Source organism: uncultured Neptuniibacter sp. (assembly GCF_947498015.1).
GTDB lineage: Bacteria > Pseudomonadota > Gammaproteobacteria > Pseudomonadales > Balneatricaceae > Neptuniibacter.
In genome coordinates this window covers 170,241-400,926 of the sequence record NZ_CANMIR010000002.1, presented here as the reverse complement: position 1 = coordinate 400,926, position 230,686 = coordinate 170,241, and the positions used below count along the sequence as shown (strand labels likewise).

General features: G+C 46.9%; 214 protein-coding genes, 1 tRNA gene, 1 other RNA gene and 1 pseudogene (1 of these 217 running past the window's edge). 143 read left to right on the top strand and 74 right to left on the bottom strand.

All coding sequences use genetic code 11. The annotated features are described in order from the left end of the window. Nucleotides 1-32: 32 nt before the first annotated feature. Nucleotides 33-884, bottom strand: a pseudogene (locus Q0882_RS04140) (IS5 family transposase). Between the two features lie 651 nt (nt 885-1,535). Between Q0882_RS04140 and Q0882_RS04135 the strand changes: the two are divergent. The 22 genes from Q0882_RS04135 to Q0882_RS04030 all read left to right on the top strand — a co-directional run bounded on the left by Q0882_RS04135 (nt 1,536) and on the right by Q0882_RS04030 (nt 27,758). Further along, the gene (locus tag Q0882_RS04135) at nt 1,536-2,579 is read left to right on the top strand and encodes an N-acetylneuraminate synthase family protein (protein ID WP_299178390.1); all 1,044 of its coding nucleotides are present in this window, start codon (nt 1,536-1,538) and stop codon (nt 2,577-2,579) included. After that, nucleotides 2,572-3,708 carry a UDP-N-acetylglucosamine 2-epimerase gene (neuC, locus tag Q0882_RS04130; protein WP_299178388.1) on the top strand — a complete coding sequence of 379 codons (1,137 nt, stop codon included), beginning with the start codon at nt 2,572-2,574 and terminating at the stop codon, nt 3,706-3,708. Before Q0882_RS04135 ends, neuC begins: the two co-directional genes overlap by 8 nt. Nucleotides 3,709-3,710: 2 nt before the next feature. Beyond that, on the top strand, nt 3,711-4,469 hold the full coding sequence (hisF, locus tag Q0882_RS04125; protein WP_299178386.1) for an imidazole glycerol phosphate synthase subunit HisF: 759 nt from the start codon (nt 3,711-3,713) through the stop codon (nt 4,467-4,469). Beyond that, the gene (hisH, locus tag Q0882_RS04120) at nt 4,466-5,107 is read left to right on the top strand and encodes an imidazole glycerol phosphate synthase subunit HisH (protein ID WP_299178384.1); all 642 of its coding nucleotides are present in this window, start codon (nt 4,466-4,468) and stop codon (nt 5,105-5,107) included. Before hisF ends, hisH begins: the two co-directional genes overlap by 4 nt. Nucleotide 5,108: 1 nt before the next feature. Continuing rightward, nucleotides 5,109-6,338 carry an N-acetyl sugar amidotransferase gene (locus tag Q0882_RS04115; RefSeq protein WP_299178382.1) on the top strand — a complete coding sequence of 410 codons (1,230 nt, stop codon included), beginning with the start codon at nt 5,109-5,111 and terminating at the stop codon, nt 6,336-6,338. Further along, nucleotides 6,331-7,023, top strand: coding sequence for an acylneuraminate cytidylyltransferase family protein (locus Q0882_RS04110; protein ID WP_299178380.1), 693 nt, complete (start codon nt 6,331-6,333; stop codon nt 7,021-7,023). Before Q0882_RS04115 ends, Q0882_RS04110 begins: the two co-directional genes overlap by 8 nt. Nucleotides 7,024-7,070: 47 nt before the next feature. Next, nucleotides 7,071-8,225: a polysaccharide pyruvyl transferase family protein gene (locus tag Q0882_RS04105; protein ID WP_299178378.1), complete on the top strand. Its 1,155-nt coding sequence runs from the start codon at nt 7,071-7,073 to the stop codon at nt 8,223-8,225. Nucleotides 8,226-8,251: 26 nt separating this feature from the next. Beyond that, entirely contained in the window at nt 8,252-10,066 is a 1,815-nt protein-coding gene (locus Q0882_RS04100; protein WP_299178376.1) for an ABC transporter ATP-binding protein, read from the top strand. A 58-nt stretch (nt 10,067-10,124) separates the two neighbouring features. Further along, nucleotides 10,125-11,483, top strand: coding sequence for a surface carbohydrate biosynthesis protein (locus Q0882_RS04095; RefSeq protein WP_299178374.1), 1,359 nt, complete (start codon nt 10,125-10,127; stop codon nt 11,481-11,483). Nucleotides 11,484-11,485: 2 nt separating this feature from the next. Further along, nucleotides 11,486-12,748, top strand: coding sequence for a hypothetical protein (locus Q0882_RS04090; RefSeq protein ID WP_299178372.1), 1,263 nt, complete (start codon nt 11,486-11,488; stop codon nt 12,746-12,748). 21 nt (nt 12,749-12,769) lie between these two features. After that, nucleotides 12,770-14,380 carry an aldolase catalytic domain-containing protein gene (locus Q0882_RS04085; protein ID WP_299178370.1) on the top strand — a complete coding sequence of 537 codons (1,611 nt, stop codon included), beginning with the start codon at nt 12,770-12,772 and terminating at the stop codon, nt 14,378-14,380. A gap of 47 nt (nt 14,381-14,427) precedes the next feature. Further along, on the top strand, nt 14,428-16,395 hold the full coding sequence (locus Q0882_RS04080; RefSeq protein ID WP_299178368.1) for an acyltransferase family protein: 1,968 nt from the start codon (nt 14,428-14,430) through the stop codon (nt 16,393-16,395). Nucleotides 16,396-16,598: 203 nt separating this feature from the next. Next, nucleotides 16,599-17,339, top strand: coding sequence for a 3-deoxy-manno-octulosonate cytidylyltransferase (locus tag Q0882_RS04075; protein WP_299178367.1), 741 nt, complete (start codon nt 16,599-16,601; stop codon nt 17,337-17,339). Further along, nucleotides 17,336-17,983 (top strand): HAD family hydrolase, encoded by a 648-nt coding sequence (locus Q0882_RS04070; protein ID WP_299178365.1) that lies wholly within the window; start codon nt 17,336-17,338, stop codon nt 17,981-17,983. Before Q0882_RS04075 ends, Q0882_RS04070 begins: the two co-directional genes overlap by 4 nt. Before the next feature lie 105 nt (nt 17,984-18,088). Continuing rightward, the gene (locus Q0882_RS04065; RefSeq protein ID WP_299178363.1) at nt 18,089-19,450 is read left to right on the top strand and encodes a hypothetical protein; all 1,362 of its coding nucleotides are present in this window, start codon (nt 18,089-18,091) and stop codon (nt 19,448-19,450) included. Between the two features lie 61 nt (nt 19,451-19,511). Continuing rightward, complete coding sequence (locus Q0882_RS04060; protein WP_299178361.1) at nt 19,512-20,546, top strand: polysaccharide biosynthesis protein; 1,035 nt, start codon at nt 19,512-19,514, stop codon at nt 20,544-20,546. 3 nt (nt 20,547-20,549) lie between these two features. Beyond that, nucleotides 20,550-21,674, top strand: a complete 1,125-nt coding sequence (locus tag Q0882_RS04055; RefSeq protein WP_299178359.1) for an NAD-dependent epimerase/dehydratase family protein — start codon at nt 20,550-20,552, stop codon at nt 21,672-21,674. A gap of 60 nt (nt 21,675-21,734) precedes the next feature. Continuing rightward, nucleotides 21,735-22,865, top strand: a complete 1,131-nt coding sequence (gene wecB / locus Q0882_RS04050) for a non-hydrolyzing UDP-N-acetylglucosamine 2-epimerase (RefSeq protein WP_299178357.1) — start codon at nt 21,735-21,737, stop codon at nt 22,863-22,865. Beyond that, nucleotides 22,865-24,028 carry a glycosyltransferase gene (locus tag Q0882_RS04045; protein ID WP_299178355.1) on the top strand — a complete coding sequence of 388 codons (1,164 nt, stop codon included), beginning with the start codon at nt 22,865-22,867 and terminating at the stop codon, nt 24,026-24,028. Before wecB ends, Q0882_RS04045 begins: the two co-directional genes overlap by 1 nt. A 1-nt stretch (nt 24,029) precedes the next feature. Next, nucleotides 24,030-24,962 carry an SDR family oxidoreductase gene (locus Q0882_RS04040; RefSeq protein WP_299178353.1) on the top strand — a complete coding sequence of 311 codons (933 nt, stop codon included), beginning with the start codon at nt 24,030-24,032 and terminating at the stop codon, nt 24,960-24,962. Further along, the gene (locus Q0882_RS04035; protein ID WP_299178351.1) at nt 24,959-25,510 is read left to right on the top strand and encodes a sugar transferase; all 552 of its coding nucleotides are present in this window, start codon (nt 24,959-24,961) and stop codon (nt 25,508-25,510) included. The genes Q0882_RS04040 and Q0882_RS04035 overlap by 4 nt, the downstream gene beginning before the upstream one ends. Nucleotides 25,511-25,817: 307 nt before the next feature. Next, nucleotides 25,818-27,758, top strand: coding sequence for a nucleoside-diphosphate sugar epimerase/dehydratase (locus tag Q0882_RS04030; protein ID WP_299178349.1), 1,941 nt, complete (start codon nt 25,818-25,820; stop codon nt 27,756-27,758). Between the two features lie 84 nt (nt 27,759-27,842). Here the strand turns inward: Q0882_RS04030 and Q0882_RS04025 are convergent, their stop codons facing one another. The 6 genes from Q0882_RS04025 to rpsU all read right to left on the bottom strand — a co-directional run bounded on the left by Q0882_RS04025 (nt 27,843) and on the right by rpsU (nt 34,076). After that, nucleotides 27,843-29,099, bottom strand: coding sequence for a Wzz/FepE/Etk N-terminal domain-containing protein (locus tag Q0882_RS04025; RefSeq protein ID WP_299178347.1), 1,257 nt, complete (start codon nt 29,097-29,099; stop codon nt 27,843-27,845). Nucleotides 29,100-29,223: 124 nt separating this feature from the next. Beyond that, nucleotides 29,224-29,300 (bottom strand) — tRNA-Ile (locus Q0882_RS04020). A gap of 68 nt (nt 29,301-29,368) precedes the next feature. Then, on the bottom strand, nt 29,369-31,180 hold the full coding sequence (rpoD, locus tag Q0882_RS04015) for an RNA polymerase sigma factor RpoD (RefSeq protein ID WP_299178345.1): 1,812 nt from the start codon (nt 31,178-31,180) through the stop codon (nt 29,369-29,371). 205 nt (nt 31,181-31,385) lie between these two features. Continuing rightward, entirely contained in the window at nt 31,386-33,338 is a 1,953-nt protein-coding gene (gene dnaG, locus Q0882_RS04010) for a DNA primase (RefSeq protein WP_299178343.1), read from the bottom strand. A gap of 32 nt (nt 33,339-33,370) precedes the next feature. Continuing rightward, nucleotides 33,371-33,820 (bottom strand): GatB/YqeY domain-containing protein, encoded by a 450-nt coding sequence (locus Q0882_RS04005; protein ID WP_299178341.1) that lies wholly within the window; start codon nt 33,818-33,820, stop codon nt 33,371-33,373. 40 nt (nt 33,821-33,860) lie between these two features. Further along, nucleotides 33,861-34,076 (bottom strand): 30S ribosomal protein S21, encoded by a 216-nt coding sequence (gene rpsU, locus Q0882_RS04000; protein ID WP_275814767.1) that lies wholly within the window; start codon nt 34,074-34,076, stop codon nt 33,861-33,863. 198 nt (nt 34,077-34,274) lie between these two features. Between rpsU and tsaD the strand changes: the two genes are divergently transcribed. Beyond that, nucleotides 34,275-35,303 (top strand): tRNA (adenosine(37)-N6)-threonylcarbamoyltransferase complex transferase subunit TsaD, encoded by a 1,029-nt coding sequence (gene tsaD / locus Q0882_RS03995; RefSeq protein WP_299178339.1) that lies wholly within the window; start codon nt 34,275-34,277, stop codon nt 35,301-35,303. 2 nt (nt 35,304-35,305) lie between these two features. On the opposite strand, the gene plsY is transcribed toward tsaD, so the two are convergent. After that, nucleotides 35,306-35,893, bottom strand: coding sequence for a glycerol-3-phosphate 1-O-acyltransferase PlsY (gene plsY, locus Q0882_RS03990; protein ID WP_299178337.1), 588 nt, complete (start codon nt 35,891-35,893; stop codon nt 35,306-35,308). A 21-nt stretch (nt 35,894-35,914) separates the two neighbouring features. Here plsY and folB point away from each other — a divergent pair, with 21 nt between their 5' ends. Together folB and folK are read left to right on the top strand one after the other, a co-directional pair. After that, nucleotides 35,915-36,271 carry a dihydroneopterin aldolase gene (gene folB / locus Q0882_RS03985; protein WP_299178335.1) on the top strand — a complete coding sequence of 119 codons (357 nt, stop codon included), beginning with the start codon at nt 35,915-35,917 and terminating at the stop codon, nt 36,269-36,271. Further along, entirely contained in the window at nt 36,271-36,786 is a 516-nt protein-coding gene (folK, locus tag Q0882_RS03980) for a 2-amino-4-hydroxy-6-hydroxymethyldihydropteridine diphosphokinase (RefSeq protein ID WP_299178332.1), read from the top strand. Before folB ends, folK begins: the two co-directional genes overlap by 1 nt. Nucleotides 36,787-36,805: 19 nt before the next feature. On the opposite strand, the gene Q0882_RS03975 is transcribed toward folK, so the two are convergent. From Q0882_RS03975 to Q0882_RS03935, 9 genes are read right to left on the bottom strand one after another with little or no spacing between them, the layout of a single operon-like run. Beyond that, nucleotides 36,806-37,555 carry a pteridine reductase gene (locus Q0882_RS03975; RefSeq protein ID WP_299178330.1) on the bottom strand — a complete coding sequence of 250 codons (750 nt, stop codon included), beginning with the start codon at nt 37,553-37,555 and terminating at the stop codon, nt 36,806-36,808. Next, nucleotides 37,556-38,656, bottom strand: coding sequence for a hypothetical protein (locus tag Q0882_RS03970; RefSeq protein ID WP_299178328.1), 1,101 nt, complete (start codon nt 38,654-38,656; stop codon nt 37,556-37,558). Next, on the bottom strand, nt 38,656-38,976 hold the full coding sequence (gene glpE / locus Q0882_RS03965; RefSeq protein ID WP_299178326.1) for a thiosulfate sulfurtransferase GlpE: 321 nt from the start codon (nt 38,974-38,976) through the stop codon (nt 38,656-38,658). Before glpE ends, Q0882_RS03970 begins: the two co-directional genes overlap by 1 nt. 5 nt (nt 38,977-38,981) lie before the next feature. Continuing rightward, a complete protein-coding gene (locus tag Q0882_RS03960) occupies nt 38,982-39,842 on the bottom strand; it encodes a symmetrical bis(5'-nucleosyl)-tetraphosphatase (protein WP_299178324.1) in 861 nt (286 codons plus the stop codon). An 18-nt stretch (nt 39,843-39,860) separates the two neighbouring features. Beyond that, nucleotides 39,861-40,247 (bottom strand): Co2+/Mg2+ efflux protein ApaG, encoded by a 387-nt coding sequence (gene apaG, locus Q0882_RS03955; protein ID WP_299178323.1) that lies wholly within the window; start codon nt 40,245-40,247, stop codon nt 39,861-39,863. An 11-nt stretch (nt 40,248-40,258) separates the two neighbouring features. Beyond that, nucleotides 40,259-41,065 (bottom strand): 16S rRNA (adenine(1518)-N(6)/adenine(1519)-N(6))-dimethyltransferase RsmA, encoded by an 807-nt coding sequence (gene rsmA / locus Q0882_RS03950; protein ID WP_299178321.1) that lies wholly within the window; start codon nt 41,063-41,065, stop codon nt 40,259-40,261. A 3-nt stretch (nt 41,066-41,068) separates the two neighbouring features. Continuing rightward, on the bottom strand, nt 41,069-42,067 hold the full coding sequence (gene pdxA / locus Q0882_RS03945; protein WP_299178319.1) for a 4-hydroxythreonine-4-phosphate dehydrogenase PdxA: 999 nt from the start codon (nt 42,065-42,067) through the stop codon (nt 41,069-41,071). 4 nt (nt 42,068-42,071) lie between these two features. Then, nucleotides 42,072-43,364: a peptidylprolyl isomerase gene (locus Q0882_RS03940; RefSeq protein WP_299178317.1), complete on the bottom strand. Its 1,293-nt coding sequence runs from the start codon at nt 43,362-43,364 to the stop codon at nt 42,072-42,074. Next, complete coding sequence (locus Q0882_RS03935) at nt 43,354-46,248, bottom strand: LPS-assembly protein LptD (protein WP_299178315.1); 2,895 nt, start codon at nt 46,246-46,248, stop codon at nt 43,354-43,356. Before Q0882_RS03935 ends, Q0882_RS03940 begins: the two co-directional genes overlap by 11 nt. A 238-nt stretch (nt 46,249-46,486) precedes the next feature. On the opposite strand from Q0882_RS03935, the gene Q0882_RS03930 reads away from it, so the two are divergent. From Q0882_RS03930 to djlA, 3 genes are read left to right on the top strand one after another with little or no spacing between them, the layout of a single operon-like run. Next, entirely contained in the window at nt 46,487-47,548 is a 1,062-nt protein-coding gene (locus tag Q0882_RS03930) for a phosphotransferase (RefSeq protein WP_299178312.1), read from the top strand. After that, on the top strand, nt 47,536-48,219 hold the full coding sequence (gene murU, locus Q0882_RS03925) for an N-acetylmuramate alpha-1-phosphate uridylyltransferase MurU (RefSeq protein ID WP_299178310.1): 684 nt from the start codon (nt 47,536-47,538) through the stop codon (nt 48,217-48,219). The genes Q0882_RS03930 and murU overlap by 13 nt, the downstream gene beginning before the upstream one ends. Continuing rightward, nucleotides 48,209-49,030: a co-chaperone DjlA gene (gene djlA, locus Q0882_RS03920; protein ID WP_299178309.1), complete on the top strand. Its 822-nt coding sequence runs from the start codon at nt 48,209-48,211 to the stop codon at nt 49,028-49,030. The genes murU and djlA overlap by 11 nt, the downstream gene beginning before the upstream one ends. A 2-nt stretch (nt 49,031-49,032) precedes the next feature. On the opposite strand, the gene Q0882_RS03915 is transcribed toward djlA, so the two are convergent. Then, nucleotides 49,033-50,136: a DUF3530 family protein gene (locus Q0882_RS03915; RefSeq protein WP_299178307.1), complete on the bottom strand. Its 1,104-nt coding sequence runs from the start codon at nt 50,134-50,136 to the stop codon at nt 49,033-49,035. Between the two features lie 89 nt (nt 50,137-50,225). Between Q0882_RS03915 and rpe the strand changes: the two genes are divergently transcribed. The 14 genes from rpe (at nt 50,226) to dnaB (ending at nt 63,262) form a co-directional block, all read left to right on the top strand. Then, nucleotides 50,226-50,903, top strand: a complete 678-nt coding sequence (rpe, locus tag Q0882_RS03910; protein ID WP_299178305.1) for a ribulose-phosphate 3-epimerase — start codon at nt 50,226-50,228, stop codon at nt 50,901-50,903. Next, the gene (locus tag Q0882_RS03905) at nt 50,903-51,577 is read left to right on the top strand and encodes a phosphoglycolate phosphatase (protein WP_299178303.1); all 675 of its coding nucleotides are present in this window, start codon (nt 50,903-50,905) and stop codon (nt 51,575-51,577) included. Before rpe ends, Q0882_RS03905 begins: the two co-directional genes overlap by 1 nt. Nucleotides 51,578-51,818: 241 nt before the next feature. Beyond that, nucleotides 51,819-53,009, top strand: a complete 1,191-nt coding sequence (nhaA, locus tag Q0882_RS03900; protein ID WP_299178301.1) for a Na+/H+ antiporter NhaA — start codon at nt 51,819-51,821, stop codon at nt 53,007-53,009. 331 nt (nt 53,010-53,340) lie between these two features. Then, complete coding sequence (gene trpE, locus Q0882_RS03895) at nt 53,341-54,825, top strand: anthranilate synthase component I (protein ID WP_299178299.1); 1,485 nt, start codon at nt 53,341-53,343, stop codon at nt 54,823-54,825. 65 nt (nt 54,826-54,890) lie between these two features. Continuing rightward, the gene (locus Q0882_RS03890; RefSeq protein WP_299178297.1) at nt 54,891-55,475 is read left to right on the top strand and encodes an aminodeoxychorismate/anthranilate synthase component II; all 585 of its coding nucleotides are present in this window, start codon (nt 54,891-54,893) and stop codon (nt 55,473-55,475) included. Nucleotides 55,476-55,494: 19 nt separating this feature from the next. After that, nucleotides 55,495-56,517: an anthranilate phosphoribosyltransferase gene (trpD, locus tag Q0882_RS03885; protein WP_299178295.1), complete on the top strand. Its 1,023-nt coding sequence runs from the start codon at nt 55,495-55,497 to the stop codon at nt 56,515-56,517. A 3-nt stretch (nt 56,518-56,520) separates the two neighbouring features. Next, nucleotides 56,521-57,330 carry an indole-3-glycerol phosphate synthase TrpC gene (gene trpC / locus Q0882_RS03880; protein WP_299178293.1) on the top strand — a complete coding sequence of 270 codons (810 nt, stop codon included), beginning with the start codon at nt 56,521-56,523 and terminating at the stop codon, nt 57,328-57,330. 12 nt (nt 57,331-57,342) lie between these two features. Continuing rightward, complete coding sequence (locus tag Q0882_RS03875) at nt 57,343-57,756, top strand: OsmC family protein (RefSeq protein ID WP_299178291.1); 414 nt, start codon at nt 57,343-57,345, stop codon at nt 57,754-57,756. 208 nt (nt 57,757-57,964) lie between these two features. Continuing rightward, nucleotides 57,965-59,614 (top strand): cache domain-containing protein, encoded by a 1,650-nt coding sequence (locus tag Q0882_RS03870; RefSeq protein WP_299178290.1) that lies wholly within the window; start codon nt 57,965-57,967, stop codon nt 59,612-59,614. Nucleotides 59,615-59,758: 144 nt separating this feature from the next. Continuing rightward, nucleotides 59,759-60,181 carry a 30S ribosomal protein S6 gene (rpsF, locus tag Q0882_RS03865; RefSeq protein WP_299178288.1) on the top strand — a complete coding sequence of 141 codons (423 nt, stop codon included), beginning with the start codon at nt 59,759-59,761 and terminating at the stop codon, nt 60,179-60,181. A 23-nt stretch (nt 60,182-60,204) separates the two neighbouring features. Next, nucleotides 60,205-60,432 carry a 30S ribosomal protein S18 gene (gene rpsR / locus Q0882_RS03860; protein WP_007020960.1) on the top strand — a complete coding sequence of 76 codons (228 nt, stop codon included), beginning with the start codon at nt 60,205-60,207 and terminating at the stop codon, nt 60,430-60,432. 18 nt (nt 60,433-60,450) lie between these two features. After that, nucleotides 60,451-61,299 (top strand): hypothetical protein, encoded by an 849-nt coding sequence (locus tag Q0882_RS03855; RefSeq protein WP_299178285.1) that lies wholly within the window; start codon nt 60,451-60,453, stop codon nt 61,297-61,299. Nucleotides 61,300-61,337: 38 nt separating this feature from the next. Next, a complete protein-coding gene (gene rplI / locus Q0882_RS03850; protein ID WP_299178283.1) occupies nt 61,338-61,784 on the top strand; it encodes a 50S ribosomal protein L9 in 447 nt (148 codons plus the stop codon). Between the two features lie 83 nt (nt 61,785-61,867). Further along, nucleotides 61,868-63,262 carry a replicative DNA helicase gene (dnaB, locus tag Q0882_RS03845; protein ID WP_299178281.1) on the top strand — a complete coding sequence of 465 codons (1,395 nt, stop codon included), beginning with the start codon at nt 61,868-61,870 and terminating at the stop codon, nt 63,260-63,262. Between the two features lie 38 nt (nt 63,263-63,300). Here the strand turns inward: dnaB and Q0882_RS03840 are convergent, their stop codons facing one another. Next, nucleotides 63,301-63,732, bottom strand: coding sequence for a thioesterase family protein (locus tag Q0882_RS03840; RefSeq protein WP_299178279.1), 432 nt, complete (start codon nt 63,730-63,732; stop codon nt 63,301-63,303). A 9-nt stretch (nt 63,733-63,741) separates the two neighbouring features. Then, entirely contained in the window at nt 63,742-65,028 is a 1,287-nt protein-coding gene (gene bioA / locus Q0882_RS03835) for an adenosylmethionine--8-amino-7-oxononanoate transaminase (protein ID WP_299178278.1), read from the bottom strand. Between the two features lie 287 nt (nt 65,029-65,315). Between bioA and Q0882_RS03830 the strand changes: the two genes are divergently transcribed. The 4 genes from Q0882_RS03830 to Q0882_RS03815 all read left to right on the top strand — a co-directional run bounded on the left by Q0882_RS03830 (nt 65,316) and on the right by Q0882_RS03815 (nt 68,159). After that, nucleotides 65,316-65,816, top strand: a complete 501-nt coding sequence (locus Q0882_RS03830; RefSeq protein WP_299178276.1) for a hypothetical protein — start codon at nt 65,316-65,318, stop codon at nt 65,814-65,816. 78 nt (nt 65,817-65,894) lie between these two features. After that, on the top strand, nt 65,895-66,746 hold the full coding sequence (locus Q0882_RS03825; RefSeq protein ID WP_299178274.1) for a DUF692 domain-containing protein: 852 nt from the start codon (nt 65,895-65,897) through the stop codon (nt 66,744-66,746). Beyond that, nucleotides 66,727-67,503 carry a putative DNA-binding domain-containing protein gene (locus Q0882_RS03820; protein WP_299178272.1) on the top strand — a complete coding sequence of 259 codons (777 nt, stop codon included), beginning with the start codon at nt 66,727-66,729 and terminating at the stop codon, nt 67,501-67,503. Before Q0882_RS03825 ends, Q0882_RS03820 begins: the two co-directional genes overlap by 20 nt. A gap of 44 nt (nt 67,504-67,547) precedes the next feature. Next, entirely contained in the window at nt 67,548-68,159 is a 612-nt protein-coding gene (locus tag Q0882_RS03815; RefSeq protein ID WP_299178270.1) for a DoxX family protein, read from the top strand. Between the two features lie 363 nt (nt 68,160-68,522). Here the strand turns inward: Q0882_RS03815 and Q0882_RS03810 are convergent, their stop codons facing one another. The 4 genes from Q0882_RS03810 to Q0882_RS03795 all read right to left on the bottom strand — a co-directional run bounded on the left by Q0882_RS03810 (nt 68,523) and on the right by Q0882_RS03795 (nt 72,067). Beyond that, nucleotides 68,523-68,876, bottom strand: coding sequence for a hypothetical protein (locus tag Q0882_RS03810; RefSeq protein WP_299178268.1), 354 nt, complete (start codon nt 68,874-68,876; stop codon nt 68,523-68,525). 67 nt (nt 68,877-68,943) lie between these two features. After that, a complete protein-coding gene (tsaA, locus tag Q0882_RS03805) occupies nt 68,944-69,660 on the bottom strand; it encodes a tRNA (N6-threonylcarbamoyladenosine(37)-N6)-methyltransferase TrmO (protein WP_299178266.1) in 717 nt (238 codons plus the stop codon). An 11-nt stretch (nt 69,661-69,671) separates the two neighbouring features. Next, nucleotides 69,672-71,294: a Na/Pi cotransporter family protein gene (locus Q0882_RS03800; protein WP_299178264.1), complete on the bottom strand. Its 1,623-nt coding sequence runs from the start codon at nt 71,292-71,294 to the stop codon at nt 69,672-69,674. 74 nt (nt 71,295-71,368) lie between these two features. Continuing rightward, the gene (locus Q0882_RS03795; RefSeq protein WP_299178262.1) at nt 71,369-72,067 is read right to left on the bottom strand and encodes a ComF family protein; all 699 of its coding nucleotides are present in this window, start codon (nt 72,065-72,067) and stop codon (nt 71,369-71,371) included. A 108-nt stretch (nt 72,068-72,175) separates the two neighbouring features. Between Q0882_RS03795 and bioB the strand changes: the two genes are divergently transcribed. From bioB to Q0882_RS03760, 7 genes are all read left to right on the top strand, one after another. Beyond that, nucleotides 72,176-73,219 carry a biotin synthase BioB gene (gene bioB / locus Q0882_RS03790; RefSeq protein ID WP_299178260.1) on the top strand — a complete coding sequence of 348 codons (1,044 nt, stop codon included), beginning with the start codon at nt 72,176-72,178 and terminating at the stop codon, nt 73,217-73,219. Between the two features lie 48 nt (nt 73,220-73,267). Continuing rightward, nucleotides 73,268-74,422: an 8-amino-7-oxononanoate synthase gene (gene bioF, locus Q0882_RS03785; protein ID WP_299178258.1), complete on the top strand. Its 1,155-nt coding sequence runs from the start codon at nt 73,268-73,270 to the stop codon at nt 74,420-74,422. A 9-nt stretch (nt 74,423-74,431) separates the two neighbouring features. Then, entirely contained in the window at nt 74,432-75,199 is a 768-nt protein-coding gene (locus Q0882_RS03780) for an alpha/beta fold hydrolase (protein WP_299178256.1), read from the top strand. After that, nucleotides 75,199-75,993, top strand: coding sequence for a malonyl-ACP O-methyltransferase BioC (bioC, locus tag Q0882_RS03775; RefSeq protein WP_299178254.1), 795 nt, complete (start codon nt 75,199-75,201; stop codon nt 75,991-75,993). Before Q0882_RS03780 ends, bioC begins: the two co-directional genes overlap by 1 nt. A gap of 6 nt (nt 75,994-75,999) precedes the next feature. Further along, nucleotides 76,000-76,689 carry a dethiobiotin synthase gene (gene bioD / locus Q0882_RS03770; protein WP_299178252.1) on the top strand — a complete coding sequence of 230 codons (690 nt, stop codon included), beginning with the start codon at nt 76,000-76,002 and terminating at the stop codon, nt 76,687-76,689. An 83-nt stretch (nt 76,690-76,772) separates the two neighbouring features. Then, nucleotides 76,773-77,024, top strand: a complete 252-nt coding sequence (locus Q0882_RS03765) for a hypothetical protein (protein WP_299178250.1) — start codon at nt 76,773-76,775, stop codon at nt 77,022-77,024. A gap of 60 nt (nt 77,025-77,084) precedes the next feature. Next, a complete protein-coding gene (locus tag Q0882_RS03760) occupies nt 77,085-78,002 on the top strand; it encodes a putative metalloprotease CJM1_0395 family protein (RefSeq protein WP_299178248.1) in 918 nt (305 codons plus the stop codon). 12 nt (nt 78,003-78,014) lie between these two features. Here Q0882_RS03760 and Q0882_RS03755 read toward each other — a convergent pair whose 3' ends face one another. From Q0882_RS03755 to xseA, 4 genes are all read right to left on the bottom strand, one after another. Continuing rightward, complete coding sequence (locus tag Q0882_RS03755) at nt 78,015-78,776, bottom strand: alpha/beta fold hydrolase (RefSeq protein WP_299178246.1); 762 nt, start codon at nt 78,774-78,776, stop codon at nt 78,015-78,017. A gap of 65 nt (nt 78,777-78,841) precedes the next feature. After that, the gene (locus Q0882_RS03750; RefSeq protein ID WP_299178244.1) at nt 78,842-79,468 is read right to left on the bottom strand and encodes an FKBP-type peptidyl-prolyl cis-trans isomerase; all 627 of its coding nucleotides are present in this window, start codon (nt 79,466-79,468) and stop codon (nt 78,842-78,844) included. 59 nt (nt 79,469-79,527) lie between these two features. Beyond that, complete coding sequence (locus Q0882_RS03745; protein WP_299178243.1) at nt 79,528-80,376, bottom strand: peptidoglycan DD-metalloendopeptidase family protein; 849 nt, start codon at nt 80,374-80,376, stop codon at nt 79,528-79,530. Continuing rightward, nucleotides 80,373-81,737: an exodeoxyribonuclease VII large subunit gene (xseA, locus tag Q0882_RS03740; RefSeq protein ID WP_299178241.1), complete on the bottom strand. Its 1,365-nt coding sequence runs from the start codon at nt 81,735-81,737 to the stop codon at nt 80,373-80,375. The genes Q0882_RS03745 and xseA overlap by 4 nt, the downstream gene beginning before the upstream one ends. A 158-nt stretch (nt 81,738-81,895) precedes the next feature. Between xseA and guaB the strand changes: the two genes are divergently transcribed. The 3 genes from guaB to tadA all read left to right on the top strand — a co-directional run bounded on the left by guaB (nt 81,896) and on the right by tadA (nt 85,616). Beyond that, on the top strand, nt 81,896-83,365 hold the full coding sequence (guaB, locus tag Q0882_RS03735; RefSeq protein ID WP_299178239.1) for an IMP dehydrogenase: 1,470 nt from the start codon (nt 81,896-81,898) through the stop codon (nt 83,363-83,365). A 91-nt stretch (nt 83,366-83,456) separates the two neighbouring features. Then, nucleotides 83,457-85,037 carry a glutamine-hydrolyzing GMP synthase gene (guaA, locus tag Q0882_RS03730; RefSeq protein WP_299178237.1) on the top strand — a complete coding sequence of 527 codons (1,581 nt, stop codon included), beginning with the start codon at nt 83,457-83,459 and terminating at the stop codon, nt 85,035-85,037. A gap of 84 nt (nt 85,038-85,121) precedes the next feature. Continuing rightward, nucleotides 85,122-85,616 carry a tRNA adenosine(34) deaminase TadA gene (gene tadA, locus Q0882_RS03725; RefSeq protein ID WP_299178235.1) on the top strand — a complete coding sequence of 165 codons (495 nt, stop codon included), beginning with the start codon at nt 85,122-85,124 and terminating at the stop codon, nt 85,614-85,616. A gap of 11 nt (nt 85,617-85,627) precedes the next feature. On the opposite strand, the gene mltF is transcribed toward tadA, so the two are convergent. After that, nucleotides 85,628-87,106 (bottom strand): membrane-bound lytic murein transglycosylase MltF, encoded by a 1,479-nt coding sequence (mltF, locus tag Q0882_RS03720; RefSeq protein WP_299178233.1) that lies wholly within the window; start codon nt 87,104-87,106, stop codon nt 85,628-85,630. A 108-nt stretch (nt 87,107-87,214) separates the two neighbouring features. Between mltF and purL the strand changes: the two genes are divergently transcribed. Further along, nucleotides 87,215-91,117, top strand: a complete 3,903-nt coding sequence (gene purL, locus Q0882_RS03715; protein ID WP_299178232.1) for a phosphoribosylformylglycinamidine synthase — start codon at nt 87,215-87,217, stop codon at nt 91,115-91,117. A gap of 67 nt (nt 91,118-91,184) precedes the next feature. Here the strand turns inward: purL and Q0882_RS03710 are convergent, their stop codons facing one another. The 4 genes from Q0882_RS03710 to Q0882_RS03695 all read right to left on the bottom strand — a co-directional run bounded on the left by Q0882_RS03710 (nt 91,185) and on the right by Q0882_RS03695 (nt 93,389). After that, nucleotides 91,185-91,622, bottom strand: coding sequence for a DsrE family protein (locus tag Q0882_RS03710; protein ID WP_299178231.1), 438 nt, complete (start codon nt 91,620-91,622; stop codon nt 91,185-91,187). Nucleotides 91,623-91,697: 75 nt separating this feature from the next. After that, nucleotides 91,698-92,297: an OmpA family protein gene (locus tag Q0882_RS03705; RefSeq protein WP_299178230.1), complete on the bottom strand. Its 600-nt coding sequence runs from the start codon at nt 92,295-92,297 to the stop codon at nt 91,698-91,700. 229 nt (nt 92,298-92,526) lie between these two features. Continuing rightward, complete coding sequence (locus tag Q0882_RS03700; protein WP_299178228.1) at nt 92,527-92,826, bottom strand: YciI family protein; 300 nt, start codon at nt 92,824-92,826, stop codon at nt 92,527-92,529. An 11-nt stretch (nt 92,827-92,837) separates the two neighbouring features. Beyond that, nucleotides 92,838-93,389 (bottom strand): septation protein A, encoded by a 552-nt coding sequence (locus Q0882_RS03695; RefSeq protein WP_299178413.1) that lies wholly within the window; start codon nt 93,387-93,389, stop codon nt 92,838-92,840. Between the two features lie 70 nt (nt 93,390-93,459). Here Q0882_RS03695 and Q0882_RS03690 point away from each other — a divergent pair, with 70 nt between their 5' ends. The 4 genes from Q0882_RS03690 to rluB all read left to right on the top strand — a co-directional run bounded on the left by Q0882_RS03690 (nt 93,460) and on the right by rluB (nt 96,394). Further along, a complete protein-coding gene (locus Q0882_RS03690; RefSeq protein WP_299178226.1) occupies nt 93,460-94,293 on the top strand; it encodes a PHP domain-containing protein in 834 nt (277 codons plus the stop codon). A gap of 80 nt (nt 94,294-94,373) precedes the next feature. Next, entirely contained in the window at nt 94,374-94,994 is a 621-nt protein-coding gene (locus Q0882_RS03685) for an L-threonylcarbamoyladenylate synthase (RefSeq protein WP_299178225.1), read from the top strand. 93 nt (nt 94,995-95,087) lie between these two features. Further along, nucleotides 95,088-95,480, top strand: a complete 393-nt coding sequence (locus tag Q0882_RS03680; RefSeq protein ID WP_299178224.1) for an H-NS histone family protein — start codon at nt 95,088-95,090, stop codon at nt 95,478-95,480. Nucleotides 95,481-95,563: 83 nt separating this feature from the next. Further along, nucleotides 95,564-96,394 carry a 23S rRNA pseudouridine(2605) synthase RluB gene (gene rluB, locus Q0882_RS03675; RefSeq protein ID WP_299178221.1) on the top strand — a complete coding sequence of 277 codons (831 nt, stop codon included), beginning with the start codon at nt 95,564-95,566 and terminating at the stop codon, nt 96,392-96,394. Nucleotides 96,395-96,484: 90 nt separating this feature from the next. Here rluB and Q0882_RS03670 read toward each other — a convergent pair whose 3' ends face one another. From Q0882_RS03670 to ubiG, 3 genes are read right to left on the bottom strand one after another with little or no spacing between them, the layout of a single operon-like run. Then, a complete protein-coding gene (locus Q0882_RS03670) occupies nt 96,485-97,225 on the bottom strand; it encodes a YciK family oxidoreductase (protein ID WP_299178219.1) in 741 nt (246 codons plus the stop codon). 16 nt (nt 97,226-97,241) lie between these two features. Beyond that, nucleotides 97,242-97,925, bottom strand: a complete 684-nt coding sequence (locus Q0882_RS03665) for an HAD-IA family hydrolase (protein ID WP_299178217.1) — start codon at nt 97,923-97,925, stop codon at nt 97,242-97,244. Then, nucleotides 97,926-98,651: a bifunctional 2-polyprenyl-6-hydroxyphenol methylase/3-demethylubiquinol 3-O-methyltransferase UbiG gene (gene ubiG, locus Q0882_RS03660; RefSeq protein WP_299178215.1), complete on the bottom strand. Its 726-nt coding sequence runs from the start codon at nt 98,649-98,651 to the stop codon at nt 97,926-97,928. A gap of 195 nt (nt 98,652-98,846) precedes the next feature. Here ubiG and gyrA point away from each other — a divergent pair, with 195 nt between their 5' ends. The 12 genes from gyrA (at nt 98,847) to Q0882_RS03600 (ending at nt 112,396) form a co-directional block, all read left to right on the top strand. Continuing rightward, entirely contained in the window at nt 98,847-101,456 is a 2,610-nt protein-coding gene (gene gyrA / locus Q0882_RS03655) for a DNA gyrase subunit A (protein ID WP_299178213.1), read from the top strand. Between the two features lie 72 nt (nt 101,457-101,528). Further along, nucleotides 101,529-102,611 carry a 3-phosphoserine/phosphohydroxythreonine transaminase gene (gene serC / locus Q0882_RS03650; protein WP_299178211.1) on the top strand — a complete coding sequence of 361 codons (1,083 nt, stop codon included), beginning with the start codon at nt 101,529-101,531 and terminating at the stop codon, nt 102,609-102,611. A gap of 24 nt (nt 102,612-102,635) precedes the next feature. Beyond that, entirely contained in the window at nt 102,636-103,727 is a 1,092-nt protein-coding gene (gene pheA, locus Q0882_RS03645; protein WP_299178209.1) for a prephenate dehydratase, read from the top strand. Nucleotides 103,728-103,738: 11 nt separating this feature from the next. Continuing rightward, entirely contained in the window at nt 103,739-104,848 is a 1,110-nt protein-coding gene (gene hisC, locus Q0882_RS03640) for a histidinol-phosphate transaminase (RefSeq protein ID WP_299178208.1), read from the top strand. Next, nucleotides 104,841-107,057, top strand: a complete 2,217-nt coding sequence (locus Q0882_RS03635; protein ID WP_299178206.1) for a bifunctional prephenate dehydrogenase/3-phosphoshikimate 1-carboxyvinyltransferase — start codon at nt 104,841-104,843, stop codon at nt 107,055-107,057. The genes hisC and Q0882_RS03635 overlap by 8 nt, the downstream gene beginning before the upstream one ends. Beyond that, nucleotides 107,057-107,743 (top strand): (d)CMP kinase, encoded by a 687-nt coding sequence (cmk, locus tag Q0882_RS03630; RefSeq protein ID WP_299178204.1) that lies wholly within the window; start codon nt 107,057-107,059, stop codon nt 107,741-107,743. The genes Q0882_RS03635 and cmk overlap by 1 nt, the downstream gene beginning before the upstream one ends. A 34-nt stretch (nt 107,744-107,777) precedes the next feature. After that, entirely contained in the window at nt 107,778-109,466 is a 1,689-nt protein-coding gene (gene rpsA / locus Q0882_RS03625) for a 30S ribosomal protein S1 (protein ID WP_299178202.1), read from the top strand. A gap of 32 nt (nt 109,467-109,498) precedes the next feature. Then, a complete protein-coding gene (locus Q0882_RS03620; protein ID WP_299178200.1) occupies nt 109,499-109,789 on the top strand; it encodes an integration host factor subunit beta in 291 nt (96 codons plus the stop codon). 19 nt (nt 109,790-109,808) lie between these two features. Further along, nucleotides 109,809-110,114 carry a LapA family protein gene (locus Q0882_RS03615; RefSeq protein WP_299178198.1) on the top strand — a complete coding sequence of 102 codons (306 nt, stop codon included), beginning with the start codon at nt 109,809-109,811 and terminating at the stop codon, nt 110,112-110,114. After that, nucleotides 110,104-111,294: a lipopolysaccharide assembly protein LapB gene (gene lapB, locus Q0882_RS03610; protein WP_299178196.1), complete on the top strand. Its 1,191-nt coding sequence runs from the start codon at nt 110,104-110,106 to the stop codon at nt 111,292-111,294. Before Q0882_RS03615 ends, lapB begins: the two co-directional genes overlap by 11 nt. A gap of 16 nt (nt 111,295-111,310) precedes the next feature. Beyond that, a complete protein-coding gene (pyrF, locus tag Q0882_RS03605; protein ID WP_299178194.1) occupies nt 111,311-112,021 on the top strand; it encodes an orotidine-5'-phosphate decarboxylase in 711 nt (236 codons plus the stop codon). A gap of 78 nt (nt 112,022-112,099) precedes the next feature. Beyond that, entirely contained in the window at nt 112,100-112,396 is a 297-nt protein-coding gene (locus Q0882_RS03600) for a helix-hairpin-helix domain-containing protein (RefSeq protein ID WP_299178192.1), read from the top strand. On the opposite strand, the gene Q0882_RS03595 is transcribed toward Q0882_RS03600, so the two are convergent. The 7 genes from Q0882_RS03595 to Q0882_RS03565 form a co-directional block, all read right to left on the bottom strand. After that, on the bottom strand, nt 112,388-113,308 hold the full coding sequence (locus Q0882_RS03595; RefSeq protein ID WP_299178190.1) for an ROK family protein: 921 nt from the start codon (nt 113,306-113,308) through the stop codon (nt 112,388-112,390). The two genes, Q0882_RS03600 and Q0882_RS03595, sit on opposite strands and share 9 nt — an antisense overlap. 28 nt (nt 113,309-113,336) lie before the next feature. Then, nucleotides 113,337-114,227, bottom strand: a complete 891-nt coding sequence (locus Q0882_RS03590) for an AEC family transporter (RefSeq protein ID WP_299178187.1) — start codon at nt 114,225-114,227, stop codon at nt 113,337-113,339. A gap of 42 nt (nt 114,228-114,269) precedes the next feature. After that, a complete protein-coding gene (locus Q0882_RS03585) occupies nt 114,270-114,758 on the bottom strand; it encodes a universal stress protein (protein ID WP_299178182.1) in 489 nt (162 codons plus the stop codon). A gap of 27 nt (nt 114,759-114,785) precedes the next feature. Continuing rightward, nucleotides 114,786-117,659 (bottom strand): FAD-binding and (Fe-S)-binding domain-containing protein, encoded by a 2,874-nt coding sequence (locus Q0882_RS03580; protein ID WP_299178180.1) that lies wholly within the window; start codon nt 117,657-117,659, stop codon nt 114,786-114,788. 110 nt (nt 117,660-117,769) lie between these two features. Next, a complete protein-coding gene (locus Q0882_RS03575; protein WP_299178176.1) occupies nt 117,770-119,152 on the bottom strand; it encodes a TRAP transporter large permease subunit in 1,383 nt (460 codons plus the stop codon). Continuing rightward, on the bottom strand, nt 119,152-119,679 hold the full coding sequence (locus Q0882_RS03570) for a TRAP transporter small permease subunit (protein ID WP_299178173.1): 528 nt from the start codon (nt 119,677-119,679) through the stop codon (nt 119,152-119,154). Before Q0882_RS03570 ends, Q0882_RS03575 begins: the two co-directional genes overlap by 1 nt. Nucleotides 119,680-119,865: 186 nt before the next feature. After that, on the bottom strand, nt 119,866-120,936 hold the full coding sequence (locus tag Q0882_RS03565; RefSeq protein WP_299178170.1) for a TRAP transporter substrate-binding protein: 1,071 nt from the start codon (nt 120,934-120,936) through the stop codon (nt 119,866-119,868). A 357-nt stretch (nt 120,937-121,293) separates the two neighbouring features. Between Q0882_RS03565 and pdhR the strand changes: the two genes are divergently transcribed. The 5 genes from pdhR to Q0882_RS03540 all read left to right on the top strand — a co-directional run bounded on the left by pdhR (nt 121,294) and on the right by Q0882_RS03540 (nt 130,341). Further along, the gene (gene pdhR / locus Q0882_RS03560) at nt 121,294-122,061 is read left to right on the top strand and encodes a pyruvate dehydrogenase complex transcriptional repressor PdhR (RefSeq protein WP_299178168.1); all 768 of its coding nucleotides are present in this window, start codon (nt 121,294-121,296) and stop codon (nt 122,059-122,061) included. 232 nt (nt 122,062-122,293) lie between these two features. Then, a complete protein-coding gene (gene aceE / locus Q0882_RS03555) occupies nt 122,294-124,954 on the top strand; it encodes a pyruvate dehydrogenase (acetyl-transferring), homodimeric type (RefSeq protein ID WP_299178165.1) in 2,661 nt (886 codons plus the stop codon). Between the two features lie 45 nt (nt 124,955-124,999). Further along, nucleotides 125,000-126,937, top strand: coding sequence for a dihydrolipoyllysine-residue acetyltransferase (gene aceF / locus Q0882_RS03550; RefSeq protein ID WP_299178161.1), 1,938 nt, complete (start codon nt 125,000-125,002; stop codon nt 126,935-126,937). Nucleotides 126,938-127,249: 312 nt separating this feature from the next. Continuing rightward, nucleotides 127,250-128,587, top strand: a complete 1,338-nt coding sequence (locus Q0882_RS03545; RefSeq protein WP_299178160.1) for a UDP-glucose/GDP-mannose dehydrogenase family protein — start codon at nt 127,250-127,252, stop codon at nt 128,585-128,587. A 344-nt stretch (nt 128,588-128,931) separates the two neighbouring features. Beyond that, nucleotides 128,932-130,341, top strand: a complete 1,410-nt coding sequence (locus tag Q0882_RS03540) for a mannose-1-phosphate guanylyltransferase/mannose-6-phosphate isomerase (protein WP_299178159.1) — start codon at nt 128,932-128,934, stop codon at nt 130,339-130,341. A gap of 36 nt (nt 130,342-130,377) precedes the next feature. On the opposite strand, the gene Q0882_RS03535 is transcribed toward Q0882_RS03540, so the two are convergent. The 3 genes from Q0882_RS03535 to galU all read right to left on the bottom strand — a co-directional run bounded on the left by Q0882_RS03535 (nt 130,378) and on the right by galU (nt 134,356). Further along, nucleotides 130,378-131,649, bottom strand: coding sequence for a nucleotide sugar dehydrogenase (locus tag Q0882_RS03535; protein ID WP_299178158.1), 1,272 nt, complete (start codon nt 131,647-131,649; stop codon nt 130,378-130,380). A gap of 1 nt (nt 131,650) precedes the next feature. Then, complete coding sequence (gene pgi / locus Q0882_RS03530; protein ID WP_299178156.1) at nt 131,651-133,285, bottom strand: glucose-6-phosphate isomerase; 1,635 nt, start codon at nt 133,283-133,285, stop codon at nt 131,651-131,653. 180 nt (nt 133,286-133,465) lie between these two features. Further along, entirely contained in the window at nt 133,466-134,356 is an 891-nt protein-coding gene (gene galU / locus Q0882_RS03525) for a UTP--glucose-1-phosphate uridylyltransferase GalU (protein ID WP_299178153.1), read from the bottom strand. Nucleotides 134,357-134,535: 179 nt separating this feature from the next. Between galU and Q0882_RS03520 the strand changes: the two genes are divergently transcribed. The 11 genes from Q0882_RS03520 (at nt 134,536) to Q0882_RS03470 (ending at nt 142,764) form a co-directional block, all read left to right on the top strand. Beyond that, on the top strand, nt 134,536-135,111 hold the full coding sequence (locus Q0882_RS03520) for a TMEM165/GDT1 family protein (protein ID WP_299178151.1): 576 nt from the start codon (nt 134,536-134,538) through the stop codon (nt 135,109-135,111). Nucleotides 135,112-135,118: 7 nt separating this feature from the next. After that, entirely contained in the window at nt 135,119-135,493 is a 375-nt protein-coding gene (locus Q0882_RS03515; protein WP_299178148.1) for a CidA/LrgA family protein, read from the top strand. Continuing rightward, complete coding sequence (locus Q0882_RS03510) at nt 135,486-136,196, top strand: LrgB family protein (protein ID WP_299178145.1); 711 nt, start codon at nt 135,486-135,488, stop codon at nt 136,194-136,196. The genes Q0882_RS03515 and Q0882_RS03510 overlap by 8 nt, the downstream gene beginning before the upstream one ends. Before the next feature lie 152 nt (nt 136,197-136,348). Next, nucleotides 136,349-137,461, top strand: coding sequence for a cell division protein ZapE (gene zapE, locus Q0882_RS03505; RefSeq protein WP_299178142.1), 1,113 nt, complete (start codon nt 136,349-136,351; stop codon nt 137,459-137,461). 369 nt (nt 137,462-137,830) lie between these two features. Beyond that, nucleotides 137,831-138,259 carry a 50S ribosomal protein L13 gene (gene rplM, locus Q0882_RS03500; protein ID WP_007020850.1) on the top strand — a complete coding sequence of 143 codons (429 nt, stop codon included), beginning with the start codon at nt 137,831-137,833 and terminating at the stop codon, nt 138,257-138,259. 14 nt (nt 138,260-138,273) lie between these two features. Beyond that, nucleotides 138,274-138,666: a 30S ribosomal protein S9 gene (rpsI, locus tag Q0882_RS03495; RefSeq protein ID WP_299178134.1), complete on the top strand. Its 393-nt coding sequence runs from the start codon at nt 138,274-138,276 to the stop codon at nt 138,664-138,666. A gap of 268 nt (nt 138,667-138,934) precedes the next feature. Continuing rightward, nucleotides 138,935-139,531, top strand: a complete 597-nt coding sequence (petA, locus tag Q0882_RS03490; protein WP_299178131.1) for a ubiquinol-cytochrome c reductase iron-sulfur subunit — start codon at nt 138,935-138,937, stop codon at nt 139,529-139,531. Further along, nucleotides 139,531-140,778 carry a cytochrome b N-terminal domain-containing protein gene (locus Q0882_RS03485; protein ID WP_299178128.1) on the top strand — a complete coding sequence of 416 codons (1,248 nt, stop codon included), beginning with the start codon at nt 139,531-139,533 and terminating at the stop codon, nt 140,776-140,778. Before petA ends, Q0882_RS03485 begins: the two co-directional genes overlap by 1 nt. Further along, on the top strand, nt 140,778-141,551 hold the full coding sequence (locus Q0882_RS03480) for a cytochrome c1 (RefSeq protein ID WP_299178125.1): 774 nt from the start codon (nt 140,778-140,780) through the stop codon (nt 141,549-141,551). The genes Q0882_RS03485 and Q0882_RS03480 overlap by 1 nt, the downstream gene beginning before the upstream one ends. Nucleotides 141,552-141,636: 85 nt before the next feature. Next, nucleotides 141,637-142,275: a glutathione S-transferase N-terminal domain-containing protein gene (locus tag Q0882_RS03475; RefSeq protein WP_299178122.1), complete on the top strand. Its 639-nt coding sequence runs from the start codon at nt 141,637-141,639 to the stop codon at nt 142,273-142,275. A gap of 69 nt (nt 142,276-142,344) precedes the next feature. After that, nucleotides 142,345-142,764 carry a ClpXP protease specificity-enhancing factor gene (locus tag Q0882_RS03470; protein ID WP_299178119.1) on the top strand — a complete coding sequence of 140 codons (420 nt, stop codon included), beginning with the start codon at nt 142,345-142,347 and terminating at the stop codon, nt 142,762-142,764. 52 nt (nt 142,765-142,816) lie between these two features. Here Q0882_RS03470 and Q0882_RS03465 read toward each other — a convergent pair whose 3' ends face one another. The 4 genes from Q0882_RS03465 to Q0882_RS03450 are packed head-to-tail and all read right to left on the bottom strand — an operon-like array spanning nt 142,817 to nt 146,198. Continuing rightward, a complete protein-coding gene (locus tag Q0882_RS03465; RefSeq protein ID WP_299178116.1) occupies nt 142,817-143,401 on the bottom strand; it encodes a BON domain-containing protein in 585 nt (194 codons plus the stop codon). A 1-nt stretch (nt 143,402) separates the two neighbouring features. Next, complete coding sequence (locus tag Q0882_RS03460; RefSeq protein ID WP_299178113.1) at nt 143,403-143,993, bottom strand: SIS domain-containing protein; 591 nt, start codon at nt 143,991-143,993, stop codon at nt 143,403-143,405. Nucleotides 143,994-144,013: 20 nt separating this feature from the next. After that, entirely contained in the window at nt 144,014-144,373 is a 360-nt protein-coding gene (locus Q0882_RS03455; protein WP_299178110.1) for a YraN family protein, read from the bottom strand. Nucleotides 144,374-144,380: 7 nt separating this feature from the next. After that, nucleotides 144,381-146,198: a penicillin-binding protein activator gene (locus Q0882_RS03450; RefSeq protein ID WP_299178108.1), complete on the bottom strand. Its 1,818-nt coding sequence runs from the start codon at nt 146,196-146,198 to the stop codon at nt 144,381-144,383. 36 nt (nt 146,199-146,234) lie between these two features. Between Q0882_RS03450 and rsmI the strand changes: the two genes are divergently transcribed. The 21 genes from rsmI to Q0882_RS03345 all read left to right on the top strand — a co-directional run bounded on the left by rsmI (nt 146,235) and on the right by Q0882_RS03345 (nt 170,770). Next, nucleotides 146,235-147,068: a 16S rRNA (cytidine(1402)-2'-O)-methyltransferase gene (gene rsmI, locus Q0882_RS03445; RefSeq protein ID WP_299178105.1), complete on the top strand. Its 834-nt coding sequence runs from the start codon at nt 146,235-146,237 to the stop codon at nt 147,066-147,068. Nucleotides 147,069-147,099: 31 nt separating this feature from the next. Then, an RNA gene (gene rnpB, locus Q0882_RS03440) (RNase P RNA component class A) lies at nt 147,100-147,449 on the top strand. 268 nt (nt 147,450-147,717) lie between these two features. Further along, on the top strand, nt 147,718-148,173 hold the full coding sequence (gene mraZ / locus Q0882_RS03435) for a division/cell wall cluster transcriptional repressor MraZ (protein WP_299178103.1): 456 nt from the start codon (nt 147,718-147,720) through the stop codon (nt 148,171-148,173). 21 nt (nt 148,174-148,194) lie between these two features. Beyond that, the gene (gene rsmH / locus Q0882_RS03430) at nt 148,195-149,133 is read left to right on the top strand and encodes a 16S rRNA (cytosine(1402)-N(4))-methyltransferase RsmH (protein WP_299178100.1); all 939 of its coding nucleotides are present in this window, start codon (nt 148,195-148,197) and stop codon (nt 149,131-149,133) included. Continuing rightward, complete coding sequence (ftsL, locus tag Q0882_RS03425; RefSeq protein ID WP_299178098.1) at nt 149,133-149,507, top strand: cell division protein FtsL; 375 nt, start codon at nt 149,133-149,135, stop codon at nt 149,505-149,507. Before rsmH ends, ftsL begins: the two co-directional genes overlap by 1 nt. Then, nucleotides 149,500-151,203: a penicillin-binding protein 2 gene (locus Q0882_RS03420; RefSeq protein ID WP_299178096.1), complete on the top strand. Its 1,704-nt coding sequence runs from the start codon at nt 149,500-149,502 to the stop codon at nt 151,201-151,203. Before ftsL ends, Q0882_RS03420 begins: the two co-directional genes overlap by 8 nt. Nucleotides 151,204-151,213: 10 nt before the next feature. Further along, complete coding sequence (locus tag Q0882_RS03415; protein ID WP_299178094.1) at nt 151,214-152,677, top strand: UDP-N-acetylmuramoyl-L-alanyl-D-glutamate--2,6-diaminopimelate ligase; 1,464 nt, start codon at nt 151,214-151,216, stop codon at nt 152,675-152,677. After that, entirely contained in the window at nt 152,674-154,044 is a 1,371-nt protein-coding gene (murF, locus tag Q0882_RS03410) for a UDP-N-acetylmuramoyl-tripeptide--D-alanyl-D-alanine ligase (protein ID WP_299178092.1), read from the top strand. Before Q0882_RS03415 ends, murF begins: the two co-directional genes overlap by 4 nt. 6 nt (nt 154,045-154,050) lie before the next feature. After that, nucleotides 154,051-155,133, top strand: a complete 1,083-nt coding sequence (gene mraY / locus Q0882_RS03405; RefSeq protein ID WP_299178090.1) for a phospho-N-acetylmuramoyl-pentapeptide-transferase — start codon at nt 154,051-154,053, stop codon at nt 155,131-155,133. A 15-nt stretch (nt 155,134-155,148) separates the two neighbouring features. After that, nucleotides 155,149-156,498 (top strand): UDP-N-acetylmuramoyl-L-alanine--D-glutamate ligase, encoded by a 1,350-nt coding sequence (gene murD, locus Q0882_RS03400; protein ID WP_299178088.1) that lies wholly within the window; start codon nt 155,149-155,151, stop codon nt 156,496-156,498. Beyond that, a complete protein-coding gene (gene ftsW / locus Q0882_RS03395; protein WP_299178086.1) occupies nt 156,498-157,739 on the top strand; it encodes a putative lipid II flippase FtsW in 1,242 nt (413 codons plus the stop codon). Before murD ends, ftsW begins: the two co-directional genes overlap by 1 nt. Beyond that, nucleotides 157,736-158,827, top strand: a complete 1,092-nt coding sequence (murG, locus tag Q0882_RS03390) for an undecaprenyldiphospho-muramoylpentapeptide beta-N-acetylglucosaminyltransferase (protein ID WP_299178084.1) — start codon at nt 157,736-157,738, stop codon at nt 158,825-158,827. Before ftsW ends, murG begins: the two co-directional genes overlap by 4 nt. Then, on the top strand, nt 158,827-160,269 hold the full coding sequence (gene murC / locus Q0882_RS03385; protein ID WP_299178081.1) for a UDP-N-acetylmuramate--L-alanine ligase: 1,443 nt from the start codon (nt 158,827-158,829) through the stop codon (nt 160,267-160,269). The genes murG and murC overlap by 1 nt, the downstream gene beginning before the upstream one ends. Further along, nucleotides 160,269-161,216, top strand: coding sequence for a D-alanine--D-alanine ligase (locus tag Q0882_RS03380; protein WP_299178078.1), 948 nt, complete (start codon nt 160,269-160,271; stop codon nt 161,214-161,216). The genes murC and Q0882_RS03380 overlap by 1 nt, the downstream gene beginning before the upstream one ends. Before the next feature lies 1 nt (nt 161,217). Then, nucleotides 161,218-162,066 (top strand): cell division protein FtsQ/DivIB, encoded by an 849-nt coding sequence (locus Q0882_RS03375; protein ID WP_299178075.1) that lies wholly within the window; start codon nt 161,218-161,220, stop codon nt 162,064-162,066. Nucleotides 162,067-162,072: 6 nt separating this feature from the next. After that, nucleotides 162,073-163,320, top strand: a complete 1,248-nt coding sequence (gene ftsA / locus Q0882_RS03370; RefSeq protein WP_299178072.1) for a cell division protein FtsA — start codon at nt 162,073-162,075, stop codon at nt 163,318-163,320. Between the two features lie 91 nt (nt 163,321-163,411). Then, nucleotides 163,412-164,584 carry a cell division protein FtsZ gene (gene ftsZ / locus Q0882_RS03365; protein ID WP_299178032.1) on the top strand — a complete coding sequence of 391 codons (1,173 nt, stop codon included), beginning with the start codon at nt 163,412-163,414 and terminating at the stop codon, nt 164,582-164,584. An 82-nt stretch (nt 164,585-164,666) separates the two neighbouring features. Beyond that, on the top strand, nt 164,667-165,581 hold the full coding sequence (gene lpxC, locus Q0882_RS03360; protein WP_299178029.1) for a UDP-3-O-acyl-N-acetylglucosamine deacetylase: 915 nt from the start codon (nt 164,667-164,669) through the stop codon (nt 165,579-165,581). A 209-nt stretch (nt 165,582-165,790) separates the two neighbouring features. Next, the gene (secA, locus tag Q0882_RS03355; protein WP_299178026.1) at nt 165,791-168,523 is read left to right on the top strand and encodes a preprotein translocase subunit SecA; all 2,733 of its coding nucleotides are present in this window, start codon (nt 165,791-165,793) and stop codon (nt 168,521-168,523) included. Between the two features lie 70 nt (nt 168,524-168,593). After that, a complete protein-coding gene (gene argJ, locus Q0882_RS03350; protein ID WP_299178023.1) occupies nt 168,594-169,814 on the top strand; it encodes a bifunctional glutamate N-acetyltransferase/amino-acid acetyltransferase ArgJ in 1,221 nt (406 codons plus the stop codon). Beyond that, nucleotides 169,814-170,770: a Nudix family hydrolase gene (locus tag Q0882_RS03345; RefSeq protein WP_299178020.1), complete on the top strand. Its 957-nt coding sequence runs from the start codon at nt 169,814-169,816 to the stop codon at nt 170,768-170,770. The genes argJ and Q0882_RS03345 overlap by 1 nt, the downstream gene beginning before the upstream one ends. Here Q0882_RS03345 and Q0882_RS03340 read toward each other — a convergent pair. The 5 genes from Q0882_RS03340 to pilB are packed head-to-tail and all read right to left on the bottom strand — an operon-like array spanning nt 170,751 to nt 175,392. Further along, on the bottom strand, nt 170,751-170,978 hold the full coding sequence (locus tag Q0882_RS03340; protein WP_299178017.1) for a DNA gyrase inhibitor YacG: 228 nt from the start codon (nt 170,976-170,978) through the stop codon (nt 170,751-170,753). The two genes, Q0882_RS03345 and Q0882_RS03340, sit on opposite strands and share 20 nt — an antisense overlap. 13 nt (nt 170,979-170,991) lie before the next feature. Further along, nucleotides 170,992-171,585, bottom strand: a complete 594-nt coding sequence (coaE, locus tag Q0882_RS03335) for a dephospho-CoA kinase (RefSeq protein ID WP_299178014.1) — start codon at nt 171,583-171,585, stop codon at nt 170,992-170,994. Further along, nucleotides 171,586-172,431 (bottom strand): A24 family peptidase, encoded by an 846-nt coding sequence (locus Q0882_RS03330; RefSeq protein ID WP_299178011.1) that lies wholly within the window; start codon nt 172,429-172,431, stop codon nt 171,586-171,588. 11 nt (nt 172,432-172,442) lie between these two features. Continuing rightward, the gene (locus Q0882_RS03325) at nt 172,443-173,663 is read right to left on the bottom strand and encodes a type II secretion system F family protein (protein WP_299178008.1); all 1,221 of its coding nucleotides are present in this window, start codon (nt 173,661-173,663) and stop codon (nt 172,443-172,445) included. A gap of 16 nt (nt 173,664-173,679) precedes the next feature. Then, nucleotides 173,680-175,392 carry a type IV-A pilus assembly ATPase PilB gene (pilB, locus tag Q0882_RS03320; protein ID WP_299178006.1) on the bottom strand — a complete coding sequence of 571 codons (1,713 nt, stop codon included), beginning with the start codon at nt 175,390-175,392 and terminating at the stop codon, nt 173,680-173,682. 196 nt (nt 175,393-175,588) lie between these two features. Here pilB and Q0882_RS03315 point away from each other — a divergent pair, with 196 nt between their 5' ends. Together Q0882_RS03315 and Q0882_RS03310 are read left to right on the top strand one after the other, a co-directional pair. Further along, nucleotides 175,589-176,029: a prepilin-type N-terminal cleavage/methylation domain-containing protein gene (locus Q0882_RS03315; RefSeq protein WP_299178004.1), complete on the top strand. Its 441-nt coding sequence runs from the start codon at nt 175,589-175,591 to the stop codon at nt 176,027-176,029. Between the two features lie 66 nt (nt 176,030-176,095). Next, complete coding sequence (locus Q0882_RS03310) at nt 176,096-176,437, top strand: hypothetical protein (RefSeq protein ID WP_299178002.1); 342 nt, start codon at nt 176,096-176,098, stop codon at nt 176,435-176,437. A gap of 64 nt (nt 176,438-176,501) precedes the next feature. Here the strand turns inward: Q0882_RS03310 and nadC are convergent, their stop codons facing one another. Beyond that, nucleotides 176,502-177,350, bottom strand: a complete 849-nt coding sequence (nadC, locus tag Q0882_RS03305) for a carboxylating nicotinate-nucleotide diphosphorylase (RefSeq protein ID WP_299177999.1) — start codon at nt 177,348-177,350, stop codon at nt 176,502-176,504. A gap of 106 nt (nt 177,351-177,456) precedes the next feature. Between nadC and ampD the strand changes: the two genes are divergently transcribed. After that, nucleotides 177,457-178,002: a 1,6-anhydro-N-acetylmuramyl-L-alanine amidase AmpD gene (ampD, locus tag Q0882_RS03300; RefSeq protein ID WP_299177996.1), complete on the top strand. Its 546-nt coding sequence runs from the start codon at nt 177,457-177,459 to the stop codon at nt 178,000-178,002. Nucleotide 178,003: 1 nt separating this feature from the next. On the opposite strand, the gene Q0882_RS03295 is transcribed toward ampD, so the two are convergent. Continuing rightward, nucleotides 178,004-178,714, bottom strand: coding sequence for a 16S rRNA (uracil(1498)-N(3))-methyltransferase (locus tag Q0882_RS03295; RefSeq protein ID WP_299177993.1), 711 nt, complete (start codon nt 178,712-178,714; stop codon nt 178,004-178,006). A 196-nt stretch (nt 178,715-178,910) separates the two neighbouring features. Between Q0882_RS03295 and Q0882_RS03290 the strand changes: the two genes are divergently transcribed. From Q0882_RS03290 to phbB, 7 genes are all read left to right on the top strand, one after another. Then, nucleotides 178,911-180,308: a DUF4856 domain-containing protein gene (locus tag Q0882_RS03290; RefSeq protein WP_299177990.1), complete on the top strand. Its 1,398-nt coding sequence runs from the start codon at nt 178,911-178,913 to the stop codon at nt 180,306-180,308. A gap of 97 nt (nt 180,309-180,405) precedes the next feature. Beyond that, entirely contained in the window at nt 180,406-181,392 is a 987-nt protein-coding gene (locus tag Q0882_RS03285) for a sterol desaturase family protein (RefSeq protein ID WP_299177987.1), read from the top strand. 84 nt (nt 181,393-181,476) lie between these two features. Then, nucleotides 181,477-182,529, top strand: a complete 1,053-nt coding sequence (locus Q0882_RS03280; protein ID WP_299177985.1) for a Fe(3+) ABC transporter substrate-binding protein — start codon at nt 181,477-181,479, stop codon at nt 182,527-182,529. A gap of 110 nt (nt 182,530-182,639) precedes the next feature. Further along, nucleotides 182,640-184,295, top strand: coding sequence for an iron ABC transporter permease (locus Q0882_RS03275; RefSeq protein WP_299177983.1), 1,656 nt, complete (start codon nt 182,640-182,642; stop codon nt 184,293-184,295). Between the two features lie 2 nt (nt 184,296-184,297). After that, entirely contained in the window at nt 184,298-185,416 is a 1,119-nt protein-coding gene (locus Q0882_RS03270; RefSeq protein ID WP_299177981.1) for an ABC transporter ATP-binding protein, read from the top strand. Nucleotides 185,417-185,517: 101 nt separating this feature from the next. Continuing rightward, entirely contained in the window at nt 185,518-186,849 is a 1,332-nt protein-coding gene (locus Q0882_RS03265) for an MATE family efflux transporter (RefSeq protein WP_299177978.1), read from the top strand. 213 nt (nt 186,850-187,062) lie between these two features. Continuing rightward, a complete protein-coding gene (gene phbB / locus Q0882_RS03260) occupies nt 187,063-187,815 on the top strand; it encodes an acetoacetyl-CoA reductase (protein ID WP_299177975.1) in 753 nt (250 codons plus the stop codon). A gap of 63 nt (nt 187,816-187,878) precedes the next feature. On the opposite strand, the gene Q0882_RS03255 is transcribed toward phbB, so the two are convergent. Together Q0882_RS03255 and Q0882_RS03250 are read right to left on the bottom strand one after the other, a co-directional pair. After that, nucleotides 187,879-190,728: a DUF349 domain-containing protein gene (locus tag Q0882_RS03255; protein ID WP_299177973.1), complete on the bottom strand. Its 2,850-nt coding sequence runs from the start codon at nt 190,726-190,728 to the stop codon at nt 187,879-187,881. Nucleotides 190,729-191,021: 293 nt separating this feature from the next. Beyond that, a complete protein-coding gene (locus Q0882_RS03250) occupies nt 191,022-191,447 on the bottom strand; it encodes a YchJ family protein (RefSeq protein WP_299177970.1) in 426 nt (141 codons plus the stop codon). 126 nt (nt 191,448-191,573) lie between these two features. Here Q0882_RS03250 and sbcB point away from each other — a divergent pair, with 126 nt between their 5' ends. Both sbcB and Q0882_RS03240 read left to right on the top strand, forming a co-directional pair. Then, a complete protein-coding gene (sbcB, locus tag Q0882_RS03245; protein WP_299177967.1) occupies nt 191,574-193,040 on the top strand; it encodes an exodeoxyribonuclease I in 1,467 nt (488 codons plus the stop codon). Beyond that, nucleotides 193,027-193,488, top strand: a complete 462-nt coding sequence (locus Q0882_RS03240) for a hypothetical protein (protein WP_299177964.1) — start codon at nt 193,027-193,029, stop codon at nt 193,486-193,488. The genes sbcB and Q0882_RS03240 overlap by 14 nt, the downstream gene beginning before the upstream one ends. Before the next feature lie 20 nt (nt 193,489-193,508). Here the strand turns inward: Q0882_RS03240 and Q0882_RS03235 are convergent, their stop codons facing one another. Continuing rightward, nucleotides 193,509-196,355: an insulinase family protein gene (locus Q0882_RS03235; protein WP_299177961.1), complete on the bottom strand. Its 2,847-nt coding sequence runs from the start codon at nt 196,353-196,355 to the stop codon at nt 193,509-193,511. Between the two features lie 163 nt (nt 196,356-196,518). Between Q0882_RS03235 and Q0882_RS03230 the strand changes: the two genes are divergently transcribed. The 4 genes from Q0882_RS03230 to Q0882_RS03215 are packed head-to-tail and all read left to right on the top strand — an operon-like array spanning nt 196,519 to nt 200,425. Next, the gene (locus tag Q0882_RS03230) at nt 196,519-196,902 is read left to right on the top strand and encodes a DUF6394 family protein (RefSeq protein ID WP_299177958.1); all 384 of its coding nucleotides are present in this window, start codon (nt 196,519-196,521) and stop codon (nt 196,900-196,902) included. An 18-nt stretch (nt 196,903-196,920) separates the two neighbouring features. After that, nucleotides 196,921-198,615, top strand: a complete 1,695-nt coding sequence (locus Q0882_RS03225) for a TrkA family potassium uptake protein (RefSeq protein WP_299177955.1) — start codon at nt 196,921-196,923, stop codon at nt 198,613-198,615. Between the two features lie 14 nt (nt 198,616-198,629). After that, complete coding sequence (locus Q0882_RS03220) at nt 198,630-199,529, top strand: DMT family transporter (RefSeq protein WP_299177952.1); 900 nt, start codon at nt 198,630-198,632, stop codon at nt 199,527-199,529. Nucleotides 199,530-199,537: 8 nt separating this feature from the next. Further along, nucleotides 199,538-200,425 carry a TIM44-like domain-containing protein gene (locus tag Q0882_RS03215; RefSeq protein WP_299177949.1) on the top strand — a complete coding sequence of 296 codons (888 nt, stop codon included), beginning with the start codon at nt 199,538-199,540 and terminating at the stop codon, nt 200,423-200,425. Between the two features lie 61 nt (nt 200,426-200,486). On the opposite strand, the gene yaaA is transcribed toward Q0882_RS03215, so the two are convergent. Beyond that, a complete protein-coding gene (gene yaaA / locus Q0882_RS03210) occupies nt 200,487-201,263 on the bottom strand; it encodes a peroxide stress protein YaaA (protein WP_299177947.1) in 777 nt (258 codons plus the stop codon). Nucleotides 201,264-201,663: 400 nt separating this feature from the next. After that, nucleotides 201,664-201,942, bottom strand: coding sequence for a hypothetical protein (locus Q0882_RS03205; protein WP_299177944.1), 279 nt, complete (start codon nt 201,940-201,942; stop codon nt 201,664-201,666). 223 nt (nt 201,943-202,165) lie between these two features. On the opposite strand from Q0882_RS03205, the gene Q0882_RS03200 reads away from it, so the two are divergent. Together Q0882_RS03200 and Q0882_RS03195 are read left to right on the top strand one after the other, a co-directional pair. After that, nucleotides 202,166-203,443, top strand: a complete 1,278-nt coding sequence (locus Q0882_RS03200) for a tryptophan--tRNA ligase (protein ID WP_299177941.1) — start codon at nt 202,166-202,168, stop codon at nt 203,441-203,443. A 17-nt stretch (nt 203,444-203,460) separates the two neighbouring features. After that, entirely contained in the window at nt 203,461-204,300 is an 840-nt protein-coding gene (locus Q0882_RS03195) for a sulfurtransferase (protein WP_299177938.1), read from the top strand. Here Q0882_RS03195 and Q0882_RS03190 read toward each other — a convergent pair. Further along, nucleotides 204,290-205,117: a DUF547 domain-containing protein gene (locus Q0882_RS03190; RefSeq protein ID WP_299177936.1), complete on the bottom strand. Its 828-nt coding sequence runs from the start codon at nt 205,115-205,117 to the stop codon at nt 204,290-204,292. The genes Q0882_RS03195 and Q0882_RS03190 overlap by 11 nt on opposite strands. 220 nt (nt 205,118-205,337) lie before the next feature. Here Q0882_RS03190 and Q0882_RS03185 point away from each other — a divergent pair, with 220 nt between their 5' ends. Continuing rightward, nucleotides 205,338-206,264 carry a Dyp-type peroxidase gene (locus tag Q0882_RS03185; RefSeq protein ID WP_299177934.1) on the top strand — a complete coding sequence of 309 codons (927 nt, stop codon included), beginning with the start codon at nt 205,338-205,340 and terminating at the stop codon, nt 206,262-206,264. 138 nt (nt 206,265-206,402) lie between these two features. Beyond that, nucleotides 206,403-206,582: a hypothetical protein gene (locus Q0882_RS03180; RefSeq protein ID WP_299177931.1), complete on the top strand. Its 180-nt coding sequence runs from the start codon at nt 206,403-206,405 to the stop codon at nt 206,580-206,582. Nucleotides 206,583-206,655: 73 nt separating this feature from the next. Here the strand turns inward: Q0882_RS03180 and cysK are convergent, their stop codons facing one another. Continuing rightward, a complete protein-coding gene (gene cysK, locus Q0882_RS03175) occupies nt 206,656-207,624 on the bottom strand; it encodes a cysteine synthase A (protein WP_299177929.1) in 969 nt (322 codons plus the stop codon). A 210-nt stretch (nt 207,625-207,834) separates the two neighbouring features. Between cysK and Q0882_RS03170 the strand changes: the two genes are divergently transcribed. Both Q0882_RS03170 and Q0882_RS03165 read left to right on the top strand, forming a co-directional pair. After that, nucleotides 207,835-208,308 carry a tetratricopeptide repeat protein gene (locus Q0882_RS03170; RefSeq protein WP_299177927.1) on the top strand — a complete coding sequence of 158 codons (474 nt, stop codon included), beginning with the start codon at nt 207,835-207,837 and terminating at the stop codon, nt 208,306-208,308. Between the two features lie 141 nt (nt 208,309-208,449). Beyond that, the gene (locus Q0882_RS03165) at nt 208,450-209,394 is read left to right on the top strand and encodes a carbon-nitrogen hydrolase family protein (RefSeq protein ID WP_299177925.1); all 945 of its coding nucleotides are present in this window, start codon (nt 208,450-208,452) and stop codon (nt 209,392-209,394) included. Nucleotides 209,395-209,431: 37 nt separating this feature from the next. On the opposite strand, the gene Q0882_RS03160 is transcribed toward Q0882_RS03165, so the two are convergent. The 5 genes from Q0882_RS03160 to Q0882_RS03140 all read right to left on the bottom strand — a co-directional run bounded on the left by Q0882_RS03160 (nt 209,432) and on the right by Q0882_RS03140 (nt 215,024). Next, nucleotides 209,432-210,031 (bottom strand): tRNA-uridine aminocarboxypropyltransferase, encoded by a 600-nt coding sequence (locus tag Q0882_RS03160; RefSeq protein WP_299177922.1) that lies wholly within the window; start codon nt 210,029-210,031, stop codon nt 209,432-209,434. Nucleotides 210,032-210,034: 3 nt separating this feature from the next. After that, entirely contained in the window at nt 210,035-211,447 is a 1,413-nt protein-coding gene (locus Q0882_RS03155) for a DUF4139 domain-containing protein (RefSeq protein ID WP_299177919.1), read from the bottom strand. 58 nt (nt 211,448-211,505) lie between these two features. Beyond that, entirely contained in the window at nt 211,506-213,500 is a 1,995-nt protein-coding gene (locus tag Q0882_RS03150; protein ID WP_299177917.1) for an SUMF1/EgtB/PvdO family nonheme iron enzyme, read from the bottom strand. A gap of 136 nt (nt 213,501-213,636) precedes the next feature. After that, nucleotides 213,637-214,485 (bottom strand): 3-deoxy-8-phosphooctulonate synthase, encoded by an 849-nt coding sequence (kdsA, locus tag Q0882_RS03145; RefSeq protein ID WP_299177915.1) that lies wholly within the window; start codon nt 214,483-214,485, stop codon nt 213,637-213,639. Between the two features lie 83 nt (nt 214,486-214,568). Next, a complete protein-coding gene (locus Q0882_RS03140) occupies nt 214,569-215,024 on the bottom strand; it encodes a PilZ domain-containing protein (protein WP_299177912.1) in 456 nt (151 codons plus the stop codon). An 82-nt stretch (nt 215,025-215,106) separates the two neighbouring features. Here Q0882_RS03140 and Q0882_RS03135 point away from each other — a divergent pair, with 82 nt between their 5' ends. Further along, a complete protein-coding gene (locus Q0882_RS03135) occupies nt 215,107-215,631 on the top strand; it encodes a HugZ family protein (RefSeq protein WP_299177910.1) in 525 nt (174 codons plus the stop codon). 17 nt (nt 215,632-215,648) lie between these two features. Here Q0882_RS03135 and Q0882_RS03130 read toward each other — a convergent pair whose 3' ends face one another. After that, nucleotides 215,649-215,861, bottom strand: a complete 213-nt coding sequence (locus Q0882_RS03130) for a DUF2788 domain-containing protein (RefSeq protein ID WP_366915906.1) — start codon at nt 215,859-215,861, stop codon at nt 215,649-215,651. A 517-nt stretch (nt 215,862-216,378) separates the two neighbouring features. On the opposite strand from Q0882_RS03130, the gene nrdA reads away from it, so the two are divergent. The 5 genes from nrdA (at nt 216,379) to Q0882_RS03105 (ending at nt 222,457) form a co-directional block, all read left to right on the top strand. After that, the gene (gene nrdA, locus Q0882_RS03125) at nt 216,379-218,643 is read left to right on the top strand and encodes a class 1a ribonucleoside-diphosphate reductase subunit alpha (protein ID WP_299177908.1); all 2,265 of its coding nucleotides are present in this window, start codon (nt 216,379-216,381) and stop codon (nt 218,641-218,643) included. A gap of 101 nt (nt 218,644-218,744) precedes the next feature. After that, on the top strand, nt 218,745-219,875 hold the full coding sequence (nrdB, locus tag Q0882_RS03120; protein ID WP_299177906.1) for a class Ia ribonucleoside-diphosphate reductase subunit beta: 1,131 nt from the start codon (nt 218,745-218,747) through the stop codon (nt 219,873-219,875). Between the two features lie 10 nt (nt 219,876-219,885). After that, entirely contained in the window at nt 219,886-220,152 is a 267-nt protein-coding gene (gene yfaE / locus Q0882_RS03115; protein WP_299177904.1) for a class I ribonucleotide reductase maintenance protein YfaE, read from the top strand. 393 nt (nt 220,153-220,545) lie between these two features. Continuing rightward, nucleotides 220,546-222,018: an AAA family ATPase gene (locus Q0882_RS03110; protein ID WP_299177900.1), complete on the top strand. Its 1,473-nt coding sequence runs from the start codon at nt 220,546-220,548 to the stop codon at nt 222,016-222,018. Between the two features lie 61 nt (nt 222,019-222,079). Continuing rightward, nucleotides 222,080-222,457, top strand: a complete 378-nt coding sequence (locus Q0882_RS03105; protein WP_299177898.1) for a DUF3461 family protein — start codon at nt 222,080-222,082, stop codon at nt 222,455-222,457. Between the two features lie 240 nt (nt 222,458-222,697). Here the strand turns inward: Q0882_RS03105 and Q0882_RS03100 are convergent, their stop codons facing one another. Continuing rightward, complete coding sequence (locus Q0882_RS03100) at nt 222,698-223,021, bottom strand: hypothetical protein (RefSeq protein ID WP_299177895.1); 324 nt, start codon at nt 223,019-223,021, stop codon at nt 222,698-222,700. Nucleotides 223,022-223,221: 200 nt separating this feature from the next. On the opposite strand from Q0882_RS03100, the gene Q0882_RS03095 reads away from it, so the two are divergent. Together Q0882_RS03095 and Q0882_RS03090 are read left to right on the top strand one after the other, a co-directional pair. Further along, complete coding sequence (locus Q0882_RS03095) at nt 223,222-224,514, top strand: DEAD/DEAH box helicase (RefSeq protein ID WP_299177892.1); 1,293 nt, start codon at nt 223,222-223,224, stop codon at nt 224,512-224,514. Nucleotides 224,515-224,670: 156 nt separating this feature from the next. After that, on the top strand, nt 224,671-225,669 hold the full coding sequence (locus Q0882_RS03090; protein ID WP_299177889.1) for a cysteine synthase A: 999 nt from the start codon (nt 224,671-224,673) through the stop codon (nt 225,667-225,669). On the opposite strand, the gene Q0882_RS03085 is transcribed toward Q0882_RS03090, so the two are convergent. Both Q0882_RS03085 and Q0882_RS03080 read right to left on the bottom strand, forming a co-directional pair. Next, entirely contained in the window at nt 225,617-225,964 is a 348-nt protein-coding gene (locus tag Q0882_RS03085; RefSeq protein WP_299177887.1) for a hypothetical protein, read from the bottom strand. The two genes, Q0882_RS03090 and Q0882_RS03085, sit on opposite strands and share 53 nt — an antisense overlap. 122 nt (nt 225,965-226,086) lie before the next feature. Next, nucleotides 226,087-226,626 (bottom strand): carboxymuconolactone decarboxylase family protein, encoded by a 540-nt coding sequence (locus Q0882_RS03080; protein ID WP_299177884.1) that lies wholly within the window; start codon nt 226,624-226,626, stop codon nt 226,087-226,089. Between the two features lie 108 nt (nt 226,627-226,734). Between Q0882_RS03080 and Q0882_RS03075 the strand changes: the two genes are divergently transcribed. Continuing rightward, a complete protein-coding gene (locus Q0882_RS03075) occupies nt 226,735-227,313 on the top strand; it encodes a TetR/AcrR family transcriptional regulator (protein ID WP_299177881.1) in 579 nt (192 codons plus the stop codon). A 62-nt stretch (nt 227,314-227,375) separates the two neighbouring features. Here Q0882_RS03075 and Q0882_RS03070 read toward each other — a convergent pair whose 3' ends face one another. Next, entirely contained in the window at nt 227,376-229,031 is a 1,656-nt protein-coding gene (locus tag Q0882_RS03070; protein WP_299177878.1) for an electron transfer flavoprotein-ubiquinone oxidoreductase, read from the bottom strand. A gap of 364 nt (nt 229,032-229,395) precedes the next feature. Here Q0882_RS03070 and Q0882_RS03065 point away from each other — a divergent pair, with 364 nt between their 5' ends. Next, complete coding sequence (locus Q0882_RS03065) at nt 229,396-230,145, top strand: electron transfer flavoprotein subunit beta/FixA family protein (RefSeq protein WP_299177875.1); 750 nt, start codon at nt 229,396-229,398, stop codon at nt 230,143-230,145. 11 nt (nt 230,146-230,156) lie between these two features. Further along, nucleotides 230,157-230,686 carry the 5' portion of an FAD-binding protein gene (locus Q0882_RS03060; protein WP_299177872.1) on the top strand. Its footprint extends 400 nt past the window's final position, so the window shows 530 of its 930 coding nt (coding positions 1-530); it begins with the start codon at nt 230,157-230,159; the stop codon falls past the right edge of the window.

Sequence of the window (230,686 nt, the reverse complement as noted above, 5' to 3'; positions counted from 1 at the left end):
AGCTGTTTTTTCAGCTCACAGACGGTTTTCTCCTATGTTCGCAGCATCTGGTCCACTCGCACCAAGTTTGCCAAAGCGAATAGCATCGCCAACTTGCCATCATTCTTCATCAATCCATGATAGCGAGCCTTGGTAAGCCGAACTGACACTTGATGATCCGCAACGTGCCAGTCGGCCTTCACACCTTCCAGTGCTTCGCGGTTCTCTGCTCCACGGTAACCACTGTTTGCGAAGATAAATTTTTCCTCGCCGTGAAGAAGGTGCTCGGCTTGGTTGAGGTCATGCTCGTTTGCTGCGGTAGTCGTAAAACTGTGCGTTAGCCCGGTTTTCGCATCAACGCCAATATGGGCTTTCATGCCGAAGTGCTACTGGTTTCCCTTCTTTGTCTGGTGCATTTCTGAGTCACGCTCACCGTCTTTATTCTTGGTAGAGTTTGGCGCTTCGATGATCGTCGCATCCAGCAATGTCCCTTCTTTTACTAGAACACCGGCTTCGCTCAGCCAAGTACTGACCTCATTGAAAATCTTGCGTGCTAAACCATGTCGTTCCATAAGATGGCGGAAGTTCATAATGGTGGTGTGATCGGGTATCGCGCTATCCAGAGATAGACCGGCAAACAAGCGTATGGACGCTATTTCATAGAGCGCATCCTCCATGGCAGGATCGCTCATGCTATACCACTGTTGCATACAGTGGATACGCAGCATAGTCGGTAATGGATAAGGCTTACGGCCGTTACCTGCCTTTGGGTAATGCGGCTCAATGACTGATTCAAGCCGATGCCAAGGGATCAGTTTCTCCATGAGACCGAGAAACTTTTCTTTGCGCGTTTGACGACGTTTGTTGGTGAACTCGCTGTCAGCGAAGGAAAGTTGGTGATCTATGGTTAGCCCTCAGCACATTTGAACGCAGATTGTCTCATGCTGAGGACTTATTCGCATGCTCCTTAGGGTATCCATCTAAAACAGAGGCACAGAGAGATATAGATGATTAATTGATGCGATATTATAGCGGAGAAATGCCGCATCAGAACAATAAAGAATTGTCACCCGCAGTGACAGAAGGTAAGGACATAATTGTATGTTCGGGATTATTTGACTACTACTAATAGGCTAAAATACTCATCGATTAAATTGTTATAAGGATTAGGAAAGATCATTATCATAGTGTTAAATCTTTAGGGAATTTGATGTAAAATTGTGGTCGTTGCTTGTCGGGATCTTAGGTCGCCTGTTATTTAATGTTCTAAGGAGTAATCAAGACATAATTTTTTAGCTCAAATAAAGTATGAAGGCTTTTATGTAGATGGATCTGCTAAGTTCTAATTTATCCTCTCCCCTCTCCTCCTTTTTGTTGAAGGCGGTGTGCCGTAATACAGTGAAGTTTTCGCGATGATGGCCATTCGTTTATGTTCTTGCAGGCCTTATGGCTAAGGAAGTCAAGATTGCCATGATCTCTTTAAAAGTTAAAAGTTAAAAGTTAAAAGTTAAAAGTTAAAAGTTAAAAGTTAAAAGTTACTTAAGCTAGGTATTGTGATGTCAAAAGGTTTCAAAATTGGTGATCGCTATGTTGGCGCTGGCGAGCCTCCTCTTGTAATTGTGGAAATGGGAATCAATCATGAAGGTAGTTTGCAAACTGCGTTTGAGATTGTTGATGCTGCTTGGAAGGCTGGTGCAGAGGTCATCAAACATCAAACTCATGTTGTTGAAGATGAGATGAGTGTTGAGGCTAAACATATCATTCCGGGTAATGCAGATGTATCCATTTACGAAATTATGGAAAGATGTGCCTTGAATGAAGATGAAGAGCTTAAGTTAAAAAAGTATGTCGAAGAAAAGGGTATGATCTTCATCAGTACCCCTTTCTCGAGGGCGGCGGCAGATAGATTGGAACGAATGAATGTTTCTGCATATAAAATTGGCTCGGGCGAATGTAATAACTATCCCTTGCTGGAGCATATAGCGTCGTTTGGTAAGCCTTTGATTATCAGTACAGGCATGAATGATATTAGTTCAGTTCGTAAGGCTGTAGATATTATGGAAAAGCATGATGTTCCATATGCTCTGATGCACACGACGAATTTGTATCCAACCCCAGCAAGTCTCGTCAGATTAGGTGCCATGCAGGAGCTGCAAGCGGAATTTCCAGAGGTTGAGGTTGGGCTATCTGATCACACTACTTCAAATTTGGCGTGCTTTGCAGCTGTTGCTTTGGGTGCCAATATTTTGGAACGGCATTTTACGGATAAAATGGACCGCCCAGGCCCTGATATCGTAAATTCAATGGATCCTGTTGCTCTGAAGGAGTTAATCATTGGAAGTGCGAGTATATCTGAAATGCGAGGGGGTAAAAAAGAAGCTGCAGCAGAGGAACAGGTGACGATAGATTTTGCTTTTGCAACAGTGGTAACGACCTCGACGGTTAAGGCTGGGGAGTCTTTTACTGAAGAAAATCTATGGGTAAAGAGGCCAGGTACGGGGGCAATCAAGGCTGAGCATTATCAATCGATAATAGGGAAAAAATCAAAGCATGATCTTGAATTAGATTGGCATCTGAAGTGGGAAGATATCAGTGACTAAGAGAAGGATTGTTTTTTTAACAGGGACTCGCGCAGACTTTGGTAAACTCAAATCTCTAATTAATATCACGCAATCTTGCACTGATTTTGAGGTGCACATATTTGCCACTGGAATGCATATTAACTCCAAATATGGCAAAACTGTTGATGAAATCACAAAAGCAGGATTTAAGAATATTTACCAATACATCAATCATGACACTATTGAAAACATGGATAGAACTCTAGCTAAGACGATTGATGGTTTCTCTCATTATATTGCGGAAGTTAAGCCTGATCTTATTGTTGTGCACGGGGACCGGGTGGAGGCATTGGCTGGAGCAATAGTTGGCAGTATTAATAATATTCTTGTCGCCCATATTGAAGGGGGTGAAATTTCTGGGACAATAGATGAGCTTATTCGTCATGCAGTTAGTAAAATGTCTCATATTCATTTCGTTGCGAATGAAGAAGCAAAAGGGCGCTTGATCCAATTGGGCGAAAAACCTAGCTCGATTTTTGTTATCGGTTCGCCTGATCTGGATTTGATGAACCCATCTAATCTTCCTTCTCTGTACAAGGTAAAAACTTACTATGGTATTGAGTTTGAAGATTACTCAATAGCGATGTTTCACCCGGTAACAACTGAGTATGAGTATATCAGGGAGTATGCTAGTCAGTTCGTAGAAGCGCTAATACAAAGCGGGAAAAATTATGTGGTAATCTTCCCTAATAATGATTTGGGTAGTAATGAAATTCTGAGTGAATTCAAACGGATTGAAAATAACCCAAGGTTCAAAGTTTTTCCTTCACTTAGATTTGAATACTTTTTAACTCTATTAAAAGAATCTGATTATATAATAGGGAATTCAAGTGCTGGTGTGCGAGAGGCCCCATATTATAACGTCCCCACTGTGGATATTGGCTCAAGGCAGCATAATCGAGTATCTCTAAAGTCAATCATTAATTGTGATTATCAAGTGGCCAGTATTTTATGTGCCATAAAAGAAATTGAAGCGCTTGGTCCTTCCAAAGAAGCTGTAGATAGCGATTATTTTGGTAGTGGGGAAAGCGATAAGCTGTTCTTTCAATTACTGCAATCTTCTGAGGTGTGGGATATTGAACATCAGAAACAATTCCAAGAAATATAGTGATGAATAAAAAGAGAGTCATCGCAAGAGTCGATGTGAAAAATGAATTTGTTATAAAGGGGATTCATTTGGAGGGGCTGCGAAAAGTAGGTGATCCGAATGAATTGGCAAAAAAGTACTACGAATCCGGTGTAGATGAAATAATTTTCATGGATGCTGTAGCTGCTTATTACGACAGAAATAGCCTCAGCCATATAATTGAAAAAGCGTGTGATGATGTGTTTGTTCCTATTGCGGTTGGGGGAGGGATACGCACAATTGAGGATGTCCAGACTGCGCTAAACTCCGGTGCAGATAAGGTGGCAATTAATACAAAAGCGGTTCAGGACCCAGAGTTTATAGAAAGAGCGGCTAAAGTATTCGGATCACAGTGTATTGTGATTTCCATCGATGCTAAACATGTCGGAGATGGAAAGTGGGAAGCATATGTAGATAACGGGCGAGAGCCTACAGGACTTGATGTTATTGAATGGGCTCAAAAAGTAGAGCAGCTAGGTGCAGGCGAAATTATGCTGACTTCCATTGATGCTGAAGGTACTAAAAAGGGTTTCGATTGCGATTTGAACAAGGTTGTGTGTGATGCCGTGACCATCCCAGTTATTTCGAGCGGAGGGGCTGGAAAAACCTCACATGTTATCGAACTTATGGAAACCGCTGAGGTAGATGCCGTTGCAGTAGCCTCGTTGGTGCACTATGAGCTCTCGTCCATTGAAGAAATTAAAAAAGATCTTTTGTCCAAAGGAATCAAGGTGAGAGTGTGACCACAATTGCAGTAATAGACTATGGTCTCGGCAATATAAAGAGCATCTGTCGTGCCCTGAAAAAGAGTGGTGCAGAAGTCTGTTTAACGAAAGATCGGGATGAAGTTCTTTCGTCGGACGGAGTATTGCTTCCTGGTGTTGGCGCCTTTGCGCATGGTATGGAAAAGCTGATTAGTCAGGGAATTGATGAGCAACTTCGTGAGTTTTCAGAAACGGGTAAGCCCATGCTTGGTATTTGCCTGGGGATGCAGATGTTGTTTGATCGAAGTACCGAGTTTGGTAATACGGAAGGGCTAGGTCTAATTCCTGGTCAAGTGTTAAAGCTTGAAATTTTGGATGAGGCGCATGAAAAATTACCACATGTTAATTGGAATGAAATCAAGTCCGAGGACCCTTCTAAATGGGATGGAACAATCCTTGACACTATTAAGGGCGGAGAAGATATGTACTTCGTCCACAGTTATTATGTGAAGCCTTCTAGCGAAGAAGATGTACTATCAACGACTGTTTACTCTCAATTTGAGTACTGTTCTACAGTAAAACACAAAAATATTTATGGCTGTCAGTATCATCCTGAAAAGAGTGCTACGGCAGGACTAAAAATCATGAAGAATTTTATGGAAATTTGCAGAGGCTAAGATGTCTGATAAACCAGAAGCATTTTATGGTCTTCCTCAAGACGTAAAGTTTTGTAAGAAGTGCGTTATTTCTAACCAGCGCCCAAGCTCTACAGTAGAGTTTAAAAACGAAAAAGGGGAGAAAAAGAGTGTTATAAACTTTACCGAAGATGGAGTATGCTCAGCGTGTGTTTATCATGAGGAAAAAGAGCTAGGGATCGACTGGAATGATAGAGACGAGCGCCTCAGAGAACTTCTAGCTCGATTTAAGAGCAAAGATGGCTCTTATGATGTAATTGTTCCTGGCAGCGGAGGTAAGGATAGTGCTTACACTGCACATATCCTGAAGTATAAATATGGGATGAATCCGTTAACGGTCACCTGGGCTCCTCACCTGTATACTGATATAGGGATGAAGAATTTTCAGGAATGGATGCACACCGGTGGTTTGGATAATATCCTGTACACCCCTAATGGTAAACTCCACCGTGAAATGACTCGCAATGCTTTCCATAATCTTCTGCACCCGTTTCAGCCTTTTATTGTTGGTCAGCGAATAATTGGTCCGGCGATGGCGAAACGTTTTGGTGTGAAATTGGTTATGTATGGAGAGAACCAGGCAGAATACGGTAATGCCATCGAGGAAAACTCTAATCCGATTATGAAGATGGATTTTTTCTCAGCTGAAGAGCCGCTGGCAATGAGATTTGGTGGTGTATCGATGGAAGAATACATTGCATCTGGCAAGTACACCAAAGATGATTTTGCTCCGTATATCGCACCCCCGCAGGAGGAGTTGATTGATGCTGGGGTGGAAGTTCACTATCTGGGTTATTACCTGAAGTGGGACCCTCAAGAATGTTATTATTACGCAGTAGATCATACGGGCTTTCAGGCTAACCCGGTCCGTACTGAAGGGACATATTCAAAGTACAGTAGTATTGACGATAAAATTGATCCATTCCACTACTTCACCACTCTAATAAAGTTTGGAATTGGTCGCTGCACATATGATGCGGCTCAGGAAGTCCGAAATGGCAAGATAACCCGTGAAGAGGCAGCATATCTTGTTAAAAAGTATGATGCAGAGTTCCCTGCAAAATATTTCAAAGAGTTTCTTGAATATATTGATACAACAGAAGATGAATTCTGGGAAGTTATCGATAAACATCGTTCTCCGCATATATGGACCCAGCGTGAGGGCGAATGGGTTCTAAGGCATACCGTTGTAAGCGAAGGAGCTGATGATTAAGTCCGCAGTTGCGATAATCCCGGCAAGAGGGGGGTCGAAGGGAGTTCCAAGAAAGAATCTTGTGGAACTTAATGGGGCTCCTCTTATCTGGTGGTCTATAAAAGCGGCTCTTGAATCAGGTTGCATAGATAAAGTTATTGTCACTTCTGATGATGATGATATTCTATCTGTATCTCACGAGTTGGGGGCAGATGTTGTAAAAAGGCCTTATGAGTTAGCTACTGATGAAGCGTCAACCTTACCTGTTCTTCGGCATGCTCTATTAAGTATGACGTGTGAAGAGCGGGCGCATTATCAGTATCTGATTCTGTTGCAACCTACATCCCCTTTAAGGACGTCTCGACATATCGAAGAAGCATTTCAGCTCATTAGAGAAGGTGGTGGGGATGCTGTCATCAGTGTCTTAAGGCGTGATAGCTCACCATTGAAGTGGTTCGTTGAGAAGGATGGTGTTTTGCAAGGCGCTGTAAATGCAGAGTTCCCCTTTTTGCGCCGACAAGATTTACCTAATGTGTGTAGTGCCAATGGCGCAATATACATTATTGGAATAGATGAATTTCTTAAAAATGAAAGTCTGTTGACCAAAAACACCCTTCCCTATTATATGGATGAAGCCGTGAGTATTGATATTGATGACACTACAGACTTACAGAAAGCTGAAATGATAATGGCCGATTCGATATAGCAGTTGGGTCTGTTTAATAATAACCTTTATATTATTTTGATGAATTTATGGAAGCGTTACATATTCTTCATGTTGCAAGCTTTACGGGAAATATCGGCGACAATGCGAATCACTCTGGATTTAAATATCGCTTGGAGGAAAAGTTAGGAGTTCCTCTTTTTTTTACAGAATATGAGATAAGAGAAATTTATTGGGATAATAAAAGGTTTGATGAGGGGTTTGTAGAGCTTGCGAACCAATATGATCTGGTTGTTGTTGGTGGGGGGAATTACTTTGAACTTTGGGTTGATGACTCAAAAACAGGTTGCTCTTTCGATATAGACTTAGAATTATTAAAAGCTATTAATCCTCCTATAGTTTTTAATGCACTAGGTGTGGATCCCGCTCAGGGAGCAAGTGATGAAGCACTCGGGAAATTTCGTGACTTTTTGGATGTCATAGTTGAATCCCCAAAAATGCTGCTGTCCTGCAGAAATGATGGGTCAAGAAAAGCATTGAAAGAGATTGTAGGTGAAGAATATGAGAAAGTATTCTTTCACGTGCCTGATGCTGGATTCTATACAAAAATAAGTGATCATTATCATCCAGAGCTTGATAAAACGAGGAAAAATATAATTGTACAGCTTGCTGGGGATATGCTTGACTCAAGATTTCCTAACATAAGTACAGATGACATCAGCTTTGAAACGTTCTTAGATGGTATGGCCGACGTTATCACGGCGCTCTGTGAAGGAGGAGGGAATGTGATCTTGGTACCTCATATATTCAGAGACATATCTATAATTTCAGCTGTAATAGAGAAAATTCCTGATCAAATCCGAAGAAAATATGTCAAAACTGCGCCTTATCTAGTAGGAGATGAAGGGCAGAGGTATATTTTTGATTTATATAGTAAATCTGATCTTGTTCTCGCCATGCGATTTCATGCAAATGTTTGTAGTCTTGGTTTGGGCGTGCCATGTATTGGATTGGTTAACTATCGACAAATACGAGAGCTTTTCAATGAATTAAAGGCTTCGGAATACAGTGTTGAGGTTAATAAGGCTGGTTTTGAAAAGCAATTAATGAGCCTTGCTGCCAATGCTATTGAGCAAGGACATGAAAAGGATATTCTTGATAGATTGTACTGGGATAAAAAATATGATCATTATCTAGATGCTATCCGTCATACTGTTGCAAACTATTGTGTTGATTTTGAGTAGTTTTTTTACTCTATAAAGAGCTTATTATGACTGATAGAGTAAATATATTAGGCCTCCTAAATAAAATATATGCTTATATAGGATTTAGGATGTTTTTCTCATATTTGTTTGTGTGTATAGCAGCGGTGCTAGAGGTTTTTGGGTTGGCATCCCTGTTTCCCCTTATTCAGGTTGTTTTCGGTGATGGTGAAATCCCCTTTATTGAAATGCCTATTATTTCTGATCTCCTGAAATACATTCAAAATCAGAGTGAAATTGCTGGTGTTGATCTAAGCCTTTTATTGTTAGTGCTTATAGTTTTTCTTTTCTTTTTTAAAGGTGTTTTTCAGTTCATATCGCTGAGCTATTCTGCTTATTTGAGGTCGATATATTTAAGTTTAATAAGAAAAGATCTGATATCTTATTATATGACTCTCCGATATGAAGAGTATTCCCAGAAAGATAGTGGAGAAGTTATTAATCTTGTCAATGAACAATGCCATAGGGCTGGATATTGTTATTATCTGCTTTCTCAGCTGTTCTCAAATTTATTGGTTGCTGTGGTCTTTGTTATAGCAACATTCTCTGTGTCTTGGGCTTTTGGCGTGATGATTGTGATTGCTGGGTGTATTGTCCTCACCTTATTTAAATTTCTCAATGGGAAAGTTCAAAAGTATTCCATGGGGATGCTAAAAAATAGCGCTAAATTGGCAAGCCTTGTCACTCAGTCGTTCAGTTCTTATAAGTATCTTAAGGTGACGGCTAATATTGAAAATGTTTCTAATTTGATAAGTTCTGAAATTGATAACCTGGCAAATCTGCAGAAAAAGACGGGTTATGCAGAATCTTTTACTTTGTCAGTACGAGAATCTGTTTTGCTGCTAATGCTAATTTCAATTCTTGTAATCTATACAGCACTATTTGGCGGAAGTATGGATGTAGCGATAGTGTCTGTATTGTTATTATATAAAGCCGCAAATGCACTTTTTACTGTTCAAAGGCATAAGCAAGCCGTTTATGAAAATGCTGCTAGTATTAATGCGGTTGCAAAAGAAATAGATAGAAGCACAGGTTTTAATGAAGATATTGAGTTAGATTGCAAACAATTGCCAAAAAGTTTTTCTATCGGATTTAAAGATGTGTGGTTTAGATATAATGACGACCAGGAATTTGTGTTAAAGGGCGTTAGTTTTAATATTCCAGATAAAGCAAGCATCGCAATCATCGGGCCTTCTGGATCTGGTAAAACAACTATACTCGATATGATTGGGAAGCTCATTCAACCTACTTCAGGCTCTATTACTGTAGGGGGAGAAGAGCTCGGAGAAATATCCGATAGGCTGTGGCGGAAAGACATTGGATATGTCTCTCAGGGTGGATTTATATTTGATGACACCATTGAGAATAATATCACAATGAGTTTAGGCCTGAATAATAGAATGGGCACTGTGGAAGATCTTGTTCAAGAGGCTGCGTTAAAAGCAAATGCACATGAGATGATCCAAAAAATGCCTCTGGGTTATAAAACACCGCTTGGCGAAAATGGCATGAGAATTTCCGGTGGACAAAAACAACGAATAGCTATCGCAAGAGAGCTATATTCAGACCCCGATATCTTGATGCTGGATGAGGCTACCAGTGCTTTAGATGTGGAGGCTGAGAACGAAATACAGCACCAGATAGATAAATACCGGGGCCAGAAAACGATTGTTATCGTGGCGCATAGGCTCTCAACTATTCGAAATGTTGATTACGTTATCGTAGTCGAAGATGGTCAGATTGCAGAGTTTGGAGAATATAAAGAGCTTAGAAGTAAAGATAATTCTAAACTCCTAAGTTATATCAATAAACAGTCTTTATAAATCATGTCTTAATGAAAATATTGATATTAACTTATTATGAAAATCTAAAGGAAAAACATTGAAAAAAATAGCATCGCATATCATAGATTCACCAAGAAGAGATTTGGAATGGCGCTTAATTTTAGCCAAGAAACTATCAGAGCGTGGAGTTGCAAGCTTCTTGGGTAGTGCCCACAAAGTACGGAGATCCTATGCAAAAACTGGCGGTGTTCTTGTTGGTCGTTTGGGAGGTACTTCAGGGAGATCTAAATTTGATAAGATGTTTCTTGAAGAAATTGCAAGAGCTAAAGGAAAAGTCTTTTATTTTCATGATGAAGGTGGTGCGTTTAAAGTCAATGATTACGAAAGAGAAACGAAATTAGCATACCCAGAAGAGTTGTTTGAAAAAAAAGCTATCCATAAAGTCTACTTTTGGGGTCAGGCTCAGTATGACCTTTTTAAAGACTGTACTTGGATCGATAAAGGTAGAATTTTAGGTTGCCCAAGATTTGATATCTATGCTCAGGCTTATGATAAACCTGATAATAAAGATGTCATGAGTAGCTATGTTTTAATAAATTCACGTTTTTCTAATGTTAATACTGTTCCCGATGACCCAACTGCTTTGAGCAGGAGAATGTTCGAAATTCGCTGTGAAGGTGGAGAATCTGAGCGACGAACTAGAGAGGAAATAATCTCTAGTATGTATAAAAGGTGGGCAGTATCAGCCAAGGACTTTATTGAATTCGTCGACATGGTGGCAAATACTTGCCTTAGTTTTCCTGATATTCAATTCAAGTTCAGGCCGCACCCTGCTGAGAACGAAGAATGGTATATTAAAAACTTTGAAAATTTAGATAACCTGATTGTTGAAAAGCAAGGGGATGTTCATCGCGTTATGAGGGATGCATCATTGGTTATTCATTCAGAATGTACAACAGGTTTGGAAGCAGAACTCCTGGGTAAGCCTCATATAAACTTTGTTCCTTTTCCTGAAGAAGAAGGCGAGGGAGTAGTAGGTCTGCGTTCAATAGGTATGAAGGCGGCTACTAAGGAAGATGTGAAGCAGAACCTGATTGAATTTTTCGAAAACAGTCATCTAACGGATTCTGATAATTCAATTATAAAGAAATACATACATAACATATCATCTCTGGGAGAGGCTACTACTGAACTGGCACAGGATATATCAGAGTTTTTTGAAGAAATACAACCTCATCGTACTAAACTTGGCCTTAATCGCGATTATTTGTATCTAGCAGCTAAAGATGTACTAAGGGACAAATATCATAATTTCAATCGCTCCCGAGGAGCTATAGGCAAATTTGTTTGGCCAGACAGGCATGAAATTATTAAATTGTGGTGTTCCTTGGGTGGCAGAAAAGATCAGATAAATGTAAAGCGGACTAGTGTCTTCATTCGCCCAGAGAAATCATAACTATGAAGTTAGCATTGGCCGTTGTTTTCTTATTACTGGCGCTTAGTCAGCTTCCTTTTAGTAAGATTAGGTCAATTCTATTTGGGTGTGTCTTTGCTTCTATTTGCAGCTCTCTGTTTATCTATCCGGATTATGAATTTCAGGGCTTACTCGACCTATTTATAGTTTTGTCGATTCCTGCCTTTTTTACGGCTCTAGTATTTTTGCTTTTTCCAAAAGTTAAATGTGGGATAAAGGTTCAGCCATTATTACCAGAGGGTGGAGGTGGTGTAGTTAACCTTGCTTATTTTCTTATTTTAATTGGTGTTATGGGCTTGTTGTATAACATATTGTTGATCTATGGTGGGGTTGGTTTTATTGGGGAAAGTGACGTTTCAATAACAGAATATAAAAATGCCGGTCTTGCTGGCGATTACTTAGCTCAATCAGCTTTGTCAAAGGGGTCTTTTGTTTTTCGGTTTTTCTCTTTGTTTGCTTGGCTGTCGCTTTGCTTATGTTTTTATTACTATTTGCAAGGAAGAATTCTACTGGCATGTATGCTTTTTTTTGTCAGTTTCAATATTCCTATGTTAAGCATGACTGGGTTTTCCAGATCAGGGCTTTTCTACTATGTTGCATCTTTGCTACTTTTGTTTATTAGGTATTATGAGCTATTTAGTAGAAAACAACGGTTGTTTTTGACTGTGAGTATTCTTTTGGCTCTAGTGATGGTGCTTATTGTATTTTCATTTATTACGGTTTCAAGGTTTGATGGTTACTCCAGTTGGTGGGTTTATGTTGAGTCGGGTTCTGATTTGGATGTAATAACTTTTTCTGTCTTATACTACTTTGGATCTTGGATAGATAATACAATTCATATACTCCGTGAGATGGAGGCTCCTCTCTTAGGAGGGTTTAATGGGTATCTTTCATCAATGTTCTTTGCTTTAAAAGGTTTGGGTGTCGAAGTGGCATCCAAAGGTGAATTATGGGAATCTTATTTTGGGTATTTGTCGACCCAGTTTCTTGGTCTTTATTTGGATACGATATATGATGCTGGTTCTTTGGGTGTGTTTTTGGTCCTGCTTGTATTTTTATTATCGTATGTGTTCAGGCGGTTATATGTCAGGAGTCTGTTGGTAGATTGCGTTTTTTCGCTATTTTTCTTTCAATATTTTATTATGTTTTTTTCTGGCAATGTCTTTTCATATTTTTTTGTTGGTATGGCCTTTTTTGTTTCTTTGTTTGTTTGTTTTTTAATAAAGGCTAAGTTTTTTAGAGTTTGATGTAAACCCTGTGAGGAACGTATGAGTAATAACATTGTGTTGGTGGATTGTACCCTAAGAGATGGGGGGTATTATAACTCATGGGATTTTTCTCAAGAGTTGATTCGTCAATACCTTCAGGCTATGCCTGTAGCGGGTGTTGATATTGTTGAGTTGGGCTTTAGGACAACGATAAATAGTTCTTTCAAGGGGGCGTGTGCGCATTCAACTGATGAATTCCTACGCTCACTAGATATTCCTCCTGTGTTGGATGTTTCTGTGATGGTTAATGCCAGTGAACTCACGGATGTTAATAATCAAATTGAGTTACTCAGTAAACTATTTCCCCAGCCTTGTTCAGAGTCCCCAGTTGATCTAGTGCGTATTGCCTGTCATATACATGAGTTTTTCACTGTACTTCCCTGTGCGAATTGGTTGAAAAGCCGAGGCTACCAAGTTGGATTCAACCTCATGCAAATAGCAGAAAGAACAAAGAGTGAAATTAGAAAAGTAGCTAAGGCTGCTTCAGAGTTTAAAATTGACGTGCTTTATTTTGCGGATAGCATGGGGAGTATGCGTCCCGCACAGGTGACTGAAATTATCAGTTGGCTTAGGTCTGAATGGTCTGGTGAAATAGGAATCCATACACATGACAACCTTAGTCTAGCTCAAGCGAATACTTTGTCAGCGCTTGAGGTTGGAGCAAATTGGGTCGATTCCACAGTGACGGGAATGGGCAGAGGCCCAGGTAATGCTCGCACAGAAGAGCTCGCAATTGAAGTTGCAGATCGTCGTTCGGCGTCAATAAACTTAGTGCCATTAGCTAAACTGGTCCGTGAATACTTTAAAGAAATGCAGTCAGATTTTGGGTGGGGCACAAACTCTTATTATTATTTAGCCGGTAAATATTCTATTCATCCCTCTTATATACAAGAAATGCTCAGTGACTCTAGATATGATGATGATGATCTTATGGCTGTGATAAATCATCTGAAGCAAGAGGGTGGGAAAAAGTTTGATCTTGATACTTTAGACGCAGCACGAAATTTTTACCATGGTAACCCTAGAGGCACTTGGTGTCCAAGAAGTGACCTAGAGGGAAGAGAAGTTTTGATCCTTGGTACTGGTCCGGGAGCCTCCAAGCACAGTAATGCAATTGAAAACTTCATAAGAAGAAGAAAACCAATTGTTGTCGCTCTGAATACTCAACGTGAAATCTGTGCCGATTTAATTGATTACAGAATCGCTTGTCATCCTGTTCGACTCCTTGCTGACTGTGATCTTCACGTTAACTTACCTCAACCTTTAATAACACCATATTCAATGTTACCTGATGATGTTCGTAATGCTTTATTAAATAAGGATGTCCTAGATTTCGGTCTATCTATTTCACCAGATGTATTTTCTTTCAATGAATTGTATTGTCAGTCCCCTTCGCCGTTGGTTATTTCTTATGCTTTGGCTACTGCAACTTCAGGGCATGCAGATAAAATATTTTTAGCAGGATTTGATGGGTTCCACGCGGCTGACCCTAGATGCATTGAAATGCAAAGATTGCTTTCATTGTACCAATCGTCTGGGGGCGCTTTGCCATTAATAGCTATAACACCAACTCTTTATAGTTTGCCTGTAAAATCTGTTTATGCTTTATGATTATAAGTTAATTTATAATGTTGTTTTAATTTCTTATCAAGTGTCCAATGCAGTATAGAAGAGAAATTGATGGGCTTAGGGCTTTGGCAGTAATGTCTGTGGTCTTGTATCACGCATTTCCAAAAATTGTCCCTGGTGGTTTTATCGGTGTTGATATCTTCTTTGTTATAAGTGGTTTTCTTATAACTAGCTTACTTATCGAGGAAGTTGATAAAGGAGCTGTCAATGTTGTTGGATTTTATCAGCGCCGTATAAGGAGGTTATTTCCCTCAATCATAATTGTTTTAGCCACCGTTATCACGGTTGCATGGTTTTCTTTGTTATCTAGTGAATATCGCTTGCTCGGTAAACATATTCTTGCAGGTGCTGGATTTGTATCCAATTTTGTCTTATGGTCAGAAAGCGGTTATTTTGATGGAGTTAGCAATACTAAACCATTACTTCATCTGTGGAGTTTAGCCATTGAAGAACAATTTTACCTTTTATGGCCTTTTCTTTTTACGGTGATTTGGAGGGGTTTTCTTCCATCTTTGTATGCGATCCTTCTTATGGCGTTCACGTCGTTTATGCTTGGGATCTTTCTAGTTGGAAGTAACTCTGAGGGCGCCTTCTATAACCCAATTCTTAGAAGTTGGGAGTTGTTGTCTGGAGCCATCTTGGCTTTCTTGGTTTCTAAGAAAACTAATTTAATTGTTGTTTCAAAAAGGAATGTTTTATCTAGAATTTTATCCACAAATTCTTTGCTTGATGTGCTTTCATTTCTTAGTTTGTTATCTGTTTTTTATTTTATATTTTTTATGAATTCAAGCTTCGCTTTCCCAAGTTTTTGGACTCTGATACCAGTTCTTTCAAGTATTATTTTAATATCTGTTTCACAGAATAGCTATTTCGGACGTGTTTTTTTAACTAATCCTGTCTTGGTCTGGGTTGGTTTGATTAGCTTTCCGCTGTATTTGTGGCATTGGCCTGTACTTTCATTTGTTCATATTATTCAAGGGCAGATAAATTTTCTATGGGCGTTATTGTCCGTTTTGTTGTCGGTGCTTCTGGCTGCATTAACCTATTATTTCATCGAATATCCTATTAAGAAAAATGTTAGTAATGGTAGGGTCGTTGTTTTATTGATTTTCGGTATGTCTTTTATCGGTTTTTTGGGAGGGATGGTTTTTTTTAATAATGGATATCAGGGGCGTCATAGCAAAATAACATTAGTCGAGTCAGCGATTAAAGATTGGGATTATCCGGGTTTATTGAAAAAGTCCATGCTTATGTCTGGAGGCTTTGTTTTTTCAAATGTTACTGTTGATCCTAAATTTGTTTTTCTAGGTGACTCGCATGTTGAGCAATATGGCCCCCTGATTGCTGGAGCAGTAAATTTGCCATCAGTATTCATTACAGGTGGTGGTTGTCCTCCTATTCCTAAAGTTGATGGTAATTGTCATCGCTTATTTTACAGATTTGAAGAGGTTCTTAGTCAAAATTCTATAAATACCGTTGTTATTTCAGCGGCATTTAATCGTTATCTTATCGATGGTCGAAATGGAGAAAAATACGATTACTATTATCGAAGTGGTAGTGAAAAAATACCTCTAACTACTGATGAAGGTAAAGCTTTAGCTAAAGCTTCTTTTTATGATTTTGTTTCTAATTTGGCTGAAAAGTATCGTGTCATTGTGATACTGGATAATCCTGAGAGTCATTTGTTTGATCCTAAAGTTATATTGACTGATTTAATAAGTGCTAGGCCGCTATCTGTACAGCATATGCAATCTCCTAAAGTGTCTGAGTTTAGAATTGATGAACATCAGTTAAGTTTGGTGCGCGAAATGAGAGAAAGTCTACTACAAAAGAACGTGGAAGTGTTTGAATCATCTAATGTCATCTGTCCTGACGAGCAATGCTATAATCTTGCTGATAATGGTATGCCAATCTACAGTGATAAAGATCATTTGCGTCCATGGTTTGTTCGTTCAAAGTTTAATCGTCTATTAACTATGCTAAATGAAGATATTTAAATCATATTGATACAGCTATAGATTTTAGGTTTTTTTGTTTCTGTGTTGTTTTGGTATGTGTTGACTGTGTTTTTGCTTGCATAAATATGGTTTTTATTAATATGTTTATATTTTAGTGTTTCGTTAATCGGTTTCAGCTATTAGTTGAGTATTGGAAGTGTTAGTCGCTTCCTTTTTATAACCTCTGTTTAAAGGTCTGATTTATGAGAAGCGTAGTGATAATTCCTGCTAGGTATGCGTCTAGCCGCTACCCTGGTAAGCCTATGGTGCCCCTTCTTGGAAAACCGATGATTCTTTGGGTGGCTGAGCTTTCTGGCAAAGCTGTCGGTGCTGAAAATGTGTATATAGCCACTGATGATGAGCGTATTGCAGAAGTTGTTCGTGCATCTGGCTTCAAGCCGGTAATGACCAGCACGTGTGCCCTGACTGGTACGGACAGGCTTGCAGAAGCCTCAGAGCAGATTGAAGCTGATCTTTTTATAAATGTTCAGGGGGACGAACCTCTGGTTAATTCAGATGATATTCTTAAAATCAGAAATGCTAAACTTGATCACATGGAGATGGTTATTAATGGGTATAGCTGGCTTTCAGATGATGAAACCCCCTCAAGTGTAAATATTCCAAAAGTTATATCAAACGAGCGAGATGAGCTTGTTTACATGTCCCGAGTGGCAATTCCAGGTTATAAAGACCGAGACAATGCACCTACACGGTATAAAAAACAGGTGTGCATCTATGCATTTACCAGTGAGGAACTGCGTACGTTTAAGAATTTTGGCAGGAAATCTGCGTTGGAGCACTCTGAAGATATAGAAATTTTGCGCTTCCTTGAATTGGGTAAACGAGTTCTAATGGTTGAAACGCAACCAGGTAGCCTCGCTGTGGATGTTCCTGAGGATGTAGCCGGTGTGGAACTGGCCTTGAAACGGAAGTATGGTTTGTGAAAATTAAAGATTATAGCTGTCTGGTTTTTGACTGTGATGGTGTTGTACTCAACTCTAACAAGGTAAAAACCAAGGCGTTTTACGAGGCGGCTCTGTCCTATGGCGAGGGCCCTGCAAAGGCATTGGTTGATCATCATGTTGCGAATGGTGGTGTCTCGCGTTACAGAAAATTTGAATTTTTTTTGAATCAACTTGTGACTTCGGGCGCTAGCGGACCGGGTCTAGATGAGTTGCTTGAAATATACGCGCGTAAGGTTCGCCAGGGTCTTATCGAATGCGAGATTGATTCCGGGTTATATGAGTTGCGCGAACAAACGTCATCAACGTCGTGGTGTATCGTATCAGGTGGTGACCAGGCTGAACTACGGGAGGTCTTTTCTGAAAAAGGTTTGGATCAATTATTTGATGGCGGTATCTATGGTAGTCCCGATACTAAAGATGAGATCCTGACACGTGAGTTACAGGCAGGGTGTATTGCGAGGCCTGCCTTATTTATTGGGGATAGCCGATATGATCACGAGGCTTCTGCTAACGCAGGGCTAGATTTTGTTTTTGTCAGCCAGTGGACTGAGTTTGCCGGATGGAAATCATACTGTGATAAACATAATGTTGAATTTGTAGTCAGTTTGGGTGACTTGCTATGATGCTTGGATTAATCTTCCCTATCATTTGGTGTTGTCTTGGTAGATAGAAAGAAGTGCTTATATCTTGGTCGTTCGGGGTTGAAGCGAGTCCAGGCTACCGGGGAAATGGAAAATATTTCTCCCGATACCTGCTATACGGAGGACTTCATTGATCGTCTGAATAATCATAATTTTGGAGGGATTTCTGATTATTCAAATGAAATTTTCCTTTACCATTATGTCAGGTTGCAAGAGTTTTCTGAACTTCTGAAATCCAGCGACTGTTCGCGGGTTAGTTTTTTTGCTCGGCTTCTCGATAGAAGTCTTTTTATTAGAGCAAATGCTGAAACCGGTAATCAGGTTCCACTAATAACCCGGATCTTAACGACTTTTTTATCATTTTTTGTATTTGTTTTGTCCTTTTTTTCAATAATTTTTCTGGCTTTTGTTTTGCCATTTTATCTTGTCAGAAGAAAAGAACCTGGCAGCACGTTAGAATTTGATGCTGATAGGCAAGCTGTCTTTCTGATCAGATCTAAAGCTGCCTATCAAAAGTGTAGACTGAGTATAGATAGAGCAATATCAGCAGTAACGCTCGTAGATAACTTCGGTGGGCTCAATCTTCCTGGGAGCTCTATCTATTCTGTTATTGGTTGGAAGAATATTCTAAGAATATCCATAATCTCCGCTTTTCATGCATTAAGAGATATCAGAAATACCCTAATAGACGGCAGAGTTATGTTGGGAAACACTTGTGCCCTCGCGCTATTCCCAAACTATGTTAAACGCATTGCACATAAAGCAGTTTACGAATCATGCCTGGATGAGGTTATTCTGCTATCTCCATGCGCTGTCTTTTACACAGGAGATAAAGACGACCGTTTCGCTTTGCTTCAGACCAGGGTATGTCATCGAGAGAAAAAAGAGCTTGTCTGTTTACCCCATGGACTTGAGTATGGGTTTCGATTCCCTGGTGGCTTAGCAGGCTCCACTTTCTATTGTTTTACTCCAGAGGCTGCCAGTTTTCTGAATAGGTTATATCAAGAAGACAAGTTTTTTTATGTCAGTGCAGTGGTAGATGCGATGTATGGTGTTGATGGTGAGAATCAATCCGCGGAAAAGGTTGAATGCATTTGTTTTTTTACCGAGCCGCGAGACCCTGAAATAAACTACTTGATCATGAACGAACTTGCTGCAAGAGGTGTTAGGTTTTTTATCAAATTACATCCTCTTGAAAATACAAATGACTATAAATCTCGTTTTCCAGATATTGAACAAATAGAAAATCTTGACGAAGCTATGCGCTCCTCTGTGTGTATTGCCAGAAAATCAACAATACTGCTAGAGGCCTCCAGAAGAGGGGTAAAAGCGATCGCTTTATTGGTTAACAATAAAGACCGAGCTTATGTAATGAGGATTTTTCCATCCTTATGTTCTGAGAATATTTTTAAAGCTTTTACGTTTGATGAACTTCAAGATCTTCTCTGATTATGCGTGTTTGCAGGTCGAAGTTTAAGAGTTCGGAAATACATGAATTTGGAGTATTAGAGTGTTTCGTAATAAAATTTTGCTGATAACCGGCGGCACCGGCTCTTTCGGCAACGCCGTTCTTAATCGCTTCCTAGATACTGATATTACTGAAATTCGCATCTTCAGCCGTGATGAGAAGAAGCAGGATGACATGCGCAAGCGTTACGTCAATCCCAAGCTTAAGTTCTACATTGGCGATGTGCGTGACTACAACAGTGTCCTGAACGCTACTCGTGGTGTGGATTACATCTACCATGCTGCGGCGCTAAAGCAGGTGCCGTCCTGTGAATTTCACCCTATGGAAGCGGTGAAGACCAACGTGATAGGCACTGAAAATGTGCTCGAAGCGGCCATTCAGAACGAGGTGAAACGCGTTGTCTGCCTCAGCACTGATAAGGCCGTTTATCCTATCAACGCCATGGGTATCTCCAAGGCGATGATGGAGAAAGTCATGGTGGCTAAGTCGCGTAATGTTAATCCTGACAAAACTGTAATCTGCGGCACACGCTATGGCAATGTAATGGCGTCTCGTGGTTCCGTGATTCCGCTGTTTGTGGATCAGATCCGTGCTGGCAAGGCACTGACCATCACCGACCCTAACATGACCCGTTTTATGATGACCCTGGCCGATGCAGTGGACCTAGTGTTGTACGCCTTTGAGCATGGTAGCAACGGCGATATGTTTGTGCAGAAAGCCCCGGCGGCAACGGTTGAAACGCTTGCCAAAGCCCTGACGGACCTGATGGGCAAGCCGGACCATCCAATCAATGTGATCGGTACCCGCCATGGTGAAAAGCTGTTTGAGGCGCTGCTCAGCCGTGAAGAGATGGCCTGCGCTGAAGATCTGGGCGGCTATTACCGTGTGCCGCCGGATCTGCGTGACCTGAACTACGGCAAGTTTGTCGAGCAGGGCGAAGAGAAGATCTCTCATACCGAAGATTACAACTCTCACAACACCGAGCGACTGGATGTGGCAGGCATGCAAGCACTGCTGCGCAAGCTGGATTTCATTCGTGCCCTGGAACGGGGTGAGTACATCAACCCGGAGGACTAACCTGTGCGTGTACTGGTAACCGGAGCCAACGGCTTTATCGGCAAAAGCCTGCTGCTGCACTTTCAGGAGAAGGGCGGTATCGATGTAGTGCCTTTCACCAGAGAACATAGCATCGATGATCTGCCTGCGTTGCTGGAAGGTGTCGATTGGGTGTTTCATCTGGCAGGCATCAACCGCCCGCAAAACCCGGAGGAGTTTGTCACCGGCAACACCGGCCTGACCGAGCAACTCTGCGCTGCGATCAAGGCCAGCGGCAGGCAGATACCGGTAGTATATACCTCGTCCATTCAGGCTGAGCGCGATAACGACTATGGTAACAGCAAGCGTGCCGCCGAAGATGCTTTGCTCGCATTGCAGCAGGATACCGGCAACCCGGTATACATCTACCGCTTGCCTAATGTGTTCGGAAAGTGGGCGCGGCCGAACTACAACTCGGCGGTGGCGACCTTTTGTCATAATGTCGCACGCGATTTGCCGATCCAGATCAACGATCCATCTGCGGTTATTCGCTTGGTGTATGTCGATGATGTGGTTGATAGCTTCATGGCACTGCTGGCCGGTGTTGAATCAATCAGCACCCGCCTTGATAACGCCTATGTTGAAGTCACCCCCGAATACCGGATCAGCGTTGGCGAGCTGGCCGATCAGCTGAACCGCTTCAAGGCTACACGGGATAATCTTATTACCGAGCCTGTGGGCACGGGGCTGGTACGCGCCTTGTATTCCACCTATGTCAGCTATTTGCCGCCGGAGCGCTTTACCTACCCGGTGCAACAGCACGGCGATGCCCGCGGTGTCTTTGTTGAGATGCTGAAAACTCCGGATGCCGGACAGTTTTCGTTTTTCACCGCACACCCCGGTATTACCCGTGGCGGGCATTACCACCATTCCAAGACGGAAAAGTTTCTGGTGATCAAGGGGAAAGCCTGTTTCCGTTTCCGGCATATGCTGACCGGCGAGTTTTACGAGCTACACACCTCCGGTGAACAGTCTGAAATTGTCGAAACCGTACCCGGCTGGACGCACGACGTGACCAACGTGGGTGATGATGAGTTGATCTGTATGCTCTGGGCCAATGAGATGTTTGACCGGGACAAGCCGGATACCTTTGCTTGTTCGCTTGGTTGAAGTGGCGCGGGCACTGAAGCCTGAATATCTGTACGCAAAAGCCCGTACTTAAGGATTGTTATGAAAAAAATGAAGGTTATGACCGTGGTCGGTACACGACCCGAGATTATTCGCCTGTCACGGGTGATGGCCAAATTGGATGAGCACTGCGAGCATGTGCTGGTCCATACCGGCCAGAATTATGATTATGAGTTGAATGAGATCTTTTTCAATGATCTGGACATTCGTAAGCCCGATCATTTTCTTAATGCCGCAGGTGCCAGCGGTGCCGAAACCATCGGTAATGTAATTATTGCTGTTGACCGTGTGTTGGCCGAGGTTCAGCCGGAGGCGGTACTGGTACTGGGCGACACCAACAGCTGTATGGCCGTGCTGCCAGCCAAACGCCGTAAGATCCCGACCTTCCATATGGAAGCCGGCAACCGCTGCTTTGATATGCGCGTACCGGAAGAGATCAACCGCCGCATTGTTGACCACACAGCGGATATCAACCTGACCTACAGCACCATTGCGCGCGACTACCTGCTGGCTGAAGGCCTGCCGCCCGATCGCGTGATTAAAACCGGAAGCCCCATGTTTGAGGTGCTGAATCATTACCGCGACGGCATTGAAGCCTCGGATGTACTGGAGCGACTTAACCTGTTAGAGCATCAGTTCTTCGTTGTCAGCGCCCACCGTGAAGAAAACGTCGATTCCGACAAGAACTTTCGTAAACTGGTTGATGTGCTGAATACGGTGGCCGAACAGTACGATCTGCCGGTTATCGTCTCGACCCACCCACGTACACAAAAGCGTGTAGATGCCATGGGGGTTGAATTTCATGCCAACGTGCAGCTGCTCAAACCGCTGGGCTTCAAGGATTACAACAAGCTGCAACTCTGTGCCCGTGCGGTCTTGTCTGACAGTGGCACCATCAATGAGGAATCATCAATCCTCAACTTCCCAGCACTGAACCTTCGCGAAGCCCACGAGCGCCCCGAAGGCATGGAAGAAGCCGCCGCCATGATGGTTGGGTTGGAAGTGGAGCGGGTACTTCAGGGCCTGGCGATTCTGGAATCACAAAGTCGTGGTGAAGAGCGCAGCCTGCGACTGGTGTCTGATTACAGCATGCCGAATGTGGCGGACAAGGTTGTACGCATAGTGCACAGCTACCGTGATTATGTGATGCGGACGGTTTGGAAACAGTATTGATGACCGAAAAACCGATGAAGGTTGCGATCATCAATCGCAGTTTTTGGCCTGTATACCCTGTTATTGGTGAAGCCCTATTGCGATTTGCAGAAGGGACCGCCAATCAGGGGCATTCCGTTTCGGTAATCATGCAGGATCATGCCGGCATAAAAGGCAAGCTTGCAGAGGTCGGCCGGGGTGAAGGCGTTCACTTTTACCCCGCCAAAGCGCTGACAACTTCAGCTAGTGGCGTGTTGCTTAGAGCCTGTGATGCCGTGTTTTTCATGTTCTGGGTGCTGGCGGTTCTGCTTTGGGTAAGGCCAAGCAAAGTCTATGTTTCGACAGATCCTCCGGTTGTGGTTCCGTTTATTGTCATGCTCTACAGCCGGTTGTTTGGTGCTGAATATGTCTATCATCTTCAGGATATCCACCCAGAGGCAGCAAACGTTGTCATACCAGTTAATAAGTGGGTGTATAAAGCTCTGCTGAAGATGGACGCAATGAGTATGCGTAAGGCGAAATGCCTGATCACTATCACCGAGCAGATGGCAGCCGAAATCCGATCACGTTCGCAAACGACAGTGCCTGTTCATGTATTGGATAACCCTGCAGTTTCGTTTGATGGTATCGATACAGCCAAGCCCAAAGTTGGGGGTTTCTCCTTCTGTGGTAATGCAGGCAGGCTGCAGCGCATTCCCTTGATACTGGAAGCCATAGAAACCTACTTTGAGCGAGGAGGCCAACTGGAGTTTACTTTTGCAGGGGGGGGAGTCTATGCAGATCGTTTGAAAGCCTTGGCCGACAAGTTTCTGCATTTCCATTATCCTGGCTTGGTCAGTCCGACTGCAGCGGCCCAGATTAATGCGGATTACAGTTGGGCGTTACTGCCGATTGAGGATGATGTGACAAGGTTTGCTTTCCCAAGCAAGTCATCATCCTATGTTTTTTCGGGAGCAAATATCCTAGCTGTCTGTGGTGAACAGACGGGCGTGGCGCAATGGGTAAAGACCAATCGAGTCGGTTTGGTAGTAAAACCTGAAGTTGAAGCTGTGGTTGTTGCTTTCTTTGATATTGAGAAAGGCCTGTACCAAGAGTTGAGTGATGACGCATCACGGGAAGCCCTGAAGTCAAAGCTGCGGTTTGAAGTGTTTATACAAGCCCTAGACAGGATAGTGCTGGAGTAACATGAATTTACTACTAACAGGCGCCACCGGTTTTCTCGGCAGTCGACTTGCGACGGGCTTGCAGTCCAAACCGGGTGTAAGCTTGACCGCTGCCGTACGTCGCCGTATTGAAATACCCGCTGCACACATTGCGGAAGTGCAGGGCTTGGATGCCAACACCGACTGGTCAGCCGCCCTGACCAATCAACAAGTCGTCATCCACGCTGCGGCCCGTGCCCATATTATGAAAGATGAAGTGGCAGACCCGTTGGAGGAATACCGTCGAGTTAATGTGGACGGCACTCTTAACCTTGCCCGTCAGGCTGTGGCAGCAGAGATTAAGCGCTTTATCTTTATCAGCTCGATCAAGGTCAATGGCGAACAAACGAAATTGGGCCAACCGTTCACCGCTGATGACACACCGGCACCTGAGGATGCCTATGGCATTTCCAAGTGGGAAGCCGAGCAGGGTTTGCTGGAACTGGCGTCTGACACCGGCATGGAGGTCGTGATTATCCGTCCGCCGTTGGTGTATGGTCCGGGTGTTAAAGGTAATTTCGCCAGCATGATAAAGCTAGTAGGCAAAGGGCTGCTGCTGCCCTTGGGCGCCATCCACAACCAGCGCTCGCTGGTGGCGGTGGATAATCTGGTTGATCTGATTATCACCTGCATCGATCATCCCGCAGCAACAAACGAGGTGTTCCTTGCGGGCGATGGTCAGGACCTATCAACTACTGAATTATTACGCGGCGTTTCTCAGGCGATGGGTAAGCCTTCGCGGTTGATCCCTGTGCCGTCATCCATGTTGATGTTGGCGGCGACACTGTTGGGTAAAAAGGCAGTGGCGCAGCGGTTGCTGGGTTCGTTGCGGGTGGATATTTCTAAGGCGCGTAATTTGTTGGGATGGAAGCCGCCGGTTTCTGTCGAAGAAGGGTTGAAGAGGTGCTTCAAGTGATTCGAGTATTCGATTTTGTATTTTCCCTACTGGGTCTGGTGTGCGGCTTTCCGGTCTTGCTGTTGCTTACGCTGATTGGCTTTTTTGATACCGGTTCGCCTATCTTCAGGCAGGAACGGGTTGGGCGGAACAAAAAACCATTTACATTGGTTAAGTTTCGTACCATGCGACTAGATACCGCTTCAGTTGCTTCGCATCTAGCCAGCTCAGCTTCGATAACCAAATTTGGTCATTTTTTACGTAAAACCAAATTGGATGAACTGCCTCAGTTATGGAATGTCCTTAAGGGTGAGATGAGTTTGGTGGGGCCTCGCCCAGGACTTTTTAACCAAGAAGAATTAACTGTTGCTCGTGAAAAACATAAAATTTACGCTGTTCGTCCTGGTATTACAGGACTGGCTCAAGTGAATGAAATTGACATGTCTACCCCTAAATTATTGGCTGAAACAGATGCTAAAATGATTAAGACGATGTCACTTAGAAATTACTTTAAGTATATTTTTATGACAGTATCTGGAAAAGGGAGTGGTGATAGGGTTAAAGAGTGAATTAAGCAATAATGTTAACCTACGTTTATTACTCGCCCTACAATGTACACGCTGCAGAGTTATATGTTTATTAGGTTTCCGGTTATACATAGCTTCAAGGGGATGAGCTGTGAAGAGTCTACTGACATGGTTTTGCTGCTAAATTTCACAGTCTGGCCTGTTTTTTTCTGGCAGCTATGGGTAATTAGCTTCATCTCTATATGAGAACTTTAGCCCTATTCTGATAAAATTACGCCGCTATCTTATTGGATGTTTTATTTTGCTGTATGCATCTTTTCGTTTTTAATGTTTACTGTCCGAGGATCTCATGGAAGGATACCAAGCCCCCTCATCCCCGCCGCATTACCGCGTTCTTACCTTAGGTCGCCAGTACAAAAAAGTAATTATGGTACTGGCAGATCTTCTGTTTCTTCCATTGGCGTTATGGTCTGGTTATGCGCTGCGCTTAGCTGAATGGTGGCCTAGCTCATACCTTGAACCCGCTTTAATCCTGTTTGTTATGACGCCTCTTCTGGGCGTCCTCATCTTTATGAGGTTGGGTCTGTATCGAGCTGTTGTCAGATTTATGGGGGCGCAGGCTATTCTGGCTGTTATTAAGGGGGTTGTGCTGCTTGCTGTTCTTATTTGGGCGGGTGCAATTCTACTGGAGATAGACCCTTTCCCTCGATCTGTCCCTGTTAACTTTGCGCTTGCGGCAATGGTGTATGTCGGTGGTAGTCGATTGTTGGTTCGTAATTATTATCACTGGCTTCTACGAAATTATGTAGAGAAGGAGCCTGTGCTGATATATGGTGCTGGAGGCTCGGGTGTGCAGCTCGCTACTGCGTTGGTCGGAGGGGCTGAGTATGTTCCAGTGGGTTTTTTGGATGATGAGCCATCGCTGAAAAAAAGTACTGTTGCAGGTCTTACTGTATATCAAGTGAATGAACTTAATCAACTGATCGCATTAAGAGGTGTTACACATGTGCTGTTGGCGATGCCTTCCATCGATCAGGTGAGGAAGAGTCAGATTCTCTCTGCGTTGGCTGATTATCCAGTTCATGTAAAAACGATGCCTTCACTGCCTGAGATGGTAAATGGCGAACGGGTTGATCAGTTAAGAGATGTCGAGCCTGAGGACCTGTTGGGTCGAGCCTCGGTTCCGCCCAATAGATCGTTAATCGCGAAAAGTGTTAACGAGAAGGTTGTTTTGGTCAGTGGGGCTGGGGGGTCAATTGGTTCAGAAATCTGTCGGCAGGTATTAACAAGTAATCCAAAAACTATCGTTTTATACGAACTCAACGAGTTTTCGCTCTATTCAATTGAGCGCGAATTATCGGATATTATCCTAGCAGATGGATTGGATATCTCTCTCTTTCCTGTTTTGGGATCCGTATTGGATGCTGAGCGTGTAGATCGCGTTATAAAACGCTTCTCCGTAAATACTATTTATCACGCAGCTGCTTACAAGCATGTGCCAATGGTGGAGCACAATGTCTTTGAAGGTATTCGGAATAATGCCTTGGGTACCAAAGTGATTGCTGAGCTCGCGATGGAAAATAGCGTAGAGCGCTTTGTTTTAATCTCTACGGATAAGGCTGTTCGACCAACCAATGTGATGGGCGCAACTAAAAGGCTGGCTGAGTTGATCTTGCAGGATCTGTCAGTACGTGCATCAAAAACTATTTTCTCGATGGTCAGGTTTGGCAATGTCTTAGGCTCTTCTGGATCTGTTGTACCTCTGTTTAGAGAGCAGATCTCTGAGGGGGGGCCCGTAACGGTGACTCATTCTGAAATAACTCGTTTTTTTATGACCATACCAGAAGCCGCTAGTTTGGTTATACAGGCGGGATCGATGGCGAAAGGTGGGGATGTGTTTGTGTTGGATATGGGCGAGCCGGTTAAGATAACTGAGCTGGCTGAGCAGATGATTCGCTTAATGGGTAAAGAGGTGCAAAGTCCTCAGTGCCCTGATGGTATCGAAATAGCCTATAGTGGGCTTCGACCAGGTGAGAAGCTCTATGAAGAGTTACTAATTGGAGATGATGTGGTCGGATCTGAGCATCCAAAAATCATGCGTGCTCACGAAGAGATGTTACCGGCTAAACAATTGGAAGAGATTCTTAACGAGATCAAGATAGCACATAGAATGAATGATGCTGCTACAGCGAGGCTGCTGTTAGAAAAAGCAGTAACCGGCTTTTCTCCCTCTTCGCCTGTAGTTGATTGGTTGGTTCAGGGAGAGACTTCATCTAATTCCGTGCATTGAGTGCTCTAGAGAATAGGTGCTGGGTGAAAAGGTATGCTGGCTTTATAATATTTATTAAAGCCAGCTTTCTGAACCTGAAAGGTCTTAAGAATTCAAGTTTCTTAATTTTCGGTTGGTCAGGCTGCTTCGAATCAGGGCGGCAATGATACCGATCATACCTCCAAGCATAACTGACAATGCCAGAATCAGCGGCTTCTTAGGAGCAATCGGTGATGCTGCTGCCAGAGCTGGAGCAGCACTAAATTTAAATTTCATCTCTGGAAAAGATTCGAGCTGCAAAGAGTCGAGCTGGGCTTTTAGTTTCTGTAGATCCTCATTGAACGGTGAATCATCTTTACGTGCTTTTAGTTGTTCTATTTGATGGTTCTGTTCGAGTAGCAAAAGTTGCTTTTCAAGATCTCTTATCTCTTGGCTCAAGTATAAATCATCATTGCGCGAGCTGATCTCTTGCAGTTCTGCACTGAGTAGTTCTGTACCGCGAAGATACAGTGGGGAATTACTGTTGTTTACTTCAATGGCAACATTTTTATTTGCGCTGCCATTAAGATCCCGTAGAGCCACTGGTTTTCTGATTTTCAAAATTTCAGCTGTACGTATTGCTGATTCTAATCGGGCGATTCGATCTTTCCGTGAAATTTTATAGCTAAATTTTGCAGCATCAAGTTGGCTTTGGATTGTTAGTTTTTTCAATTCGTGCGCAGCTTCTAATACAGTTATCTTATCTTGTCTGTAGTTGATGGCGCGGTTTTTAGTGGTCTTAATAAGGTGTTCTATATGCTTGGCTTTCTGTTGTTTTATATCTGAATGTCTCTGCTTCAGGCTTTCATAGAGCTTTGTATCAGCAGTATCGATATAGCGCTGAAGTTCATTGCTGGCGAGCGCTGGTGTATGGGCCTTGAATGTGATCGTATAAGGAAAGAGCGAGTTGCTCTTCTTGTTTGAAGAATGGTTTGTATAGCTGAAACGCTGAGAAAACATCTTCTGTTGTAGTGTAGAAGAATCTGCCTGATAAAGCTGTTTGCTGTCACTGTTGGCGCTATCAATAAATGCTTGTCTAAAAGATGGGTTATTAAGAAGGCGAACATATTCAGAGAGTAGGGAGTTGGGGGCGATATCTGAATAAAGTTTCAGGCTCTTTAACTGGGAAATGCTCTCAGGTTCTAGCTGTTTAAGGTTGGCGCTTGCTTGATAGGTGGGGGTTTTGAAAAAAGCGTACAGACCACCACCTAGTGTGAAACAAAAAGTGATAAGAATAATAAGTAGCTTTTCTTTCCATAGGTTCTCAATTAACTGGAAAAGATCGATTTCATCGTTTTGAGTGGAGAGTGTATGTTCGCTCATCTCTATCCTTTTTGATGCGTTGCGGAAATAGGCGTTTATTATAGCGGTGGGGGTGCTAATTCTCTATACAGGGTCAGCAGTGATAGTTGACCAATTTAGAAGAGTGAAGTGATTATCTTTAGAATGGTGGGCCTAGCAGGACTCGAACCTGCGACCGATCGATTATGAGTCGAGCGCTCTAACCAACTGAGCTATAGGCCCCAAAATTGAGGGTGCCCATGATACCGTCAAGTATTCATGGGCACAAGAGTTTGATTTGAAAGAATTTACTACTCGTCCAGGAAGCCGCGGAGATGCTCTGAGCGGCTTGGGTGGCGAAGTTTTCGCAGTGCTTTAGCTTCGATCTGACGGATACGTTCACGGGTTACATCGAACTGTTTGCCGACCTCTTCCAGAGTATGGTCTGTGTTCATTTCGATGCCGAAACGCATGCGCAGTACTTTAGATTCGCGGACGGTGAGTCCTGCCAGAACCTCACGAGTTGCTTCACGCAGGCCTTCTCCTGTGGCTGAATCGACCGGAGAAGAGATTGTTGTATCTTCAATGAAATCGCCCAGGCTGGAGTCCTCATCATCACCGATGGGTGTTTCCATCGAGATCGGCTCTTTTGCGATTTTCAATACCTTACGGACTTTGTCCTCAGGCATCTCCATGCGCTCAGCAAGTTCTTCTGGTGTGGCTTCACGCCCCATCTCCTGCAGCATCTGGCGGGAGATGCGGTTCAGTTTATTGATGGTTTCGATCATGTGAACCGGAATACGGATTGTACGCGCCTGGTCGGCAATTGAGCGTGTAATCGCCTGACGTATCCACCAGGTTGCATATGTCGAGAACTTGTAACCGCGACGATATTCGAATTTATCAACGGCTTTCATCAGGCCGATGTTGCCTTCCTGAATCAGATCAAGGAACTGTAGTCCGCGGTTGGTGTATTTCTTCGCAATCGAGATTACCAGTCGTAGGTTGGCTTCGACCATCTCTTTTTTGGCGCGACGAGCACGAGCTTCACCGATCGACATGCGACGGTTAACTTCTTTGATCTCCGCGAGTGTGATGCAGGTGTCAATTTCAGCCTGAATCAATTTTTTCTGAGCGCGCTTGAGTTCAATCAGATTGGTTTTGATTGCACGTGAATAGTTTTCGTTCGAATCGATGATCGATTTGAACCATTCAGGGTTAGTTTCGTTGCCGGGAAACTCTTTAATAAAGGTTTTGCGTGGCATTTTAGCGCGCTGCGTGCAGATGCGCATAATCGTACGCTCTTGAGCGCGAACGTTGCCGATGGTGTCACGAACCTGGTTTACCAGTGCTTCATAGTAGCGTGGAGAGAGCTTGATGGGGGCAAATGCTTCACCCAGTTCTATCTGGGCCTCACCAAACTCTTTGCTGTCCCTGCCGTGGGTGGAGATCGCTTTATTAACGCCATCTCGAGCGTCACGGAGAAGGCCAAAGCGTCTTGCAGCTTCTTCAGGATCAGGGCCTTTCTCCTTTTCCTCCTCTTCATCGTCATCTTCAGCAGGAGCATTTGGATCTGGGATGGTTGCTGAAGGGATCTCTACGCCATCGTCAGCATCGATGTAGCCGCTGAAGATATCGCTCAAACGGCCTTCCTCTTCGATCGTCAGATCGTAGGCTTCCAGAATGGCGTCAACGGTACCGGGGAAGCTGGAGACAGCCGACATAACTTCGCGCAGTCCCTCTTCAATGCGTTTCGCAATGCTGATTTCGCCTTCGCGAGTCAGGAGTTCAACCGTGCCCATCTCACGCATATACATACGAACTGGGTCGGTTGTGCGGCCTGCATCCGATTCAACAGCGGCAAGTGCTGCGACGGCTTCTTCATCCGCTTCTTCTGCCGAATCGCCCTCTGTCATCAGTAGGGTTTCAGCATCGGGTGCTTCTTCTGACACGGAGATGCCCATGTCATTAATCATGCGGATGATATCTTCAACCTGATCGGGATCGGCAATATCCTGTGGCAGATGGTCATTTACTTCGGAGTAGGTAAGGTAACCCTGCTCTTTACCACGGGCGATCAGTTCCTTAAGGCGAGACTGCTGTTGCTGAGAAGTATCGGACATAGGACCCTGTGACTTGAAAAATGGATGAAAAATCGAGCAGGCCATTATAGCGATGAAGAGTTCATTATGCTAGGAAAAAGGCCGCGTCGCTTACTGTCTGTTACCAGTTAAAAATAGACTATATTTCAGCAACTTGCTGAATCAGTGCTGGTATCTAGTTTGATATATTGGGGTTGGGTGTGCTTTTTCAAGCGGTCCGTGCTTTTTATTGGCGATTTATGCTTTTGAGCTGGTTTAGTTTTTGAATTTTTTGTACCAGCTTAATCTTATCGTCCGAATTTAGTTGGGCTTTCTTTTGTAGTTGTGAAATTTCGATCTCAAGTGCCTTAAGTTCCAGTCCGTGTTGGGCATCTTTTAGATAGATGCGAGCATCTGCCTCTGAACGTATCTCGAGGGAGGTGGATATCTCGTAGAGTTGAACAATTGTGTTTGCAAGCGCCTCATCTTCACGCCAATCAACGACCAGTTGTCCCAGGGATGAATCTGGATGCTTGTTATAGTAGTGGACAAGCTGTGTCAGAATTTTAATGTCCTGTTCTTCGATTATCTGTAGTTCATCAGGGAGTGTGTATTCTGCAGCAAGCTTAGGGTAATGGAGCAGCAGGGCAATTAGCTTTTGTGCAAAACTTAATTCTGTATTGTGGGGTTTGCGGTTGAGGTTTGTAGCTCTTGGAGTGAAGCTATTAATTGATGGTTTGTGTGGGGCTGGCGTCTCATCGTAGAGAGTATAACTATCCGTTTCATCCTGGCTGAATGGGTAGTAATCATCCTGATAATGGTTGTCGTAGCCGGGACTGTGTTGGGTGTTCTCATTAAAAGCGGGCTCTGGAGCAGCAGGGGGCTGAACAGATTGGTGGAAGTTGACCGTTGTCTGGATCTGCTCTAGCGAAAGGTGTGTCAGCTCACATATCCGATCAAGCATCATCTGCTGCAGTAGGCTTGGGCGCATTGAGTTGATTGCAGGTAATACTTCAGTGCTGAATCGTGCTCGGCCATCCATGCTCTCCAGATCGGAGTTCTCTGCGTAGCTTTTAAAAAAGAATTCTGAGAGGGGTTGTGCATTATTCAGGCGATCACTAAATGACTCTGTACCTTCCTGTCGAACCAGGCTGTCTGGATCTTCCCCTTCAGGAAGGAATAGGAAGCGTGCTTCTTTACCGTCTTCAATCACCGGGAGGGCTGTTTTGAGTGCGCGCATTGCGGCCTCTCTACCTGCATTGTCGCCATCAAAGCAGAAGATGATTTCGGGTACTATCTTGAAAAGACGTTCCAGATGTTGTGCTGTTGTCGCTGTTCCTAAAGTTGCTACAGCATAATGAATACCGTATTGCGCCAGGCCGACTACATCCATATAGCCTTCGACGATGATCAGTTTTTCGAGTTTGCTGCTGTGCTTTCGAGCTTCATAGAGCCCGTAAAGCTCCCGGCTTTTGTGGAATGTGGGGGTTTCCGGGGAGTTTAAATACTTAGGTTTGTCATCTCCCAGTACTCGTCCACCAAATGCGATGGTGCGTCCTCGCTGATCCCTGATCGGGAACATGATTCGATTGCGAAAGCGGTCGTACCGACTATCACGCTCTTCGTTGTGAATCAGAAGTCCTGCAGTTTCAAGAAGTTTAATCTGGCTTTCATCGCTGCCCAGTTTAGTGAGTAGGTTGTCCCATCCTGAAGGGGCGTAGCCAATCGAAAAAGCTTTGGCTGCTTGTCCGCTGAGGCCTCTGGACTTGAGGTAGTCGATCGCTTCGCTGCGATTGTGGTTATGGCGAAGTTGCTCTTCATAGAATTGGGCTGCAGCCTCAAGCAGGTCGTAGAGCTGTTTGAGTTGTTGGTCTTTTTCGCGCTGTTCGGGAGAGTCGTCCCGGGGTACATCCATGCCGGCTGTTTTTGCCAGCTCCTCAACAGCTTCAGGGAAGTTGAGGTTTTCATAATCCATTAGGAAACCGAGGGCATTTCCGCCTGCGCCGCAGCCAAAGCAGTAGTAAAACTGTTTTTCCTGATTGGCTGTGAAGGAGGGGGTTTTTTCCTTGTGGAATGGGCAGAGGCCGGAGTAGTTTTTTCCGGTACGCTTCAGCTTTTGGACACGACCATCCAGCACATCAATAATGTTGATACGCGCTAGTAAATCATCAATAAAGTGCTGAGGTATGCGTCCGGCCATGTAATGTGCTGCTGATTGGATTCAGCTGCAGTTTAACCGGCTAGGTGTGCTTTGACGAGTTTGGATATGGTGCCCATGTCGGCGCGGCCCTGAACTTTAGGTTTCAGGAGGCCCATGATTTTGCCCATGTCTTGCATGGTTTGTGCGCCTGATTCTTCAGCAGCTTCTTTAACGAGGTCTGCAGTCTCCTCATCTGTTAGCGGTTGCGGCAGGAAAGTTTTAATCACCTCCAGCTCCTGTCGCTCAGCATCTGCAAGATCCATGCGTGCCGCTTCTTCAAACTGAGATATCGAGTCGCGGCGCTGTTTAGACATTTTGTCCAGCACCGCAAGTACTCTGTTGTCATCCAGCTCAATCCGCTCGTCAACTTCGATGCGTTTGAGTTCAGCCAGTATCATGCGAATTGTCGATAAGCGTGCTTTTTCTTTTGCGCGCATGGCAGCTTTCATCTCATTGGTGATCTGCTGCTTTAATTCTGACATGATCGGCCTCTATTCCTGAATGGGATCTATATCTCGTGGATTAGTACAAGCGAACGCGGCGAGCGTTTTCGCGAGATACTTTTTTAGCGTGACGTTTTACAGCTGCTGCTGCTTTACGCTTACGTACAGATGTTGGCTTTTCGTAGAATTCACGACGACGAACTTCAGCCAAAATACCTGCTTTTTCGCAAGAACGTTTGAAACGACGCAGAGCTACATCAAATGGCTCGTTTTCTTTAACTTTTACAGCTGGCATGTTTGAACAAACCTTAAATTGTTTAGTTAATCCACTTAAAATACTTACCCTAAAACAGACGGTTCTATGGCAAGGCGCGAAATTTTATTCGTTTCTATGAATTAAGTAAAGCAGTTAGTGCGTCAGGCCTCCAATTTATATGCAGCTTTTATATCTCGCAGGTATAATGCCGCGAAAACGTAATGATGTGAGTATGTGATGCGGGTATTAGGTATTGAAACCTCCTGTGATGAAACAGGGGTGGCGATCTTTGATAGTGAAAAGGGTCTGCTGGGAGACGCGTTATACAGTCAGGTTAAGATGCATGCTGAATATGGTGGTGTCGTACCTGAGCTTGCATCAAGAGACCATGTGCGGAAATTGTTGCCGTTGCTGGATGAAACTTTTGCCAAGGCTGGGCTCGAGAAAGGTAACGTTGATGCGATCGCTTATACCTCGGGGCCTGGATTGATCGGTGCGCTCATGGTTGGGGCTTCAACGGGTCGGGCGCTCGCAATGGCTTGGGGCAAGCCAGCGATTGGGGTGCACCATATGGAGGGGCATCTGCTTGCGCCGATGCTGGAGGCGGAACCGCCTGAGTTCCCTTTCGTTGCCCTATTGGTCTCGGGTGGTCATACGCAACTGGTTCGCGTTGATGGGATTGGTCAGTATGAATTATTAGGTGAATCACTGGATGATGCCGCAGGTGAGGCTTTTGATAAGGCTGCGAAAATGCTCGGCCTTGATTATCCGGGTGGCCCTTTGATCGCAAAGCATGCAGCGAAAGGGGATCGGGCGCGTTTTCGTTTTCCGCGCCCCATGACGGATCGCCCGGGTATGGATTTTAGCTTCTCCGGTTTGAAAACATTTACCCTGAATACGGCGAATAGTCACCGTGATGCTGAGGGTGTGATCGATCCACAAACTGTCTGTGACATTGCTGCTGCCTTTGAAGAAGCTGTTGTTGATACTCTGGCAATCAAATGTCGCAGGGCTCTGCAGGCGACCGGGTTTGGTCAGTTGGTCATTGCGGGGGGAGTCAGTGCTAATCAGCGTCTACGAGAGCGTTTGGAGTTGATGGTGAGTAAAGAGCGGGCACGGTTGTTTTACGCGCGTCCAGAGTTTTGCACAGACAATGGTGCGATGATCGCTTATGCAGGTTGTCAGAGACTTCTGGCTGGACAGAGTGATGATCTGGCGATTGTGACTAAGCCTCGGTGGCCCTTGAATACACTGGATTCAATCTGAGGCTACAGGCGGGGTTCGGATGCGCTGAGCAATTTCCGTATATTGGTTCGGTGACTGAAAAGAAGAAGGCCAGATAATAATAGGTAGGCTGGGGTGAGTTCTGGAATCAGAATCCAGGCAAAAATGGGTGCGGTTAGCGCTGTACCAATTGAGGCGAGAGAGGAGATTCTTCCGATCACGGCAATTATCCCCCATGTAAGAAGCTGTATTATTGCCAGTGGCCAGAAAAGGCCGATGCCCGCTCCGAGTGTTGTAGCAACGCCTTTTCCACCTCGGAAGGAGGAGAAAACGGGGAACAGATGTCCTAGCACGACAGCTAGAGTGCAGTAGCTGCGAATTTCAAAGTTCAGATCGGCCAGTATGCAGGGGAGCAGGGCCAGAACTCCTTTGCCTGTATCGCCTAAGAGTGTAAGGATAGCTGCTCTGCGTGTTCCGATACGCAGCACATTGGTTGTTCCGGGATTGCCTGAGCCCTGTTGGCGGGGGTCGGGTATCTTAAGAATATGACATACAAGTACCGCTGTTGGGATTGAGCCCCACAGATATGCCAGCAAAACCAGTCCGATGGTCATTATGCCTGAGTCGGTCATTTGATACCTAAAGGTTAAGTTATGGATATAGTTTACATTCGTGAGTTAGAGGTTGAAACGGTTATAGGTATCTATGATTGGGAGCGTGAGATTCGCCAGCGTGTCTCTCTCGATCTGGAAATGGGAACCGATATTCGCCCGGCAGCAAATACGGAAGATATTGATAAAACGCTGAACTACAAAGCGGTCTCTGACCGGTTGATTACGTTTATAGAGCAGAGTGAATTTCTGCTGGTTGAAACGATGGCTGAGCAAGTGGCTGAAATTGTGTTGAATGAGTTCGACGTCAGTTGGGTAAGGTTGCGCCTGGGTAAGCCGGGTGCGGTGCCTCAAGCGCGAGATGTGGGTGTGGTGATCGAGCGCGGGGAGCGCTTTTGATGGCACGGGTCTTCGTCAGTATCGGGAGTAACTGCGATCGGGAACGCTATATTCGGAATGCGTTGGATGCGCTAAGCGCCAATTTTGGTTTTTTGGTGCTCTCAACAGTTTATGAAAGTCAGGCCGTAGGCTTTGAGGGTGATAATTTTTATAATCTTGTTGCCGCTTTTGATACAGATATATCATTGGACAGGCTCTCCCCTTGCCTCAAAGCGATAGAGGATGAGAATGGCCGATGTCGTCAAGGGCCTAAGTTCAGCGGGCGAACGTTAGATATTGATATACTGACCTATGATGACCTTGTCGGTACGTTTTATGGCGTGCAGCTGCCTAGAGATGAAATTGGTAAAAATGCCTTTGTGCTGCAGCCGTTAGCCGAGATCGCTCCTCAGGATCTTCATCCTGAAAGTGGCTGCTCTTATGCGGCTATGTGGGCTGAATATGATAAAAGTAGCCAGCAGCTATGGCCTATCGAATTTTCATGGCGGGATTATGCTTTGCCTTGTAGTGTATAGGCAGAATTACTGAGATACTTCAGTGGCTAAACAGAGATTTTCCGCCATCCACGGTCAGAATATGGCCGGTTACGTAGCGAGCACCAGCCAGATAAACTGCTGCATCTGCCAGATCGCCGCACTCTCCAGGACGCTGTAGCAGCGTTTTATTCAGGATATTTTGTTTCTGCTCTTCACTCATCTCGTTTTCCGGCCATAAAATAACACCGGGCGCGATACCGTTTACCCTGATCAAGGGGGCAAGTTCCTTGGCCAAGCTTTTAGTCATCATCTCCAGCCCCGCTTTTGCAATGGAATAGATGGGGTGGTCAGGCAGTCCTCTTTGTGCGTGGATATCGATCATGTTGATGATACAGCCTTCGGCCTGCGCAAGTGGTGTGCGAAGTGCTGATGACAGGAAGTAGGGGGCTCTCAGGTTGGTGTTAATTAGCGTATCCCACTGTTCCTGAGTGCTATTTTCCAGGGGTGTTGGAAAAAAAGCAGACGCATTATTGATCAGTAGATCGATGCGGTGGTGGTTGGTGAGAATGGTATTAGCCAGATTTTCAACCGCATCCATATCAACCAGATTGGCCTGATAGAGGAAAGCGCTTCCAGAGCGCTTCTGGTTAAGCTGCTGCTGAAGCTCTAGGGCGTCTTGCTTGGAATGATGGTAGTGGATAAGAAGATCGTAACCTTGTTGATGTAGTGCGACTGCGATTGCAGCGCCAACCCGTTTAGCTGCGCCGGTGATCAGTGCTGTTTTATTGGCTCTGGGTTGCAATTCCATCTACGCCTCCGGGCTGAAATCTGAACAGATCTGAAGCCTGCGCTGTTGGATCGCTTCGCCCAGCGAGGCGCCGGTATAGCCTTCTGCAATCAGTTTCTTGGGCTGAATCTGACTGATGCTGTCAAGTATCGGGTGTATTGAGTCGAACTTGGAATCCGGGTGTAGAGCTTCAACGCAAAGTAGAATTTTGGCAAGCCGCTGAGGGCGGCGAATGAGATCCAGCTTAATGAGGGCGTTTAACTTGGTTTCAGCATCGCTCTGATTAAATGCAGAAAGGGTTTTATGGTGTTGTTGGCACTGTGTAGCCAGCTCTTTGTACGCGTTGGGGGTTCTTAAGCGGTTGCACAGGGCAGGAATGTCGAGATCACCACAGAGGCTCAGTAAACATGCGAAACGAACCTCAGGGTCGTTGTTTTGCTGACAGAGCTGTGAAAATAGGGGGAGGAGAGTCTCACTCTTCAGGGATTGCGTCAGTTCAGGAAGAACTTTGGTGATCGCTCCAACCGAATTAAGTACGGAGAGAAAGACCTCAGGGGACTGCTCGCCCAGTGATCTTTCAAACTCCTTCCACATCCTTTCTGCTGTTAAATGCTCCAATTCATCTCCGCTACTGAGCTGGTGCATCAGCTCAAGTGTTTCATCGGCGATGGTAAACCCTAAATGGTGATAACGTGCTGCAAAACGGGCAACTCGGAGTACACGAAGCGGATCTTCTGCAAAGGCAGGTGATACGTGGCGTAATACCCGGTTATTTAGATCACTCTGTCCATTGTATGGATCGTATATCGTTTTATCTTCATCCATCGCCATTGCGTTGATGGTCAGATCACGGCGGAGGAGGTCCTCTTCCAGTGTGACAGCCTTGTCGGCAAAGTACTGAAAGCCGGTATAGCCCTTTCCTGATTTTCGCTCCGTACGTGCAAGCGCATACTCTTCACCTGATTCAGGGTGAATAAAAACGGGAAAGTCCTGGCCTACGGCCTGATAGCCTTGTGCAAGCATCTCCTCTGCGCTTGCTCCAACCACAACCCAGTCTTTGTCATAAACGGGATAGTTAAGTAGGGTATCGCGTACCGCTCCCCCGACCAGATAGATCTTCATTAGGGAGTGTCACACAGTTCAGGTTGCTCCACCCGCCAGGCTTCGAAGCCACCATTGATGCTGTAGACATCATCAAACCCCTGTTCTATCAAAAATTGTGCGGCAGATTGGCTGCTGATACCGTGATAGCAACAGACAAGTAATGGTTTGTCCATGTCAGCATCAGTAATAAATTGATGCAGATTCTCATTGTTGAGATTGCTGGCACCCTGAATATGGCCCTGAGCGTAGCTTTGGGCATCCCGAATATCAGTGACGGCTGCGCCCTCTCGGATCAGTTCAGCTGCCTGCTGTGTGTCGATGCATTTACACTGAGTCATAATGCTCACCTTTGAATTAGATAGGATGAGGTTGGAGGTGGTTTTGGTTTGCCGCCTTGTGCGGGTGTGCTAAAGATCTTGTGATCATCCAGTCGCATGGCGGTCAGCTTATTTCCCCAGACACATCCTGTATCCAGAGCAAACACATGTTCGGCCTCAGCTTCACCTTCCAGAGCGGCCCAATGACCAAAAAGAATGCGGATATCGGATTCCCGTGGATCTTTTCGTGGCAGTTTGAACCAGGGAAGATACCCCGGCGGTTGCGAGTCCAGTGTGCCTTTGGCTGCAAAGTCGAGTTTTCCCTGGCTATCGCAAAAACGCATCCGGGTTAAGTAGTTGGTGATGATGCGGAGTCGATCCCAGCCTTCATGTTCTGAGGACCAGCAGTCTGGCAGATTTCCATACATGTGATTGAAAAATTCTCGAGCGAGAGTGCTACATAGAATTCGTTCAACCTCTTTGGCTCTTTTCTTAGCTTTCTTAATGCTCCAGCAGGGAGGTATACCCGCATGAACCATCACGTAGTTTTTGGATTTGTCATGTACAAGCAGTTTTTGCTGCCGTAACCATGCCATTAACTCGTGACAATCAGGTGCTTCCAGTATCTGGGTCAGTGTGTCGCTGCGTTTGTTGGGGGCGGCACCATAATATACAGCCAGCAGATGCAGATCATGATTACCAAGGACGCAGACTGCGCGTTCTCCAAGGGATTTGAGGAAACGTAACGTCTCTAGTGATTTGGGGCCGCGATTCACCAGATCTCCAGCCACCCATAATGTGTCCGATGATGAAAAGCTCACCTCTGAAAGCAGAGTCTGAAGCTCATCAAAGCACCCTTGTATATCTCCAACAGCATAAGTGGCCATTGCTAAGCCCTGTTTCTATTAGTGCAGTGCGTTTGGTCGTGCCAGTGTAAAAGCTTTTATGGGGGCTTTAAAGCTCTCTCCTTCAGTGGTGCTCATCTCATAATGCCCCTGCATGCTACCTACGCTGGTGGCTAATACCGCACCGCTGGTGTAGGTATAACTTTTACCGGGATCGATAACCGGTTGTTCGCCAACAACGCCCTCTCCTTTGACCTCCTGTATATGTTGATTACCATCGGTAATCAACCAGTGTCGGTTCAGTAGTTGGACGGCTACAGAATTATAATTTGTGATGGTGATCTTGTATGAGAAGACGAAGCGTTTGCTGTCTGGATCAGATTGCTTGTCCAGATAATCGGTTTCTACATCTATGGATACGTGATTGCCGAGCTCTAAGTTTTCCATTCAGTTTCTGCTTACGCTTTTTTATCGGTCAAATAGTTACTGATAGTGACGAAATCAGATATCGCCAGCTTTTCAGGGCGAAGTGATGGGTCAATACCGAGTCCTTCCAGCTCATCTGTGCTAAGCAGGGGTTTCATGTTGTTGCGTAATGTTTTTCTTCTCATGGTGAAGGCTGTGCGTACAACCGTTTCAAACTGGCTCACCTCTTTTGCGACATAAGGCAGCTCGCGATAGGGGGTCAATCTGATGATGGCAGAGTCCACCTTGGGTGCGGGATTAAAGGCGCCAGGGGGAACCACAAACAGGGATTCAACCTTACAGTAGTACTGGGCCATAATGCCGAGTCGCCCGTAGTTGTTCTCTCCGGGGCCAGCAGCCATTCGGTCAACCACCTCTTTCTGCAGCATGAAGTGCATATCTTCTACGTGTTCAGCATGGCTGAGTAGGTGGAAGATCAGCTGGGTTGAGATGTTATAGGGCAGATTACCAACGATCCGTAAACGTTTATCGCTGGTGCGGAGCTGGGCGTAATCAAACTTCATTGCATCCGTTTCGTGGATGCGGAATTTATCACCGTAATTGAAGAATTTGGTTCTCAGGATCGGTGGCAGGTCACGATCTAGCTCAATTGCATCCAGTGCACCCGCTTCAGCTAGCAGCTCTTCTGTCAGGGCGCCAAGCCCAGGGCCGATCTCTACGAGTTGGTCGGATTCGTGGGGCGATATTGCACGGATGATACGGCGAATGATGCCGTGGTCGTGCAGAAAGTTCTGCCCAAACCGCTTACGGGCTTTATGCATTACAGGTTTTTTGCTCATGAATTACTTCGCGATAAGGTTGCGGTGACGAGCCATCTCGCCAGCATAGTCAATTGCGGTGTTCAGGCTGCCAGCATCGGCTTTACCGGTCCCTGCCAGATCGAGTGCAGTACCATGATCAACCGATGTGCGAATTATCGGCATTCCTAATGTGATATTCACTGCTTTACCAAACCCTTTGTATTTTAGCACGGGTAGGCCCTGGTCATGGTACATCGCCAGTACAGCATCTGCATGTTCGAGATGTTTTTCGGTAAATAGGGTGTCTGCAGGCAGAGGGCCGATCAGATCAATCCCCTGACTTCTAAGAGTGGCCAAAGTAGGTTCGATGACCTCGATCTCTTCGCGCCCTAAGTGCCCACCTTCGCCCGCGTGGGGGTTCAGCCCTGTCACCATAATGCGGGGGTTATCAAGGCCGAAGCTTTCTTTCAGATCCTGATGTAATACGGTGATAACTTCGGTCAGCAGGGAGGGGGTAATCGCGTCGGCTATCTCGCGTAAAGGCAGATGGGTCGTCGCTAGAGCTACCCTTAAGCCCTCTGTCGCGAGCATCATGACCACTTTACGGGTCTGCGTCAGGGCTTCTAAAAATTCGGTGTGACCGCTGAAAGGGATACCCGCTTCATTAATGATGCCCTTGTGAACCGGTGCAGTGATCAGCGCAGAAAACGTGCCATCAAGGCAGCCTTTTGTCGCCAGTGTCAGTGTTTCCAGAACATAAGGCGCATTGGCGCTGTTGAGTTGCCCGGGCACTGCTTCCTGTTTTAGGGCGACCGGCAGTACTTTTAATGTTCTTGCCGGTGTTGGTGATGCGGGGCGATCAGGGTTGAACTGCTCAATTGCCAGTGGTAGCTGCAGTAGTTCAGCACGCTTTCGCAGCAGCTCAGGATCAGCGACAACAACCAGCTCGTCCGGATGGCCCTGTTGGGCAATCTGAATACAAAGGTCTGGGCCGATCCCTGACGGCTCTCCTGGGGTGATAACAAGACGGTTTATCCCCAAGTGATTACTCCTTGATATCTACATAGGCCTGGGAGCGGATCTCTCGCAACCAAGTTGCCAGCTCCTCATTGAACTTACGTTTGCGGATAGCTGCACGAGCACTGTTTTCCTGCATCTCTTCGCCAAGATCTTCAGTTCGTGTATCCAGTACAGTCAGAATATGCCAGCCAAAGCGGGATTCAAAAGGCTCTGAAATCTGACCAATGGGGGTCGAATTCATAACCTGTTCAAACTCAGGCACCATCTGACCATTCTGTGCCCAACCCAGAGATCCACCTTCTGAACCGCTGGCGGGATCATCACTGAACTCTTTGGCTAAATCGGCAAAGCTTTCGCCGCTACGGATGCGTTGGTAGAGCTCGCTGATCTGTCGCTTGGCCTGCGCTTTAGTTCTGATCTCGCTTTGTTTCAGGAGGATGTGGCTAACAAGCTTCTGCTCTACTAGCTGTACTGCACCACCGCGCTTGTCTTTGGCCAGGAAGATATGGAACCCGCTGGGTGAGCGGACGGGTAGACTGAACTCACCTGGTGAAAGTTTGCGTATCGCTTTGCTGAGGGGTTCGGGCAACTCGCTCATTTTGCGCCAGCCTAAATCTCCGCCTTTTAGGGCGTTTGGAGCATTTGAGAACTCAACAGCTGTTTCGGAGAAGTCAGCGCCTTCAACCAGTTTCTTGTGGATATCCTTAGCTTTCCGTTCAGCCTGCTGAATCAGTTCAGGAGAAGCTTGAGAGGGGGTTGCCAGCAAAATATGGCCGAGCAGGTACTCGGCGGATACCTGGCTCTGTCCATCTGCAGAGGATAGGTAGTTTTGCAGCTCCTGCTCGGAGACTCGGATACGACGGTTAACCAGATTTTGCTGTACGTTAGTGATCAGCAGCTCGTTACGGATCTGCTCACGTGACTGATTGTAATCTCGACCTTCAGCAATGAGGGCATCTCTGAACTGTTCAAGGGACATCCCGTTCTGCGCGGCTATATTAGTAATTGCGCTGTTGAGCTGGCTATCTGAGATGCGAATGCCCTGTTGCTCTGCAAGTTGCTTCTGCAGGCTTTCAATGATCAGCCGGTTTAGCACCTGCTTCTTCAAGATATTTTCTGGAGGTAGGCGAGTTTGGCGTGAACTCAACTGCTCTTTGACGAGATCGATACGCTGTTCGAGCTCGCTTTGCATGATGATGCCATCATTGACAACTGCAGCGATTCGATCCAGCGGAACCTCCGCAGCACTTACAGAAAATGTTGGTATAAGCAGGCTAAAGGTTGCTGCTGTCAGGATGTTGCGGAGCTTAGTTTTCATTGTGCTCTTCACGCTCTTCATAGCCGATAATGTCATTCATGAAGCCGCTATTGCCACTTCCGAATGAGCCGAGTCCTTTAAGGGTGAGTTGTAAAAACACACCAATATCATATTTGTTGCTGCCATCAGGTTCTGTACCATCCAGCCACTGTCTGCCAGCGAAGCTGACTTTCCAGCAGCAGCTTTCGTACTCCAAGCCTAACGTGGCCTCTTCGGTTTCATTGCCTTTAATGTCATACAGCAATCGACCCATTGAGGTCCAGTTCTGGCTCAGCGGCCAGATAAATGACAGGTCTGTTTGTTCACGTTTTAGGTCAGTAAAGCGGTAGCGGAAATCGACAATATGATCGATGTCGCTCTTATATTTCAGTCCTAATGTGGATGACTGAACTTTGTAATCTCTGTGATCGAGAATAGTGTCCAGATAGGTGCGCAGATTCGGTGTCAGGTACCAGGTTCCCAATGTTGCCAGATCGCTTTGGCCTACAGTGTCTGCCGCTGCGTTTCGGCTGAGCTGCACCTCACGGTCTGCGAAGTAGTAAGCCTGACCAACACTGAATGTGCCTTTCTCAAATCCATCTTCAGTGATATATCGAGTGGTTAGTCCCAGGGATATCTGCTGGGCATCACCAATTCGATCTTTACCGCTGAAACGGTTTTCGCGGAAAAGGTAGTTGTAGTTGAACGTGTAGTTTGCGGTATCGAAGTCCGGAACCGCATCCTGATCCTCTTCGGGGACATAAAGCGCAAACAGTCGTGGCTCTAATGTATGGAGGCCTCCATTGCTCATATCACGATCAAAATACAGGCCGCTATCTATACTGGCAATGGTGGTAAAGATGTTAGGGGAATCGCTGTAGCCGGAGAGCTGATTATCCAGAGAGTAACTGCTGCTCCATAGGGAGAGCCGCGGTTTAATATAGCCCCAGGGCCGCTGCCAGTTATAGGACAGGGTTGGCTGGATGAAACGTCGATCCCCGGTGATACGGTTCGCTCCTGTCAGGCCTTCGATATCACGATCAAATCGAGTGACTTCTGCTTCGTAAGCCAGTGACAGTTCATCAGAAAACGATTCGCTGCCCTTCAGGGTTATTTGCGGCATCAACTGATAGGGTGCTGTGCCTTCGATGGTCTGGTAATCATGGACACGTGCGCGCAGAGACCAATTGGCAGCCCGGTATTCAACATCTGCCCGCTGGTCAAGGTGATTTTCCCGAGCCACTTCAAGGTTGGGTGACAGATCATCAAAATATTCGTTATCGCTGAGAGCGGTGTAATCAATATTTGTGTACCAGTTGCCAGCAAAATGGCCCTTATGGTTCAGGTCGAACAACCAGCGCTTGTCATCAGTCGTGTCATCTTTATGCAGATACGCTGTGCTGAGTATGTTGTCAGCCCAGCCATTCAGGTAGCGTAATTCGTTTTCCAGCAGTAGCCCCCGATCCGAGATATATCGGGGAGTCAGGGTGTCATCAATATTGGGTGCAATATTGAAATAGTAAGGTACTGCTATATCGACGCCACTATCTTTGCTGTAACTGACGCTTGGATATAAAAATCCGGAGCGACGGGTATCATCGATTGGGAATGTGAAGTAGGGGGCATAGATAATCGGGACTCCGCCTACTCTCAATACGGCGTCTTCTGCTTCACCAAAACCTTCTGCTTTATTCAGTACAATATTGTCAGCGCTTAATTGCCATGCTTCGCTGTAGGGTGGGCAGTATGTATATTTGCCCTTTTCCAGCCGCAAACGTTCATCTTCCAATCGGATAACTCGGTCTGCTGTACCCCTGAGTCCCTCTTCATGGATGACATATTGTGCATTGGTGAAGATCGCTTCAGAGGTGGTTGTATCGATCTGGGCTTCGTCGCTCAGCATGAGCAAGCCGGGTTCGCGGAAGCGGACATTACCTTCCAGGCGCGCTTTATTTGTCACCTGATCAAGCTCTGCGGCACTGGCACTTAAGCGTCGGTCGCCCTGGCGAATTCTTACCTGTCCCTGCAGTTGAGTCAGTCCGCCCAGAATGGTTGAGGACTCTTCTGCCTCAAGGTAAACCGGTGGATTATCCAGGTGTTCATCGCCCTCAATAGGGAATGTGGGCTCTATGTAACGACCGGCACACTGTTGGCCTGCCGCATCACGATAGTAAGCCCAGTCCAGCTGCGAATAGGGGTTGTCAGCTATGTAGCGTGGTTCGCTGTTAGCTGATTGGTGTGTGCTGCCCGGCATTACTAAGGCGTGGATATTGATTTTTTTACAGTCCCAGTCACCCGATGCACTGGTACTGCATTGCCACTCGCTGCCGACTATCTCAGGGGTAGCGATCGGTTGGGTTGATGATCTTTGTGTACTGCTGTTGCTTTCAGATCTCACAGTTGAGGAAGCGACTGCTGAACGGTTTGCAGTTTGATCACCATTACATATCCATTCACCATTACTGCCTGCATGACAATCCCATACGCCCGCTGATGAGCCTCTAGCGGTTGCTACCGGCTCTTTTGCTCGTGTGGTTTCTGACTGGGAGGTGGTCGTTGGTGATTTAATCGCGACTGCTTTAGCGGGAGGGACGGCTTCTACTCTCACCTGTGTCCCGGATACGGAAGATTCAACTGCTTGTTGCTCCGGTTGAGAGCTGTTTTTGTTAGCAGGTTTAGGCTCACCCGTTTTGGATTGGGATAGCTCAGTCGATTTTTCTGCTTGTTCGACCTCTTCGATCAGTTCCTCATTTACACTGCAGTCCCATTCGCCATCTTTGGTCATGCTGCAGTTCCAGGCCATTTCAGCATCGGATGATGCGGATTCTGCGACAGCGTATGAAGACAGCAGGGCTGCACTGATAGCGAGTGTTAAAGTATAGGTAGGTCGTTTGGCGAAGGGCATCTATTAACTAAATCCGTTTCAGCTGTTTCCGGAGAATCCGGTTTTCGCCGAACCCCTGTACGATTAAGTTTCAAGCGAAGAATGATAAATCATTCTCTGCGGTGAGTGTAGAGTTGGACTCGCTTTTTATCTTGTGTCGGAACAATAGCTGAAATGGAACTATGATCTGGCTACCTTTTTACGGGGTGAATGTCATAATAATGCCCGAATTGTATATTGATGGGTTAGGAATAGCTGGATGGATCAGCGCTGTGAAGAGTTAAAAGGGTGGTTGGAGCAGGTTTTACCTGAGTTTGCTGGGTTTAATGCTGCGGATTGGCAGTTACAACCGGTGTCAGGAGATGCCAGTTTCAGGCGTTATTTCAGAGCGCTCTCGGGTGGTAAAACCTGGATAGCGGTCGATGCCCCGACTGACAAAGAGGACAGCCGTCCATTTATACAGGTGGCTCAGTCTCTGGAAGCACACGGGGTGCCGGTACCGCATATCTTTACCTATGACCTTGAGTTGGGTTTTATGTTGTTGGGGGATTTCGGTGATGATCTTTATCTTCAGCATCTTAATTCAGAGACTGTGGATCCGCTTTACAAGAGCGCTTTGGATACATTGCTGTTGATTCAGGGTTGTCCATCTGATCCTGCGCGCCCCCTTCCTCTTTATGATCTGCCGCTACTACAAAGAGAGATGGCGCTTTTCCGGGACTGGTTTCTGGTGGAGTTGCTGGGGATGTCATTAAGTCCCGATGCCAATCAGTTATTGGATCTCTTATTTGATCATCTGATTGATTCTGCGTTAGAGCAGCCGTTGGTGTTTGTACATCGTGATTATCACTCGCGAAATTTAATGTGCCGTAATCAAGAACTTCCTGGTGTGATCGATTTCCAGGATGCTGTTGAGGGCCCGGTGACCTATGATCTGGTTTCACTTTTACGGGACTGTTATGTCGCTTGGCCTGATGAGCAAGTTTATACCTGGGTTGAAAATTATCGGCTGGCACTCATTGAACGGGGGCAGCGAATGCCGGATGGCCATCATTTCAGACGTTGGTTTGACTTGATGGGGGCGCAGCGTCATCTGAAGGCGATCGGGATATTTGCTCGTTTAAATATACGAGATGGTAAGCCCGGTTATCTCGGTGATATCCCGCGGACGCTTAATTACCTTATCTCCGTGACAGCTAAGACTGAAGAGCTGAAGCCAGTCGCAGGATGGTTGGTGGCAGAGGTTCTCCCGGTAATGCGCCAGCATCCCTGCTTTGCTGAGGATGTGTTAGATCACTGGGTTGTCTCATGCGAGCAATGATTCTGGCCGCGGGGCTCGGTAAACGCATGCGCCCTTTGACGTTGACTACACCTAAACCACTCCTTCCAGTGGCGGGTATCCCGCTCATTGAATACCATATTCGGCGTCTTGCCGCGGCGGGTGTGGATACGATTGTGATTAATCATGCCTGGCTGGGGGAGCAGATCGAGAGTTCTCTCGGAGATGGTGAGCGATTTGGCGTATCCCTTTTGTATTCGGCAGAAGGTGAGCCGCTGGAAACCGCGGGTGGGATAAAAAAGGCACTTCCTATGCTGTCTGGCGGCAGTGAAGAGTTTATATTGGTCAATGGGGATGTTTTTACAAACTATCCTTTTTCCCGTTTAGTCTCAGGCGAATGTGGTAATCGTCTGGTACTGGTGCCTAATCCTGTGCACCATCCTGAAGGAGATTTTTCACTTGAGGGCAGTGTTGTCGGGCTGGCGGGGCAGTTGCGCTATACCTTTAGTGGAATCAGCCGGCTGCAGTTGTCGCTCTTCGATAGTGTGGAATCAGATCAGGCGGCCCCTCTGGCGCCAGTGTTGCGACGTGCTATCTCCGAAAATAGAGTCGCAGGTGAGCTGTATCAGGGATATTGGGCTGACGTTGGCACCCCGGAGAGGTTGGACGAAATTAATCAATTAATGTCGGAGCGGAAAATAGATGGCCTTTGATGCTCAGGAAAAGGGTGCAGAACTGGGTGCAACCATGAAAAAGTATTCTACCTCAATCCTATTGGGGGCAGTGGTAGGTCTTTTTTCCGGGGGCTTTTGGGGGCTTATCTTTGGTGGTTTTGTCGGCTATCTGATCAGTCGTGCATTGGGATCTGCGTTGGCAGCAGTAAATCCCCAGGAAGCTTTTTTTAAGGCTACATTCACGGTTATGGGCAAACTGGCCAAGGCCGACGGTCGGGTGACAGAGGATGAGATTCAGTTTGCTCGGGCAGTCATGACGCAGATGCGGCTGACTGAGGAGAGAAAGCGGCAGGCGATTGATCTTTTTTCTGAAGGGAAAAGTGCGGACTTTGAACTGCATAAAGTGTTAAAACCGCTCTCTGTGCTTCTTAAACACCGCCCAACGGTTAAGTTGATGTTTATTGAGATACAGCTGCAGGCTGCGATGGCTGATGGAGAGGTGAGTGAGCCTGAGCTCAGAGTGATAGATGAAGTTTGTCAGTTACTTGATCTGGGGTTAGGAAGCATTGATGAAGTGATTGCTCGGGTGAAAGCACAAAGGGACTTTTATCAGCATGGTCAGGCGGGCGTTGATAGCGAGGTTTTACTGAAAGATGCTTATGCAGTGCTGGGTGTTGATCCTACAGCGACAGATGCCGAGGTGAAGAAAGCTTATCGTCGTCAGATGAGTCAGCATCATCCTGATAAGCTGGTGTCAAAAGGGTTGCCTGAAGAGATGATTGAACTCGCCAAAGAGAAATCCCAGGAGATTCAAGCAGCTTATGAGCGTATAAAAGCTTCCAGAAAGTAGCGCTATCCGGGAGCTTTCTCCTTAGTGCTGCTGTTTGGGGTGTTGTTCTCCGGTGTAGGCTGGGCAGCAGCTTCTCCTTGAATAAAATGCCGCTTAATCTGGCCGCGGACCTGTTTTAGAAGTAGGGCCTCATTCGTACTGTGGGCTGGTAGCCTGATCTGATAGAAGTTTTTCAGCCCATTCTGGCGAGCAGTTCTCAGCCTATACTTTGGCGCTTCATGGGGCTGAAGAAGTGAAGATGCACCTTTGGTGTTGTGGTGGAAGTCCAGAATTGTGGATTCAATCTCTGGTAAAAGTGCGAGCAAGTCGGGGACCTCTTCACCTGATGGTGTACGCGCATCGATCATGATCAGACGAAGATCGAGACTCTCTTGGAATTTTTCAACGTATTGCGCCGCCCAGGCTGCTCCAGTCCCTACACCTATAATGATGAATCGTTCAACCTCCTGTTGTTGTAGATACTCAGTCGCACTGTTGCCTAACCGAAAAACCTGTTCCCGGTAGGGTTCAGTCTCAGGTTTGTCAATTGTTGGTTCTTCATCCTTGGGTACGGTCCCTTCAGCTGTTTGGTTAGTGGCAGGACTTTCTGGTTGAGGCATAGTGCTTTCAGCGGCCGAGGCTATCTCTGAAGGGGCGGTCTCAGCTACCGGTTTGATGGCCTGAAGGGCTGGCAGGGTGCGTTTGGGGATAGGGGGTTCTGCTCGTCTGGGAAGGTAAACTGAGAGAGTATGCCAGCCATAATCTGCTAGCCCCTCTCTTAAAATTCGATATTTATGAGGCCAGTCCATATGTGTTTGTTCATCCGGGAAAAGGATGATCCCCCCGAGGGGAGATGGTGCTGCCGCAGGTAGATAGTAGCCGATCAGCTTCTCGGCTTCTTTTGACGTAGTAAGCTGAAGAACTTGTGTTATCGGATCATGTTTGGTGATTAGTTCTTTTAACAGCGATGCTTCTGGGTCAGGTTCTGTTCTCGGAATTGCAGGGGGGGACGCTGCCGCTGAACTGGCTGAAGTGTTTTCTGCTGGTGCAGGGGCTTCTTCGTCAGCTGCAAATGACGAATTGATATTGCTGATGAACAGCACAAGTGCGGGGAGTAACCATTTCATGGACTCGATTATGGGTAAGATGCAGGCTGACAGCAAGCGCAAAGCTCCGGTAAAATAGCACAAAAATATTTATAGCGGACAAGACCTATATGGCTGACTTCAAAATTGCACCTTCGATTCTCTCTGCCGACTTCGCTCGTTTAGGAGAGGAGGTTGAAAATGTGCTTGCTGCGGGTGCAGATTATGTTCATTTTGACGTAATGGATAATCACTATGTACCAAACCTTACAATTGGCCCTATGGTTTGTAGCGCACTTCGCAAGCATGGCATCACAGCGCCGATAGATGTTCATCTGATGGTTAAGCCTGTTGATCGGATTATCGGAGACTTCATTGAAGCGGGTGCTAGCTTTATCACCTTCCACCCTGAAGGCTCAGAGCATGTCGATCGCTCACTGCAGATGATTCGTGATGGTGGATGTAAGTCAGGGCTGGTCTTTAACCCAGCGACACCACTGAGTCATCTGGAATATGTTCTGGATAAAGTGGATATGGTGTTGCTGATGTCCGTTAACCCTGGCTTTGGTGGCCAGAAATTTATTCCGGGGACCTTAGATAAGTTGAGGCAGGCTCGTGAAATTATCGATAAAAGTGGTTACGACATCCGCTTAGAGATTGATGGTGGAGTGGGTATTGGTAATATTCGTGAAATTGCTGAGGCGGGTGCGGACACCTTTGTCGCAGGTTCAGCTATCTTCAACACAGATGATTATACAGCCACGATCAATCAGATGCGTGAGCAACTGTCTTTGGTCGGAAAAGGGTAATGAAACACCTTTTTTCCAGTCAGGATCCTGCTCTGGTTCTGTTTGATCTGGATGGAACTCTGGTGGATAGTGTGCCGGATCTGGCTCAGGCGATCGATCGGATGCTGACCTCTCTGGGGAGGCCTGTAGCAGGTTTGGAGGCTGTATCTCACTGGGTTGGAAATGGTGCGCCTATGCTGGTTAAGCGGGCGCTGACCGGAGAGATGTGTCCTGATCTTCTGGAAGAAGCTCTTTTTGATAAGGGGTATCGCTCTTTTCTTAAGTTTTATGCTCAGGCTACAGCGGACCAGAGTGTTCTCTACCCAGGCGTGATTGAGTGCTTATCTGAGCTCAAAGGACGTGGTATTAAATTAGGTTTGGTAACTAATAAACCGATGCGTTTTACCACTTCGATGCTGAAGGGGTTTGAGCTGACGGATTATTTCGATGTGGTTTTAGGCGGCGATAGCCTACCCAGGAAAAAGCCAGACCCATTACCTTTGCAGGAAGCGATGAGGGTATGTGGTGCGCTACCAGAGATGACGTTGATGGTCGGGGACTCGATCAGTGACCTGTCTGCTGCGAGAGCGGCAGGTTGTCAGGTTGCTTGTGTCCCCTATGGATACAATCATGGTAAAGATATCTTCCAATCTGAGCCGGATCTGAAGCTGGAATCCCTTTATCAGTTAATGTGACCGCTAATCTATGAATACTCATCGTAAAAATCGATTTTAAATGGCATTAAAATCGATTTTTTTTGTTCCTGACCTTTGCCTTACTCTTAAACACAGCTCTCAGGTTATCTCCCCCAATATAGAGACCTGAACTGCTAGGTTTAAGAGTTTGAGACATAGCAGGTTCTTATCACAGCACTTGTATACCCCGCTTTGCGGGGTTTTTTTTTGCTAAAATTTGGGGGAGGGGCAGGAGGTGATCATGCCTAACCTTATCCAGTCTTTCATCAAACACGAATCCTCAGGCGGTATCTTACTTATATTCGCAACATTGCTGGCGATGCTGATGGCAAATAGTTTTCTTGATCAGTATTACCAAGCGGTTTTATACCTGCCAGTTGAAGTTAGAGTCGGCGATCTTCAGCTCGCTAAACCGTTACTTCTGTGGATAAATGATGGTTTGATGGCGGTTTTCTTCTTTCTGGTTGGGTTGGAAGTTAAACGAGAGGTGCTTACCGGACAGCTATCAAAGCCTGAGCAAATTGTATTGCCAGGTCTGGCCGCGTTTGGGGGGATGGTGGTCCCGGCGGTGATTTATCTGTTCTTTACCTACGGTGATTCAACCGCGATGCGCGGATGGGCGATACCTACGGCTACTGATATCGCCTTTGCGTTGGGAATTCTGTCATTGCTGGGGTTGCGTGTTCCTGTTTCACTGAAGCTGTTTCTTATGACCTTGGCGATTATTGATGATCTGGGTGCTATTCTGATCATTGCTCTGTTTTATACGGCTGAATTATCTCTGGAATCGCTGGTCATCGCGTCAATCGCTGTTGCTACTTTAATTGCTTTAAACCGCTTCGGTGTGATGCGGCTAGCGGCTTATATTCTTGTTGGTATCGTGCTTTGGGTTAGCGTACTTAAATCTGGAGTGCATGCAACGCTGGCCGGTGTTGTACTGGCATTTGCGATTCCGCTAGAAAACCGGGATCAGCCTGAGTTCTCGCCACTGAAAACTCTTGAACGAGCACTTCACCCGTGGGTGGTCTTTATGATTTTACCGCTGTTTGCCTACGCGAATGCGGGGGTTTCCCTAGGCGGTGTTTCTACTGAGGATATGGCGGAGCCGGTGCCTTTAGGGATTATGCTGGGACTCTTTTTTGGGAAGCAGTGGGGAGTGTTTCTATTCAGTGCCGCCGCTATTTTGTTGGGGTGGTGCAGTAAACCTGAAGGCAGTACCTGGTTGTCGCTCTATGCTGTTTCAGTTCTGACCGGGATCGGTTTTACTATGAGTTTATTTATCGACACGCTCGCTTTTGATGAAGGTGTATCCTTATTTAATTCCGCTGATAAGCTGGCTGTGTTGACCGGCTCATTTGTCTCTGCGATTTTTGGTTATCTGTTGCTTTTGATCGTAACTAAACCACAAAATGGACATAAAATAACTGATTAGCCTATAGCAGCGGTTGATTCACGCTGTCCGCTGCTATATCGTTTGGCTATTCAAAAATTAACTAAGCTTGCCGTGATGCCCTCTGCTACAGCAACCGTAAAAAATGATGCAGTAAAAGATCGTTTCCCTTTTGTGGGTGAGCGATGGCGATGGCGTGTCTGATTCAACCCCGCAGACACTTATGCAGGCTGGTTGGATATCGCTACAATTTTAACCCGGCTTTATCCTGACCTGGTTCTACAGTACCCAAAACTGTATCTTAATAATTCCTACGTTGTGTCTGCTCAGTACGCCCTGATTTTCGTTTTTACTGGCATTATGAGAGAACAACATGACCCCTGAACAGTTTGCCCAACTGGCCGCACAAGACTACAACCGTATTCCTGTTACTCGAGAAGTTCTAGCTGACCTGGATACCCCTCTATCGACCTATAAAAAACTGGCTAACGGACCATATAGCTACCTGCTCGAATCTGTGGAAGGTGGCGAAAAATGGGGGCGTTATTCAATTATCGGGCTGCCTTGTCGAACCATTCTGAAAGTGTTTGGCGAGCAGGTAACGGTGACCACTGATGGTGAGGTTGTTGAAGAGTGTCAGTTGGACGATCCGTTGTCATTTGTTGAAAGTTTCCAGCAGCGTTTCAGGGTGCCGCAACTTGAAGGTATGCCGCGGTTTAATGGCGGTTTGGTTGGTTACTTTGGCTATGATTGTGTCAGATATGTAGAGAAACGCCTTAAGAAAAGCTGTCCTGAAGATCGTCTTGGAACACCGGATATTCTGCTGATGGTGTCCGATGAAGTGGTCGTTTTTGATAATCTGGCGGGCAAGTTGATTCTGATCTGTCATGCGGACCCTGCAGTTGAGGGAGCGTATGAAAAAGCGCAACAGCGTCTTGATAGCCTGGTTCAGCAGTTGAGAGTTGCAACTCCATATGATGAAACGCCAGCGGATCAACAGAGAGAAGTGGCGGAGACTGAATTTCAGTCTAGCTTTGGTGAACAGGCATTCAAAGACTCTGTGGATAAGATCAAAGAGTATGTTTTAGACGGCGATATCATGCAGTGTGTGATATCTCAGCGGATGTCGATTCCCTTTGATCGAAAGCCGATCGATCTTTATCGTGCGCTACGTTGCCTGAATCCTTCACCCTATATGTATGTCCTGAATCTCGATGATTTCCATGTCGTGGGTTCATCGCCTGAGATATTGGCCCGAGTAGAAGATGGTCAGGTGAGTGTTCGCCCAATTGCCGGTACACGAAAGCGTGGTCAAACTCCTGAAGAGGACCTGGCGATGGAAAAGGAGCTGCTGGCTGATCCTAAAGAGATAGCGGAGCACCTTATGCTGATTGACCTGGGGCGGAATGATGTGGGGCGTGTCGCTGAGATTGGTGGTGTTGAGCTGACCGATAAAATGGTGATCGAACGTTACTCTCATGTGATGCATATCGTCTCCAATGTGAATGCTAAATTGAAGCCTGATGTATCGGCTATGGATGTTTTAAGAGCAACTCTTCCTGCTGGCACGCTGAGCGGTGCGCCTAAAGTACGGGCGATGGAGATCATTGATGAGATGGAGCCAGTGAAACGCGGGGTTTATGGCGGTGCAGTGGGATACCTTTCCTGGAATGGAAATATGGATACTGCCATCGCTATTCGTACTGCGGTTATCAAAGATAATCAACTGCATATTCAGGCTGGGGCGGGAGTTGTTGCTGATTCTATTCCGCGTCTGGAGTGGAAGGAGACAATGAATAAAGGGCGTGCTGTCTTCAGTGCTGTTGCGATGGTTGAAAAAGGGTTGGATCATCTATGAGCAAAGTTAGCGTAGATATAAACGCCATGAAAATTGAATCGTGCAGTAAGAGAAAGGGCTGAACCATGTTGTTGATGATAGATAATTATGACTCTTTTACCTACAACGTGGTGCAGTATCTGGGTGAGTTAGGTGCGGATGTTCGGGTTTATCGTAATGATGAGATAACCATTGAAGAGATTGAGCAACTGAATCCGAATCACCTTGTGATCTCCCCGGGGCCTTGTACGCCAAATGAGGCAGGGGTTTCTGTTGCGGCCATCAATCACTTTGCAGGGAAGTTACCTATTTTAGGTATCTGTCTGGGGCACCAAAGCATCGGTCAGGCGTTTGGGGGGAATATTGTTCGGGCAAAACAGGTGATGCATGGCAAAACTTCTCCGGTTTTTCATACCAATAGCGGTGTTTTTGAAGGGTTGAACAATCCTGTTGAAGTGACACGTTATCATTCATTGGTGATCGATCAGGCAACGTTGCCTGATTGTCTTGAAATCACCTCCTGGACTCAAAATGAGCTAGGTGAAATCGATGAGATTATGGGTGTTCGTCACAAAACCCTGGATATTGAGGGCGTGCAGTTTCATCCCGAGTCGATTCTGACTGAGCAAGGGCATGATCTTTTGGCAAACTTCCTCAAGCGTACTAAATAGCACAGATAAGGATAACAATATGGATATCAAGCAAGCACTTGCGCTGGTTGTTGATCAGCAGGATCTTCGTAAAGAGGATATGCAGGCAGTGATGCAGCAGATCATGACTGGTAAGGCTACCGATTCTCAGATTGGAGGGTTGCTGGTGGCGTTGCGTATGAAAGGTGAAACTGTTGATGAGATCTCCGGAGCTGCAGACGCGATGCGTGCGTTGGCGACGCCTGTTGAGATCAGTGTGCCGAATGCAGTGGATATCGTTGGTACCGGTGGTGATGGTGCTAATTTGTTTAATGTGTCCAGTGCTTGTTCCTTTGTGGTGGCTGCTGCGGGTGGTCATGTTGCCAAGCATGGTAACCGTTCTGTCTCTTCAAGCTCAGGGTCTGCAGATCTGCTGGAAACGGCCGGTATCAATCTTAGCCTGACACCGGAGCAGATCGGCGAGTGTATTGAAAAAGTTGGCTTAGGTTTCATGTTTGCACCCCAGCATCACAGTGCGATGAAACACGCGATCGGACCCAGAAAGGAGATGGCTTTAAGGACCTTATTTAACATCCTTGGCCCTTTAACGAATCCGGCAGGGGCGAAGCACTATCTGTTGGGAGTTTTTGACCAAAAACTCTGTCGCCCAATGGCTGAAGCGTTGAGCTCTTTAGGGGCTGTCCATGCACTTGTGGTGCATGCGGCTGAAGGTCTGGACGAGATTAGTTTGGCTGGCGAAACTGCAGTCGCAGAACTCAAGCAGGGTGAGGTGGTTGAATATACGCTGACAGCTGAAGACGCCGGTTTGCAAAAACAGTCGTTGGATGGGTTGCAGGTTAATAGTTCAGCCGAGAGTCTGGCGCTGATTCAGTCAGCATTTGCGGGTGAGCATGAGAAAGCGATCGATATGATTGCACTCAATGCTGGTGCGGCACTTTATGCTGCGGATATTTGTGACTCGCTTAAGGCGGGTGTTGCTTTGGCTAAAGAAACAATTACCAGTGGTTCTGCTGCTAAGAAAGTTACCGAGCTGGCTGAATTTAGCCAGGCATTTAAAGGTTAAAATATGTCTGATACACCAACAATTCTGAAAAAAATTCTCGCGCGTAAAGCGCAAGAGGTGGCTGAGCGTGAACCAAAGGTTTCAACTTCAGACCTAAAGGCCAAAATTGCAGATCAACAGGGAAGCGCATTTGATCCTCGTGGCTTTGCCGCGAATATGGCAAAGGCTATATCGAAAGGTCGTTCGGCTGTTATTGCTGAAGCAAAGAAGGCGAGTCCATCAAAAGGGCTGTTACGCGAACCATTTATTCCGGCTGAGATCGCGCGTTCTTATGAATCCGGCGGTGCAAGCTGCTTATCAGTACTTACAGATAAGGACTTCTTTCAGGGATCTGAATCCTATCTTGTTGAAGCACGGGCAGCCTGCTCACTGCCTGTTATTCGCAAAGATTTTATTATTGACCCATATCAGGTGTATGAAGCGCGAGCGATGGGGGCTGACTGTATCTTGCTGATCGTTTCTGCGCTTGAGGACCAGCAGATGGCAGACCTGAACGGTTTGGCCTGCGAGCTGGGAATGGATGTGTTGATTGAGGTTCATGGTGCTGATGAGCTTGAACGTGCTCTGCCACTGGGTAATCGTCTGGTAGGTATCAATAACCGTAACCTCCATACGTTTGAAGTGACGTTGAATAATACATTTGATCTTTTAAATATGATCCCTGAAGATCGCATCGTCGTGACGGAGAGTGGCATTCACTGCCGTGAAGATGTGCAGGCGATGCGTGAGCATAATGTACATAGTTTTCTGGTAGGTGAAGCCTTTATGCGTGCATCTGATCCGGGGCAAAAACTTAAAGAACTATTTGAATAAGGTGTGCTACGCATGAGTATGAGTGCCAAAGTTAAGTGGGATGGTGATGTTCGTTTTCAGGGGACAACAGGATCTGGCTTCGATGTGATGATTGACGGTGAACTCCAGAAAGGCCCTCGTCCGATGGAGTTGATGTTATTAGGGCTGGGTGGATGTACCAGTTATGATGTGGTTGGGATTCTTAAGAAGACACGTCAGGATGTGGTTGATTGTGTAGCAGAGATCGAGGCTGAGCGCGCGGATGAAGTTCCGGCGGTCTTTACCAAAATTCATGTTAAGTTTGTGGTGAGTGGTCGCGGACTTAATGAGAAAAAGGTGGAGCGCGCAGTGAAGTTGTCGGCAGAGCAGTATTGCTCCGCTTCTCTTATGTTGGAGAAGGGGGGAGTGGAGATTACCCACGGCTATGAGATAGTAGAGGTCGAATAATCTCTCAATTGTATTCATGATGGGAAAGGCTACTTTTTAAAGTGGCCTTTTTTATCGGTGGCACTCGAGTTTTGGGTTATAGTAATACGATTAATAAATAACCGGTTGATATCAATCCTGATCTGTTTCTAAGATCAAAGATAGCGCCGGGTGTCCGTAGTAATGAAATATGGTTGCTGTCATGGAGTGATGGCTATCAGAGGTGTTGATGCGTTTATCTATCTCAAAAACGTTAGCGCTAGGGATTGTTGCACTGCAGATCGTGACGGTCTGTGTCATTCTGATTTCTTCCTATATCAGCACAGAGCAAGTGCTGATCGGTCATGCGCAAAAGTTGATGCGTAACCTATCAAGGGAAGTGATCCATCGTTCCGAGGAGTTTCTCTCTCCAGCCCGTTCTGCAGTAAGCCTTACGCGTAGTCTGGCGCGCAATCAGGTCGTTAGTGCGGAAAAACCTGATGAGATGGAGCAGTACTTTTTCGATCAGTTAAGACTCTCGCCGCATATTGCGGGGATCTACTATGGCAATCTTGAGGGTGATTTCTATTTTGTTCGTCGTAGCATGGAGGTCGCTGACTTTCAGGTTAAAAGGATCAAAGAGGATCTGGGTAAACGGACAGTTTTCAATCGCTGGTATGACACTGAGCATGTTTTGGTTGAGTCCTCCTACGATCCTACAGATAAATATGATCCACGGACACGACCCTGGTTTACCAAGGCAATCGGTGAACGTAAACAGATCTGGACTGATCCCTATCTGTTTTTTACCTCTAAAACCCCGGGGATCACTGTGGCCAGTCCGGTCTTCTCTCAGCAAGGCGAATTGATCGGTGTGGTTGGCGTTGATATAGACCTTTCAGCGCTTTCTGATTTTCTTGGATATCTCGAATTAAGCCAGCATGCCTCCGCATTAATTCTCAATAATAATGGTGATGTTATAGCACACCGTAATCCTCAAGGGAGTTATGCCGAGGATCGAGAGACAGGGGCCAGAAGGTTGTTACGAGTGGATGAGCTGAAGAGCCCGGAGGCGAGAGCTGCGGTGGACTCATTAGACAAATCGCCAGGTTGGTATGTTCTTAATAGAGCATTGAATACCAGTTTTAGCTATCAGGAGAATAGCTATCAGGCGGTGTTTACTCCTTTCTCAGATAACTGGCCGTGGATCTTGGGGATCTATGTTCCGGAAGATGACTTTCTTGATGAGATCAAAGGAAACAGGCAGCTCAACCTATTCCTTGCAGCGGGGATTACGCTGATCAGTCTGATCGTAGGGGTGATGTTTGCCCGTTCACTCTCGCGACCTATTCAGGCTCTGCAGCAAAGTGTTGAGGCGGTTAAAAAAGGCGAGTATGAAGTTCATATCGAATCTGGGAACAGTATATTTCATGATATTGATGATACGACATCTGCGTTCAGAAGCATGGTTGAGTTCCTCAAAGAGAATCAGCAAAAAAGCGAGCGATTTAAAAAGCGTTTAACTCAGCAGGCGCACTTTATGGAGGCGGTACTGGCGAATATTGAGAGCGGTGTACTGGTTTGTGATGTGGATGGGAAGTTTGTCTACTCTAATCGCGTGGTGAACAGGCTAAGAGGATTACCAGATGACGCTCATCTGGAGCGATTTGATGATGCTCCCTTCAGGCTCTTCTCGGCCGGTGGTGAGCGCGAATTAGAGCGAGATGAGTGGCCGATTTATCGGGCGCTTGCTGGAGAGAATATTACCGGACTCGAAATTATTATCGTGGCTGCTCTGGGAGAACATCGAAAGGTACTGGTTAATGCGCATCCGCTAATTGATACCCATGGCGAGAAGCTTGGGGCCTATGTTTCAATGCGGCAGGTAACTGACGCATAATCCCTTCATTTGGCTCTACTATATTCACTTGCAACATGCTTGTAAGGTGCGTAGAATTACGCGTCCTTTGGAGAACTATTTCCAATCTCCTTGCTGCCTGCCACATGGTGTGGACAGGGGGCTATTAACCCGAAAGGAGCTAAAATGCGTCATTATGAAATCGTATTTCTGGTTCATCCGAACCAGAGTGAGCAGGTTTCTGCGATGGTTGAGCGTTACACCTCTCTGATCGAGGGTGCTGAAGGCACAATCCATCGTCTAGAAGACTGGGGCCGTCGTCAGTTGGCTTACCCAATCAACAATGCTCATAAAGCACACTATGTCCTGATGAACATCGAATGTGATCAGGAAACTCTGGACGAGCTGGAAAACCTATTCCGTTACAACGATGCTGTTCTGCGTAACATGGTTATCCGTCGTAAAGAAGCGATCACTGAGATCTCTCCAATCAAAGCTGCTGAATCCCGCGAAGAGCGTAAGCCTCGTCGTGAAGAAAAGGCTGCTGAAAAACCAGCTGAACAGGCGGCTCCTGCTGCTGAAGCTTCTAAAGAAGAAGCTGCTGAGTAATCTAATTTCTGAGGAGAGATACAATGGCTCGTTTTTTCCGCCGTCGTAAGTTCTGCCGTTTTACGGCTGAAGGTGTTCAAGAGATCGATTACAAAGATCTGGATACACTAAAAGGTTACATTACTGAAACTGGCAAAATCGTACCTAGCCGCATCACAGGTACTAAAGCGCGTTACCAGCGTCAGTTGGCAACTGCTATCAAGCGTGCTCGTTTCGTAGCGCTGCTGCCTTACACTGATAGCCATCAGTAAAAGGTAGGGGAGTCGCGTATGCGTGCCTTGGCCGAATTGGTCATGAAAGGCCGCAAGCAAGCGGCTTTTGTGGCGGTTATCGCCGCCTTGCTGCCACTGCTCTATTGGATCAGTGCAGCGACCGTAGCCTTGATTACTTTAAGAAAAGGATCAAGGGACGGGGCTGGAGTTCTGGCCTGGGCTTTATTGCCTTCCGGAGCTTGGGCTTTCAGTGGGGATCCGACACCACTGACCGTGATAACAGGTACTTATTTACTTGCTGTCGCATTAAGAGAAACAGTGTCCTGGGCCAAAGTGTTGATGATAGCACTGCCAGTTGGGGCGCTGGCCGGATTAGGGCTGGAGACAGTTCTGGATGGTCTTCTCGGTCAGGTGATAGAGGCAACAGAACGCTTTCTATCCCAGTCGGTCAACCAATCTGCAGAGGTTAGCCTCGATACAGAGCGACTGAGATTGTTGCTTTTGGGCGGATTGGGATCAGTACATACAGCGATAATGCTGCTGAGTTTGATACTGGCACGTTCCTGGCAATCGGGGTTATACAATCCGGGTGGTTTCAGGCAGGAGTTTCATCAACTGAGACTTCCCCAGTTTTATACCGCAGCGTTAATAGTAGTATCGCTGGTGAGCTACCAGATGGAGCTCGATTTTATGCGCTGGTTACCACTGCTGCTGCTACCTTGGATCTTTGCGGGTATCGCACTGGTGCATGGCAGTTTGGCTAAACGTGATTTAGGCAGGTCCTGGCTGGTTGCCTTTTATATGGCAGTCATTCTGATAGGACCGTATGTGATTACGCTGCTGGTTTTTGCAGCCGTTATTGACAGTTTTGTTAATATTCGGGCGCGGATTCCAGCCAAGAACTAGGACTGCAATTAGATTGCAGAACAAAAGAGGTTTACGAGATGGAAGTTATTCTGCTCGAGAAAATTGGTAAGCTGGGTAACCTCGGTGACAAAGTTTCCGTAAAAAGCGGTTTCGGTCGCAACTACCTGGTACCGCAGGGCAAAGCTGTTCCTGCAACTGAAACAAACGTTGCTAAATTCGAAGAGCGTCGTGCTGAGCTAGAAGCAGCAGCTGCAGAGAAACTGTCTGCTGCAACTGTACGTGCTGAAGCACTGAACGAGAAAGAAGTAACAATCACTGCTAAGTGTGGTGACGAAGGTAAGCTGTTCGGCTCCATCGGTACTCGCGACATTGCTGACGCGGTTACTGCTGCTGGTGCTGAAGTATGCAAGAGCGAAGTACGTCTGCCAGAGGGTGCGCTGCGCTCTATTGGTGAGTTCGACATCGCTATCCAGCTTCACCCAGAAGTTACTGCAACAGTTAAGCTGGCAGTTGTAGGCGAATAATCGTCTTCAGCCAGACTCTGCTGTAATATAAAGCACTGCGTGGTTCGCCCGCAGTGCTTTTTTGTTTTTAGCTCTGGTCAATTATGGAAAAGATGAAGCTCACTGACGACGATCTGGCAAAGATCAAAGTACCTCCCCATTCAATGGAAGCGGAACAATCTGTTTTAGGCGGATTGATGCTGGATAATAACGCCTGGGATACCGTTTCTGAGGTGGTGCTGGAAGATAATTTTTATCGACAGGAGCACCGTCAGATCTATCGCACCATGCAAAAGTTGGTGAACGATGGTAACCCGATTGATGTTGTAACGCTCTCAGAGGAGCTTGATCGGACCGCTGAGCTGGAGAGTGCCGGTGGTTTGGATTATCTGGTTGAGCTGGCTAAAAACACTCCGAGTGCTTCCAATATCAGAGCGTACTCGGAGATAGTCCGGGATCGGGCTTTGCTGCGACAGATGATTGCAGCCGCCAATGAGATCGCGGATGGTGCCTTTAATCCTGAGGGGCGAAGTTCTGAAGAGATTCTTAACGATGCGGAGCAGAGAATCTTCCGTATTGCTGAGAACCGCCCTAATCAGGGGGGGCCTGAAGGTGTAAATACGCTGCTTAAAAAAGCAGTAGACAGAATTGATACCCTCTTTAATAGTGATGGTGACCTGACCGGTGTTACCACCGGTTTTGATGATCTGGATAAGAAAACTGCAGGCTTGCAGCCTTCGGACCTGGTTATTGTGGCTGCGCGACCCTCTATGGGTAAAACAACCTTTGCGATGAATCTGGTTGAAAATGCGTTAATGTCTTCCAACAAACCGGTGTTGGTTTTCAGTCTGGAGATGCCTGCTGACCAGTTGGTAACACGTATGCTCTCCTCTCTGGGGCGTATCGATCAGACCCGTGTCAGAACGGGGATGCTTGAAGAGGAAGACTGGCCTAAGTTGACGACTGCCGTCAACATGATGCGAGATAAGCCTCTGTTTATTGATGATCAGGCTGGAATCAGTCCTAACGAGATGCGAACCCGGGCAAGGCGAATCGTAAGGGAGCATGGGGATCTGGCACTCATCATGGTCGATTACCTGCAGCTGATGCAGATGAAAGGGGCGGGTATAGAAAGTCGTACGCAGGAGATCTCTGAGATCTCCCGTTCTTTGAAAGCGTTAGCCAAAGAGCTGGAGTGCCCAGTGGTTGCGTTGTCTCAGTTGAACCGTTCTTTGGAGCAGAGACCCAATAAGCGCCCTGTAAATTCCGATCTTCGTGAATCTGGTGCGATCGAGCAGGATGCCGATGTGATTATGTTTATCTACCGCGATGAGGTTTATAACGAGGACTCTGAGCATAAGGGGGTCGCGGAGATTATTATCGGGAAGCAGCGTAACGGTCCTATCGGGACGTCACGTCTGGCCTTCATTGGTAAATACACCAAATTCGAAAATCTCGCACCTGATGTCTATGCGCAGTATGTGGGGATAGATGATTAAAAAAACCGCCTTTTGGCGGTTTTTTTATTTAATTGGGATTAGGTGATTTTTACGACCTTATTCATAAAGGGTTCTGGGATACTGGTGACTTTGCGTTCATCATAATCAAAAAAGACCACCCCGGTTTTTGCATGTGCAACCTCAACCGCGGTCTTTTTATTGCTGATCAGATAATAGATATCGCAACCATACTTATTAAAATCACCAACAGCTATATCGATCTGTAGAAGATCTCCGTGAAAGCCTTCGGCTTTATAGACGATGGCCGAATCTGTCATGATCAATCCCAACCCCTCAATATCCAGCTCACCATAATGGTAGTGGTTGAGAAAGCGGATCCGTGCTTCATGTACAATCGAGAGCATGGCGTCATTACTCAGATGGCCGCCATAATTAATATCACTGATACGAATGGGTAACTCGGTTGAGAAGATGTAGTTATCCGGCATATCAATTTTTATTCTTGCCATAATCTTTCCTTAATTCCGATAGATCGATACAGCTTCAACCATCCCGTTGGTCAGGGTTTCAAGGTCTTGGTCCTGCATCACAAATGGGGGCATAATGTAGACTAGTTTACCGAAGGGCCTGATCCAGAGGCCACGTTCAATAAACAGCTTTTGTATCTCAGTTGTGTTCACCGGCCTTTTCATCTCAATCACACCGATCGCACCAAGGCACCTTACATCCGCGACATGAGGAAGTGCTATGGCTGCTTGAAGCCCTGATTTTAGCCCTTTTTCTAAACGTTCGACATTCGCTTGCCAGTCATTAGTTTCAAGAAGTTCAAGGCTCTTGTTGGCGACAGCGCAGGCTAGTGGGTTACCCATGAAAGTCGGGCCATGCATAAAGCAACCAGCCCCGCCAGCAGAGATGGTTTCACCCACGTTTTGGTTTGTTAGTGTCGCCGCGAGTGTCATATACCCTCCGGTCAGTGCTTTGCCGACGCAGAGAATATCCGGAATGACTCCTGCATGCTCACAGGCAAATAGCTTTCCAGTCCGGCCAAACCCAGTGGCAATCTCATCAGCGATGAGCAGTACATCGAATTGATCACAGAGTTCACGGGTCTGTTTCAGATATTCCGGAGAGTAGAAGCGCATCCCTCCCGCTCCTTGTACGATCGGCTCCAGAATGAGCGCGGCAATCTGCTTGTGATTCTTTTTCAGTAGTTCGTATAGGGAAGTGATCTCATCCTGATTCCAGGGTTGGTCAAAACCGATGCTGGGGGCCGGTGCAAAAAAATGCTGGGGCAGGACACCAGTGAAGATCTCATGCATACCTGTGACTGGATCACAGACCGACATCGCTCCAAAGGTATCCCCGTGATAACCATTGCGTATCGTCAGTAATCGGTTTTTTTCTGGTTTCCCTCTGGCGTGTTGATATTGCAGTGCCATTTTAATCGCGACTTCAACCGCCACTGAACCAGAGTCTGCAAGAAACACTTTATCCAGATTCCCAGGGCTGAGGTTGACCAGCTTTTTACACAGCTCGATGGCAGGTTCATGAGTTAGTCCACCAAACATCACATGAGACATTTTATCAATCTGATTGTGAGCAGCTTGATTCAAGGCTGGATGATTGTAGCCATGAATTACTGACCACCAGGAAGACATGCCGTCGATTAGTTCTTTTCCATCCGAGAGTGTCAGGCGCACTCCTTCAGCTGACTCTACGGCATACATAGGTGGCGGATTGATCATTGATGAATAGGGGTGCCATATATGCTGCTGATCAAAAGCGATCTGCTCGGGTGAGGTCATGCTGAGTAAATCCTTGGGAAGGTTTATGGGAATAATAATTAGAGCTTGGTTTGCTTTTATGATCAAGAGGGTATGAGACTATGACCAAAGTTCTAAGGAACTAAAGCAACGAAAGAGGTTCTATCTATCTGTACTCGTTAAGATGAATTATTTTTCACTAAAAATACATTTATGTGAAACTTTATCCATAAGGGCGAGTCACAAACGCAAGAGCTAGTGACAGGCTCTAACAAATTTTTTCAAGCGTATGCAAAATCATAAGAATTGATAAATGGGGTGAATCCAAAATGGCTAATAATACTTCTGTAAAACCTATGGTAGCTGCTGTTGGTGCGGCGTTTCTAGCTGGTCTGGCAACTGTGCCTGTTGCAACTGCTGCGGAGAACCCGTTTGCTACGACCGATCTTAAATCTGGTTATAGTCAGCAAGTTGCGATGAATGAAGGCAAATGCGGTGAAGGCAAATGCGGTGGCGACAAGGCATCCAAGTCCGAAGGCAAATGTGGCGAAGGTAAGTGCGGTGGCGACAAAGCTTCTAAGTCTGAAGGCAAGTGCGGCGAAGGTAAGTGCGGTGGCGACAAGGCATCCAAGTCTGAAGGCAAGTGCGGCGAAGGTAAGTGCGGTGGCGACAAAGCTTCCAAGTCTGAAGGCAAATGTGGCGAAGGCAAGTGTGGTGGCGACAAAGCTTCCAAGTCTGAAGGCAAATGTGGCGAAGGCAAGTGTGGCGGTGACAAAGCTTCCAAGTCCGAAGGTAAATGTGGTGAAGGTAAATGCGGTGGTTCTAAATAATCATCGAGTGCTTTCATAGCTGTAGAATCTGGCCCTGTTAAACAGGGCCTTTTAATCTGTATTCTCTGAGGTGGAGTAATGAGTGGGAAGCAATACCCGGTTACGGGTGCCGGCTTTGGTTTTCGTCGCTGTATGGCGAGCACGCTTAAAGAGGTTGAAACAGGGGCATTTGATTTTCTCGAGATAGCTCCAGAAAACTGGATGGGTCTGGGCGGTCGCTTTGGCAAAGCATTTCGTCAATACACAGAACAACACCCCTTCATGGCGCATGGCCTGTCGCTCTCGATCGGGGGACCGACACCTCTGGATATGGATTTTCTGACTCGGCTTAAGCAGTTCCTTAAGGAGCACAATGTCCGTGCCTATTCTGAACATCTAAGCTACTGCTCTGATGACGGGCATCTTTATGACCTGATGCCAATCCCCTTTACCGAGGAAGCAGTGAAGTATGTTGCTGATAGAATCAAGCAGGTTCAGGACGTGCTTGAACAGAAGATCGCAATGGAAAATGTCTCCTATTATGCTGCGCCGGGCTCTGAAATGAGTGAGAAAGAGTTCCTGCTGGCTGTGCTGGAGGAGGCAGACTGTGAGCTGCTACTGGATGTAAATAATATCTATGTAAACAGCATTAACCATGGTTATGACCCGCTCGAATTCCTTAAAGCGATGCCACAAGAGAGAATAATGTATCTGCATATCGCGGGTCATTACAATGAGGCAGAGGATCTGATTGTTGATACCCATGGTGCGCCGGTTGTTGACCCCGTGTGGTCGCTACTGCAAGCAACTTATGAACAGTTCGGTTTAATCCCTACATTATTGGAACGAGATTTTAATATCCCGCCATTATCGGAACTGCTGCAGGAAGTAGAGCAGGTCCGGTTCTATCAGAATCAGTGGGAAATGAGCCATGCACAAACCGTTGCCTGAAGTGACTGATTTTCAGAAGTTGCAATATCAGTTTGCAGCTCATATTCGCAATCCAGATCGTCATCCTAAACCGGAGGGCGTTGAAGATCGGAGAATGGGGATCTACCGGGATCTTTTTTTTAACAATGTTGAAGGTTTTCTCTCTGGCAACTTCCCAGTACTCAAACAGATCTCAACGGAAGCCTACTGGTTAACGCTGGCTCGCTCCTTTTTCGACGAGCATCATTGTCATACCCCTTATTTCCTGGAGATTGGAGAGGAATTTATCGAGTATGTGAACAATGAGAGAGCGCCTGAACCGGAAGATCCGGCTTTTCTCCGGGAGTTGATTCACTATGAGTGGGTTGAGCTCGCGCTGGATGCTTCTGAAGTTGAGCTTCCTCTTGAGGGAGTATCTGTTAATGGTGACCTACTTAAACAGCACCCGGTGCAGTCACCCTTGGCGTGGTTGTTGTCCTATCAGTATCCCGTGCACTGTATTCGTTCTGACTATCTACCGGATACCGCACCGGACAATCCTACTTTTCTGATCGCTTACCGGAACCGTGAATATGATGTGAACTTCATGGAGGTGAATCCGGTTACCGGCAGATTGCTCTATCTTCTGTCGGAAGATGAATCCTTATCGGGTGAAGCTGCACTGATGCAGATAGCGCAGGAGATGAATCACCCTGATACAAAGCAAGTCATTGAAGGTGGAGCAAAAACTTTGGAACATTTACGCTCCAAAGGGATCATATTAGGAACAAAAATTTAAAAATTCGATGACAGACAGGTTGTCGTAAAGAGAAGGGTGATCTTATGGCGAATTCAGTAGTAAAGCTCGCTAATCGTTTACAGGATGTGCTGGATAGTACACGTATTGCAGATGGGCTTGCGCCTCTGTTACTTCGTTTATACCTGGCGCCAATTTTCATGCAAGCGGGTTGGAATAAGTTATCTCATTTTGAGGATACTGCGGCCTGGTTTGGTAATCCTGACTGGGGGCTAGGCCTACCTATGCCGGAGGTTATGGCTGGGTTGGCTGCTGGCACTGAGTTAGTTGGCGGGATGCTGCTGATTGTAGGGTTTGCTGTCCGCTGGATCAGTATTCCATTAATGATAACGATGCTGGTGGCTGCATTTGCTGTTCACTGGGAGAATGGCTGGCTTGCCATCGCGGATGGTGGTAGTTGGTTAGCCAATGAGCGTGTAATGGAAGCTCAGGATCGTCTGACAGCGGCTAAAAGTATTCTGCAGGAATATGGGAACTACAACTGGCTGACAGGGCGAGGCTCTGTCGTGATTCTGAACAACGGTATTGAGTTTGCTATTACCTATTTTGTCATGCTCTTTAGTCTTTTCTTTACGGGGGCGGGCCGGTTGTTCAGCTTGGATCATTGGGTAGCGAAATGTTTCAGGGAGTCTGAATAATTCACCTGATATAAAAAAAGCCGCATGTTGCGGCTTTTTTTATAGAGATAAATTAACGGTGCCGAGGGTAAGTGAGCATGTTGAACACAGCGTCTGTATACCAGTGGGAAGCACTGATTAAGTCATTCATGTTTTTTGACTCAAAAATACGCTCTAGGTAGCACTCAAAAAGAGAGCTGGATTCTTCGATCATGTTTTCAACATCTGGAAATGTAATAGTCATTTTTACCTCAGCTATAAAAAGCAAACTCCTCTTCATTTATCCCTGAAATTATCGGTTTCTACGCTCTGTCGATCACAGGGCACCCCTGAATAATCCGAGTATTTTACTGAGGCATTAGACTTTGGTCAAATATTATCCGCTTACATGCTCTCTTCGAGTAGCTGCTTTTTCTCTTCGTTGCTTAGGCTGCCTATCGGTTGGTCAGTCAGCTCCTCCAGCATCTCGTTTAGCAAAGGTGAGCAGACATGGGTAGATTCAAGCGCATTATCAATATACTGCCCGAGTGTAGGATTTGACTGCTGATTAAGTGCTTGCTGGTCCTCCATACACTGAATGTAATTTTGCATATATAGAGAACCGATTTCACCTCGCTCTTCAACCAAACCGGGCAGAGTGGTTAGCCATTTTTGCAACAGTTCCAGATCGGAGGTGGGTTCAGCGTAAACGAAGCCGGTAACACCGAAAAGGCTGATAGCTAATAACAACTTTCGCATATTTGATCTCTCAAGGCGTTCTTTCTGTCAGGCTAACATGGTTTGACTGAAGATTAGATGAACCAGTTCAGGACTGTTCCACAGTGATGGAGTCGACGTAAATTGTATCGTCGGCAATTCTAAAGCGGATATTCAGATCATGAAGTCTGACACCATAGCTCTTCTCGCTGTCATTTTTCTTGTAAGCGGGGCGAGGATCGCACTTTAGCAGTTCAGAAATCTGGAGTTTTAAGGGCTGTTGGAGTCGTGCCTGTGCTTGAGTTAATTCTGCTTTAGCTTGATCAGAGTATTGAATTGGCTGCTCCAGAAAGGAGATATTTTCAGCAAAGCTGCACTCTGCTTCAGGGATCGCATCAGAGTAAGGCAGATATGGCTTGATATCGATAATTGGAGTGCCATTCAAAAGATCGGCCCCGCTGACAATCAGTTCAAGGTGATTATCATCAGATTCTATGGCGATGAGCTTCACCGGAGAGAGGCCAATAGGGTTGGGGCGAAATGGAGAACGGGTAGAGAAAACCCCCATCCGTTTATTGCCTCCAAGCCGAGGTGGTCTTACCAATGGGTTCCAGCCTTTATCGACACACTCACTGAAAATAAAAAGTAACCAAATGTGTGAGCAGTTTTTAAGGCCCCGCACGACCTCCTCGTTATCAAACCCGGGTAATAGGCGAATCCGGGATTCTAGGCTGGTTGCCAGTCCTGGCTGTCGCGGGATACCAAATTTCTCTTTGTAGGGGCTAATGACTGTGGCAACGGGCGTAATCGTATAGGTATCGTTCATTGTGACTCAGGTTAATCATGCTCAGGGATGCTGTCGCGAGTCTGCATCGGAGTAATACTACTCCAGTAACGCGCTGCTTTCTCAACCTGCTCTGCAAGTCGGTGTATATGGCTGAGCGCATCCAGAAGTTCGATGCTGTCTTTGGGTTTGAGGTGTCCCTCAATGCTACTCTGCATAACGTGATTTTTTAGTTGCTGGTACTGTTTTTCCAGCTGTTTGATCTGCAATCGGCTTTCATGACCCGATATGTATGAGTCCTGGCTTATTTCGCAGGAGTCGATCAACTCAATGGTTTTACTCTGATAATCATGGATAAGCTCATGGAGTGAGCGGTCAGATTGCAGATCAATAATTTCATAGTATTTTGGCAATATAGCTGAGAGTCGGGCGATCTCACTGTAATAGCGAGTTATCCTCATCGCTGAAGGCAGAATGCTACTAATTTCGGGGGAGAGGTTTTCCTGAGCAATTCTCTGATTGTATCGACCGATCTCGCCGTTAAGTTTATGTAAGCTGTTCATCAGAGCGGTTAGCTTGGTCACTTCTGAGCTCTCGGCACTGATTGCAGCCCGGGCCATATTTGAACTGAGTCCGCTGACTCTGGAGAGCTCGTTGCTCATCGCTTCGACAGCAAGGGAGGGAGATGCCAGAACGGTATCGTCTAAGAAACGTGGGCGGGCAAGATCCTCCTCCTGGGAGCGGAATCGTCTTTTCAGGAAGCCTTCCAATCGATCTGTTAGTGGCCACATCACCATGACGCCAACAACATTAAACAGAGTATGGAATGCGGCGAGAAGGGTAACCATATTCAGGTTTTGAAGATCCTGATTAATGAGCCCCGCCAGCAGAATCAGAATAAGTACGCCGATGACTCCGGTAATCAGATTAAAGACAACATGAGCCGCCGCAATTCTTTTAGCGTTAGAGGTGGCACCAATGACGGAAAGCATCGCTGTTGACGTTGTCCCGAGGTTGGCCCCTATCACCAGAGCGCCTGCGGAAGCCAGAGGGATAGAGCCAGCTGCTGTCAGTGAGAGTGTGATAGCCATTGCGGCGGAGGATGACTGCATCAGGAATGTGAGTATAAAACCGGCGGCGACAAACAGGATCAGGCCAAGTGGGGAGTGTGATATTTGATCAAGAGGGAGTTGGTTATCCAGGCCGTCAAAGGCATTTTTTAGGTAGTCTAAGCCGATGAAAAACAGGCCGAATCCGGCTAATGCCATCCCAATGTGACTGATGCGCCGATCGTTCCCGGATAGTTTTAGGAGCATCCCTAGTCCAACTAAGGGTAGGGCGAACGCACTGATTTTAATTTTGAAACCTATCAACGCGACCAGCCAGCCGGTCATAGTCGTTCCGATATTGCAGCCATAGATGACATTAATTGATTGGCGTAATTTTAACAGGCCTGCGTTGACGAAACCGATAGTGGCGACAGTAACAGCGCTGGAGGATTGGACTAAAGCGGTGATGAGGATGCCCGATGCCAGACCTCTCGTGGGTGAATTTGTTGCGGCCTGTAACGCTTTCTTGAGCCCTTGGCCAGCGGCCTGTTTCATCCCATTTGTCATCAGGTGCATGCCAAGCAGAAACAGGCCGACACCACCAATCAGATCACCTAATAAGCCCATACAGTTCTCAACATATTGAATTAACAAAGTTAATTGTTAATCTTAACGATGAAATAATCAAATCGACTTCAGCTTTAACGCTCAGTTCTGGCGAGGGTTAGTGCTGATACCCTAGCTACGCCATTCTGTTTCAATACCTGACTGACCGTTTCCAGAGTTGCGCCGGTGGTCATTACATCATCAATAAGCATTACATGGTCGTATTCAGAGGGTGTACATGCAAAAGAGCCTTTTTGGTTTTTAAGTCTCTCTAAGCGGCTCAAACCCATCTGAGGATGGCTTGCATGCAACTTCGTCAATAGTTGGGTATCTACTGGAATGTGGGTATGCCTACTCAGACCGCGGGCAATGAGTTCTGCTTGATTAAAGCCTCGTTTGAACTGGTTTAAGCGATACATGGGGATCGGAATCAGAGCTTCTACCGAGGGGGGGATGTTGGAAAAGTGATGCATCAACGACGCTATAAGTCCTATATATTGTACTTTTTGGCTGTATTTAACCTGTCCTATCAGATGGTCGATAGGGAAGCGATAGAGGAAGAATGAATCGACATGGTCATAGCTTGGAGGCTTTGTGCTGCACTCTCCGCAAATAAGGTCGTTTGATGTGCTGAGTGGTAGGGAGCAGTGGCTGCATTTTTGCGTGAGTATCGGGAGGTCATCTAAGCATCCTGCGCAGATACCAGAGGGTTTTTGATCAAGCCCTTTATAACTTTGCTGGCAGAGTAAGCATTGATCAAATAATGATCTAAAGTTAACCTTTGGTATTTTCATAAGTTGACAGTTCCTTCTGTCAGGATAGAATTGTGTTCTTCACTTATAGAACAGCATTACTACTGAAGCTTCTTGCTTCAGGATGTATTTTCCGGGAGTAAGCGCAAGATGCAACAGCTGGGTGCAATTCGTCATGATTGGACAGAGGCAGAAGTAAAAGCCCTGTTTGAACTGCCTTTTAATGACCTGATGTTTAAAGCACATACAGTGCATCGGGAAAACTTTGATCCAAATGAGGTTCAGGTCAGTACCTTGCTCTCCATTAAAACAGGCGCATGCCCGGAAGACTGTAAATATTGTCCTCAAAGTGGGCACTACAATACAGGGCTTGAGAAAGAGCGCCTGATGCAGGTTGAAAAGGTTATCGAGAAAGCGAAGAAAGCGAAGGAAACCGGATCTACCCGCTTCTGTATGGGAGCCGCCTGGAAGCACCCAGCAGATAAAGATATGCCCTATGTGGTCGAGATGGTTAAGCGGGTTAAAGAGCTAGGATTGGAAACCTGCATGACGCTGGGGATGTTAGATCAGGATAAAGCCAGTGAATTAGCTGATGCGGGTCTGGATTATTACAACCATAATCTGGATACGTCACCTGAGTTCTATGACAAAATTATTACAACCCGTACCTATCAGGATCGGCTGGATACACTTCAGAATGTACGTGATTCCGGTATGAAGATCTGCAGTGGTGGTATCCTGGGGATGGGAGAAACCGCAACCGATCGCTATGGTTTGCTGATGCAGTTGGCAAATATGCCAGTGCAGCCTGAAAGCGTTCCGATCAATATGCTGGTTAAGGTGGCGGGTACACCTCTGGAAAATGTAGATGATCTTGATCACCTGGATTTTGTCAGGATGATCGCCGTGGCACGTATCATGATGCCGGCTTCTCACGTTCGCCTGTCGGCCGGACGAGAAAAAATGAGTGATGAGATGCAGGCGATGACTTTCTTTGCCGGTGCCAACTCAATCTTTTATGGTGAGTGCTTACTGACCACGCCAAACCCTGAAACTCACCGTGATGTGCAGCTGTTCCGAAAATTGGGTATCAATATGGAACAGCGTATTTCTGATTCTGATGCAACTCAGGAAGCTGCCATTATGAAAGGCCTGCAAACCCAGCAGGATAGTGAGCACTTCTACGAAGCTTAATCGATCGCCGGGGCCTTTGAAGGTTCCGGCCCCTATCTGTGAGTCTGTATGTCTTTTGATTCTCTGGCAGATGAGCTGTCCGCTCGTAAACTGCAGTCGCTTTATCGTCAGCGCCGTACACTAGAATCGCCTCAACAGCCGTTAGTTAAAGTTGATGGCAAGGAGTATCTTGCCTTCTGTTCTAATGATTATCTGGGTCTTGCTAACCATCCAGAGGTGGTATCGAGCTTTCAAAATGCAGCCAGCCAGTATGGGGTTGGTGGTGGTGCATCGCATCTGGTAAATGGTCATAGTGAAGCCCATCATGAGCTGGAATTAGCGCTGGCTGAGTTTACAGGCCGACCTCGTGCTTTGTTATTCTCAACTGGATATATGGCGAACCTGGGTGCTGTGAATGCCTTGTTAGATAAGCGTGATGCGGTGTTTCAGGATCGCCTGAATCATGCTTCGCTTCTTGATTCAGGGTTGTTATCTGGCGCGCGTTTTCAGCGCTATCTGCATAATGATGCAGATAGTCTGGAGAAAAAACTAAAGCGCACAGAGGCTCGAAGGAAGCTGGTCGTCACCGATGGTGTCTTTAGTATGGATGGCGATGTTGCTGATCTTCCCTCCCTTTCAAAGGTTTGCCAGCGTGAGAATGCCTGGTTGATGGTGGATGACGCTCATGGGTTTGGTTGTTTGGGGCATCAAGGAGGCGGCTGCGCAGAGTATTATGGGATGGACAGTGATCAACTCCAGGTCCTGGTTGGTACTCTGGGCAAGGGGTTTGGCACAGCTGGGGCGTTTGTCGCAGGCTCTGAAGAGCTTATTGAAACACTGATACAACATGCGCGGACCTATATCTATACAACGAGTATGCCGCCTGCGGTTGCGGCTGCAACGCTAACCAGTTTGAAGATTATCCGCACAGAAAGCTGGCGTCGGGAAAAACTAGCGAGTTTGATTCAACAATTCCGCCAAGGGTGCGAGCAGCTAGGACTGGAGTTGATGGACTCTCCAACCCCGATTCAACCCATTATGATAGGTGAATCAGATAGGGCTGTCGCTATGAGTCAGGCGTTAGAAGCGCAGGGAATTTTTATCAGCGCCATCCGTCCACCAACGGTTCCACAGGGGAGCGCACGGTTACGGGTTACGCTAAGTGCAGCACATACCGAGGCGCAGATTGACCGCTTGTTATCAGCATTGGACAGTGTGATTTAGAGCATATCTATGAATCTATATAAAGAACATAGGATCAACCCGGGGAAACCAGAGATGGTTTTGTTGCACGGTTGGGGAATGAGTAGCCGGGTGTGGGGGGATTTTGCAGAGGCGTTAGCGCCGTTTTTTAGTCTGACTCTAATAGATCTTCCAGGCCTCGGCCGTTCAAACGATTATCCAGATCCCTATACCAGTGACGCGGTTGTTGATTGGGTACTTGCAGACGCACCCGAAAAGGCTATCTGGGTAGGGTGGTCTCTGGGTGGGCAGATCGCCACGCTTATCGCGGCCCGTTACCCTGCACGTGTTGATAAGCTGGTAACAATCGCATCCAATCCCTGTTTCGTAGCGCGTGACGACTGGGAGTGTGCGATGGATGAGCAGACTCATCAGCAGTTTGAATCTGGTTTGGCGCAGAGCCCTGCTAAAACATTGAGCCGTTTTGCGATGCTGCAAACGCAGGGGGCGTTAGAGAGCAAAATCACCTTGAAACATCTCAAAGCGGTTCTGTCAGAAGAGAAACCTGTGGCGCTCCAGCAAAGCCTTGGTCTGTTACGTGAAGATGTTCGCCCAGAGTTTGCGAAACTGACACAGCCGGTCCTTCAGCTGTTAGGTGAGAGGGATCTACTGGTACCTGCCGGTGTTGCAGAGACCTGTCTCGCTCCTGAAGAATGTACCGCTAAAGTCTATCCGGAATCAGGGCATCTGCCATTCTATTCACATCAACAGCAGGTTGTTAACGATATCCTCAGCTTTGTTAATGGACAGACTCTATAGTGGATAAGGTTATTGATAAGCAACGAGTAGCAGATTCCTTCAGTAAAGCCGCTGTCACTTATGACAGTGTTGCTGAGTTGCAGAGAGATATTGGTGAGGCGCTGATAACCTATCTTCCCTCTAGATCTATAGAGGTAATGGCTGATCTTGGGTGCGGGACTGGATATTTTACCCCGAGGTTAAAAGCAGAATATGCAGAGGCTGGGTTGATCAATATGGACCTGGCATTTGGCATGCTGAGTTATGCACGAAATCAGCGTTGGGCAGATGATACACACTGGATCTGTGCGGATGCAGAAGTTCTGCCTCTGAGGGATAGCTCTATTGATCTTATCTTCTCAAGCCTGGCAATTCAGTGGTGCGAAAATTTGCCTAAGCTTTTTTCTGAAGTAGAGCGGGTTTTAAAACCGGGTGGGAGATTTGTTGTCGCCACTCTGGGGCCGCAAACATTGCATGAACTACGTTCTGCCTGGCAGAAGGCAGACAGTTATACCCATGTTAATCGGTTTATCTCTCGGGAAGGGATTCTGTCGGCATTGCCCCAAGCGCTACGTTGTCAACGGTTTGATGAAGAGCTGAGGGTGCTTCAATACCCTCGCTTAAAACAACTGACAGATGAGTTGAAACGATTGGGTGCACACAATATGAATGCCGGTCAGCAGGTAGGGCTGACTGGACGTGAACGGATCAGCCGTTTTCGGGACGCGTACGAAGCGCAACGTACGACAGAGGGCTATCTGCCCGCTACCTATCAGGTTTTTTATGCTGTATTTGAAAAGAGCTTTCAGGAGTAGTTTTTAGTGGCGAAGCGTTGTTATTTTGTGGCCGGAACCGATACCGATGCGGGTAAAACAGTAGTATCAGCGGGATTGCTAGCAGCCGCTAATAAGCGTGGCTGGTCAACTTTAGGTCTGAAGCCGATTGCCGCGGGTTGTGAAGAGACCGAAGATGGATTGAGAAATAGTGATGCTCTGCAGTTGCAAAAGGCGGCTTCAATCACTTTGCCTTATGAGCAGGTTAACCCTGTTGCATTTGCCCCGCCAATCGCTCCTCATATTGCTGCGAAAGAGGAGGGGAGGCTACTCAGTGCAGATCGGATCTCAGCGATCTGTAAAGGGACGCTTTTACAGCCTGCCGACTTTGCTATTGTTGAGGGCGCTGGTGGATGGAGAGTTCCACTGAATGCTCGTGAGACAATGGCTCATATCCCTAAGCAGCTTAATGTACCGGTTATTATGGTCGTTGGTATCAAGTTGGGCTGTATCAATCATGCTCTATTGACTGCCGAGAGTATCGCACGTGATGGCTTAAGGTTAGCGGGTTGGGTTGCAAATCAGATTGACCCTGAAGTTTCACACTACGCAGATAATGTGAGTACAATTCGCGCCATGTTAAGGGCGCCCCTGATCGCTGAAGTACCCTATCTCGAGGATACCTCAGCAGAATCCGTATCGAATTATATTGATCTGGACTTACTTCAAAGTGAATAAAGTGTTCAATATATGAACATATTGTAAGGCTGTTCTATAATAACGACTGGCATGACTCAAATTTTGACTGTGAGGTGTCTGTCGTGAATGTAACTAATGCACTGCAATCAGGTTTGTTAGGCGTTAACCGGGGGCTGGATAATGCGCCCCGAGCTGCAGGTGATGTAACAGGATCAGGTAAAACAGATGAGCCTGAACTTGCCAGTGGGCTAAATAAAAATCAGGCTGTGGATGAAACAGCAGCTGGTGCGGGTGTCGAAGCAGCTTCAACCAAAGTGGTTACACCCGTTGAATCGACCGGAGCGTCAGGTTCAATCATTGATGTGGTTGTCTGAGCCTGTCGGCCTGGCAGTACAGTTCAGTTGTTATCGATGGAATGGTGCGGATAGGTTTAAATGCAGATCTCTACTGATACGCAAACGCTGAATTCGAATTCAGTTCCTCAGGAGCTTCGTTCACGCGATGCTTTGAGGTTGCGTGCGGCTTTGGAGACGGTACCTGCAGAGCAGGAGCTAAAATCTGATCGCACCTTTATCAACCGTGATCGGGTAACTTTGTCGGCGGAAGCGGCGCAAATATCCCGCTTGGCAGACAGTGCATCAGAACTTAAAACTTCAGAATCTGGTCTGGTAGGCCTGGAAACAGAAGAGGGAGAGTTTGTCGGGCTTGATTCTTCTTCATCCTCAGTAGCGGCGCGTGCGGATTCTGACCAGCAGGAGTTAGAGATCACGCGTGAACTTGCAGAGCGTGATCGCGAGGTCCGTGCGCATGAGCAGGCGCATGCGGCTATAGGCGGACAGTATGCCTCAGCTCCCAGTTATAGTTATGAGCGCGGTCCGGATGGGCGCCTTTATGCTGTCGAGGGTGAGGTGAAGATTGATACATCACCCATACCCAATGATCCTGAGGCCACTCTGGAAAAAGCAGAGATAATTCAAAGGGCTGCTTTAAGCGTAGCTGAGCCGTCATCCGCGGATCGAGCTGCTGCTGCGGAGGCGCGAGCAATGGCTATTGAGGCTCGTGCGCAGCTCTTGCAGCAAGAGGAAACGCTTCGATCTGAGGAGCTTGTAGCCGAGACTGAAAAAGATGAGGCGGAGGCGGATGACGATCGCCCAACAGCTGGCGAGCAGCTTCAGTCTTTTCGAGATGAGCGGGCTGCACGAGCTGAAGGCGCAGCAGAGGCATTGAATGAGTTCAATAATCGGCTGAATGAGATCAATAAGCAGCTTGCAGAGATCAACAAAAAACTGGTTGATGCTGGCGTGTTCCAGAAGCTTTTCCCAGAGGGTTCCCTGCTTGATCAGCAGGTATAAGCCAGAGCTCTACTATCTTTCTAAATACTGAAGAATAATCTGCGTAAACTCTGCAGGCTTCTCTGCATGTGGCCAGTGCCCAGCTTCCTTTATCACTTTGTAATCCGCTCTCGGGAAAAAGTTAAGTACAGATTCTCTGTATTCTGGGATTAGGTAGTCTGATTTGGCGCCTTTGATAAATAAAACCGGGTCTGTGTAGGTCTGCCCCGAGGGTGCAGCACTGATCTCAGCGTAGTGCTTATGCAGAGACTGAAGGTTCATGCGCCAGTTGAACTGTTTATTCTCATCTCGATAGAGGTTCTTAAGTAAAAACGCTCTTACGCCAGGTTCCGCAACTGAATTTGCAAGTGTTTGATCAGCTTCACTGCGTGATTTTAACGCGTTCAGGTTAATGGAAAACAGACCCTCGAAAACGTCGTTATGGTGTGCGCCATAAGAGACCGGTGCGATATCAACTATGATCAGTTTATCGATCAGTTCGGGTGAAGTTAAAGCAAGCTGCATCGCTGCTTTACCTCCCATCGAGTGACCAATGATGTGGGTTGTATCCAGATTCAGATGTGAAATCAAAGTGCGAAGATCATCAGCCATTAACTGATAGCTGATCTCATCAGAGTGGGGGGAGCGGCCATGATTACGAAGATCGACCGCAATAACCTGAAAGTGTTCACTCAGGCTTTTTATCTGTGCGCCCCAGTTTTCAAGTGTTCCGAAAAGGCCGTGAAGTATGATGAGTGGCTGTCCTTCGCCATGAATCTGAAAATTTAACAGCATTATTTATGTCTCACAAAAAAGGCGGCAATGAAAATCAGAGCCGCCCTCATAAGCAGAATTGGATATTAAAGAATATCCAGCAGCTCCACGTCAAATACAAGAGCTGAATAAGGAGGAATACCGCCTGGGGAACCCTGTGCGCCGTAAGCCAGGTTGTAAGGGATATACAGCTTCCATTTAGCACCTTTGTTCATCAGCTGTAATGCTTCAGTCCAGCCTGCAATCACACCGCCAACAGGGAATTCAGCTGGTTGGCCGCGGTCATAAGAGCTATCGAATACGTTTCCGTCGATAAAAGTACCGTGATAGTGGGTGCGTACTTTTGAGTCGCGGGTTGGTTTTTCGCTATCCTCTTCACCCGCTTCAATAATTTCATACTGTAGGCCAGATTCAAGAACTGTAACACCTTCACGTTTGGCATTGTCTGCCAGGAACGCTTCTCCAACAGACGCAGCTTCTTTAGCAGCGGCTTCCTGCTGTGTACGCAGACGGTCATTGATTACGTTAAAAGCTTCCTGGATATCGTTCACTTCCACGCGCATCGCCTCGCCATTGAAGGCATCTGCAATGCCTGTTGCAATTGCGTTCAGGTCCATGCCATCGAATGGTTGTTGTGCCAGCTGGTCGCCCATCTGACGGCCGATGCCGTAGCTTGCTTTCTGTTCCAGTGTTTCCAGTTGTACGTCAGACATTAATAAAGTCCTGCTGAGTCAAATAAAACGAGCTCTGAGTTGAGCTCGTTGTGGATAAATTACTTATTCAAAAACAATATGGGGTCCACTCGGGTATTATTCAAGCTGACGCTCCAATGCAGATGCGGGCCTGTGACTCTACCTGTTTTTCCGATAGTTCCGATCTGTTTACCGCGGGTTAGTTGATCGCCAATTTCGACGTCAATACTATCCATATGGCAGTACATGGAGGTGAGTCCATGACCATGATCGATAATAATTGTGTTGCCATTAAAAAAGTATTCGCCTGTGTCGACTACAGTGCCATCGGCAGGGGCGATGATGGGTGAGCCATGTGGAGCAGCAATATCCAGTCCGCTATGTGGATTTCGGGGCTGTTTGTTGAAAAACCGTTTAAGCCCAAAAGGACTGCTAAGCGGGCCCTGAGCGGGAAGGTCAAACTGTACTTTCTTAAGATTGGGAGTGCTCCAGATCTTATAGGCTGCCGTCATTTTGGCTTTTTCCCGTCGCCACCGTTTCACGTCTTCGGGATTGGGTTCTACGTGACGTTTATTCTTAATCGTCAGGTACTGGGCTTTATACTCTTTAGGTTCTACGGAAAAGTAATATGAGGTGGCGTTCGCTCTAAGGTGCTGTTTTTTTTCAGCTTTGGCGCTGAGAGGGATACCTGCGATTGCGATCCAGCGGCTTTGTCGCTGATGAGGTGTTCCTTCACTGGATAAGACCATGACGCGATTACCCTTATACCAGGCAGATGGCGTAATGTCGGTTTGTAGGCCTGTTAAAGGGATGATGGCGATTCCTCCGGGTACCCGGGCTTCCTGTGGAAGAGTTACCGAAGCAAAGGCGGGGCCGAAATAGATGAGGCCCAACCAGAGAGGTAGTCCTCTGAGAATTGATTGTTTCATAGGGTTTCCTCTGAATTAACTTCGTTGATCGTACATGTCAGATTCCCATCGTGAAGTTGTACGCTGATGGTATCATCGACTTGGCATTGCGATGCGCAGTGTATCACGCGACCCTGATCATCTTTTGCAATGGCGTATCCCCGTTCAAGTGTTGCCAGAGGGCTGACTGTATGCAGCTGTGCCATCAGACTACGAAGTTGGAGTTTGGTTCGTTGTAGGTCGGATTGAATACAGGTATTTAATCGAGTATGTAATGAGCGAATCTGTTCCCGGCGCTGCAGGATCAGTTGTTCGGGTTTCTGATTATATAATCGGTTTTCAATCAGAGCATGTTGATTGCGTTTTGCCGCAAGCTTTTTTTGGATATTGGTGATTAGTCTCAGTTCAAGATGGTCTAGCTGCTGCGCCCGCTCTTTTAAGTGTTGTGTCGGATGTCGAAGTCTGGATTGTAGATTCTCAAGTTGATTCCGGGACAATCTTAACGTCTGTTTAAGCTGGCGGAAGAGGCGTTGCTCGAGTTGCTTGAGCTTTACTGAGAGCTGCTGTTGGTCCGGGCTTATCAATTCTGCTGCCGCAGAGGGGGTGGGAGCTCTAACGTCTGCCACAAAATCGGTGATGACAACATCTACTTCATGACCCACTGCACTTATGATCGGGAGTTGGCAGTCAAACACCGCATGCGCGACTTTTTCTGAGTTAAAGCTCCAGAGATCCTCCTGTGAACCACCGCCCCGACCAATGATGAGTACATCACATGACTGGTGAGCTTCGGCTAAAAGCAAGGCGCGGCATATCTGATCCGCAGCGCCCTCTCCCTGAACCGCTGTGGGATATATGGTTACCTGAAGAGCGGGAGCACGTCGCTTTAATACATTCAAAATATCATGTACTGCAGCACCCGTCGCGGAAGTGATTATACCTACATGACGAGGATGAGCGGGGAGTGCTTTTTTATGCTCGTTCGCAAACAGTCCAGCTTGTTGCAATTTAAGCTTAAGGGCATCAAAAGCCGCCTGTAGTGAGCCACTACCGGCGGGTTGTAGATGTTCGCATATTAATTGGTAGTCACCACGCCCTTCATACAGGCTGACCTTGGCTGCCACTCTGACTTTGTCACCATTTTTAGGTTGAGGTCGGATCAGCTGGTTGCGGTTCCGAAACATGGCGCAGCGTACCTGAGCCTTGTCATCTTTTAGTGTGAAATACCAGTGTCCCGAACTGGGTCTGACAAAGTTGGAGAGTTCGCCTTCGACCTGAATAGTTAGAAAGGAGCGCTCCAGCAGGTTGCGCGCTTGCCGGTTCAGCTCAGAGACGCTAATAGCGGTGCTGGAATGTAGGGTTTTAGATTGCATAAATTGCATGGTAAACGATCTTAATCCCGAGCTGGAAGTCGATCCTGAAAATTTTAAAAAATTGTGGCTGTCATAATGTGTTAAAAAATAAGTTTTAGATTGAGACGAAAGGCTAATTTCTGTATAATTTCGCGTTTAAATTTATTGACTACACAGGCTGGCAAAGAATGTTGCGAATTGCTGAGGAAGCACTCACTTTTGACGATGTGTTGCTGGTTCCGGGCTACTCTGAAGTACTGCCTAAGGACGTTTCACTGAAAACTCGCCTGACTAAGGGTATTGAACTCAATATCCCTCTGGTCTCTGCAGCTATGGATACCGTGACCGAATCAGGTCTGGCTATCGCGATGGCTCAGGAAGGTGGTATTGGTATTATCCATAAGAACCTGACAATTGAGCAGCAGGCTGCTGAAGTTCGTTGTGTGAAGAAGTACGAAGCGGGTGTCGTAAGTGACCCTGTAACGTGTCGTTCTGACATGACGGTAGGTGACTTGCGCAACATGGCTGCAGAAGTTGGTTTTTCCGGCTTCCCTGTGGTTGATGGTGAAGATCTGGTTGGTATTGTAACTGACCGCGATTTCCGTTTTGAGCGCAAGCTGGATGCAACCGTTGCATCTATCATGACCCCAAAAGATCGTCTGGTGACGGTAAAAGAGGGTGTAGATCCAGATGAAGTCCGCAATCTGCTGCGCAAACATCGCATTGAAAAGATCCTAGTCGTAGATGATGCCTTTAAGTTGCAAGGTATGATGACGGTTAAGGATATGAATAAAGCACAATCTCATCCTAATGCCGCTAAAGATGCTAAAGGGCGTTTGATCGTTGGTGCTGCGGTAGGTACGGGGCCGGAAACTCCTGATCGTGTATCTGCACTTGTGGCTGCAGGTGTGGATGTGATCATTGTTGATACTGCGCATGGCCACTCTAAGGGTGTAATTGATCGTGTTGCTTGGGTTAAAGAGACGTTTCCTCAGGTTCAGGTAATCGGTGGGAATATCGCAACGGCTGAAGCTGCGATTGCTTTGGCAGATGCGGGAGCTGATGGCGTTAAGGTTGGCATCGGTCCTGGGTCTATCTGTACAACTCGAATCGTTGCTGGTGTGGGTGTACCTCAGATTAGTGCGGTTGCCAATGTAGCTACTGCTCTGGCAGAGCGTGGAGTTCCCGTCATCGCCGATGGTGGTGTCCGCTTCTCAGGTGATCTGGCAAAAGCAGTAGTAGCAGGTGCATCTGCGATCATGGTCGGTTCAATGCTGGCGGGTACTGATGAAGCGCCAGGTGAGGTTGAATTGTTCCAGGGTCGTGCGTTTAAATCCTATCGTGGGATGGGGTCTCTCGGCGCGATGGGGCAGTCTTCCGGTTCATCTGATCGCTACTTCCAGGATGCTTCTAAAGGTGTTGAAAAGCTGGTTCCTGAAGGTATTGAAGGTCGTGTGCCTTGCAAAGGTCCAATGGGTGGAGTTGTGCACCAGTTGGTGGGAGGCTTGCGTGCGGCGATGGGTTATACCGGTAGCGCAGACATTGACACGATGCGGACCGTTCCACAGTTTGTTCGCATCACAAATGCGGGTATGAGCGAAAGTCATGTTCACGATGTGAGCATCACTAAAGAAGCGCCTAACTACCGCGTTGGCTAAGATAAAAACTCTAAAAAGCGGGGTGGGATTTGTTTCCACCCCTTTTTTTTTTGCAGAAACGTCACTCTGTAAAACATAGAGACAGAAAGTTATGACTAAAGATATTCACGCTCAACGAATTCTGATTCTGGATTTTGGTTCACAATACACACAGTTGATTGCTCGCCGTGTACGTGAGATCGGTGTTTACTGTGAAATTCACGCTTGGGATATGCCGGAAGAGGATATCCGTGAGTTTGCACCTAAAGGGGTGATTCTTGCGGGCGGCCCTGAATCAGTAACTGAAGGTGACTCTCCGCGTGCACCTGAGGTGGTCTTTAATCTGGGTGTGCCTGTTCTGGGTATCTGCTACGGCATGCAGACGATGGCAGCTCAGTTGGGTGGTGAAGTTTCTACTTCAGATAAGCGTGAATTTGGTTATGCGCAGGTTCGCCTTGAAAGCAGTCCTAGCCGCCTGCTGGAAGGGATTGAAGATCATGTTGCAAATAACGGCTACCTCTCTCTTGATGTTTGGATGAGTCATGGTGATAAGGTCACTGAATTACCAGAAGGCTTTGCGGTTATCGCTGCGACTGAGTCAGCACCGATTGCGGCAATGTGTCATCCAGAGAAGCAGTTCTTTGGTGTTCAGTTCCATCCTGAAGTAACCCATACAAAGCAGGGCGGTCGTATCCTGGAGCGCTTTGTTGTTGAGATCTGTGGTACAGAAGCGCTGTGGAATTCCGCCAATATTATTGCGGACCAGATTGAAAAAGTTCGTGCGCAGGTAGGTGATCAGAAGGTCCTACTGGGTTTGTCTGGTGGTGTAGATTCCTCGGTTGTAGCGGCGCTGCTTCATAAAGCGATTGGTGATCAACTGACCTGTGTGTTTGTGGACAACGGTCTGCTGCGTAAGCAGGAGGGTGATCAGGTAATGGATATGTTCGCTAAGAACATGGGTGTTCGCGTCATTCGTGCGGATGCTGAAGATCTGTTCCTGGGGCGTCTTGAGGGTGAAAATGATCCTGAGAAGAAACGCAAGATCATCGGTAATACCTTTATTGAGGTATTTGATGATGAGGCGACGAAACTGGAGGATGTTAACTTCCTGGCTCAGGGGACAATTTATCCGGATGTGATTGAGTCTGCTGCAGCGAAAACTGGCAAAGCGCATGTGATAAAATCTCATCACAATGTTGGTGGTTTGCCTGAAGATATGCAGTTTGAGCTGGTAGAGCCACTGCGTGAGCTGTTCAAGGATGAGGTCCGTAAGTTGGGTCTGGAATTAGGTCTGCCTTACGATATGGTTTACCGTCATCCATTCCCGGGTCCGGGGCTGGGTGTGCGTATTCTGGGTGAAGTTAAGAAAGAGTATGCTGATATCCTTCGTGAAGCTGATGCGATCTTTATCGAAGAGCTGCATAAAGCTGATTGGTATCATAAAACCAGTCAGGCGTTTGCTGTGTTTTTACCGGTGAAGTCTGTTGGTGTAGTGGGTGATGGTCGTCGTTATGAATACGTGATTGCTATTCGTGCTGTCGAAACTATCGATTTCATGACGGCTCGTTGGGCGCATCTGCCTTATGAGTTATTGGAGACAGTATCCAGTCGTATCATTAATGAGATCCCAAAAGTTTCTCGTGTTACTTATGATGTCAGCTCTAAGCCACCGGCTACAATTGAGTGGGAATAGTATCCAGAATAAGTGAGTGAGCTAATCTGGAATAATGAAAGCCTGCTGTTAAGCAGGCTTTTTTATGGCAGTGGATAATCTCAAATGAGTGATGCAATAAAACAAGATGAAAGCTGGATGAGGGAAGCTTTGAAGCTGGCGGATTATGCTGAAAGTCTGGGTGAAGTCCCTGTCGGTGCTGTTGTTGTTTTAGATGGCGAGGTGATTGGGCGCGGTTGGAATCAGCCGATCACAGGTCATGACCCGACAGCGCATGCGGAAATTATTGCATTACGTGATGCGGCCGAGCGGCTTGAAAACTACCGTATGCCGAGAGCTGAGCTGTTTGTGACGATTGAGCCATGTACGATGTGTGCGGGGGCAATTGTTCATTCAAGGGTATCTCGGGTTGTTTATGGGGCGACGGAGGAAAAGTCGGGGGCTGTCACCAGTAATTGCTCTCTGTTTTCCCAGCCCTGGTTGAATCATAAAGTTGAGCTGACAACAGGGGTTCTCGCGCAAGAGTGTAGCGAGAAGATCAGTAATTTTTTCCGTAGGCGGAGGGAAGAGAAAAAAGCGGCAAAACGTTCAGCCTCTTAACTCTTCTAAGCTTAGAGAGCCGGTAGGATATCTTCGACAACGGTGGTTTCATCCCAGCTTTCGTCATCTGGATCGTAATCAGCTTTTTGGTCTTTTCTGCGAGCTTGCTGGAGCTGTATCTCCCAGCTAAGAAGCTCCATATATTTACGGATATTGCTGACATAATGAACCGGTTCATAGCCACGAGCATATCCGTAACGCACCGTGCTGAAATACTTTTCCTGTGTTAATCGGGGAAGGAACTGTTTTACGTCATCCCAATGATCGGGATTTTTCCCTGCTCGGGTGGTTAAAATGCGAGCATCCTCCAGGTGTCCATAGCCTACATTGTACCCTGCAAGTGCGAACCAGGTGTGATCAGGCTGGGGGATGCGTTCAGGAATTTTCTGCATCACTTTGACGAGGTAGTGGGCTCCGCCAATGATGCTTTGCATAGGGTCTGTTCTGTCTGTGACACCAACCTCTTTTGCCGCTGCATTTGTCAGCATCATAATCCCTTTCACTCCGGTGGGTGATACCGCTTTAGGATTCCAGTGTGATTCCTGATAAGCGATTGCGGCGAGAAGGTGCCAGTTAATATCCGTTTCCTGCTCTGCCATATGAAAATATTGTTCTAGTTTAGGAAAGCGCGTTTCCATATCTTCACGAAAGGTGGCTGTATCGTAAAAGTTCAGCGGATTGGTGCGGTTAAAGTATTTCTCTCTCAGTTCATGAATCAGTGCTTGGGTGGATTCGAGCGCTAAGAAGCGGTTGATGGAATCTTTGAGTGTTTGATCGTAATGGGGAGCAAGCATCCAGGCTAAGGGTTGGGGATTGTCGAGATCAAATGCTTTTTGTAGGCCTGGGAAGAATGATTTCTGGCTACCGAAGGCGACAGCATCTGTCACTGTGTAATCGATCTCTTTTGTATGGACCTTCTCTAACAGCTCAATTGAGGAGAGTTCTTCTGTTTCCTCCCAGGTGAGTTCAGGGTGTTGCTCTTTCAGTCTTTGTAGGAGCTCTGCGTGGCTGCTATTTGCGAGAACGACCAGTTTTCTTTTGGAGTTTATAAGGTCTTCGATCCCTTTTGGGGCTGGTTTTCCTTGTGTGACTCGGTAGACAAGTGCTGTGGTGGTGTGAAGATAGGGCTGAGTAAACTCGAAACTGCGCTCCCTCTCTTGAGTCACGGTTAGCATGGCACCTGCAATATGCCCATCTTTTGCTTCCATGGTGGTGAATATATCGCTGAATGAGTCCGGAAGAACCAGTTCTAGATTGACCCCCAGATGATCAGCGTAGGCTTTGGCCAGATCATATTCAAAACCGGCAGGGGTGCCTTTTTCAATGAAATAGGTGTTTGGAGAGTTACGTGTAACCAGCTTGAGCCGACCAGATTCAATGATTGCGCCTAGCTGTGTCTTGCTGTTCCAGCTTAGAAGGGCAGGAATGCAGAGCAGGAGAAAAATCACCAGGGCATATGCGGCATCTTTTTTACGACTAATATCAAACATAGTACTGCTTTTCTGGTATCCAACAGGCTGTTTCTGTAAAATTCACAACCTATATTTCTCCTGTAACTACTGTCGGTCTACGGCAGCTATCAAGAGGCTCTATTAGAGATGCTGGCACTGCGCGGAGCACCTGCTCTTTCTGCTTTTCGTCATGAGAAGCTACTTTCTGTTATTCAGTCTAAGGTTCCTGCCGTAAAAGGCTTGTATGCTGAATTTATGCACTTTTCCGATTTGTCTCAAGCTTTATCGGAAGAAAAGCAGCAAGTGCTGGAGCGTATTCTACGCTACGGACCTAAGGCTGAAGTACAAGAACCGACAGGTCAGCTGTTTCTGGTTGTACCTCGCCCTGGAACAATCTCGCCCTGGTCCTCTAAGGCAACTGACATAGCACACAACTGTGGCCTGGCGGAGATTAAGCGTCTTGAGCGTGGTGTTGCCTATTATGTCACGGTCTCATCTGAATTGTCGGCTCAGGAGGCAGAACAGATTAAAGCAGATCTTCATGATCGTATGGTTGAAGCTGTTCTTTCCAGCATTGATGAGGCCGCAGGGTTGTTCACAGAAGATCAGCCTGCTCCTATGACCAGCGTGGACATTCTCGGTGGTGGTCGAGGGGCTCTGGTTGCAGCCAATACTGACTTAGGTTTGGCGCTTGCAGAGGATGAGATTGATTATCTTGTCGATGCATTTCAGGAGCTGGGTAGAAACCCGAACGATGTAGAGCTTATGATGTTTGCGCAGGCGAATTCTGAGCATTGTCGTCACAAGATTTTTAATGCGTCATGGGATATCGATGGGGAAGCTCAGGAGAAATCCCTGTTTGCGATGATTCGCAACACCAATGAGATGGGAGGGGAGAATATCCTCTCTGCATACTCCGATAATGCGGCAGTCATGAATGGTGCCAAAGCGGGTCGTTTCTTCCCTAAACCAGATAGTAAAGAGTACGGTTACAATCAGGAGGAGATTGCAATCCTGATGAAGGTTGAAACTCATAACCATCCTACTGCGATTGCGCCGCACTCTGGTGCTGCAACCGGTTCCGGCGGTGAGATCCGCGATGAGGGTGCGACCGGTAAAGGTTCTAAGCCGAAAGCGGGCCTGACCGGTTTCACCGTATCTGACCTGAACATCCCGGGTTTCCAGCAGCCATGGGAGAGCCAATATGGTAAGCCTGAACGTATTGTTTCTGCACTGGATATCATGATCGAAGGCCCGATCGGTGGTGCTGCATTCAACAACGAATTTGGCCGTCCCGCACTGAACGGGTATTTCCGTACTTTTGAGCAGAAGGTGAACGGTGCTGCAGGTGAAGAGGTGCGTGGTTATCACAAGCCTATCATGATTGCTGGTGGGTTCGGCAATATCCGTACTGATCATGTTGACAAGGGAGAGATCCCGGTTGGTGCGAAACTGATCTGCCTCGGCGGCCCTGCAATGCAGATTGGTCTTGGTGGTGGTGCTGCTTCCTCAATGTCTTCTGGTACATCTTCTGCGGATCTGGATTTTGCTTCAGTTCAGCGGGATAACCCTGAACTGGAACGCCGCTGTCAGGAGGTTATTGATCAGTGCTGGCAGCTGGGTAATGAAAACCCGATCGCTTTTATTCACGATGTAGGTGCGGGTGGTCTGTCTAATGCCTTCCCTGAGCTGGTGAAAGATGGGGGGCGTGGCGGTAATTTCGAACTGCGTAACGTTAACAACGATGAGCCAGGTATGAGCCCGCTGGCGATCTGGTGTAACGAAGCTCAGGAACGCTACGTAATGGCGGTTGAGCCACAGGATATGGAACGTTTTGAAGCGATCTGTGCCCGTGAGCGCTGTCCATACGCAGTTGTGGGTGAAGCGACCGAAGAGCACCGCCTGACACTGGGTGACACGCACTTCGAGAACAAGCCGGTTGACCTGCCGATGAGCGTACTGTTCGGCAAGCCACCTAAGATGCACCGTTCCGTAGAGCGTAAGGCCTACGAAGTGCCTGCATTTGATGCAACCAGCATCGATCTGAAAGATGCTGCTGAGCGAGTAATGAAGCTTCCAGCGGTTGCCTCTAAATCCTTCCTGATCACCATCGGTGACCGCTCTATCACAGGGATGGTTGCTCGTGACCAGATGGTTGGTCCATGGCAGGTGCCGGTAGCTGACTGTGCGGTAACCACAGCGGCTTACGACACCAATGAAGGTGAAGCGATGGCGATGGGTGAGCGTACCCCGCTGGCGCTGGTTGATTCCCCTGCGTCTGGCCGTATGGCGATTGGTGAAACCGTGACTAACCTGGCCGGTGCGCGTATCCAGGATATCGTTGATATCAAACTGTCTGCGAACTGGATGTGTGCGGCGGGCCACCCGGGTGAAGACGAAAAGCTGTATGACACCGTAAAAGCGGTAGGTATGGAGTTATGTCCGCAGCTGGGTATCACCATCCCGGTCGGTAAGGATTCCATGTCCATGCGTACTGTGTGGAACGACGAAGGCGAAGATAAGTCTGTAACGGCGCCGATGTCCCTGATCATAACCGGTTTCGCGCCGGTTAAAGATGCGCGTAAGACACTGACGCCTCAGCTGCGTACTGATAAAGGTGAAACGGATCTGATCCTGCTGGATCTGGGTAACGGCCAGAACCGTCTGGGCCTGTCTGCATTGGCTCAGGTGTACAACGAAGTGGGTCAGGATGTGCCGGACGTCGATCAGCCTGAATCTCTGGTGGCGTTCTTCCAGGCGATGCAGGAGCTGAACGAACAGGGCCTGATTCTGGCATACCATGACCGTGGTGATGGTGGTCTTTTTGCAACAGTTGCAGAGATGGCATTTGCTGGTCGCACCGGTGTGGATATTAAGCTGGATATGCTGGCTGAGAATGAATCTGAGTTGGCTGCGGCTCTCTATAGCGAGGAGTTGGGTGGCGTTATTCAGGTTCAGCGCGATAATCTTGAGACGGTTCTGACCGAACTCAATGCTGCAGGACTCGGCGATATTACAGCGGTTATTGGTACCCTTAATGAAGATGATTCCCTGAATATCCACTTCGACGAAGAGGAAGTATACAGCGAGTCTCGTGTTCAGCTGCAGCGCTGGTGGGCTGAAACTTCTTATCATATGCAATCCCTGCGTGATAACTCTGAGTGTGCTAAGCAGGAGTTTGATGCACTGCTTGAAAATACAGATCCAGGTTTGAGTGCAGAGTTGAACTTTGATGTGAATGACGATATTGCGGCTCCGTATATTAATACGGGAGTACGTCCGCAGATGGCTATTATTCGTGAGCAAGGTGTTAATGGCCATATAGAGATGGGAGCTGCATTTGATCGTGCAGGCTTTGCTGCAGTCGATGTCCATATGAGTGATATTCTCGCAGGACGTGTAACCCTTGATCAATTTAAAGGTCTGGTGGCATGCGGTGGTTTCTCTTATGGCGATGTGCTGGGTGCTGGTGAAGGTTGGGCGAAGTCTATCCTGTTTAATGCGGTTGCCCGTGAGCAGTTCCAGACCTTCTTTAATCGAGATGACAGCTTTGCTCTGGGGATCTGTAATGGTTGTCAGATGCTGTCGAACCTGCATGAGTTAATTCCAGGTGCTGAATTATGGCCGCATTTTGTGCGTAACCAGTCTGAGCAGTTTGAAGCACGTGTTGCGATGGTGGAAGTGCAGGAGAGTAAATCAATCTTCCTGCAAGAGATGCATGGGTCGCGAATGCCGATCGCTATCGCTCATGGTGAGGGACGTGCTGAATTTAAAGATGAGACTCATCTGACTAATCTGCAGGGTGCTGGTAATGTTGCACTGAGATATGTTGACAACTATGGTCAGGTAACTGAGCGTTATCCTGCTAATCCGAATGGGTCGCCAGCAGGTATCTCAGGTGTTACTACGGATGACGGTCGTGTGACTATTATGATGCCACATCCTGAGCGTGTATTCCGCGCAGTTACAAATAGTTGGGCACCTGATAATTGGGATGAAGATGGGGCTTGGATGCGTATGTTCCGAAATGCGCGAGTTTGGGTGGACTAAGCGTTTCAGTGTTTTTAAAAAGGTGGCCTCTGGCCACCTTTTTTATTGGGTAATTGTATAGGCGCTATTAGGGGCGTACGTAAAAAAATCCCTGTTGTTGAAGGTGGACGATCTCGGGAAGGCCTGCCTGCACGACATCTTCAGCTTCTACATCGTAGAGATCTTCGTGGGTAACTTGAAAGCCGTCGAGGCTGTTACCACAGATGATGAACTGCACATCATTTAGTCTTAATGAGTCAAGAGCCGTCTGTTTTGCTTCATCATTAACGGCGTCGATGAAATACTTTATGGCTACGCCATGGACAACAGCTTTGATCTCCACTCGTCCTTCACCTAGTCCATTAATATGGTTTGCCATATTAGAAAAGGTCCCGGAAATGCGTTTAGGATCGTCATAATTGATGTGGTAAACCACTTTCTGCTCTGGGTATTCGTCAGCTGCAAAAATGGTTTTGGAGAATAGGAAGAGGGGGAGGAAAAGCAGGAACGTAGTGAGTTTCTTCATTATCAGCCTTTACTGTTTGTTGAATAAAGGGCGCCGAAGCGCCCTTTCAGTAATAAAGCTGTATGACTTTATTACTTATTTTTTACCAGAGATCTCTACTTCAACACGACGGTTGGCACGTAGACAATCGATCAGGTTAGCACCACGCTGACCATCACAAGATTTTGCTGGTGCATTTTCGCCCATGTAGCCAGTACTGATAGCAGAACCGTTTACACCGCCAGCCTGAAGCGCATCAGATACTGCATTTACACGTTTCTGTGACAGAGCATCGTTATAAGCGCTTGCACCGATACGGTCAGCATGACCTACCAGATTTACGCTGCTTACTTCTTTAAGTGAGTTGATGTAGCTGGAAATATCGCTTACATCACCTGGCTCAGCGCTGTCAAAGTCAAAGTAGACAACGTGTTTCTCAACAACGCTCATCATCTTCGGAGCGGGTGCTGGAGCAGGTGCCGGAGCAGGTGCTTCAGCTGCTTTGTATCCATCGCAACCTTCGATAGCGTTTTCTTCTTTCCAGAAACCATGACGCCAGCATCCGCCAGTGCCTGTTTTCCATACAGTGCCGTTTGGAGTTTCATCCCAGTAACCAGCATTATCAGGGTGAGCCTGTGCACCTGTAGCCAAGCCCATAGCTAATACTAAGCCGGAAGCGATCGCGAATTTTTTCATTTTGCTGTCCTTAATACGATTTGGGTTCTGTATCTAAGAATAATAAGAAATTATTAGCTTATTACAACTCTTCTAACCTGAACCTAGGATAAACAGCAGTTAAATTATCACTTAATAGAACTAATTATGTACATATAACTGTTATATAAGATAGTTCTTAACTAAGTTTACTCTTACTGCTTGGCGCTTCTCCTTTAGCCTTTGGTCGAGTTTTTAAAAGTATGTTCCTTTAGGGTAGCACTTTTTTATATGGTTTAACTTTAACCTCTGCATAAACACCTGCGGCAATATAGGGATCTTTGTCTGCCCAGGCTTGCGCATCTGCCAGAGAGGCAAATTCAGCCACTACCAAACTGCCGCTGAAACCGGCTTCGCCAGGATCCTCACAATCGATAGCGGGATGAGGGCCTGCTATCAATAGGCGGCCTTCGTGATTAAGCTGTTTCAGTCGCTCAAGGTGAGCGGGACGTGCGTCTAATCGGTTTTGTAAGCTGTTTTCAACATCTTCAGAGATAATTGCGTAATACACGAGATGACCTTTTACTGTTGATCGTTGTTTTCAGTGTTTTCGATATGTCTGGAAAGATAGAGGCCTTGAGCTAGTACAAAGACTAATGTCAGGCCGAGCATGCCAAATAGTTTAAAATTAACCCAGGTCTCTTCGCTGAAGCTATATGCTACAAACAGGTTAAGTACACCCATCGCTATAAAAAAGATAACCCAGGCAATATTCAGTTTACGCCATGCGAACGCGGGCAGTGAGATGTTGCTCCCCATGATTCGTTCGACGATAGTTTTGTCACCGATAAACTGACTTCCTAAAAATGCTAGGCCAAAAAGCCAGTTTACGACAGTGGGTTTCCATTGAATGAAGGTCTTATCCTGGAATAGGACAGTGGCGCCACCCAAGATAATGACCAATACAAGGGTGACCAGCTGCATTTTTTCAATTTTATGCGTCTTGATCCAGGTGTATAGCATCTGCAAAAGCGTGGCTGGGATCAGGATTGCAGTTGCAATGATGATATCATTGGTCGCCTTGTAGACGATGAAGAAGATGATGATGGGTAGAAAATCTAATAACAGCTTCATATTCGTTGAATTCATTCAGTTAAACGCCAAGTATAAAGTTGCTGAGCGTTTATATAAACAGTGAATAAATATGGAATTACCAAATTATGACCTGCACTGCCACTCGACCGCCTCAGATGGTTCTCTAACCCCAGTTGAGCTGGTTGAACGCGCTATTGGGAATGGTATAGAGGTTTTAGCATTGACTGACCACGATACTTTATCGGGGGTCGCGAAGCTTCAGAATGAGAAGTGCTTGGGTTTAAAGCTGATCTCTGGCACTGAACTCACGGCTCAGTGGAACCGCAGGGTCATTCATGTGGTTGGTTTAGGGGTGGATTTTCAGTCAGAAGCTTTAATCACCTATCTTGATAATCTGGCTAAGTTAAGGCAAGAGAGGTCGGTACGAATCGCAGAGCAGCTGATTAAGATGGGGTTGCCTGATCTGCTTGAAGATGCAAAGGGTATAGCCGGGGAAGGGATTATCGGCCGCCCCCATTTCGCAAAGGCGATGATTGCCCAAGGAGTGGTTTCCACTGAACAGCAAGCATTCAAACAATATTTGGGGACTGGGAAAAAAGGAGATATAAAAATTGAGTGGCCATCTTTGGAAAGGGTTATAGAGGTGATCTCCCAGGCTGGAGGTATAGCTGTGCTTGCTCATCCGACAAAGTATAAGATGACCTTTACTAAATTAAGAGCGGTGATTAAGAGTTTTGTTGAAGCGGGTGGTAAGGCAATTGAGGTTTCATATCCGGGTATGACGCCAGATCATCATTATCACTTGCTTCGAATCGCCAATGAAAATAATTTGATGCTATCGGCCGGAAGTGATTTTCATACGCCATCGCAAGGCTGGACTGATCTCGGTAAATTTCCTCCTCTTAAGAGTAAGGATAATCATGTTTTGGCCGCTCTTTTATAAAAATCTATTGTGGCTGTATTAGGTGCTTGTTAATAAGTTAATATAGGCTTCTATAAACTTCTCGATACAAGGCGAGTGTTGTGAGTCAATTCTTCCAAATCCATCCAGAAAACCCGCAGCAGCGTTTGATTAATCAGGCTGTTGAAATCATAAATAAAGGTGGTGTTGTTATCTATCCCACAGACTGCGCATATGCATTGGGTTGTCATTTGGGGGATAAGGCGGCACTCGAAAAAATTAAAAGAATTCGTAAGCTGAATGATAAACATAATTTTACCTTGGTATGTCGTGACTTAAGTGAAATTAGCACCTATGCAAAAGTTGATAATTCAAGCTATAGGTTATTAAAAGCGCATACGCCGGGTGCGTATACTTTTATTCTGAAAGCGACTTCAGAGGTTCCAAGGCGGTTGTTGCATCCTAAACGCAGAACGATCGGTATTAGAATTCCTAATAATCCAATAGCGTTGGCATTAACGGAGACCCTGGGCGAGCCAATTATGAGTACTTCACTGATAATGCCTGAGGAAGATATGCCGTTGATTGATCCCTATGAGATGAGAGAGTTACTTCAGCATGAGGTCGATCTGGTTATTGATGGTGGTTATTGTGGCATGGAGGCAACCAGTGTCATTAATATGGTTGATGAAGTTCCTGAAATAATCAGGTCGGGTGCAGGAGATGTTTCAGATTTTAATTAATTTTCGATAAATAATTAGATTCTAATTGTGCTTGATAAATAATCTACTATAAAGATAATAATCAAAATCCTATTTAATCCGGTGAGTAGTAAAATGTCCGATTTTTTGAAAATTCTAACAAGAAAAAATTCTCTTCGAAAACAGTGTCAGGAATTATCAGTAGCGGATCTGGAAAAAGTTATCTCTGATTTAACAGCTATCGCTTCTGATAAAAAGGCGGAAGAGGAAGCTGTGTTGGCTGCTGAAAAAGAGAAAGCGGCTAAGATTGATGCTATTCGTCAGAGCATGCAGGATGCAGGGGTAGATATTAGCGATTTGATGAATATGATTGGTGAAACTGCGACCGAGAAGAAAAAAGTGCAGCCCAAATATCGTATCGTTGATGATCAGGGTAACGCTCACGAATGGTCTGGTCGTGGCCGAACGCCGCTGGCATTCCAAGCTTATTTTGATAAAGGATTTACTAAAGACGATTGCCTCATTTAAAATTAAGGCGATTTATTGAAAAGGCCCTTTCACTGATGGAAGGGCTTTTTTATTTGTTATTTATTGAATTAAAGGTGCGTCAAATGTCTGATGAGAAGTTACATAAAGTTCTGGCGCGCTCCGGTATAGGCTCACGTCGTGAGATGGAGCGTTGGATTAAAGAGGGTCGGGTTTCTGTAAACGGGGAGCTGGCTACGTTGGGTGATCGAATTTCTGAAGGCGATGCTGTAAGTGTTGATGAGCGCCCTGTGCAGCTGATTTTTGATCAGCAGGCTGAGCGCCGAGTTTTGATTTACAACAAGCCTGTTGGTGAAATCTGTACCCGACATGATCCTGAAGGTCGACCTACAGTTTTTCGCCATCTCCCGCCTTTAAAAGAGGGTAGGTGGATAGCGATCGGTCGTTTGGATATCAATACGTCCGGATTGTTGTTATTTACAACGGATGGTGAGCTGGCAAATGCACTTATGCATCCATCTGCGCAGATTGACCGAGAGTATGCGGTTCGTGTTCTGGGTAATGTTGATGAAGCGATTCTGCAGCGTTTAAAAGATGGCGTGTTGCTAGAAGATGGAATGGCACGATTTACCGATGTACAGTTTTTTGATGGAGAGGGCGCTAACAAATGGTTCCACTGTGTCGTTATGGAAGGGAGAAACAGGGAGGTACGACGACTCTGGGAATCACAGGAGATTCAGGTCAACCGGCTGAAGCGTGTCCGCTTTGGTCCTGTATTCCTGCCAAGTGATGTTAAGTCGGGTACTTGGAAGGAGATGACGGTGAAAGAGGTAAATTCCCTTTCAAAAATGCTGGAGTTGAAGCCAAAAAAAGCACCCAAAATGACGGTTTCAGAAAAGCAGAAGCTGGAACGCCGCTATAAAAAACAGCGTGCGAGACGTCAAGAGGGTAACTAGTCGATCTATTGTGTACACAAAAAAAGCAGCCTAGGCTGCTTTTTTGTGTTGAAGGTCAGGTCAACAGGGTTTTTAGCGGCGCTAGACTAGTTATTGTGCATCCAGGGATTGCCCATTTACATCAAGGCTGTCATCTCCCATCAGATATAGGTATAGGGGCATGATCGCCTCTGGGGTGGTGACTGTGGAGGGGTCTTCACCTGGGTAAGCGTCGGCTCGCATCTGTGTGCGTGTGGCGCCGGGGTTGATGCAGTTTGCTCGGATTTTGCTGGTATTGCTCAGTTCATCCGCCAACGTTTGCATCATTCCTTCGGTTGCAAACTTGGAGACTGCATATCCGCCCCAGTAGGCTTTGCTTTTTCTGCCTACGCTGGATGAGGTGAATATGATCGATGTATTATCTCGGCGCTCAAGCAGGGGCATGAGGATCTGGGTCATCATAAATGGGGCATTTACATTAACCTGCATCACTTGTTGCCAGATGACAGGGTCGTAGGATTCAATCGGCGTTCTTACCCCAAGCAGGCTGGCATTGTGAAGAATTCCGTCGAGGTGACCAAATTCCTGCTCAATGGTATTGGCTAACTCGATATAATCATGTTCCTGGGCGCTTTCAAGGTTGAGCGGTACCAGTGCGGGTTGTGGATAACCGGCAGCTTCTATCTCATCATAAACATGCTCAAGCTTTTCCAGGGTTCTCCCGAGAAGAATTACTGTCGCCCCGTGGGCTGCATAAGTTATTGCGGCTGTTCGGCCGATTCCAGAGCCTGCTCCGGTAACCAGAATGACACGGTCCTTGAGCAGTGTTTCTGGTGCCTGATATTCAAACATAGTCATTCTTTCCTGATCAGGGTGTTAATACTGAGTATAGAGATTTTAGCAGGGGCTTTAGCTCTGTTGCACATGAAATATAATGATCGGCGTCCCAGGTTTGAGGATCTTCGTCTTCATCAATATAGCCATAGGTCGCTGCAATCGTGATCATGCCGGCTCGTTTTCCTGCCTCAATATCCCGTAGGTGATCGCCAACATAAATACTGTTTTCCGGGCTGCAATTTATCTGTTGGCAGGCAAGGAGGAGCGATTCAGGGTGTGGTTTTTTATGAGTTACGTGATCTGGGCAGATTATGCTGCTGGCCTGCTCATCTATGGCAAGGCCCTGCATGACAGGGAGGGTAAAGCGTTCTGGCTTGTTCGTGACTACGCCCCAGGGTATTTCATGTTGTTGGAGCCAGTGTAAGCAATCCTGTAGCCCAGGGAAAAGGCTGCTGTCTACCGCCAGGTGCTCCAGATAGATCTCAAGCATACGCTGATGCAGTCTGGGAAAGTCGGAATCGTCCTCTTCGAGGTCAAAGGCTGCCGCAATCATGGCGCGTGCACCGTTGGATACATAGCGACGCAGAAAATCGAAGTCGATCCTGGTGCGTCCCTCTTCCTGGAGTAGCTGGTTAATAACCCAATGGAAATCGGGTGCAGTATCAATCAGTGTGCCATCAAGGTCAAAGAGTACTGAGGCGGGTTTTGCGTGCATTTATTCCGGTTTCTCGGTTGCAATCATGTAATTTACGTCGACATCAGTGGGGTGCAGGCTGTATGTCTTGGTAAGTGGATTGTAAGTCATACCGCACATATCGGTATTGAGTAGACCGCTCTGACGGATCCAGCTGCCTAATTCGGAAGGGCGAATAAACTTCTTAAAGTCATGGGTGCCGTCTGGTACCAGTTTAAGCAGTTTCTCAGCGGCCAGAATAGCAAAGAGGTAGCTTTTAGGGTTGCGGTTTAAGGTTGAGAAAAAAACTTGGCCGCCAGGTTTGCATAGCCTTGCGCAAGCATGAACGATAGAGGATGGATCAGGAACGTGTTCCAGCATCTCCATGCAGGTTACGACATCGAAAGACTCGGGCTGTTCAAGGGCGAGTTCTTCTACCGTAATCTGTTTATAGGTCACATTCACACCGCTTTCCAGGCCATGAAGTTTAGCTACTTTCAAAGGAGCTGCACCCATATCTATTCCGGTAACGTTTGCGCCGCGTTGCGCCATTGATTCAGATAAAATGCCGCCGCCACAGCCAACATCGAGAACATTTTTTTCGGCAAGCTTGGCGATGCGGTCGATGTATCCTACCCGGAGAGGGTTGATATCATGTAGGGGTTTAAATTCGCTATTTCTATCCCACCACTTGCTGGCAAGTTCTTCGAATTTAGCAATCTCTTCATGATCAATGTTTTTCTGGGTTGTGTTTTCTGGCTGTGTCATGACATTTAAGCTTTGAAAGATTTTGTCGCATTCTAGCACTGCACGCCGGTTCAAAAATAGTCGGATTAAAAATGCGATACTTAAATGTATAAGCTCTTATTTTTTCAGGATTCCCCTGTGGGATATGTGATATACTCCGTCGGTTAAAAATATCCGCGGAAGCCTTCCGTTGCGAGAGTGATTCAAGGATAGGGAATGGGTGATTTAGCCAGAGAAATTCTGCCAGTTAACATTGAAGATGAACTGAAGCAGTCATACCTTGATTACGCCATGAGCGTGATCGTCGGCCGTGCCTTGCCTGATGCGCGAGATGGCCTGAAACCAGTACACCGTCGTGTTTTGTTTGCGATGAATGAACTGGGCAATGATTGGAACAAAGCTTACAAAAAATCTGCCCGTGTGGTGGGTGATGTAATCGGTAAATACCATCCGCATGGCGATAGTGCAGTGTATGACACGATCGTACGTATGGCGCAGGACTTCTCTATGCGTTATACGCTGGTGGATGGCCAGGGTAATTTCGGTTCCATCGATGGCGATTCTGCCGCAGCTATGCGTTATACCGAAATACGCATGGATAAAATCTCCCATGAGCTTTTGGCTGATCTTGAAAAAGAGACCGTTAATTTCGTAGATAACTATGATGGAACGGAAAAAATCCCGGAAGTGCTGCCAACACGTGTGCCTAATCTGTTGGTGAATGGTTCGTCAGGGATTGCCGTGGGGATGGCGACTAATATTCCGCCACATAATATTTCAGAAGTCGTTCGAGGCTGTATCGCCTTGATTGAAAATGGCGATCTGTCTACCGACGAGTTGATGGAATTCATACCTGGGCCTGATTTCCCTACCGGCGGTATTATCAATGGTCGCGCGGGTATATTACAGGCGTATCGCACTGGGCGTGGGCGTATATACGTTCGTGCCAAGCATCATGTTGAAGAGGATCAGAAGAGTGGTAAGCCATCACTGATCATCACTGAGATCCCTTACCAGTTAAATAAAGCGCGTTTGATCGAAAAGATCGCTGAACTGGTCAAGGATAAGAAGATCGAAGGGATTACCGAGTTACGTGATGAGTCTGATAAAGACGGGATGCGTATTGTTATTGAACTACGTCGTGGCGAGATGCCTGATGTAGTGATTAATAACCTATTTGCACAGACGCAGATGGAGTCGGTATTTGGTATCAATATGGTTGCTCTTGTCGATGGGCAGCCAAAGATTCTTGACCTTAAATCTGCACTTGAATGTTTCATCCGTCACCGCCGTGAAGTTGTGACTCGTCGTACCGTTTATCTGTTACGTAAAGCGCGTGAACGTGGCCATATTCTGGAAGGTTTGGCGATAGCCCTGGCGAACATTGATCCGGTTATTGAGCTGATCAAAACATCGCCTACACCTGCAGAAGCGAAAGAACGACTGATAAGTGAAGCTTGGACGCCTGGAGATGTTATCCAGATGCTTGAGCGAGCAGGGGAAGATGCCTGTCGACCTGAAGAACTGGAAGAGCAGTATGGGTTGCGTGACGGTAAATATAATTTGTCACCGGCACAAGCTCAGGCCATTCTTGAACTTCGCCTCCACCGTTTGACTGGGTTGGAGCATGAAAAACTGATCGCGGAATATAAAGAGCTTCTGGATAAAATTGCAGAGCTGCTGAAAATTCTGGGATCTCATCAACGTTTGATGGAAGTGATTCGTGAAGAGTTGGAAGCGATACTGGAAGAGTATGGTGATGAGCGTAGAACAGAGATCACTGCATCGCGTAAAGATCTGACGGTTGCTGATCTGATCACCGAAGAGGATATGGTCGTTACTATCTCTCATGGTGGTTATGCCAAAACACAGCCATTGACCGATTATCAGTCGCAAAGGCGAGGTGGTAAAGGGAAGTCAGCGGCAGCAATCAAGGATGAAGATTTCATTGAGCATCTTCTGATTGCTAATACACACGATACGATTCTTTGTTTCACCGACCGCGGTAAAGTCTACTGGTTAAGGGTCTTTGAGATTCCGGTTGCTAGCAGAACTGCACGGGGACGTCCTATCGTAAATATTCTCCCACTGGATGAAGGTGAACGTGTCAGTACGATTCTTCCTGTAGGGGAATATGAAGAGGACAAGTACATCTTCATGGCGACCGCGTCTGGCACGGTGAAGAAAACTGCACTGACGAACTTCTCAAGACCAAGAAGCAATGGTCTGATAGCACTGGACCTGGTCGATGATGATCATCTGATCGGGGCCGCTGTCACTGATGGCAGCGATGACATAATGTTGATGACAAGTGCCGGTAAGAGCATGCGCTTTAATGAGAATGATGTGCGCCCGATGGGTCGTACTGCTCGTGGCGTAAGAGGTGTGAAGATGGATGGTGGTGTAAAAGTCATCTCCCTGATCATTCCTAAGTCCGGCGGGAAAATTCTGACCGCATCTGAAAACGGCTACGGAAAGAAAACGGCTGTTGAGGATTTCCCTGTTAAGGGGCGCGGCGGTCAAGGTGTCATTGCGCAACAGTCTTCGGACCGAAACGGTGCGTTGGCAGGGGCTGTGCAGGTCTTCGATGGTGATGACGTTATGCTTATCAGCGATCAGGGAACTTTGGTTCGTACTGGGTGTGATGGTATTTCCGAGTTGGGTCGAAATACACAAGGTGTCACCCTAATCAGAGTCGGAGATAGCGAATCACTGGTTAGAGTTGCACGTATTGAAGAGCCTGAGGAAGAAGAGGGGGTTGTGGGAGCTGACGAAACCGTTGAGGTGGATGCAGGTGACAACGATACCCCTATGATTGAAGAGTAAGCGCTAAACATTAAGAGTGGCTCTACAAAGCCACTCTTTTTATATAGCTTTTAGAAAGAGTGATATAGGTCGATGACGCGTAAGTATAATTTCAGTGCTGGCCCGGCTGGATTACCAGATGAGGTATTGCAGCAGGCAAAGGAAGAACTTCTAGACTGGCAGGGAAAAGGCCTTTCCATTATGGAAATGAGTCACCGCAGTAAAGAGTTCATCTCCGTCGCTGAAACTGCCGAACAGGACTTAAGGGAGTTGATGGGCATTGGTGCGGATTATAAGGTTTTGTTCCTTCAAGGGGGAGCAACCTCTCAATTCTCAATGATCCCTATAAACCTGCTGCGTGGTAAAGGTGCCGCTGACTACATAGATACAGGTATCTGGTCTGGGAAGGCGATTAAGGAAGCTGGACGCTTCTGTGATGTGAAAGTTGTCGCCAGTAGTAAAGGTAATGGTTACCGTGCAATTCCGCAGCAGAACGAACTGACACTGAATCCTGATGCGGCATACCTTCATTATACGCCGAACGAAACAATTGGCGGACTGGAGTACGATTACATTCCCGAGTCTGGGGATGTGCCGTTGGTCGCTGATCTGTCATCCAGCATTTTATCTCGCCCGCTCGATGTGAATAAGTTTGGACTGATCTATGCGGGGGCACAGAAAAATATTGGCCCAGCAGGACTGACAGTTGTAGTTGTTCGTGAAGAACTATTAGGGGACGTTGTACCTGGTATGCCTACGATGTTTGACTATAAAGTTCATGCAGATGCAGATTCAATGAGTAATACACCGCCAACCTTTGGCTGGTATCTGGCTGGTTTAGTGTTCAAATGGTTAAAAGAGCAGGGCGGTGTGTCTGCAATTGCTGAGATCAATCAACGTAAGCAGGAAAAGCTTTACGCAGCGATCGATGCCAGTGACTTTTATGCAAACCCGATGGCGAAAGCGAACCGTTCCTGGATGAATGTCCCTTTCACTTTGGCGGATGATGCTTTGGATGGACTGTTTTTAGAAAAAGCAGAGGAAGCCGGTCTACTAAACTTAAAAGGGCATCGCTCTGTTGGTGGCATGCGTGCCAGTATTTATAACGCAGTACCTGAAACTGCGGTGGATGCTTTAATCGACTTTATGAAGCAGTTTGAAAAGCTGCACGCCTGAGTCTTTGCAGAGTAATTAAAAAATATGAGCGAACAGGAAAAAGAGTTACGGGTTTTACGTGACCAGATTGATAGCATTGATCGACAGATTCATCAGTTGCTGAACAATCGGGCGAGTTGTGCGCAGAATGTCGCAGAGGTTAAACAGAAATATCAGGGTGAAGCATCGGCTGTATTCTACCGCCCCGAGCGGGAAGCTCAGGTGCTGCGTGCTGTTATGGAGCGAAACGAAGGACCTTTGGCGGATAAAGAGGTTGCGCGCCTTTTTCGGGAAATAATGTCGGTTTGCCTTGCGCTTGAAGAACCGATGCGCGTTTCTTTTTTAGGCCCGGAGGGTACCTTTACTCAACAGGCTGCAATGAAGCATTTTGGTCACTCTGCTCATAACCTGCCGATGCAGTCACTAAAAGATGTCTTTCGTGAGGTACAGTCTGGAGCTGCACACTATGGTGTCGTGCCTATTGAAAACTCATCTGAAGGGGTGGTTAGCCATACACTTGATCTGTTTAAACAGTTTGATCTGAAGATCTGTGGTGAAGTCGAAGTGCCGGTGCATCTTCATCTCCTCCTGAACAAGGGAGATAGTCTTGATGAGATTGCTAAAATCTATTCGCATGAGCAGTCGTTGGCACAGAGTCGCGGGTGGCTTGATGCGCGATATCCACATATTGAAAAGGTAGCTGTAAGCTCCAATGCGGAAGCTGCGCGTCTAGCAGCGCAGGAGGGGCGGGGCTATGCTGCTGTTGCTGGTGATATGGCGGCGGAGCTTTATGATCTTGATCCGATGGTTAAAAATATTGAAGATCAGGCTGATAATTCCACACGCTTCCTTATCATTGGCGATCAGGACGTGGGTCCCAGTGGTGATGATAAAACATCAATTTTGGTTTCAGTACCCGATGCGCCGGGTGCACTGTATCAGTTGCTTGAACCGTTCCATCGTCATGGCCTTAGCCTGACCAGAGTGGAAACACGTTCTGCCTCTAAACACTCTCTGTTCTATATCGATTTTGAAGGTCATAGTGATGATCCTGTTGTGCAGAGTGCGCTTGATGATCTTGCTAAAGGCAGCGTTGAATTAAAAGTATTGGGCTCATATCCGCGCGCGGTACTTTAAGGAGATCAGTTATGGGTTGTGATTATATTGCTCTGGCGACAAACGGTGTTCAGAATCTACATCCCTACCTGCCAGGTAAGCCTGCGGAAGAGCTTGAGCGGGAGCTGGGTCTCAAAAATGTTGTTAAACTTGCGAGCAATGAGAACCCTCTGGGGCCTTCTGAAAAAGCTCTGTCCACGGTGAATAATCATCTCTCCGGTCTCTCATTGTATCCTGATAGTGGTGGTTATCGCCTGAAACAGGCACTTGCCTCAGAGTATGGCTTTTCTCCAGAGCAGGTGACTCTAGGTAATGGCTCAAATGATGTTCTTGAACTGATCGCTCGAGCTTACCTGAATCCGGGTGATGAGGTTATCTATTCTGAATATGCTTTTGTCGTGTATTCGTTAGTGACTCAGGCGACAGGAGCCAAGGCAGTCGTAACCCCAGCTAAAGAGTGGGGGCATGATCTGCAACAGATGCTCGCAGAGATCTCTGATAAAACCCGAATTATCTTTATCGCAAACCCTAATAATCCAACGGGAACCTGGCTTTCTGAACCGGAGTTAACTTCATTTCTGGATCAAGTCCCTGAAAATATCCTGGTCGTGCTTGATGAGGCATATACCGAGTATGTGATGGATGAAGCATTTCCAAATGGGCTGGATAAATTAGCAGACTATCCAAACCTTATTGTTACCCGCACCTTTTCAAAAGCGTTCGGTTTAGCTGGATTGAGGGTTGGGTATGCTGTTTCTAATGAAGATGTTGCAAATGTTCTCAGTCGAGTCAGGCAGCCGTTTAATGTGAATAATCTTGCGCTTGTTGCGGCTGAATCGGTCCTGTCTGATAAAGATTATCTGGCCAGAAGTGTAGAGATTAACTCATCTGGGATGCGCTTTTACGAAGAGGGATTTAAAAAGCTGGGTTTGGAATTTATACCCTCAGTCGGCAATTTTATCACGGTTGATATGAAGCAGGATGCGATGCCTGTCTATGATGCCATGTTACATCAGGGTGTTATCGTACGACCCGTTGCAAATTATGGTATGCCTCAACATCTAAGAATCAGTATTGGTCTTCCTGAAGAGAATGAGCGTTGTTTGCGAGCACTGGCCAGAGTGGTAGAAAACTTTGAGTAACAACATAAAGAAAGCGCTTATCATCGGTCTGGGATTGATTGGTGGTTCCTTAGCTAAAGGTCTTCGAAAAAACGGCTCTTTTGGTGAAGTGATTGGATTTGACCGGGATCCAGATGAGCTTGAGAAGGGGTTGCTCACAGGTGTTATTGACGTAGCGGCCGAAAGCCTGGCTCAGGCTGTATCTGAGGCCGATCTGGTAGTCCTGGCTGTACCTGTTAAAGCGATGGAGAAAGTGCTGGTTGATATTGCCCCTTTCATTGCTGAGGATACATTCCTAACCGATGTTGGGAGTACAAAAGGGAATGTTGTTGAGGCGGCGCAACGTGTTTTTACTGCACTGCCTAGTGGATTTGTACCCGGGCATCCCATTGCTGGATCTGAAAAGAGTGGCGTTGAAGCTGCCGATGAAAACCTGTTTTTGAATCATAAGGTAATTTTGACACCTTTAGCAGAATCTTCATCTGGCGCTGTTAAGCTATTTACAGAGATGTGGAGTGCGCTTGGTGCAGAAGTTCTGGTGATGAATGTTGAAAAGCATGATGAGGTGCTGGCAGCCACCAGTCATCTACCGCATATGCTCGCGTTCTCATTGGTTGATACTCTGGCGCAGGAGCAGGATAACAACACCGATATATTCCGTTATGCTGCAGGAGGTTTTAGAGATTTTACCCGTATAGCGGGTAGCGATCCGACCATGTGGCATGACATCTGTTTGGCAAATAAAGAAGCATTACTGGCCCAGCTGGATAGATTTGTAGCGGGCCTGGGTAATCTCAGAGCAGCGATTGAGTGTGGTGATAGTGAGACAATGTTGGGGACGTTCACCCGCGCGCGCGTTGCAAGAGAACATTTTTCAAGAATCCTTTCTGGTACAGCATATTCACACGATATGAGTAATCAACAAGTAACCTTTCGTGCCCAGCCTGGCGGCAGCGTAAGTGGAAAAATTCGAGTTCCAGGTGACAAATCAATCTCACACCGTTCTATCATGCTGGGCTCACTGGCAGATGGTGTCACTGAAGTGACTGGCTTTCTAGAGGGTGAAGACAGCCTGGCGACGTTACAAGCTTTCCGGGATATGGGCGTTGTGATTGAAGGGCCTGTGGATGGTAATGTTACGATCTATGGTGTTGGCATAAATGGCTTACAAGCCCCTCCGGGGCCGTTATATGTTGGTAACTCCGGGACTTCAATGCGTCTGTTATCTGGTTTGCTGGCAGCTCAGCAGTTTGACTCTGAGTTGACAGGTGATGCATCGCTGACTAAGCGCCCGATGGGAAGAGTTGCTGATCCATTGAGGCTGATGGGCGCGGAGATCGAAACGGCTGAAAACGGTCGTCCGCCGCTTAAAATTAAAGGTAAGAGATCACTAACAGGTATGCATTATGAGATGCCTATGGCGAGCGCCCAGGTGAAATCATGTCTGTTGTTAGCGGGTTTGTATGCTGAGGGGCAGACATCGGTCACTGAGCCAGCGCCCACCCGTGATCATACAGAGCGAATGCTGAATGGATTTGGTTACTCCGTCGAACAGGAAGGTGCAACAGCTGTAGTTTCATCCGGTGGGCAGCTACATGCATGCCGTATTGATGTGCCGGCTGATATCTCATCAGCAACCTTCTTTATGGTGGCTGCCGCGATCTGCCCTGATTCTGATCTGGTTCTGGAACACGTTGGAATCAATCCTACGCGCATCGGGGTTATCAACATCCTTCGTCTTATGGGGGCTAACCTGGAGCTACTCAATGAGCGCGAAGTTGGCGGTGAGCCTGTCGCGGATATCCGTATCCGTTATGCGCCATTAAAAGGCATTCATATCCCTGAAGATCAGGTGCCGCTGGCAATCGATGAATTCCCTGCTCTCTTTGTTGCCGCAGCCTGTGCTGAGGGGACAACTATTGTGTCGGGCGCGGAAGAGTTACGAGTCAAAGAGAGTGATCGCATTCAATCCATGGTTGATGGGTTGAAAACACTGGGTGTGGATATTGAAGGCACGCCTGATGGCGCAGTTATTAAAGGTGGCCCTATAGGTGGTGGCGTAGTTGAATCGCATGATGACCATCGTATTGCTATGTCATTTTGTATTGCAGCATTGCGGGCCAAAGACACCATTGTCATTAATGAATGCGCAAATGTCGCAACGTCATTTCCTGATTTTGTAGAACTGGCGTGTGCAGCAGGCCTTAAGGTTGAGAGGGAGGAGGGCTGATGTCTAACAGACAGGTGCCCGTAATTACCGTAGATGGTCCAAGTGGGTCAGGTAAGGGAACTATCTGCCATTTATTGGCAAGAGAGCTGGGGTGGGAGCTACTCGATAGCGGCGCTCTATATCGTTTAGTTGGGCTGGCAGCACGTCACCACGGTGTTGATTTGAGCGATGAGGAAGCTTTAGTTGTTCTGGCTGCACATCTTGATGTGCAGTTTGTGGCCCGAGAGGGTGATAGTGTTCAGATCATTCTGGAAGGTGAAGAGGTCACTGATGCTATCCGGACCGAAGTCGTTGGCAAAGATGCATCTATTGTGGCGGCAATTCCTGCTGTACGTGATGCCCTTTTGGAGCGTCAAAGGGCTTTTGCAGAATTGCCTGGATTGATAGCGGATGGTCGGGATATGGGAACGGTGGTATTTCCTGAAGCATCGTTGAAAATCTATCTTGACGCGAGTGCCGAGGAGCGAGCTTCACGTCGCTATAACCAGTTGATAAACAAGGGACTGGGTGCTAGTCTTCAAGCTATATTGGAGGATATACAGGCACGGGATGATCGCGATATGAACCGTGCTGTAGCTCCATTGAAGCCCGCGGCGGATGCAGTAATTCTGGATTCGACTAAAATGTCGATTGAAGAGGTCCTAGCCGCTGTAATGGATGAAGCGAGGCACAAAGGACTTCGCTGAATGACGTCGTAAAGACAGAAAGCGGGATATGATTATGAGCGAAAGCTTTGCTGAACTGTTTGAAGAGAGCCTTCAGACACTGGAGATGGCTCCTGGAGCCATTGTGACAGGCACAGTAATTGCGATTGAGGATGATTATGTCATCGTCAACGCAGGGCTTAAATCTGAAGGTGTTATCCCGCGACAGCAGTTCCTTGATGAACAGGGCGAGCTAACGATCGCCGTTGGTTCAGAGGTTAAGTTGGCGTTGGAAGCTGTTGAAGACGGCTTCGGTTCAACTCAGCTCTCCCGCGAAAAGGCGAAACGAGCAGAAGCCTGGATCGAATTGGAAGCAGCGTATGCAGCCGATGAGATCGTTAAAGGGCATATCACGGGTAAAGTTCGTGGTGGCTTCACCGTTACTGTTAACTCTATTAACGCATTCCTTCCTGGTTCACTGGTTGACGTGCGCCCTCTCCGAGATACCTCGCATCTGGAATCCCAAGAGCTTGAATTTAAGCTCGTTAAGCTTGATGCCAAGCGTAATAATATTGTTGTTTCCCGAAGAGCTGTTCTTGAAGCTGCGTATAGCGTGGAACGGGAGAAGTTACTCTCAAGCCTGAAGGAAGGCGTAGTTCTCAAAGGTATTGTAAAAAATATTACCGATTACGGCGCATTTATCGACCTGGGCGGAGTCGATGGCTTATTGCATATTACCGATATCGCGTGGAAGCGTGTAAAGCACCCCAGCGTGGCTTTAACGGTTGGTGAAGAGATTGATGTACAGGTTCTGCGTTTTGATAAAGAACGTAACCGTGTCTCCTTAGGCGTCAAACAGCTGACTGATGATCCATGGACCCAGCTCATTTCCAATTACACTGTCGGAACAAAAGCGACGGCGAAGGTCACCAATCTGACAGACTACGGTTGTTTTGCAGAGATTGAGAATGGTATTGAGGGCTTGATCCATGTATCGGAGATGGATTGGACGAATAAAAATGTTCACCCCTCCAAAATAGTTCAGGTTGGAGATGAAGTTGATGTCATGATTCTTGATATCGATATGGAACGTCGTCGTATCTCTCTCGGTATGAAACAGTGTAAGCCCAATCCTTGGCAGGAATTCTCAACTAACTTCAACAAAGGTGACCGCCTTAGCGGCCGGATCCGTTCCATTACAGATTTTGGCGTGTTTATTGGTTTAGAGGGTGGTATTGATGGGTTGGTGCACTTGTCAGATCTCTCCTGGGAGGATGATGGTGCGGCTGCTGTCAAAGAGTATAAGAAAGGTGATGAAGTCGAGGCGGTAGTCCTTTCTGTCGATGCAGACCGAGAGCGTATTGCTCTCGGTATCAAGCAACTTGATTCTGATCCATTTGTTTCGTTTGCTGACCAGTATAATAAAGGAACTGTCGTTAAGGGGACGGTTTCAGAAGTCACTGATAAAGCTGTAGCTGTTAATCTTGCTGATGGGATTATGGCGCAGTTAAGAATTGCTGATGTTTCCAGAGATCGGGTTGATAATCTGACTGAGCTTTTTACGGTGGGTGATGATCTGGAAGCGATGATCAGCAATATTGATCGTCGTAACCGATCGATAATGTTGTCGATTAAGCAGATGGAGATCGAGCAGGAAAAACAGGCTATGAATAAAATCAGCAAACAATCTGAAACTGAGATATCAGGTCCTACAACCATAGGGGAGCTGATCAAGGCACAGATGAAAAAAGGCGAGCCTAAATAGCTTGTGGCCTCAGGGGATAAGGAGTATGAAGTATGACTAAATCTGAGTTGATAGAGATTCTTGTAGATCGACATGAGCAGCTTTCAGTGAAAGATATTGAGCTTTCAGTGAAAACTATGCTGGATCATATGACTGAATCCCTGTCTCAGGGGCATAGGATCGAGATCCGAGGTTTCGGTAGTTTTTCACTGCACTATCGGGCACCCAGAACTGGGCGAAACCCTAAAACTGGAGAATCTGTTTCTCTGGATGCTAAATTTGTTCCGCACTTCAAGCCTGGTAAAGAGTTGCGTGAGCAGGTTAATGAGTCAATAACCAATTAATTTCTGAGGTTTTATACCAGTGCGATTTTTAAAAACATTGATTGTCGGTTTGCTCTGTTTAACAGTTTTGCTTATAGGCATCATGTTCACTATCCATAACACAGAAAAAGTTGCCATCGATCTCGTGTTTTTCCAGTTGCCGGAAGCTAGTTTGTCTGTTTGGCTGATTGCTACGTTTGTCCTCGGCGGGATCTTGGGGGTGGCACTTAGCATCATGACCGTTCTGATGTTGAGAACTCGTTTAGGCTCTGCACGTCGTAAGATTGCGAGTACGCAGAAAGAGCTTGATCAATTGAGAGTTGCCAACCTCAAAGATGCCGCTTAATTTCGAGAACTACCTTCTTATTATCCCTCTCTTTCTAGCAATCGGCATTGGTTGGTTGTTGGGAAGACGTGATGTAAAAAAAAGGTTATCCAGACCCCAGAATTCACTCAGTCATGAATACTTTACCGGTTTGGATTACCTTCTAAATGAAAAAATGGATGAAGCGATTGAAAGCTTTATCCGTGCTTTAGAGATCAACTCAGATACAATTCCTGCCCACCTTTCCCTAGCTAAATTATTTCGGCGTAAAGGGGATGTTGATCGGGCGATCCAGATCCACCAGACACTGCTGGCGAGGCCGGACCTGAATCGTGCCGATTTTATGCGAATTCAGATGGCTCTGGCGCGTGATTATTATGCAGTAGGTTTGCTTGATCGTGCGGAGAATCTATTACAGGACTTAATCAAGGCGCCCTCACCTAAAAAAACCCAAAGTAAAGCACTCAGCCTGCTCATTAAGTTGTACGAGAAAGAGGGAGAGTGGGAGCAGGCACTTGCAACTGCTGAAAAACTATCTACTGAAGAGCGCAAACGTATTTCCACAGAGCTTGCTCATTACTGTTGTGAGTTAGTAGAAACGGCGTTGTCAGAAAAACAGCTAAAGCGGGCACGTGACTATCTGCGGAAGGCAAGTTCATATGATCCTGAAAACGTACGTATCAGTCTGCTGCAGTCAGGTATTGCGATGCAAGCTCAGCAGTGGAAACAGGCGATTAAATATCTTAAATCAGTAGGTAAACAGGATAAGTTGTTTGTTTCCGAAACGATTCCAGATCTGAAACGCTGTTTCGAAGAAACAGGGGATATCGATGAGTATATTTCCTATTTACGTACCAGTCTGGCTCAGTCTCCGTCTACTACGGCGATAATAGCCCTGGCAGAACAGATTAAAAATGAACGGGGTATCTATGCCGCCGGGAGTTTTATCACTGAGGAGTTAAAGCGCAGGCCCTCAGTAAAAGGTTTTAATAGTCTGATAGATCTTCATATAGAATATGGATCTGAAAGTGCTAGAGATAGCCTTAAAGTCTTGCGCGGCCTTACGGGGCAGCTTGAACTATCGAAGCCGGTTTATCGCTGTAATAACTGTGGTTTTTCAGGCAGAACGCTTTTATGGCAGTGCCCGTCATGTAAACAGTGGGGCACTACAAAACCAATCCAGGGACTGGAAGGTGAATAATTGATAGAGAATGTATATGTCACTTGATAAAAAACGGGTAATTGTTGCTCTGGATTATCCAGATATGAAGCAGGCTTTAGCAATGGCAGATCAGCTAGATCCTGCTCGTTGCCGTGTTAAGGTGGGTAAGGAGCTATTCACCCGCTGTGGACCCGCTGTTGTGGAATCTCTGCAGCAAACCGGTTTTGATGTGTTTTTGGATCTCAAATTTCACGATATTCCTAACACCACAGCAAAAGCAGTGCGCGCGGCAGCGGAGATGGGGGTATGGATGGTCAATGTTCATGCTTCAGGCGGACGGAGAATGATGGAGGCTGCCCGAAACGAACTTGAACAGGTGAAGGGCAGTGATACGTTGCTGATTGCAGTGACAGTACTGACCAGTATGGAACGGCAGGATCTGGCGGAGCTTGGGCTTGATATTGATCCTCTGGAACAGGTTAAGAGGTTAGCGAAACTCACCGAACAAAGTGGTCTTCACGGTATTGTATGCTCCGCACAAGAGGTAAGGCCTTTACGTGACGTGATCTCCCCAGAATTTAAGCTGGTTACACCGGGTATCCGTCCAGCTGATGCGGATGTAGGTGATCAGAAGCGGATCATGACGCCGGCTGAAGCGATCCAGGCGGGGAGTGACTATTTGGTGATAGGCAGACCAATAACAAAGGCTGAGTCACCTGTTAAGTCATTAGAGAAAATAGATAGTGAATTAGCACCATTGCTTTAGTGCAGAAGTCACGTTATAAATGAATCTGGCACTATGGATGGTGTCAGTTCTTAACCCAAAATGTAAAAGGAACTTACAATGAAATTACGTTCAATTCGAACGCTTCTTCTGGCGTTTATCTGTCTGTTTACCCTCCCTGCTTTTGCTGAAATCGATATCAACCAAGCCACTGCGACTGAACTATCCGATGGGCTTTCCGGTATTGGTGAACGTAAAGCTGAGGCCATTATCGCTTACCGCGAGGCACATGGCCCGTTTCAGTCTATCGAGCAATTAGCTGAAGTGAAGGGGATAGGAGCAGCGACCATTGAGAAAAACCGTAGCGTGATTACCTTAGGTCTGCCTAAGGAAGATAAAACCCAACCCTCAGATTAAGAGTTGATTTAGCCAGGCGGCTCCACGTACACCACTGGAGTCGCCATGTTGTGCTTGTTTAACAGGGGTATTCAGCTGATCAGAAAAGGCATATTTTGACATTCTTGTGTGGAGCTCAGAATAGATCATCTGCTGATTAGACATGCCGCCTCCTAATACAATGACGTCGGGGTCGAGGATGTTTATTACAGAGGCTAATGCCTTAGCTAGCTGCTCAATATAGAGTAAGGCGTGATCAAGAGCTGATTGCTCCCCTTGGGACGCAGCTGACCATATAGAGGCCGATGATAGCCACTTTCCGTAGATCTCCTGATAGGCTTTTTCAAAGCCGGGTCCTGATAGAAACGTTTCTATACAGTTTTCTTTGCCGCAGTAGCACTTTCGTCCAGGTAAATCAGATTCCTCTAACCACGGTAATGAATTGTGCCCCCATTCACCGGTAATAGCATTGGGCCCTGAAAGTGGAGAGCCATTAATAATAATGCCGCCACCAACTCCGGTACCAAGAATAACGCCAAATACGCTGTGGTATCCCGCACCACTACCATCATAAGCTTCGGAAAGGGCAAAGCAATCTGCATCGTTAGCAATAACTACCGGGCGTCCTAGCTTTTCCTCAAGGTCAGTATTCAGGTGTTTTCCGATTAGCCAGGTTGAATTCGCATTCTTTACTAAGCCTGTTGCGGGAGATATAGCGCCTGGAATACCGATGCCTATACTTTGGGCTTGTATATTGCAGGCCAGCTCAGCGTTTTCGATTAAGTGAGCTATGACATCAAGGGTCTCTAAGTACTTTCCTTGAGGTGTAGGGAGGCGTTCCCTATAAAGAATTTCGTTGTGCTGTGTTAACACGATAACTTCAATTTTCGTACCGCCGAGATCGATCCCTATCTGTTCCTTGTTGGAGTTCATCTCTGTGATCTCTTTTATCTGTAGAAGGTTACAGAACAAAGGCTAAGGTAGTGGGAATAAAGAGTAAACTACCCATGTTGCCAAGTAACACAATCGAAGCGACCTGCTGAGGTTCCTGATTGTATCGTTCTGCAATCATGTAATTGAGAACGGCGGGGGGAAGTGCGCCAAATACGATCAGATAAGCAAACTGTGTTGGGTCTAAATTTAAAAACTGCTGACAGATCAAAGCGATCGCAATCCCACTAACAGGGCATAATACTGCGCTGATAGAGCCAATTTTCCAGTGAGTAAAGTCAACGCTGGTCATTCTCACACCCAGTGCAAACAGCATAAGTGGAATGGCAATTTGTCCGAGCATCTCAATAAAAGTATGAACTGATTTAGGGATAGGCAGATCAAAACCGCTCCAGATGAGGCCTAGAATGGTCGCTAAAATCATTGGCATGCGCAGTAAGTTGAGTAGTCTGGTCCTGTGATCGAGTATGTAAATTCCCAACGTAAAATGGAGCACGTTTTCAACAAGAAACAGGATTACGGCAGCTTGAAGTGCATTTTCACCGAAGGCTAAAACAATCAGTGGTATACCCAGATTACCACTGTTACTGAACATCATCGGAGGAATGAGGGTTTTTGGGTGTACGTTTAACAGTTTGCAGAGGGGAAAGAGTAATACCCCTGAGCCAATAACAACGCATGCCGCGCCGACAGCTAAAGACTGGTATTTAACAAGATCAAAGGATTCAGCGGACAGAACCGCAAAGATAAGTGCGGGGACAAAAACATCGATATTGATCTGATTGGCCACATTCATATCGGGACTGCGGCGCCGGGCATAAAAAAAACCCACGGTGACAATAGCCACCAGTGGGAATACGGTCAGGAAAATTCGTTCTATCAACAGGCCTTGTGCTTCCATCAAAAATTACTCCCTTTCAAAATGCGCAAGGCCAGATTGGCATTATGTATAGTCTTTACCTGTTGGGACGGTCAGAACAGGTACTTTGGCACTCCGCATGACCTGCTGACTGGTATGGCTATGATGCCCGAATCGGTTTTCGGCTCCAAGTACGATCATATCTGCTTTCACTGCGGTTGCCGCTTCCAGTATAGAGTCTGTGTGATTTCCTTCAGCAACTTTGTAATCAACTGTAATTGAGATCTCCTGATTCAAGCTAGAAAGCTCTTCGGCCCAGAAGTTTTCAATTCGAGACTGCATTGTTTTATGGATCTCCTGGATCCCCTCATCGTGCATCTGTTTGATCAGGTCTTCAGAGACATAGTTCTGAATCAGTGCATGGCCCATTTCGCCCATAGGTTCAACAACATGCAGCATGACAATTTTGGCATTATTCAATGCTGCAAGTTTAACTGCCTGGCGAAATACTGGACGTGTATGCTTGCCTAATGAAGTTGCATACAAAATGGTGTTAATTTCAGGAAGTGCCATCGTTTGAATCCTCTTTTAAATGACAGATCAAAGCTGAGTTGCAGAGATCTGCGCGTTTTCCTGATTATCATTGTCACTGCAATGTTTAGGTTGGCTCTGGCGATCAATAAGGTAGATGATTGACTTATAGTCGATACCACTATGATGCGTTAAACCGATCTCACACGTGCGGCTGGTTGAGTAGCCTTCATTACATTCTTTAACCTGATCTTTGAGTGTGCGCAGTGATGACGCATTTAATTCAGGAGTACTGAAACCTTTATCACCGGCAAAGCCACAACAGGTGATCTGATCCGGAATTAACACCTTATTTGAACAGGCCTTAGCGATACGTTTAAGTTTCTCAGTCTGCCCCATTCGAGTCGCGCTGCAGGTGATATGCAGTGCAATCTCTTCATCTGATGGTGTGAAGATCAGGCGATCCATGACAAATTCATCGATAAAGTCGACGGTATCGTAAAGTTTAATACGTTCGTCAATATTTTCTTTAAGCCTCAAACTGCAGGGGCTGGTATCTGAATATACGGGTATTCTGCCATTGTCTGTATGCTTTAGTATAAGCTCTTCAGTTTGTTTCGCTTTGTATTCAGCTGCATCAAACATGCCTTTGGATTGGAAGGGCATTCCACAACAAAGGTCATCAAGACCCTCGGGCACGATAACGTTAAAACCTGCTTTTCGAAGCAGCTGAATTGTTTTATCAGCCAGAGGCGTTTGATCTCGTTCGCCTCTGGATGGCGCCATAGTTCTGCTTGCGCAGCTTGGAAGGTAAACCACCTCAGGCCCCCTGTGATCAGGGTTGGGTAGGGTAGGTTTTATTTTTGGTGCAGCCTTAGGCATCGCGGGGGTCCACTGCTGGACTATGCCGCCTGTCGCTTTGCGTGCAAGGCCTGTAATCGCTGACATCGCTTTTGTGCCGATCACGGCATGTGTAGTGTCAGCAACCTTGAATGTTGCGCGTGTTGCTGAGGTCAATCCGCCGTAGTGTTCTGCAAGCCATTGCGCCAGTTTACTATGATTTTCGTTCTTGCGGCTACGTATAGAGCGGGTAAGGTCACCAGTGTTAATACCAACTGGACATGTGGTGGAGCACAGACCGCAGGCCGCACAGGTATCAGTCCCCTGATATTGATACTCTTTTCTCAAAAGAGCCAACCGATCCGGATCTTCTCCTGAAGCCTCCAGACGTGCAATCTCTCGCCATAAAACAATTCGCTGGCGTGGGGTGAGTGTAAGCGCTCGAGAAGGGCATGTAGGTTCACAGAAACCACACTCAATACATTTATCGACCAGCTCATCAGCTGCAGGTAGTGATTTGAGGTTTTCCAGATGGACCTGAGCGTTTTTGTTAAGGATAACGCCTGGATTCAGAATGTTCTTAGGATCAAATAACTCCTTTAACTCCCACATCAGGCGGTAGGCGTCTTCCCCCCATTCCATCTCGACATAGGGTGCCATATTTCGGCCAGTACCATGCTCAGCTTTAAGGGAGCCATCGTATTTGTTGACAACCATTTTACAGACCTCATCCATCAGACCGTCATAGCGATCTATCTCTTCCTGAGTGTCAAATGATTGAGTGAAAACAAAATGCAGATTGCCCTCTAGGGCATGTCCGAAAATGAGTGCCTCAGAGTAGTTCCATTTTGCGAACAGTAAGTGAAGATCATGAACGGCATCCGCCAATTGATCGACAGGAAAGGCTACATCCTCAATGATGACTGTAGTTCCCGTCAGGCGGACAGCACCAACTGCTGGGAACAGCCCCTTGCGGATCGCCCAATACTGAGCATTAACCGTAGGGTCCGTAGAAAATTCAATCGGCTTCGCTGTTTCCAGATCTGCAATGGATGCGGTAATTGCATTCACATGATCGCTTAAAGTATCAGAATCAGCTGCACGTGTTTCAACCAAAAGGGCTGCTGCATCTTCGGGTAACTCTTTAATAAAAGAGGGCATACCCGGCTTGTTTTCGATTGATCGCAGACCTGCACGATCCATCAGCTCAACGGCTGAAACCGGTGTTTTCTTAAGAATAGCGACCGCTTCGCAAGTTGTACGTACGCTGTTGAAAAAGATCAGGGCAGAGGCTTTGTTTGGATGTTCATCAACCGTGTTGTAAGTGATATCAGATATGAAACCGAGTGTGCCTTCTGAGCCGATCATCAGGTGTTGCAATATATCGATCGGATCTTCGTAATCAACCAATGAATTCAGAGCGTAACCGGTTGTGTTTTTAAGTCGGTATTTATGTTCAATACGCTCTCGCAGAACTTGGTTATCACGTGTTTGCCGGGCAAGAGAATCCAAAGAATCAAGGAGCCCCTTATGGGTGTTACGGAATATTCCGATGCTGGCCTTGTCGCCTGTGTCCAGTACAGATCCATCCGCTAGTACTACGCGCACACTGTTCAGGGTACGATAGCTGTTTTGAGCCGTACCACAACACATTCCGCTGGCATTGTTAGCCGCAATGCCCCCAATTTTTGCGGTGTTTATCGATGCTGGGTCGGGTCCAATTTTCTTGTTAAGCGGGGCGAGGTATTTATTGGCATTGCCGCCAATAACACCTGGCTGCAGCTTGATCGTACGGCCATCATCGCTGATCGAATAACTATCCCAACCATCTCCTAGCTGGATCAATACTGAGTCGGTAATCGCCTGACCTGATAAGCTTGTACCCGCTGCACGAAAGGTGACTGGTTTATTATGCAGTTCCGCCAGTTTTACAATACGGATAACTTCCGACTCAGTCTCAGCCCGAACCACAATCTGGGGAATCAGCCGGTAGAAACTAGCATCGGTACCATAAGCTAATGTGCGAAGGGGATCGCTGATTAAACGTGTATCGGGGATGAACTCCCGCAGAGCGTTCAGAAAGTCTTGATAGCCCTGTTTCATTGCAACACCTCACTTTGAAACGGTAGATGAGGGCCGGTGATACCTGATGTTCTATGCAGGTATCACCGGGCCTTAACTTAACTCTGTGAATACAGAGGTTCAGCTTTGCTTTAGCTGTATGCGATGGTCGGTAACCAAAGTACAAGCTGAGGCCAGAACACCAGAATGAGTAGTGCTACCAGCTGAATCATAATGAACGGAATCACACCCTTGTAGATATCAGTGATCTTCACATTCGGAGGGCAAACGCCTTTGAGATAGAAGAGTGCAAACCCAACCGGAGGGGTTAGGAATGAGGTTTGTAATGCCATGGCAACGAGCATCACGAACCAGACTAGCTCGGGGTTATCAATGCCGGGTGCTGTAATATCCAGACCCAGTGCCGAAATAACAGGCGCCAGTAACGGCAGAATAATCAACGTTATTTCGATCCAGTCCAAGAAGAAACCGAGCAGGAAGATGACAGCCAGTATGAAGAAGATGATTCCATAAGGGCCAAACGGCAGACCTGTCAGGAATGATTCGATCATCTCATCCCCACCTAGTTCGCGCAGAACGAGAGCGAAGCAGGTAGCACCGATAAAGATTGCAAAGATGTAAGCGGTTGTATTCATCGTTCCACCGACCACCTCATGTAGCACCTTGAAGCTGAACTTCCGGTTGTACATTGCGAGTAGGGTGGCTCCAAAAGCACCGACACCAGCGGCTTCTGTTGGCGTAGCAATACCGGCGAAGATTGAACCAAGTACAACAACGATCAATAGAACTGTGGGCAGGACATCTTTGAGAACATTCATCACGATGCCAAATGTGACCGGTTTTGCATCATCCGGTACGGGCAGATCACTTGGTTTGATAAGACCGCGTACCAGGATGTAAACAATATAGAACGCGCCGAGCATCAAGCCCGGGAAGACCGCGCCCATAAACAGATCACCAACCGATAAGCCTAACTGATCTGCCATGATAACCAGCATGATACTTGGCGGGATCAGAATACCAAGGGTACCTGCGGAGGCAATGGTACCCAGAGCCAGAGGCATGTTGTACCCCTGTTTGGTCATGGCTGGAAGTGACATGACCGCCAGGAGAACAACAGAAGCTCCGATAATACCGGTAGAGGCGGCTAGAATAATACCAATCGCAGTGACAGTGATCGCAAGGCCACCGTGAACCCGCCCGAAGAGCTCCTGCATCGATTTCATTAATCGTTCGGCAACTCCGGATTTATCCAGCATTATCCCCATAAAGATAAACATGGGTAATGCAACCAGAATCCAATTTTCCATGATGGTCCAGAGACGATTCACCACCAGTCCCAGTGTGGTGTAATCCAGACCCGTCATTGTGTCCATATAAGAGTCAGTAAACTGACCCAGAAACGCAAAGATGATTCCGATGCCGCCCAATACCCAGGCAACAGGAATACCAGTAAATAGTAGTGCGATGAACGACAGGAACATCGCGATTACAAGAATTTCATTCGCATCCATTAGTCGTCACCTTTCAATAGCAAAGTTAGGTCCCGGATAAAGCGGGATATGACAGCCAGCCCCAGTAAGCCAAAGCTAACAGGGATTACACCTTTGATTAGCCAGCGATAGGGCAGGCCAGATGCTGCTTCAGATGACTCATTGACACGATAGGATTCAGAAACAAAATCGAGGCTCTGCATAAAGATGATGACAATAAACGGCATCACCAGAATCGGAATGCTGATCACTTCGATCAGTCGCTTTGTTTTTCCTCTTAAGCGGGAATAGAAAAGGTCGACTCGTATATGTGAATTAGTCGTTTGCGCATAGGAGAGTCCAAACATGACGCCTATGGAGTAAAGGTGCCACTGTAATTCTTCGAGGGCGATAAAGCCGCTGGCAAAACCTTTGCGCAATATAACTTGCAGCATGATTACCAGCACGAGCACTACATACGACCAAGCGATAGTCAGGCCAACACGCTGAATGAATTTATCAATTGCATCAGAAAGTGGCACAGGGGGCAGTTTTTCGTTTTCAGTCACTGAAACTTACCTTCGCTACTTGTCATCGGATTTAATAGTAGTAGGGACATAAACTAAGTAATCCGATGTATTTATAGTTATTGATGGAACCTCATGATTATCTTAAAGATAGCTCAGAGGTAAACAGGGCAGCCTAAGCTGCCCTGTTGAGCTCGGAAGGTTAATTAAACCAACCGAAGGATTGTCTTACTTAGTTGCGCGAGGCAGGAATGCATTTGCTTCCCACAGGTCGTAACCAGTACGGAAAGTGCTCATGTCATCCCATACCTTCTTGAAGAATGGATCTGCAGCAGTTTTCTCTGCAACCACTTCATCCCAGGTAGATTTGAAAGTGTTAAGCATTGTTTCGTTCCAGTAACGAATCTGCACGCCGTTTTCAGCTGCTTTTTGCATCACAGGGAACTGCATCGCTTCACCTTCAGCGATAGCGTTAGTCATAGAAGCTTTACAGGTTGTTTCAACCAGTGCTTTCTGACCTTTGCTCATCTTGCCCCAGGTGTCTTTGTTGATTAGGAGCTCAAAGACTGTTGCTTGCTGATGCCATCCAGGGAAGTAGTTGTACTTGACGATCTTGTGGAAACCAAGACGCTGATCGATAGCAGGCTGAGAGAACTCAGATGCATCAATTGCACCTTTCTCAAGCGCACCGAAAATTTCACCACCCGGCAACTGAACTGTACCTACGCCCAGTTTTTCCATTACGGAAGCACCCAGACCGAAGAAACGCATGTTCAGACCTTTCAGGTCTTCAGGCTTTTCGATTGGCTTTGAGAACCAGCCAGATGTTTCAGGAGAGATGATGGCACACGGAAGAACTTTTACATTGTAGCCAGCCGTGTCGTACATCTCCTGATACAGGTTCATACCGTTGCCGTAATACAACCAAGCCATGTACTCACCTGCTTCAGGACCGAAAGGAACTGCAGAGAACAGTGCCGCTGCTGGCATCTTGCCCTGCCAGTAACCCGCAGTAGAGTAACCGGAATTTACTTTTCCTGAAGATACCGCGTCCAGAATCTCTTTCGGACTAACCAGTTTACCTGGTTCATAGATCTTCATTTTTACTTTGCCATCACTCACAGTTTTTAGCTGGTCAGCAACCCAAACGATTGGAGTGCCCAGTGCTGGAAGGTGAGAGCCAAAAGCGATTGGAGTTTTCAGAAGCAGTTTGTCAGCAGCCTGAACAGGAGCTGTGGTGCCTGCAACAGCAGCAGTAACTACAGCTGCGGAGATCAGAGACTTGGCGAACTTTTTCATGTCACATCCTCTAGAGATTCGTTTTTATATTTAGTATTGAGCCGCTTTGAGCAAAGGATAAATGACCTGTAAGGACCTTTGCTGCAGTGCGTCAATCTCAATTGGTATTACCAATTTACCGTAAGAGACTTCCTACTGTATTTTTTTTGAGCAGGGGATGTCAATATTTTTTTTAAGTTTAATTACTATAGTTCAAAATCCAAACTGGAAAAATTTAAGTAGATATTAAGCAAACTTGTGGGTTTGGAGTGATGATAATGTTGATCTGAAAATAAAAATATTGTCTCCTCTTGTCTTAATGAGAGTGATTGGATTAGTATCAATATTGGTCATACCAATATATTCTGAGTATTGAAGATGAGTTATAACAGGGTTAAACAGCCAAAAATTTCAGATGTGATTATGGAGCAGATGGAGACCATGATCCTGGAGGGGACGCTCAAACCAGGGCAGAAACTTCCACCTGAGCGTGAGTTAGCAAAGCAATTTGAAGTTTCTAGGCCTTCATTGAGAGAAGCTGTGCAGAAATTAGCAGCTAAGGGACTGCTTAACAGTCGCCAGGGAGGGGGGACTTACGTTTCTGAAGATCTGGGAGGTTCATTTTCTGATCCGCTGCTTGAGCTGTTCCGAACTCACCCAGAAGCGCAATATGATCTGCTGGAGTTCCGTCATGCGTTGGAAGGTGTTGCTGCGTATTATGCTGCTTTGAGGAGTACACCTGCTGATAAAGAGGCTATATTACAATGCTATGCAGAGCTACAACGCTATCATGATAGTAAAGAGATTCAAAAAGAGGTCTATGCAGATGTGGACTTCCATCTTGCGATCGCCGCTTCGACCCACAATATGGTGCTTTTGCATATGATGCGTGCGCTTTTTAATCTGCTGCGTGAGCATATTTGGGATAATCTGAAAAATATCTATCCTCGTTCTGATTACAGGGAAAAGATTCATGATCAGCATAAAGTTCTGATGGATGCTATCCTCGAAGGGGATCCTGAAAAGGCACGACAGGCGGCGCATCATCATCTGGCTTATGTTGAGGATGCTCTTTTGGAAGGAGAGAGGGAGAACACCCGGCTTGAGCGTGCTTTGCGACGCGCCAATATTAGTACCGACTTATAAATGTACTAAAACTACAATTTTGTAGTTTAGAGTTAAGATGTTCATGAATTAATAGGTAGTATCAACAAGATTGTAGACAGTTTCGTCATAATTATGTAGTATTACTACAAGATAATTACTATAAGACTTGGCTAGTGGTTCTTTTGTGTCTGTTTATAGGGCGGACAGAGTTGCTGGTTAAAGGTCATAACAAAAAAATTACGCTGCGTTAACTTAGAGTGGAGAGGTCAAAGTGCAAGACATTATTGATGACGTTGATCCAATTGAAACACAAGAGTGGTTGGATGCGCTTGAATCGGTTGCGAAGAATGATGGTGACGACCGAGCAAAATATATTCTTAGAAAGCTAGGTGAGAAAGCGAATGATATTGGTGTTGATTCAGCATCTGCGCTGACAACACCATACCGCAATACGATTTCTGTTAAAGATGAATCACGCATGCCAGGCGACCTGTTTATGGAGCGTCGTATCCGTTCTTTCATTCGTTGGAATGCCATGGCAATGGTTATGCGTGCCAATGACAATGAAGATGGTCTGGGTGGTCATATATCATCTTTCTCCTCATCTGCAACACTGTACGATATCGGTTTTAACTACTTCTTCCGTGGTAATGAAGGTGGTCAGGAATCTGACATGGTCTTCTTCCAGGGGCATATCTCTCCGGGTATCTACTCCCGAGCTTATCTTGAAGGACGTCTGACAGAAGAGCAGATGGATAACTATCGTCGTGAAGTGGACGGTAACGGCCTTTCTTCATACCCGCACCCTTGGTTGATGCCTGACTTCTGGCAATTCCCAACCGTATCTATGGGGCTGGGGCCGATTCAGGCGATCTATCAGGCGCACGTGATGCGTTACCTGTCAGCGCGTGATCTGATCAACCGTGGCGATCGTAAAGTATGGGCGTTCCTGGGTGATGGCGAGTGTGATGAGCCAGAATCTCTCGGTGCTATCTCTCTGGCGGGGCGTGAGCAGCTTGAAAACCTGATCTTCGTAGTTAACTGTAACCTTCAGCGTCTGGATGGCCCGGTACGCGGTAACGGTAAAGTTGTACAAGAGCTTGAAGGTATCTTCCGTGGCGCAGGCTGGAACGTTATCAAATGCCTATGGGGTCGTCATTGGGATGCCCTGTTCGAAAAAGACACTAAAGGTCTTCTGCAGAAGCGCTTTGATGAAGTATGTGACGGTGAGTTGCAGAACTACAAAGCGAACGGCGGTGCATACACGCGTGAGCACTTCTTCGGTAAATACCCAGAGCTTCTGGAACTGGTTGCAGATCTGTCTGATGAAGACATTATGAATCTGAACCGTGGTGGCCATGATCCTTACAAAGTGTTCGCTGCCTACAACGAAGCAGTTAACCATAAAGGTCAGCCTACGGTAATCCTGGCGCAGACTGTAAAAGGTTACGGTACGGGTAAGTCGGGTGAAGCGAAGAACGATACCCACTCTATGAAGAAAGTGGCGATGGATGATCTGAAAGATTTCCGTGACCGCTTTAACATCCCGCTAACGGATGATCAGCTGAAGGAAGTTCCATACTACCGTCCAGCGCCAGATTCACCTGAAATGAAATATATGTTCGAACGCCGTGAAAGCCTGGGTGGTTTCTACCCGGTGCGTCGCACAGAGTTCGAAAAACTGGAAACACCACCACTATCTGATTTCGACGGTCAGTTGAAAGACAGTGGTAAGCGTTCTGCCTCTACCCAGATGGTACTTAACCGTGTGATGAGCACACTGGTTAAAGACAAAAACATGGGTGAGCGTGTAGTGCCAATCGTACCTGATGAAGCACGTACGTTCGGTATGGAAGGTATGTTCCGTCAGTTGGGTATCTACACCTCTGAAGGTCAGCGCTACGTCCCACACGATTCTGACCAGATCATGTTCTACAAAGAGTCTAAGACAGGTCAGATTCTGGAAGAGGGTATCAATGAAGCGGGTGCGATGTCTGCTTGGATGGCTGCGGCTACTTCCTACGCTAACAACAACTGCACCATGGTACCGTTCTACATCTACTACTCTATGTTTGGTTTCCAGCGTGTAATGGACCTGGCGTGGGCTGCAGGTGATATGCAGGCGCGTGGCTTCCTGATCGGTGCAACATCGGGTCGTACAACGCTGAACGGTGAAGGTTTGCAGCACCAGGATGGACACAGCCACCTGATGGCTCAGATGATTCCTAACTGTAAATCCTACGACCCTACTTACGGCTACGAGTTGGCTGTTATTGTTCAGGATGGTATGCGTCGTATGTATCAGGATCAGGAGAACTGCTTCTACTACATCACCACAATGAACGAGAACTACCACCACCCAGCGATGCCTCAGGATGCTGAAGAGGGCATTATTAAAGGTATGTACCTGCTGAAAGAGGGTAAAGACTCTGATAAGAAAGTACAGCTGATGGGCTGTGGCACAATCCTTCGTGAAGTTGAAGCGGCGGCTGAAATACTGAGTGAAGAGTTTGGTGTAGAGTCTGATATCTGGAGTACAACATCGATCAATGAACTGCGTCGCGATGCGATGTCTGTAGCACGTGAGAACATGTTGAACCCAGAAGCTGAACCTAAGAAAGCTTATGTAACTGAATGCATCGAAAGCCGTGGTGAAGGTCCGGTTATCGCATCAACGGATTACATGCGCTCTTACGCTGATCAGCTCCGCGAATACATTCCTCGTAACTTTAAAGTGCTGGGTACGGATGGCTACGGTCGTTCTGATACACGTACTAAGTTGCGTGAATTCTTCGAAGTTAACCGTTACTACGTAGTACTGGCTGCGCTGAGAGCACTCCAGGAAGAAGGCAAGGTTGAAGGCGCTGAAGTTGCCAAAGCCATGCAGAAGTTCAACATCAATCCGGCTAAACCGGCACCGTGGACTGTTTAAGTCTGCGATGAACTTCTTAACAGCTTAGAACTGGAGGAATTCAAAGTGAGTATTATCACAATTACTGTGCCAGACCTGTCAGGTTCCATAGATGTTGATGTTGTTGAAGTGCTGGTTAATGACGGCGACACCATCAGCGAAGGCGACAGCCTGATTGTTCTGGAAACAGATAAAGCATCCATGGAGGTGCCAGCAACCCATAGCGGTGTTGTTGTCTCCATGAAGATCAATGTAGATGATCAGGTTAATGAAGGTGATCTTCTGCTTGAGCTGGATACCGGTGCTGCTGCATCTGCGCCAGCCGCGGAAGAAGTGTCTGCACCAGCTGCAGCGACTGAAGCTGAACCGGCTCCGGCTGCTGCACCAGCAGCGGCTTCAGCTGTAGAAAATGTACTGATCCCGGATCTGTCCGGTGCAACTGATGTAGATGTTGTTGAAGTACTGGTAAAAGACGGCGACACAGTATCTGAAGGCGATAGCCTGATCGTACTGGAAACAGATAAAGCGTCTATGGAAGTACCAGCACCTAAAGATGGTGTCGTTGTTTCCATGAAGATCAACGTTGACGATCAGGTTAACGAAGGCGATCTTCTGATGGAACTGCAGGTAGGTGGTGCAGCTGCACCGGTTGACGCAGCGCCAGCAGCCACCCCAGCTCAGGAAGCGGCTCCTGCTGCTGCACCGGTAGCCGGCGGTAAAGAAAATGTATTGATTCCTGACCTTTCAGGTGCGACTGATGTCGATGTTGTTGAAGTGCTGGTTAAAGACGGCGACAGCGTTGAAGAAGGTGATAGCCTGATCGTACTGGAAACAGACAAGGCTTCTATGGAAGTGCCTGCACCTAAAGCAGGTACGGTTGTTTCCATGAAGATCAATGAAGGCGATACGGTAAACGAGGGTGATCTGCTGCTGGAGCTTGAAGTTTCTGGTGGTATGGCGCCTGCGCCAGCAGCTCCGGCTGCTGCACCGGCAGCGCCAGCTCCTGCGGCTTCAGCGCCATCTGCTCCTGCTAAGGCAGCGTCAGCGGCGGGTAATGTTGATAAAGCAGCCCTGGAGAAGAAAAACAAAACTGTTCATGCGGGCCCGGCAGTACGTGCCATTGCGCGTGAGTTTGGTGTTGATCTGTCTCTGGTATCCGGTACGGGGCGTCGTGGGCGAATTCTTAAAGAAGATGTTCAGGCATACGTTAAGGGAGCATTGAAACAGCTGGCTGAGGCACCAAAAGGTGGTGCTGTAACGGGCGGTTCAGGTATCCCGGCTATCCCAGAAGTGGACTTCAGCAAGTTTGGTGAGATTGAAGTCGAGAAGCTAAGCAAAATTGCTAAAGTGACTCGAGACAATATGAGCCGTTGCTGGTTGAACATCCCGCATGTAACGCAGTTCGACAAAGCCGATATCACTGAACTCGAAGCATTCCGTAAAGATATGAAGGATGAGGCTGCTAAGTCTGGCGTTAAGTTGACGCCGCTGCCATTTATGCTGAAAGCGATTGCGATTGCGCTGAAAGCACATCCTAAGTTCAATGCGTCACTGCATGCTGATGGCGAGCATATCGTTTACAAAAAATATGTAAATATTGGCATGGCGGTAGATACGCCTAACGGACTGATGGTTCCAGTCATCAAAGATGCGGATAAGAAGAGCATCTACGAGTTGTCTAAAGAAGCGATCGAACTGGCTGGTAAAGCTAAGGATCGTAAGCTGAAGCCTGCAGAGATGCAGGGAGCGTGTTTCACAATCTCAAGCCTGGGTGGCATTGGTGGTACAGGCTTCACGCCTATCGTTAATGCGCCTGAGGTTGCGATTCTGGGCGTGTCGAAGGCAGACATCGAACCGCGTTGGAATGGTAAAGAGTTTGAACCACGTAAGATGCTGCCACTGTGCTTGTCTTACGATCATCGTGCAATTAATGGCGGTGATGCAGGTAAGTTCCTGACCTATCTGAACAGTTTACTGAGCGACATTCGTCGCCTGGTGCTGTAACACCCATTTACCAATCCCTTGGCTCAACGCCTCTTCGGAGGCGGTCTTTTTCCAAGGGGGTAGATCAACAAACGGCGACTCTGTGCAGGAGGTCGCCGTTTTTTATGTCTGGATCTATAGAAGTAATCGCCTCGGGATGCGTTCCCTACGGCACTGTCTTTATGAGAGAGCGATGTTGCCTCGCTTCTTGGGTTCCCCGCCTCGAAAACTGCTCATATAAAATCCGAATTTAACCAATCCGTCATTTTTCAGAAACGTCACTTTAGCAATGTCGTCATAAAGTTTTCTCATAGATTTAATAGTGAGAAGCAAATGAAAGTTACTGTCTTTGGAATTGGGTATGTAGGTCTTGTTCAGGCGGCGGTTCTGGCAGATGTTGGTCATGATGTAGTTTGTGTCGATGTTGATGCAGAGAAGGTAGATAACCTAAAGAAAGGGGTTATACCTATCTATGAGCCTGGCCTGACGCCGATTGTCGAGAGTAATTATACTGAGGGACGATTGCGCTTTACGACTGATGCCGAAGAAGGTGTGGCCCATGCAGAAATTCAGTTTATTGCGGTTGGGACGCCTCCTGATGAAGATGGTTCTGCTGATCTGAAGTACGTGCTCTTAGTTGCAGAGACAATTGCAAGGCATATGGACACACCAAAGATCATTGTGGATAAGTCGACAGTGCCTGTTGGCACAGCGGATAAAGTTACAGAAAGAGTGCGCTCTGTATTGAATGCACGCGAAGTTGATATCGAATTCCATGTAGCTTCAAACCCTGAATTCCTAAAGGAGGGGGCGGCTGTCAGTGATTGTATGAAGCCGGACCGAATCGTGATCGGAACAGATAGTACCCATGTAGAAACAGAGATGCGTGAACTCTATTCGGCATTTAACCGTAATCATGACCGTATGATCTTAATGGATGTGAGAAGTGCAGAATTAACAAAATATGCTGCAAACTGCATGCTTGCGACAAAAATTAGCTTCATGAATGAGATATCTAATCTGGCAGAATGCTTGGGGGCGGATATTGAAAATGTCCGCAAGGGTATAGGCTCGGATGAGCGTATTGGTTATCACTTTATCTATGCGGGTTGCGGCTACGGAGGCTCATGCTTCCCAAAAGATGTGCAGGCTTTGATTCGTACGGCAGAGGGTATTGATTATGATGCTCAGCTACTGAAGTCAGTTGAATCAGTTAACTATCGTCAAAAGTCCCTTTTATTCAAGCATGTGAGTAACTATTTCAACGGTAATTTAGAGGGTAAATCGATAGCTGTTTGGGGGCTGTCCTTTAAACCAAAAACCGATGATATGCGTGAGGCAACCAGCCGTGTTTTGATGGAAGCTTTATGGAAAGAGGGTGCAAAAGTGAGGGCGTATGACCCTGAGGCGATGGAGACGGCTCAGGAAATCTATGGGTGCCGTGCGGATCTTGAGCTTTGTGGAACTAAAGAGGGGGCTCTGCAGGGGGCTGACCTGCTTGTAATCTGTACCGAATGGCGAGCGTTCTGGTCTCCAGATTTTGATCTGATCAAAAAATCATTAGTGTGCCCGGTTATCATTGATGGTCGTAATCTTTACGAGCCTGAAGTGGTTGAAAGACATGGCATTGAGTATTATGGAATAGGTAGAGGACGAAGTGTTAAGCGCTAACGATAGTATTGTTAGGAGCAAGAAATGGGGGTAAATGTGCTTATCTATGTATCTCCTTTAGCGTTTTTTTATCTTGAGTAGCTGGTTCCCCTTGTTTTAAATCTGTTACGCGTTTGAGTTGTTCTGAATCGCTTGTATAGCTAGTGTAATATGCGCTGTTATTTCGACCATATATGTTATGGATCATGTTAAAAGAGCATTTGTGATGGTTCTGAGGCTATCTATTGTCAAACGTTGCTGTCGTACTCAGTTTAATGATCAGGCTGTAATGCAAAAACTTACAGGCTATTTTAACGAGTCATGAATACTCTTTACCTGCTTGTAGCTTACTTTAAGGCGATTTAATGCTTCCTGTTATTCTTTGTGGCGGTGGTGGTTCTCGGTTATGGCCGCTGTCTCGAACTTATTTTCCCAAGCAGTTTCATCGTTTGGTCGATCATACTTCGCTCTTACAATCTACCTTGTCGAGGTTGGGTGGGGTTGATGAAGTGACGTTGGTGGCCAATGAGGAACACCGTTTTCTTGTAGCCGAGCAGTTAAGGAGCGCGCAGCTTAAAGCGCGGATTATCTTAGAACCCGAAGGGCGTAATACTGCTCCAGCAATAGCGTTAGCTGCTTTGGATGCTCAGGCGCGCGGGCTGTTGGATGAGGTGATGTTGGTACTTCCCGCTGATCATCATATCGAAGACCCGGATACCTTTATGCAGCAGGTGGCTCAGGCTGGTTCTCTTGCCTCTGAGGGATATGTGGTGACATTGGCGGTTCCACCAGATAGAGCAGAAACTGGCTACGGTTACCTGCTTCTGTCTGAGAGGGACTCAGAGAGCTTTTGGGTGGATCGTTTTATCGAAAAACCAGATCTAACTACCGCTAAAGAGTTGTTTCTGGATGATCGCTTCCAATGGAATAGTGGTATCTATCTATTTACCGCACGGTGCTACCTTGAAGCGTTAAGGCGGTTTGCTCCTGATATTCTGGATCTTTGTATAGAAGCCTCTGCTGATACTCAACATGACATGGATTTTATACGTATCAATTCTGATCTGTTTAAGCGTTGTCGAAGTTGCTCGATAGACTTTGCGATTATGGAGCCCCTATGCCTTGAAGAAAAAAGCAGTGTTATCGCGCTTTCAATAGGCTCGCCCTGGAGTGATCTTGGCGGTTGGGAAGCGTTATGGCGTATTGGGAAAAAGGATGATAAACAAAATGTCGTTAAAGGGGATGTGGTTGCCCACCAGACCAGTAACTCACTGATTATGTCTGGGGACCGATTGGTCGCAGCGGTTGGCGTCGATGAGTTATTGATAGTGGATACTGAGGATGCCTTGTTGGTTGCTGGTAAGCATGCGGTCGGTGACGTTAAGCGGGTGATAGATACATTGAAAGCATCTGGACGAGGGGAGCTGGATTATCATCGGGAGGTTTTTCGGCCATGGGGGAAATATGAGCTGGTTGCATCGGGGATGGGGTACCAGATCAAGCGTATCACTGTGAACCCTGGGGCTAGCCTCTCTTTGCAGCGTCATCGTCATAGGGCTGAACACTGGGTTGTTGTTCAGGGAGATGCTGAGGTGCGAAGAGGTGAGGATCTGTTTTGTGTTACAGAGAATCAATCAACCTATATTCCTCAGGGAGTTGTGCACTCTTTGAAGAATAAGAGCGATGTGGCGCTAATAATGGTTGAGATTCAGACTGGTAGCTATCTTGATGAAGATGATATTGAGCGCTTTGATGATGAGTATGGTCGTGCTTAGATCTAATTTCCAGGCTCTGAGCACGGCCTTGAGGGGTTATCTGCCTACCCCATAATATTTGAACCCACTATTAACTAACAGTTCTTTATCAAGAAGATTACGTCCATCTATTATCAATGGATTGATCATTAGCTCTTTCATCTTGTCGAGATCGGGAGACCAGTACTCTGGCCAATCAGTTAGAAGCAGGAGGGCATCACTCCCCTTTAGTGCGTCATAGCTATTATCGCAGTAGGTTAATGTAGAGTGATCACCGAAGTATTTTTGGATATTGCTCATTGCCTCAGGGTCATGAACCTGAATTTTGCAGTTTTGTGCAAGTAGAGCGTCAATGATCTTAAGGCTGGGGGCATTATCAATACTCGCAGTCCCAGCTTTGAAAGAAAGTCCCCAGATCGATATCGTTCGTTTCTCTAGGTCGCAGTCGTAGTGGCGCCAAAGTTTTCTGAAGGGCTGCTCTTTCTGTTTTTCATTTTCAGTTAACACCGTGTCGAGCAGTTTCGAGTTTCGGGTTTCTGACAGCAGTTCTGAAAGTGCTTCGATATATTGTTGAAAATGAAGCCCCCCAAATCCGCAACCAGGATGCAGGTAGTGAGGGCCAATACGTGGATCAGTGATCATGGCTGCACGTATCACTTCAATGTCTACATCGAGCTGGTCTGCTAAGTTTGCTAGTTCATTAATATAGCCGAGGCGAAGCGCGAGCATCCCGGTATTGGCGAATTTGGTGAACTCGGCTTCTTTGCTGGTCATCAGCAACCATTGAGTCGTAACCTGACTAAAGGGACGAAATAGCGCTTTAATATTCAGCATCGCCCAGTCATTTGTGCAGCCAATAATATATGTTAGTGGGGTTTTGTAATCTTGCAGCGCTGTTCCTTCAGCCAACATATTTGGAATATAGCTTATGACCTGATTGTTACATGCGTCTAGCCGGTTTTGTAGCCGGTCGGTGCTACCAACACCGAAATTAGATTGGTTGATAATAAGAAGGTTGTTTGAATGTTTTGCACTCAGCCGAGCAATCAAGAGTTCTGCTGTACCAAATTGATCCGGATTTAAGGCAAGGATGTGGACCGAGGCATGGTTTATACCAAGCTGATCTGTTCCCATTGCCAATCGTCCGGTCGCTTTGGTTTCTGTTAGTAATTGCTCAAGCCCCGGCTCATTGCTAACTTTAAATTCCGTTTCAACCTCGTCCGGTAGCTCGTGCTCATTATTAACCAGCACTACGTGATTTCCGCTCTCGGCCAGCGCTGCAGCAGAGGTCCAGGCAAGTAGTTCATTTCCCCAAATTGTAACTTTCATGCTACGCGCCTCGTTCTGCGATTCTGTTTAATAACCCATTGGTTGAGCTGTCAAAGGTCGGTTGGGCTTTTTCGGGGCTCAATGCGCTAAGTAGTGAGGTTGCTACTGTCTTACCGAGTTCTACACCCCACTGATCAAATGGATTGATGTTCCAGATGACGGATTGTACAAACACTTTGTGTTCATACATGGCGATAAGTTGCCCAAAGGAGAATGGATTAAGCTCATCAAGCATGATGGTTGTACAGGGTTGGTTGCCTTTGTATCGCTTAAATGCGGGCGCGTCAGCTGCTCCTTCCAAGACAGAATCGCCCAAAGAAAGAATGCGCGACTGGGCGAGGCAGTTTGCAAGGTTAAGCTGGTGCTGATGTTGTAACTCGGGATTATCTGTGTCGTGGTATCTACGAGCAGCAACGATAAAATCACACATAACTGCCTCGGTTCCCTGATGTAAAAGTTGGTAGAACGCGTGTTGGGCATTAGTGCCCACTTCCCCCCATAGGATGGGGCAAGTTTTGTAATTGATGGCGTTACCCTGTCGATCAACTGACTTGCCATTGCTTTCCATCTCTAACTGTTCGAGGTAAGCGGGGAGGGGGCTTAGTCTGCCATCATAAGGGAGAATCGCGTGGGCATTGATATGAAGAAAATTGATATTCCAGATGCCGACCATCGCCAATAAAACGGGTAAATTTTCCGCTAATGGAGCTGTGCGGAAATGCTCATCCATAGAGTGAGCTCCTGAAAGAAATTCCCTAAATCCTTTCATGCCTAGCTGCATAGCAATAGGTAAACCGATGGCAGACCACATGGAGTAACGTCCTCCGGTCCAATCCCAAAACTCTAACTGATTGCTTTTAGGGATGCCCCACTCTTTTGCTTTATCTGGGTTTGCTGAAACACCGATAAAGTGACGGGATACTAAGGTTTCTTCACTGGCGGTACTGCTTGATTTTTTAAGCCATTTTTTGGCTGTTTGTGCATTTGCTAGAGTGTCTATCGTGGTAAACGATTTAGATGAAATGACGAACAGTGTGCGCGCAGGATTTAAAGAGTTGAGTAATTCTGCTAATTGGCTTCCATCCATCGATGAAACAAAGTGGATCTTAATGTTCTGTGCTGTATCTGTTTGGTTTTCTGAGAGGGCTTTACATGCCATAAGTGGCCCCAGATCCGAGCCACCCACACCAATATTTACAACAGTATCAATCGGATGCCCTGTAAACCCCCGCCATTGCCCGGAATGAACTCTGTTCACCATGCTTTCCATTCGTGCAAGGTTGTTATGCACATCCTCGATAATGTTTTTGCCGTTGATGGATAGGGATGAATTGGCAGGTGATCTAAGGGCAGTGTGTAGTGCGGGCCTGTCTTCGGAATCGTTTACGTGTGCTCCATTGAAGAGATTTTTAATCCATTCGCAAAGGGATCTCTCTTCGGCTAATTGAATCAGAAGAGTTAGGGACTCTTTGTTGATGCGCTGCTTCGATAGATCGAGTAACAGGTTGTTTTGAGAAAAAGTGAAGTTAGAAAAGCGCTCCGGCTCGTCAGTAAAAAGACTGCTGATGTGAGTCTTTGACATGCTATAAGCATGAGATTTCAGGTTTTTCCATGCTACCGAGTTGTTTGCGGGCATCAGGTCTTCCTTGTGGGAGCGTTTCGCTAAATGGGTATTTTAACTGCTATTTTAGTGGCAGGTAAAAATCTCTCCAAGAATAAAAAGGTAAAATCAGTGGTGTTGTTTGTTTAATTATTTGGGTGCAGAGGCCAGAGCTATACACATGTGTTTGGTGTAAGAGAACTCCTCGTGCCGCATTTAGAGCTTAAGGTCTTTGATAAAGGCCTTCAGGCTCTCGGCTGTTTCATCATGTTGCAGGCCATAAATAATATTGGCTTGAAGATATCCAGTTTTGTTACCGCAATCGTAGGTTTTGCCGCTCATGTGAAAAGCCTGAAGTTTACCTTCGATTAGGTAATCAGCCATAGCGTCTGTGAGTTGTATTTCGCCACCTGCGCCCGGCTTTGTATCTTTAAGGAGTTCCATGATGCGAGCGGGGAGGATGTAACGACCGTTGATTGACAGGTTTGATGGGGCTTTGTCTACAGCTGGTTTTTCCACCATACGGGATATATCTGCTGACTCTCCAGAGGATATATCTTTTCCAGAACAATCAACTACGCCGTATCGATCGACATGCTCCATAGGAACAGGTTCCACCATGATCTGCCCACAGCCAGATGAGTGGTAGGCTTCTACCATCGAGGTGAGATCAGCTCTATCCAATCCGTAGCTGTTGATAAGCATATCGGGGAGTAGCACAGCAAAGTCTTCATTACCAATAATTGGGGCTGCGCATAGAATAGCGTGGCCTAAGCCAAGTGCTTTATGTTGACGCACTACTGTAATAGAAACAGCAGAAGGAAGAATGTTGCGTACTGAGTCAAGAATTGTGATTTTGCCTTTTCGCTCTAGTTCAGATTCCAGCTCATAATGGCAATCAAAGTGGTCTTCAATGGATGCTTTTCCCGAACGGGTAACCAGTACAATGTCTTTGATGCCAGCCGCAACGGCTTCTTCAATAACATACTGGATAACTGGTTTATCAACGACAGGCATCATCTCTTTAGGAATAGCTTTGCTCGCTGGGAGTACGCGAGTACCCAAGCCTGCTACCGGAATTACAGCCTTTGTCACAGATTTTTGCATCCTGAGTCGGTCCTTGTTGAACGGTGGGAAATAATGAGATGGATATTATCACTTATTGGTTGCAGTAATAAAAATCTGGATAAAATCTCGTTTCGATAGATATTGGGATTTAGCGTTATTTTTGTTTAAACGGGTTCAGGTGTTAGGATGCCTCACTGTTTTTTTTGGTTGGATTTTCTATGGATGCGTTTGAACCGTTTGTTAAGGTTTTTCTGCTGATCTTTTTTGCTGAATTCGGTGACAAAAGCCAGTTGGTCTGTATGACGTTGTCGACTCGATATCGGCCGGTGTCTGTGCTTGTTGGCAGTATGGCAGCATTTTCGGCCCTGAATCTGTTGGCTGTTCTTTTTGGTGCAACGATTAGTCTATACCTACCGCAGGCTATTATTTTTGGTTTGGTGGGGATGTTGTTTCTGTTGTTTGGAGTTCAGTCTCTGTTCGCAGAAGATGATGAAGACGAAGGTGAGCTTAAAATGGGTAAGCACCTTTTTCTTTCGGTATTTATGTTAATTTTCCTTGCAGAGTTGGGAGATAAAACTCAGCTATCCGTTGCGGGAATGGCTGCGGTTGAAAATGCCTGGGTTGTTTGGTTGGCAGGAACATCAGCGCTATTCGTGACCAGTGCTCTGGGAGTAGTGTTGGGTCGGGTACTCATCCAGAGAGTATCGATACTTTGGATCCATCGTGGTGCTGGTGTTCTATTTATTGGATTTGCTTGTGTGGCTTTTTGGAAATTAGCTCAAATAGTGGCGTGAGGTGCATATGGTTCAGGGGTTTCTGATTCTTCTGGCTTGCCAGCTTTGTGGTGAGCTGACTGTTACACTGTTAAATGTCCCTGTTCCTGGTTCAGTGGTAGGCATGGTCCTTCTGCTTATTGGGTTGATGATTCGGGGTGAAGTGCCAGATGGTCTGCGTACAACAGGGGAGGGGCTGCTGAGACTTTTACCTTTACTTCTTGTGCCAGCAGGTGTGGGTTTGATGACTCACTTTGCTCTACTGTCTGAATATTGGGGAGAGCTTATCATATCGCTGTTTGTTAGCACTTTGATAACCATGTTTACGGTTGCGCTACTGTTAAAGCTTCTCTCAAAAGAAAAGGTAGCTGTCGAGCATGAAGGAGGAGGTGTTGATGACTGATCTTTGGGGGCACTTTCAAGCTTTTCCTGTACTCTGGCTGGTTGTGACGTTACTTGTGTTTCTCTTCGCTTCCTGGGTCAATGCTAAAGCGGGTAAAACACCTTTTCTGCATCCTGTATTGGTTTCTTTGACGTTAATCATCGTAGTTTTGAAATTCACTGAGACAGATTATCCGACATATATGCAAGGTGGGCAGTATATTCATCTGCTTTTAGGTCCGGCAGTTGTCGCTTTAGCTATCCCGCTTTATGAGAATCTGGCAACTGTTAAAAGATTACTGTTCCCGCTGCTGGTGGGGTGTGTTGTTGGAGCGATTGTTGCTGCGGCCTCAGCAATCATGATAGGGGTTTTGTTTGGTTTCAGTGATCAACTGTTATTAACCATTGCTCCTAAGTCTGTAACGTCCCCGATTGCGATTGCGGTGGCTGAAAAGATGGGTGGTTATCCATCTTTGTCTGCTGGGCTTGTTCTGATTACTGGGGCGATGGGGTGTTTGATAGCACCGTTCGTTTATCGGGTGTTAGGTATTAAAGATGAATCTGTAAGAGGGTTTGTGCTTGGGGTGGGAGCGCATGCGATGGGGACAGCATTTGCATTTGAATATGGAATGGTTGCTGGCGCCTTTGGTGGTTTGGCGATGAGCATGACCGGAACATTCACTGCTTTCATGCTACCACTATTAATGCCCATTCTGGGTTTGTAATGTGATATCAATTATCAGGTCGTAATGATCTCAAATCAGTGTTTAGACCTCTTGTTGTAACAGTATTTCCTCCTTTTGTTGCATTTGCTAAATAGTACTTTCGCCGGTAAAGTTCGCGCAGGTTAAAAAGCAGATCAAACTGGCGCTCTCACATGACTCCATTAGAAAGATATAAGCAAGACCTAAAGCGGGAAGACTTTTCATATGATCCGGCCCAAGAGATGGCTGTAGAGCATTTGCAACGTCTTTATGAAGATCTTGTCTCCTCGCAAAAGGAGGCTCCTAAAGTCGGGCTAATGGGGCGTCTTAAGAGTAAGCTCAAGAAGCCTGATGTGAAAGAGCCTGTGAAAGGGTTGTATTTCTGGGGCGGGGTTGGTCGTGGTAAGACCTATCTGATGGATACTTTTTATGACAGCCTGCCGTTTGAACAGAAGATGCGTACGCACTTCCATCGTTTTATGCAGCGGGTTCATACTGAGCTAAAAGCGTTGGATGGGACGGCAAACCCTCTGGTGGAGATCGGTAAAAAATATGCTCAAGAAACAAGAATTATCTGTTTTGATGAGTTTTTTGTAACTGATATCACAGACGCTATGATTCTGGGCGGTTTGCTGCAAGAGCTATTTAATAACGGTGTGGCGTTGGTTGCTACTTCTAATATAGTACCGGATGGTCTGTATAAGGATGGCTTACAGCGTGCGCGTTTCCTACCAGCGATTGATATGTTGAATCGCTACACTGAGGTGGTAAACGTTGATGGTGGTGTGGACTATCGTTTGCGAGCCTTAGAGCAGGCGGAGCTTTATCATTATCCACTGGATGCTGCAGCGGACGAGAGCTTAAACCGAAGTTTTGAAAGTCTTGCGCCAGATCTGGAAGAGGTAGTTGAGAACGAGGTTCTGGATATTAACGGACGTGATATGCAGACGCGTCGATGCTGTGAAGATGTCGTGTGGTTCGATTTTAAAGAGATCTGTGAGGGGCCACGTTCCCAAAATGACTACATTGAGTTGGCTAAAATTTTTCATGCTGTAATGGTGGGCAATGTGCCGCAGTTGGGGCGCTCAAATGATGATGCTGCACGCCGTTTCATCAATATGGTTGATGAATTTTATGACAGTGGTGTAAAGCTGATTGTCAGTGCAGAAAAGCCGATCCATGAGATCTACACTGAAGGGCGTTTGGAGTTTGAGATCGAGCGCACACAGAGTCGTCTGCTGGAGATGCAGTCGCATGAGTATCTGGCTCGCGAGCATAGAGCTTAAACTGAGCTACGATTAATGTTTTAGAAAAAATGCGCCGTTATGGCGCATTTTTTTCGCGGCTAGCGACCCAATGGGCATGCAAGTACATACTCGCTGCGAGTGCCCAAGGGCATAGCAAAGTAGTTCCAGCAGAGGTGCTTCCATTGTAGAAGGCGCGTCTCGCGTCGAGTTTTTTGGTTTTCGTGTTGTTTATTGGTTGCGGGCCTGAGTGTCGATAAGTATAATGCGCGCTCCCAAGTTTAGCTGTGTTTAAATTTTGGGCAAAAGCGAGTTGTCATGAAGAGTTTCGGGCAACAAATAATTATAAGTCAGATCGGGCGGTTTTTTAATAAAATCAACGAGATCTGAGCCAAGAAAAAGGCTATACAGATGAAAACATTCGTCGCTAAGCCAGCCGAAGTAAAACGCGACTGGTACGTTGTTGACGCAGAAGGTAAAACTCTGGGTCGTCTGGCTACTGAAATTGCACGCCGTCTGCGTGGTAAGCATAAGCCAGAATATACTCCACACGTTGATACTGGTGACTACATCGTAGTTGTAAACGCTGAAAAAGTGGGCGTTACAGGTAACAAGCGTAAGGATAAAACTTACTACCACCACACTGGTTTTCCAGGTGGTTTGAAAGAAGCTTCTTTCGAAAAAATGGTAGAAACTTTCCCTGAGCGCACTATCGAGCTGGCTGTTAAAGGCATGCTGCCAAAAGGTCCTCTGGGTCGCGCTATGTACGCAAAGCTGAAAGTATACGCTGGTGCAGAACATCCGCATCAGGCTCAGCAGCCTAAAGAACTGAACATCTAAGGGGAAGGAAAATCATGTCTACTACACAGTATTACGGTACAGGTCGTCGTAAAACTTCTACTGCTCGTGTTTTCCTGCGTCCAGGTACAGGTGCAATCACTATCAATAACCGCACTATCGAAGAGTACTTCGGTCGTGAAACTGCTCGCATGATCGTTCGTCAGCCACTAGAGCTGACTAACAATCTGGAAGCTTTCGACGTTGTTGTTACTGTAAAAGGTGGCGGCGGCTTCGGTCAGGCTGGTGCGATTCGTCATGGTATCACGCGTGCGCTGATGGAATATGATGAAACTCTGCGTCCTGCATTGCGTGAAGCGGGTTATGTAACTCGTGATGCGCGTATGGTTGAGCGTAAGAAAGTGGGTCTGCGTAAAGCGCGTAAGAAGCCACAGTTCTCCAAGCGTTAATTCGATTTTTCGCAGAGAAATCTGGATTCAAAAAAAACGCCTGTCCCATTGCTGGGGTGGGCGTTTTTTTTGCACTGCACCAAGTCAATACTTTGGCCTAAAGAACCCCTTTTATTCAGTAATTCACCTTGTAAGAAAGGGGTAATTTCATTACTATTTGGGCCATTTTGAAGATACATGTTTCCGTAGCTTTATAATTCTTAGCGGCCAGAGTATTTCTGCACCTGCAGAAATATAAAATAAGGTCGATTGAGGGGAGATAATCTTAATGAGCAATGATGGCGTGAATAAGGGTCGGCGCCGTCTCCTAGTTGGTGCTACATCCGCAGTTGGTGCGGTAGGTGCTATAGGAGCAGCAGTCCCATTCGTAGCTTCCTGGACGCCAAGTGCTAAGGCAAGAACTGCCGGTGCACCTGTCAAGGTCGATGTAAGTAAACTAGAGCCGGGTCAGCAGATGGTTGCAAGCTGGCGTGGTAAGCCTGTATGGATTGTTCGCCGTAGCGAAGAAGCCCTGGCTAACCTGGCTAAGTTGAATAACTTACAGGATCCTAATTCTGAAAATGTGGCACAGCAGCCTGAGTATATTCCTCAGACGCCTGCGCGTTCCCTGCGTGATGATATCGCAGTGCTCGTGGGTATTTGTACGCATCTGGGTTGTTCTCCAACATACCGCCCAGAAATTGCGCCTGCTGATCTGGGCGCTGATTGGGTAGGTGGTTACTACTGTCCGTGCCACGGTTCCCGTTTCGATCTATCTGGTCGTGTTATGAACGGCTCCCCGGCTCCAAGTAACCTAGTGATCCCACCTCATCATTATGAGAGTGATAGTGTGATCATTGTTGGTGTAGATCAGGAGACTGCATAATGGCTGGCACACGTAATAAAGGAAACCCAGGTATCATGGGTTGGATCGATGATCGTTTCCCAGCGACGGCAATGTGGGAAGATCATCTGTCAAAATACTACGCTCCAAAGAACTTCAACTTCTGGTATTTCTTTGGCTCCTTGGCACTGTTGGTGCTAGTTAACCAGATCCTGACAGGTATCTGGCTAACTATGTCTTACAATCCTTCTGCGGAAGGTGCGTTTGCGTCTATTGAATACATCATGCGTGATGTCGAATACGGTTGGTTGCTGCGTTATATGCACTCCACAGGCGCATCTGCATTCTTTGTGGTTGTTTACCTGCATATGCTGCGTGGCATGATGTACGGTTCTTACCGTAAACCTCGTGAGCTGGTATGGCTGTTTGGTATGACAATCTACCTGGCGCTGATGGCTGAGGCTTTCATGGGCTATCTGCTTCCATGGGGCCAGATGTCTTACTGGGGTGCGCAGGTAATTGTCTCTCTATTTGCTGCAGTTCCAGTTGTTGGTCCTGATCTTGCTGAATGGATCCGTGGTGACTACCTGATCTCTGGTATTACACTGAACCGTTTCTTCTCATTGCATGTTGTTGCATTACCAATCGTTCTGCTGGCTCTGGTTGTTCTTCATATCATTGCTCTGCATGAGGTAGGTTCTAACAACCCTGATGGTGTTGAGATCAAAGAGAATAAGGATGAGAACGGTGTACCTGTTGATGGTATCCCTTTCCACCCTTACTACTCTGTAAAAGATATTGTCGGTGTGGTTGTGTTCCTGTTTGTTTTCTGTGCAGTAATCTTCTTCTTCCCTGAAGGAGGTGGTTATCTGATTGAAGCGCCAAACTTTGAGCCGGCTAACCCGTTGAAAACGCCTGAACATATAGCTCCTGTTTGGTATTTCACTCCATTCTACGCCATGCTGCGTGCGATCCCGCCAATTGCTGGATCTCAGTTCCCAGGCGTTGTCGTAATGGGTGGTGCTATAGCAATTCTGTTTGTACTGCCTTGGTTGGATCGTAGCCCGGTTAAATCCATTCGTTACAAAGGTATGATCAGTAAAGTGATGCTGGTTATCTTCTGTGTAAGCTTTGTAATCTTGGGTTACCTAGGTGTGGTTGCATCTACACCAACTCGTACTCTGGTGGCTCAGATCTGTACTGCGCTGTATTTCGCATACTTCTTCCTGATGCCGTTCTACACCAGAATGGAGAGCACTAAACCGGTTCCAGAAAGGGTGACAGGCTAATGAAAAAGTTTTTAATTGCATTAGTAATGGCAGTGCTGCCTCTGGCTGCAAATGCTGCTGGTTCGAAAGGCCACCTGGATAGCATGGATGTTGATCTGCATAACCAAGCATCCCTGCAGCGTGGTATGAAAACGTTTGTAAACTACTGCTTAGGTTGTCACTCTGCTGAGTATCAGCGTTATGAGCGGGCTGCAATTGATCTGGGAATGGATTCAGAGCTGGTTGCTGAGCACATGATCTTTGGTGAGCAGAAGGTTGGTGAGCAGATGACTATTTCCATGTCAAAGAGCGATGCTGCTAAATGGTTTGGTAACCCTCCACCAGATCTGACTCTGGAAGCTCGTCTGCGTGGACCAGATTGGTTATACACCTATCTGCGTAGTTTCTATGCTGATGACTCCCGCCCTTGGGGTGTTAACAACGCTGTATTTAAAGATGTTGGTATGCCTAACGTACTAGGCTCCCTTCAGGGTGTGGTGACAGCTAGCTGCTCTTGGGATGATATGCATGCTCACGGTATGCGTGGTGAGGGTATTGATCCTCTGACTAATACCCCACTGAATAACTGTGCATCCGTAGAGGAAGGTACTGGTGAGCTGTCTGCAGAAGAGTTTGATAAGGTAGTTTATGACCTTGTTAACTTTATGGTTTACATGGGTGAGCCATCTAAGTTGGACTCGCAGCGTATAGGTACTTATGTGTTGATCTTCCTATTCCTCTTCTTCTTCCTGGCATACGCTCTGAAGAAAGAGTACTGGAAAGACGTGCACTAATAGCTTTGTGATATAATCACAGGGATTCTGGCGCGGCCTCTTTAAAAAGGGGCCGCGTATCTGTTTTTAAAAAGGGGTATTGTTAATGGGTGTCGTGGCTAAACGTTCTTCCATGTCCTTCTACTCAAATGGCGAAGACCAGTATAGCCATCGAGTGCGTATAGTACTGGCGGAGAAGGGTGTTGCTGTAGAGATTCATGATTGTGATGAGAATGATCTTCCTGAAGATCTAACTTCTATGAATCCGTACAACAGCCTGCCAACCTTGTTAGACCGTGATCTGGTTCTTTATGAGCCAAATGTGATGATGGAATACCTTGATGAGCGTTTCCCGCATCCTCCGTTGCTTCCGGTCTATCCAGTTGCGCGAGCGGAAAGTCGTTTGTATATGTACCGCATTCAGCGTGATTGGTGTGATCTGGCTGATCAGATTATTGAAGCGGCTATGGCTGATGATGAAGATCGTGCTGAAGAGGTGCGTCAATCGCTGCGTGACAGCTTGGTGACAATTTCACCAATTTTCGCTGAAAAGCCATATTTTATGAGCGAAGAATTTACACTGGTTGATTGCTGCCTTGCACCTCTGCTTTGGCGTTTGCCTCTACTGGGGATCGACCTTCCAGAAGAGCAGTGTAAGCCGTTGTTCAAGTATATGGAGCGTCTATTTGAGCGTGAGTCATTTCAGCTAAGCTTATCTGAAGCTGAGCGTGAGATGCGCGATTAACGGAATGCTTGTGTTAAAAAAAGGGATGATTTTTCATCCCTTTTTTATTTTTAAAATTCTGGAGTGTGTATGAAGCCGAGTCGACCATATATCCTTAAGGCGCTTTATGATTGGCTTTTAGATAGTGAGCTAACGCCGCACCTGTTGGTAGATGCAGAGAACGGGGAGGCGATCATTCCTGTTCAATTTGTAGAGAATGGGCAGATTGTTCTCAATATTAATCCGTCAGCAGTAAGAAACTTCTATGTGGATGATCTGGGCATCTCTTTTAATGCCCGCTTTTCCGGTCAGCCGATGGATATCTTTGTCCCTATGAGTGCAATTCTGGCAATTTATGCGCGTGAGAATGGACAGGGGATGGGATTTGGAGCTGAACCAGGTGCAGAGGCTTATCTTGCTACGGCAGATGAAAGTGAGGCGAAGAGTGATGAGGGTGACGAAGCGCCTGTGGATAAATCCTCAAGACCTGCCTTAAAAGTAGTCAAGTAGAAACATTTAGGCCGCTTTTAAAGTTAAAAGCGGCCAATTCTGATAAGTCTATTTATCGTTGCACGTATTCGAATACCTTAACGATTTTCTCTACGCCGGTAATATTGCGAACGATGTTGATAGCGACATCAGCCTCCTGTGGATTGACTAACCCCATCAGGTAAACAGTGCTGCTATCGGTCACAACTTTAATTCGAGAGCCTTCTACATTTCCGTTCGTCAGGAGTTCGGCTTTCACTTTGGTGGTTAACCAAAGATCATTTGATCTGGCTAGGGCTGAGGAAACGCCGGAAATCTTGATCTCGTTGTGGATCTTGCGAACCTTTCGTACCTGGCTGACGATTTGTTCGGCTTCAGATCGAACCGCATCACTGGGTGCCTGCCCTGTTAGCAAAACAACACCGTTATAGCTGGTTACGCTGATGTTAGAGGCTTCCATCTCTGAAGAGCCTTTCTTAAGGTTTACCAGTGAAAGCGTCTCAATAACTTCATCATCGATATAGGAGCCAACGGTTCTATGGCCCGGGTCTTCCTGTATGGGGGTTTCTCGACCGGCACCAATTAGATCTGAACAGCCGGATATAAGGACTGATAGCCCAAGGCCGGCAATTATCGCAATACTTTTCATTTTCAGCATGTTATTCGCTTCCAAAGAGTTGGTAATCAATCAAATCGCACAATGCATGAAGTACGAGGAGCTGGGCATGGTGGACAAGTGCCTGATCATCACTGGGGATGCAGATCTCGATCTCCTCCGGACTGAGCAGGGCTGTAATATCACCTCCATCGGATCCGTTTAGAACGATTACGGTCATATCGCGGTCATGAGCTGCCTGGATCGCTTGTACTAAGCTACTGGAGCGGCCGTGTGTGGTGATAAGGAGTAAGATATCGCCGGGTTGACCTAATGCATGTATCTGTTTGGCTTGTGCGTCCATAAAGCTACTGTCTTCACAGATCGCACTCAGGGTAGCCCCATCAGAGTTGAGGTTTATTGCTGGGAGGCCGGGGCGTTCATGACTGAATCGGTTCATCAGCAGTGATGTGAAATGTTGCCCGAGTGCGGATGAGGCACCGTTTGCGCAGCAGAGAATCTTGCTTTCGCTTACAAGACAGTGCAGAAGTAGCTCACCTGCATGGGCGATGAGCGGGGTGTATTGTTCAATGGTGATCGCATTAATCTCCATTGAGTTGTGAAACTGGCTGACGATGCGGTCTTCGAGTTCCATGCTGTCCTTATTTATGAGCCTTAAATTCTAAAGGCATCTTTATACCATAGTGGCTCGGAAGGTGCTGCATCATATTCGTATGCAATGACATCAAAACGGCAACTATTATTATTGTATTGAGGGTTTTTCTGTAGAAACAGTTGAGCTGTTTTAATGATTTTGAGCTGCTTTGAGGGTGTGACTGATCTGGCTGCTCCACCATAGTTCCGATTTCGTCTGAGTCTCACTTCTACAAAGACTAAAGTGTTTTTGTCCAGCATGATGAGGTCAATTTCACCTAGTCGGCAGCTAAAATTTCGCGCAATGATTTTCAGTCTTCTCTCTTTGAGAAATTGTTCTGCGTATTTTTCGGCGTCCTTGCCGATCTGTTGTCGGTCCATGAGATATTTACTCTACCAGTTGGGGGGTTCCATCTTTGTAGCGAGCCCAGAGAAGCGAGCGTGCTATCAGGCCATTTTGATCGATCTGTATCGTGCCTGTTTCGCCTTGAATTGCGGTTCCGGGGATAGAGCTCAATTGGCGAAGGTAGGGATAGATTCGATATGCATCCAAGCCGAGTGCATATAAGCGGCCAAACCGACTGTTTGTATCGGTCCGTTGTTGTGAAATGAGTAGTTTGTCTTGGGAGGGTGGTTTCAGATTCCACGGTGTATCAAGAAAAAGAATGTTATTCAGATCCTGATCAAGCACAGGATCGCTGCTGCCACTGTAAATATGTGAGGTGGCGTATGTGGGTAGATCGCCTGCAAAATTGAATGCAAGGATGGGTGCCAGTTGCCGTGCGTCATTTGGAAGGGCTGTAATCACAATGGCATCAATATCTTGTCTTCTATACTCCTCGAACTCAAATTTTGCTTGGGTGATCTGACGGAGCTTTTGGTAGCGTGCCTTGCTGTTATCAGTGGCAACCAGGCGGCTGATGTTAGTGGAGTATTCACTAATTTCTGAGAAAGTGCTTTCACTGACAATAGAGCCGCCGAGTTCTGCAAAATCTACTTTAAATGCCTGTGAAATTTTGACTCCCCACGCTGTATCAGGGGTGAGAATGGCTACATTTTTGGCACCATCATTCCAAACTCTTGAGGCTATCTGCTTCGTCTCGTCCTCTGCGGATAAACCAAACTGATAAAGCCCTTCGCGTCCAGCAGCGTCGGAATAATTGAGAGCAAGAATGGGTATGCGGATATGATTGTCCGATGCGAGGGCTGTGACTCTTTTCTTATCAAGCGGTCCAATAATAAGGTCAATGTTTTGCTCATCTACAATGGCGGATAGTTGGATGGGAGTGTTAATGGCTTCTGAGTCAAGGAATAGAAGCTCTGGTTTTTGACTGCTGGATGGTTCCATGCGGAGGTGGGCCATCAATATGCCCTCTCTGATGGCAGCAGCAGGGCGGGCTAATTTTCCCTTGTTGGGAAGTAATATTGCAATCTTGTGCGCTTTGAGAGTTTCTTGTCCAAGTCCCGTCAAAGATGAGGGTGGCAGAATCCGTGCTGGGTGGGCCTCCCATAATAGAGACCAGTTTTCAATGGCTTGATGCTGGGTATCAAGTTGTTTGTTGTGAGTTATTTCGTTAATGAGCTCAAGCCAGCCTTGTACATAATAGCTGTTCTCACCGCTTTGGAGTTGCATCGAGAGGTCTGCGGGAGAGGTATTTAGCAATGTGCTCCAGATCTGGTCATGTATCTCTTGTTTTGTACTTTCTGTCTCTATTAGAAGGCCGAGCTGTATGAGCGCTTTGGCTTTGCTTAGCCATAGTTCTTGCTGTTGATAGGCCTCAGAGCGGGTTTGCAGGATGGTTATTTTCTGCTCCCTTGAGAGGGGGGCGGTGCTGATTTGCTGTAGTTTGTCCAATTGGCGGATGGCATCCTCAGGACGAGATTGTTCCAGAGCGGTAGCGCTTTTTAACAAGGCTATCTCAAAGCGTAGGCTCGGGGGGAGCAGGCTAATATCGATAAGTTCCAGTACCTGGCTGGCTTTCTCCTTTTGACCCAGTTCCATAAGAAGGGTGGCCGCTTTGGCGCGCAGTTCTGCTGAGGCAATTGGTTTTGCCTGGGTGGCTTTGCTAAGTAGTTTTTCAGCCTGGAGCTGTTTCTGTTCAGTCGTGGATAGTTGTGGTTTGTAGGTGTTTGTAGGTGTCGAACAGCCAGAAATTAATGTGCATAGCATTATGGCTATAAGAGACAAGCGCCACTGAAATTTCATATACTTCACAGCCCAAATTTGAGGATGGTATCGAAAATGTTAGAACCTGCACTGTATGTTGTAGCGACTCCTATCGGAAATCTGATGGATATGACGCCGCGCGCTGTAGAGGTTTTGCAGCAGGTTGAGCTGATTGCTGCAGAAGATACTCGGCATAGTGCAAGGTTGATGGCGCACTTTGGCATCGATACCCGCCTTGTTTCCGTTCATGAGCACAACGAACATCAGCGAATTGAAACGATTGTACACCAGTTGCAATCTGGTGCCAGTGTTGCGCTGATTTCTGATGCGGGTACTCCGTTGATCTCAGATCCGGGCTATGTGGTGGTAAATGGTGTGAGGGCGCAGGGGTTTCGTGTCGTTCCTGTTCCGGGTTGTGTGGCTTTTATAGCAGCGCTGTCTGCTGCGGGTTTACCGACAGATCGGTTCGTTTTTGAAGGATTTTTGCCGCATAAAACAAGTGCACGTAAGCAGCATATGAAGTCGTTTGTCGATGAGCCCAGAACGATTGTTTTTTATGAATCGCCGCATCGTATATTGGCGTCCCTCAAGGATATGGAAGAGGTATTTGGCGGGGAGCGGGTTGTGGCTGTTGCGCGTGAGCTGACAAAAACTTATGAAACGATTCGCTCAGACCGTTTGTCAGATCTGATCCGGTGGATGGAGAGCGATAGTAATCAACAGCGTGGTGAGTTTGTCGTATTGGTGCATGGGGCTATATTAGAGGGTGGGCCTAAGTTGGATGCAGTGGCACTGCATACGCTTGATATTTTGCTGGCTGAGTTGCCGGCTAGTCAGGCCGCTTCATTAGCTGCAAAGATAACGGGATTGAAGAAAAAAGTGCTCTATCAGGCTGCCTTGGATCGCTAACTGTCTTTGGCTCTGGTAGAATCCGCGCTGAGGAGTTTGCCAGGCAATCGCTGTTCCCTTTGGGAGTGGAGGAAAGTCCGGGCTCCATAGGGTAGAGTGCCAGATAACGTCTGGGCGGCGCGAGTCGACGGAAAGTGCAGCAGAAAATATACCGCCTAAGCATCTGAGATGCCGGTAAGGTTGAAATGGTGCGGTAAGAGCGCACCGCGTGGGTGGTAACACTCCACGGCATGGTAAACCCCACTCGGAGCAAGACCAAATAGGGTTCCTACAGGCGTGACCCGCGCTGGAACCGGGTAGGTTGCTTGAGGTGTATGGTGACGTACATCCCAGATGAATGATTGTCCGTGACAGAACCCGGCTTATCGGCAAACTCCTCAAAATTTTTATGCTTTGTGTTCATGTTTATTCTCGGTCTGATCTTTTTCTAATATCTGCTTAAAATCTCTAATTCCTTGTTTTGTAAGGTGTCTTTTAGATGGCACTTGTTTGCTGCTATCTCCTGTATGTATTTCCCTAATAAACCCCTGATTTAAACAGCCTCTGAGTACTGAATCTGCCTTGCTTTAGTTGGGGTTAGTTTCTATAGTGTGCTCTAGTGGGATAAAGTGGGTAAAAGTGGGTTTTTAGGGGATTTAAGGGCGAAATAATGTTCAGAGGTGTCAATCAAATCAATCTGGATGCGAAGGGGCGCATGGCGATCCCGGCACGTTACCGTGAGAAGATCACGGAATGCTGCAGCGGACAGCTTGTGGCTACGATTGATACTGAGGAACGTTGTCTGCTCCTGTATCCATTAGAGGAGTGGGAAGCCATTCAGGAAAAAATCGAAAGTTTACCGAGCTTTAATCCTGCTGCGCGTAGGATACAGCGGCTTTTGATTGGTCATGCAACTGATCTCGAAATGGACGGAAATGGCAGGTTGTTGCTTCCTGCTCCATTGCGTGATTATGCCGAGCTGGGAAAGAAAATAGTGTTGCTCGGTCAGGGTCAAAAATTTGAAATCTGGAGTGAATCCAGATGGTTGTCCACTCGTGAAGAGTATCTTCGTGAGGTGGAGGGTGGCATGGCAATGCCAGAAGAGCTACAGAATCTGTCGCTATAAATTTGTTGAGATAACGTACTGATGAGCCAGGAATTTAAACATATTACTGTTCTGTTAAATGAAGCAGTGGATGCTTTAGTGCAGGATGCCTCTGGTTTTTACGTGGATGGTACGTTTGGTCGTGGAGGTCACTCTGCGCTGGTTTTAGAGCAACTTGCATCTGATGGCACTTTGATGGGGATTGATAAAGATCCGCAAGCTATCTCACATGCTCACGAGCGTTTTGCAGAGGAATCTCGGTTTTCGATTGCGCATGGTAGTTTTGCGCAGTTACAGCAGTTTGTCACTGACCGCGGAATGCAGGGTAAGGTCGATGGCATTCTTCTGGATCTGGGTGTTTCGTCGCCACAGCTTGATGATGCGTCACGCGGGTTTAGTTTTCTGAATGATGGTCCGTTGGATATGAGAATGGATACCACTTCAGGTGAAAGTGCTGCTGATTGGATTGCGCGAGCTGATGAGAAAGAGATTGCTGATGTGATTTACACCTATGGCGAAGAAAGGTTTTCGCGTCGTATGGCAAAGGCAATTGTAGCTAAACGCGAAGAATCGCCCATTACTACTACGGGTCAGCTATCAAAAATTATCGCGGAAGCCAATCCTGCTTGGGAACGGGGAAAGAACCCCGCAACACGTGCATTTCAGGGTATTCGTATCCATATCAATCGGGAGCTCGAAGATCTGGAAGCCTGCCTTGATCAGGCGCTCGATATGCTGAAGGTTGGAGGCCGTCTGGTGGTGATCAGCTTTCACTCGTTGGAAGACCGTATCGTGAAACGCTTTATACGCCATCATGTAAAGGGGGATGAACACCTTCCTCGCGGGATTCCGGTGACAAACGAAATGCTGAAAATTCGTTTGAAAAATGTTGGTAAAGCTGTCAAAGCCGGTGCTGATGAGACGTCTGACAATGTCCGTGCCCGCAGTGCCGTGATGCGAGTTGCTGAAAAGGTGGTTTGATGCTGGCGGGGTTCTGGCAGAAATTTAAACCTGAAAACGGTGAACCTAAGGCTGAAGCCAGTAAGGAACTAGCTGAGGGGAAAATTTATAGCTCTGAGGAGTTAGTCAGACCGTTTCTGATAATTTTTCTGCTTGTGGTAGTTGTTGTGCTTTCCTGTCTGACGGTTGTGACCAGCGCTTTTGAGTATCGTCAGTTATTTCATCAGTATCAGGGGTTGGTCCAGCAGCGTGATGAATTGCAGGTTGAATGGGGTCAGTTGCTTTTAGAGCAAAGTGCTTGGGCGGCAAATAATCGGGTGGAACAGCAGGCAATTAAGAAACTTGGTATGCAGGTTCCAGAAGTTAATCAAATAGAGATAGTCAGGCATGAGTGAATCAGCTGAAGCTTCAGTGGGGAAAGGTTGGCGCCTCTGGTTGGTGTTGACTCTGCTGTTGCTTGTGGCCGTTGGGATTACCGCCCGAATGCTCTCTCTATATGTGACAGAACAGGAGTTTCTTCAGACTCAAGGGGATGCTCGCTCCTTAAGGACTGTTCAGGTTCCCGCTCACAGGGGCATTATTACTGACCGCAATGGTGAACCATTGGCGGTGAGTGCGCCGGTTGCAACGATCTGGGCTGATCCAAAAATGACGGACTTACAGCATGATAGCCTGGGACGGCTGGCTGTTTTATTGAAGACCAATAAAAAGAGATTGAAAGCCCGGTTGGCGGAAAATCGTTCAAGACGCTTTCTATATCTGCAACGACAAGTGTCGCCTGAGCTTGCGGAACAGATCAGGGGATTACGCATCCCGGGTATTCATATCGACAGGGATTATAAGCGTTACTATCCGGCTGCGGAGGTGACGACCCATCTGGTTGGATTTACTAATCTGGATGGGCAGGGGCAGGAAGGGTTGGAGCTTGCTTATGAGGATTGGCTTAAGGCTGAACCTGGGCGTCAGCTCGTCATGAAGGATCGTTTAGGACGAACGATTAAGCATCTAAATGAAGTTAAGCCAGCACAGCATGGCAATGATATTGAGTTAAGTATCGATCTGCGCCTTCAGTACCTGGCTTACCGGGAGTTAAAGGCGGCGGTTAAAGCACATAAAGCTGATGGTGGTTCACTGGTGATGTTAGATGCTGCAACCGGTGAAGTTCTTGCGATGGTTAATCAGCCATCCTATAACCCGAATGACCCAAAGCAGAGGGTCTCTTCTGCTTTGAGGAATCGTGCGTTAACCGATACTTTTGAGCCTGGGTCTACGGTTAAGCCGATGACCGTCGCAGCTGCATTGATGAGTGGGCAGTACACGCCTGAGACGATTGTGGATACGGCGCCTGGATATTTGAAAGTTAAGCGTAAAACAATCCGTGATCACCGGAATTACGGTGAGATAGATGTGTCGACCATTATTACTAAATCGAGCAATGTCGGGGTGACAAAGCTCTCATTAAGCTTGCCTGAAGGTTCTGTTCGTAATCTATATCAGAACTTAGGGTTAGGTCAGGCAACTGGGATCGGATTTCCAGGAGAAAGCACGGGTTACCTGCCTTATCTGAATCAGAGGCAGCAAGTTGAAAGGGCAACGCTTTCATACGGTTATGGACTATCAGTCACCCCTTTGCAGCTGGCTCAATCCTATCTGGCATTAGCGAATGACGGAGTGCTTAATCCGGTCAGTCTTATCCGTCAAAATGAGGCTGGTAAAGCGGTTAGGGTGATGCCTGCGGATGTAGCGGTTGATGTTCGGGAGATGATGGAGACAGTGATCAGTGTTAAAGGGACAGGGCGAAGAGCTGCTGTAGCTGGTTATCGAGTTGCGGGTAAAACCGGCACCGTTCATAAAGTGGGTCGTGGTGGATATATCGATGACCAGTATGTCTCAACGTTTGCAGGGCTTGCGCCTGTGAGTAATCCGCGCTTGGTAACAGTGGTTATGATTGATAACCCTAAAGGGCAGGAGTATTACGGCGGTGAAGTGGCTGCACCGGTTTTTTCAAGAGCGGTGGGTGGTGCATTGCGATTGATGAATATACCACCGGATAACTGGCCTGATGTTAATAAACAGGTCGTACACAGATAGGATCTGAATTGTGAAAATAAGTAAGACATTATCCGAAATTATACCTGAGTGGGTCGATATGCCTGACTCGGGTTTGATTGTGTCTGAGATTTCACAGGATAGTCGTGAAGTGGGTTCTGGTACTTTATTTATTGCTCGGTCGGGTTTGAAGCATCGAGGGGTGGACTTTGTCATTGGTGCCGTTTCGCAGGGAGCTGTTGCGATAGTTTTAGATGCATCAGAGAAATCGCTCTGTCCCGCCGTGGATGTGCCGGTTATTTTGGTACCAGATCTTGTGAACAACTTGGGGTTGATTGCTGCTCGTTTCTACGGTCATCCTAGTCAGCAACTGACCGTTATCGGTGTAACGGGGACTAATGGGAAAACATCCTGTGCGCATTTTATCGCTCAGGCTATGAACCATCTTGCGGTAAGAACCGCAGTGATTGGCACGATTGGGAATGGCTTTCCTGAGGAGTTGTACCAGGCGACACACACAACACCCGACGCAATAGGATTACAGAGATTATTTGCGGACTTAAAAGCGCAAGGGGCTGCAGCCATTGTGATGGAAGTTTCTAGCCATGCGCTGGAGCAGGGGCGTGTTGCAGAGGTTGATTTTGATTATGCGCTGTTTACCAATTTAAGCAGAGATCATCTGGATTATCACGGCTCCATGTCAGCCTATGGTCATGCGAAAAAAAGACTCTTTACCGATTATGAGCTGAAAGCTGCTGTGATCAATGGTGATGATGAATTTGGTCGCTCAATGTTGATTGATAACGCAATCAGATGCAGAAAGGTGTCGGTCGGGAGAACTCAGGGCGATTACTTGTTGGCAGCTTACCGAATGGCTCTGACTGGGATGGATGTTGAACTGAAAGCTAATCAGGGGAATCTGGCATTTGGCTGTGAGGTTGTAGGTGAATTTAATCTGGACAACCTATTACTGGTAACCGCTCTGCTTGTCGAACAGGGTTTTTCTGCTGATCAGGTTAAAACTGGTCTTACCTGTCTGCAATCTGTTCCGGGCAGGATGCAGGCTGTAGTAGTTGCAGAAAAACCGCTTGTCATCATCGATTATGCGCACACCCCCGACGCTTTGGAGAAAGCCTTGTTGGCTGTGCGAGCGCATACGTCTGGCGACTTATGGTGTGTGTTTGGTTGCGGTGGTGACCGGGATAGCGGGAAGCGTGCATTGATGGGTGAAGTTGCTGAGCGTCTGGCTGATCAGATTGTGGTGACTAGTGATAATCCACGATCAGAGGTGCCTGAGAGCATTATTCAGATGATTTTGGACGGATGTAAAGAGAGCCTCCCTGTAGTGCTACCTGATCGGGAAGAAGCGATCAGATTTTCCCTGAATAAAGCCGAAATAGGGGATGTGGTATTGATTGCAGGGAAGGGGCATGAAGATTATCAAGAAGTAGATGGGGTGCGAACACCTTTTAGTGATCATCTGTTAAGTCGGGCGATACTAGAGGGCGCAGCATGATTGGAATTTGGGATCTGCAGACTCTTGTAGAACGATTTGGTGGAGCTGCCACGTCTAATGTGAGCTTCTCTGGTGTCAGTACAGACACGCGAACCATTAAACCGGGTGATCTTTTTGTTGCGTTGGTCGGGCCAAATTTTGATGGTCATAACTTCATTGAGGATGCTGCTGATAAAGGTGCGGTTGCGGCTGTTGTAAGCCATGAGATCAAGGGGTTGAAACTGCCACAGTGGCAGGTTTCGGATACCCGCATTGCGTTGGGCAATATAGCCATGGAGAACCGACAACGATTCAGTGGCAAATTGCTGGCGGTGACTGGAAGCAGTGGTAAAACCACGGTGAAAGAGATGCTTAACAGTATTCTTTCACAAGGCGCAGATGTATTAGCGACCAAAGGCAATCTAAATAATGATATTGGTGTGCCTTTGACCCTCTTTGAATTAGGGGAAACGCATCAGTACGCAGTGATTGAGCAGGGTGCGAGTGCGATAGGTGAGATTGGATACACAACCGCGATCTCCCGGCCTGATATCGCCATTTTAAATAATGCGATGGGTGCTCATCTTGAGGGGTTTGGGTCATTACAGGGTGTTGTTGAAGCTAAATCAGAGATCTTTTCTCAACTAGAGGCGACTCAGGGAACGGCAATCATCAATCTGGATGATCCTAATGTATCTTTCTGGTTAGAAAAAACCAGGGGGAGTAAACGGATGACTTTCTCAGCGATGGGAAAGGCTGCGGATCTGACCGCCAGTGATCTTAAGCCTTCCGATAACGGTTGTTACAGTTTTTGCTTACATCACGGTGTTGAATCGAGAACTATTCGGTTGAAGGTGATGGGCCAGCACAATGTTGCCAATGCGTTAGCAGCGGCAGCAGCTACGTGGGCTTTAGGACTGGGGCTTGATGAAATCGTAACCGGTTTGGAGCGTTTTGTGGCGGTTGAAGGTCGTATGAAAACCCATAGAACGTCACAAGGTGCGTTATTGATTGATGACAGTTATAACGCAAATCCAGGGTCTGTAAATGCAGCAATTGATCTGCTGGTGGACCTACCCGGAGATTCGGTGTTGGTCTTAGGTGATATGGCTGAATTGGGGGCTGATGCCGCCGAGCAGCATGCAAAGGTAGGCTGTCGGGCAGCGCAGAAGGGGGTTGGTCGTCTTTGGGCGACTGGCGCGCTGTCCCGGCACTCTGTTTCTGCCTATGAGGCAGAGGCAGGCAATCATGGACGATATTTTGAAACGAAAGAGGCGTTAATCGCTTCGTTAAAAGAGATCGATGATCAGAGCTTAAATATTCTGGTCAAAGGGTCACGAAGTGCGGCAATGGATCAGGTGGTTAGGCATCTGATGAAAGGGGAATAGAGGGCAATGCTACCACTGTTAGCAGAATTTTTATCAGAGTATTACAGCGGCTTCGCAGTATTTCAGTATCTGACGCTGCGTGGGATCTTCGGGGTGTTGACCGCACTGTTGATCTCACTGCTGGTTGGTCCGTATATGATCAATAAGCTTCGCAGTAATCAGATCGGTCAGGCTGTTCGTGATGACGGCCCGCAAACCCATCTAAGTAAAGCGGGTACTCCTACCATGGGCGGGGCGTTGATTCTGGTGGCTATAGCGATCAGTACATTGCTTTGGAGTGATCTACGGAATGGCTACGTCTGGATTACACTGGGCGTTACGCTGATTTTTGGCGCAGTGGGCTGGGTTGATGATTACCGTAAAGTGGTTGAGAAGAATCCCCGAGGTTTGCCTGCTAAATGGAAATATCTGTGGCAGTCAGTGGGTGGGCTAGGTGCTGCAGTTCTTCTGTATCTGATGGCTTCCACGCCCGCTGAAACTTCATTATTGATTCCTTTTTTGAAAAATGTGTCTATTGAATTGGGCATCTTTTTTATTGTTTTTACCTATTTTGTCATTGTCGGCAGTTCCAACGCAGTCAATCTGACGGATGGCCTTGATGGTCTGGCTATTTTACCTACTGTGCTAGTGGCTGGCGCCTTAGGTGTTTTTGCATACCTGTCCGGGAACATTAAATTTTCAGATTACCTGTTGATCCCCTATGTGGCGGGTTCAGGGGAGTTGATCATTTTCTGTGGCGCCATCGTCGGAGCTGGTCTGGGATTTCTATGGTTTAACACATATCCCGCTCAGGTATTTATGGGGGATGTTGGAGCGCTATCACTGGGTGCCGCGCTAGGTGTGATCGCCGTGATTGTTCGCCAGGAGCTTGTTTTGTTCATCATGGGTGGGGTTTTTGTAGCGGAAACCGTCTCGGTGATCCTGCAGGTTGCATCATTCAAACTGACGGGGCGAAGGATATTCAGAATGGCCCCTCTGCATCACCACTTTGAGTTGAAAGGCTGGCCTGAGCCTCGGGTTATAGTCAGATTCTGGATTATTACAGTAGTTTTGGTGCTGATCGGTTTAGCATCGCTCAAGATTCGCTAGAAAAAAGGGAAAGGCATGAGTTTGATCGCCAGTGACACATTTACCATTGTAGTCGGTTTAGGCAAAACCGGATTGGCGTGTGCACGGTTTTTAGCGAGAAAGGGGGTGTGCTTTTCAGTTGTCGATAGCCGTAACCATCCGCCGGGAGCGGATGAGCTGAATGCTGAATTTCCTTCGGTGGAGCTTCATTGTGGTGATTTCGATCCTGAATATCTTGCTTCTGCCAGCGAGATCATCTTGAGCCCTGGGGTTGCTCAAAGTGAACCTGCCATTCAAAAAGCTGTATCGGAAGGGGTGAAATTAAGTGGGGATATCGATCTATTCTGCAGAGAGGTATCGGCTCCGATCATCGCTATCACAGGATCGAACGCGAAGAGTACGGTTACCACGCTGGTTGGCGAGATGGCCTCAAAGGCTGGGCTGGATGTTGGGGTTTGCGGCAATATAGGAACCCCTGTTCTTGAGATGTTGGATCAACCTGAGAAAGATCTCTATGTAATGGAGCTATCCAGCTTCCAGCTTGAAACAACAAATGATCTGCGTGCAGAGGTAGCCGTAGTACTGAATGTGACGCCGGACCATCTGGATCGCTATGATTCGATGCAGGACTATTACAAGGCCAAACACCGTATTTTCCGAGGCGCAAAACGGGTAGTGGTTAACAAAGATGACAGCCTGACTATGCCTCTGATGCCTAAAGGTGTAGAGCAGACTGGCTTTCATCTGGGGAAACCTGACCTGAAAGATTTTGGGCTAATCGTTGAATCAGAAGAAGTTTGGCTCAGTTTTGGTCTGAAGAAATTATTACCGGTTTCTGCTATGAGGTTACGTGGCAGCCATAATGTGGCAAATGCGCTTGCTGCGTTGGCGTTAGGGCGTGCTGCTAGTCTGCCGATGGAAGCGATGCTGGATGCGTTGAAATCGTTCACTGGATTACGGCATCGTTGTGAGTGGGTGGCTGAAAAGTTCGCAGTTACCTACTTCAATGACTCCAAAGGTACCAATGTAGGTGCCACAGTGGCTGCATTAAAAGGGCTGGGAGAAACACTAACCGGCAGTAACAAAATTGTCCTGATTGCAGGTGGTGAAGGTAAAGGCGCCGAATTTGGGGAGCTGGATGCGCCATTATCAAAGTATGGTCGTGGCCTGGTCTTTATAGGAACTGATGGGCAACGCCTTGCAGACAGTTGTGGCGAAATAGATAAAGTGTTTGCAGAGGATATGTCTCAGGCTGTGATAGAAGCGACCGGTATGGCACACCCAGGAGATATTGTTCTTCTCTCACCAGCATGTGCCAGTTTTGATATGTTCAGTGGTTTTCCGGCGCGTGGTGAAGCATTTGTTCAAGCGGTGGAGTCTCTCTGATGGGATTGCTTACCCTGGAGTCATTAACTGCACGTTTGGAACGTTTGATTCCTCGGCGTTTCACATCGCCTGTAAAACTTGAAGAGCGAATATTGCCGTTTGATCCTTGGGTGTTAGCTAGTGCAGTTGCTCTGATATTAATCGGTTTTGTGATGATCAGTTCCGCATCACTTGATGTGGCGATGAGAAATAATGGAACACCATATTTCTACGTTGTCCGGCAAGCGGCTTTTATCGCTATTGCTCTTATCGGTGCTGTTGTTGTTTGGAATATCCCGATGGGCTTGTGGGAGAGGACGGGGCATTGGTGGATGATAGCCGCAGGATTACTTTTGATTCTAGTGCTGGTTCCAGGTATCGGGAAAGGGGTTAATGGTAGTAATCGTTGGTTGCCACTTGGCCCCATTAACCTGCAGGCCTCAGAGGTCGCTAAATTTTGCATGGTGATGTATATGGGGGGATACCTTGTCCGACGCTTGCATGAGGTGCGTAGTAGTTGGAAAGGGATCGCAAAACCAACTTTGCCATTAGGCATTTTTTGTATCCTGCTCTATTTCGAACCCGATTTTGGCGCGTTGGTTGTGCTAATGGGGACCGTGATGGGGATGATTTTTCTGGGAGGGATGCGATTTTCTCAATTCCTGATGGTTATCAGTGGTGTCATCGCTCTTTTGGTTGCCGTCGTGGGATTACAACCCTACCGGGTTGCACGATTACAAAGCTTCCTTGATCCGTGGTCAGATCCTTTTGGGACTGGCTATCAGCTTTCTCAGGCGCAGATTGCGTTTGGTCGTGGCGAGTGGTTTGGTACAGGGTTGGGCAATAGTGTACAGAAGCTCTTTTATCTACCTGAAGCGCATACGGATTTTGTGTTCTCTGTTCTTGCTGAAGAGCTTGGTTTTATTGGCGCAGCGATGTTGATAATTATCTATGCGGTTTTGGTTGTAAATATTTTCCGTGTAGGTCGCCGTGCTGAGAAAGTGAAGTCATTTTTTAACGCTTATGTCTGTTATGGCTTTGCAATTATCTTTGCGGGCCAGGCACTTATTAATATTGGTGTAAATGTAGGGGCTTTACCAACCAAAGGGTTAACCCTGCCGTTAGTGAGCTACGGAGGCAGTAGTTTATTGGTTAGTTGTGTAATGCTGGCTGTTGTATTGCGAGTAGATTATGAGCTTAAAACTCAATTATCGGTCCGGAAAAAATCCGCTTCTGAAAAGCATGGGGATAAGGCCGAATGAGCAGATATAAAAATAAAGTAGCCTTGGTTATGGCGGGGGGAACTGGAGGGCATGTGTTTCCTGCTTTGGCGACCGCAGAGAAATTAAAAGAGCAGGGCGTACATGTTGAGTGGTTGGGTTCCAGACACGGGATTGAGGCTGAATTGATTCCGGCAGCAGGGATTAAATTGCACTCTATCGATGTAAAAGGGCTGCGTGGACAAGGGAAGTTAAGTCTTCTGCTAGCGCCATTTAAACTGATTTTGGCATTGTGGCAAGCTTTAAGCGTCGTACGCAAAGTTAAGCCGGATGTCGTTCTTGGAATGGGTGGTTTTGCATCTGGTCCGGGAGGTCTGGCCGCATGGTTATTGGGTATACCGTTGATCATCCATGAGCAAAATGCAGTGGCGGGAATGACTAATAAAGCCTTGTCCAAGCTGGCAAAGCAGGTCTTGGAAGCTTTTTCAGGCGCTTTCGATACGAAATTAAAAACCCGGTCCGTTGGAAACCCGGTGCGCGGAAGTATTTTACAGATGCGCTCCCCGGAAGAGCGGATGGATCTTAGAGACGGTCCAATAAGGTTATTAGTAGTGGGTGGCAGCTTGGGTGCTCAAGCAATCAATGACCTGCTACCGGAAGTCCTGGCTGAGATTCCTGAAACGCAACGACCTGAAGTGTGGCATCAAACCGGTAAGCGAAATATTGAAAAAACATTAGAGCGCTATCGAAGCGTTGGAGTTGAAGGGTGTAAGGTTGTTCCCTTCATTGAAGCGATGGATGAGGCCTATGCATGGGCAGATGTCGTGCTGTGCAGGGCGGGAGCGCTGACGGTGAGTGAGCTGAGTATTGCAGGAGTCGCTTCTGTTTTGGTGCCCTTCCCCTTTGCAGTAGATGATCATCAGACTAAAAATGCTGCTTACCTTGCAGACCAGGGGGCAGCTGTTTTGATCCAGCAGTCTGAACTCAGTAAGACGGAATTGAACCGTTTATTAACCGAACAATTGAATCGGCGTGAGACGCTGATTGAGATGGCAAAGAAAGCACTATCACTTGGTAAACCTGATGCAGGTGACATTGTGGCGAAAGCTTGCCTTGAGGCGATTAAATAATGAAACAGCAGAATGCTTTTACCCGATTTGAAATTCCAGAAATGCGCCGAATCGGTCGTATTCATTTTATCGGTATCGGTGGTGTGGGTATGTGTGGCATTGCCGAAGTGCTTCTGAATCAGGGTTATCAGATTTCAGGTTCAGATATCAAAGCGTCTGCAACAACGCATCGCCTTGAGGGACTTGGGATGAGTATCTTCATTGGGCATGATGAAACAAACATTGAAGGTGTCGATGTGGTCGTTGTGTCGACTGCTGTGAACGAAGAAAACCCTGAAGTTAAAGCCGCGCGTAGTAGGCGTGTACCGATTGTACGTAGGGCAGAGATGCTCGCAGAATTAATGCGGTACCGTCATGGTATTGCGGTTGCGGGTACGCACGGCAAGACCACAACCACGAGCCTGTTGGCTTCAATTTTTGCAGAAGGTCAACTGGACCCAACGTTTGTTATAGGGGGACGGCTCAATAGTGCTGGTACCAATGCGAAGATGGGGACCAGTCGTTACCTTGTAGCTGAAGCCGACGAAAGCGACGCCTCTTTTTTGCATCTACAGCCGATGGTTGCGATTGTAACCAATATAGATGCAGACCATATGGAGACCTATGAGAATGATTTCTCGCGCCTGAAAAAAACCTTTATTGAGTTTCTGCATAACCTGCCATTTTATGGCTTGGCGGTTATGTGTGTGGACGATCAGGTTGTTTGCGAGATCATGCCCGAAGTCAGTCGCCCTATGTTGACATATGGGGTTTCTGAAGACGCGGATTACCGTGCCGAGAATATTCGTCAGGAGGGGATGTGCACCCGATTTACTGTGAAGCGGCCAGATGCTCACGAAGATCTTGAGGTATCCCTGAATATGCCGGGTCATCACAATATGCTCAATGCATTAGCAACCATTGCAGTTGCAACGGATGAGGGTATCTCTGATGAGGCGATCTGCAGTGCCCTTGAAAAATTCGAGGGAGTTGGGCGTAGGTTCCAGGTCCTGGGTGATATCCCTGTGCAAGGTGGGGATGCAATGCTGGTGGATGATTATGGTCACCACCCGCGAGAGGTTAACGCGGTAGTCAAAGCGATTCGTGAGGGCTGGCCAGAAAAGCGTCTGGTTATGATCTATCAGCCTCATCGATATAGCCGTACGCGTGATCTTTATGAAGACTTTGTGGAAGTGCTGGCCGAAGTGGATGTTTTGATTCTCTTAGAGGTCTACCCAGCCGGTGAAGAGCCGATTGCCGGGGCTGATAGCCGGAGTTTGTGTCGCAGCATACGGCTCAGAGGAAAGCTCGATCCCGTGTTTGTCAGTGACAAGGAAACAGTTGCTGATGTGTTAAAGGGGATTCTTGAGCCTGAAGATCTGCTTTTAACACAAGGGGCAGGTGATATCACAGCGTTGGCACACCAATTAAAGCAACTGTCGTTGGTTGAGGAGAGCGAGTAATGGGCTTTCAGATTGATGAGAAGTTGAAAGCTGAGTTTGGCAGAGTTGCCGTGATCTTTGGGGGGAATTCTGCTGAGCGACCTGTCTCATTGAAAAGTGGTGCAGAGGTATTGGCTGGTCTGCTCCGTGCAGGGGTGGATGCGTTTGGAATTGATCTCTATGGAGAGCAGGGGGATAGTTTGCCTCTGCAGCAGCTGCAGGCTGAAGAGTTTGATCGTGCATTTTTAATATTGCATGGGCCTATTGGTGAGGATGGCACGTTACAGGGTGCGCTTGATCTGATGGGTAAACCCTATACAGGGAGTGGCGTTTCCGCCTCTGCAATAGGTATGGATAAATTGAGGACGAAACAGCTTTGGATTGGCGCGGGTCTACCAACTCCCAATTTTGCTGTTTGTAGTGCTGAACAGAACCTGCAGGAGACAGTGGATAGTTTGGGTTTTCCGCTGATTGTTAAGCCTGCACATGAGGGTTCAAGTATTGGCATGAGTAAGGTGGATAGCTTAGCGGCTCTAAAACATGCATTAGAGACCGCTGAATCTTTTGACCGTAGCGTTATTGCTGAGAGTTGGATGAGTGGAGATGAGTACACCGTTGCGATCTTAGGGGGGGAAGCGCTACCGCCTATTCAGCTTGTGACCAACCATGAATTTTATGATTTTGATGCTAAATATCTCGCTAATGATACACAGTACCGTTTTGATCATGGTCTGACGTCTGAACAGGAGCAGCAGCTCAAGAAACTTGCAGAACAGGCATTTTCAGCTGTTGGGTGTGACGGCTGGGGTCGAGTTGATGTGATGCAGGACAGTGAGGGTAATTTCCAGTTGCTTGAGGTCAATACGGCACCGGGAATGACTGATCACAGCTTAGTGCCTATGGCTGCCAAGGAGCAAGGCATAGGCTTTGATCAGTTGGTTGTAGAGATATTGAGATCGGCGTGTTGAGATGAAGCTCTTTAGCTTTACGCAGGAAACTGACCTCTCTGATGAGGAAGCGGCGGTAAAGCCCAGAGGTGCTAGTCGTGATAGAAGAGAAGTAGCTAGTGAATCTGAAGAGCGATCGAATGCTCTGGAGTCAGACCGCTGGTGGCAGCCATTTTGGACCTTCTCTGCGCTTCTGATTTTTATTGGGGTGCTATGGAGCTTAGGGGATCATCTCTGGCGATGGTTGGATCGTCCGGTATCTGAAATTGAGGTGGTTGGTACAACTCAGCATCTGGATAAGCGCGCCCTTGCTGCAGATATAGCCGCAGGCTTAGATGATGAACTGTTGGATGTTGATATTGCTTCAATTCAGCAGCTAGTAAGCGAACATCCCTGGGTAAGGGTGTCTGCAATCAAGCGAGATTGGCCAGCAAAGTTAAGGGTGATGATAGAGGAAGAGGTACCGGTTGCCCGTTGGGGCGAGCGAGGTTTACTTAACCATCAGGGTGATATTTTCTGGCCGGAATTGAAAGATGAATATAGGACGCTGCCTCGTTTAAGTGGGCCGTCACCGGATACTGAACGGGTTATGTCACAATTTCATGACCTTAATCAGATGTTTCGGCCGGCAGGATTGAGTGTTGTGAGCCTTGATCTTGAACCTCGGGGCGCTTGGCAGATTGTGTTGGACAATAATATCAGGCTGATTGTTGGACGTGAGTCGGTTAATCAGCGTTTACAACGTTTTTTGGTGTTGTACCAGTCAAAGCTCTCTCAGAGAGCGGATGAGATAGAGCAGATAGATATTCGCTACACCCATGGGGTAGCGGTTAAATGGCGTGAAAAAACCGATGATGAAAATGCAGGATAAAACATAATGAGTGCTTCGATGGATAACAATATGGTTGTTGCGCTGGATATTGGCACCTCCAAGGTCCTTTGCCTGGTAGGAGAGATCGATATCGATGGCACCATCGAAATTATCGGTATTGGTTCGCACCCCTCACGGGGACTTAAAAAAGGGGTTGTGGTCAATATCGAGTCAACAGTGAGCTCTATTCAGCGTGCTGTTGAAGAAGCTGAACTGATGGCGGGCTGTAAAATTCACTCAGTGACCGTGGGTATTGCCGGTAGCCATATCAGTAGCCTTAATTCACATGGGATTGTTGCTGTCAGGGATCGAGAGGTTACCGAGTACGATCTTGAAAGGGTGATCGATGCTGCTCGTGCGGTGGCTATTCCGGCGGATCAGAAAATCCTGCACATACTTCCGCAGGAGTACGAGATTGACAGTTCTGAAGGGATTAAAGAGCCGTTGGGTATGTCAGGCGTCCGGCTGGAAGCAAAAGTGCATCTGGTAACCGGATCAGTAAATGCGGCACAGAATATTGAAAAGTGTGTCCGTAAGTGTGGGTTGGAAGTTGATAATCTGGTCTTGGAACAGCTTGCATCCAGTTACTCTGTTTTGACTGAGGATGAGAAAGAGCTCGGTATCTGCATGGTTGATATTGGAGGGGGGACCTCTGATATTTCAATCTTTACCGGGGGAGCTATTCGCCATACCGCTGTTATCCCTATCGCAGGTGATCAGGTAACAAATGATATTGCCATGGCGTTGCGAACACCGACTCAGCATGCTGAAGAGATAAAAGTGAAATACGCCTGTGCATTGGCGCAGTTGGCTGCTGGTAATGAGACAGTGAAGGTCCCGGGAGTGGGTGATCGACCTGCACGAGATCTGTCCAGGCAGGCGCTGGCGGAAGTTGTTGAGCCGCGTTATGAGGAACTGTTCAACCTAATTCAGGCTGAACTACGTCGTAGTGGTTTTGAGGATCTGGTGGCCGCAGGCATCGTTCTGACGGGTGGGACCTCCAAAATGGAAGGTGCCATTGAGCTTGCTGAGGAGATCTTTCATATGCCGGTCAGGCTGGCTACTCCGCATGGGGTAAGAGGTATGGAGGATATTCTGTCCAGTCCAATTTATGCCACCGGTATGGGGTTGTTGCAGTATGCCCGGCAGGATCATGTGAGAGCCAGCGAAAATACCGCTGAGGTTGAAACCGTTTCTCGACCTCATCTGAGCGTATTAGAAAAGATGAAATCATGGTTTCAGAGTAATTTCTGAATCCAAATGAAATATATTGAGTTTATGCGATCAGAGATACCTGATCGCCTATTAGGGAATAATGCTTGGCAGAGCATTAGAGGAGCTAACAATGTTTGAACTGTTAGATAGCGTTCCGCAAAATGCCGTTATTAAAGTCATAGGTGTTGGCGGTGGAGGCGGTAACGCTGTAAAACACATGGAGAGTGGTGATCTTGAAGGTGTGGAATTTGTTTGTGCGAATACTGATGCACAGGCACTTTCATCCATGTCTTCCCAGACAGTCATACAGTTGGGGAATACGCTGACTAAAGGTTTGGGAGCCGGCGCGAACCCAGAAGTTGGCCGTCAGGCAGCTATGGAAGATCGTGACCGTATCGCTGAACTGCTTCAGGGTGCGGATATGGTATTCATAACCGCTGGCATGGGAGGGGGTACCGGTACCGGTGCTGCACCGATCGTAGCTGAAGTGGCCAAGAGCATGGGGATTCTAACAGTGGCTGTTGTCACTAAGCCGTTTCCTTTTGAGGGCAGAAAGCGAATGAGCATCGCGATTGAAGGTATCAAGGAGCTGAGAGAGAGCGTTGACTCACTGATCATTATCCCTAATGAAAAGCTGATGCAAGTGTTGGGGCGGAACTGCTCTTTACTTAATGCCTTTCAGTCAGCAAATGATGTGCTGAAAGGGGCAGTTCAGGGCATTTCTGACCTGATTACACGCCCGGGAATGATCAATGTGGATTTTGCCGATGTGCGTACGGTTATGTCTGAGATGGGCATGGCTATGATGGGTACAGGAGGCGCGCGAGGGGAGGACCGAGCAGCAGAAGCGGCTGAAAAGGCGATTAAGAGTCCACTGCTGGATAATGTCGATCTTCGTGGTGCAAGCGGTATTCTGGTCAACATTACTGCAGGCATGGATCTCAGCCTCGGAGAGTTTACCGAAGTAGGTAATCAGATCGAGGAGTATGCATCTGAAAATGCGACGATTGTTATTGGGACAGTGATCGAACCGGAGATGTCAGATGAGATCAAGGTTACTGTTGTTGCGACAGGTTTAGATAAGCCGCAGGAAAATATCCGGCCAGTTGCTGAGGGAGTCAAGAAAAACGACGGCACCTTGAATCTAGAGCAGATTGATCTGCCAACGGTGTTGCGTAGGAAAAAAAATGAGGCATTAGAGGGGCCTGCAAAAGCGCAGGATGATCTCTTGCAGCAGACCGGAACTGAGGGGGAATCAGCCTATCTTGATATACCTACGTTCCTTAGAAAGCAGGCGGACTAAAGGGATTTACCTTTCTAAAAGGTAATTTCTTTGTTAATATCGCGCGCTAGTGTGGCCCACTTTAAATTTTTTGGCAGAAAGCATGATTAAGCAAAGAACTCTTAAGAACAGTATTAAAGCAACAGGCATCGGTTTACATACAGGTCAGAAGGTGTATCTGACACTGAAACCTGCCCCTGTAAATACAGGTATCGTTTTCCGTCGTGTCGATCTTGACCCTGTGGTCGAGATTCAGGCGCACGCGCACAATGTTGCTGATACTACGCTGTCGACCAATCTTGCCAAAGATGGTGCGCGCATAGCAACGGTAGAGCATCTGCTTTCTGCAATGGCTGGCTTGGGTATCGACAATGCGTTTGTTGAGCTCAGCGCTGAAGAAGTGCCAATTATGGATGGTAGTGCTGCGCCGTTTGTTTTTCTGATTCAATCTGCCGGATTGGAAGAGCAGGATGCGCCAAAAGAGTTTATCCGTATCAAGAAAGAGGTCACTGTTGAAGCGGATGGTAAGTCTGCAACGTTTAAGCCTTTTGATGGATTTAAGGTTGGCTTTAAAATCGATTTTGATCACCCTGCATTTGAAGGCCGCAAAATGGAATCCTGTCTGGATTTCTCAAGCACCTCATTTGTGAAAGAGGTGAGTCGTGCACGTACCTTTGGTTTTATGAGTGATTACGAATACCTGCGTTCACAGAATCTTGCTCTGGGCGGTAGTTTTGATAATGCTATTGTTGTGGATGACTATCGAATCCTGAATGAAGATGGTCTTCGCTATGATGATGAGTTTGTGAAGCATAAGGTTCTGGATGCGGTCGGTGACCTTTATCTTCTGGGTAAAAGCCTGATTGGTGAGTTTTACGGAGACAAATCTGGTCACTATCTCAATAATCGCCTGTTGCGTGAGCTGTTAGCAAACGAAGAAGCTTGGGAAGTAGTGACTTTCGAAGATAATGAAGAGGGTGCGCCTATCTCCTATCAGAAGCCAGTTTTAGCTGTCTGATACCAAACCTTCTTTCAAAGAAAACCGAGCTGATCTGCTCGGTTTTTTTTTGCCTGATGAAGTGGTTTTGGATGTTTTTTGTAAGGTTTTTTTTATTTGCCCTTTTAGATTCATTTTCTGCCCCCAATAAAGGTAGAATGCTGAGTTAATTTGCCTCCGTTAATCTAAACGGACTAAAGATTTTAGACTTCACGGGTATAAGTCGAGATATGCTGACAGGACTGTTTAAGAAAGTTTTTGGTAGTAAAAATGATCGTGAATTAAAACGTATGGGAAAGATCGTTAAAGCGATCAATGCGTTGGAAGTCGATCTGGAAAAACTAACAGATGAGGAGCTCAAGGCTAAGACAGTTGAGTTTCGTCAGCGTTTGGATGAGGGGGCACCTTTAGAACAATTGCTTCCTGAGGCGTTTGCTGTGGTACGTGAAGCGTCCAAGCGAGTGATGGGCATGCGCCACTTTGATGTACAGTTGATCGGTGGCATGACCCTGAATGACGGCAAAGTAGCTGAGATGCGTACGGGTGAGGGTAAAACACTGGTTGCGACTCTGGCTGTATACCTGAACGCCCTTCCTGGCGATGGTGTCCATGTTGTGACGGTGAATGATTATCTTGCCAGTCGTGATGCCGAGTGGATGCGTCCACTCTATGAAGCTCTGGGGCTCTCAGTAGGTGTTGCCCTGTCAGGGCAGGATCCGGAAACTAAACGTGCAGCCTATGCAGCAGATATTACCTACGGAACCAACAATGAGTTTGGTTTCGATTATCTGCGTGACAATATGGCTTTCAGTACCGCTGAGAAAGTTCAGCGTGGGTTTAACTTTGCGGTTGTGGATGAGGTGGACTCGATCCTCATTGATGAAGCACGTACTCCGTTAATTATTTCTGGCCCCGCAGAAGATAGTTCTCAGCAATACATCACCATTAATAAACTTATTCCTCAGCTGACAAAATTTGACGGTGAGATCGATCCTCAGGATGAATCTCAGGAGATCAATGAGCATTTTGCTGTTGATGAAAAGAATCGCACCGTGGAGCTGACTGAAGCGGGGCATGCTGCCGTTGAAGAGCTGCTAACTAAAGAGGGGTTGCTAAGTGAGGGCGAGAGTCTCTACGCCCCTCAGAATCTTAATCTGTTACACCATGTCCTGGCGGGTTTGCGTGCTCATAACCTGTATCAACGCGACGTAGACTATATCGTTCAGAATAATGAGGTGGTGATCGTCGACGAGCACACCGGTCGTATTATGCAGGGCCGTCGTTGGTCTGAAGGGCTGCATCAGGCGGTGGAAGCTAAAGAGGGCGTCTCTGTTCAAAATGAGAGCCAGACATTCGCTTCTACGACCTTTCAGAATTACTTCCGTCTGTATCAGAAGCTGTCAGGTATGACCGGTACCGCGGATACAGAAGCCTTTGAGTTGCGTCAGATTTATGGATTAGATGTTGTTGTTATTCCGACAAATAAGTCGATTGCTCGTAAAGATGAAAATGATCTGGTGTACCTGACGGTTGAAGAAAAGTATGAAGCGATCGTCAAAGAGATTCGTGCTTGCCAGGAAGCAAAACGTCCAGTGCTTGTCGGTACAGCATCGATTGAATCTTCAGAGCTCATCTCCTCTTTGCTGAAGAAAGAGAAGATTACTCATAATGTCCTTAACGCGAAAAATCATGGTCGTGAAGCTTCGATTATTGCTCAGGCGGGTCGTCCAGGGGCTGTCACCATTGCAACGAATATGGCAGGTCGTGGTACCGATATCGTTCTGGGCGGTAAGCTGGAAGCGGAAATTGCAGAGCTGAATAATCCTACAGAGCAGCAGGTTGCTGAACTGACGGCAGAGTGGGAAGAGCGCCATCAACAGGTGCTGGATAATGGTGGTCTGCATATTGTAGGTACTGAGAGACACGAATCACGCCGTATTGATAATCAGTTGAGGGGGCGTGCGGGTCGTCAGGGTGATCCTGGATCTTCTCGTTTCTTCCTCTCTCTGGAAGATGATTTGATGCGAATTTTTGCTTCTGATCGTGTGCGTCAATTGATGCAAGCTCTTGGGATGGAGCGTGGTGAAGCGATTGAACACAAAATGGTAAGTAACGCGATCGAGAAAGCACAACGTAAAGTGGAAGGGCGTAACTTCGATATTCGTAAGGCGCTGCTTGAATATGATGATGTCGCGAATGATCAGCGTACGGTTATCTACGAACAGCGTAATGATCTGATGGCAACCGATGATATCTCAGAAACGATTGATTCTGTGCGTGAAGAGGTTATCGCTAATAAATTCAGTGAGTTTGTGCCTCCTCAGAGTTTGGAAGAGCAGTGGGATATTCCCGGCCTTGAAAAGGCGATTGAGAATGATTTTGCAGTTAAGGTCCCTGTTCAGCAATGGCTGGATGAAGATGATAGTTTGCACGAAGAGACCCTGCATCAGAAAATTCAGGATACTATCTTAGAGGTCTACAAGCAGAAAGAAACGCAGGTTGGTGAATCGACCATGCGTAATTTTGAAAAACAGGTGATGTTGCAGGTGCTTGATACCTTATGGAAAGAGCATCTACAAACAATGGATCATCTGCGTCAGGGTATCCATCTGCGTGGCTATGCACAGAAGAATCCTAAGCAGGAGTATAAGCGAGAGTCGTTCCACCTGTTCCAGGATCTTCTTGAAAATATCAAAAGGGATGTTATTCGTATCTTGTGTCATGTGCAGGTTCAGCAGCCAGAAGACGTCGAGGCGATGGAGCAGCAGAGACGTGAGCAGGCAGAACGCCAGAAGATGGACTTCAAGCATGACCAGAGCTCTGCAATGGCAAAAGAACCCGAGGAAGATGAAGCTCAGCAGCCTGAAACCTTTGTTCGTGAAGAGCGAAAGGTGGGGCGAAATGAGCCTTGTCCCTGTGGTTCAGGTAAAAAATACAAACAGTGTCACGGTAAGCTGTCTTAAGCTGCTGATGTAATAAAGAAAAAACAGAAAGCAGCCATAGGGCTGCTTTTTGTGCCTTAGGAGAGAAGTTATGGCGGTAGGTCCGGCAACGTTTCCAGAAGTAATGCTCCCAGTCGCTGGGTTTAGATTAGGTACTACCTCTGCTGGGGTGAAAACACCCGGCAGGAAGGATCTGGTGCTGATGGAGTTGTGTGAAGGTGCATCAGTTGCAGGTGTTTTTACACAGAATGCTTTTTGTGCGGCACCGGTTCAGATCTGTAAGCAACATCTTGCGGTAGCGTCTGCCAGATATCTGGTCGTTAATACCGGCAATGCTAACGCAGGTACCGGTGAAGAGGGTTATCAGGATGCTCTCAAAACCTGTCAGAGGGTAGCGGATCTATCTGATATGCCGTTGCAGACGGTTTTGCCATTTTCGACCGGTGTCATTGGTGAAAAACTACCGGTAGAAAAACTGGTTGCAGCCATGCCCATTGCTTTTGAAAACCTGTCTGAAGATGGATGGCAGGCGGCGGCTGAAGGAATTCTCACAACTGATACACGTATTAAAGGAGATTCGATTCAGTTTGAGTATCAGGGGCAGTGTGTAACCTTGACCGGTATTTCGAAAGGCTCGGGCATGATTAAACCAAATATGGCAACCATGCTGGGTTACGTTGCTACGGATGCACAGGTTGAACCTGAGCTATTGCAATCGTTGTTGGTTGAAGCAACTGATTGCTCGTTTAATCGCATTACAGTAGATAGCGATACCTCTACCAACGACTCCTGTATGTTAGTGGCAACAGGGCGATCAGGGGTAGAAGTTTCAGCAGGTAATGAAGAGTTGCTTAGTCTGTTTGCAGGCGCGCTAAAACAGCTTATGCAAAGCCTTGCTCATGCAATCGTTCGAGATGGTGAGGGTGCGACCAAATTTGTAACTGTGAAAGTTGAATCTGCAGCGACACAGAAAGAAGCGTTGGATACTGCATTTGATATCGCTCATTCTCCGCTGGTTAAAACTGCTCTGTTTGCTTCCGATCCTAACTGGGGGCGGATCCTTGCAGTGGTAGGCCGCGCAGGTATTGAAGATCTGGATTTGAATAGCTTAGAAATCTATCTGGGTGATGTGTGCATCGTCAGTCAGGGGGGGCGTGCTTCTTCCTATACTGAGGACGCGGGTCAGGCGGTAATGGATCAGGAGGAGATTCTGATTCGTGTCGTACTTAATCGTGGGGATGTGACAGAAACAGTCTGGACGACCGATCTGTCACATGACTATGTCAGTATCAATGCCGATTATCGTAGTTGATGGCTGGTAGCATTGTACATGTAGCAGCTGCGGTTATCCGAAATGCAGATAACCAGATTCTGATCGCTCGGCGTTCTAAAGAGCAGCATCAAGGGGGACTGTGGGAATTCCCCGGTGGCAAAGTTGAGGCGGGAGAGCCGGTTACTGTAGCCCTTCAGCGTGAGTTACATGAGGAGCTGGGGATCTGTGTGTCTGCATGCAGGCCACTGATTCAGATACCTTATCACTACCCTGATAAATCAGTACTTCTTGATGTCTTTGAGGTGACCGCCTTCAGGGGGCAAGCCTGGGGGCGTGAGGGGCAGCCTATCTCTTGGGTGGATCCGCAATCTCTGGAGAATTACCGTTTTCCGGCTGCGAACAAGCCTATTTTGGATGCTTGTCTTTTGCCGCAAAAGATCGCTGTGACCCCTTTCAATCTTGATTACAGTAAAGTGATCTCATACATTGAGAGGGTGGCCCTTCAGGGGGCTGATGCGCTTATGCTCAGGCTTAATGGGATAAGTGATGTGTCAGAGCTTGAAAATAAAGCCATCAATCTAGTCAGATCAGTACAGCGCTTTTGCGAGGATAAGGGGTTGTTCTTATCAGTCAATACCTCTTGCGATATTGGTAATCTTCTCGGTCTAGATGCGATCCACCTTACGGCTGAACGCTTGAAATCATTGACGTCGCGTGAAGAGTTTTCTGGGCGTTGGCTCAGTGCTTCTACACACGATCGGTATGAGGTAGACGAGGCGGTAGGTGTAGGTCTTAACTTTGTGACCTTGTCACCGGTCTGTGAAACCCGCTCCCATCCAGGGGCGAAGGTGTTGGGTTGGTCGCTTTTCTCCGAGATTGTTTCTGAGGCATCGGTACCGGTTTACGCGCTGGGGGGGGTGCATCTGAATGATCTGGGGAGTGCCCATAATTTTGGTGCGCAGGGGATTGCTGCTATTAATGCATGGGTGAAATAGAAGGTCTGTCCCGATCTATCTGATCTTCATTTTCTGAGCTACTAAAGTCACTGGCAGATGTTGATTCGGGTATGGTGTATTCCTCATTTGCCCAAGCGCCCAAGTCTATAAGCTTACAGCGTTCACTGCAGAATGGGCGGAACTTGTTGCGACTGTCCCAGAGCGACATCTGTTCACAAGTAGGGCATTTGATTTTAGTATCGGGCATCTGGTCTATACCTTTATAGAGCGTTGATAAGCGTTTTATGTAGTTGCTTGAGTTTTTGTTCAAGCGAGGCCAGATCTGAATCATTACAGATAATCGTATCTGCGTTGGCTAGTCGCTCCTCTCGAGGCATTTGTGCTGCAATTATAGCTTTAATTTGCTCTTCATTGTTATTGTCGCGAGCAGTAGCGCGAGCCAGTTGAAGTGACACAGGTACATCAATCACAACAATGTGATCAACCAATGTTTTTTGGTCAGTCTCCAGCAGCAGAGGAGAAGCGAGAATAGTGTATGGGCTGCTCGAGCTATTTAAATGTGCAATTATTCTCTGGCGAATAATTGGATGGAGGAGTGATTCAAGCCATTTACGTTCTTCAGGAGAAGCGAAAATCTTCTTTCGAAGCTCTGCCCGGTCTAAATATCCCGAAGAAGTGATGATTGATGAGCCAAAATGGCAGGCTATTTTATCCAGAGCGGCCTCACCCGGTTCGACCACCTCCCGAGCAACCACGTCTGCATCAATGATATCTATTCCCAGCTTCGCTAGGTAGTCAGTTGCAACGCTTTTGCCGCTCCCGATCCCACCGGTAACTCCAACAATGAACGCCATCTATAAACCAATAAATTGAAGGTATGTGTGAGTAATATTTTCACCCCAGATAAGCGCAATCCAGCCTGCAATGGCTAGATAGGGACCAAATGGGATTGGAGTCTGGTGTTGATGATTACGTAAAAGAATCATCGCAATGCCGAATATAGCGCCTACCAGCGAGCTCAGGAGGATAATGAGAGGTATTTGAGATAAACCAACCCAAGCTCCTAGTGCGGCCAGTAGTTTAAAGTCACCGTATCCCATCCCCTCTTTTCCGGTGATCAATTTAAAAATCCAATAAACACTCCAGAGGCTAAGGTAGCCGGCCATGGCACCGTAGATAGCGGATTCAAGGGTGGTGAAAAAATTGAAATTATTTACCAATATGCCGAGCCAGAGCAGTGGTAGGGTAATACTGTCAGGAAGAAGTTGGTGATCTATATCGATGAAAATCAGGCAGATCAGACCCCAGGTCAGGAGTGCGACAGCCAGACCTATCTCATTAAAGCCAAATACATAGATTGAGAACGTAACACTCAGAGCTGAGAGCAGTTCAACAAAAGGGTAACGAAGCGGGATATGAACTTTGCACGCGGAGCAGCGCCCTCTTAGGAAAATATAGCTAAAGAGGGGAATATTCTCATACCATCGTATTCGATGATTGCACTTAGGGCAGGTGGAGGCGGGGTAAGAAAGGTTAAACTTTTCTGATTGGGTGCTTTCCTGGTTGTTACACATCGCTTCCCACTCTTTTTCCATCATAATAGGAAGTCGATGGATGACGACGTTAAGGAAACTGCCAACACACAGTGCAATTAAAAACGAGTAGGCGAGCGCCCACTCGATCGATTCAAAATAGCTCATATAGGGTATTCTTAAACAACATTACCCAGCTGGAAGATTGGCAGGTACATCGCAATCACTAGTCCACCAACAAGAACGCCGAGGACTACCATGATAAGGGGCTCTAGCAGGCTGGAAAGATTATCGACAGCGTTATCAACTTGTTCTTCATAGAAATCAGCTATTTTATCAAGCATCATTTCTAATGAGCCCGCTTCTTCGCCGATTGCTACCATTTGAACAGTCATATTGGGAAAAATACCTGTCATGGTGATTGCGTTTTGAAGTGATTGTCCAGTAGAAACCCCGTTTCTAATCTGGAGTATTGCATCACGGTATAGAGCATTACCACAGGCACCGGCTGTTGATTCAAGTGCATTTACCAATGGAACCCCAGCCGCAAAAGTGGTAGATAGTGTTCTAGCAAAGCGGGCAACCGCGGCTTCCTCTAGTATTTTGCCTATCACTGGAATTTTTAGCATTGCCTTGTCAACATTGTCGCTAAACTTTTGAGAGCGGGCCATTGCTTTTTTGAAAAGAAATCCCCCCAACACTGCTGTAATTAATACAACCCACCACCATTCTTGTGCGGTCTCAGATAATCCAATAACAAACTGAGTAAAAGCAGGAAGATCAGCGCCAAAACTGCTGAATACTGACTCAAATTGAGGTACGACTTTAACTAGAAGGATTGCTGACACGACAATCCCTACAACTATTACAGCTGAAGGGTAAGTTAAGGCCTTTTTGATTTTAGCTTTAAGAGATTCGAGCTTTTCTTTATAGGTGGCAATTCTGTCGAGCATCTGTTCTAGCGCACCAGATTGCTCGCCAGCATTTACTAGGTTGCAATATAAGTCATCAAAGTGATCGGGATATTTAGTTAGAGCTGTAGAAAAATCTAGTCCGCTATTAATATCATTCTTAATGGTGTAAACAATATCTTTTAGTTTTTGCTTTTCTATGCCTCCGGCAGTTATCTCTAAAGCTTGTAGCAGGGGGACGCCTGATTTAAGCATGGTAGCCATCTGGCGTGTAAAAAAGGCAATATCAACGGGTTTGATCGGTTTGTTTTTATCGCTAAATAAGCCAGCGCCTCGATCTTTTGCAACTTTTGCTGGAATAATACCCTGTTTTCTTAACTGCGCCTTAGCTAACTGAAGACTTTCAGCGTCAACTTTACCTTTGCTGCTGTTGCCTTGCTTATCTTTGCCTTTCCATACAAATGTTTGCAGTTTGGCTTCTTTGGCCATAACGCGCTACCCTTCCTCAGGTTTTAATAACTCGGTTCATCTCATCTAGACTGGTAATGCCTTCAGCCACTTTGGCTAATCCGGAGCGGCGCAGATTTATAAAACCCTGCTGTTCCGCTACTCTTAGTATATCCAGAGAATTGCCGTTCTCCATAATGATTTCTGCGACTTCGCTGCTCATTGGAAGCATCTCATAGATACCTACACGACCTTTATAGCCTCTGTTGCACTTGTTGCAGCCATCAAAATTAGCTTCATGTAAGTTCAACTCTTTAATCTGCTGCTCGGAAAAGCCTTCCTCTTTGAGGGTTATTTCAGGAAGAGCAAGAGGTTTCTTGCAGCTTTCACACAGTCTTCGGGCTAAGCGTTGGGCAATGATTAAGCTGACCGATGTTGCAATATTAAACGCCGGAACCCCCATGTTACGTAAACGTGTTAGTGTCTCTGGGGCACTATTGGTATGCAGCGTTGAAAGCACCATATGGCCCGTTTGAGCCGCCTTAATGGCAATCTCTGCTGTTTCCAGATCACGAATCTCACCCACCATGACTACATCAGGGTCCTGGCGAAGGAAGGCTCGAAGTGCTTCAGCGAAGGTGAGGCCAACTTTGGTGTTGACATGGACCTGATTAATCCCTTCAAGATTGATCTCTACCGGATCCTCGGCAGTCGAAATGTTACGCTCTTCCGTATTAAGGATATTGAGACCAGTATATAGACTGACCGTTTTACCACTACCGGTAGGTCCGGTTACTAAAACCATTCCTTGGGGACGGTGAAGCGTATTGAGGTAGAGGTCTTTTTGATGTTCAGTGAAACCCAGTGCTTCCACCCCCATCTTTGCACTGCTTGGATCCAGAATACGCAGTACGATTTTTTCACCCCAAAGGGTTGGGAGGGTATTTACACGGAAATCGATCGCCCGATTTTTGGATATCTTCATCTTGATGCGACCATCCTGAGGCACACGCCGTTCAGATATATCCATTTGGGACATTACCTTCAAACGTGCAGATAGTCTTGAGGCCAGATTGGATGGCGGCTTCGCGATCTCTTGAAGGATACCGTCAATACGGCTGCGGATGCGATAACTTTTTTCGTAAGGTTCAAAGTGAATATCGGAAGCGCCGTTTTTGATTGAATCCAGCAATATTTTATTAACAAACCTTACAATAGGTGCGTCATTTGCAGCATCCTCAGCAGATTCCTCTTCTGACTCTTTCGGTGTCGCATCGTCGATCTCAAGGTTATCCAGATCACTGTCTTCGAGATCATCCAGAGCAGACCCCTGATCATCCAGGAAAGAATCGATCGCTTTGCTTAGTTTGTCCTCTTCAACAATAACCGCTTCAGTCGTGATACCGCTTTGAAATTTAAATTCGTCCAGAGCTTGAATATTGGTGGGATCGGATATTGCAACAAATAAACGGTTCTCACGTTTTTGTAGCGGTAGGGCATGATGTTTTGTAATCAAACTATCATTGATCAGCCCTTGAGGCAGGCTGCTCATATCGAGGGCATCAAGGTCCAGTAGAGGGATTCCAAACTCTTCTGAGGCTGCTGCTGCTGCTCTGTATGCACTGACAAGTCGTTGTTCAATAACATAGGAGATAAAAGTCTGCTGTCTTTCTCTGGATTGCACGGCTGCATCCATCGCGACTTCCGCTGAACACACCCCTTCATTGACTAATCGTTTGGCTAAACCGCTGAGTGGTTGGCTTGGCTGCAAAATTTTAACCCCTGTTTCAATCCATGATGCAATCGGAATGCTCTATGCCTAAAAATAGCATTTGCATGGTGATTTGAAAATGCGCATTATACGGATTCTTGTTATAAATCTGACAATAGTCACTGGCGTGTCATAAAAAATACGCTACAATCAAAAGACTTGGATCTATTCAAGGATAAATTCGCTGGAGATAAATATGAAAAAACAACAAGGTTTTACACTGATTGAATTGATGATCGTAGTAGCGATTATCGGTATTTTGGCAGCAATTGCGCTGCCAGCGTATCAGGACTATACAATACGCTCAAAACTTTCTGAAGTTCCAAATATTGCTGCAGGCAATAAGCTTGCGTTGGAAGAGTTCTATCAAGTTGAAGGTGGATTCCCTACAGCAGCTAATATCGCTGCTGGTGATGTTACTGGGTGGAAAGCTACGATAAATGGTTCTCATGTAGGGGCTGTCGCGGTTACTTGGAATGTTGCTAGTACAGGTATTATAAATACGCTGGCACAGGATCTTGATGGTGATGGTGCTAATGATGTCATCAACCTTTGGGCGACTTCAAATGCATCTGGTAATATAACTTGGGCAATTGATTGTACTAATGTTGCTGATGCGCGTTGTCCATCTCGTTAATATTTAAAATGATTTTAGAGCCCCTAGTTCACAGCTAGGGGTTTTTTATTTTCTGATAAGAAAAACATGAAACGAACCATAATAATTCTTCTTATAGCTGCCTGTGTGGGCGTAACCTGGTATATCGCTAACACAGCAGAGCGTCTCTCCCCTCAAACAAAAAGTGCAGTCGAAAACACTCTGTTGGAACGCTCGGAATTTCCAGCTCGCCCGGTGTGGTGGCATGATGATTCTGTGATGGCGATCGGTGTGCTCAAAGGACAGGTCAACCCTAATCACGCGGCGGATAAAGCGTGTCAGGTATTGAAATCGAAAGGGGTCAGAACGGTCACGATTGAAATCTATGATGTTCTAAAGATACAGAAAGAGGATGACTGGGAGAAGCTGGCTTCGCTGCCCTGTTACTGATATATACTCGAGTTATGGGCTGTAAGTGTACAGGCACTCACAGCCATAAAATCTTTTCTGAAACTTAATGCTCTTCAATCAGTCTCATCGATAGATCGACCGCCTGACAGTGTTTGGTTAGAGCGCCAATCGAGATAAAGTCCACGCCGGTCTCAGCAATTGAGCGCAATGTCTCATCTGTAATACCGCCAGAGGCTTCCAGTTTTGCTTTACCATCCGTCAAGGTCACTGATTCGCGCATCGCGTCCAGTGAGAAGTTATCCAGCATAATGATATCAGCACCGGCTTTCAGTGCTTGTTCCAGCTCACCCATCGATTCAACTTCGACTTCAACCGGTTTGCCCGGCTCATTTTTTTTGGCCGTTGCTATGGCAGCGTGGATGCCGCCGCATGCCATGATGTGATTTTCTTTGATCAGAAATGCATCAAACAGGCCAATGCGATGGTTGTAACAGCCCCCACACGTAACCGCGTACTTTTGTGCAAATCTCAAGCCCGGGAGTGTTTTGCGTGTATCCAGCAGTTTAACTGAGGTGCCAGCAACTTTATCGGCATAATATTGACTGATGGTTGCGGTGCCCGAAAGGGTTTGAAGAAAGTTGAGCGCTGCGCGTTCGGCAGTCAGGAGGTTGCGCGCTGAGCCTTTAGCCCAGAAAAGTACCTGATCACGCGTGACTGAGTCACCATCATCCACCTGCCACTCCAGCGTTAGTTCAGGGTCAACCTGTCGAAACACTTCATTCACCCAATCTACACCACAGATAACCGCATTCTGGCGGCTGATAATGCGTGCAGTGGCCATCTGTTCGGCTGGAATCAGCTGGGCGGTAATGTCACCGCTACCAATGTCTTCCTGCAAAGCGTATTGAACGGCATTGGGGATAAGGTGCTGTATCTCTTTGCGGGTCAACATAGTTTGTCCTGATATGAGTTTCAATGGCTGTGCTTTGCAGCACGGTTACCTCTGTTAATATAGGGGGCAATTCTAGCGAAATTGATAGTTTGCGGGTAGGGGATAGATGAAGATTAATAATTGCGACTGGCTTGAGGGGGTTGCTGTGGTGCCCTCTCCAAATTTTAATTCCCGGCCAGTTTGCTGTGATATATCGCTACTCGTGATACACAATATCAGTCTACCGCCAGGGTGTTATGGGGGTGGGTATATAGCCCGTTTTTTTCAGAATGAGCTACCCGTTGAGGATCACCCTTTCTTTTGTGAGGTCGCTGAGATGAAGGTCTCTGCACACCTTCTTATCGAACGAAGTGGGCATGTGGTGCAGTTTGTTCCACTCACTGAAAGAGCCTGGCATGCAGGTGTGTCCTGCTTTAAGGGTAGGGAGGCTTGTAATGACTTCTCAATCGGCATAGAGATGGAGGGGAGTGATCACGATCCCTATACAGATGCTCAATATGATTCTCTGATTGCTTTCACGAAGCGGATTCAGGCGCTCTATCCAGAGATTACAAAGGATCGGATTGTGGGTCACTCAGATATCGCGCCTGGACGCAAAACCGATCCTGGCCCCGCGTTTGACTGGGCGCGTTATCGCTGCGCTCTTAAATAATTCAAAGCGGGAATAAGCGGGAGAGCAGGGCCGGTATCGCAGTTTCTACCCGTAATATACGTTCACCGATGTGTATGGTTGTGAATCCACACATGTTGAGCTTATCGACTTCATAAGGGATAAAACCGCCTTCGGGACCCACGACCAGCGTTGTTGGTCTCATTTGAGGAGCGGGGCAGGGAGATGCCTCATAGGGATGTGCTAGTAGCGCACTGCTTCCGTCTGCAAGGCCGGGTAGTTCGTCCTCAACAAATGGTTTGAAACGTTTTCGCAGATGGACTTCCGGCATGAGGGTGTCCCCTGCTTGCTCTAATCCTAGCATGAGGTGCTCTTCAATCTGCCTCGTCAGAACAGGGCTGCTCCAATAGCTTTTATCTACCCGATAGGAGTTGATCAGATAGAGCTGTTTTACACCCATCGTTGCGCATGTTTGGAGTATTCGTTTCAGCATCTTTGGTCTGGGGAGTGCGAGAATCAGGGTCAGCGGAAGTGGTGGCGGTGGAGTCGTGTTGCATCTGACCTCTAATCGAATCTGATTATCGGTGATCTCCAGTACTAACCCTGTGCCCAACTTACCATTTATCCTGCCGACCTTAAGCTGATCCCCCGCTACGGGTTGTTGAACTGTACGGATGTGGTGAAAACGACGATCTTTTAGGACAGCGGTGGAACTTGATATGAAATCGGAATCGTGCAGGAGGATGAGGTTCATTGTGGTTGCGTTGTTTAGGTTGTTAGGGTGGATTCTATCGCCTGATACCTATTTGCGAAACATTAATCTAGATCAATAAATGTGCTTGCTTATCTAAATGAGAATGTTTATCGGTAGTATTCGCTTTTAAGTTATGATAATTTTATACAAATATTTTCAAGATGTACGAGAAAGAACATTAGAGAAGAGGTTTGTTGTGAAGCTTAAAATTCTGGTTTCTTGTGTGGCGGTCGCGACTGCTTTGAACGTCAATGCTGCTCAGAACTATGCAGATTTCCCAGTGACTGTTAAAGATTATAAAGGTGATGCTGATCATTCTGTCTCTTATACAGGCCAGTCCGCGCGCCATGTTTTGCTCACGAGCCTGAAAAAACTGGCAGGCAAAGGTGAAGGGAAGGATGATCAGGCGCTTCAAGCTAAACTGCTTGCTTACTATGCAGGTAAGGATGCTGGCCGTGAGGTGATCTCCCCGGTTTCTAAGGGAGGTTTTGTTGTTGCTCAATCTCAGGTTGATGAGATCTCCACGAAGAAAAACCTGGCTGGAAAAACTTATAAAGGTGCGGTTGCGGGGTGGCCTGGAAGTATGACCGGTGCGGAAGTGCTGAACTTCATGGTTGTTAAGGCCGCATCGGCTGATAAGGGGTTTGATCCACTGACCGGCTACGACTACGCGCAACTGATTCATAAGTTTGCCATGGGTGCGGTTTTCTATAATCAGGTTGTGGACAACTATCTTGATGAAAAACTGGATGCGGACAACAAACCGAACAATAAGCCATACAAAGAGGGTCAGCCTTACACAGGTAAAGAGCATGTCTGGGATGAGGCATTTGGTTACTTTGGGGCTCCTGCGAATACGCTCAACCTGACCGCAGAGCAGGTGTATAACATTGCGAAGCAGAAAGAGAGTGCTTTCACGCTTGCTGATCTGAATAACGATGGAGAGGTATCTCTTTATAATGAGATGGCCTATGCACATGCATACTATGCAGCAGCGACAGATAAAGGCGGTAAAACAAACTACCTGCATACCATTATGCAAGCTTTTGTCGATGGTCGTCAGCTGATCTCAGATGCAAATGGAGAGGCTCTAACCGATAAGCAGCGAACAGAACTTAAGGCATACGCGGAAACGATAGCAGATAACTGGGAGAAAGTTATTGCTGAAGCGGTGTTTAAGTATGCGGGATCGACCTATAAGGATCTGCAAAAACTGGATAAGCTGATTCAGTCTAATGGTGATGTCAACAAGGCGTTTCGTCAATATGCGAAACACTGGAGTGAGCTGAAAGGCTTTGCACTGGCACTACAGACGGGTAAAGATAATCTGGGCGAAACCGCGGTAAAACTGAATCGTCTTATCGGCTTCAGCCCAGTATTGCTGGGGAATACCCAAGTGCTAGGAATTGATGCTGAAGGGAACTACGTGCAGTCTTCTTCAATCTCGATGAAAGAGTACATGCTTCATATGCTTAACGTTCAGAAACTGATGGTGGATGAATTTGGTGTGGAAGCTCGAAGCAATGATGTGATGGCCGATCTGGGTGGTCTGGCTGAAAAACTGGGTTCTGGCGCTAGCGTAGAGAACGACTGATATTAGTAATATTCATGCTGAAAGTAAGTACATACTGACTTTTCAGTTCTATAGCCAGCCTCGGTTTACTTGGCTGGCTTTTTTGTAAGAGGCTCATGTGTTCGAGAGTTTAGTTATTTCCTATGTTCAGGATCTTTGGATCGCCCTTACGGATCCCAGGAAACGTGTATTCTGGGGATACCTGCTGATCTCTCTGTTGATTGCCATCTGCTGGATTAAATGGGTTTCACCTGACAGAGGGGTGAGGGTTAAGACGCACCTCTTTAATCGAAAAGTTTGGTGGTCCGCTTCTGCCCGGGCAGATTACGCAATTTTTTTGCTGAATCGACTGGCTTTTCTCTTTATCGCACCGGTTTTGCTGACTCAATTGGTAGTAGCGCAGTGGTTATTTGAATCCCTCTATCAATGGATCGGGCATAGGCCGATTCTCGGTGAATCGTGGTCTGATATGCAGGTCATGATCTGTTTTACTCTGTTCTATTTTCTGTTGGATGATTTTTTCCGTTTCTATCTGCATAAGCTTCTTCACGAAGTACCCTGGCTTTGGGCCTTTCACAAAGTGCATCACTCAGCGCGGACTCTGACACCTATCACTGTTTTTAGGGCGCACCCTGTTGAGGGTGTTTTATTCAGTTTGCGAACCGCTTTGGTGCAAGGGATTGCGATGGGGGTGTTTGTGTTTTTCTTTGGTGGAAGAGTTGATCTTGTGACTGTTCTGGGGGCGAGCATCTTTGCATTTATGTTTAATGTAACCGGATCAAATTTACGTCATTCCCACATTGCACTGAGGTATGGGAAAGCCTTGGAAAAGTGGCTGATCTCACCAGCCCAACATCAGATCCATCATTCCACAAACCCAATTCATTTCGATAAAAATTACGGAGTAGTACTGGCTTTGTGGGATAGGTTATTTGGATCGCTTGTTATCTCTCAGCCAGGTCAGGATATTGAATTCGGCCTGCGTAGAGAAGTTACGTATCGAGAACAGAATCTCCTCTATATCTATATGCAGCCCTTTATTGAATCATTTAACATTTTTTTGAGTAAGGTCAGGAAAAGGGAAAAATCCATAGCCAAAAATTGAATAGTTAGATACCAATGATAACGGTTATCGTTTATGATTCTATTCTTACTAAAAAGCTTGTGTTCCTTCATGTTGGAAGAGTCCATGGATAAGAAAGCCCTTAGCAAATTGTTTATCACTCTAGGTTCTGCTGCATTGGTTTCTGTGGCGAGCTTGTTACCCACATCTGTATTTGCCGATGAGTCCGGCTTGGTTAACGTCTACTCGGCGCGAAAAGAGGCGCTGATAAAACCGATGCTGGAGCGCTTTACTGAGCAGACGGGTATCACCGTTAATTTAGTAACGGGTAAGGCCGATGCCTTGTTAAAAAGGCTCGAGGTTGAAGGGAGTGCGAGTCCAGCAGATCTGTTTGTGACCGTTGATGCTGGGCGCTTGCATCGAGCGAAGGAAGCTGGAGTGCTACAGGTTTCCGGTAGCGATCAATTAAACCAGGCGATCCCTGCGAGCCTGCGTGATGCTGAGGGGTATTGGTATGGTATGACGCAGCGGGCGCGCACGATCTTTTATGTTAAAGGTAAGGTTAATCCAGATGAATTGAGTACCTATGAAGATCTTGCTGATCCTAAGTGGAAAGGTCGCATCTGTGTCAGATCATCGAACAACATCTATAACCAGTCTCTTGTCGCGTCGATGGTTGATGCAATTGGAGAATCAAAAACAGAAGCATGGGCTAAAGGTTTAGTGAAAAACTTTGCCAAGCCACCTTCGGGTGGTGATACGGATCAGTTAAAGGCTGCAGCCGCAGGTGTGTGTGATCTGGCAATTGCGAATACCTATTATTTTGGCCGCTTACTTAACAGCGATGATGAATCCAAGCAGGCACTGGCGTCTAAACTGGTTGCATTCTGGCCTAATCAAAATGACCGCGGTGTTCATATGAATGTAAGTGGAGTGGGTGTCACTAAGCACGCTCGCAATATTGATAACGCGGTTAAGCTGATGGAGTTTATGACCTCGGCTGAATCTCAGACCTGGTATGCTGAAATTAATAATGAATACCCAGTCGTGGAGGGGGTTAAGATCCCTGCGAATCTGGCGAGTATGGGTGAATTCAGCGCTGATGATATCGTCCTGAGTAAACTGGGTGAGAATAATCGTGCGGCGGTTCAATTAATGGATCGTGCTGGTTGGAAGTAACCCTGTTATTGATAACGTTATTGCATAATCGATGATAAAATTTCGCTCCTCACTAACGCTTGTGCCTTATCAGAGTCACAAGCGTTTTGCGTATCTTTGAGTCTTAATTAATGTCTGTAGCTGCACTGACTAAAACTAAACAGAAACTGAGCTGGCTGTCGGTTAGTTCGGTGATGGTAGCGTTCTTGTTGATGCTGCCGATTCTTGTGATCGTTGGTTTTGTGTTTAGTGGGTCAGCTGACGTGTTTAAGCACCTCTTTGAAACTGTGCTTGCGGACTATGTCGGTAACTCGCTGCTGCTGATGCTCGGAGTAGGTATTGGTGTGCTGGTAATGGGGATTCCGACAGCGTGGTTGACCAGTGTTTGTGATTTCCCTGGACGAAAGGTTTTTGCCTGGGCGTTGTTGCTGCCTCTTGCCGTACCGGCCTATATCATTGCTTACACCTATACAGGGCTGTTGGATTTTGCAGGGCCTGTACAAACCTTTATCCGTGAGGCTACGGGGTTAGGTTATGGCGAGTATTGGTTTTTTGAGATACGTTCTCTGACAGGAGCCATGTTGATGCTGGCACTTGTGTTGTATCCCTATGTCTACCTTCTAAGCAGATCAGCCTTTCTTGAGCAATCAGCCAGTACCTTAGAGGTCAGCAGGACCTTGGGGTATAACCAATGGCAGGGATTATTTAGATTGGCATTACCACTTGCGCGGCCTGCAATTATTGCTGGGTTAACCCTTGCTTTGATGGAAACTCTGGCAGATTACGGCACCGTTCAGTACTTCGGTGTCAGTACCTTCACTACTGGAATTTTCAGAACCTTCTATGGGTTTGGTGATTCTGCAGCAGCAGCTCAGTTGGCTGCGTTCCTCTTAGGCTTTGTGGCGTTACTGGTTTTGGTGGAAAAGTATTCCAGACGAAAGGCCCGCTATCACTCATCTGCAGAATATAAAGCGAAAGCAAAACTGATTGAGTTGAAGGGTGTTAAGGCTCTGATTGCATTTTTGATCTGTTTGGGCCCTGTTCTATTTGGCTTCCTGATTCCTGCCGCTGTTCTGGGTTATTGGAGTTTAACCAAAGCAAACCTCTCAGATGGCGCTTTTGCTCAATTAGCCTGGAACTCTTTTTATCTGGCCGCTCTGGCTGCGCTTATAGCAGTCGGGTTTGCTTTGATACTTGCTTATGCCGGGCGCCTGAATCCAAGTAAAGTTGTACGCGCTGCGGTCGGCACAGCCGGTATGGGATATGCCTTACCCGGTACTATTGTTGCGGTGGGGGTGATCATCCCGTTCGCGTGGCTGGACCACCAGATTATTGCAGCGGCGCGCAGTCTTTTTGGTTTGGATCTGGGGTTGATTCTGTCTGGAACCTTAGTTGCGCTGTTGTTTGCGTATACAGTGAGATTTCTTGCGGTTTCCCTGGGGGCCGTTCAGAGTGGATTAGGTAAGATAAAGCCCAGCCTTGATGGGGCTGCCCGAACTTTAGGTCGTACTCCTCTGCAGGTGTTGAAGCAGGTTCATGTGCCTTTGATGAAGAGTTCGGTTCTGACTGCATTGCTGATCGTTTTTGTGGATGTGCTCAAAGAGCTACCCGCTACACTTATCCTTAGACCATTTAATTTCAACACGCTGGCCGTTCGTGCATTTGAGCTTGCATCTGATGAACGCTTGGTGGATGCAGCGCCTGCCTCGTTACTGATCGTAGTAGTGGGGTTGTTACCGGTTATTTTATTGAGCCGCTCTATTTCTAAAGGGCGTGCGGGAAGCTGATTATGACTGCAACAGAACATCTTAATCTCACCGATGTAACTTTAGCTTATGGGGCTACGGAGATTGTTCACAATGTATCCCTGACGCTTCAGCACGGGGAGATAGGTTGTCTGCTAGGCCCAAGTGGCTGTGGTAAATCCACCCTGTTGAGGGCGATTGCGGGTTTTGAACCGGTTAAATCAGGCACGATTAAGATGCTGGGACGCTGTTTATCTTCGAAGGCTGAAAACGTCCCTACAGAAAAGCGTAATATCGGAATGGTGTTTCAGGATATAGCACTCTTTCCGCACCTTAGCATTGCAGATAATATCTCCTTCGGAATCAGGGATTGGGTAAAGTCAGAGCAATCGAAAAGGGTGGCGGAGTTGCTGGATCTGGTCGGATTGCCCGGTGTTGAAGCACGTTATCCACACTCCCTTTCTGGTGGTCAGCAGCAGCGTATTGCCCTTGCCAGAGCGATAGCGCCTAAACCTGATCTGCTGTTACTGGATGAACCTTTTTCCGGGCTGGACGCTAACCTGCGTGAAACATTGGTGCCAGAGATCCGGGATATTCTTAAACATGAATCGATGAGTGCGATATTGGTGACGCATGATCAGATGGAAGCATTTGCCATGGCGGATAAAGTTGCCGTCATGCAGCAAGGGGTTATCCAGCAGTGGGGAACTGCATTTAATATCTATCATGAACCGAAGACGCGTTTTGTCGCTGATTTTATTGGTTTGGGTGAGTTTCTTCAGGCGACCATCAAAGATGAATACTCAGTCGATTCGGCCCTGGGTTGTCTAATTGGTGACGAACCCCTGAAATATGCGCCGGGAACGCCGGTTGAGTTACTGATTCGCCCGGATGATATCCAGCATGCAGAAAATAGCCCGCTGACGGGGAAAATCGTGAGCAAGTGGTTCCGCGGATCGCATTATCTATATCATGTCCAGCTTGAACATGGAGAGATTCTTCCCTGTATTACCGCCTGTCACCATGACCATAATGTAGGAGAGGATCTGGGTATCAGCATTGAGTTGGATCATCTGGTGGTGTTGCCCATTTGTGATCCTGAAACAGGTGTCTGTGACCTTCAGGAAGCAGAAGTAGTTCAGGCCCAGGCAATTAATCTCTGAACGATGCTTAATAAATGAAACAGTCCGTTGCTAGTTGAATGACTTGTTTCTCACAACCGATAAAGTAGGATAGTTCGCCTTTTCTGATATTCAGGTAGATCATGGCCCGCCCAGACCTGTTAGACGGTGATATCCGACCTACGCTGCTTAGAATGACGATTCCCATGATGATGGGGATAGTCAGTCTGATGCTATTCAATCTTGCCGATCTCTATTTTGTTAGTCGTTTAGGCACTGATGCCCTAGCGGCGCTGGGTTTCAGTTTTCCTGTCTGTTTTACGGTAATCAGTCTGGCGATTGGGTTAGGAATAGGTACCTCGGCTACTCTGGCAAAGCTGTTAGGCAGTGGCAATAAAGATGCGGCAGCATCGCTGGCATCTGATAACCTTCTGGCGATTGGCTTTTTGATTGTGCTCATCTCATTACTGATGCAGCAATTTATTGAGCCTGTGTTTAAGGTGATGGGGGCAGGAGATAATTTGTTGCCCTATATCCGAAGTTATATGCAGATCTGGTTATTTGGCTCTGTGTTTCTTGTCGTAAATATGGTCTGTAACGCTTGTATGCGAGCGACTGGCGACACTAAAACACCTGCACTGATGATGGCTGGTTCCTCTTTGCTTAATTTTATCTTAGATCCACTGCTTATTTTTGGCGCAGGATCATTTGAGGGAATGGGGATCAGAGGGGCTGCAACTGCAAGTGTTATCGCCTGGAGTCTGACTACCGTCGTCGCTCTCTATATTCTGCTTTTTAAGAAATGCTTGCTGCAGATTCAGCCTTTTCATCTTGACCGATTGATAAATCATTTCCGTGCCGTTATGAAGATCGGCCTGCCTGCGGCCCTTTCAAATATGATGACACCTGTTGCGCAAGGAGTCCTGACCTTTATTGTTGCAAAGCATGGTCCCGAAGCGGTTGCGGCTTTTGGTGTTGGCAACCGGATAGAATCACTCTCACTTCTGGTCTGTCTGGCGCTGTCGATGACATTGCCACCTTTTATCAGTCAAAACTTTGGTGCGGGTAAAATAGAGCGTGTGCGTTTGGCTTATCGTCTGGTCTCAAGGTTCTCAATTTTCTGGCAGATGCTGGTCTTTCTTGTGCTTATATTGGTCTCTAGTCAGGTTGCGCAGCTGTTTAGTGATAAGGAAGGCGTTCAGTCGCTAATTATTTTATGGATTTTTATTGTGCCCGCAGGCTTCGCATTTCAGGCTGTGACCTTTCTCACGGCGTCTAGTTTTAATGCGCTGCACCAACCGATGAGAGCGATGCGCATCAGCATTATGCGGCTCTTTATGTTTTCCCTCCCAATTGCTTGGTTAGGCTCTGAGTTTGCTGGTTTGGAAGGGATGTTTGTGGGGCTGGTGATCGCAAATCTATGTGTTGCCTGTCTTGCTTGGATAGCAATGAAACGCTATCTGGAATCTCTCTAATGTTGCGGTGCCGCATGCGCTGCTGGCACCCATATGTCTGTCATTATATTTTCATCCTCTTCCGCTAATCTTTTATCTCTTCAACCAAAGTCATATTAATATCCAGAATCGTATGGGATTATGATCGAGGAAAGGCCAAGGAATTGACCAAGAAGATAATAAGAAAGATAACACCCACACAAGCAAATATAGAATGAATAAGGGGATGTGAGCATGAGTCAGAAAATTGCACTCGTGACTGGTGGTACTGGTGGTTTGGGTACTTCAATCTGTCGTGAACTCGCTGATGCAGGATTTCGTGTAGTAGCAGGGTATAACAGCGGTGGTAATCACGATAAAGCGAAAGCGTGGCAGGAAGAGCAGAAGAAGGATGGTTATGACATTCAGGTTGCCTATGGTGATGTGACCAATGCAGAATCCTGTGCGCAGTGTATTGCAACAGTAGAGGAGCTGACTGGAGGAACGGTTGATATCCTGGTTAACAATGCAGGTATCACGCGTGATGGTCAGTTTAAGAAGATGAGTTGGGAGCAGTGGGATGAGGTGCTGACAGCCAACTTGGATTCTATGTTCCATATGACCCGCCTGGTTATCAACGGTATGGTTGATAAAGGCTGGGGCCGTGTCATCAATATCTCTTCTGTGAACGCACAGAAAGGACAGTTTGGTCAGTGTAACTACTCCGCAGCTAAAGCGGGTATTCACGGCTTTACAAAAGCACTGGCACAAGAGGTCGCGCGTAAAGGTGTGACGGTTAACACTGTGTCTCCGGGCTACATTAAAACAGCGATGGTGGCTAAGATCGCTCAGGAGATCCAGGATCAGATCTGTGCAGGTATCCCTGTCGGTCGTTTTGGTACGCCTGAAGAGATCGGTCGCATGTGTTCATTCCTATGTGATGAGCAAGCGTCAGGTTATATTACTGGTGCTGATATGTCGGTTAACGGCGGTTTGCACATGTCGTAATCAGTACAATCGTAAAAAAACCCGCACTATGCGGGTTTTTTTGTGACTGTTATTTAACACTTGTTACAAGATGCTTTGTAGCTGGTTCTCAAAGCGTTCGCTTAGACCATCGAAATGGGTTGCAAACGGGATCGCAAGCCACTCATATTCGAGCTGTTTAATCTCTTTCGCATTAAGTCCCTGCTTCTGTTCTGCCAGTGCTTGTTGCAATCGCTCCATCTGGTACTCCATGCGAAGAGCCTGGTCCTCAGCAGGGGAGGGGTTGGCAGTGGCAATCTCAAGGCGAATACAGAGCTTTCTCAGGCTCTGCTCCTGATCGTTCAGGATCTGATCGAGCGCTTCGGGTTGATTGAGCAGCTGAAGTAAGGTTGCGTAGCGCTGATCAATTGGCTGATCAGCACTGGTTTGCCGTGAGAGCTGCTCCCATTCACTCTGAAGCTCTGGCAGTGAAAACTCTGAATCGTTTTCCAGAATTTGTATCTCCAGTTGCTCACAGATCTGGGCTTTGGCCTGAAGATGCGTATAGTTAAGTTCATCAAAGCCACCCAGCTCATGCTTCAGGCACTCAACCTGTTTTCTAATCAGATTAAGGCGTTCATGCAGTGACGCATCAATCTCTTCAATCGCTTCAAACCGTTCAACTGCATGGCGGTATTTAGCTTCAATCTGAGGAAGGTTTATTGTGCATTCTAACAGTTCTTCCAGCTCGTTAATGGCCTGCTGTAACTGCTTGAGCAACTGTTTGTTGCTATCACCGGTGGATTGCGGGGAGCGGTCACCTTCAGCGTAGAAGCGCTCAAAAATCAGGCTGCAGTTTTCTCTGAACTGATTCCATAGCCTGCGCTCCTGATTGCGTGGAGCTGCGCCTAATGCTTTCCACTCTTTCTGTAGATCCTTGACCTGCTCAGTTGCTTCTGCCAGGTTGTGGGAATCGAGTAGTTCAACAGTCCGCTCAATCAAAGCCTGTTTCTGTTTGGCATTATTCTGGCGAATCTGGCGCAGTGGGGCTTCAGTGGCTTTCAATAAGCGGTCAAATTCAGCCTGTACTTTTTTCCCTGGAGCACGGTCCACAGGTGAATAGGTACGCCAATCCTGTTTGGTCTGACGAATGAGTTCTTCGTAACACTTCCATGCTTCAGAATCGCCCTCGGGAGGCGATGTCAGAGCGGCTAGCTTCTCACAGATGTTCTGCCTGTGTTCAAGGTTTTGCTTGCGTAGATCTCGTTGCTCGGCAAAAAACTTATCACAGGGGCTATAGGCTTTGTCTGATGCTTTTTTAAAACGCAGCCAGAGCTGTTGTGAATGAACAGAATCGGTTGAGTCCAGTAGTTTCCACTCTTTCTGGATTCTGCGGATCTGATTGGCTTTTTCCTGAACCGGTATCTCTGAGTCACTCAGTGCTTCCATCTCGTCGCAAAGGGACTCTTTTTTGGGCGTCACAGCATAAGCTTGCCAGTCACGAATCTCCTGAAGTTCAGCGGTGAGTGATTTAATACGCTGATCTAGTTCAGGCGTGAGTTGTCCGTTCAGGCGTTTACTCAACTGATCCGCTTTTTTAATCTGTTTATCTGCGGAACGGATTTCACCGTTACTAATTGCCTGCTTGAGCGTATCCAGGATCTGACTCAATTCAACCTGGCTTCTTTCGGCGTTTTTCTGCTGTTGTGCCAGTTTCTGGTCTGCCAGAGCAAGTTGATCTTCACACGCGCAGAGTTCAGACGGTTTGGTTTGTTGCTTAGGCCAGCTAAGTCTGTTGATTAATTTGCGGGCCTGATTTGATGATTTCTGAACCTGCTTGAGATCATCTTGCTGGGCAAGTCTGGTTGTGATGGTAACCAGTTTGTCTTTGTCATCAATAAAGTGCTGGTATGCAATCTGCAGATTACTTAGCTGAGCTGCTATTTTTTGGAATCGCTCTTGTTCACTTTCGACACTGAATTGACGGACCTCCTCCCATTGGGTGGAGAGGGAATCTAGTTTTTCACAAAGCAGGTCTATCGCCCACTGCTCGGGTTGAAGTTCGTAGCTGTCCTCCTTGAGGACGCAAAGCTCAGAGTAGATTTGATGGCTTTTCTCTCTCTGAGCTTTTTCCTGCTGCACCCGAAGAGTTTCAGCTTCTTCTATGGCTTTTTGCTCTGCGAGCATGTTTTGGCAATTTTTCAGATGACTTTCATGCTGATTTAGCTGCTCTTGATCTGCAAAGCTGCGCAGTGATAACCATTCATTTTCCAGAGCAGATAGTTTTGCAGCGTATAAAGGGAAAAGTTCGGACTGACTCAGTTGCTGAATGGATCTCAGGTGGTCACAGACATTTTGCTTCTCCTGAGCTACTCTCTTTTCATCTTCACGGATCTGCTGAAGTTTATCTCTGGCAACCTTGAAGACGCCCTTGTCTCTGTTCTTGGACGCTTTCTGAACCCGTTCGAGGGTCTCGGGGCAGCTGATTTTTTCTGTTGCCAAGATACGAATGCTGGCGCGGAGACTTTTTTCTGCAATAACCTCCAGGCTGGTATTATCCTGGATCTGTGATGTTGCCTGCTCACGTAGCCGTTCGTTGTTGCTATTAAGTGCGATATGAGTGAGAAGGTCTGCATTACTCAGCGATTTTAGTGCGGTGAGTTTTTCTTCTATGTCGGTATCGCATTCAGGCGACAGAATGATCTGACTAATGCGGTGAAGTGCCTGTTGCTGAATATTAGGGGAGTTATCTCGCTTACTTATCTTTACCAGTAGTGTGAGATTATTCAGTTTTTCAGTGGCGCTGAGGCGAACGAGTTCGTCCTGATCTTCCAGCGCAAGCTGTGACAGGATCGGTTGCGCTTCGGCATCCGTTGCGCGAAATTTTGCAATCGCCTTGATTCGTTTTTCGGGCTTGGCATGTTGCCAGTTGGGCTTGAATAATCTTGCTAGCATAAGGTCCTGAACATCTAGGAAAGGCGCATATAAGTTGGAACGCTCATCCGTTTAAGGCCAAACATTCTAACGCAGAATTGTTACGCTGACAGCGTTGACATTAAGAGAAATTATTGAAAACAGGATCTTTGGCAGGGGAATTTACCATTTCGATAGCCTGAGCACCGCTGCTGAGGCTATCAGGGAAGGAATGAAGCTGTTTTTGGCGTCGTGCATGAAAATCTCTCATTCAAAGATGACGAGTGATTCTCAATGACGCTTTTCTTATTTGGAAAAAACGTTGACGCTTGGGGTCAGGTTCTGACCTCGACCTCGCCATCTACGTAGAGCCAAAATCCATTCTCTTTACGGAAGTTTGATTTCTCGTAGAGAGTACCGGCCTGATCATCGGTTTCAAATCCTGCTTCGAACTCTACCGTGCCCGTTTCTTCTGAGCGACCGCCGTTCTCTGTACTTAAAATTGTCAGGCCGACCCAGTTTGTATATTTAACCTGGTCCGCAAGAATATCCGCATCATCAGCTCCTCGCTTTTCCGGGGCTGTGGTATCAATTAAATAATCGATCGCGCCCAGAGCGAAAGCGGTGTATCTGGATCGCATCAATGCTTCCGCTGTAGGAGCCGCTTTCTGACCTTCGACGATGGGTCTGCAGCAATAGTCGAATGGCTTATTGGAACCGCAGGGGCAGACTTTGTTCATTCCTTCCTGATCATGAGACATGGGTGAACCCTTAACATTGAAATGTTAATCTGATTACGGTTGATTCTGTATCTGAAATTCCTTGGGTTACAGAACCGCTTAATCACATTATATCTATGAGCTTTACCTATTTGGCAAGGATAATTTATGGCTAATGCGCCTTTGACTTTTTTCTGGCACGACTATGAGACTTTTGGAGCCGATCCTAAGCGTGACTGGCCCGTTCAATTTGCCGGAATTCGTACGGATGAGCAGCTTAATATCATCGAAGATCCTGTCATGTTTTATTGCAAGCCCAGTGATGATCAGCTGCCGCATCCTGAGGCCTGCCTCATCACGGGTATTACCCCACAGAAAGCGATGGAAGAGGGGGTATGTGAAGCGGTTTTCTTCCAAAAGATTCATGAACAACTGGCCCGCCCAGGCACCTGTGGTGTGGGTTATAACAGTATCCGCTTTGATGATGAAGTGAGCCGTTATGGTCTGTATCGTAATTTTTACGATCCCTACGCCAGAGAGTGGCAAAATGGCTGCTCTCGTTGGGATATTATCGATATGCTTCGATTAACGCGCTCTTTGAGACCCGATGGGATTAACTGGCCGAAATATGAAGATGGTTCTCCCAGCTTGAGGCTAGAGGATCTGACCGTGGCTAATCAGATTGATCATGGTCATGCACATGATGCGCTCTCTGATGTTTATGCCACCATTGAGATGGCTAAACTGGTTAGAGAAAAACAGCCAAAACTGTATAACTATGTGGTTAATCATCGTAGTAAACAGTCGATTCAGACGTTGATCGATACTCAAACACATAAACCTGTACTGCATATATCCTCTCGTTATCCCGTTGAACAGGGTAATGCGGCAATCGTTGCGCCTCTGGGCACCCATCCTGTGAATAAAAACGGTGTGCTGGTGTGGGATCTGCGCTACAGCCCTGAGCCCCTGATGAATCTCACCACGGAGGAGATCAGGCGTTTGTTATATACCCCTCAACGGGAGTTGGATGAATCTGATCCCAGAATTGCGCTCAAGCAGCTCCATATTAATAAATGTCCGATTGTTGCTCCTGCAGGTATGTTGAACACTGAGGAAGCGGGTCGGTTGCAGATTGAGGGTGATGTTTGCCGCGCCCATCTTCAGATACTACGAAGTTTTACTGGGCTTCAGGAGAAACTTGCCGATATCTATTCAGAGAGCCCCTTTGAAGAGGATAGCGATCCGGACATGATGCTCTATAGCGGGGGATTCTTTTCTCCCTCTGATAGGAAATCAATGGATCAGGTCAGGCTAGCGGGGCCTGAGGAGTTGGCAGAGTTGGATCTGCCTTTCCAGGATGTCCGTCTCGAAGAGATGTTGTTGCGCTATAAAGCACGTAACTGCCCTCATATTCTGACGCAAGAGCAGCAGATGCAGTGGGAGGAGTATCGCCGCCGGAAACTCTTGCGGGGTGAAGGTGGGCACCTGACGATGGAAAAATTCTATCAGCGTTTAAATGATCTATATGCCGAGTCCGAAGCGGATGAGCATAAGCGTCATATTTTGGAGGAGCTGGCTGTCTATGCCGAAGCGATCTATCCAATGGAAGATGTATTTGATGATGCACATTAAGCTTCTGTGTCTGCTGCTGTTCTCAGCTCAAGTTTTTTCTGAGGAGGAGGTTGAGCTGCCGATCGACTATCAGATAACGGCCCCCAAGGGGTATTACTATGGCACGGTCGATGGAGAAACGGCCTATCAAGATTGGCGACGTGGAACCTTTGATCAGGAGCGGATGGTTGAAGTGATCCCAAGGGATCTACCGAATAACCTGCCAGAGCCTTTGGTTATCCCCTACGCCCCCCCAAAAGTAAATGAGGTGCCTGCGGGTAAAGATAAAAAGCCGCCGCTGAAGGGTGAAGATAAGATCTTTGTACAGATCGGTAAAGATGAGAAAAAAGCACGCTGCCTGTTATTGGGGCAGGGGTGTGAAGAGCTCGTGAAACCTAAACGGAAAGACTCTGTTTATTTTCGCCCAATTCTGGAGCAAGAGAAGAAACGAGAGATTATCCGGCCCTGATGCTCTCTCGTTCAATCAGGTCAACTTTCGGGGACAAACTGTGCGTCAGCTTTCAGTTCAGCGAAGAGAGCATGAAGCGTAGTGGGAGTGGTTTTATCCTGAGAAACGAAGCGTTTCCCTGTATTTTGTACAATCAGACGTCTCTTTAAGAGCTGTTCAAAGCAGCGTTTCAGATCCTGAATGCTCACCTTTTCAACACGATTGGCCAGTTGGTTTCGAGTATTAAACTCCGTATCCCCCCAATCTAGTTCACGCCAGTAGCGATTGGTCCGGTTTGACAGAGTATTGTCTTTCTTTGTGATTCGTCCTATGACACTACGTTTGAATTTTTCCAGCGTTTCTAAATCGATTTCAGGCAGTTGTTGCTGCCACTGCTGAATAAATCCATTGATCTCAGCGTTTAGCCGTTCTGCATCGGCGACAGGGGACTGAATGATAAAAGCGACCCCCGGTGTTTTGTTCATCTGTACAGGTGTAGCGAAGACAATATAGCCAAGCTGTTTCTCTGTACGGATCTGGTTATAGAAGGGAGCCGCCAGCATCTCGGCCAGAACAGAGATCTCTGCCCGGGCTTGAAGAGAGTTACTTTCCCCCTGCAGCAACATAGCAATGGCTGAATCGTTATGCTCGATCTCAAGATTTGAGGTGAGTGGCTTACCCTCCGGGATCTGAACCACTTTAACTGCTGAGGGTGGATGGCTCTCACTTCCCGATAATGATCGCTTTAAGTCGGTTTCGAGTGATTGCGCTTCAGCGCGGCTTAGGTTGCCGTGTGTCATTAGTTTCAGATATGGAGCGGCTAGCAACTGTTTTGAGAACTGTTTCAAATCATCCAGTTCCAGGCTTTCAAGGGCTGCTTGCTGACTGCTTTTCTCCCATTGAGGCAGCAGAAGCTCATAGAGGTGATCAGTGGCCTGGTTGTAGGGTTTGTTTTTCGATTGATTGGCCAGATTATCGATGTACTCCTGGCGAAGAATTTCAAATCTGGTTTTATCCAATTCTGGATGTTTGATAGCGTCAGCTACCGCTTTTAATAACAGGTCAAGCTTATCGCTATAGCCGGACAGGCGAACCGTAAAGCCTTTCATATGAGGGTATATCTGACCATTGAGGCCTGCGATGTAGGCGTCGTAAAGTGTTTCGTTTAACTGTTCCTGCAGCATCTGGGTATAGAGCTTATTCAGTACCCAATTTTTAGCGGTTTGGTTGGCGATCGGTGTTTGCAGCGAAAAGTAAACATTGGCTTTAGGGGTTTTGAACTCTGTGTCTTGTTTATACCAGTGCTCCGCTAAGGGTGTTTTGCTCAATTGAACGGGGACTTCATGATTGTGAGCGGAACCGGAAAGCAGCTCTAGGTTATCGGCAATAAAGGGATTGTTGTCACGTACTGAAAGCTCAGGCGTGTTAGTGGTGGATTTGATCCGGCTAAGCTCATCAGCAGTCAGGGGCGATATCGAGTAGGGAACGTTGTAATACGGTTCAATCTGGTCACCGGTCAACTGTTTAGCTTTAAGGGTCAGCAACATATTTTCTGGTCTGATCTGATCCAGGTAGCCACGTATCAGTTCGGGTTGGAATCTATCGAATTTGTAGCTAGCAGATATCGCGTATTGGGTCGGGAAATGCTGCATCTGACGTGATAGATTGCTGACCAGATGGATCGGTTCAGATTGCTCCTGAAAACGGAAGCTGATCTCATTCAGTTGTTTCTCTTCAGTGTAAAGCTGATCTGTTATCCCTCTGTCCTTGAGCAATTCGACATACGCGAACAGGAGCTGGGTTATATCAAGATAATGCTCCATCCCCTTCTCAGTCAGAGCTATATTCACCATGAAACTTCCCTGGTTTTCGAGATTGTGACCCTGAGATGCAGAGAGGGATGTTGCCCAGCCCCTGGCTTTTAAAAGGGAAAGAAGGCTCCCCTTGCCCTCATAACCGATCAGGCTACTGATGTAATAGACCGGTTTGACACGCCAGTGACTGCGTGTCTCGGCGATCGGAAAAGTCAGACTCAGAGAACGGCTGTCTTTTACGCTTTGTAACGTTACTTTGAGCGGGAGTTTCTCATTCAGGAAGAGAGGTTCATCGCTTTTGAACCCCTGGCTTTTGCGGTTTTTTACTGCAGAAAATTTACTCCTGACTATCTGTTCCAACTGGTCCAGTGGCTCTCGCCCCAGAACAACCAGCGTCATTAAATTTGCTGAGTAATATTGTTGGTAAAATTGGATCAATTCATCACGAATTTTGCTTCCAGCTTTGTCTGAGAGGGTTTCCAGACTCCCGACGATAAACCTGTTCTGACTGTTTTCAGGGTTCATCGCTAATTTTTTGACTGCATATGTGCGACGGTAATCATCTCTGATTTTCGCCTGATATTCAGAGTGCACGGCATGCCGTTCACGATCTACATACTGTTCATCGAAGAGTGGAGCAATGAAAAACTGGGCAAAGCGATCCAGGGCGGGTTCCAGATTGTCTGCAGCAACATCAAAGAAGTAGTTGGTATTTTCCTGTGCGGTATAGGCGTTGTGACCGCCGCCGTGAGAACTGATGAAACTTTGGTATTCATCTGCTTTAGGGTACTTATCGGTGCCGAGGAAAAGCATGTGTTCAAGGAAGTGTGCCAGCCCGGGGCGATCTTTTGGATTCGCGCTGGAGCCGATTGCCACATTCATGGACGCTGCGGCTTTATCGCTCTCAGGACTGGATATCAATAGAACCCGTAACTGATTATCCAGTGTCAGGCTGCGATAGAGTTTAGGATCATTTGGACTGATCTCAATTGTGTTCTGCGCCATCAGAGATGATGTTGACAGTAAAAAAAGAAGCAACGATACAATTGTTTTATGCAGGGCAGAACAACGCATGGATTAACGCCTTGGTTTAGTCTGAAAAAAATTAATTTTTAATCTGACTCGATAATAGGTTAAGGGTTCCATCTGGAAAGCGTATCCAGAACAATGGAATTACCCATAACGGGTGTTACAATTCTACGGATAAAATATAGCTTTGGTTTGCAGGAAGGAAGCAATGAACAAAGAAAAAGTGATTTTTGCATTTTTTATCGTACTGGCATTAACGCTGAACTTTGGTTTCTTTCTTGGGGAGATAAGCGACCCCTCCCACCATAATGTCTATGAGTTCTTTGCTGCGCTTGTGGTGAGTATGATCTGTACGGTGATCAAATTTGGCGATCGTACACACCTGGGTGCGCTTATGCTTGCTACCTCGCTGGTGGCCGATCTTCAATTGGTCGTGGCTGCCGGAATATGGGGCTATGCTGAACAGGTCAGTGGTGTAGGTATGGACGCCTCAAACATGTCCAGTGTGGTCTCGCTGAGTGGTGGGGCTCTGCTGGCTAATATTATCTCTGTGATCCTTCTGGTGGTTGAAACTGCCATGCTACGTCGTTAGCAGAGCGGTCACCTCCTGATGAATAATGTTATCTATCTGTTTCTGAGGCGTTTGCGTGTACCACTGATCACGCTCATCGTTGTCTACTCGATCTCGGTTTTGGGGTTTGTGCTTATCCCAGGAGTCGATGATCAGGGGCAAATCTATCAGATGGATTTCTTCCACGCAGTCTATTTTGTCTCTTTTATGGGATCGACCATCGGTTTTGGTGAGATCCCTTATGACTTTACTGCGGCGCAACGGATGTGGACGCTTTTCTGTATCTACGCCACCGTTATTGCGTGGCTATACGGTATAGGTACGACGCTGGCCCTGCTTCAGGAGCCCGTTTTTGGTCGTATGATGAGGCGCCGATCATTTACCTCCACGGTTAAACAGATGAATGAGCCTTTTTATCTGGTGTGTGGTTACGGTGTTACCGGTAGTGTGATTGTCAGGCAGCTTGCCCGTAGGGATATCCGTTTGGTGGTGCTGGATATCAGTCAGGACCGTATCGATTCTTTGCAGATGGATGAACTGCCTGTCTCTGTACCCTCCCTGTGTGCGGACGCCTCTTTGCCCGATATTCTTGATGACGCTGGTTTACAGCACCCGAAGTGTATCGGTGTGATGGCGCTGACAGATGTTGATCAGGTCAATCTTTCAATCGCGATCGCCAGTAAACTACTTTGTCCGGGTCGGTTGGTAATCAGTCGTACAGAGTCAGATGTTACCACTGCCAATTTACAGTCGTTCGGTACGGACTTGGTAGTGGATCCCTTCCGTACTTATGCGCAGTATCTCTCATTAGCTGCCCATGCACCCTATATGCATCTGGTCTATGACTGGATTCACAATCCGTTTCACCGACCCTTATCCAGCGTATACCAGCGCACTAAAGGGCGGTGGATTATTTGCGGTCATGGCCGCTTTGGACGGGCGCTGTTTCGGGCCTTTGATGAAAGTGATGTTGATCTGACAGTGGTGGATGTGGATTCGAAAAAAGTTGAACATATTCCTCACCAGGTCACTGGTGTGGGGACGGAAGCCGTTACGTTGATGGAAGCGGGTGTTTTGGATGCAGTAGGGATTGTTGCCGGGACCGGGAATGATGCGGATAACCTATCGATCATCATGACCGCAAGGGAGATGAACCCAAAACTGTTGACGGTTGTCCGTCAGAATATCCATGAAAACCGGCTGGTTTTTAAAAATAGCCGAGCTGATTTCATTATGGAGCCAGGTCGGATCATTGCGAACCGTATTCTGGCACATGTTAAATCTCCTCTGTTACCCGCGTTTATTGAAGAGATGCAGGATAAGTATGATGATGTCTGGGCGCATACTCTGATTAACCGAATGAGCCGTGTGGTTGGGGATCATGAGCTTGATAGCTGGGCTTATGTTGTGGGCGAAGAGGAGACACCTGCGCTACTGGAAGCTCAGCGGCAGGGGTTTGAGCTGACGTTATCCCTCTTCTTTAAAGATCCTTATAACCGTAAGAGAAATCTACATGCCTTTCCCCTGATGTTGCGCCGGGGTGAAGAGATCATTATGCAGCCTGGCGAGCTTTTAGAGATTCAGTCGGGTGATGAGATCCTTATCTGCGGACTGAATAAATCCAATCGCCGTATGCAGTGGACAGTGAATAACTATAATGTGCTGCACTACGTTATTACTGGTAATGATGCCAGTAATAATCTACTGTCACGCGTTCTAAAAAAACGTACCTGATCCCCCGCGAATCTATGCTGGCTTATTTTCTTCTCTGTTTAACCACGCTGTTTTGGGCTGGGAATTTTGTTCTGGCACGAGCGTTTTCCATGGATATCCCACCGGTGACGCTGGCTTTTGTTCGCTGGTTTGTCGCGTTATTGATATTACTGCCGTTTTCGCTTCCCGTGCTTATCAGGCACGGGGCTGTTATCCGCAGGTATTGGAAACGACTCGCCTTAATGGGAGGGCTGAGTGTTGCAGGCTTCAATACCTTAGCCTACATCGGTCTGCAGTCAACGACTGCAATGAATGGAACGCTGATGCAATCCAGTATGCCGATTATGATTCTATTGATTAGCGCCGTTGTTCTGGGCGAAAAGGCCTCATTCAAGCAGTGGGGAGGTGTTGCGCTTTCGTTACTGGGAGTCTCTCTTCTGATAACACAGGGGCAGTTGGGGCTGCTGCTCTCATTGCAGTTCAATCCTGGTGATCTTTGGATCCTGTGTGCCATGTTTGTATGGGCGACCTACAGTGTGGCGTTGCGCTGGCTCCCAAAAGAGTTGACAGGTTTTGCCTTTTTTTCTGTGACGTTGTTGGCGGGTAATTTGATACTGGCTCCTTTTGCATATTTTGAGATGAGTAGTGCTGATCCGATCGAGTGGAATGTGGAATTGTATGGATTAGTTTTGTATCTTGCGATATTCCCTGCAATACTGGCCTATCTGTTCTGGAATTATGGCGTCAGCCAGCTAGGGGCAGAAACTGCCGGGTTATTTGTGCATCTGGTGCCGTTGTGGGGAATGATCTTATCCATCCTCTTTTTAGGTGAGGAGCTGAAACCTTTTCATTTATGGGGCATCGCTTTAATATTCAGCGGGATATATCTCGCTGTTATATCCGGCGCTTTATTTAAAAAAAACAAGTCAGTATAGGAGAAACAATGCGGACTTTTTTTGTCACGTTAATGGCGGTATTTCTGATCTCTTTACCTCTAACCGAAACCGCTGAAGCAAAACGATTGGGTGGTGGGTCATCCTTCGGGAAACTTTTTTCTTCACCCAAAAAATCTAAATCGGCACCCACGCAGAGTCAAACATCGACTACGCAACAAAAAGCGACAACCACCGCTGCTCCTACTAAGAAAGCTGGTTTTGGGGGCATGATGGCAGGTCTGCTCGCGGGCGGGATTTTTGGGGCATTGCTGTTTGGCGGTGCATTTGATGGTATTCAGTTTATGGATATCCTGCTGATCGCTGCGGTGATCTTTATCATCTATAAAATTATGGCGATGCGCAGGCCTGCTCAGCAACCGGGTTATGCGAATGGGCCTCAGCAGTATGAGATTAATACGCATGATCAACCTGAACAGCGTGAAGCTCATCAGCCTGAAACTGAGAAAAACTTTAAACCTATGCCATCATTCAGTGGTAATGGATGGGGTGATACCGGTGAAATTGTTGTGCCGGGCTGGTTTAACCGGGATGCATTTCTGGAAGGTGCGCGTGGGCATTTTGTGACCTTGCAAAAAGCCTGGGATGAAAGTAATTGGGATGAGATTCAAAGTTATACCTCTGATGAGGTTTTTCAGACGCTGAAAGAGGAGCGTGCAAAACATCCGGAGCACCAGGTTACAGAGGTTGTTTCTGTGATGACTGAGCTTGCTAACTTTATTGATCAGGGCGATGAAGCGGTTGTCAGCATCAACTTTTATGGCTGGTTGAAGGAAGACTCAGAAGAAACGACAGAGTTTAATGAAACCTGGCATCTGTCCCGTGATATGACCCGAGATAATTCAGATTGGTTCATTGTGGGTATCGAGCAGAACTAATCGTTGCTTGAATACAAAAAAGCCAAGGCATCTGCCTTGGCTTTTTTTGTGGAGAGTCCGCTTACTCCTGATGATCTCGTATGAAGGTCCAGTTATCCCCTTCAGACATGCTTGGAGCAAAGCGGTACCCTTCAAGGTCAAAGGATTTGAGCTGCTCCGGATCTTCAATGCGGTTTTGAATGATATAGCGGGTCATTAACCCTCTGGCTTTTTTGGCATAAAAGCTGATCATCTTATATTGACCATTCTTCCAATCCTTAAATGCAGGGGTAATGATTCTTCCCTGAAGATTTTTCTCTTTTGCCGCTTTGTAATACTCGTTAGAGGCAAGGTTGATCAAAACTGACTGCTTTAATTCGGATAACTCATGATTGAGTTGATCAGCGATAATATTGCCCCAGAACTCATACAGGTTTTTGCCGCGTGAGTTAGCAAGTTTGGTTCCCATCTCCAGTCGGTATGCCTGCATCAGATCCAGTGGCTTAAGTACACCATAGAGGCCGGATAAGATGCGGAGGTGTGCCTGAGCAAACTGCAGATCCTCTTCACTGAGAGATTCAGCATCCAGACCGGTATAGACATCCCCCTTGAAAGCGAGCACTGCTTGCTTTGCGTTTTCAGCTGTAAATTCAGGTGACCATGATTCGTAACGGGCTACATTCAGGCTGGCCAGTTTATCACTGAGTTTCATCAGTTCAGCCACATCCTGAACCGATAGTTTTTTCAGCTCCTCAATCAGTGACTGTGAGTGCTCGAGAAAATCTGGTTGTGAATAGGTGGGTGTAGTTGGCGCGGTTTCATAATCCAGGGTTTTTGCAGGGGAGACAACTATTAACATAGGAAGAGATCAGTCTGTAAATTGTTGGGTTATAAGGATGATAACCCTGCATGGAGTGACAAAAAAGGCTAATTTTTCTATGGTCTTCATTGAATCTTCCAATCACTGACGTGTTAGCAGGTTGGTTTATACCGCTTAAGGCTCTGAATACATCAAGTTTACATCCCATTCATCAATCAGTTTTGACTATTCGGAATGATCATTGGTTGATTCGCTCAGGAGTTCAGTTTGATTTGTGCTCCAGAAGGGATGCAGCCAACTTTAGAGCGTTATGAGTCGTAATAAACTGGCTGATCCCCGGCTCCCAAGTCGCTGAAGTGGGGGTAAATATGGAAACTGCTCGCGAATAAAGAGCCGTAATGGATAATCGATCTGTCAAAATCGACTTATTAGCTAAGTTTTAGCTGTTGCTTTTCTTCTTTTTATACACCGTATGGGCGACGGTACAACTCGCTGTACCTGCGCATACAAGCAGTGCAGGAATAAGGGCGTTATCAAAGGAGCCGGTTAATTTCATGACAGCCCCTGAAATAAGAAAGCCTCCGAACAGGCAGAGAACCCCTGACATGAAGCCCATCACGAGGCTGCTCATTTGACGGTCAGGTGTTTGCAAGATGTACCAGCCGGCACTGCCAATGAGTGCGGAAAGTGTGATCCAGGAAGCGATAGAATCAGTCATAGTGTCTCAGTCAGTATTGTTATTGTTTTGCTCTTTTTAGCACTAACCTAAATGCAGTGCCATAGATACCTTGGATGAATGGTGCTTCCGAGGGAGATCTATCACTGCCAGAGGCGCGAAACAATTAATTTTTTTCGGTATTATACCGGCCATTCATATGGTTTTAGCAGTCACCGGGCCATTTTTATTAAGGGTGGCTCTCGTAGGCAGAAGAGAAAAGTTGATGGATAAGAAAACAGTACTAACAGGTATTACAACGACAGGTACGCCTCATATTGGTAATTATTTAGGCGCCATTAAGCCTGCGATTGAGATGAGCCAGAGTGGCGAATATAACAACTTCTACTTTCTTGCTGACTTTCATGCACTTATCAAATGCCATGATCCCGAGCGTGTTGCTCAGTCGACGCGTGAGATCGCTGCAACCTGGTTAGCATTAGGCCTGGATACTGATAAGGCAACGTTTTATCGCCAGACCGATATCCCCGAGATTACTGAGTTAACCTGGATCTTGACCTGTATGTGTTCGAAAGGGCTGATGAACCGCTCTCATGCATATAAGGCTTCAGTCGATGCCAATCGTGATGCTGGTAATGCAGACCTGGATGATGGTGTGACCATGGGGTTATTTAGTTACCCGATCCTGATGGCGGCGGATATCCTGATGTTCAATGCTGATCTGATTCCAGTGGGTAAAGATCAGATTCAGCATATAGAGATGGCTCGTGATATGGCGGGTCGTTTCAATCATACCTATGAAAATCTGTTTACTCTGCCTGAAGCCGTTGTCGATGAGCAAACCCAGCTGATCCCAGGGTTGGATGGTCGCAAGATGTCGAAGAGTTACGATAATACTATTCCGCTATTCGGCTCCTCTGACGAACTGTACAGATTGATCAAGCAGATTAAGACTGATACGCGGGAGCCGGGTGAGCCTAAGGATGCTGATAACAGCACACTGTTCCAGCTGTATGGTTGCTTTGCAAATGAGCTGGAAACCGCTGCGATGCGGACCCGTTTTGAAGACGGTATCGGTTGGGGAGATGCTAAAAAAGAGTTATTTGAGTTCCTGGACGCTAAGCTGACAGAACCGCGTGCACGCTATAACGAACTGATGAGTGATCTGGGTGCTGTTGAAGAGGTGTTGCAGAAAGGTGCGGATAAAGCACGGGAAGTTGCTTCACCACTGATGGATAAAGCACGTATCGCTGCAGGTATCCGTCCGCTAACTTATGTTGCACAAACAAAAACTGAGGAAAAGCAGAAAAAAGAGAAATCTGCTGAGGCAATTGCTCGTGCAGAGGAGGGGCGCCGTCGTGCCATTCTGATGCAGCTCAAGCCGATGCTGGATCAGGTTGAAGGTTCTGATGATAAGGCGGCGGCTGCGCAATCGATGATCGCGGATAAAACGGCTGAGGTCGCTGCGCTTAAGAAGAAGGCTAAGCAGAAGGCTCAGAATGAGTTGGATCTGCTTCAGGAAGAGCTAGCGCAATATCTTTAAGAAACCAGGGGCGGGATATGTTCAATACCATAATGAGTGCAGCACAGCTTCAGTCATCACTCGATGACCCCAACTGGGTTATTCTGGATTGCCGGTTTAATCTTATGGAACCTGATGCTGGGTATGCTGCTTATATGGAGGGACATATTCCGGGCGCTTTCTATCTCCATCTGGATGAACATCTGTCGTCACCTATAACAGGGCAATCCGGACGGCACCCTCTACCGAATCCACAAGAGCTGGCTGAGCTACTCGGTCGTTGTGGTGTGACGCGTAAAAGTCAGGTTGTGGTATACGATGATTGTGCAGGGATGATGGCAGCACGCTGCTGGTGGTTATTGAGGTATATCGGTCATGATCAGGTTGCTTTGCTGGATGGTGGCATACAATCCTGGGGGGATGCGGGTGGTGAACTGACTCAGCAGCAGCCCGTTTATAATAAGGAGTGTTGCTCTGTAGAGCTTAGGCCGAGTGCGAATCTGAGTGTGGATCAGCTTATGAGTGCACTTGCAGAGGGGGATATCACATTGGTTGATGCCCGTGCTGCAGAGCGCTTTCGTGGTGAGGTTGAGCCGATCGACCCAGTTGCGGGACATATTCCTGATGCATTGAATCGTCCGTTGATGGATAACCTCCGCGATGGTTATTTTAAATCAGCTGAAACGCTCAGGCAGGAGTGGTTAGCTCTGATGGGCGATCAGCGTTCAGAGCGTGTGGTTCATATGTGTGGCTCTGGTGTGACGGCATGTCACAATCAGTTGGCAATGGAGATTGCAGGTCTCAAAGGTAGTCGCCTTTACGCCGGTTCCTGGAGTGAATGGATCCGTAATCCAGCCAGACCGGTTGCTAAGGGGTGATGATTTTTAACTCATTCAGTTTCCAATTATACTCATAGCGATCGATCGTGCTCAGGCCTTCCAGTTTTGACCTTAATTTTGCCTTGCTATATTGCTGTAAGTGTTTGATCACAGCCTTCTCTGAACTACCAAAATCGGTCTGAAACCAACTATAGATTTTAGATACGATCAGCTTCCTATTCTCAAATCTGACCCCCCTTGGGTGATTGATGAAACGCCGGGCATTGTCGTCTAAGAGCTGTTCGCTGTTTAAAGCCGTAAAGGCTGTTTGATGAAGGTCTGGGCAGCCGATAGACGCACAGTTGAGAGTGTAGTGGAGTCTGGGATCCATCCAGATAGGGCGAAGAATTCTGTGCTCTATGTCATCAAGGCTCAGGGGCTGATCCTCAATTGTGATCAATTTTTTGCCCCAGGGGCCGTTGCTGAATAAACCGGGGGAGATATCTATCTCTGTGATCGATGTCACCGGATAGTGTGCCAGTATCAGGTTAACAGTGAGTGCATTGTATAAGTTGATCCAATAGGCTTTTTGTTCGGCCGCGTTGTAGCTTCGGATCGGGAGCGTCCCTAGTGTGTTGATATATTCCTGCAGCCGTTGTCTGTCAGCCATGGTTACTTTTGAGTAGCTCACTCTGTTTACGCCGCTCTCATCTCTTGCTACATATCGGTCAAGCCATTGTTGCCAGATCTGGTGATTGATTTGAGCTGTATTGTTGCTGTTATCCTTCCTCCAATACTCCCAAAGTTCTGCTTCTGGTGCAGCATGCAGAGGTAATGGGAGTATCAGAACCAATAGAATCAGTTTGAAGTGTTTCAATGGATTAACTCTTTTGTTGTTTTAACTGGTTATAGAGACAAGGGTGCGCCGTAAAGATTCATTCATCGCTCATATCGGATCAATGATAAAGAGAGCCGGTGAGGCTAGTTTCAGGTGATAGCGATGCGCTATGAAGCAGATCATAAAAGATAAATGTCCCTGATCTCAGGATCGCTCTATACTGCCTCAACAATGAATGTGATGAAGAAGGAGTTTTTGTATGGCACAGTTTCAACGTGGCGTCGTAGCGGAGGCAAGTCCCGCAGCAGTTTTTCTGACATTTAATCAGACACGCAATGATGGTGCTGTGGATAGAGTTAAGTTGGTTCTCTCCAAAATTTCCACACTTGAACAACTATTTAATCAGAACTATCCAGACGCCGAATTGCACATTGTTGCTGCGATCGGGAGTGCTTACTGGTCTCAGCTTGGATTGTGTGATGTGCCTAAGCAGTTGCAGCCCTTCCCCAGTTTAGAGAATGGAGAAAATATCGCTCCGAATACGCCAGTTGACCTGCTCTTCCATATTCGATCCCAGCGTAAGGATCTGAATTTCATGGTGGCCCAGCGTTTACATACCGAGTTGGCAGACGCTGTCGCCTTGGTAGAGGAGGTAGAGGGGTTTCGCTATCTGGACTCGCGTGATCTGACCGGGTTTGTTGATGGGACTGAGAATCCTGAAGGTGAAAACCGGGTGGCTGTTGCGGTCGTAGGTGATGAAGATTCGGCTTTTTCCGGGGGGAGTTATATCCATCTTCAGCGCTATGTCCACAATATGGCATATTGGAATCAGCAGAGTTTGAAGTGTCAGGAAGATACGATCGGTCGTACCAAGTCTGACAATATTGAGTACACATCAGAGGATAAACCGCTAACAGCTCACACCAAGAGAACCTCGTTAAAGGATGAGGCGGGAGCTTCTATAGAGATCCTTCGGCACAGCATGCCCTATGGCTCAACACAGGAGTGTGGATTGCTCTTTGCCAGTTATTGCCGAACCCCCGATAACTTTACGTTGATGTTAAAAAGCATGGTAGAAGGTGACGGTGCTGGGCATAGTGATCATCTGTTGAAGTATACCCGTGCTGTGACAGGTCAGTCTTTCTTTGCGCCCTCGGTTGATTACCTGGCACAGATCGCATCATAGTTTAGGTAGTCTTATTACAATTTATTATTCTTTTGTATGAAATTTGTTCATAAAATTGTAATTATTTGAATTTAAGCTATGCTTGTATGTAGAAAAATTACAAACAGGACAGAGTAGAAGATGCAAACGGATATGAATATGCGCACGATCGCAGTGTTATCGCTGGATGGTGAGCACTATGAAGTAGATGGGTATTATCAGGGGCAGCAGCGTAAAGCGCAGTGGTATAACGTTGTAAAGAGTAGCGATCGAAGTGTTCAGTTAGAGCATCTGGAGGAGTTTCCCTCCCACGATAAGATTCGTGAACTACTAAACTGATATCGATTCCAGATAGATAAAAGCCAGAGCGGGTGTCGCTCTGGCTTTTTTATGCGTCATTTTTGCCGGCTTGTTACTGCACTAGCTCATTGTCGCTGAACATGCCTTCAAACAGTGCGGATGAAAGGTAGCGCTCACCAGAGTCCGGTAAAATCACTACAATATTTTTGCCCGCATTTTCAGGCTGATTGGCGACCCGAATCGCAGCGCAGAGGGCTGCACCACATGAGATCCCGGCCATAATGCCTTCAGACTCCATCAGTTTGCGGGCGGTATCAATTGCATCCTCATTGCTGACTTGCTCTACCTGATCAATCAGTGAGAGGTCCAGGTTTTTCGGAATGAAGCCCGCACCAATACCTTGAATTTTATGCGGAGAGGGTTTGACCTCATCACCATTGATTGTCTGAGTAATCACCGGTGAATCGACAGGTTCAACAGCCACGGAGGTGATCGCTTTCCCCTGTTGTTGCTTGATGTAGCGAGATACCCCAGTGATCGTACCACCGGTACCCACCCCGGCTACTAAAATATCAACCAGACCTTCTGTGTCATTCCAGATCTCAGGTCCGGTGGTTTTCTCATGAATCTCAGGGTTCGCAGGGTTTTCAAACTGCTGCAGCATCATATGAGTCTCAGGATTCTGATCAACGATCTCCTGAGCCTTTTCGATAGCCCCTTTCATCCCTTTAGCCGGCTCGGTCAGTACAATCTGGGCTCCCAGGGATTTCATGATCTTACGACGCTCCAGGCTCATAGAGGAGGGCATCGTGAATATGATCTCATAACCTCGAGACGCAGCGACAAAAGCCAGGGCAATACCCGTATTACCGCTGGTTGGCTCAACCATTGTCATACCAGGCTTGAGTGCTCCACTTTTCTCGGCAGACCAGATCATGTTGGCACCGATACGGCATTTAACAGAACCGGCTGGGTTTCTGGATTCTATCTTGCCAAATATATTTAATCCGGGAGCAATACGTTTCAGGTGAACCAGAGGTGTATTACCAATGGTGAGAGAGTTATCTTCATAAATGTTCATTTGGTCACCCAGTTAATCCTTTATGACAAAACTATATATTCAAAAGGAATATTAGATTGTGTTTTTATATGTAATTTCAATTCTAGCCGGAGTTTTGCCAAAAGGGGAAGTGCATAGATTGAAGTTTTTGTCCTGATAGGGTTGTTTCTAATATTAGGAACGGTTGATATGATAGCGGCGCCAGGATTAATTGATTCTAGAACGGAGAGCATGATGCGATTTTTCTCTAAACTGATAGCGCCTTTAGTTTTTTTTATCGCCTATGGGCTATTTCGCTCTTCCGTTAAGCAAGGCTCACTTAAAAAACACAATTTTGTGATGAAGCTGTTCCGCTTCGCTGCGGATAATGGAGATAAACGTGCGCTTTCTGTGTATGGTCATCTGCTGCACTTTAGAGGGGAGGGCGTTGAAAATCGAATTCAGGGAGGCATCTATCTGCAGCAGGCGGCAGAGAAAGGGGACCTGAAGGCTCAGTATCAGATGGGTCGGATTTTTGAAGAGGGTTTCGAGCACTATTTTAAGGCTGATCCCGTTAAGGCGCTGGCGTTCTATCAACAAGCGGCTGAACAGGGACATCACCTTGCGATTAAGCGCTTGTGTGACGCTTATGCTGATGGTGAGTTGGGTCTGCAGGCTGATCCGCGCAAAGCTGATCAGTGGCTGGCACGTATGCCGCAGTTATAAGACAGCTTTTATCAATACTCACCTCCCCAACCCACACATATCTGACGTACAGATATAGGTCTTCCCTAATATCGAATTTCCCTGTGTGATTGGCGTCATGCTCTATGCTTATAGAACATGACCGACAACAGGACCTCTCTCATGGCTACCCCAACTCCTATAGCGATTGCACAACTCCCTCCTGTGTTGTTAAACCTTGAAGCCAGCATGGAACGGGCACTTGAAACTTTACATGAAGCGGCGAAGCAGGGAGCTCAGTTGGTTGTGTTTCCTGAAGCCTACCTGCCGGGGTATCCCACATGGATCTGGCGACTTAAACCGGGAGGGGATATGGCTTTAGGAAATGAGATACATGCTCGTTTACGTGAAAACTCAGTCGATATCGATGCCGGTGATCTAAACCGGTTATGTGACGCCGCTGCTGAACTTAATGTGGTTGTAGTGATGGGGCTGAATGAGTTGGATCGCCGTTATAGCGGCAGCACTTTGTATAATTCGGTTGTGGTCATAGACGCGGATGGTCAGATTGTGAACCGACATCGTAAGTTGATGCCAACCAATCCTGAAAAAATGGTTTGGGGGATGGGTGACGCCTCTGGTCTGAAAGTTGTCGACACAGCGGTGGGACGTATTGGTTGCTTAATCTGTTGGGAAAACTATATGCCTTTGGCACGATATAGTCTTTTTTCCCAGAATATTGATATCTACATTGCTCCCACATGGGATAGCGGAGAGACCTGGCTCGCGTCGATGAATCATATCGCCCGTGAGGGAGGATGCTGGGTTCTGAGTACAGCGACGGCGATGACAGGGGAAGATATACCGGCCGACTTTCCCGAACGGGAGGCGCTTTTTACCGAAGATGAGTGGATCAATCCGGGTGACGCTGCAGTGATAAAACCATTTGGAGGTTTAGTCGCGGGGCCCTTACACCAGGAGAAAGAGGTGCTCTACGCGGAGATCGATATTAGGGAAGCTCGACGAGCCAGAAAGGCGCTGGATGTTGCCGGGCATTATGGGCGCCCGGATCTGTTTAAGTTGGAGGTTGATCGGCGTTGTAAGGTACCGGCTACATTTATCGATTGAGAGGAGCGGACTGCGCTTTTAATCAGTGCTCCATAGGTTACAGCGGAAGGTTCTGACGTGCTCGCTTGTAGTGATGAATAAATCGATCCAGCGCGCGATCCAGTTCGCTTGCCGCCTCGACCTCTCTGTTAAGCTTCAGTAACTCCGCTACCGTTTCTGCTGTGCACAGGTGATCTGCATCGGGATTGCGACGGAGGTCATAGCGACTTTTCCTCGCAGGAGAGAAGGAGAGGATAGGTAACTGATCAAGCCAGGGGCTTTTACGCACGATTTTTCTGACCTCTTTCCAAGTTCCGTCAGGCACTATGATGAGTGTGGAGCGCTTCTTCTCTGCGGGTTTGAAGGGGCGGCTGCGTGTAATCAGTTCTGGCCTGTCTGCCGGGAAAAGTAACCAGACCTCTGTATCTGAGGCATTAATTCTCTCCAAAAGCGCCTTGGGAGGATCTTTGCGCTGCCACTGATAGAGCTGGGTTGTTGGCAGAACCTGTTGGATGATTTTGCTGGTTGCGGTCGCTCTGTGGTGTTCGTTTTCATGGAGCAGTAGTGCGAACTCAAGCTGGCACTGCTGCGGCTCAATCTGGCTACAGCAGCACCAAGGAAGTTCCAGGCCGCAGCCTTCGCAGGACCTGTTCTGCAAAACTTAGCGCTTCTCCATCTGTACTTTGAAGGCAAGTAGTGCTTCGCCCTTGGCGGGTACATCGATCTGCCATCGTGCGCTTCCTCCCATCACTTTATCGAAGGGGAAGCTACTCTCTTTAATGTCCCACTGCAGCGGGAAGTTGGCAGTTAAGACCAGCTTTGCTGCGGTTGGACGGCTGTTGCTTATTCTTAGCTCCTGACCTACGAGGAAACCGTTGAATGTTTTACTGAAGTGCGTTTGCTTTCGATGAATGGAGAGATCAAACGCTTTCCCCTGTTTGAGCTCTACCTGATCGCCTTTGCCTGTATGTCCGATCTGACTTCCACCTGCAAACTGAAGCATCCCTTGCTGATCGGGCGTAAAGGTACGAACCTTTCCTGCGGGCAGCGGCAGGCCCAAATTACTTTGCTCTTCATTCTCAAAGGTCAGCGTCAGTACGGGTTTTACTCGATGCTGGTTTCGCTCAAGGGTTGGGTAAACAAGGAATTCATAATCGTAACTACGCTGGACCGGGATGCTGTCGGAGTTCAGGAAGGAGACCTGTTTGATCTGACCATCAAGCAAGCTTACTTTTCGTGGAAGCGTAAAGAGGTGAAAGTCTCCAAGGTTTTCCTGAGTAACCGCTTTCGGTGCGGCTCGTGCCACGCCCCTGGCAGAAAAATCGGCTTGCAGCATCTCGGCGTGGCGATTCCCGCCTGGATTGTTGAGGTTGCCGGCAACCAAAGAGACTTGGGCATCTTTGAAGTCAGTTCCAGTCCGGTTGCTCAGGCTGGCGCGACCATCGAGAGAGGCTTTATCGCCCGCTTGATTGAGCGTCAGAACATAATCCATCGACCACTGTAATCCGGATGTCAGGTAACTGATTCTTGCCTCTTGTGGTTTTTTCGTACCGTCGCTACGGAAATTGATGCTGGGTTTGCTAAGAAGGTCCCCCGGCAGGCTGGGGAAGATAAAGCGCCATTGATTGTTTAGAGGGATGCTTTCGAAGCGGTTATTCTGTTTGATCAGGGCGCGGTTGCCATCCACACTGAGCAGCTTAACTGCGCTGATTACCTCCTGACCTGAAACCGGATTTAAACGCGCCAGTTGTAGCTCTTTACCAATATAGTGCTGTAACAGGTTGTGCTGATTTAACAGGTTGGTATTAAGGTTCTGCTCTAAGATCATACCCGCATTATCGATGCGGAGGCTGGCAACTTGTAGCTGTTCACTGACATCCTCAAGGGTAATCACCTGTTCAGATGTCAGAGGAGGCAACTGACGGGTTTCCCTGACCAGACCAAGATTCTGGTTGTACAGAGTCAGATCTAAGGATTGACGCTGTTCTGAACTGATCTGAAGGCTGTCCGCATGAGCCGTGAGCGAGCTTAGAGCGGTAATCAGAACGCAAAGGTTCCACTTGGTGATCTGCATGACGTTGTCCTTTTAAAAATCCATATGCTCTTTATACCTGAAGGGTATGAACTCAGGCTTACTCAAGGTCCAGAGCAACACGGAAGCCCCAGCTATCTCTCTTTGCATTCAGAGGGTTCCGATAGCGGCTCGCAGGGCGGATCAGTCTTTCAATCTCAAACCATGAGCCACCACGCATTACCCGGTCTGCACAACCTCTTTGTTTATATGCCGATCCATCGATCGGGGCTTGGGTATAGTTCTCAAGGTAGCAGTCGGCGACCCACTCATCCACATTGCCAGTCATGTCGTGTAATCCCCAGTTATTGGGGGAGAAACTACCGACAGGAGCCGTTTGTTTTCCATCCCATTCACTGCCGCAGCCTGCACAATTGGCCATATTCTCTTTGAACTCATCCCCCCACCAGAATGTTGAGAGGCTGCCAGCTCTGGCGGCATACTCCCACTCTGCCTCAGAGGGTAGCCGGTAGGGAAGTCCGGTTTTATTCTTCAGCCAGGTTGCATACGCAGCTGCATCTTTCCAGCTTACATTGATGACCGGCCTCTGACCTCTCCCCCAGCCTTCGTCGCTGGGAAGAGGGCGGCTGGTTGCATCGGCAAACTCATCATACTCTTTGAAGGTAACTTCAAAACGGGCAATGGCAAAAGGTTTAGCTATGTGGACCACATGCACCGGTTTCTCGTTGTCATCACCCAAGCCTGCCTGATCACCCATGCGAAACTGTCCTGAGGGAAGGACCACCATTTCAGGTCCATAGGTTTGGTCACTGATCTGATCTTTAAAGATCTGGTTGCCTGGTTTTTCTGGATCCTGGTTCTGAAGCTTGGCACGTGCTTTTTCAAGCTTCTGCTGCAGAACGGTAATCTCAAGCTGATTGTCCTTCAGTTGCTGGTCCTGTTTGTTATGAAGTTCCTGCTGGGCCTGAAGGGATGAGTACATCTGTTGCAACGCTTCATTCTGCTTCTGGATCTGTAGTGCTTGAAAATCACGCTCTTTGAAATTGATAAATTCAGAGGTAAACCAACCGATCAGATAGCCGATCGCAAAGAGTAAACATCCCACCAAACTCATCATGACGGGTTTGGAGAGGGATAGTTTGGGTAGCCTTTTTTTCGAAGGGCTACTCTCTTCAGCTGGTATTTCCTGTGTGTCTTCGGCTACATCTTCAGGAACCGGCTGTTCTGGTTCGGTTGTCTGAGCCTCTTCAGACTGAGGGGGGAAAAGAGCCTCAACCATTTCAGTACAGCTGTTAAAGCGTTCTTCCGGGGTGGTGGAGAGGGCTTTCTGTAATGATTCCCACTGTGTGTCGCTGAGATTTTTGGGCTGTGCTAAAGGGGTACGTACTCGTTGTGCTTCAGTATCTTCAGGAGTGAACCCGGATTTTCCGGTGAATAGCTCATACAGAATGCAGGCAAAAGAGTAGACATCGGCTTGACGTGTTAACTTACCCGGATGGAAACCTTCAGGTGCTTGGTATTGCTTGTAGCGGAATGGTTCCGGTAGCAGCGCAGATAGGGATTCCAAACTCTCCCTAAGTGAGAAAAGTGTGAGTTTGATCCCACCGTTGCGATTGATAAAAATAAAGTCGCTGTCCAGGCAACCGTGGGCGCTGTGTAGTTTTTGATAGCCCATATCTATTGCATATGCGAGCTGTCGAATCAGCCCTAACTGCTGCTTCTCAGCAAGTTTGCCACCCTTGTGAATTAAGCCCCCGAGGGTTAGCCCATCAAGTTTTTCGTAGGAGAGGAACAGTAATTTACTCTTGTGAGTAAAGAAGCCGTAACACTCAGCGATATGCTTATTTTTCAGCTGCTTGTTCAAAGCTGCGTGCTTTTTAATCCCTTCAACGAAGTTAGTTTGCTTAAGCAGAAAGGGATTGATGATCAGCAGGGTGACCAGAGGGGAGCCCTGAACACTAATATCCTCGGCCTGCCAGAGCCGTCCCAGTGCATGAATACCGGTATGCTTAATCAGTTTGAATCGATGGTGCTCCGGACCGATTTCGATTCCATCCTGAAGCGCATCGTAGAGAGATTCCGGGGTGTTACTCATTGTGGCAGATCCTGTTCTTCGTCCATCCGCCTATCATAGACAAGGGGCGCATCAGAAGTCAGCACTTTGGGAAAGATTTCTGGGTGAATGTTGAAGAGAGCAGGCCCCCAGAAGGGAGGCCTGTCAAAATAAAAACTTAGTTGGAGGTATCTAGCTCAGGGAAGCTTTTGACCAGCTCATCGACCGCCTTCATCTGTGTGAGGTAAGCCTCGAGAACATTTAATGGCAGAGCACATGGGCCATCGCACTTTGCTTTTTCCGGATCTGGGTGCGCTTCAAGAAACAGGCCTGCAATTCCCTGTGACAGGCCCGCACGGGATAGTTGTGCTGCCAGAGCGCGACGTCCTCCTGCTGAATCTGCACGGCCTCCCGGCATCTGCAGGGCGTGAGTTGCATCAAACATCACAGGGTAGCCAAAATCTTTCATGATTGAGAAGCCCAGCATATCGACGATCAGGTTGTTGTAGCCGTAGCATGAACCGCGTTCGCACAGGATAAGGCGACTGTTACCGGCTTCTTCGCACTTGTGCAGAATATGCTTCATCTCTTGAGGCGCGAGGAACTGAGCCTTTTTGATATTGATAACCGCATCAGTTTCGGCCATCGCTTGAACCAGATCTGTTTGTCTGGAGAGAAATGCGGGGAGCTGGATAATATCGCAGACCTCTGCTGCAGGCGCGGCCTGATCAGGTTCATGGACATCTGTGATCAGAGGCACGTCGAAAGTTTGTTTGATCTCTTCGAGGATCTTTAGCCCTTCATCCAGACCAGGACCACGAAAAGAGCCGAGTGAGGAGCGGTTTGCTTTATCAAAAGATGCTTTGAATACATAGGGGATGTTGAGTTTGCTGGTCACTTCGACATAGTGTTCTGCAATCTGAAGTGCAAGATCACGTGATTCCAGAACATTCATGCCACCAAACAATACCATCGGCTTGTCGTTAGCTATTTCAAATCCAGCAACCTGAACGCGTTTCTGCTGCATCTCTCTCTATCACCCATCCAATAAAAGAAGTGTGTAGTATAACGATTTATTGCTGCAATGCAGAGGCTTCAGGTGCTTTAAGCTCAGCAGGCAACTGGAAACAGATGCGCATATTTTCCGATCCACTCCAGAGCTGCATCCTGATCTGACAACTCGCGACCTTCGAATTCATGTACATGTTTGCGGTATCGTTGGATATAGCAGAGCTGTTCCAGAATACGGATACGCATCAGTGCGTCGATATTGGTAAATGCGATCCCCAACTCATATCCATTATGCGTACCTTCACAGCTTTGAATGGTACCAAGTACCTCGAGGTTAGACGCGATACTGGGGATTTTGATTGTGATATTGTCGCCGGATTCGAAGGGGATATCTGAGTGGCAAACAAGTTGTAGGGAAGAGGAGTGGTGGGGATTCATATGTGAATCCTGAGGCCGGAGTTCAATAGGGAACTCCTCGGGGTGGCGGATAAATACTTTCTTGTCGCCCATGACAAACACCTTATCAGCACTGTCCAGATTCGGTTGCGATTTCACAACCACTCTAATTATAGTATCGGCAGAGGTTGTCAGGCTTTAAATTTTAGTTTTTTTTAACAGAGTTCATACAGAGGTAGTTATGTCTGAACAGTCTAAAGAACAGCTGCTTGGGTTGAATCAATCCTGTCAGAAATTACAGAATGGGATGCAGTCACTTCTGTTATCGACAATGAATATTGAAGGGTTTCCTGAGATCAGTTACGCCCCGTACTTCAGTGATCAGCCCGGTGTGTTTTATATCTTTATCAGTGAGCTTGCCCGTCACACAAAGAACTTGAGTACCTCTCCACGTGCATCTGTCATGTTTATTGCGGATGAAGGAGATTCCCAAAATCTGTTTGCTCGCGAACGATTAACTTATCGGTGTAGTGCTGAAGAGGTTGAGCCGCAAAAAGATGAGTATCAACAGGTATTGAACGGAATGGAGGATCAGTTTGGAAATATCATGGCAATGTTGAAAACCTTACCGGACTTTCACCTTTTTCGCTTAGAAGCCTTTGAAGGGAGTTATGTTGTTGGCTTTGGAAAAGCTTACGAGATAGATCTTTGTAGCGGTGAGCTGATCCATCTCTCGGAAGTGAATATTCGATCTAAGCGAAATTGATGCGGGCGAACCGGTTGTTAAACTCCGGTATGCCCACCCATCATCTCTACGACTACTGTTTTAACCAGGAAGGCCGCTAGCCCAAGCCCCAGAGCAAAAAAGAGGATTGCGGTTCCAAATTTACCCGCGTTTGATTTTTTTGCCAGGTCGTAGATGATGAAAAAAATAAACGCAGCAAACACGGCCAGACCCACATTTAGGGCGATAGCCTCCATTTCAGCCAAACGCATCAGGGTAACCTCCAACTTTAAGTCAGCAAAATTGGTTGCGAAGTGTACAGGAAATTATGCTTTATAGGTACAGAGAACATCTAAATTAGAAGATCATAAAGTTGGCAGCTCTTTGCTCAAACAGTGAACAAAAAATTGATTGAAGTCATAGGAACTTTGGCATGCTGTTTGACGTCGGTTTATTCTGAAAAAAAAATTAAAAAAATGTCATATTAGGATGTTACCTTATAGGTAGCCTACAGGCCCCGCATCATCAATGTTTGCGCAAAAGTAACTGCTTCGCCTACACCCAAGTATTCCCAAAATCAAGTATTGCATTAACCTTTAGGATCACTATATTTAGTGTCTTAATTACTTCTATACACAACATGTTGTGCTTGACGGAAAGTCAGAGTAGAAAAGCTGCAGAGCCTGATATATCAAAGCCTGGCGCGATTTTGGTCAGGATTTTGAACAATTTTTAGTGCAGTTGCAGCAAAATAATTACAAATCGATAGCGTTTTATTTGGAAGGTCGCATGCAGCAAGATCTGATGGTTACCAAAAGGGATGGTCGACAGGAAAAACTGGATCTGGAGAAGATCCATAAAGTAGTAATCTGGGCCGCAGATGGATTGAATGCGGTTTCGCCATCAGAAGTAGAGTTAAAGGCTCACCTTCAGTTTTTCGAAGGGATGAAAACCTTCGACATTCACGAAACACTGATTAAATCAGCAGCTGACCTGATCTCAGAAGATTCACCCGATTACCAATATCTGGCTGCGCGTCTGGCAATTTTCCACCTGCGTAAGCGTGCGTTTGGGCAGTTTGAACCGCCCAGACTGTTTGACCATGTATCCGAGCAGGTTGAGGCTGGCCGTTATGATAAGCATCTGATTGAGGACTACTCTGAAGCGGAGTGGGAAACGCTTCATGGTTATCTTGACCATAAGCGGGATATGAATTTTTCCTATGCCGCTGTGAAACAGCTGGAAGGTAAGTACCTCGTTCAGAACCGTGTTACGGGTGAAGTGTTCGAAAGCCCGCAGATCCTCTATATGCTGGTAGCTGCCTGCCTGTTTGCCGATTATCCAAAAGAAACGCGTCTGGATTACGTTAAACGTTTTTATGATGCGACATCACTCTTCAAACTGTCGCTGCCTACCCCGATTATGGCAGGTGTGCGTACCCCTACGCGTCAGTTTAGCTCCTGTGTTCTGATTGAAACGGGTGACAGCCTTGATTCTATTAATGCAACCTCTGCTTCAATCGTGAAATATGTCTCGCAGCGAGCCGGTATCGGTATCAATGCGGGTGGTATCCGTGCACTGGGAAGTCCTATCCGTAACGGCGAGGCCTATCATACTGGCTGTATCCCGTTCTATAAGCACTTCCAGACAGCGGTTAAGTCCTGTTCGCAGGGTGGCGTACGTGGTGGTGCGGCAACACTGTTTTACCCTATCTGGCATCTTGAAGTTGAATCCCTGCTGGTATTGAAGAATAACCGAGGGGTTGAGGAGAACCGTGTCCGCCATCTGGATTACGGTGTTCAGATCAATAAGTTGATGTATACCCGCCTGATTAAAGGGGGAGATATCACTCTGTTTAGTCCGCATGAAGTACCGGGCTTATACGATGCGTTCTTTGCTGATCAGGACGAGTTCGAACGTTTATACGTTCAATATGAAAATGATCCTTCGATCCGAAAGCAGACAATCAAAGCGGTAGAGCTGTTTGGTATTCTCGCTGCTGAGCGTGCACAAACGGGTCGAATCTATATTCAGAATGTTGATCACTGTAATACCCACAGCCCATTTGATCCGACGGTCGCTCCTGTTAAACAGTCGAACCTCTGTCTTGAGATTGCGCTGCCAACGAAGCCGCTACAGCATGTGAACGACCCTGAGGGTGAGATCGCTCTGTGTACGCTGTCTGCGTTCAACCTTGGCGCCCTTGAGGATCTGGATGAACTGGAAAATCTCTCCGATCTGATTGTGCGTGCGCTGGATAACCTGCTGGATTATCAGGATTACCCGATCCCGGCGGCTCATACGTCCACAATGAACCGTCGTCCTTTGGGGGTGGGTGTGACTAACTTCGCCTATTACCTGGCGAAGAATGGGATGAAATATTCGGATGGTTCCGCTAACGGTCTGGTACATAAAACTTTTGAGGCGATCCAGTACTACCTGCTTAAAGCGTCTAATGAGTTGGCTAAAGAGCGTGGTAAGTGTCCGAAATTTGACGAGACGGTTTACTCTAAAGGCTTGCTGCCAATCGATACTTACAAGCGTGAAGTCGACGAGTTCTGTGAAGAGCCGCTGCACTATTTCTGGGAGACGTTGCGCGAAGATATCCGTGAATTCGGTCTGCGTAACAGTACCCTGACCGCCCTGATGCCGTGTGAAACTTCTTCACAGATTACTAACTCAACCAATGGTATTGAGCCGCCGCGCGGTTATGTATCGGTTAAGGCAAGTAAAGACGGCATCATGAAACAGGTAGTACCTGGTTACACTGAATTGCGTGAGCAGTATGAACTGCTTTGGGATATTCCAAATAATACAGGTTACCTGCAGCTTGTCGGCATTATGCAGAAGTTTGTGGATCAGTCGATCTCTGCGAATACCAACTATGATCCATCACTGTTCCCGAACGATAAAGTTCCAATGAAGCAGCTGCTGCAGGATCTACTGACTGCCTACAAATACGGCGTCAAAACACTTTATTACCACAACACCCGTGACGGCGCTTCTGATCAGGCTGATGACGGTGGTTGTGAAGGCGGAGCGTGCAAACTTTAATTGTTTGCCACGCGCTTTTAGCCAGAGTAGATAACGGCCTGCTCCCATTGGAGCAGGCAACATAATTAGAACTATCCCAGGTTTCAGGAACGAATACCCCGATGGCGTACACCACGTTCAGTCACAGTACTCACGACGCAACTAAAGAACCCATGTTTTTCGGCCGCAGCGTAAACGTTGCCCGTTATGACAAACAGAAATATCCAATCTTTGAAAAATTGATTGAGAAACAGCTTTCATTCTTCTGGCGTCCGGAGGAGGTTGATCTATCAACTGACCGTAAAGACTTCATGAACATGCCAGAGCATGAGAAGCATATCTTCCTGAGTAATCTGAAATACCAGACACTGCTGGACTCAGTACAGGGGCGTTCGCCAAATATAGCATTCCTGCCGGTTGTATCCCTGCCCGAGCTGGAAACCTGGTTTGAGACCTGGGCATTCAGTGAAACAATTCACAGCCGTTCGTACACACATATTATTCGTAATATCATCACTGAACCATCAGAGGTGTTCGATCAGATCGTAACTAACCCTGAGATTATCCGCCGTGCTGACTCTGTCACGCGCTTGTATGATGAGTTTATTAATCTCTCGAGTGTATACAGTATCCATGGGGAAGGGCTGCATACGGTTGATGGTCATATCTATGATGCCAGTCTGCGTAATCTGAAGAAAAAACTGTATCTGACACTGGTCTCAATCAATGTATTGGAAGCGATCCGCTTCTATGTCAGTTTCGCCTGCTCCTTTGCTTTCGCTGAGCGGGCGATCATGGAAGGCAATGCTAAGATTATTAAACTGATTGCCCGAGATGAAGCTCTTCATCTGACAGGGACCCAGCATATGTTGAACATCATGGCATCCGGTGCGGATGATCCTGATTTCAAAGAGATTGCTAAAGAGTGTGAGCCTGAGGTCTATGAGATCTTTAAAGAGGCGGCTCAGCAGGAGAAAGACTGGGCGCAATACCTATTCCGTGAAGGTTCGATGATCGGTTTGAATGCCCAGATATTGTCTGATTATGTTGAGTACATTACTAATGTGCGGATGAAAGCGCTGAATCTGGATGAGATCTTTCCATCACGCCAGAATCCGTTACCTTGGATGAACGCATGGCTGGTCAGCGACAATGTACAGGTGGCTCCGCAGGAAGCGGAGATCAGCTCTTACCTGGTTGGTCAGATTGATAATGAGGTGGACGAGGGTGATTTCGACGGATTCGATCTCTAAGGACGTGACTATGGCTGGCCCATCCCGGATCAAAGTAAACCATCATCACACCTACTACTATCAGTATGAGCCTACGCTGCTGGACTCCCTTGAAGCCCAGGAGATTCCAGCACCCTATAACTGCCGCGGTGGATACTGCGGTTGCTGTAAAGTGCGCCTTCTGGAGGGTGAAGTTGAATATGTCCAGGATAGCTTGCTGGACCTTCAGGATGATGAAGTGCTCACTTGCTGTTGTATCCCCAAATCCCATATTGAGTTAGAGATCCCAGATGAATAGAGGAGCACTGCTCCTTTATTCAGATCACTTTTCTATCTGCAGACGGCCCAAACCACTGTAGCTACTAATCTCCCTTCACTCTTTTGCACAGCTTAAAAATGGGCTTGTCAATATTCATAAATACTTTTATTTGAAGTTTTCTATTAACTGTTGATTTATTTAACTTGTTGATAGTTAAGAATATTTTCTCATCGGTCTATTTTTTGTTCGATCTGCTGAATACAACGTATTATGTGGATTTCAGCAATCTACCCAAAAACTATTCACCAACTTATCCACAGGAAGCGGGGATAAATAGTTTCTCCATCGGGTTCGGTTTTATCTTTTAGAAATAGTGCCTGAAAGGGTTTTATATTAGATTATCACTGACCCGTTTTTATAAGGATATCTGTCATGGTTAAGCATCAGCTGGAACTATTGATCAAAGCTGAAACTCCTCTGATTGTGATCGAAAGCACTGAGGAAAATCAGATAGTAGAGATGCTGTCAGAGTTGAAGCCGATCTATGGGCGGCCGCTGTTTAAATGGACATTGACTGAAGGGATTCAACGCCTGGATCAGGCATATGCACCGCAAAAACTGTTTGCCCAACCGGCTGAAGCCCTATCGCATATTAAATCAGTGACGACGCCGGGTGTTTACATCATGGCGGATCTGCATCCGTTTATGGATGATCCGGTGCATATCCGGCTGTTGAAAGATATCGCTTTGAAGTATGAGCTTTTGGGGCATACATTGATTTTGTTAAGCCATGCATTAGTCGTCCCCCCAGAGTTGAATAAGTTGAGTGCGAAACTGGAGATCTCTCTGCCAAATCAACATGAGGTGGAGCGAATAGTCAGGGAGGAGGCACAAGCCTGGTTGAAATCATCCGGCGCAAGGGTTCAGGCAAGTTCCAATAATCTTCAGCAACTGGTTAAAAACCTATCGGGTCTGACCCGATCTGATGTCCGTCGCTTGGCACGGAACGCGATCTTTGATGATGGTGCGATTACCGAAAGCGACCTTCCGGCGGTGAATGAAGCGAAATACAACCTGCTGAGTGATCAGGGAAATCTGCATTTTGAATATGATACAGCGCAGTTTTCGGATATTGCAGGGTTTAGCCGACTTAAAGCCTGGCTGGAGGAGCGGCGAGCTTTTTTTAAAGGTGATGTCGCTAATACAGATCTACCTGTTCCGAAAGGGATGCTGTTATTGGGTGTACAAGGGTGTGGTAAGAGTCTTGCAGCTAAGACGGTTGCAGGTAGCTGGCATGCGCCACTACTTAGACTGGATTTTGGGGCGCTCTATAATAAATTCTATGGTGAGTCTGAGAAAAACCTTAGGGAGGCTTTGCAGACAGCTGAGGTGATGGCGCCTTGTGTTTTATGGCTGGATGAGATCGAAAAAGGGATCGCTGGCGGTGGTGATGAGGGAGGCCCATCAACACGGATGTTGGGAACTTTATTAACCTGGATGGCAGAGAAAAAAGCACCGGTTTTTCTGGTTGCGACAGCCAATGACATCCAGGCACTACCACCTGAACTGATCCGAAAAGGGCGATTTGATGAGATCTTCTTTGTTGACCTGCCCAATGATGAGGTCCGTTTTAGCATCTTCGATATCCATTTGAAGCGTCAGAAAGCTGATCTGACTCAGTTCGATTTTGCACGACTTGTTGAGGAGAGTGATGGATTTTCGGGAGCTGAGATAGAGCAGGCGGTGATCTCCGCTTATTACACATCTCATGCGCAGGGGAGGGAGCTGAATCAGGCGCTACTACAAGAGGAGTTACGTAAAACGCAGCCGCTCTCGGTCGTAATGGATGGACAGATCCAGCAGTTAAGGGATTGGGCGCAGGACCGAACTGTTTCCTGTGATTAAACCTGTGAGGGTCTACACTGAATCTGGATTGTTTTGTAATTTCAGATTCAGTGGAGGCGCTGTGAATACAGAATTTGTTGTACTGACCGAGATGGGCTTCGATGATCCGTCTGAAATAGAGAGGTTTTCAACTCGTAGGGAAGGGGATATGGATATCCTGAAAATATACCTGCGACGTCGTCAGGGAGACTGGTTCTCAAAAAGTAAGAAGTTTAAATTCAAACGGGTGGATAAATCTTTGGAGATGAATGCCGCTTATGGCTCTGCATCTGAACCATCGGCCTACTTTCTCAAAGCTGTGACCGAACTCGAACGACTGGTTAAAGTAGATCAGGATGCTCAATCCAAAAAGCAGGTTTTACTGGATGAAATCGATCACCTGGAGAAAGTGCTTAACGGTAAACTGGCTGATTTGCGCCACCAGATCGATCAGCTCTAATTTACTGTGGCGCTGTTTGAGGCTTTCCCAGAGCACTTAATGATTTTCAAATCTCGACCAGCAGGCCTGCATAGTATCAGCAGAGGAGACGAAGAGAACGCTAGATCAGCTCTTGAATGACTGGGTCTCCATAAGCGTTTGTCTCTCAGTTGGTCAGGTCAGACGCTCGTTCTCTCCTGGCAGGCGACTGTAAAGTGCGAAGGGTGTTGAGTTGTGATTAGCGTAGCAGAGGTGTTCGCGCTATTCGGAAGTAACGTGATTCTCTGTTTTTTGCATCGGGCCATAGTGGAGGGCACGGAGTTCTGAGAACCAGCGCTTGATCTCATAGAGGGTTGCATACATCCACTCTTCATCGATCTCATCAGGGTGCATATCCGGCTGTGAACTCGCAAGTGTTGGGTCGCAGCTGTATTCATGCACGCGCCCCCCGTTATAACAGTAGCTACCTGAGTAACCTTCAGTAGATAGGTTTGCATGCAGTGATGTGTCTGATTGAGTACTGCACCCAATCAAAATTGCCGTGGCTAGAATGCTACTAGAGACCTGCCAAATGAATTTGTGCATGAGGACTTCCCGTTACCCTACACAACGGTAGTTTAGTTAAAGAGAGGAGCTGTGCCAGTTTGTTAACACTGTGTAAAGTCTCTGATACAGCGCTTCTCTGATCTGAACTCAATGGAAGATGTGAGAGGAAAAAACTCTGAGTCAGTGCACGGATAGGTTAAAATGATCGTTTCCTTAATACTGATGGTTTGTGTTTCCTTATGCCTCCTGCGTCCTCGTTTTCAGATCTTGCTCTCTGCCCGGAACTGCAATTTACTTTGCAACAACTCGGTTACAGCCAACCGACACCGATTCAGTTAAAAGCGATTCCGCAGGTATTGGCGGGTGAAGATCTCCTCGCGGAAGCTCAAACGGGTACGGGGAAAACGGCTAGTTTCGCACTGCCTATTATTGAAAAACTAAGCAAAACTGCTCCAGATAAAAACTATCGGGATATACGTGCTCTGGTATTAGTACCTACGCGAGAACTGGCGATACAGGTAGCAGACAATACTCTGGAGTATGGAAAAGCCTTGGGCATGCGGGTGATCTCGATCTATGGCGGTGTCAGGGTCGATAATCAGATTCGTAAGATGAAACGCGGGGCTGACATTCTGGTGGCAACGCCGGGGAGGCTTCTGGACCTTCTACAGCAGAAAGCGCTGCACCTGAATAAACTTCAGTTCCTGGTTCTGGATGAAGCGGATCGGATGTTGGATCTGGGGTTCATTGACCCTATCCAGAGGATCATGGATTACGCAGCAGAGCCACGTCAGACACTCCTGTTTACAGCGACAGCCGATGATAGTGTCGAGGTACTGGCTGAGTTTTATCTGAATAATCCCAAGAAGATCAAGGTTTCGCCGCGTAACTCTACAGCTCATCAGGTCAGGCAGTTTGCTTATGGTGTTGATAATGCAGACAAATCTGATGTTCTGACCTATCTGATCAAGGAGGGTAAGTGGGGGCAAACACTGGTTTTTGCGCGTACTAAAAAGCGTGTCGATCTACTCACGGAGTACCTGCAGCATGAGGGGATTAATGCCGGAGCCCTGCATGGTGATAAGACCCAGCGGGAGCGTATCCGGATGCTGGATGAGTTTGTTGCAGGAGATCTGCATGTTCTTGTTGCGACCGATGTGGCGGCAAGAGGACTGGATATTGAAGCACTGCCCCAGGTTGTCAACTATGATCTGCCTAACGTGCCTGAAGCTTATGTGCACAGGATCGGACGAACCGGAAGGGCCGGTGAGACCGGAGAGGCGATCTCATTAGTAGCACCAGCCGAGCGCGAATTTCTCGTTCGTATTGAAAAACTGATTAAACAGAAAGTTAAGTTGCGACCTGTCCCTCGAATTGAAAATGGAAAGATGATTGAGTCTGATCCGATCGCTGACCAGCCGCTAAAAAAGCGGAAAAAAGTGCAATCTAAGCGAGGGAAACGTCCTCTGACTGAGAAGTATGAGCGGGATGATTCAAAAAAGTCAGTCAGACCCTCCCTTTTTAGCAAATAGTACTTATCGGTCTTGCTCTTTAGAGAGTACTCCGGTGCTCTCTTTCAATTTTTAAAAAGATCTATACTGAAAGTACTGATTAATTTTGCTATCTAACCCTTGCTGATAATAGGGTGGATCAAAGCAGCCTCACCAACATATTGGGAGGGGGTTGTTATGTCTCATCTTGCCTATGGGCTGATTAACCTGATTGGCCGAACACCTTTAATCCGTCTGCAGAAAGTGTCGGAGCTGACAGGCTGTGAGATTTATGCGAAAGCTGAATTTCTCAATCCGGGCGGGTCAGTGAAGGACCGTACGGCGTGGGGCATTGTGCGTGATGCTCTTAACCGTAAAACATTGAAGCCCGGAGGTCGTATCGTCGAGGGTACAGCAGGCAACACCGGTATCGGATTAACTCTGGTCGCCAATGCACTAGGGCTTAAAACAACCATTGTTATGCCTGAGACTCAGAGTGATGAGAAAAAAGAGAGTCTGCGCTTGCTGGGGGCTGAGCTAGAGCTGGTTCCGGCGGTATCTCTGGCTGATGAGAACCACTACACTAAAGTGTCGCAACGTTTGGCCGAGCACTATGCCGCCAAGGATGGTAATACCATCTGGGCAGATCAGTTTAATAATCAGGCAAATCGGACGATTCATGAAGAGACCACGGGTAAGGAGATCTGGTACCAAACGGAGGGTAAAGTGGATGCGTTCTGCTGTGCTGTTGGCACTGGTGGTACGCTGGCCGGAGTCTCCCAGGCGCTTCGGCGTTATAAGCCTGAGATCAAAATCTTCCTGACCGACCCCATGGGAGCCTCTCTGTTTCATTACTACACACATGGTCAATTGGAGAGTGAAGGTTCCTCTGTGATGGAGGGCATCGGTCAAAGTCGGGTGACGGGTAATCTTGAAGGTTTTATGCCGGATGGTGCCTTCCAGATCCCAGATGAGGAGGCGATGTATTATGTTTTCTCATTGCTTAAAGAGGAGGGGCTCGCTGTTGGAGGTTCCAGTGGAATCAATGTGGCTGGCGCTGTCAGAGTGGCAGAAGATTTAGGTGCAGGTCATACAATTGTAACGGTTCTGTGTGATATAGCGGCACGTTATCAAAGTAAGTTGTTCAATCCGGCTTTCTTACACAGCAAGAAACTACCTGTTCCTGATTGGTTGTAGTTTCAGGAGAAAAATCACGCTTGATAAATTCTTGCCTTTGCATGGCAAGCCAGTGACGGATCTCAATCAACTTGAGGTACATCCACTCCTCATCAATCTCCTTTTCACGCATATCAGCTTGTACTACCGCTAATTCCGGATCACAACTGTAGTTATTAATCCGTCCTCCGTTATAGCAAAAGCCCGATTCATAAGGCTGGCCATCACGTTGAGTGTGATCGAGGATACTCGTGGTGCAACCGGTTAAAAGGCTGGTCGTGATCAGAAGCGTGGTTGAGAGTTGAGAATGAAGCATGGTTCCTTCACAGTGCTTTCTTTTCCATAGGAAAATGGATCTTACACCGAAAAGCGACTAGAAGGTAATCAGCAGGTCGTTGATAACCTGCCAGAGGTTTCTGGCAGGTTCGTTAGTACCCTCTACAGAAAGGGTTTAAAGCGGTCGTCCAATGGGGTATCAGCCAGATGATTTACATAATTACTCATCACCTTTTGTGAAACACCAAGCACAATCTCCAGGAGTTGTTTGGGGCCATAGCCGGCTGCGTAAAACTGGCTGACCTCCTCTTCATTCACACGGCCGCGATTACGTATGATCGATAGTGTCATCTCGTGTAGAGCCTGTAGCTTAGTTGTAGGCATGGGTTCCCTATTGCGGAGTGCCTGGGTCAGCTTATCATCCACTCCCATCATTTTTGAGATCGCCGCATGGGCAGGTACGCAGTAATGGCACTCGTGTTCAACATTGATAGTCTGCCAGACAACGGTTAGCTCATCTTCATCGAAAGAGGTCTGCTGAAACTTCTGATGGAGCATCTGGTAGGTTTCAAAAAGCTCTGGTGATTCGGACATGACGCCATGCAGGCTCGGAATCATGCCGAAATTTTTAATCGAATTATCTAAAAGGGGGCGGCTGGCTTCTGGTGCGCTTTCGTAGGTATGAACGGTCAGTTTATTCATCGTCAGGCCTCAATGTATTTTGATCGACTGGTCAATAATTGCAGCGTATTTGTATTTGATCGATTGATCAAGTTAAAATTGATCATACGATCAAAAAAGGTTGCTCACATGGCCAATGTTGCAAAATATGATAAAGAGCGGGTAATTCGCCAGGCGATGCTTCTGTTTTGGAAGCAGGGGTTCCACGCGACATCCACCCGGGAGTTGCAAAAGGTTGTGAATCTTAGACCGGGTAGCTTTTATGCGGCATTTGGCAGTAAAGAAGCGCTTTTCCGAGAGGTCATAAATCAATACTACCGTGATTCCAGAGCGCTTTTACATGAGATCGTCGCCGAGCAGAACTCAGTTCTTCTCGGATTACGGGAGTTTGTTAAAAAGGTGGTGTTGGACCGGCGTGCTAGTGCCCCGAGTGATCTCTGTCTGTTGGTAAAAACAATCACGGAGCTTACGGATCAGCATGCTGAACTGCTGGCTGAAAGCCGTTTATTACTAAAGCAGATGGAGGCTGAGTTCTGCCTGCTGTTTGAACAAGCGATCAATCAGGGCGAACTATCTAATGAAGCGCCCCCCAAGCTGTTGGCACGAAGCTTAATGGCACAGATCATGGGATTAAGGAGCTACCTTAGAGGTTGTAATCAACCTGAAATGGTTGAGGATATGGTTGATGATCTGTTTGTGCGTTTTTAGATAGATAACCAATAAAAAACCCATGTGAGTACACATGGGTTTTTTTATGAATAACCGGCGGTTTACATATTTGGATAGTTAGGACCACCCATACCCTCAGGTGTTACCCAGGTAATATTTTGAGCCGGATCTTTGATATCACAGGTTTTACAGTGTAGGCAGTTCTGTGAATTTATCTGGAAGCGTTGGCCTCCATTCTCTTCATCGTCTACCACTTCATAAACACCCGCAGGGCAGTAGCGCTGAGCAGGCTCAGCAAACTTAGGTAGGTTTTGCTCCATCGGGATAGATGCATTCTTCAACTGAAGGTGGCAAGGCTGATCCTCTTCGTGGTTGGTATTCGAAAGGAATACAGAGGAGAGCTTATCGAAGCTTAGCTGACCGTCCGGTTTTGGATATTCAATGGGCTGGAAATTACTGGCCGGTTGCAGCTGAGCGAAATCTTCATGGTTGTCGTGCAGGGTAACCGGAATTTTACCGCCAAAAATGTTCTGGTCGATATAGTTGAACGCACCACCCAGAATTGCACCGAATTTATGCATAGCAGGGCCGAAGTTACGTGAGCGGAACAGTTCGTCGTATAACCAGGATTCCTTGAACAGTTCTGTATAACGCTCCAGATCCTTACCGCCCTCACAGCCCGCGGATACTGCTTCAAAGATCGCTTCTGCACCGATCATCCCAGACTTCATTGCCGTATGGGTGCCTTTGATCTTACTGAAGTTAAGCGTACCTGCGTTACAGCCAACCACCAGACCGCCAGGGAAGCTCATACGTGGCAGGGAGTTAAAGCCACCTTTTGTAATTGCTCGTGCACCATAGGATACACGGGTGCCGCCTTCCAGATGCTGTTTTAGCACGGGATGGTGCTTCAGTCGCTGGAACTCATCAAAAGGGCTGATATATGGATTTGCATAGTTCAGGTCAACAATCAGTCCGACCACAACCTGATTATCATCAGTGTGATAGAGGAAGAAACCTCCGCTGGTGCCATTGTCTAATGGCCAACCAGACCCGTGCACAACCAGTCCTGGCTTGTGTTGATCCGCTGGAATATCCCACAGCTCTTTTATACCGATGCCGTAATGTTGAGCATCCGCTTTAGTATTCAGGTTAAAGTTGTCGATCAGTTCTTTACCCAAGTGGCCGCGGCAACCTTCGGAGAATACTGTGTATTTTGCATGCAGTTCCATGCCAGGCATGTAACTGTCTTTCTGCTCACCATTTTCAGTTAAGCCCATATCGCCGGTTGCGATCCCTTTTACACTGCCATCCGCATTGTAAAGAACCTCAGCTGCAGCAAAGCCCGGAAAGATTTCAACGCCCAGCTCTTCAGCGCGTTCAGCAAGCCAGCGACATACATTACCAAGGCTGACAATGTAGTTGCCATTGTTGTGCATTGTTTTAGGAACAAAGGCGTTAGGTATTTTGCTGCCTTTCTCTGCATCCTTTAACAGGTAAACCTCATCTTCGGTCACTGCGGTTGTCAGGGGAGCACCCTGTTCTTTCCAGTCTGGGAACAGTTCATCCAGTGCACGGCTTTCAATGACCGCACCGGAGAGGATATGCGCTCCAACCTCTGAGCCCTTCTCAACGACGCATACGGTTAACTCTTGCTCTTTTTCCTGTGCCAGCTGCATTAGTCTGCACGCTGTGGATAAGCCCGCAGGGCCTGCACCGACGATTACTACATCAAATTCCATCGACTCTCGTGTCATAGGTCGATCTCCCCTCATGCTCGGTTGGAGAATCGGCGCGCTTTCGAAGCATTTCGCGATTCTTATAGTTATACGAGGCTATCAGTAAACAGCTGAGACAGCACTCCTTAGTTATAATTTCAATTATAAGGGATTTCCCTGATATGTGAATAGTTTTATTACCGCTGTAACGATTTGGTAGGTTTGAGCAGGATTTTGTTAGTAGGGGTGATTGCTTATTCAAGATAAATAAGTATGATTAGGGAAAATACTTACTTAAGCGTGCGGTATTTTAGTGCAAAATATCACCGGGTGTTTACGTAAACAAAAGCAAAACAGGGAACAGTAAGTTCCCTTAACAACTAGAATTAAAAGGTCTTTGCTGATGAAGGTACTCGTAACAGTTAAGCGTGTTATCGACTACAACGTCAAAGTACGTGTTAAGTCGGATAATACTGATGTTGATCTGGCCAATGTGAAAATGGCATTGAACCCATTCTGTGAGATCGCTGTAGAAGAAGCAGTTCGTCTTAAAGAGGCGGGTACTGCGTCTGAAGTGGTTGTAGTTTCAATTGGGCCTAAGGCGTGTCAGGAGCAGATTCGTACCGCTCTGGCGCTAGGTGCAGACCGTGGTATCCAAATTGATACGGATGCTATGCCTGAGTCTCTGACCGTTGCCAAACTACTGGCTAAAGTGGTTGATGAAGAGAAACCAGATCTGGTGATTATGGGTAAACAGGCAATTGATAGCGATAACAATCAGACGGGTCAGATGCTGGCGGCATTGGCTGAAATGCCTCAGGGAACGTTCGCCTCTGAAGTGAAAGTTGATGGCGATAAAGTCAACGTTACCCGTGAAGTGGATGGCGGTCTGCAGACTGTTTCGCTGAACCTTCCAGCAATTGTTACTACAGATTTGCGTCTGAATGAACCGCGTTACGCATCTCTGCCAAATATTATGAAAGCCAAGCGTAAGCCGCTGGATGTTAAAACACCTGCCGATCTGGGTGTTGAGCTGAAAGAGCATACGAAACTGCTTAAAGTGACCCCTCCAGCTGAGCGTCAGGCTGGTATTAAAGTCTCCAGCGTAGATGAGCTGGTAGAAAAACTGAAGAACGAAGCCAAAGTAATTTAAGGGGTGATGATATGGCTATTCTGATTATTGCAGAACATGACAATAGCACCCTGAAAGGTGCGACACTGAATACTGTGACAGCTGCAGCTGAGATCGGTAGTGATCTACACATTCTTGTTGCTGGTTCCGGTTGTGGTGCGGTGGCTGATGCCGCAGCCCAGGTCGCTGGCGTAAGCAAAGTCCTGGTGGCTGATAATGCAGCTTATGAGCATCAGTTGGCTGAAAATATGTCCAAACTGGTTGCTGAACTGGGTAAGGATTACAGCCATGTAGTTGCACCAGCGACAACAACCGCTAAGAACTTCCTGCCTCGTGTTGCGGCACTTCTGGATGTGGCACAGATCTCTGATATTACAGCTGTAGAGTCTGAGAATACTTTCCAGCGCCCAATCTATGCGGGTAATGCTATTGCAACGGTTGAGTCCCTGGATGCGATTAAAGTGATCACTGTGCGTGGTACTGCATTTGATGCGGCTGCTAGTGAGGGTGGTTCTGCGGCAGTTGAAGCCGTTGATAGCGTACATGAAGCGGGTATCTCCAG

Excerpts from the sequence above, each read along its gene's own strand:
- Q0882_RS04135 (WP_299178390.1), top strand. The coding sequence starts at position 1,536 with ATGTCAAAAGGTTTCAAAATTGGTGATCGCTATGTTGGCGCTGGCGAG.
- hisF (WP_299178386.1), top strand. The coding sequence starts at position 3,711 with ATGAATAAAAAGAGAGTCATCGCAAGAGTCGATGTGAAAAATGAATTT.
- Q0882_RS04115 (WP_299178382.1), top strand. The coding sequence starts at position 5,109 with ATGTCTGATAAACCAGAAGCATTTTATGGTCTTCCTCAAGACGTAAAG.
- Q0882_RS04110 (WP_299178380.1), top strand. The coding sequence starts at position 6,331 with ATGATTAAGTCCGCAGTTGCGATAATCCCGGCAAGAGGGGGGTCGAAG.
- Q0882_RS04105 (WP_299178378.1), top strand. The coding sequence starts at position 7,071 with ATGGAAGCGTTACATATTCTTCATGTTGCAAGCTTTACGGGAAATATC.
- Q0882_RS04100 (WP_299178376.1), top strand. The coding sequence starts at position 8,252 with ATGACTGATAGAGTAAATATATTAGGCCTCCTAAATAAAATATATGCT.
- Q0882_RS04090 (WP_299178372.1), top strand. The coding sequence starts at position 11,486 with ATGAAGTTAGCATTGGCCGTTGTTTTCTTATTACTGGCGCTTAGTCAG.
- Q0882_RS04085 (WP_299178370.1), top strand. The coding sequence starts at position 12,770 with ATGAGTAATAACATTGTGTTGGTGGATTGTACCCTAAGAGATGGGGGG.
- Q0882_RS04080 (WP_299178368.1), top strand. The coding sequence starts at position 14,428 with ATGCAGTATAGAAGAGAAATTGATGGGCTTAGGGCTTTGGCAGTAATG.
- Q0882_RS04075 (WP_299178367.1), top strand. The coding sequence starts at position 16,599 with ATGAGAAGCGTAGTGATAATTCCTGCTAGGTATGCGTCTAGCCGCTAC.
- Q0882_RS04065 (WP_299178363.1), top strand. The coding sequence starts at position 18,089 with ATGGAAAATATTTCTCCCGATACCTGCTATACGGAGGACTTCATTGAT.
- wecB (WP_299178357.1), top strand. The coding sequence starts at position 21,735 with ATGAAAAAAATGAAGGTTATGACCGTGGTCGGTACACGACCCGAGATT.
- Q0882_RS04045 (WP_299178355.1), top strand. The coding sequence starts at position 22,865 with ATGACCGAAAAACCGATGAAGGTTGCGATCATCAATCGCAGTTTTTGG.
- Q0882_RS04040 (WP_299178353.1), top strand. The coding sequence starts at position 24,030 with ATGAATTTACTACTAACAGGCGCCACCGGTTTTCTCGGCAGTCGACTT.
- Q0882_RS04030 (WP_299178349.1), top strand. The coding sequence starts at position 25,818 with ATGGAAGGATACCAAGCCCCCTCATCCCCGCCGCATTACCGCGTTCTT.
- Q0882_RS04025 (WP_299178347.1), bottom strand. The coding sequence starts at position 29,099 with ATGAGCGAACATACACTCTCCACTCAAAACGATGAAATCGATCTTTTC.
- rpoD (WP_299178345.1), bottom strand. The coding sequence starts at position 31,180 with ATGTCCGATACTTCTCAGCAACAGCAGTCTCGCCTTAAGGAACTGATC.
- dnaG (WP_299178343.1), bottom strand. The coding sequence starts at position 33,338 with ATGGCCGGACGCATACCTCAGCACTTTATTGATGATTTACTAGCGCGT.
- Q0882_RS04005 (WP_299178341.1), bottom strand. The coding sequence starts at position 33,820 with ATGTCAGAATTAAAGCAGCAGATCACCAATGAGATGAAAGCTGCCATG.
- rpsU (WP_275814767.1), bottom strand. The coding sequence starts at position 34,076 with ATGCCAGCTGTAAAAGTTAAAGAAAACGAGCCATTTGATGTAGCTCTG.
- tsaD (WP_299178339.1), top strand. The coding sequence starts at position 34,275 with ATGCGGGTATTAGGTATTGAAACCTCCTGTGATGAAACAGGGGTGGCG.
- plsY (WP_299178337.1), bottom strand. The coding sequence starts at position 35,893 with ATGACCGACTCAGGCATAATGACCATCGGACTGGTTTTGCTGGCATAT.
- folB (WP_299178335.1), top strand. The coding sequence starts at position 35,915 with ATGGATATAGTTTACATTCGTGAGTTAGAGGTTGAAACGGTTATAGGT.
- folK (WP_299178332.1), top strand. The coding sequence starts at position 36,271 with ATGGCACGGGTCTTCGTCAGTATCGGGAGTAACTGCGATCGGGAACGC.
- Q0882_RS03975 (WP_299178330.1), bottom strand. The coding sequence starts at position 37,555 with ATGGAATTGCAACCCAGAGCCAATAAAACAGCACTGATCACCGGCGCA.
- Q0882_RS03970 (WP_299178328.1), bottom strand. The coding sequence starts at position 38,656 with ATGAAGATCTATCTGGTCGGGGGAGCGGTACGCGATACCCTACTTAAC.
- glpE (WP_299178326.1), bottom strand. The coding sequence starts at position 38,976 with ATGACTCAGTGTAAATGCATCGACACACAGCAGGCAGCTGAACTGATC.
- Q0882_RS03960 (WP_299178324.1), bottom strand. The coding sequence starts at position 39,842 with ATGGCCACTTATGCTGTTGGAGATATACAAGGGTGCTTTGATGAGCTT.
- apaG (WP_299178323.1), bottom strand. The coding sequence starts at position 40,247 with ATGGAAAACTTAGAGCTCGGCAATCACGTATCCATAGATGTAGAAACC.
- rsmA (WP_299178321.1), bottom strand. The coding sequence starts at position 41,065 with ATGAGCAAAAAACCTGTAATGCATAAAGCCCGTAAGCGGTTTGGGCAG.
- Q0882_RS03940 (WP_299178317.1), bottom strand. The coding sequence starts at position 43,364 with ATGAAAACTAAGCTCCGCAACATCCTGACAGCAGCAACCTTTAGCCTG.
- Q0882_RS03935 (WP_299178315.1), bottom strand. The coding sequence starts at position 46,248 with ATGCCCTTCGCCAAACGACCTACCTATACTTTAACACTCGCTATCAGT.
- Q0882_RS03930 (WP_299178312.1), top strand. The coding sequence starts at position 46,487 with ATGGATCAGCGCTGTGAAGAGTTAAAAGGGTGGTTGGAGCAGGTTTTA.
- murU (WP_299178310.1), top strand. The coding sequence starts at position 47,536 with ATGCGAGCAATGATTCTGGCCGCGGGGCTCGGTAAACGCATGCGCCCT.
- djlA (WP_299178309.1), top strand. The coding sequence starts at position 48,209 with ATGGCCTTTGATGCTCAGGAAAAGGGTGCAGAACTGGGTGCAACCATG.
- Q0882_RS03915 (WP_299178307.1), bottom strand. The coding sequence starts at position 50,136 with ATGAAATGGTTACTCCCCGCACTTGTGCTGTTCATCAGCAATATCAAT.
- rpe (WP_299178305.1), top strand. The coding sequence starts at position 50,226 with ATGGCTGACTTCAAAATTGCACCTTCGATTCTCTCTGCCGACTTCGCT.
- Q0882_RS03905 (WP_299178303.1), top strand. The coding sequence starts at position 50,903 with ATGAAACACCTTTTTTCCAGTCAGGATCCTGCTCTGGTTCTGTTTGAT.
- nhaA (WP_299178301.1), top strand. The coding sequence starts at position 51,819 with ATGCCTAACCTTATCCAGTCTTTCATCAAACACGAATCCTCAGGCGGT.
- trpE (WP_299178299.1), top strand. The coding sequence starts at position 53,341 with ATGACCCCTGAACAGTTTGCCCAACTGGCCGCACAAGACTACAACCGT.
- Q0882_RS03890 (WP_299178297.1), top strand. The coding sequence starts at position 54,891 with ATGTTGTTGATGATAGATAATTATGACTCTTTTACCTACAACGTGGTG.
- trpD (WP_299178295.1), top strand. The coding sequence starts at position 55,495 with ATGGATATCAAGCAAGCACTTGCGCTGGTTGTTGATCAGCAGGATCTT.
- trpC (WP_299178293.1), top strand. The coding sequence starts at position 56,521 with ATGTCTGATACACCAACAATTCTGAAAAAAATTCTCGCGCGTAAAGCG.
- Q0882_RS03875 (WP_299178291.1), top strand. The coding sequence starts at position 57,343 with ATGAGTATGAGTGCCAAAGTTAAGTGGGATGGTGATGTTCGTTTTCAG.
- Q0882_RS03870 (WP_299178290.1), top strand. The coding sequence starts at position 57,965 with ATGCGTTTATCTATCTCAAAAACGTTAGCGCTAGGGATTGTTGCACTG.
- rpsF (WP_299178288.1), top strand. The coding sequence starts at position 59,759 with ATGCGTCATTATGAAATCGTATTTCTGGTTCATCCGAACCAGAGTGAG.
- rpsR (WP_007020960.1), top strand. The coding sequence starts at position 60,205 with ATGGCTCGTTTTTTCCGCCGTCGTAAGTTCTGCCGTTTTACGGCTGAA.
- Q0882_RS03855 (WP_299178285.1), top strand. The coding sequence starts at position 60,451 with ATGCGTGCCTTGGCCGAATTGGTCATGAAAGGCCGCAAGCAAGCGGCT.
- rplI (WP_299178283.1), top strand. The coding sequence starts at position 61,338 with ATGGAAGTTATTCTGCTCGAGAAAATTGGTAAGCTGGGTAACCTCGGT.
- dnaB (WP_299178281.1), top strand. The coding sequence starts at position 61,868 with ATGGAAAAGATGAAGCTCACTGACGACGATCTGGCAAAGATCAAAGTA.
- Q0882_RS03840 (WP_299178279.1), bottom strand. The coding sequence starts at position 63,732 with ATGGCAAGAATAAAAATTGATATGCCGGATAACTACATCTTCTCAACC.
- bioA (WP_299178278.1), bottom strand. The coding sequence starts at position 65,028 with ATGACCTCACCCGAGCAGATCGCTTTTGATCAGCAGCATATATGGCAC.
- Q0882_RS03830 (WP_299178276.1), top strand. The coding sequence starts at position 65,316 with ATGGCTAATAATACTTCTGTAAAACCTATGGTAGCTGCTGTTGGTGCG.
- Q0882_RS03825 (WP_299178274.1), top strand. The coding sequence starts at position 65,895 with ATGAGTGGGAAGCAATACCCGGTTACGGGTGCCGGCTTTGGTTTTCGT.
- Q0882_RS03820 (WP_299178272.1), top strand. The coding sequence starts at position 66,727 with ATGCACAAACCGTTGCCTGAAGTGACTGATTTTCAGAAGTTGCAATAT.
- Q0882_RS03815 (WP_299178270.1), top strand. The coding sequence starts at position 67,548 with ATGGCGAATTCAGTAGTAAAGCTCGCTAATCGTTTACAGGATGTGCTG.
- Q0882_RS03810 (WP_299178268.1), bottom strand. The coding sequence starts at position 68,876 with ATGCGAAAGTTGTTATTAGCTATCAGCCTTTTCGGTGTTACCGGCTTC.
- tsaA (WP_299178266.1), bottom strand. The coding sequence starts at position 69,660 with ATGAACGATACCTATACGATTACGCCCGTTGCCACAGTCATTAGCCCC.
- Q0882_RS03800 (WP_299178264.1), bottom strand. The coding sequence starts at position 71,294 with ATGGGCTTATTAGGTGATCTGATTGGTGGTGTCGGCCTGTTTCTGCTT.
- Q0882_RS03795 (WP_299178262.1), bottom strand. The coding sequence starts at position 72,067 with ATGAAAATACCAAAGGTTAACTTTAGATCATTATTTGATCAATGCTTA.
- bioB (WP_299178260.1), top strand. The coding sequence starts at position 72,176 with ATGCAACAGCTGGGTGCAATTCGTCATGATTGGACAGAGGCAGAAGTA.
- bioF (WP_299178258.1), top strand. The coding sequence starts at position 73,268 with ATGTCTTTTGATTCTCTGGCAGATGAGCTGTCCGCTCGTAAACTGCAG.
- Q0882_RS03780 (WP_299178256.1), top strand. The coding sequence starts at position 74,432 with ATGAATCTATATAAAGAACATAGGATCAACCCGGGGAAACCAGAGATG.
- Q0882_RS03760 (WP_299178248.1), top strand. The coding sequence starts at position 77,085 with ATGCAGATCTCTACTGATACGCAAACGCTGAATTCGAATTCAGTTCCT.
- Q0882_RS03755 (WP_299178246.1), bottom strand. The coding sequence starts at position 78,776 with ATGCTGTTAAATTTTCAGATTCATGGCGAAGGACAGCCACTCATCATA.
- Q0882_RS03750 (WP_299178244.1), bottom strand. The coding sequence starts at position 79,468 with ATGTCTGACGTACAACTGGAAACACTGGAACAGAAAGCAAGCTACGGC.
- Q0882_RS03745 (WP_299178243.1), bottom strand. The coding sequence starts at position 80,376 with ATGAAACAATCAATTCTCAGAGGACTACCTCTCTGGTTGGGCCTCATC.
- xseA (WP_299178241.1), bottom strand. The coding sequence starts at position 81,737 with ATGCAATTTATGCAATCTAAAACCCTACATTCCAGCACCGCTATTAGC.
- guaB (WP_299178239.1), top strand. The coding sequence starts at position 81,896 with ATGTTGCGAATTGCTGAGGAAGCACTCACTTTTGACGATGTGTTGCTG.
- guaA (WP_299178237.1), top strand. The coding sequence starts at position 83,457 with ATGACTAAAGATATTCACGCTCAACGAATTCTGATTCTGGATTTTGGT.
- tadA (WP_299178235.1), top strand. The coding sequence starts at position 85,122 with ATGAGTGATGCAATAAAACAAGATGAAAGCTGGATGAGGGAAGCTTTG.
- mltF (WP_299178233.1), bottom strand. The coding sequence starts at position 87,106 with ATGTTTGATATTAGTCGTAAAAAAGATGCCGCATATGCCCTGGTGATT.
- purL (WP_299178232.1), top strand. The coding sequence starts at position 87,215 with ATGCTGGCACTGCGCGGAGCACCTGCTCTTTCTGCTTTTCGTCATGAG.
- Q0882_RS03710 (WP_299178231.1), bottom strand. The coding sequence starts at position 91,622 with ATGAAGAAACTCACTACGTTCCTGCTTTTCCTCCCCCTCTTCCTATTC.
- Q0882_RS03705 (WP_299178230.1), bottom strand. The coding sequence starts at position 92,297 with ATGAAAAAATTCGCGATCGCTTCCGGCTTAGTATTAGCTATGGGCTTG.
- Q0882_RS03695 (WP_299178413.1), bottom strand. The coding sequence starts at position 93,389 with ATGAAGCTGTTATTAGATTTTCTACCCATCATCATCTTCTTCATCGTC.
- Q0882_RS03690 (WP_299178226.1), top strand. The coding sequence starts at position 93,460 with ATGGAATTACCAAATTATGACCTGCACTGCCACTCGACCGCCTCAGAT.
- Q0882_RS03680 (WP_299178224.1), top strand. The coding sequence starts at position 95,088 with ATGTCCGATTTTTTGAAAATTCTAACAAGAAAAAATTCTCTTCGAAAA.
- rluB (WP_299178221.1), top strand. The coding sequence starts at position 95,564 with ATGTCTGATGAGAAGTTACATAAAGTTCTGGCGCGCTCCGGTATAGGC.
- Q0882_RS03670 (WP_299178219.1), bottom strand. The coding sequence starts at position 97,225 with ATGTTTGAATATCAGGCACCAGAAACACTGCTCAAGGACCGTGTCATT.
- Q0882_RS03665 (WP_299178217.1), bottom strand. The coding sequence starts at position 97,925 with ATGCACGCAAAACCCGCCTCAGTACTCTTTGACCTTGATGGCACACTG.
- ubiG (WP_299178215.1), bottom strand. The coding sequence starts at position 98,651 with ATGACACAGCCAGAAAACACAACCCAGAAAAACATTGATCATGAAGAG.
- gyrA (WP_299178213.1), top strand. The coding sequence starts at position 98,847 with ATGGGTGATTTAGCCAGAGAAATTCTGCCAGTTAACATTGAAGATGAA.
- serC (WP_299178211.1), top strand. The coding sequence starts at position 101,529 with ATGACGCGTAAGTATAATTTCAGTGCTGGCCCGGCTGGATTACCAGAT.
- pheA (WP_299178209.1), top strand. The coding sequence starts at position 102,636 with ATGAGCGAACAGGAAAAAGAGTTACGGGTTTTACGTGACCAGATTGAT.
- hisC (WP_299178208.1), top strand. The coding sequence starts at position 103,739 with ATGGGTTGTGATTATATTGCTCTGGCGACAAACGGTGTTCAGAATCTA.
- cmk (WP_299178204.1), top strand. The coding sequence starts at position 107,057 with ATGTCTAACAGACAGGTGCCCGTAATTACCGTAGATGGTCCAAGTGGG.
- rpsA (WP_299178202.1), top strand. The coding sequence starts at position 107,778 with ATGAGCGAAAGCTTTGCTGAACTGTTTGAAGAGAGCCTTCAGACACTG.
- Q0882_RS03620 (WP_299178200.1), top strand. The coding sequence starts at position 109,499 with ATGACTAAATCTGAGTTGATAGAGATTCTTGTAGATCGACATGAGCAG.
- lapB (WP_299178196.1), top strand. The coding sequence starts at position 110,104 with ATGCCGCTTAATTTCGAGAACTACCTTCTTATTATCCCTCTCTTTCTA.
- pyrF (WP_299178194.1), top strand. The coding sequence starts at position 111,311 with ATGTCACTTGATAAAAAACGGGTAATTGTTGCTCTGGATTATCCAGAT.
- Q0882_RS03600 (WP_299178192.1), top strand. The coding sequence starts at position 112,100 with ATGAAATTACGTTCAATTCGAACGCTTCTTCTGGCGTTTATCTGTCTG.
- Q0882_RS03595 (WP_299178190.1), bottom strand. The coding sequence starts at position 113,308 with ATGAACTCCAACAAGGAACAGATAGGGATCGATCTCGGCGGTACGAAA.
- Q0882_RS03590 (WP_299178187.1), bottom strand. The coding sequence starts at position 114,227 with ATGGAAGCACAAGGCCTGTTGATAGAACGAATTTTCCTGACCGTATTC.
- Q0882_RS03585 (WP_299178182.1), bottom strand. The coding sequence starts at position 114,758 with ATGGCACTTCCTGAAATTAACACCATTTTGTATGCAACTTCATTAGGC.
- Q0882_RS03580 (WP_299178180.1), bottom strand. The coding sequence starts at position 117,659 with ATGAAACAGGGCTATCAAGACTTTCTGAACGCTCTGCGGGAGTTCATC.
- Q0882_RS03575 (WP_299178176.1), bottom strand. The coding sequence starts at position 119,152 with ATGGATGCGAATGAAATTCTTGTAATCGCGATGTTCCTGTCGTTCATC.
- Q0882_RS03565 (WP_299178170.1), bottom strand. The coding sequence starts at position 120,936 with ATGAAAAAGTTCGCCAAGTCTCTGATCTCCGCAGCTGTAGTTACTGCT.
- pdhR (WP_299178168.1), top strand. The coding sequence starts at position 121,294 with ATGAGTTATAACAGGGTTAAACAGCCAAAAATTTCAGATGTGATTATG.
- Q0882_RS03545 (WP_299178160.1), top strand. The coding sequence starts at position 127,250 with ATGAAAGTTACTGTCTTTGGAATTGGGTATGTAGGTCTTGTTCAGGCG.
- Q0882_RS03540 (WP_299178159.1), top strand. The coding sequence starts at position 128,932 with ATGCTTCCTGTTATTCTTTGTGGCGGTGGTGGTTCTCGGTTATGGCCG.
- Q0882_RS03535 (WP_299178158.1), bottom strand. The coding sequence starts at position 131,649 with ATGAAAGTTACAATTTGGGGAAATGAACTACTTGCCTGGACCTCTGCT.
- pgi (WP_299178156.1), bottom strand. The coding sequence starts at position 133,285 with ATGCCCGCAAACAACTCGGTAGCATGGAAAAACCTGAAATCTCATGCT.
- galU (WP_299178153.1), bottom strand. The coding sequence starts at position 134,356 with ATGCAAAAATCTGTGACAAAGGCTGTAATTCCGGTAGCAGGCTTGGGT.
- Q0882_RS03520 (WP_299178151.1), top strand. The coding sequence starts at position 134,536 with ATGGATGCGTTTGAACCGTTTGTTAAGGTTTTTCTGCTGATCTTTTTT.
- Q0882_RS03515 (WP_299178148.1), top strand. The coding sequence starts at position 135,119 with ATGGTTCAGGGGTTTCTGATTCTTCTGGCTTGCCAGCTTTGTGGTGAG.
- Q0882_RS03510 (WP_299178145.1), top strand. The coding sequence starts at position 135,486 with ATGACTGATCTTTGGGGGCACTTTCAAGCTTTTCCTGTACTCTGGCTG.
- zapE (WP_299178142.1), top strand. The coding sequence starts at position 136,349 with ATGACTCCATTAGAAAGATATAAGCAAGACCTAAAGCGGGAAGACTTT.
- rplM (WP_007020850.1), top strand. The coding sequence starts at position 137,831 with ATGAAAACATTCGTCGCTAAGCCAGCCGAAGTAAAACGCGACTGGTAC.
- rpsI (WP_299178134.1), top strand. The coding sequence starts at position 138,274 with ATGTCTACTACACAGTATTACGGTACAGGTCGTCGTAAAACTTCTACT.
- petA (WP_299178131.1), top strand. The coding sequence starts at position 138,935 with ATGAGCAATGATGGCGTGAATAAGGGTCGGCGCCGTCTCCTAGTTGGT.
- Q0882_RS03485 (WP_299178128.1), top strand. The coding sequence starts at position 139,531 with ATGGCTGGCACACGTAATAAAGGAAACCCAGGTATCATGGGTTGGATC.
- Q0882_RS03480 (WP_299178125.1), top strand. The coding sequence starts at position 140,778 with ATGAAAAAGTTTTTAATTGCATTAGTAATGGCAGTGCTGCCTCTGGCT.
- Q0882_RS03475 (WP_299178122.1), top strand. The coding sequence starts at position 141,637 with ATGGGTGTCGTGGCTAAACGTTCTTCCATGTCCTTCTACTCAAATGGC.
- Q0882_RS03470 (WP_299178119.1), top strand. The coding sequence starts at position 142,345 with ATGAAGCCGAGTCGACCATATATCCTTAAGGCGCTTTATGATTGGCTT.
- Q0882_RS03465 (WP_299178116.1), bottom strand. The coding sequence starts at position 143,401 with ATGCTGAAAATGAAAAGTATTGCGATAATTGCCGGCCTTGGGCTATCA.
- Q0882_RS03460 (WP_299178113.1), bottom strand. The coding sequence starts at position 143,993 with ATGGAACTCGAAGACCGCATCGTCAGCCAGTTTCACAACTCAATGGAG.
- Q0882_RS03455 (WP_299178110.1), bottom strand. The coding sequence starts at position 144,373 with ATGGACCGACAACAGATCGGCAAGGACGCCGAAAAATACGCAGAACAA.
- Q0882_RS03450 (WP_299178108.1), bottom strand. The coding sequence starts at position 146,198 with ATGAAATTTCAGTGGCGCTTGTCTCTTATAGCCATAATGCTATGCACA.
- rsmI (WP_299178105.1), top strand. The coding sequence starts at position 146,235 with ATGTTAGAACCTGCACTGTATGTTGTAGCGACTCCTATCGGAAATCTG.
- mraZ (WP_299178103.1), top strand. The coding sequence starts at position 147,718 with ATGTTCAGAGGTGTCAATCAAATCAATCTGGATGCGAAGGGGCGCATG.
- rsmH (WP_299178100.1), top strand. The coding sequence starts at position 148,195 with ATGAGCCAGGAATTTAAACATATTACTGTTCTGTTAAATGAAGCAGTG.
- ftsL (WP_299178098.1), top strand. The coding sequence starts at position 149,133 with ATGCTGGCGGGGTTCTGGCAGAAATTTAAACCTGAAAACGGTGAACCT.
- Q0882_RS03420 (WP_299178096.1), top strand. The coding sequence starts at position 149,500 with ATGAGTGAATCAGCTGAAGCTTCAGTGGGGAAAGGTTGGCGCCTCTGG.
- murF (WP_299178092.1), top strand. The coding sequence starts at position 152,674 with ATGATTGGAATTTGGGATCTGCAGACTCTTGTAGAACGATTTGGTGGA.
- mraY (WP_299178090.1), top strand. The coding sequence starts at position 154,051 with ATGCTACCACTGTTAGCAGAATTTTTATCAGAGTATTACAGCGGCTTC.
- murD (WP_299178088.1), top strand. The coding sequence starts at position 155,149 with ATGAGTTTGATCGCCAGTGACACATTTACCATTGTAGTCGGTTTAGGC.
- ftsW (WP_299178086.1), top strand. The coding sequence starts at position 156,498 with ATGGGATTGCTTACCCTGGAGTCATTAACTGCACGTTTGGAACGTTTG.
- murG (WP_299178084.1), top strand. The coding sequence starts at position 157,736 with ATGAGCAGATATAAAAATAAAGTAGCCTTGGTTATGGCGGGGGGAACT.
- murC (WP_299178081.1), top strand. The coding sequence starts at position 158,827 with ATGAAACAGCAGAATGCTTTTACCCGATTTGAAATTCCAGAAATGCGC.
- Q0882_RS03380 (WP_299178078.1), top strand. The coding sequence starts at position 160,269 with ATGGGCTTTCAGATTGATGAGAAGTTGAAAGCTGAGTTTGGCAGAGTT.
- Q0882_RS03375 (WP_299178075.1), top strand. The coding sequence starts at position 161,218 with ATGAAGCTCTTTAGCTTTACGCAGGAAACTGACCTCTCTGATGAGGAA.
- ftsA (WP_299178072.1), top strand. The coding sequence starts at position 162,073 with ATGAGTGCTTCGATGGATAACAATATGGTTGTTGCGCTGGATATTGGC.
- ftsZ (WP_299178032.1), top strand. The coding sequence starts at position 163,412 with ATGTTTGAACTGTTAGATAGCGTTCCGCAAAATGCCGTTATTAAAGTC.
- lpxC (WP_299178029.1), top strand. The coding sequence starts at position 164,667 with ATGATTAAGCAAAGAACTCTTAAGAACAGTATTAAAGCAACAGGCATC.
- secA (WP_299178026.1), top strand. The coding sequence starts at position 165,791 with ATGCTGACAGGACTGTTTAAGAAAGTTTTTGGTAGTAAAAATGATCGT.
- argJ (WP_299178023.1), top strand. The coding sequence starts at position 168,594 with ATGGCGGTAGGTCCGGCAACGTTTCCAGAAGTAATGCTCCCAGTCGCT.
- Q0882_RS03345 (WP_299178020.1), top strand. The coding sequence starts at position 169,814 with ATGGCTGGTAGCATTGTACATGTAGCAGCTGCGGTTATCCGAAATGCA.
- Q0882_RS03340 (WP_299178017.1), bottom strand. The coding sequence starts at position 170,978 with ATGCCCGATACTAAAATCAAATGCCCTACTTGTGAACAGATGTCGCTC.
- coaE (WP_299178014.1), bottom strand. The coding sequence starts at position 171,585 with ATGGCGTTCATTGTTGGAGTTACCGGTGGGATCGGGAGCGGCAAAAGC.
- Q0882_RS03330 (WP_299178011.1), bottom strand. The coding sequence starts at position 172,431 with ATGAGCTATTTTGAATCGATCGAGTGGGCGCTCGCCTACTCGTTTTTA.
- Q0882_RS03325 (WP_299178008.1), bottom strand. The coding sequence starts at position 173,663 with ATGGCCAAAGAAGCCAAACTGCAAACATTTGTATGGAAAGGCAAAGAT.
- Q0882_RS03315 (WP_299178004.1), top strand. The coding sequence starts at position 175,589 with ATGAAAAAACAACAAGGTTTTACACTGATTGAATTGATGATCGTAGTA.
- Q0882_RS03310 (WP_299178002.1), top strand. The coding sequence starts at position 176,096 with ATGAAACGAACCATAATAATTCTTCTTATAGCTGCCTGTGTGGGCGTA.
- nadC (WP_299177999.1), bottom strand. The coding sequence starts at position 177,350 with ATGTTGACCCGCAAAGAGATACAGCACCTTATCCCCAATGCCGTTCAA.
- ampD (WP_299177996.1), top strand. The coding sequence starts at position 177,457 with ATGAAGATTAATAATTGCGACTGGCTTGAGGGGGTTGCTGTGGTGCCC.
- Q0882_RS03295 (WP_299177993.1), bottom strand. The coding sequence starts at position 178,714 with ATGAACCTCATCCTCCTGCACGATTCCGATTTCATATCAAGTTCCACC.
- Q0882_RS03280 (WP_299177985.1), top strand. The coding sequence starts at position 181,477 with ATGGATAAGAAAGCCCTTAGCAAATTGTTTATCACTCTAGGTTCTGCT.
- Q0882_RS03275 (WP_299177983.1), top strand. The coding sequence starts at position 182,640 with ATGTCTGTAGCTGCACTGACTAAAACTAAACAGAAACTGAGCTGGCTG.
- Q0882_RS03270 (WP_299177981.1), top strand. The coding sequence starts at position 184,298 with ATGACTGCAACAGAACATCTTAATCTCACCGATGTAACTTTAGCTTAT.
- Q0882_RS03265 (WP_299177978.1), top strand. The coding sequence starts at position 185,518 with ATGGCCCGCCCAGACCTGTTAGACGGTGATATCCGACCTACGCTGCTT.
- phbB (WP_299177975.1), top strand. The coding sequence starts at position 187,063 with ATGAGTCAGAAAATTGCACTCGTGACTGGTGGTACTGGTGGTTTGGGT.
- Q0882_RS03255 (WP_299177973.1), bottom strand. The coding sequence starts at position 190,728 with ATGCTAGCAAGATTATTCAAGCCCAACTGGCAACATGCCAAGCCCGAA.
- Q0882_RS03250 (WP_299177970.1), bottom strand. The coding sequence starts at position 191,447 with ATGTCTCATGATCAGGAAGGAATGAACAAAGTCTGCCCCTGCGGTTCC.
- sbcB (WP_299177967.1), top strand. The coding sequence starts at position 191,574 with ATGGCTAATGCGCCTTTGACTTTTTTCTGGCACGACTATGAGACTTTT.
- Q0882_RS03240 (WP_299177964.1), top strand. The coding sequence starts at position 193,027 with ATGATGCACATTAAGCTTCTGTGTCTGCTGCTGTTCTCAGCTCAAGTT.
- Q0882_RS03235 (WP_299177961.1), bottom strand. The coding sequence starts at position 196,355 with ATGCGTTGTTCTGCCCTGCATAAAACAATTGTATCGTTGCTTCTTTTT.
- Q0882_RS03230 (WP_299177958.1), top strand. The coding sequence starts at position 196,519 with ATGAACAAAGAAAAAGTGATTTTTGCATTTTTTATCGTACTGGCATTA.
- Q0882_RS03225 (WP_299177955.1), top strand. The coding sequence starts at position 196,921 with ATGAATAATGTTATCTATCTGTTTCTGAGGCGTTTGCGTGTACCACTG.
- Q0882_RS03220 (WP_299177952.1), top strand. The coding sequence starts at position 198,630 with ATGCTGGCTTATTTTCTTCTCTGTTTAACCACGCTGTTTTGGGCTGGG.
- Q0882_RS03215 (WP_299177949.1), top strand. The coding sequence starts at position 199,538 with ATGCGGACTTTTTTTGTCACGTTAATGGCGGTATTTCTGATCTCTTTA.
- yaaA (WP_299177947.1), bottom strand. The coding sequence starts at position 201,263 with ATGTTAATAGTTGTCTCCCCTGCAAAAACCCTGGATTATGAAACCGCG.
- Q0882_RS03205 (WP_299177944.1), bottom strand. The coding sequence starts at position 201,942 with ATGACTGATTCTATCGCTTCCTGGATCACACTTTCCGCACTCATTGGC.
- Q0882_RS03200 (WP_299177941.1), top strand. The coding sequence starts at position 202,166 with ATGGATAAGAAAACAGTACTAACAGGTATTACAACGACAGGTACGCCT.
- Q0882_RS03195 (WP_299177938.1), top strand. The coding sequence starts at position 203,461 with ATGTTCAATACCATAATGAGTGCAGCACAGCTTCAGTCATCACTCGAT.
- Q0882_RS03185 (WP_299177934.1), top strand. The coding sequence starts at position 205,338 with ATGGCACAGTTTCAACGTGGCGTCGTAGCGGAGGCAAGTCCCGCAGCA.
- Q0882_RS03180 (WP_299177931.1), top strand. The coding sequence starts at position 206,403 with ATGCGCACGATCGCAGTGTTATCGCTGGATGGTGAGCACTATGAAGTA.
- cysK (WP_299177929.1), bottom strand. The coding sequence starts at position 207,624 with ATGAACATTTATGAAGATAACTCTCTCACCATTGGTAATACACCTCTG.
- Q0882_RS03170 (WP_299177927.1), top strand. The coding sequence starts at position 207,835 with ATGATGCGATTTTTCTCTAAACTGATAGCGCCTTTAGTTTTTTTTATC.
- Q0882_RS03165 (WP_299177925.1), top strand. The coding sequence starts at position 208,450 with ATGGCTACCCCAACTCCTATAGCGATTGCACAACTCCCTCCTGTGTTG.
- Q0882_RS03155 (WP_299177919.1), bottom strand. The coding sequence starts at position 211,447 with ATGCAGATCACCAAGTGGAACCTTTGCGTTCTGATTACCGCTCTAAGC.
- Q0882_RS03150 (WP_299177917.1), bottom strand. The coding sequence starts at position 213,500 with ATGAGTAACACCCCGGAATCTCTCTACGATGCGCTTCAGGATGGAATC.
- kdsA (WP_299177915.1), bottom strand. The coding sequence starts at position 214,485 with ATGCAGCAGAAACGCGTTCAGGTTGCTGGATTTGAAATAGCTAACGAC.
- Q0882_RS03135 (WP_299177910.1), top strand. The coding sequence starts at position 215,107 with ATGTCTGAACAGTCTAAAGAACAGCTGCTTGGGTTGAATCAATCCTGT.
- Q0882_RS03130 (WP_366915906.1), bottom strand. The coding sequence starts at position 215,861 with ATGCGTTTGGCTGAAATGGAGGCTATCGCCCTAAATGTGGGTCTGGCC.
- nrdA (WP_299177908.1), top strand. The coding sequence starts at position 216,379 with ATGCAGCAAGATCTGATGGTTACCAAAAGGGATGGTCGACAGGAAAAA.
- nrdB (WP_299177906.1), top strand. The coding sequence starts at position 218,745 with ATGGCGTACACCACGTTCAGTCACAGTACTCACGACGCAACTAAAGAA.
- yfaE (WP_299177904.1), top strand. The coding sequence starts at position 219,886 with ATGGCTGGCCCATCCCGGATCAAAGTAAACCATCATCACACCTACTAC.
- Q0882_RS03110 (WP_299177900.1), top strand. The coding sequence starts at position 220,546 with ATGGTTAAGCATCAGCTGGAACTATTGATCAAAGCTGAAACTCCTCTG.
- Q0882_RS03100 (WP_299177895.1), bottom strand. The coding sequence starts at position 223,021 with ATGCACAAATTCATTTGGCAGGTCTCTAGTAGCATTCTAGCCACGGCA.
- Q0882_RS03095 (WP_299177892.1), top strand. The coding sequence starts at position 223,222 with ATGCCTCCTGCGTCCTCGTTTTCAGATCTTGCTCTCTGCCCGGAACTG.
- Q0882_RS03090 (WP_299177889.1), top strand. The coding sequence starts at position 224,671 with ATGTCTCATCTTGCCTATGGGCTGATTAACCTGATTGGCCGAACACCT.
- Q0882_RS03085 (WP_299177887.1), bottom strand. The coding sequence starts at position 225,964 with ATGCTTCATTCTCAACTCTCAACCACGCTTCTGATCACGACCAGCCTT.
- Q0882_RS03080 (WP_299177884.1), bottom strand. The coding sequence starts at position 226,626 with ATGAATAAACTGACCGTTCATACCTACGAAAGCGCACCAGAAGCCAGC.
- Q0882_RS03075 (WP_299177881.1), top strand. The coding sequence starts at position 226,735 with ATGGCCAATGTTGCAAAATATGATAAAGAGCGGGTAATTCGCCAGGCG.
- Q0882_RS03070 (WP_299177878.1), bottom strand. The coding sequence starts at position 229,031 with ATGACACGAGAGTCGATGGAATTTGATGTAGTAATCGTCGGTGCAGGC.
- Q0882_RS03065 (WP_299177875.1), top strand. The coding sequence starts at position 229,396 with ATGAAGGTACTCGTAACAGTTAAGCGTGTTATCGACTACAACGTCAAA.